Source organism: Cellulosimicrobium sp. ES-005 (assembly GCF_040448685.1).
Lineage (GTDB): Bacteria > Actinomycetota > Actinomycetes > Actinomycetales > Cellulomonadaceae > Cellulosimicrobium > Cellulosimicrobium cellulans_G.
This window is the reverse complement of sequence record NZ_CP159290.1, coordinates 1-230686: the sequence shown is the minus strand read 5'-3', so window position 1 is coordinate 230686 and position 230686 is coordinate 1. Positions and strand designations below refer to the sequence as shown.

The window sequence follows — 230686 nt, the reverse complement described above, 5'->3', positions numbered from 1 at the left end:
GCATCGTCAGGGTCACGGCCCGGTTGAGCCGGGCGTCGAACCGCTCGGAGACCTGGGCCTGCGCCGACGCCGAGAGACCGACCGTCGTCAGGGCCAGGGCCACCCCGACCGCGACGGAGGCCGCGAGCGTGGCGGTGCGGCCGCGTCGGGAGGCGACCGACGCGGCCGCGTCACGGACCACCGTGCGGAACCCGACCCGGTGTCGTGCCCGACGTCGGTCCTCGCCCCCGGCCGGTCCCGTCGCCTCCGGCGACGGCCCGGCGAGCAGCAGGTCGAGGCCCGCGACCGCCGTGGTGGCGGTGCCGACGCCCTCGGCCGCACCTGCACCGACGCCTCCGGTGTCGGTGACGACGAGGCCGTCGCGCACCACGAGCCGCCGCTGCGCGCGAGCCGCGATCTCCGGCGAGTGGGTGACGAGCACGACCGTCGTGCCGGTGCGGTGCAGGTCGGTGAGAAGCTCCAGCACGGACTCCGACGTCGCGGTGTCGAGGTTGCCGGTCGGCTCGTCGGCCACGATCGTCCCAGACCCGACCGAGAGCGCACGCGCGATCGCGACGCGCTGCCGCTGCCCGCCCGACAGGTCGCTGGCGCGACGGTGCGCGGTCTCCGAGAGCCCGACACGGTCGAGCGCCTCCAGCGCCCTGAGGCGACGCTCGTCGGCGGGCACGCCGGCGTAGAGCATGCCGAGCTCGACGTTGTCCACGACCGTCCGGTGGTCCATGAGGTGGAACCCCTGGAACACGAAGCCGAACGTCTCCCCGCGCAGGCGCGCCCGCTCACGCTCCCCGAGGGAGGCGACGTCCCGGCCGTCGAGCCGGTACGTGCCCGAGGTCTGCGCGTCCAGGAGGGCGAGGATGTTGAGGAGCGTCGACTTGCCGCTGCCGGACGGGCCCTCGACGGCGAGGAACTCCCCCGGGCCGATCCTCAGGTCGACCCCTCGCAGCGCCTCGACCGGCTGCGCGCCCGGGTACGTCTTGGTGACCCCCGCGAGGTCGAACGTCGTCACTCGACCTTCACCTCGTCGCCCGCCGACAGGGCGTCGGCGGTGACGGGTTCGACGGCGCTGGTCCCGCCCAGGCGCCCGAGCTCGCGGACCTCGACCTCGCGGAACGAGCCGTCGGGCTGGCGCCGCTGGACGACGGCGGTGCCGTCGGAGTGCACGGCGACGGCACGGGCCGGGACACGCAGAGCCTCGTCGGCCACCGCGGACACCGTGATCGTCGTGAGCACGTTCGCCCCCAGCCACGTGCTGTCGATCGGCTGCGCCGCCACCAACGGCACCCCGACCTCGACCGGGGCCGCCTCGTCCCCCGTCGCCGTCGGCGGGGCGGGGATCGCGCCGAGCGTGGCGTCGAGCACCGTGCCGTCGGGGCCGGAGAGCGTCGCGGTCATCCCCTCGCCGAGGACCGGAAGGACCGAGACCGCCACCTTCGCCTGCGCGACGACGGCGCCCTGGCCCAGGGTGATCGTCGCGTTCTCGGCCGTGAGCACGTCCCCCACGTCCGGCGTCGTGCCGACGACGGCGGGCAGCGAGCCCGTGACGACGAGCTCGCCGCGCGGCACGACCACGAGCTGCGCGGGGGCCGCCGGCGCGACGGAGCCGGTCGTGCCGTCGACCGGAGCGGCCGGGTCGGTGCCTGTGCCGTCGGTCGGAGCAACCTCAGATACCGCATCGCCGGTGGACGGCGCCGGCGCGTTCTGACCCGGCGTCTGCAACTCGTCGGCGGGCGCCTCGCGGGTGGTCGGCTCGTACCCGATGTCCTTGTAGAGGGCGCGCACGGCCTGGGCAGTCTGCGGGCCGAACTCCCCCAGGCCGCCCACGCGGTAGCCGAGGTCACGCAGGAACCGCTGCAGCTGCTCGACGTCCGGGCCGGTCGCTCCCTCGACGAGGTCGCGGTAGTACGGGAACGCCCCGGTGGTGGCGATGACGGGACGGCCGCTGACCTCCAGCACGACAGCGCCCGCCCGCAGCTCGGAACCCGCCGGGACCCCGACAGCCGTCACCACGGACTGGTCACCGCTCCCGGCGGCGACCTGGACGCTTGCCGCCGACTCGCGCACGACGTCCGACCGCGCAGTGATCTGCTCCGACAGCGCACCGAAGGTCACCGTCGCCACGATGTCACCGGGCGGCGGAGGTGCCGCGTTCGCGGCGACCTGTGCCGGGGACTGGAAGCTCGCCGCCGCGAACCATCCGCCCACGAGCCCCCCGACGAGGAGGACGGTCACGACCGCCCCGACGACGACGCGGCGGCGAGGAATCACCCGACCCCCGCCCCGTCCAAGATCTCCCGGGACTGCTTCTCGAAGGCATTCTTCTCCTCGAGGAGCGTGGCCAGCGCGTCCTCGTTCTCCGCGACGACCGTCGTCTGACGCTCCCACTCCGCGTCGTACAGCGCCTGCGCGTAGCCGGAGCTCTCCTGGCACTCGGCGTCGAACGTCGCGAGCCGGATCTCCTCCGCCTTCTGCTCCGGCGTCCGCTCGTTCTCCATACCGTCGGCGATCTCGCCGAACGACGCGCTCATCGTCTCGGTCGGCGTCCCGCCGTCCTCGCCGTTCGGGCTCGACGGGAGGTCGGTGACGCCGAGCGGCTGCATGCACGTCACCCACTTCTCGGCTGCCGCCACGACCGCGGGATCCAGGGCCGCGCCGTTCCAGGCCGACGCGCCGAGGCCGGCGAGGGCGTTGTTGATCCGCATGCCTTCCGTGGGCAGCTCCTCTCGCGCCTCGTCGACGCACGCCCAGAACTGCTCGTCCTGTTCCGGCGACCAGGACATCGACTCCTCGCTCGCCGCCCTGATGATGGCGGCGTTCGGGTCGGGCGCCCCGCTGTACCCCCACCGCGCGGCCGTCTCGACGTTGAACAGCCGTCGCCCACCGAGCGACATGGACTCCGAACGCACCGAGACGTCGACCTGCGGACGCTGATAATCGAAGCCCTCGTCCCGCATGCACGCCTCGACCAGCACGCCCTCCGCGGCGTCGCCGAGGGCGTTGTCGACCCTGTACGCGTCCAGGGGCATCACCCACTTCAGCCGGTTCTTTTCACCGTCGCCCGGCGCTGCCGCCTCGACCGATCCTGCCGCTGTTTCGTGATCGCGTTCCAAACCCCCGTCGGCCTCCATCGTTCCGCATCCCGCGACGACAAAGCAGAAGACCGCCCCACCGACAACCCCGGACAACGCTCGAACTCGCATCGCAGCTCTCAACCCCTTCAGACTTCGGCACACGTGACCCGGGGACGTGGTGGGGCGGGGCTGTCGATGTCGTCATGTTCGACAGCCCCGCGACCACCCACTACGACTACTTGCACCCGTACTCGACCGAGCCGAACGCCCCCGAGAGCAGTTCGTCGTTGAACCCAGCGGGAGCATTCCCTCCGCTGTCGCCCAAGTTGCCGTCGCCCGACCCGGGCTTGAGGCCGAAGGAAGGGCCCTGATAACCCGGGTTGATGTAGTAGAAGGCGTACTCGTACCTGCCCTTGTTGGAGACCGAGCTCACTGAGTAGCCACCGTTACCGCCGACGCCCGCGTACGTACGCCAAGAGAAGTCGTACTGGCACTCGAAGAAGGAGAAGTGACCGGCCTCGACCGAGCCCGTCCGGTAGCCGGTGTCTCGCCACTGGCACGAATACCCCAACGGGCAATCGGCCGTGGCTGCCGTCGCCGGTACCGCCAGGCCGACGCTGCCACCGAGTGCCAGCAGACCTGTGGTGACCAGGCCAATGATCGTTCGCTTCATCGCGTCTCCCTGCTTTCGGCCCCCCTGCTGAGGGCGAACGGGGCCAACCGTCGCAGATCGACCATCGGGCGCATAAGGGTTCTCACCATCTGGACCGTTTGCGGCCACCCCCTGCGTTCCGGGTGGAGTCGGGCACTAATTCAGACCGCGTCGTCAGGGGTGCGCTCCATGGACCTGTGCAGGACCAGTCGCGGAGCCGTGGGCGACGAGGCGCGGGAGGACGAACCAGAGGCCGACGAGCAGGACGAGCGCGCAGCCGCTCGACCACAGCGCCGCGGTGCGGTTCACGACGACGTCGACCACGAGCAGGACCGTCCCCGTGACGACGAACGCGAGGACGAGCACGCCGACCCGGGCGATGCGGTCGCTCAGGGTGACGAGCGCCGTCTTGCGGTGCTTGCGGAACAGCGCGCGGTGCAGGCTCACGGGCGTGACGAACAGGCCGGTGGACAGCACGGCGAGCGCCACGAGGGTGAGGTAGACACCGGTCTGGAACGAGTCGAGGTCGCCGAAGCGCTGCTGGAACGGCAGCGTGAGCAGGAACCCCGTGAGGATCTGCACGCCCATCTGCATGACGCGCAGCTCCTGGAGCAGCTCGGCCCAGTTGCGGTCGGACCGTTCGTCGGCCGACTCGTCACGCCCGTCGCTGACCTGCGTGGTCATGAGTCCTCCCTCGCGCCGCCCCTGGGCTAATCTTCCTTCTGCTGGGGTCAGGAATCGGCTCCGTCCTGATCGATCTCCGGGGACCCCCATCGATGGACGCTGTCCTGCCCTCCGACGTCGCGGAACCCGACGACGTCGTCCCTCCGGCTCTCGCCGACCTCCTCGCCGCCCTCGGCCCGGGTGACCCCCAGCCGGTCGGGCGCTTCCGCGTCGACGTCGCCACGGACACGTGGTGGTGGTCGGACGAGGTGTACGAGATGCACGGCTTCGCGCCCGGCGAGGTCGTCCCGACGACGGCGCTCGTCCTGTCCCACAAGCACCCCGAGGACCGGGAGCGCGTCGCGAGCGAGCTCGCGCACGCGGCGCGCACCGGGGAGCCGTTCGGGTCCATGCACCGCATCGTGGACGCGACGGGCCGGACTCGCACGCTCGCCGTGGCCGCGCAGGGCCGCCGCCTCGACGGCGGGGCCCCGTGGGCGGCCGTCGTGGGGTACTTCGTCGACCTGACGACCGCGCACGAGGAGGCGGCCCGGCGCGAGGCGACGGCGTCGATCCGCGCGGCGGACGCGTCACGCTCGGTGATCGAGCAGGCCAAGGGCGTCCTCATGACGGCGTTCGCGATCGGACCGGACGACGCGTTCGAGCTGCTGCGACGTCGCTCGAACGACGCGAACGTGCCCGTGCGCGAGCTCGCGCGCCGGCTGGTCGCGGCCGTCGTCGACGGGAGCGTGGCGGGCGCGGGCGGAGGCGCGCTCGACGAGACTGCCCGACGTCGCATCGACCGGCTCCTCGGAGGTGCGGACGACGGCACGCCCACGGGCGCGCTCGACTGACCGACGGACCGTCCGGACCGGCCCGCGGCACGGGGCCCGCCGGGGACGGCCTCGCCTCAGTCGGCCCCGACCCCCGGGATGCGCCGCGTGTCGACGATGTGGCGCGCGATGTCGACGAGCTTGATGTTCGCGTCCTGGGACACGCGGCTCATCACCGCGAACGCGCGCCCGGCCGTGAGCGAGTAGCGCTCCATGATGATGCCCTGCGCCTGCCCGATGAGGGTGCGCGTCTGGACGGCGGACTGGAGCTGCTCCTCGGTGCGCGCGGCGGAGATCGCGGCAGCAGCGACGGCAGCGAACGTCGACGCGAGGTGGTAGTCGTCGGGCCCGAAGGCGTCGGGCGACGTCGAGTACATGTTGAGCGCGCCGTGCGCGTTCTCCGACGTGTAGAGCTGCACGCACAGCATCGACCGGACCCCGAGCTCGCGCGCGACGGCGGGCGCCCAGAGCGGCCAGCGCGCGTCGGACTCGATGTCGCCCGACTCGACCAGCGCGTGGTCGTGGACGGCGTCCAGGCACGGCCCCTCGTGGAGCTCGTACTGGAGCGCGTCGCCGCGCGCGACGAGCGGGTCGGACACCGCGGGGCTCTCGATCCGCCCGCGCGTGACGAGCGAGATGCCCGCGGACTCGCACCCCTCGACCATGGAGACCGCGAGCTCGACGACGCGGTCGAGCGTCTGCTGGAGGGTCGGCTCGTCGGCCAGCGCCCGCGCGGCGTCCGCGACGAGCCCGGCGACGCTCTGGTCCTCGACGCCGCCCACGATCTCGGGCAACCCGGCGACGCCCCCCGTCTGCGGGGCGGGGACGGTGGCTCCCGGACCCGCCGGCATGCCGACCGTGCCCTGCTCGACGCTCTGCTCGATGCTCGTCATCTCGGCCTCCTCACGGGTCCCCCGGGCCCCAGCGTAGGCCGCCCTCACAGCGACCGGTACCCAGGGAGGCGGTCCGCGACGTCGTGCGCGGCCCGCCTCACCGGTCGTGCCGGAGGCCCCGCCCGGGCTGGGCGCCCGGACGAGTCGGGGGCGGTGGCCGTCTCGCCCGCACAGGGCGTGGCGGCTGGTGTCCCTGGGGCACCGCCGCTCTCGCGGCGGACCCGCCCCCGGGCAGGCGCGGACGCCTGCCCTCCGACCCTCCCGGGCGGGTCGCGGCCCTCGGCCGATCCGTCCGCGGCCCGCACGGGGAGGTCTCTTCCAGGCCCTAGAACACGGGCTTGCCTCCCGTCACCCCGAGGACGGTGCCGGAGACGTAGCTCGCGTCCGTCGGGGAGGCGAGGAAGACGAACGCCGGCGCGACCTCCGCGGGCTGCCCGGCCCGCCCGAGCGGCGTGTCCTGGCCGAACGTCTCGATCTTCTCCTCCGGCTGGGTGGCCGGTTGGAGCGGGGTCCAGATGGGTCCGGGAGCGACGGCGTTGACCCGGATGCCCCGCGGCCCGAGCTCCGCCGCGAGGTTCACCGTGAGGTTGTTGATCGCGGCCTTGGTCGACGCGTAGTCGAGCAGCGACGTCGAGGGCTGGAACGCCTGGATCGACGAGTTGTTGACGATCGCCGACCCCTCCCCCAGGTGCTCGAGCGCCGACTGGGTGACCCAGAGCAGCGCGTAGAGGTTCGTCTTGAGGACGCGGTCGATCTCCGCGGTCGTGACGTCCTCGATGGACTCGCGCCGCGCCATCTGGAACCCGGCGTTGTTGACGAGGACGTCGAGCCCGCCGAGCTCCGCGACGGCGCGCCCGGGCAGGTCGCGGGCGGTCGCCTCGTCGGTCAGGTCGCCGGGCAGGAGGGCGCACGTGCGGCCCGCCTCGCGGACCCAGCGCGCCGTCTCCTCGGCGTCCTCCTGCTCCTCGGGCAGGTAGCCGATCGCGACGTCCGCGCCCTCGCGCGCGTAGGCGATCGCGACCGCGCGGCCGATGCCCGAGTCGCCGCCCGTCACGAGCGCGCGCAGACCCTCGAGCCGCCCGCTCCCCCGGTACGACTCCTCGCCGTGGTCGGGCGCCGGGTCCATGGGCCTCGTGAGGCCGGGCGGCTCCTGCTGCTGGGCCGGGAAGGCCGTCTCGTCCGTCATGTCGTCCCTCCGTTCCGTCGGGGTCCTCTGCTCCGGCTCACGAGCGCGCGGGCTCGCGGCGGCGGGCGAGCTGGGCGTCGTGCGCGCGGGGCCGGGCGACCGGGCGCACGGCGGCGAGCGCCCCCGCGACCGTCGCCTCGGCCGTCGGGCCCACCCCGCCGGCCTTGCTCAGCGCGCGCATGACCTGCGTCGCCGTCTCCTGGACCGGGACGCCCGCCTCGCCCGCCGCCTCGGCGAGGAGCTGGCCGGCCGCGACGTCGTCGACGCCGTGCACGGCCATGAGCACGCCCTTGACCTGCTCGACGGCGGCCTGGCTGACGAACGCGCGCGTCACGGCGCGCTGCGACTCGCGCTCCAGCGCCTCCTTGTGGGTCGGGCTGACGTCGACGACGTAGCCCGCGATCTCGACGACGCGGCCGCGAGCGTCCCGGCGGCCCTGGCCCGTCACGACGACCGAGCGGGCCTTGCCGTGCCCGTCGACGATGCGGTGCGCGCACGAGAAGGGGCGGCCGGAGCGGATCGCGTCCGTCGCGGCGCGGACGACGCGGGCCCGGTCGTCGGGGTGCTTGCGCGAGCGCAGCGCGTCCAGGCTCGGCTCGACGTCCCCCGGCGTCCAGCCGTGCATCGTGTACACCTCGTCCGACCACCACCAGGTCCCGGTGCCGAGCTCGACGCGGTACTGCCCCACGAGCAGGTGCGTGCCCACGGCGAGCACCTCGGCGAGGGCTGCGGGGCGCACGGGAGCGGTCTGCTCGGGGCTGGGGGTGGTGGTCGCGGAGATCGAGGCCATGGTGTCCTCCCAAAGTTCGGGGGGCTGCGGGCCGCTTCATGACTCCGCCTCCAACCTAGCCCACTCGTCCGGAGTCGGCACCCGGGCTCCGCTACGGTGCGGGCATGACCCGCGAGCCGCGCCGGACGATCGCCCAGCACGCCGACGACGCGCTCGCGCTCGTCCGCCCGACGCCGTCGACGGACGTCCCGCTCGAGGACGCGGTCGGGGCGGTCCTCGCGGCGGACGTCGTCTCGACGCTCGACGCGCCCGCGTTCGACGCGTCCGCGATGGACGGGTACGCGGTGCGGTCGGAGGACGTGGCCGGGGCCACGACGGCGTCGCCGGTCGCGCTGCGCGTGGTCGGCGACGTCGCGGCGGGGGCACCGGGGCTCGACACCCTCCTCGGGGCCGGCGAGGCGGTCCGGGTCATGACCGGGGCGCCGGTGCCGCGCGGCGCCGACCTCGTGGTTCCGGTCGAGCGCACGTCGACCGGGCGGTTCACGCCGGGGGCGGCCGGGAGCGGCCCCGCGACCGTCGAGGTCCACGACGCGTCGCGCAGCAACGTGCGGGCGCGGGGCGAGGACGTGCGCCGCGGTGACGTGGTCGTGGAGGCGGGAGCCGTGCTGACGGCTCGGCACGTCTCGGTCGCGGCGTCGGCGGGGCACGCGACCGTGCCGGTGCACCGCGCGCCCCGCGTCGCGGTGCTCTCCACGGGCAGCGAGCTCGTCGCGCCGGGGACCGCGCCGGGGCCGGGTCGGATCCCCGACTCGAACTCCGTCCTGCTCGCCGCGTCGGCGCGCGCGGCCGGGGCGCACGTCGTGCGGCGGGGCGCGGTCGGCGACACGGCCGCCGCGCTCGTCGCGGCCCTCGACGACCTGCTGGGTGCGTTCGACGGCGCCTCGCCCGACCTCCTCGTCAGCACGGGCGGGGTGAGCGCGGGCGCGTTCGACGTCGTGCGCGAGATCCTCGACCCCGCGACGCGCGCCGGGACGGCGTGGGAGGGCGCCGTCGCCGACGCGCGGCTCGTCGCCGTCGGGATGCAGCCCGGCAAGCCGCAGGGCCTCGCGCGGTGGCGCGGCGTCCCGTGGCTCGCGCTGCCCGGCAACCCCGTGAGCGCGTTCGTGTCGTTCGAGCTGTTCGTGCGCCCCGTCCTGGACCGCCTGCGGGGCGTCCCCGGGCAGGGGCGTGCGCTCGTCGGCCGCGTCGCCGCCGAGGGCTGGTCCTCGCCGGCAGGCCGCGAGCAGCTCGTGCTCGTGCGGCACACCGCGGCCGACGGCGCCCGCGTCGTCCCGGCCGGCCGGCACCGCGACCGCGGGGCGGACCCCGCGGAGGCGCGGGGGTCCGGCTCGCACCGCGTGAGCGCGCTCGCGCACGCCGACGCGCTCGCCGTCGTCGGCGCGGACGTCACGTCGGTCGAGCCCGGCGACGCCGTCCGGGTCCTGCTCCTGGACTGATCGTCGGGAACCCTCTCCGCACGCGCGTGCGAGAGTGGCGCCATGAGCCCCACGCACGACTTCACGCACCTGGACGAGCGCGGCCACGCCCGCATGGTCGACGTCACCGCCAAGCAGCCCACCGTCCGTTCCGCGACGGCGACCGGCGTCGTGCGGTGCTCGCCGGAGATCGTCGCGGCGCTGCGCGACGGCACCGTCCCCAAGGGCGACGTGCTCGCCGTCGCGCGCATCGCGGGCATCGCGGGCGCCAAGCGCACAGCGGAGCTGCTGCCGCTCGCGCACGTCATCGGGGTGCACGGCGCGGTCGTCGACCTCGTCGTGGGCGACCACGGCGTCGACGTCACCGCGACCGTGCGCACCGCCGACCGCACGGGCGTCGAGATGGAGGCACTCACCGCCGTGGCCGTCGCGGGCCTCGCGGTCGTCGACATGGTCAAGGGGCTCGACAAGTCCGTCGAGCTCACGGACGTGCGCCTCGTCGCCAAGACCGGGGGCAAGTCCGGCGACTGGCACCGCGAGCCGTGACGGAACCCCGCCCGGCGTTCGCCTTCGACGCCCTCGTGCTGGCCGGAGGTCGCGCGGCGCGGCTCGGGACGCCCAAGCCGGGCGTCGTCGTCGGGGGCCGTCCCCTGCTGGAGCACGCGCTCGCGGCGACCGCCGGCGCGGTGCGGACCGTCGTCGTCGGGCCGGACGAGCTCGCCGACCCCGCCCGCTACGCCCTGACGCGCGAGGACCCGCCCTTCGGGGGGCCCGTCGCGGGCATCGCGGCCGGGCTGGCGGCCCTGCCCGGGCCTGACGACGGCGGCGCGGCCTGGGTGCTCGTGCTCGCGTGCGACGTCCCCCGGGCCGCGGAGGCGGTGCCCGCGCTGCTCGCCGCGGCGCGCCGGCGGACGGACGAGGTGGCCGTGCACGCGGTGCGCGGCGGGCGCGACCAGTGGCTCGTGGGGCTCTACGAGCGGGCGGCGCTCCAGGGCGCGCTCGACGCCCTGCCCGCGGTGCACGGCGCCTCGGTGCGCCGCCTGCTCGCGGGACTGCCCGCGCTCGCCGTCCCCGACGAGGACGGCGCCACCGACGACGTCGACACGTGGGAGGATGCCCGCGAGCAGGACCGCCGCCTGGGCGCGGGTGCGGAACCGGCGCCCGACGACACCCCCGACGACAGCAGGAGGCCACGATGACGAACTTGGAGCGCTGGGTCGACGCGCTGGCGGGCGACCTCGACCTCGACCCCCAGGTGGTGGACATCGGCGCGATCCTGGACCTCGCGCGCGACGCCGCGCACGGCATCGAGCGTCCGGCCGCGCCCCTCACGACGTTCGTCGCGGGCTACGTCGCCGGGCTGGCCGCGCACGACGGCTCGGGCCGTACCGTGCAGGACGTCCTGGACCGCGCCGCCGAGCTCGCGCTCGCGTGGACGCCGGAGCCCGAGCTGCCCAGCACGGCGGCGGCCGAGACGCAGGACTGACCGATGGTGACCGTCCGCTACTTCGCCGGGGCGCGCGACGCCGCCGGCACCGAGACGGAGAGCGTCGACGCGACGACGGCCGGCGAGCTGCACGCCGCGCTCGTCGCCCGCCACCCCGCCCTGGCGGACGTGCTCCCCCGCTGCTCGCTCCTCGTCGGCGGCATCCGCGCGTCCACCGACGCCACCCCGATCGGCACGGACGAGACGGTCGACGTCCTGCCCCCGTTCGCAGGCGGCTGACCCGGCCCCGCGCCGAGCAGGCACGGATCGCCTGGTGTCAGTGGTCGCCGCCGTCGAGCTGGGTGAGGACGTGCGGGAGGAGCGGCTCCAGGACCGCCCAGCCGTCGCGCACGCCGCCCGTCGAGCCGGGCAGGTTCACGACGAGCACCCGGCCCTCCGGGCCCGACGCGATCCCCGCGAGCCCGCGCGACAGCACGGCGGCCGGCACGTGCGCGGCGCCGCGCCGGCGCAGCTCCTCCGCGACGCCGGGGAGCTCCTGCGCCAGGACCTCGCGCGTCCCCTCGGGCGTGAGGTCGCGCGGCCCGACGCCGGTCCCGCCGGTCGTGAGCACGACGCGCGCTCCCCCGGCCACGGCCCGGTCGACGGCATCGCGGACGGAGGCGACGCCGTCGGGCACGAGGTCCGTGACGACCGGCCAGCCCGCCGCCTCCAGGAGCCCCGCGAGGAGCGGTCCCGAGCGGTCCTCCGCCTCGCCGCGCGAGCAGCGGTCGGACACGGTGACGACGGCGACGGTCGCGTCCGCGGCCGGTCCGGTGGCTTGGCTCATGGCGCCACGGTAGCGACCCGCGTGGCCGGGTAGGGCGGGGTGTCGGGCGCGTCGCGCTCGGCGCGCGCGATCCGCCCGTTCTGGGCATAGTGGCTGTGGACCGACCCGCCGTCCCTGCTCGCCCAGGAGGCCCGCATGTCGTACGTGTCCGTGCCGTCAGTGCTGCCGGTGCGCGGGCCCTCGCGACCGCTCCGTGCCCGGCCCTCGACGTCCGGCGGCGGGCGAACGGCATGACGACGACGTCGGACGGTCCCGTCGAGGACGCGCTGCTGCGGCTCGGCAAGCACCTGCGGCGCGGGCGGGTGTCCGACGACCTGCGGCAGGTGTTCCTGACCGGCGGGCGCCAGGGCGACGTGTTCTACCGCGACCGCTGGTCCCACGACAAGGTCGTGCGCTCCACCCACGGCGTGAACTGCACCGGGTCCTGCTCCTGGAAGGTCTACGTCAAGGACGGCATCATCACCTGGGAGACCCAGCAGACCGACTACCCCTCCGTCGGCCCCGACTCCCCCGAGTACGAACCCCGCGGCTGCCCCCGCGGCGCCGCGTTCTCCTGGTACACCTACTCCCCCACCCGCGTGCGCTACCCCTACGTCCGCGGCACCCTGCTCGACCTGTACCGGCGGGCGAAGGACGAGGTGGGCGGCGACCCCGTGCTCGCGTGGGAGAAGGTCACGTCCGACCCGGAGTCGGCCCGCGCCTACAAGTCGGCGCGCGGCAAGGGCGGGCTCGTGCGCGCCACCTGGGACGAGACCGCCGAGATCGTCGCCGCCGCCCACGTCCACACCATCAAGACCTACGGACCCGACCGCGTCGCCGGGTTCTCCCCCATCCCCGCGATGTCGATGGTGTCGCACGGGGTGGGTTCGCGGTTCGTGCAGCTCCTGGGCGGGAGCATGCTGTCGTTCTACGACTGGTACGCCGACCTCCCGGTCGCCTCCCCCCAGGTGTTCGGCGACCAGACCGACGTCCCCGAGTCCGCCGACTGGTGGAACTCCACCTACTGCATCATGTGGGGCTCCAACGTCCCGGTCACGCGCACCCCCGACGCCCACTTCATGGCCGAGGCCCGCTACCGCGGGCAGAAGGTCGTCGTCGTCTCCCCCGACTACGCCGACAACACCAAGTTCGCCGACGAGTGGCTCGCACCCCATCCCGGCACCGACGGCGCCCTCGCCCAGGCCATGGGCCACGTCATCCTCACCGAGCACTACGCGCAGCGCCGCACCCCGCAGTTCGCCGAGTACGCGGCGCGCTTCACCGACCTCCCGCACCTCGTCGTCCTCGACGAGCACGGCGACGCGCCGGGGCCCGGCCGCGCCACGTACGTCCCGGGGAAGTTCCTCACCGCGGCGGACCTGCCCGACGGCGTCGGGCGCCCCGGCGACGACGACGCCGCCTCCTCGAACGCGCGCTTCAAGACCGTCGTGCTCGACGCCGACGGCACGCCGCGCGTCCCGAACGGGAGCCTCGGCCACCGCTACGGCGAGGCCGACGCGGGCCGCTGGAACCTCGACCTCGGCGACATCGACCCGCTGCTCTCGGTCGCCGACCCGCACGGGGTCTTCTGGGGTGCCCCGCAGGCCGCCCCCACTCGCGACACCGTCCCCGGGCGACCGACGTCGACCGACCAGGGCTCTACCTCGGCCGACCAGGGCTCTACCTCGCCCGACCAGGGCTCTACCTCGGCCGACCAGGGCTCTCCCTCGGCGGAGCTCACCTACGAGACGGTCGCCGTCGCGCTGCCGCGGTTCGACCTCGACCCGACGCCGGGCGACGAGGCCGCCGCTCACCTGGGCGGCGCGGGCGTCGTCGTGCGCGGGGTCCCGGCCCGCCGCGTCGGCGGGCGGCTCGTCACGACGGTGCTGGACCTGCTGCTCGCGCAGTACGGCGTGAACCGCCCGGAGCTGGGGCTGCCCGGCGAATGGCCCACGGGCTACGACGACGACGCGACGCCCGCGACGCCCGCGTGGCAGGAGCGGTTCACCGGGGTCCCGGCCGCGGCGGCCGAGCGCATCGGGCGGGAGTTCGCGCAGAACGCGCTGGACTCGGGCGGTCGCTCGATGATCATCATGGGTGCGGGCACCAACCACTGGTTCCACTCCGACACGATCTACCGCGCGATGCTCGCGCTCACGACGCTCACCGGCTGCCAGGGCGTGAACGGCGGCGGGTGGGCGCACTACGTGGGGCAGGAGAAGTGCCGGCCGGTCACGGGCTGGGCGCAGTACGCGGGCGGCCTGGACTGGTCGCGCCCGCCGCGGCAGATGATCGGCACCGCGTTCTGGTACCTCGCGACGGACCAGTGGCGCTACGACGGCCTGCCCGCGGACGCGCTCGCGTCGCCGCTCGCGCAGGGACAGTTCTCCGGGCGCACGACGGCGGACACGCTCGTCGAGTCCGCGCAGCGCGGCTGGATGCCGAGCTTCCCGACGTTCGACCGCAACCCGCTCGACCTGGTGGACGAGGCCCGTGCGGCGGGCAAGGAACCCGCGCAGCACGTGGTCGACGAGCTCAAGGCCGGGAACCTGCGCTTCGCGTGCGAGGACCCGGACGACCCCGCGAACTTCCCCCGCGTCGTGACGGTGTGGCGCGCGAACATCCTCGGGTCGTCGGGCAAGGGCAACGAGTACTTCCTCAAGCACCTGCTCGGCACGGACGCCGCGGTCAACGCGGCCGAGTCGAGCCCCGAGCGCCGCCCGCGGTCGATGACCTGGCGGGACGAGGCGCCGCAGGGCAAGCTCGACCTGCTCGTCACGCTCGACTTCCGCATGACGTCGACGACGCTGTTCTCCGACGTCGTGCTGCCCGCGGCCACCTGGTACGAGAAGCACGACCTGTCCTCGACGGACATGCACCCGTTCGTGCACTCGTTCAACCCGGCGATCAGCCCGCCGTGGCAGACGCGGACCGACTTCGACATCTTCCACACGCTGGCGGGGAAGGTGTCCGAGCTCGCGGTGACGCACCTCGGGGTCCGGGAGGACCTCGTCGCGGCGCCGCTCGCGCACGACACCCCGGACGAGATGGCGGTCCCGCACGGCGCGCTCACCGACTCGGGCCTGCCCGTGACGGAGCGCGAGCTCGTGCCGGGCGTGACGATGCCGAAGCTCGTGGTCGTCGAGCGGGACTACCCGGCGTTCGCCGCGCGCATGGCGTCGCTCGGCCCGCTCACGGAGAAGGCGGGCATGGTGACCAAGGGCGTGCACTTCTCGCCCGCGCCCGAGGTCGCCGACCTCGGACGTCGCAACGGCCTCGTCCAGGACGGTCCTGCGGCCGGGCGCCCGCGCCTGGACCGCGACACGCACGCGTGCGAGATGATCCTCGCGCTGTCGGGGACGACGAACGGCCGGCTCGCGGTGCAGGGGTTCGAGCACGTGGAGCAGCGCACGGGTACCCGGCTCGCGGACCTCGCCCTGGACGAGCAGGGCAAGCGCGTGACGTTCCCGGACGTGCAGTCGCGCCCGACGCCGGTCATCACCTCTCCCGAGTGGTCCGGGTCGGAGCACGGGGGCCGCCGGTACTCGGCGTTCGTCGTCAACGTGGAGCGGCTCAAGCCGTGGCACACGCTCACGGGTCGCCAGCACCTCTACCTCGACCACGACTGGATGATCGAGCTCGGCGAGCACATGCCGATCTTCCGGCCGCCGCTCGACATGCACCGCCTGTTCGGCGACTCGCCGGTCGTGGGCGACACGTCGCCGTCGGGCTACCCCGCCTCCGGCGGTCACGCCGAGGTCGCGGTGCGGTACCTGACGCCGCACAACAAGTGGTCGATCCACTCGGAGTACCAGGACAACCTCTTCATGCTGTCCCTGTCCCGCGGTGGCCCGAACGTCTGGATGTCGCCCGCCGACGCCGCCAAGATCGGGGTCGCGGACAACGAGTGGATCGAGGCGTACAACCGCAACGGCGTGGTCGTGGCGAGGGCGGTGGTCAGCCACCGGATGCCTGAGGGCACGGTGTACATGCACCACGCGACCGACCGCACGATCGACGTCCCGCTCGCCGAGACGTCCGGGCTGCGCGGCGGCATCCACAACTCGCTCACGCGCATCCTCCTCAAGCCGACGCACCTCGCGGGCGGGTACGCCCAGCTCTCCTACGCGTTCAACTACCTCGGGCCCACGGGGAACCAGCGCGACGAGATGACCGTCATCCGCCGACGCAGCCAGGAGGTGCGGTACTCGTGACACGCGTGACACTCGTGACCCGGAGCGGAACGGCGCGGGGCCCGGCCGCGGGCAGGGTGTCGTCGGCGCGGGAGGGGGTGGCGTCGTGCGGGTGATGGCGCAGATGTCGATGGTGATGAACCTGGACAAGTGCATCGGGTGTCACACGTGCTCGGTCACGTGCAAGCAGGCCTGGACGAACCGGACCGGGGTCGAGTATGTGTGGTTCAACAACGTCGAGACCCGTCCCGGGCTGGGGTACCCGCGCACCTACCAGGACCAGGAACGCTGGCAGGGCGGCTGGGTCCGGACCACGAAGGGCAAGCTGAAGCTGCGCGCCGGGGGCCGGTTGAAGAAGCTCGCCACGATCTTCTCCAACCCCGTCCTGCCCTCCATCCACGACTACTACGAACCGTGGACGTACGAGTACGACATGCTCCTGTCGGCCCCCCAGGGCCCCCACACCCCCGTCGCCCGCCCCACGTCGCTGCTGACGGGCAAGGACATGACCATCTCCTGGTCGGCGAACTGGGACGACGACCTCGCCGGCTCCACCACCACCATGGCCGACGACCCGGTCCTGCAGCACATGTCCGAGCACGTCGCGACCGAGCTCGACAAGACGTTCATGTTCTACCTGCCCCGCATCTGCGAGCACTGCCTCAACCCCGCCTGCGTCGCGTCCTGCCCCTCCGGCGCCATGTACAAGCGGGCCGAGGACGGCATCGTCCTCGTGGACCAGGACCAGTGCCGCGGGTGGCGCATGTGCGTCACCGGCTGCCCCTACAAGAAGGTCTACTTCAACCACAAGACCGGCAAAGCCGAGAAATGCACCCTGTGCTACCCCCGCATCGAGGTCGGCCTGCCCACCGTGTGCTCCGAGACCTGCGTCGGACGCCTGCGCTACCTCGGCCTCGTCCTGTACGACGCCGACAAGGTCACCCAAGCCGCGAGCGTGGCGGACGAGCACGACCTCCTCGCCGCCCAACGCGCCGTCTTCCTCGACCCGAACGACCCCGCCGTCATCGCCGCCGCACGACAAGAGGGCATCCCCGAGGACTGGATCACCGCCGCCCAACACTCCCCCATCTGGGACCTCATCACCCGCTACGAGGTCGCCCTGCCCCTGCACCCCGAGTACCGCACCCTGCCCATGGTCTGGTACATCCCACCCCTGTCCCCCGTCGTCGACGTCGTGGCCGCCTCCGGCAACGACGGCGAAGACGGACGCACCCTGTTCGCCGCCATCTCGAAGCTGCGCATCCCCCTGGAATACCTCGCCGGACTCTTCACCGCCGGCGACACCGCCCCCGTCGAACGCGTCCTACGCCGCCTGGCCGCCATGCGCTCCTACATGCGCGACCTCAACCTCGGCCACGAACCCGACGAACACACCGCCACCGCCGTCGGCATGACCGGCGCCGAGATCCAAGAGATGTACCGCCTCCTCGCGATCGCGAAGTACGAAGACCGGTACGTCATCCCCACCGCCCACACCGAGATCGCCCGCGAGCTCGACGAGCTGTCCTGCTCCCTCGACTACGACGGCGGCCCCGGCATGGGCGGCATGGGCCTCACCGGCGGCGGCCCGTTCGGCGAGACGTCGGGGAGCCCGGTGCCCGTCGCGGTCGAGAACTTCCACGTCCTCCAGGCGCGCCAGACGGCGGACTCGCCGTACGGGCCCTCGACACCGGGCCGCGTGAACCTCCTCAACTGGGACGGCAACGGCCGCCCGCCCGGGCTCTTCCCGCCGGGCGAGGACGCGACGACCGGCGGGACCGGCGCGGGTACCGGGACCGGCGGCGTCACGCCCGGGTGCCCCGGTTCGCTGCCCGGGGGTCGGCAGGACGCGCGCCACGACACGATCCCCGGCCCGTCGACGCCCGGTCGACCGGCGGCCGGACCGGCGGGCGGACCGGCACCCGGGAACGGGCCTGGCGTCGAGCCCGACGGGGGCACCCGATGAGGACGCGCTCCCTGCTCCCGACCCCGGCGCTGCGTCCCGGGGCACGACCTCGCGGGCCGCAGCCCGACCACCTGTCGCCGGTCGCGGCGTCGGACACCCAGCGCCGCACGGCGCACATGGCCGCGTCCGTGCTGCTCGCCTACCCCGACGCGGACGTGCTCGACGCGGCCGTCGCCGTCCGGGCCTCGACGCCAGGGCTGCCCGCGCCGGTCCGCGAGCGCCTCGACGCGTTCTGCGACGTGCTGCCGTCGCCCACCGACGCGACGCGCCTGCGCGAGCTCCAGGCCCGCTACGTCGCGACGTTCGACCTCAAGCGCAAGTGCTCGATGTACCTGTCGTACTACGCCGCGGGCGACACCCGGCGGCGCGGGACGGCCCTCGTCGCGTTCGTCGAGGCGTACCGGGCCGCGGGCTGGGAGGTCACGGGCTCGGAGCTGCCCGACTACCTGCCGACCGTGCTCGAGTTCTCGGCCCGCACCGAGGGCGACGACGCCACGATCGCCGCGGGGCTGCTCGCCTCGCACCGCGACGGGATCGAGGTGCTGCGGACCGCGCTCGAGAGCATGGCGAGCCCGTGGACCGGGCTGGTCGAGGCGGTGTGCCTCACCCTGCCGCCGCTCGACGCGCGCACGCGGGAGCGGTACGTCGAGCTCGTGACGGCGGGGCCGCCCGCCGAGCTCGTGGGGATGGAGCCGTTCGCGCTGGAGCCGTACGGCAGCGGGTCCGGCCGAACCGGAGGAGCGGTGCGATGAGCGGGGTGAGCACGGGCGAGATCCTGCTGTGGGTCGTGTTCCCGTACGTGACGTTCGCGGTGTTCGTCGTGGGCTCGGTCTGGCGGTACCGGTACGACAAGTTCGGCTGGACCACGCGGTCGAGCGAGCTCTACGAGAAGCGGCTCCTGCGGCTCGGCTCCCCGCTCTTCCACTTCGGGCTGCTGTTCGTGATCCTCGGGCACCTCATGGGCCTCGTCATCCCCACGTCGTGGACGGAGGCGGTGGGCATCCAGGAGGTCGCCTACCACTTCGTCGCCACGTACATGGGGTCGATCGCGGCGGTCGCGCTCGTCGCCGGGCTGCTCATCCTCGTCTACCGGCGCCGCACCACCGGTCCCGTCTTCCGCGCGACGACGCGCATGGACAAGACGATGTACGTGTTCCTCGCGGCGTCGATCCTGCTCGGGTCGTGGGCGACCGTGCAGACGCAGCTCCTCGCCGGCGGCCACGGGTACGACTACCGAGAGACGATCTCCCCCTGGTTCCGGTCGCTGTGGTACCTCCAGCCGCAGCCCGCGCTCATGGAGGGCGTGCCCGCGGCGTTCCAGCTCCACATCGTCGCCGCCAACCTGCTGTTCATCCTGTGGCCGTTCACGCGGCTCGTGCACGCGTTCTCCGCGCCGGTGCCCTACCTGTTCCGCCCGTACGTGGTGTACCGGTCGCGCGAGGCGTCGGTCGCCGCGCGCGCCCCGCGGCCCGGCTGGGACCCCTCGGAGCGCCCGCGCGGACGGTGATCCGGGCCAACCGCACCGGCCTCGCGACGTACCAGGTCAGCGGCAGGAAATCGCCGCCGCGGCCCGAGCGCCGGCTCGCGACGGCCGGGTGAAAAGGGCGGCACGGCGACCACGGAACGCCCCGACGCCCCCTCCTTCCAGGGGCGGTCACCCCGACCGCGACCGTCACCCGGAAGAGGTCCGAGCATGTCCACCACCGCCCCGACGACCGCCGGTCGCCCCCGCGCCGTCCGCCCGTCCGCGTCGTCCACCACGCCCGCCGCCCGGCGCCGCGCGTCCGTCCTGCCGGCGCGCCTGGCCGGCCGCGTCGACGCTGCCGTCGCCGCCACCGCGCGCTTCCTCACGCGCTGGTCCGTGCCCGCGCTGCGCGTCGCCCTCGGCCTCGTGTTCCTCGGGTTCGGCGTCCTGAAGTTCTTCCCCGGCGCGAGCCCGGCGGAGTCGATCGCGGCGCGGACCGTCGAGACGCTCACGTTCGGCCTCGTCGGCGGGACGGCGGCCGTGATCTTCACCGCGGTCCTCGAGACCTTCATCGGCCTGACCCTCCTCACGGGCCGCCTCCTGCGGGCCGGGCTGGTCGCTCTCGCCGTCGCGATGGCCGGCATCCTGTCGCCGATCGCCCTGTTCGCCGGCGAGCTGTTCGGCCACGGCATGACCCTCCTGGGCCAGTACGTGCTCAAGGACCTCGTGCTCGTCGCCGGCGCTGCCGTCGTGGCAGCGGTCGCCCTCGGTGCCCGGCTGAAGCTCGACGCATGACACCCAGGCGCTCCCACGCCTTCCACGACCCGACGAGAAGGACCCCGTGACCGGCACAGGACACGGGGTCCTTCGCTCTCCAGACGCCCAGCACGCGGCGTCGGACCCGCTCGTTACGCTTCCTCGCGACCGGCTGTGCGCTCAGCAGCAGCCAACGGCAAGGGGGCGGTGTGGTCACCTACGACGAGCTCGAGATCGAGACCAGACGCGACAGGCGGCGCAACTTCAAGAAGACGCCGCGGGTCCTCTTCGGACGAACCTGCGACGACGAGATGGTTCACCGACTGGTCCACGAAGGAATAGAACGCGAGGACTGGGTGCGAGCATCCGTCGCGGCTGACCAGGCGGTCGATGACGCGACCACCCACGCCGTTGTCCGGCCGGCGCTGAGCATCGCGATGTGGGTCGCGTCGGCGTCGATCGCGCTGGTCGGCATCCAGATCGTTCTCGCACTGTCATGGCCCATGGCGTCGGATCTTCCGGAGCTGAGACTTGCTGGGCTCCAGACCGTCGGTTTCCTCGTTGGCGCCGTGGCATGCTTGGCTCTCGGGGTCTGGTTCGCCACGGAAGGCCGCGAACAGGCCCAGGAGCGCCACGATGCGCTTGCGTGGCGATGCGCGCTGGCCAAAGCCCTCGTCTGTGAATCCGTCGCTGCGCAAGAGATGCCTTCGACGATGCACGATGACGCACACCTCTGCGGCCCTGTCACCTGGCTCCGACGGCTGGCGAAGAGGTAACCGCTCGCTGTCCGGGCGTCCCGACACGACGCGCCCACCACCTGCTGACGGGCATGTGCTCGTCGACGCCCGTGACCGCCCGGTGCCGTCCTTGCTGCAGTGGGGCTCAGAGGGTGCGAGACATGTACGTGCTGTTCGGGTCGTCCGTGTAGTCGGCGAACGGTGCGCACGGCACGAACCCGTGGCGCGCGTAGAGGCGACGCGCGGGCGCGAAGTAGTCCTCCGCGCCCGTCTCCAGGCTCACGCGGTCGAGCCCACGGTTGCGTGCGACGTCGAGCAGGTGCGCGAGGACCGTCGCGGCGACGCCCCGGCCCCGCGCGGCCGCCGTCGTGCGCATGGACTTGAGCTCGCCCAGCGTCGCGTCGTGCTGCTTGAGCGCACCGCACCCCAGGAGACCGCCGTCCGCGGAGCGCGCGGTGACGAAGGTGATGTCCGGCGCGCGCAGCCGCTCCGCGTCCAGCGCGTGCACGCTCTCCGGCGGCGACGTCGCGTGCATCTCGTCCAGGTGCTCCTGCAGCAGCGCCAGCACGTCCTCGGCCGCCAGGTCCTCGACGGCGACGCGCACGCCCGCCCGGGTCGTCGTCTCGCTCACGCCCCGAGCGTGCCACACGGCCGGGGACGTCGTGCGCCGCGTCGACGTCGCGCGACCCGTCCGTGGAAGCAGCGCTCGCGCCGTGGCGCAGCAGTCGACCTTGGCGGCCGGACGACGCGCGCGAGCTCAGGAGTCGAGGGACGCGAGCACCTCGTCGACGGCGGACCAGAGCTGTCGTCGCGCGTCGAGTCCGGCGGCGTCCCGCGCGGCGTCACCGGTGGAGTACTCCATCCACGGCGGCGGGGAGACGTCGTGGCCCGCGCCCTCGCCCACGATCGCGACGGTGGTGCCCTGCCCGCGACTGTCCAGAGCTCGTTCAGCACGACGGAGGTACCCGCACGAGTACCAGACGTCGTCCTCGGTCCCGCACGCGAGGATCACGGGCCCGGTGATCGAGTCGACGGGGATCCGCGCCGCGGGGTCGGCGTCGCTCGCTGCGGTCCAGTCCGCCGAGCACGGGAGCGCCTCACCGCCGAGCGTCCATGCGGAGACAGACGCGTCCGGATATCCGCACATGACCGCGTCGGCGCCGACCGGGGCGATCGCGCCCTGCACGAGGTCCGGCCGGTTCGCCGCGAGCCACAGCGCCATCTCCCCACCGCGCGACGCACCGAACGCGAGCACGGCGTCGCCGTCCACGCCCGGCTGCTCCCGGAGCCACGCGAGCGCGTCGAGGAACGTCTCCACCGGCACCTCCTCGAGCGCGGCCGGCTGGTCGACGCCCTTGAAGTAGCCGATCCCGAGGGCCGGGTACCCCAGTCCGGCGATCGCCTCCGCGAACGCCCGCCCGCCCTGCGACCCACCCTCCGACCCGCCGAACGCGAGGACGGCGGGCCGCGGGTCATCGGCGGAGAGCCCCTCCGGGACGGCGTAGGCCCCGGGGAAGCCCTCGGGCCCGGTCTCGTGCACGGTGACCTCGGACGTCGGCGTCGGACCCTGGGCCGGGGGCGCCGCGGCGTCGGGCGCGAGCGTGGTCGGCGCCGGCTCCTGCGGCGTCGCGCCCCCGGTGCACGCGGCGAGCGTCGCCGGCACGAGGGCCGCCAGCACGCCGCACGCCCTGGTGCGGCGGGCAGAGCGGCCCGGTCGAGAATCACGCCGTCGTGAGAACATACGGCACCCTAACAAACACCCCGAGAGCCACGCGCCGAGCCGCGGTCCCGTGACCTGGCGAGCACACTCCGGTCGAGCGATGCACGGGCGTTCGAGCGATGCACGCCCGGGCGCGTCCCTCGGGCGCACGGTGCACCACTGAGCGAGCACCCCGGTGCTTGGCGTCCGTCTCTCGGGGTTTCCACGGTCCTGCGACGTGACACTCCGCAGGTGCGGGTCTATCGTCGCCACCATGCCGCATTTTCGGATTCGAGAGGCCGCGAGCCTGCTCGGGGTGAGCGACGACACCGTCCGTCGGTGGGTCGACGCCGGCGAGCTCGCGGCGAGCGTCGACGACGCCGGGCGCAAGGTCGTCGAGGGCGCGGAGCTCGCGCGCTTCGCCGTCGCGCAGTCGCACCCGACGCCCGACCCGTCCGGCGTCGCCCGCTCGGCGCGCAACCGGTTCGTCGGGATCGTGACGGGCGTCGTGAGCGACACCGTGATGTCCCAGGTCGAGATGCTCTGCGGGGGCCAGCGCGTGGTCTCGCTCATGAGCACCGAGGCCGTGCGCGAGCTGCGCCTCGAGCCCGGGAGCCTGGCCGTCGCGGTCGTCAAGGCGACGACCGTCATCGTCGAGACCCCGGGAGGAGCCGCGTGAGCGCGTCCGCACGGCCCCGCCCGACCACCCGCCCGACCCTCGCGCACCGCCGGACCCGGCGCACCCTCGCGGCGCTCGGGGCGGCGACGCTCCTCGCCGCGTGCGGCACGGGCGCGGACGGCGGGGGCGACGCCGCGTCGTCGGACGGTGCCGCGGAGCCCGCGAGCACGCCGGCCGAGGAGAGCACGCTCACGGTCCTCGCCGCCGCGTCGCTGCGCGACGTGTTCACGGACCTCGCGGCGGACTTCGAGGCCGAGCACGAGGGCGTGACCGTGGCGCTGTCGTTCGCGGGGTCGTCCGACCTGGGCGACCAGATCCTCGCCGGGGCGCCGGCCGACGTCTTCGCCTCCGCGGACGAGCGCACCATGGCCCGGGTCATCGAGGCGGGCGACGCGTCCGACCCGGTCGCGTTCGCGACGAACACGCTGACGGTCGTCACCCCGCCCGGCAACCCGGCCGGCGTCGAGACCTTCGCCGACCTCGCGCGCGAGGACGTCAAGGTCGTGGTGTGCGCGCCCGAGGTCCCGTGCGGCGCCGCGACCGACGCGGTCGCCGGGGCCGCGGGCGTCACCGTCCACCGCGTGAGCGAGGAGGCGAGCGTCACGGACGTGCTCGCCAAGGTCACGTCGGGCGAGGCCGACGCAGGCCTCGTGTACGTCACGGACGCGACCCTCGCGGGCGACGCCGTCGACGTGGTCGACGTGCCCGAGACCGACGCGGCGCTCAACGTCTACCCGATCGCGCTCGTCGCGGCGGCCGAGCGGTCCGGCCCGGAGCAGGTCGAGCTCGCGCGGGCGTGGATCGACCTCGTGACCGGCGACGCCGGGCAGGCCGCGCTCGCCGCCGCGGGCTTCGGCCCGCCGAACGCCTCCGCGCCGTGACGTCCGCGGCACCCGGCGAGTCCTGATGCGCGGGCTCCCCCGCTGGGTCCTCGTCCCGGCGCTGCTCGGCGCGCTGTTCGTCGTCGTCCCCGTGGTGGCGATGGTCGCGCGCGTCGAGCCGACGCCGGGGCCCGACGGGACCGGCGGCTTCTGGGCCCTCGTGACGTCCCCGGCCGCGGTCGACGCGCTCGGGCTGTCCCTGCGCACCGCGCTCGTCGCGACGCTGTGCTGCGTCGTGCTCGGCACGCCCATGGCGCTCGTCCTCGCGCGCACGACGTTCCCCGGGCAGCGCGTCGCGCGCGCCCTCGTCCTGCTCCCGCTCATCCTGCCGCCCGTGGTCGGCGGCATCGCGCTGCTCCACACGTTCGGGCGACGCGGGCTGATCGGCCGGCACCTCGAGGTGCTGGGGATCGAGATCGCGTTCACCACGACGGCCGTCGTCATCGCGCAGACCTTCGTCGCCCTCCCGTTCCTCGTCCTGAGCCTCGAGGGCGCGCTGCGCACGCAGGACGCGCGCCTCGAGGACGTCGCCGCGACGCTCGGCGCCCGCCCGACGACGGTGCTGCGCCGCGTCACCCTCCCGCGCGTCCTGCCGGGGCTGACGTCGGGCGCGGTGCTCGCGTTCGCGCGGGCGCTCGGCGAGTTCGGCGCGACCATCACGTTCGCGGGCGCGCTCCAGGGCGTCACGCAGACCCTGCCGCTCGAGATCTACCTCCAGCGCAGCGCCGACCCGGACGCCGCCGTCGCGCTGTCGTTCGTGCTCGTCGTCGTGGCCGTGCTCATCACGGCCGCCGTCCACGGCCCGCGCGTGCTCGGGGGCCCGGACGCCCGGACGGCGCGACCGCGGCGCGGGGGCCGGGTGGCCCGCGGGCCGGGCACCCTGCCCGACGGCGATCGGCTCGTCCAGGAGGACGTCTCGCCCGGGGCTGACGACGACCGGGTGACGGCAGCCGCCGCGGACCCGACCCCGCGCGCCGGCGGGGCCCCCGCCGCGCTCGCCGTGCGCGCCGTCGTCCCCGACCGCGGGCTCGACGTCGACCTCGCGCTCGCCCCGGGCGAGGTCGTCGCGGTGCTCGGCGAGAACGGCGCGGGCAAGTCGACGCTCGTGCAGGTCGTCGCGGGCCTCCTCCCACCCGGTGACGCGCCCGGCGCCCGGGTCGCCGTGGGGGACGACGACGTCACGCGCGCCGCGCCGCGCCGCCGCCGGGTCGCGTGGCTGAGCCAGCGGCCGCTGCTGTTCGCGAACCTGTCGGTCGAGGACAACGTCGCGTTCGGCCTCCGGGCGCGGGGCGTGCCACGCTCGCGCGCCCGGCGCGAGGCCCGGGCCGCGCTCGGGCACGTCGGCGCCGCCCACCTCGCGACCCGGCGCGCGACCGACCTCTCCGGCGGGCAGGCGCAGCGCGTCGCGATCGCCCGGGCGCTCGTCACCGACCCCCGCGTCCTCCTGCTGGACGAGCCGCTGGCCTCGCTCGACGTCGGCGTCGCGCAGCACGTGCGGTCGGTGCTGCACCACGCGCAGCGCGAGCACCCGCGCACGACGCTCCTCGTGACCCACGACCTGCTCGACGTACTGCTGCTGGCGGACCGCGTCGTCGTCCTGGACGACGGCCGCGTCGTCGAGGACGGTCCGGTGGACCAGGTCCTCACGCGGCCGCGGTCCCGGTTCGCGGCCCGCCTCGCGGGTGTGAACCTGCTCGCGGGGAGCGTCGTCCATGTCGCCGTGCCGGAGCCCGTCACGGTGGGCAGCCTCGGGACGGCGCCGGGCTCCGCCGGCGCGGACGCGGCTCTGGTCCGCACCGAGGCGGGGCCGGAGGAGGCCGCCGCACGCGAGGCGACCCTCGCCGTCGACGGCACCGAGGTCCGTGTGCGCGGGACGGCGGGCGATCCGCTCGCCGTCGGCGACGGGGCCGTCGCGGTGTTCGAGCCGCGCGCGGTCGCGGTGCACCGGGCGACCCCCGAGGGCAGCCCGCGCAACGCGTACCGGGTCGTCGTGACGAGCGTCGAGCCGCACGGACCGCTCCTGCGCGTGTGGGGCCGCGTGGCCGGCGAGGACCCGGGTGCCCCGGCCGCGGGAGCCCCGGCCGCCGTCGGCCACGACGCCCCGCACCTGGCCGCCGACCTCACGCCGCGCGCCGTCGCCGAGCTGCGCCTGACCCCGGGCGAGCGCGCGTGGTTCGTCATCAAGGCGGCCGAGGTGCGCATCCACCCCCACTGACACGCCGAACCCGGGGTCGTTCCCCACGACCCGCCGGTCGTGGGGAAGGACCCCGGGTTCGGCACCGCGGGTGTCAGACGGCGGCCCGTGCATCCGGCGCGGGGGCGGGCACCGTGTCGTGCGGGGGCCGTACGGCTCGCGGCCACTCGCCGCCGCGGGCCCTGACCGCGACGAGCAGGACGACGAGCCCGACGGCGGTCATCGCGGCGCCCGCCCACAGGGGCGACGTGAAGCCGAGCCCGGCGGCGATGGTCAGGCCGCCGATCCAGGCGCCGAGCGCGTTGCCGACGTTGAAGGCGGCGATGTTCGCGCCCGACGCGAGGGTGGGGGCGCCCTGGGCGAACGACATGACGCGCATCTGGAGCCCGGGGACAGTCGCGAACCCGAAGGCGCCCATGAGGACGAGGCTCACGACGGTCATCACCTGGCTCGTCGCGGTGAGCGCGAAGACGCCCAGCACCACGGTGAGCGCCGCGAACAGCACGACGAGCGTCGTGCCGAGCCGGCGGTCGGCGGCGCGCCCGCCGACGAGGTTGCCCACGAACAGACCGCCGCCGAACAGCACGAGCAGCCACGGGACCGACGCCGTCGTGAACCCGCCCACCTCGGTGAGCGTGAACGCGATGTACGTGAACGCGCCGAACATCCCGCCGAACCCGAGCACGGTGATCGCGATCGAGAACCACACCTGCGCGCTGCGGAACGCGGCGAGCTCGCCGCGCAGCCCGGTGCTGCCCGACGCGCGGTCCGTCCCGGGCGAGGTGCTGCCGTCGGGTGCGGGGACGCCGTCGGGCGACCCGACGCGCGACGGGACGAGGAGCGCGATCCCGGCGAGCGCGACGACGCCGATGGCGGTGATGGCCCAGAACGTCGCACGCCATCCGGCGGCCTGGCCGAGGAACGTGCCGAACGGGACGCCGAGCACGTTCGCGATGGTCAGCCCGGCGAACATGATCGAGATGGCCCCGGCCCGCTTCTCCGGCGCGACGAGGTCGGCCGCCACGACGGCGCCGATCCCGAAGAACGCGCCGTGGCACAGCGCCGCGACGACGCGGCCGAGGAGCATGACCTCGTACGTCGGCGCGACGGCGGACAGCAGGTTGCCCGCGATGAACAGGACCATGAGGCCGAGGAGGGCCTTCTTGCGGTCGACGCGCGTCAGGGCGGCCGTGAGGCCGATCGCGCCGAGGGCGACGGACAGCGCGTAGCCCGAGATGAGGTAGCCGGCGACGGACTCGGTGACGCCGAAGTCGGCGGCCACCTCGGGCAGCAGGCCCATGATGACGAACTCGGTGAGCCCGATGCCGAAGCCCCCGATGGCGAGGGCCCAGAGGGCGACTGGCATGACGATCTCCTGGTTCCGGGAAGGTGCGGTCTCGCGGGCGAGGCGCGGCGCGGGCCGGGGCGCGCGCCGGCGCGTCAGCCCTCGAAGGTGTCGGGGTGCGGTCCGATGCGACCGCCCGCGTCGAGGGCGTCGATCGCGGCGACCTCGTCGGCGGTGAGCGCGAAGCCGAGGACGTCGAGGTTCGACGCGATCCGCGCGGGCGTCACGGACTTGGGGATGACGACCGTCCCCTGCTGCAGGTGCCAGCGCAGGACGACCTGGGCGGGCGTGACGTCGTGGGCGGCGGCGACGCGGACGACCGTCGGGTCGTCGAGGACCGTGCCCTGGCCCAGCGGGCTCCACGCCTCGGTGACGATCCCGAGCTCGGCGTGGACGTCGCGCAGCGCGCGCTGCTGGAGCGCGGTGTGCAGCTCGACCTGGTTGACGGCGGGCGTCTCGCCCGTCGCCGCGACGACCGCGCGCAGGTGCGCGGGCTCGAAGTTGGAGACGCCGATCTCGCGGACGAGGCCCGCGTCGCGGGCCGCGACGAGACCCTCCCACGCCTCGACGTACCGGCCGCGGGCGGGCGACGGCCAGTGGATCAGGTAGAGGTCCAGCCGGTCGAGCCCGAGCAGCTCGAGCGACCTCTCGAGCGCGGGGCGGACGGCGTCGCGGGCGAGGGAGTCGATCCACAGCTTGCTCGTGACGAAGACGTCGTCGCGCGCGAGGCCGGACTCCGCGAGAGCGCGGCCCACGCCCGCCTCGTTGCCGTAGACCGCCGCGGTGTCGACGCTGCGGTACCCCGCCTCGAGGGCGAGGCTCACCGCTCGCGTGGTCTCGGCGTCGGGCACCTGGAAGACGCCGAAGCCGACCTGCGGGATCGAGGTGCCTCCGCACAGGGTCGTGCGGGGCATGGTCGTGGTGGTCGAGGACACGGAAGGGCTCCTGAGGGACGATCGGGAAGGGATCGCGTTGCACACGCGTTCACCTGGCGTCTGCACTTGTTGCAGACGCGCGCTATCGATACTTGCACACGCCGATTAGTTGCACAAGCGCTATAGTTATGACGGCACGCACGCACCGAGGAGGACCCCATGGGCATCGCCGACGACGCCGTCGAGATCCGCGCGCAGGGCTGGCGCACGCTCGCCGCGCTGCACGGGCTCATCGACGCCGCGCTCGAGCGCGCCCTGCAGTCGGAGCACGACCTCTCGGTCGTCGAGTACACCGTGCTCGACGCGCTCTCCCGGCAGGACGGCTGGCACATGCGCATGCAGCAGCTCGCGCGGGCCGCCGCCCTCTCCCCCAGCGCGACGACCCGGCTCGTCAACCGGCTCGAGGACCGCGGCCTGCTCACGCGCATCCTGTGCCAGGACGACCGTCGCGGGATCTACACCGAGCTCACGCCCGCGGGCGAGGCGCTCCTGCGCGCCGCGCGCCCCACCCACGACGCGACCCTCGAGACGGCCCTGCACGACGCGACGGAGACGCCCGAGCTCGCGTCGCTCGTCGACGCGCTGCACGCGCTCCCGGTCCCCACCGGCGCGAGGTAGCCCCGCCAGCTCCCGCACGGCGCCGCCCAGCGGGCACGGCCCCGCCCGGCGGGCACGGCCCCGCCCGGCCGGTACGGCGTCGTCCGGCAGGCACGACGAGCCGGACAGGCGCACGCGTGAGGGTCCGGTCAGGCCTGTCGGTCGACCCCGCCGAGCGCGGCGCGGACCTCGCCGACGATCGCCGCCATCGCCGCCTCGGCGGCGCGCGGGTCGCCGGCCGCGACGGCGCGCGCGACCGCCTCGTGCTGGGCCAGCGCCTCGGGGACGGGGGACGCGGGCATGAGGCCCAGGTGCGTCCGCCCGCTGAGCACCGCGGCGACGACGCCGGCGAGCGCGCCGAACATCTCGTTGCCGCTCGAGCGCAGCAGGAGCTCGTGGAAGCGCACGTCGAGCGCGAGGAACTCCTCCAGGTCGCCCGCCTCGCCGAGCATCCGCATGCGCGTCGCCGCTGCGACGAGCTCGGCGCGCTCGTCGTCCGTCGCGTGGACCGCCGCTCCGGCGGCCGCGAGCGGCTCGACGGCGTGGCGCAGCTCGGTGAGCGTGCGGAGCTGCGGGTCACGACCCGTCCCTTCGAGGCGCCAGCGGATGACGCGCGGGTCGAGCACGTTCCACTCCTCGATGCCGAGGACGACGAGCCCGACACGACGCTTCGACCGCACCAGGCCGAGCCCTTCGAGGAGCCGCATGACCTCGCGCGCGACGGTGCGCGAGACGCCGAACTCGGAACCGATCGACTCGAGCGTGAGCGGCGAGCCGGCGGGGACGTCGCCGCTGGTGATACGGCGTCCGAGAGCGTCGAGCACGGTGGTGTGCAGGACCGTCGTCGCCATGGTCAGCAGCCTACTGGCGCCCATTGGTGATATCAATCACTTGCCAAAGGTGCTACCAATGCCGCACAGTGGTCGGCAGTGGGGACCACGACGGTCGCCACCCGGGACGGGACCGCGCCGCGAGACGCACCCGCACCGGACGCCCGCCCGACACGGAAGTCGACACATGGACACGGACGTCAGCACCACGGTCCAGGCCGAGAGCGCCGCACCCGAGCACGCACCCCAGCACCTCGTCGTCATGGGGGTCGCGGGCTCGGGCAAGACGACGGTCGCGACGCTGCTCGCGCAGCGCCTCGAGACCGAGTACGCCGAGGCCGACCGGTTCCACCCGCAGGCCAACATCGAGAAGATGAGCGCGGGCACCCCGCTCACCGACGAGGACCGCTGGCCGTGGCTCGAGGCGATCCGCGACTGGCTGAGCGCCGAGGCGGACGCCGGACGCTCCGGCGTCGTGACCTGCTCCGCGCTCAAGCGCTCCTACCGCGACCTGCTGCGCACCGCGCGCGGCCGCGTCTGCTTCGTCCACCTCGACGGCAGCCCCGAGCTCCTCGCCGAGCGCATGGAGCACCGCAGCGGCCACTTCATGCCCACGTCGCTCCTGCCCTCCCAGCTCGCCACGCTCGAGCCCCTGGGCGACGACGAGCCCGGCTTCACGGTCGACGTCACCCGCACGCCCGAGGAGATCGCCGACCTCGTGCTCGACCGGCGGGCCGACTGCGGGCGGACCGACCCCAGCACCTCGACCGGGACCTCGGCCGGGACGGAGGCGCCGCGATGATCGGCACGCTCACGCAGCACCTCACGACGCTCGCTCCGTCCGCCGCCGCGGCCGTCGCGCGCGCCGCGGAGGACGCCCCCGTGACCGACGCCGGGACGGCCCAGCTCGTCCTCGCCGCCGTCGTCGGCATCGCGACGATCGTCGTCCTCATCGTGTGGCTCAAGCTGCACCCGTTCCTCGCGCTGATGATCGGCTCGGCCGTGCTCGCCGTCGTGGCCGGCATCGACTTCGTCGACGCGTTCACCAGCTTCTCCGCGGGGCTCGGCTCGACCGTCGCCGGGGTCGGCGTCCTCATCGCGCTCGGCGCGATCATCGGCAAGCTGCTCATCGACTCCGGGGGCGCCGACCAGATCGTCGACACGATCCTCGGCAGGACGACGCCGCAGCGCCTGCCGTGGGCCATGGCGCTCATCGCGTTCGTCATCGGGATCCCGCTGTTCTTCGAGGTGGGCGTCGTCCTCCTCGTGCCCGTGGTCATGCTCGTGGCCAAGCGCGTCCGCACCAACCCGATCCTCGTCGGGATCCCCGCGCTCGCGGGCCTGTCGGCGCTGCACGGCCTGGTCCCGCCGCACCCCGGGCCGCTGCTCGCCATCGACGCGCTCGGCGCCGACCTCGGCCTGACGCTCGGCCTCGGCCTGCTCGTCGCGATCCCCACCGTGGTCGTGTCCGGCCCGCTGCTCGCCAAGCCCCTCGCGCGCTGGGTGGCGCTCCCGCCGCCCACGTCCGTGCTCGGCGTCTCCGAGCGCGACGAGGACGCACCGCGCCCGAGCTTCGCGGTCTCCGTCGGCGTCGTCCTGCTGCCCGTGATCCTCATGCTCGCCCGCACCCTCGTCGAGGTCAGCGGGTCCATCGACACCGGCTGGGGCCGCGTCTTCGAGTTCATCGGCACCCCGCTCGTCGCGCTGCTCATCACCGCGCTCACCTCGCTCGTCGTGCTGGGCTCCGCGCTCGGCCGCACGCGCGACCAGGTGAGCAAGCTCGTCGACTCGTCGTTCGCGCCGATCGCGGGCATCCTCCTCATCGTCGGCGCCGGCGGCGGCTTCAAGCAGACGCTCGTCGACTCGGGCGTGGGCGACGTCGTCGCGAAGGGCATCTCGGACGCGAACATCACGCCGCTGCTCGCGGGCTGGCTCGTCGCCGTCCTCATCCGCGTCGCCACCGGCTCCGCGACCGTCGCGACCATCACCGCCGCGGGCATCATGGCCCCGATCGCCGCGACCCTGCCGCCCACGCACGCCGCGCTGCTCGTGCTCTCCATCGGCGCCGGGTCCGTGTTCCTGTCGCACGTCAACGACGCCGGGTTCTGGCTCGTCAAGGAGTACTTCGGCATGACCGTCGGGCAGACGTTCAAGACGTGGTCGCTCATGGAGTGCGTCCTGTCCGTCGTCGCGCTCCTCGTGGTCCTCCTCCTGGGCCTCGTCGTCTAGCGGAACGGGCGGGCGGCGCCGCGCGAGCGCGCGGCGCCGCCCCGGCACGGTCACGCCGGGTGCTCCCTGGCCAGGTCCGGCGCGACCGCGCCGCGAGGACCGCCCGGGCGCACGGCCCGGGCGGTCCCGTCTCTGCGGGCGTCAGCCCCGGTCGGTGAAGACCGGTGCGTAGGCGTCCCGGTCCGCGAGCCAGGACTTCCGACGGAAGCGCTCGAGCGACAGGCCGAGCAGCGTGAGCAGACCGGCCATCACGAGCAGCCCCAGGTCACCCCCCGCGCCCGTCGTCGCCAGGGCCGTCGGGCCCGATGCCGCGACGGAGGTCCCGCCCGCCGTCGTCGCCGTGACGCCGGCGCCGGCGCCGATCGGGTGGAGCACCCGGACGACCGTGCCGTCCGTGCCACCCGTCGACCCCGGGTCGGTGGGGTCCGTCGGGTCGGTCGGGTCGGTCGGGTCCGTCGGGTCCGTCGGGTCGGTCGGGTCCGTCGGGTCCGTCGGGTCCGTGGGATCCGTCGGGTCCGTGGGATCCGTCGGGTCCGTGGGATCCGTCGGGTCCGTCGGCACGACGGCGGCGGTCGGGCACGCCGCCGAGGCGTCACCCAGCAGGCCGACGCCCACGCCGCAGACGGTCACGGGGACCGTCACCGGCAGGTCGACGTCGAGGTCGGGCAGCGCCCCGAGGACGCCGTCCTCCCCGAGCAGGCCCCCGTCGAGGAGCCCGTCGCCCAGCAGGCCGTCGTCACCGAGCACCCCGTCGAGCAGCCCGTCGCCCCCACCGAGCACGTCGTCGCCCAGGAGCCCGTCGCCGAGCAGGTCGTCCACCAGACCGCCGTCACCCAGGACGCCGTCGAGGAGGCCCGTGCCGTCGGCGTCGCCGGATCCGGTCCCGTCACCGGGGACCTCTCCCGCCGCGCCACCGCCGACCGTCGCGTCGCCGCCGACGCCGACCGCGACACCGGACACGTCCACCGGCACCGTCACGGGCACGTCGACGTCGACGCCGGAGCCGGACCCCGCCGCGCCGTCGTCCGCGCCGTCAGCCGGAGCAGCCGGAGCCGCCGGAGCCGGCGTGACGGTCGCGTCACCCAGGATGCCCACCGCGACGCCGGACACGTCCACGGGGACGGTCACGGGCACGTCGACGTCCACGTCCGTCGGTCCTGCCTGAGCTGGGGCCGGGGCCGGGGCGGGCTCGGCAGCCGCAGCCGGAGCCGGGGCCACCGCGGCGTCGCCGAGGACGCCGACGGCGACGCCCGAGACGTCCACCGGGATCGTCACGGGCACGTCGAGGTCGACGTCCGCCGGGCCCGCCGGAGCCGGCGCGGGGTCGGGCGCCGGGGCCGGAGCCGGCGCGGGCGCGGGGGTCACCGTGGCGTCCCCGAGGGCGCCCACCGCGACGTCGGACACGGTGACGGGGACGTTCACGGGCACGTCCACCGACACGTCGGGAAGGGCCTCGGTCACCTGGCTCAGCGGAGTTTCGACCGACAGGTCCAGCCCGAGGTCGCCGAGGAGGTCGCCCTCGGCTGCGTGGGCCGCTCCGGCCCCGACGACCACGAGGCCGCCTGTGACGAGCGCTGTGCGCAGCGCGCGTCGAACGAAGGTGTGCATGATCGTTCTCTCTCCTGCTCAGAAGTGGCTGGCGCACCACGGCGCCGGGTCTCGTCTGCCGCGCTCGGGGCGCGACGCGAGCCACGTCAGGCAGGAGAGACGGGGACCTCGAAGAACGTCGAGGGGTGGTTCGACCGCGCGTCGTCGACGACGGCGGTCCAGGACGAGAGCGCGGGGGCGTCGGCACCGTGGCCGAGGGCGGCGAGGTCGCCGCCGGACCCGGCGCGCTGGGCGCTGCCGGACGGCGCAGGTGTCGTACCGAGCCCGCCGTCCGACGGTGCGCCACCCAGGGGTGTCGCGCCGCCTGCGGGCACGGCGGTGCCGGGCGGAGCGTCGAGCGGGGCGAGGAGACCCCCGCCGCGTGCGCCCGCGGGCGGGGTGCCGAGCGCCGTCGGGCCCGCCCGGTCCGCACCGGGAGGAGGCACGGGCGGCAGCTCGCCGCCCGACGGCAGCGGCACGGTGGGCGCGGTGGGCTCGGCCACGGTCGTGCCGGCGCCGGGCCCCGCCGGGCCGACCGGGCCCGGAGCCTCCGGACCGGGAGCGGGCGCCTCGGGGAGCACGGGTGCGAGCGGGTCGAGCGGGGTGAGCGGCCCCGTCACCGGGCCGAGGACCGGGTCGGTCACGGGCGCCAGCGCGTCGAGCACCGGGGTCAGCGCGTCGAGGACGGGCGTCACCGGGTCGAGCGCGGGCGACACCGCCCCGAGGACGGGGTTCACCACGGGGGCGACCGCCTCGACGACGGGCGTCGCGGCCGGCACGACCGCGTCGAGGACCGGCGTGGTCACGGGAGCGACGGCGTCGGTCACGGGCTGCACGACGGGCGCCACGGGCGCGACGACCTGCTCGACCACGGGAGCGGCCGGCGCGACGACCTGCTCGACCACCGGCGCGACGGGCCGCACGGCCTCCTCGACCACGGGTGCCGCCGGGGTCACGACCTTCTCGACGACCGGGGCGACCGGCTGGACGACGGGGGCGACGACGTCGCGCACGACGGGCTGGACGACGTCCTGCACGACCGGGTCGACCACGCTCTGGACCGTCGAGGTGACGGGCGACAGGACCTTGCCGAGGCCGAGCGGGTCGTCCGCAGCGGACGCGCCGCCCGCGGTCGCGACGGCGAACGCGAGGCCGGCACCGAGACCACCTCCGGCCACGAGCGCGCGCACGAGCCAGCGGCGGGCGGCTGGTGCGCGCCTGCCCTGCGCGTCGTGCGTCGCGTCCATCGTGCGCCCCGTAGGTCGTCGGTGCGGCGAAGAGGCGGGCCGGCAGGCCCGTCCGGGGTCACGGTAGGCATGCGCCGGTGACGCTCACCACCGGAGCGTCCGATTTCACCCGACGGTCGCCCCGAACACCAGCCCGAGCAGGTAGGTCGCCGCCGCGGCACCGAAGCCGATGCCGATCTGCCGCAGCGCCCGCGTCAGGGGCGAGGTCCCCGAGAGCAGGCCGACCGTCGCGCCGGTCGCCAGGAGCGCGACCCCCACGAGGAGCGCCGCCACGCCGACCGCGACGAACCCGGTCAGGCCGAAGAGGTAGGGCAGCACCGGGATGAGCGCGCCCGACGCGAAGAACAGGAACGACGACACCGCCGCCCCCATCGCCGTGCCGTGCGTCTCGTGCTCGTCCGCGCTGGGCGGCGGGGCGATCACCGTCTGCTGCGTGTACGTCGCCAGGACGTCGGCGGCGTGCTCCTCGGCCTCGGCGGGCGCCATGCCCCGCGCGCGGTAGACGAGCGCGAGCTCGTTCGCGTCGACGTCGAGGTCGGGCAGCGCCGCGGACGCCTGCGGGCTCGGCGTCGAGGCGTCGAGCAGCTCGCGCTGCGACCGCACCGACACGTACTCCCCCGCGCCCATCGACAGCGCGCCCGCGAGCAGGCCCGCGAGCCCCGAGAGGAGCACCGTGCTGTTCGACGCCCCCGACGCCCCGATGCCGAGGATCAGCGCGAGGTTGGACACGAGGCCGTCGTTCGCGCCGAACACGGCGGCACGGAACGTCCCCGACAGGCGGTTGCGCCCGCGCGTCGCGAGGCCGCGCACGACCTCCTCGTGGATCCGCTCGTCGGCGGCCATCCGGGGCGTCGCGTCGGCGTCGGTCTCGTACGTCGAGCGCGCCTCGGCCCGCTGGGCGAGCGCGAGCACGAACACGCCGCCGAAGCGGCGCGCGAGCCAGCCGAGCGTCCGGGTGCGCCAGTCGCCCCGCAGGGGCTTGCCGACGTCGTCGCCGAGCAGGCCGAGCCAGTGCTGCTCGTGCCGCCCCTCCGCGTCCGCGAGCGCCAGCAGGATGTCGCGCTCCTCCCCGCTGCGGCGGCTCGCGAGGTCGCGGTAGACGGCCGCCTCCGCGCGCTCGTCGGCGAGGAACCGGCGCCACCGCCGGATCTCCTGCGGCGTCGGTCGGTGCCCGACGACGGGGGCCGGGTCCCCGCCCGGCGTCACCCCGTGCGGGTCGCCGGCGGGCAGGCCGGTGTGCGGCTCAGGCGTGGAGGACATGCCTCCATGATGGCGATCTTCGGCCGCGCCGTGTTGCGCGCGGCCGAACGCGGGGCCGGGGGTCCCCCCGACCGGTGTTCCGGGCGTCCCCAACCTCGGGCCCGCCCGTCGTCCGCCGTCGTGGTTGGATCGGACCATGACCACTGGAGAGAACGAGCTGTCCCGCCCCGAGGTCGACGCGCCGGAGGGCCCCGCGCCCACCGAGCTCGTCGTCGAGGACATCACCGTCGGTGACGGCCCCGAGGCGACGCCGGGCGCGACCGTGAACGTGCACTACCTCGGCGTCGAGTACGAGACGGGCGAGGAGTTCGACGCCTCGTGGAACCGCGGGCAGTCGATCAACTTCCCGCTGCGCAGCCTCATCGCCGGCTGGCAGCAGGGCATCCCCGGGATGAAGGTCGGCGGGCGGCGCAAGCTCGTCGTGCCGCCGGAGCTCGCCTACGGCCCCGCGGGCGGCGGCCACCGCCTGTCCGGCAAGACGCTGATCTTCGTCATCGACCTGCTCGGCGTGTCCTGACCGACCGCTGACGTGCAGGAGGGCCTCGGCCGTCGACCGGGGCCCTCCTGCTGTCCGCCGCGCCGGGCGGCGCCGTCGGGCGATCAGGTCTACCGCGCCGGGCCGGGGCACGTGACCAGCGCGGCGTCCGTCTCCGGGGTGTCGGCACCGGGTGCCAGGCTCGGGGCCGGTCCGGCCGCCAGGTCGGTGTCCCGCTCGCGGCGGGCCGCCCGGAGCCGGACCACCGTGTCGACGAGGACACCGAGGAGGATCCCGCCGACGACCCCCACCACGACGGCGAGGAGCGGGCTGTCGCCCACCCACGCGGCGGCGAGCGTGCCGATGAGGACCGAGTAGGTGGCCCACGCGACCGACGCGACGGCGGACAGCGCCATGAAGCGCCGGCGCGAGAAGCCCACGGCACCCGCGGTCACGTTGACCGCCGTCCGCCCGACGGGCACGAACCGCGCGCCCAGGACGACGGACGCGCCGCGCCGGTCGAGGGAGCGGGTCGCCCAGGCGACGGCGCGCTGACCGCGGAAGCCGCGCAGCACCGGCAGCGCGCGCGTGCCGACCGCCCGGCCGAGCGCGTAGGCGAGCTGGTCGCCGCACCAGGCGCCGAGCGCCGCGACGAGCAGGACGAGCCCCCAGGCGACGCCCCCGCCGGACTGCGCCCCCACGGCGAGCATGACGATCACGGTCTCGCCGGGGATCGGCGGGAAGAACCCGTCCCCCGCGGTCGTCGCGAACAGCGTCGGCAGCGCCCACACCGAGTCGACGAGCGCGAGCAGCCACGCCTCGACCTGTCCCCACAGCTCCACGACCCACGCGACCATGCGTCCCAGCCTCGACCGCGCGACCGCCCGGCACCATGGGGTATCCCCCCGGTTCTCCCCTGAGGCGACCCCGACCGGGCGCCCGCGGACAGGTGGTCCGGCGACCCTCCGGTCCGGGGGACAATGTGGCTCGACGCATTCGCCTCCCCGCGCCGCAGCCGGCGGGCGGGGACGTCCGTGATCGAGGAGCGCTGTGATCACTGTCAGCACCGACGGCTCGTGCCTGAACAACCCGGGCGGCGCCATCGGGTGGGCGTGGATCAACCACGACGGCACGTTCGACTCCGGCGGCGCCGTGAGCGGGACCAACCAGGTCGCCGAGCTGACCGCGCTGCTCCAGGCGGTCCGCGCGCACCCCGGTGCGGAGCCGCTCCTCATCGAGTCCGACTCCCAGTACGCCATCAAGTGCGCGTCCGAGTGGGTCGTCGCCTGGAAGCGCAAGGGGTGGCGCACCGCGGGCGGCCAGCCCGTGAAGAACCTCGAGCTCGTCCAGGCGATCGACCGGGTCATCACCGAGCGCGCCGGGCCCGTCCGGTTCCGCTGGGTGCGCGGCCACGTCGGCGACCCGTTCAACGAGCGCGCCGACCAGCTCGCGGGCCTCGCCGCCCAGGACTGGGCCGCGGGCCGGGGCGACCTCGACGGCACGCTCGTCCCCGAGCTCGGCGATCCCACGCGGCCGGCCGGCCGCGCGACCGGGCCGGCGCACGCCACGGCTTCCGCCGCGCACGCCCCTGCACCCAAGCAGCCGACGCCGGAGCCCGCGTGGGACATGGACACCCTGTTCGACTGACGCTCGGGGCGGGCTCGCGGTCGCGCATGATGGGTCCGTGACGACACGAACCCCTGCCGACCTCGTCCGTGAGTTCTTCGCCGTCGTGCGCTCGGGCGACGACCCGGCCCGCGCGGGCGAGTACCTCGCGCCCCTCGTCGCGGCGCACCAGGTGACGTCGGAGGCGCCGACGACGGTGCACCGGACTCCCGCGCAGTACGCCGAGCACGTCGAGGAGATGCGCGCCGCGTACGGGCGCTTCACCCTGACGGTCGACGAGCTCCTCGCGGACGGCGACCGCGTGTACGTCCGCTGGACCCAGCGCGGCCGCCACGTCGGCGAGGTGGACGGTCGCGCGCCGACCGGGGCGGAGGTCGTGCAGGTCGCGAGCTGCGTCTACCGTGTCGCGGACGACCGCGTGGTGGAGTACTGGATGCAGATCGACCGGGCAGGGCTCGCGGCACAGCTCGCGGCTGCGACGGATCCTGCTGGGCCGTCGGCGGCGGGTGCGACGATGGTCCGGTGACCGTCCTGCCGAGCCCGAACCCGCGCCCGAGCCCGGTCCCCGCGCCGGCCGAGCACGCGGTCGGCGACGGTCCCGTCCCGGTCGTGTACGCCGTGGTCGGTGAACCGCTCGTCCGGCGCGTCCGGTCGGACCGGCCCCTGGACCTGCACCTCACGCTCGGTCGACTCTCCCGCGGGCCGTACGACCCGACGTTCCGCCGCACGCCGTCCGGGGACGTCTGGCGCACGACGCGGATGCCCGCCGGTCCCGCGACGTGCCGCCTCGTGCAGACCGGGCCGCGCGACGTCGTCGGGCACGCCTGGGGACCGGGCGCCCAGGAGGCGCTCGACGCCCTCCCCCACCTGCTGGGCGAGCACGACGACGACACCGGCTTCGTCCCGCCCGCGCCCCTGCGCGACGCGCACCGCCGCGCCACCGGGCTGCGCATCCCCCGCACCGGTCGCGTGCTGGAGGCGCTCGTCCCCGCGATCCTCGAGCAGCGCGTCCAGACGGTCGCCGCGTGGCGGTCGTGGGGCTGGCTCCTGCGCAAGTACGGCGAGGGAGCCCCGGGGCCCGCGGGCGACGCCGGGATGCTCGTCGTGCCCGACGCCGCCACGTGGGCGCGCGTCCCGTCGTGGGACTGGCACCGGGCGAACGTCGACCCGGGCCGCGCGCGGACCGTCGTCGCCGCCGCACGCGTCGCCCGCCGGCTCGAGGAGTGCGGCGCGCTGCTCGACGCGCAGGGCGCCGCCGCCGCGCACGCCCGGCTCCAGGCCGTCCCGGGCGTGGGCGTCTGGACCGCGGCCGAGGTCGCGCAGCGCGCGCTCGGCGACGCCGACGCCGTGTCCGTGGGCGACTATCACCTCGCCAAGGCGGTGGGCTGGGCGCTCGTCGGCGAGCGCGTCGACGACGACCGGATGCTCGAGCTCCTCGCGCCGTACTCGCCGCACCGCTACCGCGTCGTCCGGCTCCTCGAGATATCGGGCCGGGCGCACGCCCCGCGGCGCGGCCCACGCCTCTCGATCCAGGACCACCGCCTCCACTGACGGCCCGCGCACCTCGCCGGGGGAATGAAAGAGTCGCCGGAACCTGCCGTTCCGGCGACCGTTTCACGCACGCACGGTGTTACTCGGGGAGCGCGCACACCCCGTCGACGCAGACCGCGGCGTCGTCCGCGCCGACCAGCGTGAGCGACGGCGCGGTCTCGCGGTGCGGCGCGGCCGCGTCCGCGGCGCTCACGCTCATGAGCGTGGTGCGACGCGGGTTCGCGATGGAGTGGTAGAGGTTCGTCGTGGTGTCGGTCATCTGAGGCCTCCTCGTGGGATCACGGGCGCCGGTGCACGTGTGGAGCCGGCGTCGGTGCGGGCTGCGTCCCAGTCTCGGTGATACCGAGTCGCAGGTCCACCGCACCGGGGTGTGAGATACGTCGCTCTCCGTACCTGATCTCGCAGAGCGGACAGCTCAGGCGGCGTCGCGCTCCGCGACGGCCTGCTGCAGCACCTGGACGAAGACCGCCGGGTCCTGGGCCCCCGAGACGCCGTACCGGCCGTCGACGACGAAGAACGGCACCCCGTTGATCCCGTAGGCGCGCGCCTGGTCGATGTCCGCCTGCACGTCGTCCGCGTAGCGGCCGTCCTCCAGAGCCGCGACGACCTGGGCGCGGTCGAGACCGACCTCCGCCGCAAGGTCCGCGAGCTCCTGGACGCGGCCCACGTGGCGGCCCTCCTCGAAGTACGCCTTGAGGAGGCGCTCCTTCATCTCGACCTGCTTGCCGTGCGCCTTCGCGTGGTGCAGCAGCTCGTGGGCGGTGAGCGTCTTGGTGTGCTGGAGCGCGTCGAAGTCGTAGGCCAGGCCCTCGGCCGCGGCGAGCTGCGTCATCTGCCCGAGCATCTGCTCGACCTGCGCGCGGGGCATGCCCTTGTGCCCCGCGAGGAAGTCCACCTCGGTGCCGTCGAAGTCGACGGGAGTGTCCGGCGCCAGCTCGAACGAGTGGTACTCGATGTCGACCTGCGGGCCGTCACCGGCCTCGGCGAGCCGGCCGAGCGCCGTCTCGAGGCGTCGCTTGCCGACGTAGCACCAGGGGCACGCGACGTCGGACCAGATGTCGATCTTCACCGTGGGGGCCGACGCGTCGGCCGCGGCGGGGCTGTTCGTGGTCATGTGACCGTGCAACCATCTGGACGACCGCACGATTCCCTCGCGGACCTCGTCACGGCGTGACGTTCGCCGCACGGTAGAGGTCCTGCAGCACCATGATCTCCGCGCCATGGTGGATCAGCTCGCGGTTCATGTGCGCGACGAGGTGGACGAACGGCGCCTGCGCGTCGATCTCCGTCGCCTGGCTCAGCCCGACCGTGAACGCCCCCTCGTCCGGCAGCGCGTCCACCCCGGCCCGCCACCGGTCCACCTCGTGCCGCAACCCCGCGACCGCCGGTCCGACCTCGCCCGAGAACGTCACGGAGTCGCGGCGGCGCTCGTGCGGCCCGAACGTCCACTCCCACCGCTCGAAGAACGCCTCGGTGAGGTGCGCGACGAGCCACGCGATCGTCCGCGGCTGCGGCGAGTCCGGCCCGTCGGGCCACTCCATCACCCAGTCGCCGACCCCGAGCGTGCGCGACGTGCGCTCCGTGCCGCGACGCACGACGCGCAGCGCGTCCGGCCCCGGCTCCCACTCGAGCTCCGCCTGCGTCAGCGTCGCGAGCCGTTCCGCGACCTCGAGCCACGAGAACCCGAGCTGGCCGCGCACGACCGCGAGCGTCGTCGGGACCGTGAGGATCGACCAGTCGAACTCGGGGCTGCCGTACGCGATCTCCCCGTCCGCCGTCTCGTGCACCATCTCGCTCCCCTCCCCGCGGCGCCGTCGCCGCCCGTCGGTGTCCGCTCGACGCTAGCCGGACCCACCGACGCCTGCGCGCGAGAATGGGTTCGGCCCGTCCCCCGTCCCCCGGAGTCCTCGTGCGCGTCCGCCCCCGTACCGTCCTGCTCGTCGCGACCGGGATCGCCGTCGTCCTGCTCGGCGCCCTCGTCGTGTTCCTCGCGATCAACGGGGTCGACGGCGTCCCCGGCTGACCCGGCCGACGCGCGCTCCGGGCGTCCCGGGGTGATGCTGCTGGAGGACACCACCAGGAAGGCCGACCCGTGACCACGACCGACACCACCCCCGACCCGCAGCTCGTCCTCGTGCGCCACGGGGAGACGGAGTGGAGCGCGAGCGGCCGCCACACCGGCCGGTCCGACATCCCGCTCACGGTCGCCGGCGAGCAGCAGGCCGTCGCGGCGGGCGTGTGGCTGCAGGGGTGGGCGGACCGCCGGGGGCGACGCCCCGCCGTCGTGCGCACGAGCCCGCGGCAGCGCGCTCGACGCACCGCCGACCTCGCCGGGTTCCCCGACGCGGAGACCGACGACGACCTCGCCGAGTGGGACTACGGCCCCGTCGAGGGCCGGACCGCCGTCGACGTCGGCGAGCAGCTCGGCCACGAGTGGCTGATCTTCCGCGACGGCGTCAACGTGCTCGCCGCCGCGAACGGGCACCGCGGCGAGGAGCTCTCCGCGGTGGCCGACCGGGCCGGACGCGTGCTCGGTCGCGTCGAGCCGACGCTGCAGGGCGGCGACGACGTCGTGCTGTTCGCCCACGGGCACCTGCTGCGCGTCCTCGCGACCGTGTGGCTCGGGATCGACCCGGGGCTGGGCGCGCGGTTCGAGCTCGGCACGGCCGCGATCTGCCTGCTGGGCTACGGCCACGGGCTGCGCACGGTCGAGGGCTGGAACCTCTCCGCCCAGGCCTGAGACCCGGCGAGCCGACCGGCGGGACGACCCTCCCCGTGCGGACCGCGAGGTGGCACGATGCTGCCCATGGGTCTGAGCGAGAAGCACCTCACCGAGGGCGAGCACGTCGTCATGGAGCTCAAGGAGCACGCGAAGGCGCTGTTCTGGCCGTTCGTGCTGCTGGTCGTGCTCGTCGCGGCGGTCGTCGTGACGGTCGTGCTCGTCCCGAACGACGTCGTCCGCTGGGTCGTCGCGGGCCTCGCCCTCGTCGCGGCGGTCGTCTGGGTGTTCGTGCCGTGGCTGCGCTGGCGGACCACGGAGTACACCGTGACGAACAAGCGCATCGCGATGCGCTCGGGCATCATCACGCGCACCGGGCGGGACATCCCCCTGTACCGCATCAACGACGTGAACTACGAGAAGGGCCCGATCGACCGGCTCTTCGGCTGCGGGACGCTCGTCATCTCGGACGCGACGGACAAGCCGGGGCTGAACCTGCACGACGTGCCCGACGTCGAGAACGTGCAGGTCCGCCTGCACGACCTGCTCTTCACCGCCGACGACGGCTCCGACGACGGCGAGTGGCCGCCGAACGAGCCGCCGCGCGGCCCGCGCGCCCCTCGCATCCCGCGCGCGGAGCGCTGACCGCACGGCCCGCCGACGCCCTGCGAGGAGCGCCGGCGGGCCGTGCGTGGCCGGTGCCGGAGGGTCAGCGGCTGCCGTCCGCGGAGAGCGAGACGATCGCCGAGATCGACGGGACGTACGCCGTCGAGGTGTGACCCGCCGCGACCCACGCCCCGTACGACGTGCGCACCGTGCCGTTGCTGACGTACTTGACGACGACGCGCGCGTACGTGCAGTTGATGTTCGTCACCCGCGCGGTGGTCCCGGACACGCTGGGCCCGGAGACGCTGCACCCGACGACGGCGGCGGAGGCCGCGGGGGCGGTCAGGGCGACCGCACCGGTCGCGAGGAGACCTGCCACGAGGGCGGAGCTGAGGAACTTCTTCATGTCGTGCTCCCTGCTTGATCGACATTGATACGAGTGAGCGCTCAGCAGGGAGCGTAGTGGAGCACCGCCGGTTTGTCAGCGGTCCGCATGAACTCGTCCCACACGGCTCGCGGCCGTGTCGCCGCAGGTGGGACGCGTGTCCGCTCAGTCCTCGATGCGCCGCCCGGCCGCGACCTCGGCGCGCGCCAGCATCTCGTCGGTCAGCGCGACGTCGCCCTCGAGGTGCGCGACGAGCAGCCGGCGCGCGACGTCGGCGGCACGCTCCGGGTCCGCACCGCGCGCGTTCCACGCCCCGAACCAGTCGGCGAGCGTCACGCCGTGCTCGGGCCGGTAGCAGACCGTCACCGCGTCCCCCGCCTGCAGCTCGCCGTTCCGCACGACCCGCAGGTACGCGCCGGTCCGGTTCGCGACGGTGAAGCGCTTGACCCACCTGTCCTCCCCGAGCCGCCGCGCGAACGTCGAGCACGGCGTGCGGGGCTGGGTGACCTCGAGCAGCGCCGTGCCCGCGGACCAGCGCTCCCCGACGACCGCCTCGCTCACGGGGATGCCCCGCACCCGCAGGTTCTCGCCGAACAGTCCCGGCGGGATCTCGCGCCGGAGCTGCCCGACCCACCAGTCGGCGTCGTCCTGGCCGTACGCGTACACGGCCTGCTCCTCGCCCCCGTGGTTCGCGCGGTCGGCCTGGAGGTCGGCGTAGAGGCCGAGGCGTCGGACCTTCACCGGGCCGTCGACGGGCCGCTTGTCGATCGCCGTGACGCCGACGGGGCCGGCGTCCGGCAGGAGGGCGTGCACGCGGCACACCGCGAGGACCTCGCCGGTCGGGGCGCTGCTCGCGAGGGCGGTCACGGGTGCCGCGCCGGGAGACGTGGGGTGGGCGGTCGGCGAGGCGGGCGCTGCGGGAGACATCCCTCGATTCTCTCAGCGCGACGTGGCCGAGGACACCGGGGACCAAGGTCACGGGACCGGTCTCACCCCGCACGGGTAGCGTCGGCGGCATGAGCGCCACCCGTCCCTCGCGCTGGGAGCAGAAGACCGCCGCCGACCCGTCCCACTCCACCTGGTACGTCGAACGCTTCCGCGCGATGGCCGCACGCGGCGCCGACCTCGCCGGCGAGGCACGCCTGGTCGACGCCATGCTGCCCCGCGGGTCGCGCGTGCTCGACGCCGGGAGCGGGCCGGGGCGCGTGGGCGCAGAGCTGTTCGCGCGCGGCCACACGGTCGTCGGGGTCGACGTCGACCCGGTGCTGGTCGAGGCGGCGCGCGCCGACCACCCGGGGCCCGACTGGCGGGTGGGCGACCTCGCCGAGCTCGACCTGCCCGCCGAGGGCGTCACCGAGCCGTTCGACGCGATCGTGTGCGCGGGCAACGTCGTGACGTTCCTCGCGCCGGGCACCGAGGTCGAGGTCCTGCGCCGCTTCCGGGCGCACCTCGCCCCGCACGGTCGCGCCGTCGTCGGCTTCGGCACCGGGCGCGGCTACGCGCCCGAGCGGTTCCTGGCCGACGCCGCGGAGGCGGGGCTGCGCCTCGACGTCGCCCTCGCGACGTGGGACCTGCGCCCGTGGACCCCGGACGCCGACTTCCTCGTCGCCGTGCTCGCCGTCGACGCCGCGGGCTGAGAGCCCGGTCGACCGCGCGCTCGGGCCGACGACTCGTCTCAGGCGGGCGTGAACGTGAACGTCACGGCCCCGCCCGAGCTCCCCGGCTCGCCCTCCACGTCGTCGACGTGGAGCATGCCCGCGCCGTGCAGGTCGATCGCGTCCCCGAGGTCCGCCCGCAGGACGTCCTCGCCGCGCGGGGAGCGGACCGCGAGCTGCGCGAGCGCCCGCCCCGCGCCGACGCCGACGCGCATCACCCCCACCCGCACGTCGGCGAACTCCGCCTGCGCTCCCTGCGGCACGCGCGCGCGGCGCACCTCGTCCTTGCCTGCCATGCGTCAGCCTCCCGAGTAGACGGAGTCGAAGTTCTCCTTGTACTCCTGCTCGGTGAGCCACAGGTCGCCGACCTTCTGCTCGCCGTCCAGGGTGCCGCCGCCGGGTCCCCACGGGTTGACGACGTGGATCTTCATCTCGCCGTCGATCTCCTTGACCTCGGTGACGACGTAGGCGTGGTTGGGCACGATCCGGCTGTCGTCGACCTCGTCCTCCCACCACCAGAACGCGTCGTCGTCCTCGGTGCCCACGGCGACGGGCCCGTCCTTCAGCCGGTCCTGGATGTCGGAGAGGCTGAGCTCGCCCGACCGCTCGGCGGGGCGGCCGGTGATCGCCTCGAACGCGTCGTCGGAGTGCCCGCCGTCGATGTCCTGGTAGTCGCCGCCGAAGTACTCGGCCGCCGCCTTCTCGTAGATCGACACCCAGTTCGGCTCGCCGTTCTGGCCGCCGACGCCGTTCTCCGGAACCGTCGCCTCCACGACGATCTCGACCGGCTCGCCGTCCTTGTACATCGTCACGGTGTACGTGCCGTCGTCGTTGAGCCGGATGTGCTCGCGCAGGAACTCCGGGTCGGTCGTCGCGACGGCGCCCAGGCCGGCGAGGAACCAGCAGTCCCCGACCTGGCCCTGGTTGATGTCGTCGAGCGAGAAGTCCTCGTTCTCGAGGTCGATCGGCGGGACGTCCTCGTAGTCGCCGAGGTCGTCAGTGAGGTCCGGGTCCCCGGGCCGGTCGCCGTCCTCGCCCGGGGTGCTGCGGTCGCCGCCGCCACCCGAGCCACCGCCGCCCGACCCCCCGGCACCGTCGGTGCTCGCGCTCTCCTGCTGGTCCGCCTGGCGCACGACGGCGGTCGCGGCGTCGCCGAGGACCGCCCCGACCGCCGCGACGGCCGGTGCGTGCGACGTGGACCACTCGCCGCGCAGGGCGTCGCCGTCCGGCCCCTCCCAGGGGCTCGACGTCACCAGCGCGTCGAGCTCGCCGCGCAGCGACGTCAACCTGTCGGCGGCCTCGGACAACCGCTGTCCGAGCTGTCGCAGCTGTGCGACGTCCGCCCCGTACATCCCGCTCATGTCTCCCCCTCGCCCGCAGGTCGCCGAGACGGTACCGCCGTCCGCCCACGCCGGTCCATGGTGCGCGCTCCCCATCCCCGCGCGGGCCGCACCTCTGACCTCGCGTCGGTGCGCGCTGGTAGCGTCCCCCGCGGACGACGCACGCGACGACCGAGGGGGACCATGACGGAGCAGGCCACGACACCGCGCCGGGGCGCGACGACGCGCACCGCCGGGGCGGTGCTCGCGCTGGGCGCCCTCGCCACGCTCGCCGCGTGCGGCGGCGACGCCGAGCCGACGGAGCCGCCGCCCGCACCGGACGCCGTCGCGGGGTACGAGGAGGCCCGGCAGGACGTCCTCGCCGCCGTCCAGGACGTCTACGGCGCGGACGGCTGGGCCGACGACGACGGGGGCGCCTCGGCGACGGCGCAGGACGACGGTCGCTGCGTCGTCTTCCTTCCCGACGCCCGGGCCACGCCGGGGGGCGCGGACGCGTACGGCCTGCTCGCGGACGTCCCCGACGCGATCGCCCCGGTGCTCGACGAGCACGGTTTCGGCGCACCCTCGGGCGTCGTCGAGGCCGAGCACGGCGGGTCCGCCTCGGTCGAGGCCGAGGACCCGGCGGGGTGGTCGGTGCGCGTCACCGCCGACGGCGACCTGGTCCGCCTCGACGTGTCCGGCCCGGTCGACCTCGACCCGTGCGACGAGGCCGGTCTCCCGGAGCTCGGCTGAGCCGTGCCGTCGTACCGCGTGACCCTCGCCGTGGGCCTGCTGCGCCCGGGCGCCGACCCCGAGGCCGTGCTGCCCGCCGCCGCGGCCGCGGCGCGCGACCTGACGACGGTCGAGGCGTACGACGTCGGCGTCGTGCGCGGCGAGGCGCGCGTCACCGTCCGCTTCCTCGCCGACACGGACGCCGCCGCGCACACGGTCGCCGACGCGGTGGAGGCCGGCGTGCGCGCCCACGCCGCGACGTCGGGCGGTCGCCTGACCCGCCGTTGGGGAGCGCGCTGGCACCCGGCCTGACCGCCGTCGGCCCGGGACACCACGCCGGGCCGCCCGCCGCGCGACGAGGGCACGGGACCGGTTCAATGGACGGACCTGTCACCGACGCCGGGGAGGCGCACCCGTGGCCACGAGGACCGGCCTGTTCCGTCGCAAGTCCGTCGAGGACTCGCTCGCGGCGATCGACGACCCGGAGCGCTCGCTCAAGCGCAGCCTGACGTCCTGGGACCTCGCGGTCCTGGGGGTCGCGGTCGCGGTCGGCGCGGGCATCTTCTCCGTCGGCGCGACGGCAGCCGCGAACTACGCCGGGCCCAGCGTCATCGTCTCGTTCGTCATCGCGTCGATCGTGTGCGCCCTGGCCGTCATGTGCTACGCCGAGTTCGCCTCCGCGATCCCCGTCGCCGGGTCGGCGTACACGTTCTCCTACGCGACCATGGGCGAGCTCGTCGCGTGGATCATCGGGTGGGACCTCATCCTGGAGATGCTGCTCGCGTCGGCGGTCATCGCGAAGTTCTGGGGCGTCTACCTCGGTGACGCGTTCGGGCTGTTCGGCATCGACCTGCCGCTGACCGTCCCGATCGGTCCGGTCGACCTCGAGTGGGGCCCGGTGTTCATCGTCGCGGTGTTCACCACGCTGCTCGCGATCGGCACCAAGCTCAGCACGCGCGTCAACAGCGTGTTCACCGTCATCAAGGTCGGCATCACGCTGTTCGTCATCGTCGTCGGGTTCTTCTTCGTCGACGCGTCGAACTACTCGCCGTTCGTGCCGCCCGCCCAGCCCGCGCCGGAGCAGACCGCGCTCGAGCAGCCGCTCGTCGGCTTCCTCACGGGGCTCGAGCCCACGACGTACGGCGTCATGGGCCTGCTCGCGGGCGCCGCGCTCGTGTTCTTCGCGTTCATCGGGTTCGACGTCGTCGCGACCACGGCCGAGGAGGCCAAGGACCCGCAGCGCACGCTCCCGCGCGGCATCCTCGGCGGCCTCGCGATCGTCACGGTCCTGTACATCCTCGTGACGCTCGTCGTGACGGGCATGGTGTCGTACACCGAGCTCGCGGAGTCCGACGCGCCGTCGCTCACGACGGCGTTCATCCTCGTGGGCGCCGACTGGGCCGGACGGGTCATCTCCGTGGGCATCCTCGTCGGCCTGACGACGGTGATCATGGTGCTGCTCCTCGGGCTCACGCGCGTCGTCTTCGCGATGAGCCGCGACGGCCTCCTCCCTCGCGGCATCTCCCGGACCTCGCACCGGTACCACACGCCGATCCGCCTCCAGGTGGGGGTGGGGGTCGTCGTCGCGCTCATCGCCGGGCTGTCCCAGGTGGAGCTGCTCGAGGAGATGATCAACATCGGGACGCTCTCGGCGTTCGTCCTCGTGAGCTTCGGCATCCCGGTCCTGCGCCGCTCGCGCCCCGACCTGCAGCGCTCGTTCAAGGTCCCGTGGTCGCCCGTGCTGCCGATCGTGTCCGGCGTCGCGTGCCTGTGGCTCATGGCGAACCTCACGACCCTCACGTGGCTCCGGTTCCTCGGCTGGGTCGTCGTGGGCCTGGTGATCTACGCGTTCTACGGCTACCGCCACTCGGTCGCGGCCCGCGACACCCTGAAGGGTGACGTCGCCGCGTAGGGTCGCCGCGTCAGTACCGTGGGCGCGATGAGCGCCACGGAGACCCCGATCACCGCCGACCTCGTCCGCGAGGCGCTGGCGGCGCAGCACCCCGACCTCGCCGCGCTGCCGCTCCGCGAGGTCGCGGGCGGCTGGGGAAACCAGATGTGGCGGCTCGGCGACGACCTGGCCGTCCGGGTGCAGCGCATGGACCCGACGCCGGAGCCCCAGCTCAAGGAGCGGCGGTGGCTGCCCGTGCTCGCGCCGCACCTCCCGCTCCCCGTGCCGACGCCGGTGCGGCACGGCGAGCCGTCCGCGCGTCTCCCGCGGCACTGGACGGTCATGACCTGGGTCTCCGGCGAGCCGCTGGACCACGGCACGATCACCCGGGGCGCGCACGCCGCCGACGCGCTGGCGGGCTTCCTCCGGGCGCTGCACGTCGCGGCGCCCGCCGACGCGCCGACGTCCACGGACCGGGGCGCCCACCCCCGCGACGCCACGGACGGCTTCGAGGGGTTCCTGCGCGCCGTCGCCCCCGACGACGCCGCCGACGTCCGGGCGGTCTGGGCCGACGCCGTCGCGGCCACCGCGTGGGAGGGGCCGCCCGTGTGGGTGCACGGGGACCTGCACCCCGCGAACGTCGTCGTCGCGGACGGGACGCTCGCGGGCGTCGTCGACTTCGGCGACCTGTTCGCGGGCGACCCCGCGTGGGACCTCGCCGCCGCCTGGGTGCTGCTGCCCGCGGGCACCGCCGCGCGCTTCTTCGACGCCTACGGGCGCGCCGACGACGCGACGGTCCGGCGCGCCCGCGGGCTGGCGGCGCTCAAGGCCCTCTTCCTCCTGCTCATGGGGCAGAACGGGGACCGCGGGCTGCCCGGCGGCAAGACCCGCTGGGGGCCCGCGGGCCGCGCGGCGCTCGACCGCGTCCTCGCGGGCTGGCGCTCACCGGACGGCCAGGGCCTCCGTCGGTGAGAGCCGCGCCGCGCGCTCGGCCGGGTAGAGGCCCGCGACCACGCCGACGATGACGGTCGCGGCGAGGCCGCCGAGCGACGCCCAGGCCGGGACGTGGGTCGGCCACGCGCGCAGCGCCGCGTACGCGGTGGTCGCGACGACGCCCAGCACGACCCCCGCCGTCCGGATCGAGGCGTCGTGCGACGAGGCTCCGACGTCCGGCGACCCGCTGCTGCTCGAGCAGCTCGTGCGCAACCTCGTCGAGAACGCCGAGCGCTACAACCTCCGCCACGACGGCTGGGTGCGGGTCGCCACGCGGTCCGACGCCGGCGGCGACGCCGTGCTCGAGGTCGTCAACCCCGGTCCGCCCGTCGCGCCCGACGACCTCCCGGGCCTGTTCGAGCCCTTCCGGCGGCTGGGCGGCGAGCGCACCGGCGACGGCACGGGGAGCGGGCTCGGGCTCGGGCTGTCGATCGTCCGCGCCGTGGTGGGCGCCCACGGCGGTTCCGTCACGCTCGCCGCGCGACCCGAGGGCGGCCTCGTCGTGACCGTCCGGCTCCCCGGCGAGGTCTACGACGAGGTCCCGGCGTCTCCGCGTCTCGGATAACGGACATACCCGATGAATCGTCTCACCTCGGCGCTTTACTGCGGACGACCGATCAACACTGAGGGGGATTGATGCGAAAGGTCAAGACGGCGGTCATCACTGCCACGCTCGCCGCGGGTGTCGCGCTCGGAGCGGCTGGCCCCGCCAGCGCGACGATCAGCTACCCGTCCGTGGGAGGCACGTGGGACCACGGCGCCGACGCCAAGGACGTCTGGTCGCACTACTACCACGGCAGCCGGGTCCACAAGTCCTCGACCTACGGGGAGAACGGGCTCCGCAGCTCCGGTTGGGTCTCCGCGGGGAAGTGGTCGTACCAGTGGGACGAGGTCCGTTGGTTCGGGAACAAGGCGTACTACGACGTCAAGTAGTTCGACTCACGTGCTGCCGAGCGTCCGGACGCCGTCGCTCGGCGGCACGCGGGCCCGCCCGTCCCCGACGACCGCAGTGATCGGAGCATCATGTCTCTTCGCAGGTCGACGCGGCGACGCGTCGCCGCGGCGGCTCTCGCCGCCCTCGTCCCGCTCCTTGCCGCGTGCGGCACCCCGGATTCCGTCGGGTCGAGCGTCGACGACGGGACGGCCGTCGACGTTCCCGCGTTCGACGGCCCCTACGCCGCCGAGTTCACGGCCTTCTACTCCGACGCCGGGTCCGACTTCGCTCGTCAGGCGCTCGCCGACGAGGAGATCACGGACGCGGAGTACGCGGAGATGGAGGAGAAGTTCCGCACGTGCCTCGAGGCGGAGGGCGTGACCTTCTCCGGCTTCGAGCCCGACGGGTCGTACGAGGCCTCGCCCCTGCCGGACGGGAGCGACCCGTACGAGGTCGTGAAGACCTGCGAGCGTGAGTCGAGCGCCGACACGGTCGGGGCGCTGCACGACATCATGGCGTCCAACCCGGACAACCTCGACGTCCCGACGATCATGGCGGAGTGCCTGGTCCGTCGCGAGGTCGTACCGGCGGGCTACGCGGCAGACGACTACCTCACCGACATGGAGGGGCGGTTCTCCGACCTCGCCGCCCTGTCGACCGAGCTCCGCGAGGCGCTGACGTCGTGCTCGAGCGACCCGCTCGGCCTGGCCGGTGAGTGAGGGTCGCAGCCCGGCCACGGTGGGCCTGTGGGTGATCGGCGCACTGACGCTCGTCGCCGTGGGGGTCGTTCTCGGTGCCGCGTGGACGTCCCCGGCCGTCCCCGCAGCCCTTCGACCTCCCGCTCCCATCACCACCTTCGAGGTCCGGTCCGCGACGTTCGACGACGTCCGCTCCGTCCGGCTCGCCGTCGCCCGTGGCGAGGAGTCGGGGCTGGCATCACCCGGTAGCGGTCTCGTCACACGCTTCGACTGCCGTCCCGGCTCGACCATCGAGTCCGGGACCGCGCCGCTCTGGCTCGACGACGCACCGGTCGTCGCGCTCGCGACGACGCTCCCGCTGTGGCGGGACCTTCCGGTCGGCACCCAGGGCAACGACGTGCGGGCGCTGCAGGAGGAGCTGACGCGTCTGGGGCACCCGGTCGAGGCCACCGGAACGCTCGGCACGAAGACCCTGCGTGCCGTCAACGCACTCTTCGACGACCTCGGTGACCCCTCGGCCCTCACCTCCGTTCCGCGATCTCGTTTCCTCTGGATCCCCGGACCCTCGGTCACCGTCGCGGAGTGCTCGGTCACGACAGGGAGCCAGCTCGAGGCCGGCGCGGAGCTCATCGTGACGCCCGGCACGCTGGCAGGCGTCGCATTGCGCGACGGCGCGCCGTCCGACCTCGTCGCCGGGGCGCGCACGCTCCGTGTGGACGGGATCGACGTCGCGGTCGAGCCGCAGAACCCGGTCACCGACCCAGCACTGCTCGCACAGCTCGACGCAGCGCCCTCGCTCCAGCAAGCAGGCACGGGCGACGAGGCGCCGGTCGGTCAGCTGCGGTTGGCAGAACCGGTCGACGTGTCGGTCGTCCCACCGTCCGCCGTGATCACGGCACCTGACGGGACGACCTGCGTGACCACGGACGCCGTGCCCCACAGGCTGCGGGTCGTCGGGTCCGAGCTCGGGCAGACGTTCGTCCTGTTCGACGGCACCCCGCCGACCGCCGTCGACACGTCGCCCCGGCCGGACGCCCCGTGCGCGTGACGGCGACCGGCCTCGGGCACCACTTCCCCCGGCGCCCCTGGCTCTTCCGCGGGCTCGACCTCGATCTGCGGCCAGGTCGCACCTACGCGCTCACCGGTCCGTCGGGGTCGGGCAAGAGCACCCTGCTCGGCCTGCTCGCCGGGTGGGAGGAACCCCGCGAGGGCACCGTCGCGCGGGACGGCATCGAGCGGACCGGATGGGTGTTCCAGAACCCGCACGGGACGCCGCGGCGCTCGGCGCTCGACCACGTCGCGCTCCCGCTGCTCGTCCGGGGGCTGCACCCCCGAGAGGCGGAGCGACGAGCCGCCGACCTCCTGAGCAGGTTCGGGCTCGACGACATCGCGCAGCAGCAGTTCCGCCGCCTCTCGGGCGGGGAGGCGCAGCGCCTGATGCTGGCACGAGCCATCGCGTCGGAACCGGGTCTCCTGCTCGTGGACGAGCCGACCGCCCAGCTCGACCTGCCGACCGCCCGCACCGTCAACGAGTCCCTCGGTGCGCTGCGCTCGCCCGGGACGATCATCGTCGTCGCGACCCACGACGCCGCGACCCGCGACTCCTGCTCGGACCACGTCGACCTGACGCTGGACCCCGCCGCATGAGGCTGCGCTCGATCCTGCGCGAGGCGTGGCGCAACGCTTCCACAGGTACCGCACGCTGCGTCACGCTGGCGCTGGTGCTGATCGGCCTGGTGGTGACCGCGACGGTCGCCGAGATCTCGACCGTGGCGACGCTCGAACAGCAGGCCGCGGACTTCCGGGCGGCGGGTGGGTCGGTCCTCACGATCTCGGCACCGGGCCGGGTCGACGGCGCGCGGTGCGAGTCGTTGCGCGATCTGCCCGGGGTGCACGCCGCGGGTGCGCTCACCGTCCGACCGGACGAGCCCGTCGCCGCCGTCGCCCTTCCCGGTGCCCCGATGCCCGCCGCCGACGCGAGTCCAGGGTTCCCGGCCGTCGTCGGCGCCACGACCGACGGCGGGCCGGGCCTGATCCTGACTGACGACGCCGTCGCGACGCTCGGCCTCGAGCTCGGCGACCGGCTCTCCGCGACGACCGGGACGTCTCGCCTCGCGGGCACCTACGCCTACCCTCGCGACGGGCGGAGGGACGGGTACGGCTATCTCGCGGTGAGCGTCACCGGGTACCGCGCACCCTTCGACGAGTGCTGGGTCGAGGCGTGGCCGATGACCACGGAGCTGAACCCCCTCCTCTTCACCGTGCTCCGGCCGGGCGGCGATGCCGACGACGTCCCCCAGGTGCAGCAGCTCAACTCCATGCTGGGTTCCGGGCTCGATGGCGCCGGGCTGTTCCACGAGCGCGTCACCCGGTTCGGAGGGCTCCTCGTCGGGCTGATCGCTGCCGCCGTGGCCCTCGTCACCGTACGGGCTCGCCGGGTGGAGCTCGCCACGGCCCTCCACGACGGGATGCGACGGCGTGACCTGTGGACGATCGTGTCGCTGGAGTCGGTGCTGTGGACCGCTCCGGCGGTAGCTGTCGGGATGTCGCTCTCCCTCGCCTGGTTCGGCCGGGACGGCGACCTGCTGGTCGGCGCGATCCTCGGTGCGCGCGTGACCCTGTCCGTGCTGGCGGGTGCCGTGGCAGGCGTCGCCGTCGCCCTGGCCACGACGCGCGAGAAGGACCTGTTCGCCTACGCGAAGGACCGATGACCACACCGACGCCGCACACAACCTACGCAACCGTAGGTTACGGTGGCGTAGTGAACACTCTGGCGACGAGGCCGTGGACCGCCCGCTACGCTCCCGGCGTCCCGACGGACGTCGCGGTGCCCGACGAGCCGGTCACGGCCGCCCTCTACCGCGCGGCCGAGCGCTGGCCGGACCGCGTCGCGGTCGACTTCTTCGGCGCGACCACGACCTACGCCCGGCTCGTCGCGCAGGTCGAGCGCGCCGCGAGCGCCCTGCACGACCTCGGCGTGCGCCACGGCGACCGCGTCGCGCTCGTGCTGCCCAACGGGACGTCGCACGTCGTCGCGTTCTACGCCGTCCAGCGCCTCGGCGCCGTCGTGGTCGAGCACAACCCCACCTACACCGCCGACGAGCTCGCCCACCAGCTCGCCGACTCCGGCGCGAGCGTCGCCGTCGTGTGGACCAAGACCGTCCCCGCCGTGCTCGACGCCCGCGCGCACGCGGCTGGCCTGCGCACCGTCGTCGGGCTCGACATCGCGCGCGACCTGCCCCGCGGGAGCCGCCTCGCGCTGCGCCTGCCCGTCGCGCGGGCGCGCGCCCAGCGCGACGCGCTGCGCGGCCCCGTCCCCGCGGGCGTCCCCGACTGGCACGACCTCGTCCGCCGTGCGCGGGCGCTCCCCCCGGCGCTCCCCCACCCGGGCGCCGACGACGTCGCGCTCCTCCAGTACACGGGCGGCACCACGGGCACGCCCAAGGGCGCGGTGCTCACGCACCGCAACCTCGTCGCCAACGTCGTGCAGGGCCAGGCGTGGGCCACGTTCGAGGAAGGTGCCGAGACCGTCTACGGCGTGCTGCCCTTCTTCCACGCGTTCGGGCTGACGTTCTGCCTCACCCTGCCTGCGCGCATCGGCGCGACGCTCGTCGCGTTCCCGAAGTTCGACCCGCAGGCGTTCGTCGCCGCGCAGGCGCGCCGCCCCGCGACGTTCCTGCCCGGCGTCGCGCCCATGTTCGACCGCATCGTCGCCGCCGCCGCGGACGCGCCCGGGCCGGGCTCCGACCTCACCTCGATCCGCCTCGCGTTCGCGGGCGCGATGCCCCTCACGGCGGAGACCGCACGGCGCTGGGAGGACGCGACGGGCGGCCTGCTCATCGAGGGCTACGGCATGACCGAGACGTCCCCGATCTCGCTCGGCAACCCCTGCTCCGACGACCGCCGCCCCGGGACCCTCGGCCTTCCCTTCCCCAGCACGGAGATCCGGGTCGTCGACGCCGACGCGCTCGACGCGGGCGTCCTGCGCGACGCCGACCCCGAGCCCACCGACGACCCCGCTGCACCGCGCACCGTGCGCGGCGAGCTGCTCGTGCGCGGCCCGCAGGTGTTCCGCGGCTACTGGAACCGCCCCGAGGAGACCGCGCACCAGCTCCTCGACGACGGCTGGCTGCGCACGGGCGACGTCGTCCGCGTCGCGCTCGACGGCCCCGACGCCGGGCTCGTCACGCTCGTCGACCGCATCAAGGAGATGATCGTCACCGGCGGGTTCAAGGTGTACCCCTCCCAGGTCGAGGACCACCTGCGCGGGATGCCGGGCGTCCGGGACGTCGCCGTCGTGGGCGTCCCCGGCAGCGGCTCGGACGAGCACGTCGCGGCCGTCGTCGTGCTCGACGACGCCGACGACGCCGGCTCGCCCCCGCGCGTCGACCTCGCCGCCGTGCGCGAGTGGGGCGAGAAGCGCCTGGCCCGCTACGCCCTTCCCCGCACGCTCGCCGTCGTGCCGGAGCTCCCACGCTCCCAGATCGGCAAGGTCCTGCGCCGCGTCGTCCGCGAGGACCTCCTGCACCGCGACGACGTCGAGCACCACCGCGCCTGACAGCCCGCGCCGACCCGCCGACCGCCGAGGCAGACCCCCGGCCCGCCGAGGCAGACCCCCGGCCCGCCCAAGTAGACCCCTGGTCACGCGAGGTAGAGCCCTGGCCCGCCGAGGTAGAGCATGGTTGCCCGAGGTAGAGCCCTGGTCCCCCGAAGTAGAGCCGTGGTCCGCTGAAGTAGAGCCCAGGTCGTCCTCGACGCAGCCGGTCGCCCGCTGCAGTCGGATCGCCCGTCGGCGTAGTCCCTGATGTCCGACGGCGGGCCGCACGGGCGTGTCACCCGGGCGAGCGAGGACCAGGGCGAGACGACGTCGGGCGGGGTGGGTGGTGGTGCCGCGTCGTGGTCGGGCCTGGCGGGAGCCGCGAGGAACGAGCGGCGGATGGTAGACGCGGCACCACCACCCACCCCGACCACCCAAGGTGACCAGACCGCCGTCGGGCAGGACCACGGCTCTATCGCGCGTCGCGGCGCCTGTTCGGCGCGGGGGCGGGGTTCGCCGTAACCTGGCAGACGTCGTCGGCGACGTCCGCGACGCAGGCGGGCGGGCACCGGCGCTCTCCCACCCCGTCGCCCCGAGGAGGCCCCGTGCCCGAGCCCGTCACCGCTGCGCCTGGTGCGGCAGCAGCCCCCGACTCCCTGCCGCACGTCGTGGTGGTCGGTGCGGGGTTCGCCGGCCTCGCCGTCGTCAAGGGGCTCGCGAAGGCCCCCGTGCGCGTGACGCTCGTGGACCGCCGCGTCTACAACACGTTCCAGCCGTTGCTCTACCAGGTCGCGACCGGCGGCCTGAACCCGGGTGACGTCACGTACTTCCTGCGCGGGCTGCGGCTCAAGCAGAAGAACGTGCGGGTGGTGCACGAGCACCTCGTCGGGATCGACCACGAGGCGCACCGCATCCGGCTCCTCAACGACGAGTGGGTCGACTACGACTTCCTCGTCGTCGCGAACGGCGTCACGGCGAACTTCTTCGGCACCCCGGGCGCCAAGGAGAACTCGTTCCCCATGTACTCGCGGTCGCAGGCGATGAAGATCCGCGACACGCTCTTCATCCGGCTCGAGAAGGCGGCGGCGAACCCCGGGACGGACGAGGGTCTGCGCGTCGTGGTCGTGGGCGGCGGCGCGACGGGCGTCGAGGTCGCGGGGGCGCTCGCCGAGCTGCGCACCGCGGGCCTGCGCCCCGCCTACCCGGAGATCCACGGCGACGCGTTCGAGGTGAAGATCGTCCAGCGCGGCGGCGAGGTGCTCAAGTCGTTCCACCCGAGGCTGCGCCGGTACGCCGCCGAGGAGCTGCGACGTCGCGGCGTCGGCCTGCACCTGGGGGCCGGGGTCGCCGAGGTGCTGCCGGATGCCGTCGTGCTCACGGACGGCACGCGCATCCGGTCCGACCTCACGGTCTGGTCGGCGGGCGTCCACCCGCACGAGGAGGTCGACGACTGGGATCTGCCGCGCGGCGAGGGCGGGCGCGTCGTCGTCGGGGACGACCTGCAGGTGGAGGGTCTGCCCGGGGTCTTCGCGGCCGGCGACATCGCGATCTCCCCGGCGGGGCTGCCGCAGCTCGCGCAGCCGGCGATCCAGTCGGGCGCTCAGGTCGCGCGCAACATCGAGGCGCTGCTCGCGGGGCGCCCGACGACGTCCCTGCGCTACTTCGACAAGGGCACCATGGCGGTCATCGGGCGGCGCGCGGCGATCGCGGAGGTCGTCGGGCGGCTGCGGCTCACGCGGGGCGTGGCGTGGCTCGCGTGGTTGTTCGTCCACATCATGGGGCTCATCGGGCCCCGCAACCGGCTGACGACGCTCGCCGGCCTGGTCACGCGCTACGGCTTCCCGTTCCACCGGCGGCCGATCCCCATCGTCGGCGACGTCCCGACCGTCCGGCCGCCCAAGCGCACGGCCCCGCGCGGCGGCTGACCCGCGCTCGAGGATCACCCGGCCCTGCCCCCTCCCCCGGCCGCACGCGCGGCGACCGTCACGTACCCTCGAAGACGCAGGGAAGTTCGCAGGGGCAACGGGGGCACGTGTGGTGGCAGGACGAACGACGGCACCGTCGACGACGACGGGCCGGCAGAAGGACATCTCCCAGGAGCACGGGGCGCACCGCGTCGGGCGTGCGCGCACGACGGCGGTACCGCGACGGACGCGCGTCGTCGTGCTCGCGGCCGTGGCGGTGGCGGCGCTGGCGGGCTGCCGCGTCGAGGGGGTGCCGGGCGGTCCCGGGACCCCGACGCCGTCGCCCACCGTAGAGCCGACCACGGGCCCGACCGGGGAGCCGACCGGCGACCCGACGACCGGCCCCACCGACGGCCCGACGACCGGGCCGGGCAGCCCGGTCCCGCCGGGCGGGTCCGACGGCATCGAGCTCTCGGTCGAGATCGAGCCCGCGTTCCCGATGCCGAACCTCGTCGAGACGAGGCTCAAGCAGGCGCGCGCCGACCTGGAGCAGCGGGGCGCGGTGACGGTGGTGGTCGTCGACGCACGCGACCCCCAGGCGGGCGCTCTGCCGGGCGCGTCGAACGGCTGGACGGTCTGCGTGCAGGACCCGACGGGCGGCGACCTCGTCCGGGCGTCGGAGACGGTCGTCCTCGGCGCCGCCCCGAACGCCCGCCAGTGCCCCTGACCAGTCCCTCGGGTGGCGGCGCGGCCGGTGCGGGAGCACCGTGGGACCAGACCGCGAGATCGGCCTGACGGTCTCGAGATCGGCCCTCCGGGGGTCGATCTCGGCCACTCGGGTCGATCTCGACGCCCGCAGACAGGAGCACGCCGCATGAAGATCGCCCTCGTCGGTGCCCACGGCAAGGTGGGCCGGCTGCTCGTCCCGATCCTCGTCGACCACGGCGCCGCCGTGACGGGGATCGTGCGCGCCGAGGAGCAGCTCCCGCTCGTCCGGCGCCTGGGCGGCGACCCGCTCCTGCTCGACGTCGAGAGCGCGTCCGTCGACGAGCTCGCCGCCGCGCTCGGCGGGTTCGACGCCGTCGTGTGGTCCGCGGGGGCGGGCGGCGGGAACCGGGAGCGCACCTACGCCGTCGACCGCGACGCCGCGAGCCGTTCGATGGACGCCGCCTCCGCCGCCGGCGTGAGCCGGTACCTCATGGTGTCGTGGATCGGGTCCGTGCCCGACCACGGCGTCGACCCCGACTCGAGCTTCTTCGCCTACGCGGACGCCAAGCTCGCCGCCGACGACCACCTGCGCGGCACCGACCTCGACTGGACGATCCTCGGGCCCGGCACGCTGACCGACGACGGCCCGACCGGCGCGATCCGCGTCGTCGGTGACGGCCCCGACGGGCTCGACGGCGCCGACGACGTCCCGAGCGGCGCCGCGTCACGGGTGTCGCGCGCAGACGTCGCGATGGTCGTCGCGCAGGCCGTGCGCACCCCGGCGACCGTCGGGCGCTTCGTGCGGTTCACCGCGGGCGGCACGCCGATCCTCGAGGCGCTCGACAGGTAGCCGTCAGCGCCCGAGTCGGCGGCCCACCCGCTCGCGCAGGTCGAGCGCCGTGCGGCGCCACGTCGCCGCGCGCGCCACGACCGACCCGACGCTCGTGTCCTCGGCGCGCACGTGCACGACCTCGACGCCGCGCTCGGCGGCCGTGCGGACGATCGTGTCCGTGGCGCCGCGCAGCGCGAGCTGGAGCAGGACGCTCGTCGTGCTCGCCTGCGCCTCGCCCGTCCCGAACCGCCGCCGGTAGACCACCTGCGTCACCACCCGGTCGAACATCGGGTCCGACGGCGCGTCCGCGACCGTGTCGGCGACGTCCGCGCCCGGGGCCTCCGCATCGTCGTCGGGCAGGTCCGGGACGCTTCCCTCGACGCCGGCCGTCCCGAGGAGGGCCTGGGCGTCGGCGACGGCGTCGTCGCCGTCCGCTTCCGGCGGGAGCACGGCGAGGTAGAGCGAGAGCAGGAGCTCGCTGATCTTCCGCAGGACCCACGCTCGGCCGGGCAGCGGGGGCAGCGCCACGACGTACTGCGCGATGTTCACCTCCAGCGCCTCGGCCGACAGGCACGTCCACGCGGGCGCCGTGCGCACCTCGACCACGCGCTCCCAGTCCACGTCCTTGCCGTCGAGGCCCACCCGCCGGGGGCCGATCGTCACCGCGCCGAACCGGTCGAGCAGCGCGAGCGGCGCCGTCGCGAACCGCGGCACGTAGGGGACGAGCCGCACGACCCCTTGGACCGACACGTCCCACTCGCGGTCGAGCGGGTACGACGGCCGCGGGTACGCGGCGATCGCGCGCCGCACCCACTCCGCGACGACCTCGTCGAACGCACCGTCGTCGGCGGGACCGGCGCCCGTCCCGCCGTCGGCCTCCGCACCGTCGGCCGCGAGCGCCTCGACGAGCGCGTCCTCCAGCGCGGCGTCGAGGTCCGGTCCGGCGCCATGGTCGGCCCCCGGGTCGACGGCGCCGCGCACGGCCGCCTGTCCGCCCTCGAGCAGGTCGACCGGGTGCTCGCCGGGCCGGGTGCCGGGCTGCTCGGCCGGCTGCCCGGCCGGCTGCCCGACGTCGCCCCGAGCGCGCCGGCCGAGCGGGCCGGGCAGCGAGAACGAGGGGCGCGGGAGCGTGGGGCGCGGCACCGCCGGGACGCGCAGGAGGCGCTTCTCGCCGAGCAGCCGTGCGAGGGTGCTGCGCCCGTCGCCCGATGTCGTGCCGGGCAGGTCGGGGCCCTCGCCCGGCTCGTCGTCCGTCGTCGTGAGGAACGGTTCCTTCGCCACGTGACCCCCTGTCCGTCGCGCCTCCCGACGGCGCACCGCGGGCCAGCGTAGACCTGGTGGGGGCGCAGGCGGGGCCGCCCTCCCGTGGAGGACGGCCCCGCCGTCGTGCGACCCGCGCGGCGTCAGCCGCAGGCGATCGCGTCGTACGCGACGTCGTACGTCTGCGCGTGGTTCTCCCCGCCGCCCGCGAGGCGCGCGACGACGCTCACGGTGCCCGCGTCGACCGAGGCCGACCGGGTGGAGAACGACTGGTACGCGTTCGCGTCCGGAGCGACCTGGCCGAACGCCCGCTGGCCGAACGGCGTCACGAGGCGCAGCGACACGGGCTGGTCCTCGCCGTTGGTCGCGCGGACGGCGACGTACGCGGTGCCGTTCAGGCACCGCGCCTCCGCCTCGATCGCGTCGACGCGGGGGTTGCCGACGCCGTTGATCGCGAACGTGTCCTCGGACAGCGAGGCGACCGCGTGCCCGATCGCGCGGGACATGATGTCGAGCGCGGTCGCGTCGACGTTGTCGATCGTGTCCGCGGGCGAGTGGTAGTTCGGGTCGTAGAAGATGCCCTCGGTGCCGCCGAACAGCGCGACCTCCTCGGCTGTCTTCGAGCCGTCCGCGCCGGTGAACAGGCCGGACGCCGGGATCCCGTTCTCGATGAACGCCTGGTAGTCGGAGCGGCCCGAGAACTCGGTGTCGACCCACGCCTGGTCGATGCCGTCGAAGTAGTCGGTGAACACCGCCTCGGTCTCGGCCGAGCCCGGCGGCACCTCGACGGGCGCGGGGTACGTCGACTCGTTCGCGTCGTACACGCCGATGATGTAGTTCGGCGAGCCGACCATGTCGAAGTTGAGATAGGTCGCGATGTCGTCGAGCGCCGCGGGGTCGTTCTCGACGAGGTCGCTCACGTAGTGCGTCGAGCCGCGCAGCCCGACCTCCTCCGCGCCCCACCACGCGAACCGGACCGCGTTCTCGACGTCCTGGCCGCCGTCGGTCGCGGCGGCGAGCTGGACCGCGACCTCCAGGATCGCGGCCGACCCAGAGCCGTTGTCGTTGATGCCCGGGCCGTCCTCGACGCCGTCGAGGTGCGCGCCGACCATGACGACGTTGTGGTCGCGACCGCCCGGCGTCTGGGCGAGCACGTTGAACGTCTCGAACTCCTCGACGTGCGTCTGCAGGTCGTAGGTCGCGACCGCCTCGGCACCGCCCGCGATCGCCGCGAGGATCGCCTGGCCGTCGGCCTGCGTGATGCCGACGGTCGGGACCCAGACGTCGCTGGCCTCGCCGAGGGTCGGGTTGAGCGCGCCGTCGGTGTTGTTGTAGAGGATCACGGCGGCGGCGCCGGCCTCCGCGGCGAACCGTGCCTTGTCCGCGAACGGGCACGACCCGCGGCTGACCAGCGCGACGGCGCCGTCGACCGCGACCCCGTCCCAGGTGTCGGCGGTGCAGCCCTGGACCAGCGCGTCGGCGGGCTGGACGATCGGGCCCGTGACGCCGTCGTCCGGGGTGTCGGGGGCGAACTCGGCGGGGTACACGTCCGACGTCACCTCGACGCCGGCCGCGGTGAGGGACAGGTCGTCGGTGACCAGGTCCTCGAACGTGAAGTACTGGCGCTCGGGCTCGTAGCCCGCGGCCCGCAGGGCGTCCTCGACGTAGACGGCGCTCGCCTCGTAGCCGGGCGTCTCCATCGCGCGGTTGCCGCCGTTGGCGTCCGCGATGTCCTGGAAGTCCTGGAGCCGCTGCATGACCGCGTCGCCGGTGACGAGGTCCTCGAGCGGGGGAGGCTCGTCGGCGGCGCGGAGGCCGCCCCCGGGGGCAGCGCCGACGGGCGCTGCGGTCAGAGCCGCGAGCACGAGGCTCGCGGCGGCGGCAGACGGGACGATCGTTCGTGGTCTCACGCATCCTCCTCGACAGTGGCCCCCGCCGACCGACCCCGGTCGTGTCGGGGTCCGGCCGAGTCGCACACGAGACGCGACGCTGCGAGGGCTCGTGTGCTCGCGAGCGTAGGCCCACGCGGCCACGCGCGAAACCCCTGGGCGCGCACGGGTCGGCTGTGGTCGGCCCGGGTGGCGACCAGGCGTGGGCGGCGTCGGGCAGACTGTGCCCGTGCCCGGATTCGCCGTCGTCGACCTCGAGACCACGGGGTTCTCCCCGCGTCTCGGCGACCGGGTCGCCGAGGTCGCGGTGGTGCTGGTCGACGCCGCGGGCCGGGTCGAGGACGAGTGGTCCACCCTGGTCAACCCCGAGCGCGACCTGGGGCCCCAGCACGTGCACGGCATCGCGGCGGCCGACGTCGCCCTCGCCCCGACGTTCGACCGCGTGGCCCCCGCGCTCCTGCGCCTGCTCGCCGGGCGCGTCCTCGTGGCCCACAACGCGGCGTTCGACACACGGTTCCTGCGCGCGGAGATCGGGCGCGCGGGCATCGCGGCCGCGATCGACCCCGTCGCGTGCCTGTGCACGCAGCAGCTCGCGGGCCGGTACCTCACGGGCTCGCGCGCGCTCGCCGCGTGCTGCGCGGCCGTGGGCGTCGTGCACGACGGCGTCCACTCGGCCCTGGGCGACGCGCGCGCCACCGCGGGGCTGCTCGGGTACTACCTCGACGTCGCGGCCGACGACGAGTGCTGGGACGTGGCACGCGCCGCGGCCGACGGGGTGCGGTGGTCGCTGCCCGCCTCGCTCCCCGGCGTGGAGCCGGTCCTGCGCGGCGCGAGCCGCGCCCGCGGGCACTGGCTCGCCGGGCTCGACGAGGCACCGAGCACCCGCGCGGGCGACGCGCGCGCCCAGGCCGAGCGCCCGGACGTCGACACCGAGACCTACCTGCGTCTTCTCGACGCCGCGCTCCTCGACCGCTACGTCTCGCACTCGGAGCGTGCGGCGCTCCTCGCCGAGGCGCGGCGGGCCGGGCTGGACCGGGCCGCGGTCGAGGGCCTGCACCGCGACTACCTGACCGCCCTCGCCCGGGCGGAGCTCGACGCCCTCGACGGCGCGACCGCCACGGGCGATCGCGACGACGGCGGCTCCGTCCGCGACGACCCCGCGCTGCACGAGGTCGCCGGCCAGCTCGGCCTCGACGCCGACGACGTCGCGGGAGCCGTCGAGGCGGCGCTCGGGGCGCGCCTCGCGGCCGAGCTCGCCGTCGCGCCACGCCCGGCGTTCGTGCTCGCCGACGGCGACGAGGTCGTGCTCACCGGGTCGATGTCGCGCACGCGCGAGGCCTGGGAGCGCGACGTGCGGGCCGCCGGCCTCTCGCCCTGGCCCTACGTGACGCGCCGGAGCCGGCTCGTCGTCGCCGCCGATCCGGACTCGCTCTCGACGAAGGCCCGCACGGCCCGGCGGTACGGCATCCCCGTCGTCACCGAGGCAGCCCTCGTGGCACTGCTCGCCGCCCGGGGAGGGCCGAGCGGACGCACGTCGGGCGCCGGGGTGCGACGCTGGGCGTCATGAGCCCGCACGCCTCGCCCGGCACCGGCACCCCGGCGGACGCCGGTACCGACGCCGACGCGCTCGTCGACGGGCTCTTCGCGCTGCCGCTCGAGCAGTTCGTCGTCGCCCGCACCGCGGCGGCGAAGGAGATCAAGGCGTCGGGGGACGCCGTCGGGGCGGAGCGCGTGGCGCGGCTCGCGAAGCCGACCGTGGCGGCGTGGGTCGTCAACCAGGTCGCGCGCGAGCGACCCGACGACGTCGCCGCCCTCGTCAGCCTCGGGGACGAGCTCCGCGACGCGACGGCCGACCGCGACCGCACACGCATCCGCACGCTCGACCGGCTGCGGCGCGAGCGCGTGGAGCGCGTCGTGGGCGAGCTGCGCGACGCGGGCGAGGTCGCCGGCCGGGCGGTCTCCGCGACGGCGCTCGACCGGCTCGCGGAGACGCTCACCGCCGCCGTCATGGACCCGGACGCGGGCGCGCTCGTGCGCGCGGGGCGGCTCTCGCAGGCGCTGCAGCACGTCGGGTTCGGGATCGTCGACGAGGGCGGCGAGCCCGCCGACGTCGTCGAGCTGCGGGCGCGGACCGGCGGCACCGCGGGGCCGGGCGGGCCTGGGACCGCGGACCCGGGGACGAGCACGACGCGCGGCGGGCGCGGAGCCCGGTCCGCGCGGGCCGACGCCGGCTCGGCCGACGGGGAGAGCCCCGCGGAGGACGCCGTGGCGGCCGCGGAACGGGAGGTCGAGGAGACGGCCGCCGAGGTCGACCGCATCGAGGCCGAGCGCGACGAGGCGGGCACGCGCGTGCGCGCGGCGAGCGACGCCGTCGGGCAGGTCGAGGACGAGCTCGGGCGCGTCGAAGACGAGCTGGCCCGGCTCGCCGACGAGCGCGAGGACCTGCGCGCGCGGCTCGCCGAGGCGCGCGACGCCGTCGCAGCGGCCCAGGAGTCGCTCGACGACGCCGACGCGCGGCTCGACGCCGCCGAGGAGCGCGCCGCGGCCGCCCGCAAGGCCCGGCGCACCGCGCGCCGCGGCTGAGCGGACCCACCGGGTCCCGGCGTCGGACGCGTGCGTGCCGCGCCGACCGACGCGCTACGGAGCGGTAGGGATTCCCCGTACGCCGGTGCGGGAGAACCACACGATCGGCCACCGACCGTTGACCTACAGCGGGTGCGGCGGCACCGTCGGCCCATGCCCCGCACCGCACGCGGCGACGCCGCCGCCGCTCACTCGCTCCCGGCCCTGCACCCGGCCTCGACCTCGGCTCCGACCCGGCCTGGTCGCGGCCTCACGGCGCTCGTCGGGCTGGTCGTCGGAGCCTGCGCCGTGCTCGCCGGGGCGCCTGCCGGCGCGACGAGCGCGGTGGCGAGCGACGCCGTCGTGCACGTCGCCACCGCGAACGAGCTGCGCGCTGCGCTCGGCGCCGCTGTGCCGGGCCAGACGATCGAGCTGGCGGACGGGACGTACGTCGGCAACTTCAAGGTCACGGGCCGGGCGGGGACGGCGAGCGACCCCGTCGTGCTGCGCGGGAGCGCCGCGGCCGTGCTGCGCACGTCGAGCGGGGGCGGCAACGTCCTGCACCTCACCGACGCCGACCACTGGACGGTGCAGGGCATCACCGTCCAGCACGCGCAGAAGGGCATCATGGTCGACTCGTCCGACCACGTGACGATCGACGCCGTCACGGTGCACGACCTCGACATGGAGGGCATCCACTTCCGGTCGTCGAGCTCGTACGGGATCGTGCGCGGGTCGACCATCCACGACACCGGCCAGAACCTGCGCGGCATGGGCGAGGGGGTCTACGTCGGCTCGGCGAACGACTACTCCGACCGGTCGGACCACGTGCAGATCGTCGACAACACCATCGGCCCGCTCGTGCGCGGGGAGAACGTCGACGTCAAGGAGGGGACGACGGGCGGCCGGATCGCGGGCAACACGTTCGTCGGCGACGGGCTCACGGGGGCGAACTACGACGACTCGTGGGTCGACGTGAAGGGCAACGACTACGTCGTCGAGGACAACGTCGGGACGGTCACGACGAAGTCCGGGTTCCAGACGCACCAGCAGTCCCCGGGGTGGGGCTGCGGCACCGTGTTCCGCGGCAACCACGCCGACCTCACGGGCGCGACGGGCAGCGGCCGGTACGCGATCGAGGTGACGGTGCACGACCCCGTGACCTGCCCGGTCACGGTGACGGACGACAACACGGTCGTCGGCGGGGACGGGCTCGTGAACCCCGGCGTTCCCGTGACGGGCACGGGCGGCGGCACCCCGACGCCCGACCCGACGGAGCAGCCCACGCCCGACCCGACCGACGAGCCGGACCCCGACCCGACGGACACCCCGACGCCGGAGCCCGAGCACCCCGCGGAGTGCGACGACCCGTCGCTCGCCGGATGGTCCGCGACGACGGTCTACGTCGGCGGCGACCGGGTGCTGCACGGCGGGAGCCTGTGGCAGGCGCGGTGGTGGACGCAGGGCGAGACGCCGTCGTCCGCGGCGTGGGGGCCGTGGCAGCACGTCGCGCTCTGCTGACGCCCGCGGGTCGGGCGGAACGGGTCGGGCGCGGCGTCGTTCGTCGTCCGCGAACGCGGGACTGAGCCGGGCACGCTCAAGGTTGGACAGGTCAGGACGCCACGGGCCGACCGTGGCACGACAGACCTGGAGGACCACCATGATCAGCACCTACACCGTGGCGCCGTTCCGCCCGCTGCCCACCGAGCGCGTCGTGCGCCAGCTCTGGGCGCGGCCCGCGGGTGCGCCCGTCGCGCGGACGGGCTACGCGCCCGCCGCAGACGTCTACCGCGAGGGCGACGACCTCGTCGCCCGCTTCGACCTGCCGGGCGTCGACCCGGAGCGGGACGTGACCGTCGAGCTCGAGGGTCGTCGCCTCGTCGTCCGCGGCGAGCGTCGCGACCAGCGCGTCGTCGAGGCCCCCGCGGCGGAGACGACCGAGGCGGCCGACGGGGAGCAGCCCGAGTCGGGCACGGACGAGACCGGCGCCGACGAGGCGGCCGAGGTCGCCCCGGCCGGGCGCCGCGTCCGCGAGGTGCGGTTCGGCGCGTTCCGCCGCACCGTCACCCTGCCGAAGACCGCGGAGGCCGACGCCGTCCGCGCGTCCTACGACGCGGGCGTGCTCACCGTGACGGTCGCCGGCGTGTTCGCCGGCCGCGCTCCCCAGCGCATCGAGGTCACGCGCGCGGCCTGACGCCGCACCGCCGGCGCGGCGGACGACGTCGCGCCGGCGCTCCGACCCCGGTCGCGCCCGCCCCTGCGCGCCCGGACCACGGACGGGGCCGGCACCTTCGGGTGCCGGCCCCGTCCGTCTGCCCGGCTCAGCCGAGGAACGACCGCAGGGCCTCGGTGACCAGCGCGTGGTCGTCGCCCTGGGCGAGCCCGGACACGGTCACGACCCCGACGATCCCGACGCCCTCGACACGCACCGGGAACGCTCCGCCGTGGGCGGCGTACTCCTGCAGCGGGAGCTGGTGCTGGTCGGCGAACGTCGTCCCCTTCGCGCGGGCGCGCAGGCCCACGAGGTACGACGACGCCCCGAACCGCTCGACGACCCGCACCTTGCGCTCGACCCAGGAGTCGTTGTCCGGGGTCGTGCCCTCGCGCGCCGCGTGGAACACCTGCTGCGGTCCCTTGCGGACGTCGATCGTCACGGGCAGGTCGCGCTCGTCGGCGAGCTCGACGAGCAGGCAGCCGAGACGCCAGGCGTCGTCGTGCGTGAAGGTGCGGAGCACGAGGTCGCGCTCGTCCGCCTCGACGGAGGCGATCAGGGCGGCGAGGTCGTCGGGCGTCGTCGTCATGCCGCTCATCGTGGCACGATCACGCCGTGACGACGACGCCGCCCCCGCCCGCCCGCGAACCCCTCGACCCGCTCGGCTTCTCCCTCCTCGACCGCGCGTCGGGCGTGCTGCTCGCCCAGGCGGCGGGCGACGTGCTCGGGGTCCCGTACGAGTTCGCGCAGCCGCCCGGCCCGGGCCAGCCAGAGTCGGTCGCGGTCATGCGCGGCGGCGGTCTCGGCCCGTACGCGCCGGGCGAGTGGAGCGACGACACGCAGATGTCGGTGTGCGTCGCGCGGGTCACGGCCGCCCGCGACGTGCTCTCCCCCGTCCCGGACGCGTTCGGCGCGACGCCGCTCGACGAGGTCGCCGCCGCGTTCGAGGCGTGGCGGACCGGGGGCGCGACCGACGTCGGGACGCAGACCGCCGCCGTGCTGCACGACGCCGCCGCCCGCCGGGGACCCGCCGCGACGCGCCTGCGCGAGGCGTCGGCCGCGCTGCACGCGGCGACCGGACGCACGGCCGGGAACGGCGCGCTCATGCGCACGGGCGTCGTCGGGCTGGTGGCCCTGGACGACCGGGACGCGACCGCCCGCGCGGCGCGGGCCGTCGCGGAGATCACGCACACGGACCCGCTCGCTGCCGAGTCGTGCGTGCTCTGGTCGGAGGCGGTGCGGGTCGCGGTGACCGAGCAGCGGCTGGACGTGCGCGCGGGGCTGGACCTCCTCGACCCGGACGCCGGGGCGCGCTGGTCGGCGTGGATCGCGGACGCCGAGCTCGCGCGACCCACGGCCGACCTGCGGCAGAACGGCTTCACCGTCACCGCGCTCCAGGCGGCGTGGCACGCCATCGCGACGACCTCCGCGCCGCAGGGCTCGACGTTCGCCCACCGCGACCACCTCGTGGCCGCGCTCCAGGCCGCCGTCTCGATCGGCGGCGACACGGACACGGTCGCGGCCATCGCCGGCGCCCTGCTCGGTGCGTGCTACGGAGCCCGGGCCGTGCCGTACGAGTGGGCGACCGCCGTCCACGGCTGGCCCGGGATCGCCGGGCGCCAGCTCACCGCGCTCGCTCGGCACACCGCGCAGGCCGGCCTCGTCCGTACGGGCGCGCTCGAGCCGACCGGCGCCGAGCCGGTGCGCACGCAGTTCTGCCCGCTGTGCGGGACGCTCGTCCGCTGGAACCCCCGCTACCCGCGGCACGTGTGCACGTGGTGCGAGCGTGACGTCACCGACGAGGCCGGGCGCGCGGTCTCGCTGTCCAACGTGGACTTCGGCGGCGGCTACCAGGCGCACTACCTCGACCGCTCCCCCGCCTCCGACGCGGTCCGGGACGGCCGCGTCTGGATCGGCGGCGTCGAGCACCGGGCACGCGAAGCCCGCTTCGGCGGCATCGTCGTCGAGCCGCTCGACGAGCCGTCGACCTGACACGCCGAACCCGGGGTCGCTCCCCAGCGCGAGCGTGCGCTGGGGAACGACCCCGGGTTCGGCGGCGGGCTCAGCCGCAGGCGACCGCCGGGTAGGCGGCGTCCTGGACCGTGGGGGCAGCGTCGTCGGGTCGAGTGCCCGTCACCGTGACGGAGCCCGCGTCGGCCGCGACCGACCGCGTCGAGAACGACTGGTACGCGGCCTTGCCGGGCGCGACCGCCGCGAACGTGCGCGTGCCGAACGGCGTCGTGAGCGTGACGTCGGCGGGCACGTCGCCGGTGTTCGTCGCGCGGACCGCGACGTACGCCGTGCCGGCGAGGCAGCGCGCGCTGGTCTCGACGTCGAGGGCGGGGCCCGCCGCGTCCTCGCGCTGGAGCGTCACCCGGTCCACGACGCGCTGCGACCCGGTCGCGTAGGTGGTGACGGTCAGCGACGTGGGCGTGACGTCGAGGTCGGAGTAGCTGGCCTCGCGCGACTGCTCCCAGCGCGCCGTCCACGGCTTGGCGCCGTCGAAGTCGTAGAACTTGGAGCCCGACGACGAGTTGCCCGTGAGGTAGAGGACCTGGTCCTCGTCCGGGGTGAGCACGTCACCCTCGGCCGGCGCCTCGGCCGGGACGACGGGCGTCGCGCCCTCCATGAGGTACGAGCGCGTGTAGATGTGGTCGTGGCCCGCGAGGACGAGGTCGACGCCCAGGTCGCTGAAGACGGGCGACAGCGCCTCGCGCATGCGGACCACGTCCGTGTCGCGCGAGTGGAACGCCTGGCTGTACAGCGAGTGGTGGAACGTCACGACGACCCAGTCGTACGCGTCGCCGTGCGTGCCGATCACGTCGCGCAGGAACGCCTCGTGGCCGGCGATCTCGGCCGGGTCGGAGTCGTTCGAGTCGATCGCCACGACGAGCACGTTGTTGTACGCGTACCAGTAGTCCCGGCGCTGCTCGGTCGACAGGTTCGGCATCGCGTAGTGCTGGTCGTAGAGCGCGGACGCGGTGTCGTGGTTGCCGTCCTGGACGGCGAAGCGCAGCTCGCGCATCTGGCGCGGCGCGAGGAACCCGGCGTACTGCGCGGTGCTCCCCGCGTTCTCCACCTGGTCGCCCGCGGAGATGAGGAACGCGGTGTCCGGGTGGCGCGCGGTCATCGTGTCGAGGTTGGCGGCCCACCGCGTGGCGTCGTTCGTCGCGTTGCCGCTCGCGCCGATCTGCGCGTCGCCGATGAACAGCGCGCTGAACTCGTCGCCGAACGTGCCCGTGGTGAACGTCGTCGGCGTGGACCAGCCGGTGCTCGCGCTGCCGACGCGGTACGCGTAGGCCGAGTCCTCCTCGAGCCCGGTGATCGTCGCGTGGTGGTACGTCGCGCCGTCCGCGGCCGTGCCGTCCCGGGACGACGACGTCGCGGCCGCCTGCCAGTCGACCTCGCCGCCCGCCTCGTCGGCACGGGTCCACTGCACCTCGCCCGCGCCGGGCAGGGTCGAGAACCACGCGACGTTGGCCTGCGTCTCGTCCGCGCCGACGTTGAGCGCGACGTCGCGCACCTCGCCGTGCGTCGGGACGAGCGAGCGGACGTCGAGGTAGATGTCCGAGCTGGTCGGCGCGTCCTGGTAGAGCGCGACGGAGATCGTGTTCTCGCCGGGCTCGAACGCGTCGGCCGGCACGACGAACGTTCCCGTCACCGGGTCCGTGCGCCCGTTGCCGTGGTACTGCAGGTTCTCCGTGATCTCGCGGCCGTCGTCGCCCAGGCGCACGACCTCCTCGCCGTTCACGTAGACGATCACCGCGTCGTCGTAGACGATCTCGCCCTCGAACGCCGGGACGCCGTCGAGGTCCTCCGCGGTGAGCTCCACGTCGGTGCGGAAGAAGAACGTGGGCACGTCCGTCGTCGTGCCCTCGATGTACTGGGTGAGGAGCGTCGTGATCGGGAACGCGTCCCCGATGCCCGTCGCGGCGCCGCGCTTGGCGCCGAACGCGCCGGTCGCGGACTTCCACGCGGAGTCGTCGAACGCGGTGGTCGTCCACACGCGCTGGTCCGCGGCGGTGCCGGCTGGGTTCGTGTTGTCGTCGAGGTAGCGCCAGGTCGTGCCGGACGTCGAGAGCAGGGACTCGTCGGCGGCGGCCGTCGAGGTCGCGGTCGCGGCGACGAGCACCGTCCCCACCAGGGAGACGGCGAGCGCCGACGCCGCCGCGCGCGTCAGCGCGCCGGGCAGCCGGGAGGCGTGCGGGTTCATGGGTTCCTTCGCAGGTCAGGGGTCCGCGCGGCGACGACCGTCGGACCACCGTGGCGGCGCCGGACCCGTGGTGGGAAGCGCTGTCACGCTAGAGGCCCGGGATGGCGGGCACCCGTCGCCCCGGTGAACGCACGAGGACCGACCGGCGAACACGGCGCGCGCGGTCGACCCGTCAGGAGATGACGAGGCTCGCGATCAGGCCCTCGCGCAGGAGGATCGTGAACGTCGCGGGCCCGTTGTACCCGTCGCCGGAGACCGTGAGGTCCAGCAGCACCTCGTCGGGCGTGGCACCGTCGCGCAGCCCGGTCACGTCGAAGCGCGACCTCTTGCCGATGTTGTCCGTGCGGTCCCAGCTCGCGAGCTCGTCGTGCCCGCGGAACTGGCGTCCCCAGTCGTCGAGGAAGCCGTCGTCCGTGAACGCCGTGAGGAACCGGGCGGCGTCGCCCGCGTTCGTCGCGTCCACGAGCGTGCGCAGGGCGGGCGGGAGGTCGGGCGTCGTGTCGCTCATGCCACCCACTGTGCCCCGATCATCTCCCGACGACGACCCGGACGTGGTCCGCCGCGGCCGCGGCGAGGTCCGCGCGGAGCCCGTCGAACAGCGCGACGCTCGCCGCGCCGGGCCAGTCCGCGGGCAGCGCCGAGAGCGGCAGGCCCGGGTCGGCGTACGGGACGGGTCGCCAGTCGTCGACCGCGCGCACCCACCGGGCGAACGCCGCGCGGGGCGAGGCGTCCCCACCGTGCGGCCGGACGCCGTCGGGCCGGACGCCGTCGGGCCGGACGCCGTCGGGCCGGGCGGCCCCGGGCCGCGAGCCGCCGTGCCGGGCGAGGAAGTCGCGGTGCAGCGCGGCGACCCGGTCGAGGTCCCACCACCGCGCGGCGGCGTCGGCGAACGACCCGGCGACGCGCGGCGGCCCGGCCACGAACACCGTCGCGGCCTCGCGCACGCCCAGCCCGACGAGGATCTCCTCGACCTCGTCCACGAGGTGCCCCGGCGCGATCCACAGGCCGTCCGCGACGGTGCCGGCACCGATCCACGCGAGGTGCCGCCGGAGCTGGTGCCGCACGGCACGCCGCTCCTCCGGGAGCGAGAACGACACGAGGCACCACGGGTCGTCGTCGCCCTGCTGCCGGTAGGCGAAGATCCGCCGGTCGCCCCGCGCCAGCATCCGCGCGGCGTCGGGCGCGAGCGAGTAGCCGGCCCGGCCGCCGACGGTCTCCGGGACGAGCAGCCCCTTCGCCTTCGCCCGCGAGACCGCGCCGCGTGCGCCGACGGGCGGGACGTCGAGCGCCCCCAACAGCTCGACCAGGTCGGCGACGGCGACCGCCCCGCCGAGGTCGCGCAGGTACAGCCCGACGACGGTGCGCAGCAGCGACGTCGTGCTCCCCGGGCGGGAGTCGAGGTCGTCGAGGATCACGCGGCCCCGTCCGCGAGGACCTCCACCAGGGCGTCCCGCACCGCCTCGACGCCGACGCGCACCTCGTCGAAGCTCGTGGAGAGCGGGGACAGGCCGAGGCGCAGGCCGTCCGGACGACGGAAGTCGGGGATGACGCCGCGCTCCCACAGCAGCGGGAGCGTCGCCTCGAACGCGTCGTGGTCGACGGTGACGTGGCTCCCCCGGCGCTCGGGGTCGCGCGGCGACGCGTACCGGGCACCGAGCGGGAGCAGCAGGTCGTCCACGAGGGCCGTCGCGTGCGCGGTGAGCGCGACCGACTTCGCGCGCACCGCCGCGATCCCCGCCGCGTCCACCAGGTCCAGCATGTCCTGCATCGCGAGCATCCCGACGATCGCGGGCGTCCCCGAGAGGAAGCGCCGGACGCCGTCGTGCGGGGCGTACGCCGGGCCCATCTCGAACGGCGCGGCGCTGCCCATCCACCCCTGGATCGGCTGGGTCAGGGCGCCCTGGAGGTCGGCGCGGACGTAGCCGAACGCGGGCGCACCGGGCCCGCCGTTGAGGTACTTGTACGTGCAGCCGGCCGCGAGGTCGACGCCCCACGCGTCGAGCTCGACCGGCAGCGCGCCGACCGAGTGGCACAGGTCCCACAGCACGAGCGCGCCGGCGTCGTGCGCGAGCGCGGTGATCGCCGCCGCGTCGCTCACGTACCCCGACCGGTACGCCACGTGGCTGAGCAGCACGAGCGCGGTGCGGTCGGAGAGGGCCCCCGCGACCTGCTCCGGGGTCACGCCGGCGTCGTGGTCGGGCGCGATCCACCGCAGCGTCGCGCCGTGCTCGCGCGCGACGCCCTCCAGCACGTAGCGGTCGGTCGGGAAGTTCCCGGCGTCGAGCACGATCTCGTCGCGGCCCGCGACCTGCGGCGCCGAGAGCGCGGCGCGGACGAGCTTGTAGAGGATCACCGTCGTCGAGTCGCCGACGAACGTCTGGCCCGGCACCGCGCCGAGCGCGACCGCGCCGATCCGGTCGCCGACCGTGAGCGGGAGGTCGTACCACTCCTCGTCCCAGCCGCGGATGAGCCGCGAGCCCCAGCGCTCGGTCGCGAAGCGGGCCAGCCGCTCGGCGGACGCGCGCGTCGGCCGTCCGAGCGAGTTCCCGTCGAGGTAGGCCGTCACCTCGTCGGAGCCGACGAACGCGTCGCGGAACCGCGCGAGCGGGTCGGCGGCGTCGAGCGCGGCGGAGCGCGCGGCGTGGTCCTCGGTCATGGTCGTCCTTCCGACGGGGCGGGGTCGGCGGGGTCGCTCGCGGTGTCGCGGGCGAGGTCAGGGGTGGGGTCGCGCTCGACGACGACGGCGCGCGCGAGCCACGCGGCGACGGCGTCCGCGTCGTCGGTGTCGGGCGGGTCGCCGGGGACCCAGGTCGCGAACGATGCGTCCGCGCTCGAGTGCTGCGACCCGGGACGCAGCGCTCGGCCGGGAACGCCACGCCGGGCGGTGGCGTCGCGCGTGAGGGCCGCGACCAGCGCGTGCGCGTCGAGACCCGCCGCCGCGAGCGCCCGCAGCTCGCGCGCGTCGACGCCGGTCGGCAGCGGCCCGTTGCCGAGGTCGGTGCCGTAGACGACCGTCCCGCCGAGCGCGACGAAGCGCCGCACGTTGTCGATCGCGACGTCCTGCTCCGCCGTCGGACTCCCCCAGCCATGAATGTCGAGGGTGCTCACCCAGCTCACAAGACTCCCCACACCTCCGCCGAACACGACATGAGGGTCGTTATCCGGGCTATTCCGACCTTCAGGTCGTGTTCGGCCGCGGGCAGGGTCGTGCTCGGCGGCCGGGCGTGAGCGAGACCGCGTCTGGGAGCGAGCGCGCGGGCGGGCCATCGCGCGCAGCAGGTCGTCGGGCAGGCGCTCGCTGAACGGGGCGTGCGCGAGCCTGTCCACCCCCGCCTCGAACGCGCGGGCCGCCATGCCGCGCCCCTCCACGTGCGCGACGACGTCCCGGCCCCGCGCGTGGGCGTGCCCGACGAGCGCGGCGAGGGTGGCGTCGTCGGGCACCGGACCGGCGTCGGAGTGCAGGGCGACCTTGACGAACGACGCGCCCGCGGCGACCTGGCGGTCGACGGCGGCGACGGCCGCCTCGGGCGATCCGACCTCCTCGACCGACCCGGCGGGCGCCCACGACCGGTCCGACGGGTAGCCGCCGGGGGCGGTGAGGAACGCGCCCGCGAACACGACCTCCGGGAAGCCGGGCCGCCCGAGCCACGTGCGCGCGACGTCGGGCACCCACCCGAGGTCGTGCACGACGGCGATCCCGCCGCGCCGCACGGCGACGGGGTCGACGAGGCCGAGGTGCACGTGCGCGTCGACGAGCGGCGGGAGCCAGGTGCCGCCGTCGCCGGGCCGGCCGAGGTGCCTCCCGTTCACGACCGCCCGATCTCCGTGCGCACCGCGAACAGCTCGGGGAAGAACGTGAGGTCGAGCGCCTTCTGCAGGAACCCGACGCCGCTCGACCCGCCCGTGCCGCGCTTGGTGCCGATGATGCGCAGCACCGTCCTCATGTGCCGGAACCGCCAGAGCTGGAAGTTGTCCTCGAGGTCGACGAGCTCCTCGCACGTCTCGTACGCGGACCAGTGCGCCTCCGGGTCGTCGTAGATGCGGCGGAAGACCTCGACGAGGTCGTCGTCGAGGGTGTGCGCGACGGTGACGTCGCGGTCCAGGACGCGCTGCGGGACGTCGTGGCCGTGGCGCGCGAGGTGGCGCAGGAACTCGTCGTAGACGCTCGGCTCGGCGAGCAGGCGGGCGAGCTCGGCGCGCGCGTCGGGCTCGGCGTCGAACACGTCAAGCATGCGCGCGTTCTTGTTGCCGAGCAGGAACTCGACGGCGCGGTACTGCCACGACTGGAAGCCCGACGCGTGGCCGAGGAACCCGCGGAACTGCGCGTACTCGCTCGGGGTGAGCGTCGCGAGCACGGACCACTGCTCGGTGAGCGTGCGCTGCACGTGCTTGACGCGTGCGATGCGCTTGAGCGCGGCGCCCAGCTCGTCGGCGGCGAGCAGGTCGCGCGCGGAGAGCAGCTCGTGCAGCACCAGCTTGAGCCAGAGCTCCGTCGTCTGGTGCTGGACGATGAACAGCATCTCGTCGTGGTGCTCCGGGTCGCTCACCGGCGCCTGGGCCGCGAGCAGCGTGTCGAGGTGCAGGTACGACCCGTAGGTCATCTGCTCGCGCAGGTCCGTGACGATGTCGGGCTCGAGCGCGCGCTCGTTCGGTGCGGGCAGCGGTGCGTAGGCCATCCGCCGAGCGTATGTCACTCCCGTGACGCGCGCCAGGTTCTCGCCATACGCTCGCGAACCGTCAGTCGTCGGTCGCCGCGCGACGCTCCTCCTCGGCGACGGACTCGCCCGTCGGGTCCTCGGCCGCGAGGTCGTCCAGCGCCGCGCCGCCCAGCGGGCCGTCGCTCAGGCCCGCGAGCCGCCAGCCCGACGACGGGTCGCCCTCGACCTCGACCAGCCCGGTGTTGGCGAGCGGGGTCCGGGCGAGCAGGTCGAGGTCGACCCCCGCGACGCGCGCGCACGCCCACGCGCGGATCGCCGCGCCGTGCGAGACGACGACGGCGGTGCGCCACCCCGTGCGCGCGACGCTCGCGACGGCGTCGTCGTAGCGGGCGAGGAACTCGGCACCGTCAGGCCCGCCGGGCATGCGACGGCCGGGCTCGCCGCGGCCCCATGCGAACACGGTCTCGAGGTAGGTCGCGTGGTCGTCGTGCGCGGCCGACATCTCCAGGTCGCCCGCGTCCACCTCGCGGAACCCGTCGAGCTCCAGCAGGTCGAACCGGTGCCGCTCGGCCAGCGGTGCGGCGGTCAGGTGCGTGCGCACGAGGGTCGAGACCGCGACGCCGTCGACGACGCGGTCCGCGAGCGCCTCCGGGATCGCGGCTGCCTGGCGCGTGCCGAGCGCGGTGAGACCGGGGCCGGGCAGCGCGGTGTCGAGGAGGCCGGCGACGTTGGACGGGGTCTGTCCGTGACGGACGAGGAGCAGGCGCATGGTTCTCCAGGTTCTCCGGGTTCTCCGGTTCTCGGCAGGGCCTCCTGCCACCCTACGAGCCGCGCCACGACCCGCCGCGTCGTGGCACGCTGGGGCCATGTCCCGCCGCGAGCTCGTCGTCCTCGGGACCGCCAGCATGGTCCCGACCCGCACGCGCAACCACAACGGCTACGTGCTGTTCTGGGACGACGAGGCGATCCTCTTCGACCCGGGCGAGGGCACGCAGCGGCAGATGTCGTTCGCGGGCGTGTCCGCGACCGACCTCACGCGCATCGCGATCACGCACCTGCACGGCGACCACTCCCTCGGGCTCGCGGGCGTCTCCCAGCGCATCAGCGGCGACGGCGTGCGGCACACGATCGGGGTGACCTATCCGGCGTCGGGCCAGCGGTGGGTGGACCACCTGCTCGACGCGAGCGCCCACTTCCGCCGCGGCCACCTGGAGCTGCAGCCGCTGACGACGGACGGCGTCGTCCCACCCGTGACCGGCCGCCCCGAGCCGGGGTTCACGCTGCGCGCGGAACGCCTCGACCACACCCTGGAGGCGATGGGCTACCGCCTCGACGAGCCCGACGGCCGGTCGCTCGACCCCGCGCTCCTCGTGGACCGCGGCCTGGCGGGCCCGGTGGTGGGCGAGCTGCGCCGGACCGGGGCGGTCGTCGCGCCCGACGGGCGGACCGTCACCCTCGACGAGGTGAGCGCCCCGCGTCCGGGGCAGTCGTTCGCGTTCGTCATGGACACGCGTCTGTGCGACGCCGTGCACCGCCTCGCGGACGGCGTCGACCTGCTCGTCATCGAGTCGACGTTCCTCGACCGCGACCGCGACCAGGCCGAGCGGTGGGGCCACCTCACCGCGCGGCAGGCGGCGACCGTCGCGGCCGAGGCGGGCGTGCGCTCGCTCGTGCTCACGCACTTCTCGCAGCGCTACCCCGACCCGACGGAGTTCTGGCGCGAGGCGCGCGAGGTGTTCGACGGCGAGCTCACGGTCGCGCAGGACCTCGACCGCGTGCGGGTCCCCCACCGCAGCCGACCCGGCTGACGGTCGTCGACGCCGCCGGTCGCCGATGAGAAACGGTGCGGGCGGCCGTCTCACCACGGACGGGTGAACACGGGGGCGCCTCGCTGCGCGCCACGGGAGAGGACCGAGATGAGACCGCTGCGCTACTCGATCAACGTCACGCTCGACGGCTGCTGCCACCACGAGGCGGGCCTGCCGCCGGACGAGGAGTCGATGCGCCACTGGACCGCCGAGATGGAGCGCGCCGACGCCCTCCTGTTCGGCCGGGTGACCTACCAGATGATGGAGTCGGCCTGGCGGCGCCCGGCCACGGGCACGTGGCCCGACTGGATGGACGAGTGGGAGGTCCCGTTCGCCGAGGCGATCGACGGGGCGCGCAAGCACGTCGTGTCGAGCACGCTGAGCGCGCCCGACTGGAACGCCGAGCTGCTGCGGGGCGAGCTGGGGCCCGCGGTCGAGCGGCTCAAGCAGGAGCCGGGCGAGGGCCTGTGGGTGGGAGGCGTGACGCTCCCCCTCGCGCTGGCCGACCTGGGGCTGATCGACGAGTACGAGTTCGTCGTGCAGCCGGTCCTCGCCGGCCACGGGCCGACGCTGCTCGCCGGTCTCCGTGAGCGCATCCGGCTCGAGCTCGTGGACCGCCGCGAGTTCCGCTCGGGTGCGGTGGCGTTGCGCTACCGGCCCGCGACCCCGGGGCGGTGAGCCGGAGCCGTCCGGCTCCGCCTCACCCGCACCCGGGGTCCGTCCTCGGGCTTCCTAGACGACGCGCGCCGAGAGCCAGCCCGCGAGGCGGTCGGGACGGTCGGTGATGATCGCGTCCACGCCGAGCTCGACCGCGGCGGCCCAGTGCTCCGGCTCGTTGAGCGTCCAGACCGCGACGTCGAGACCGGCGTCGTGCAGGCGCTGCACGAGCCCCGGGTCTTCCAGGACGAGCAGCCCCAGGGGGTTGCACGCCACGACGTCGAGCTCGGCGCACCGCGCGAGCACGTCGTCGTCGAGCGACGCGACGAGCAGCCCGCGGCGCAGGCCGGGGTCGGCCTCGCGCAGCGCCGCGACCGTCTCGGGCCAGAAGCTCTGCGCCACGACCCGGTCGGCGATGCCCGCGAAGCGGATCGGCCCCGTGACGCGCCGCACCTGCTCGGGGGTCCACGACCCCTTGAGCTCGAGCAGCAGGTCGGTGCCCGGCCGCCGCACGAGGAGGTCGACGACCTCGGCGAACGTCGGCACGCGCTGGCCGCCGAACGCCGGGGAGAACCACGACCCGGCGTCGAGCGCCCGGATCGCCGCACGGTCGAGCCGCGCGACCGTGCCGCTGCCGGACGTCGTCGCGTCCACGGTGTCGTCGTGGATGACGACGGGCTCGCCGTCGGCCGTGAGCTGCACGTCGATCTCGATGCTGTGCGCGCCCGCCCGCCACGCCGCCTCGAACGCGGCGAGCGTGTTCTGCGGCGCGACGGAGCTGTTGCCGCGGTGCGCGATGACGCGCGGGCGCGCGGTCCGTTCCGGCACCGCGCCCGTGGGCGCGAGGGCGGTCGCCGTCACAGGTACGGCTCCACGTTCTCGGAGTACGCCGTCTCGATGCGCGGGGCGACCGACTCGAACGCGGCCGCCGGGTCGGCACCCTCGATGACGATCTGCTCGATCGCCTCGTTGAGGAGCGCGTCGGCGCCCGGGATGAAGACGCGCGCGTCGTCCTGCGGGCGCGCCTTGTCGGCGAGCTGGTCGACGGCGGTGCGGAACTGCGGCGTCGCCTCGTAGACGGCCTTCATCGCGTCGGACTCGACGGCCGACGTGCGCACCGGCATGTACCCCGTGTTCTGCGAGAAGTACGCCGTGTTCTCGGTGTTCGTGAGGAACGCGAGGAACATCGCCGCGGCGAGCTGCTGCTCGGGCGACCGCGACGACGGGATCGCGAGGCCGGTGCCGCCCGTCGGGGTGCCGCCGCCGTCGGGGCCGTCGGGCAGGTACGCCGTGCCGACCTCGAACGACGCCGCGTCGAGCGCGCCCTTGAGCGAACCCGTCGAGCCGATGGTCGAGGCGATGAGGCCCGACGAGAAGTCGACCATCGCGTCGTCCGCGGAGAGCGTCGCGACCCCCTTCTCGTGGAAGAGGTCGTGCAGGAACTGGCCGCCCGCGATCGACTCCTCCGAGTCGAGCGTGAGGTCGAACCCGTCGGAGTACGCGCCGCCCTGGCCCCAGATCATGTTCTCGAACCACCACGCGCCCCACGACGGCCCGGTGGACAGGCCGAACGTCGAGCCGCCGGCCGGGACGAGCGGCTTGAGCGACGCGTCCCACTCCTCCAGCTCGGCCCACGTCTCGGGGCCGCGGTCGGGCAGGCCGGCCGCCGTCCACAGGTCCTTGTTGTAGTAGAAGAGCGGCGTCGAGCGCGCGTACGGGACGGCCCAGTGCTGGTCGTCGTACGCGTAGTCCGCGTAGAGCGCGGGCTGGAAGTCGTCCGCGTCGGCCTCGACGAACTCGAGCACGTCGTCGAGCGGCATGATCTGGTCGTTGAGGTGGTACCGGAACCACCAGACGTCGGACGCGATGACGAGGTCGGGGAGCTCGTCGGTCTGCGACGCGGCCTGGAAGCGCTGGGCCACCTCGTCGTAGTTGGCGCCGGCCGTGACGAGGTTGACCGTGATGCCGGACTCCTCCTCGAACCGGTCGATGAGCTCCTGCTCGATCTCCTGCGACGTGCCGGGGTGGTTGCTCCACCAGGTGATCTCGGACGCCGGCTCGACGGCGGACCAGTCGACGGCCTCGGCCGTCGCCTCGTCGCCCGCGGTGCCGGCGCCGTCGGCCCCGGCCACGCTCGGGCCGGCGCACGCGGTGAGCGCGAGGGCGGTGACCGCCGTGAGGGCGGTGGCGGCGGCGCGGGCCCGACGGCGGCGCGCGGGCCGGCCGGGTGCGGTGCGGTGGGACACAGGTGCTCCTTCAGGTCGTGCACCGGGTCTCGGTGCGCTTCGGGGAACCCGGACCGCTGCGGGCGGACCGGGGAGCTCGGTGGTGGTGGGCGGGCGCGCGGGTGCGCGGCCCGCCGGCTGGGCGCCGTCGTCGGGCACGACGGCGGGGCGGGTCAGCCAGTGACGGCGCCGGCCGTGAGGCCCGCGACGAGGCGGCGCTGGAGGACGAGGAAGACGACGAGGATGGGCAGCGTCACGACGACCGTCGCGGCGAGCAGCACGCCCCAGTTCGTCATGCCGTCGGTGTTCTGCAGCAGCGTCAGGCCGACGGGGAGGGTCATCTTGTCGGGGCGGTCGATGACGAGGAACGGCCACAGGTAGTCGTTCCACTCCGTCACGACGGACACGAGCGCGACCGCCGCGAGCGTCGGCGTGCTCATCGGCACGACGAACCGCCAGAGCTTGCGCCAGTGCCCCGCGCCGTCGAGCTCGGCTGCCTCGAGGATCGAGCGCGGCAGCGTGAGGAAGTGCTGCCGGAACAGGAACGTCCCGAACGCGCTCGCCAGGCCCGGCACGAGGATGCCCTGGTAGGTGTTGAGCCACCCGAGGCTCGCGACCAACGTGTAGTTGGGGATGATCGTGATCTGCGGCGGGATCATGAGCGTCGCGATGACGAGCCCGAACACGACCTTCTTGAACGGGAAGTCGAGGAACACGAGCGCGTACGCGCACGTGAGGCCCAGCGCGACCTTGAGCCCCGCGCCCACGACCGTGATCCCGACGCTGTTGGCGAGCAGCCGTCCGAGCGGGATCGAGTCCGCGGCCTGCGCGTAGTTGTCGAGGTTCACGCTGCCCGGGAGCCACTGCAGCGGGACGGTGTACAGCTCGGCGGGCGTCTTCATGCTCGCGAGCACCATCCACACCAGGGGCGCGCCGAGCACGACCGTCGCGAGGACCAGGGCGAGGTACCCGCCGGGCTGGAGGCCCCGGCGTCGGGCCCGGGGGGTGCGAGGAGCACGCGGCGCGAGCGCGGCCGGCGTGGCGGGCGCCGTCTCGGGACGGGCGGGCGCGACGGCGCTCATGCGTAGTGGACCTTCCGCTGGACGAACCGCATCTGCACCGCGGTCACCGCGAGCAGCACGAGGAACAGGACCGTGGCGACCGCCGACGCGTACCCGGCCCGGCCGTTGACGAAGCTCTCCTCGTAGATCGAGTACATGAGCGTCGTCGTCGAGCCGAGCGGGCCGCCCTGCGTCATCGCCTTGATGATGTCGAAGGACTGGAGCGACGCGAGCAGCATCGTCACGACGAGGAAGAACGTCGTCGGGGTGAGCAGCGGCAGGACGATCGAGCGCAGCGTCCGCGCCGACGACGCGCCGTCGAGCGCGGCCGCGTCCTTCAGGTCCTGCGGCACCGACTGGAGGCCCGCCAGGTAGATGAGCGCGACGTACCCGAGGTTCTTCCACAGGTACACCACGACGATCATCACGAGCGGCCACGGGCGCTGCGTGTACCACTGGGGCGACGCGACGCCGACCCAGCCGAGCAGCTCCTGGACCAACCCGTAGCGCGGGTCGAACATGAACAGCCACAGGATCCCGACCGCGAAGCCCGACAGCACGTACGGCGCGAACGCGACCGTCCGGGCGACCCCCCGGCCTCGGAGGCGGCGGTTCAGCAGCAGCGCCAGGCCCAGGCCGAGGACCATCGCCCCGCCGACCGTGGCGAGGGTGAAGACGAGCGTCGTCGTGACGATGCGGCCCGTCGTCGGGGCGGAGAACCACTCGACGTAGTTGCCCAGCCCGACCGGCCGCGCGACCGGCGACCCGAGGTTCCACTGCAGCGTCGAGAGGTAGAAGCTCTGCAGCAGCGGCCGGTAGACGAACACCAGCAGCAGCACGAGGTTCGGGCCCGCGAGCAGCAGCGCCCACAGCAGGTTCCGCCGACGGCGGCGCGCGCCCAGGCGGCTGCGGTGCAGCGCCTGCGCCTCGCGATCGGCGGGGTCGGACGGCGTGCGTCCGGCGGAGTCGGACGGCATGCGTCCGGCGGGGTCGGACGGCGTGCGGCCGGCGGGCGCGCCGGTGCCGGTCGGCCGGGTGGCGGGGTCGCCGGGCGTGATGGCGCCCGTGGTGGTGTCTGCCGCTGGGGCCGACGACGAGGCGCGGGGCGTGCCGGAGGAACCCGGGGAGTCCGGGGTGAGGACGGTGGTCACAGCAAGGATCCGCTCAGACGAGGGACGTGGTCGCGGCCGGCGTAGCACCCGTCCCGCGGGTGGGCGGCCACGGCGAGCATAGGAAGCGGCCGCGCCGGTTTGGTCCCGAAATGTCCGGTGACGGAACGAGGCTTCGGCCAACGTTCACCGCCTCGTGCCCGGGGTGCCACCTGCACCTGTGGAGCCGCAACGTCGTGGACACCTGCCGGGCCGTCGTCCACAGGGCGGGACGCGCGGTTCCGTCGGCGGTGCGGTTTCGCTAGGTTGCTGGGCAGTCCGCGCGCCCCGTCGGTGTGGCGTGCGGGGTGGTTCGCATCGATCTGCAGGGGGTCTCGTGCGTCGTTCTCGTGTGCTGTCCCGTGCCCGACGGCGGTCGCTCGTCGTGGGCGTCGTCGTCGCGGTGGGGTGCGTGGTCGCCGGGTGCACCGGTGGTGGCGGCCCTGGTCCGTCACCGTCCGTCGACGAGCCGGTCGTGCCGTCGCCGTCGGAGTCGGAGTCTCCGGAGCCGACGCCTACCGAGACCGGGCCGGTGAAGCCGGACCGTCCCGCGGCGATGGACCGCGACGACGCCGAGGGTGCCGCAGCAGCAGCGGAGTACTTCCTGTCGCTGTACGCGTACGTGCTCGCGACGGGTGACACCGCCGAGTGGGACGCGATGACGTGGGCCGAGACGTGCGAGTTCTGCGCAAAGGTCAAGTCCGACGCCGAGGAGATCGCCGCCTCAGGTGATACCTACGAGGGCGCGGAGATCACTGTTTCCAACCCGGACGTCGAGTTCGATGACTTGGGTGGTGGCTATCCGGTTCTTTTCGACTTCCAACAGACTCCTCATCTCCGCACGGCATCGGACGGATCGGTCGTATCCGAAGATCGTGGCGGCAGCGGACGGCTGCAAATTGACGTATCGGTAGCCACTGGCGACTGGCTCGTACTTGCCGTGACGAGCGTCGAATGAACTACCGATCGTCTATCTTGGGCACCTTGATGGCAGGACTGCTGACCACGATCTGTCTTCCTGCGTACGCCGGCGAGGGAGACACCGCTCTCAATTCGCACTTTCAGAATGACCGCGCCTATATCCACGGGGAGAACACTCCGGACGGTGGGGCGGAGTACGTGCCCGCGTCGACGGACGGTGGTCCGGCGTCGGAGGCGTACCGGCGCGGGCCGGCGTACCGGTGCTACGACGGTGACCATGCCACGACGCTGCCCGGGCTGGTCCCGGTGTGCCCGGACGGGCAGAACGCGGCGGGGTTCGACCCCGGGTGCACCCCGGACGAGGTCGCGTTGGAGCCGTTGTTCCGCCAGACCTGGACCAACACCCCGGACGGCACCCGGACCGCGGTCTCGGGCTGGGAGCTCGTCGCCGACGCGTCCTGCCTCGGCGCCGTCGACCTGGCCGGCGAGGCCGAGGCGGCGTTCCGCACCCTGACCATCGCGCCGTCGCCGATCGTGGTCCAGCCCCCGGACGGGTGGACCCTGGTCAACGTCCCCACCATCACCTACACCCAGCCCGGCGAGCAGACCCTGGACACGACCCTGCTCGGCATCCCCGTGCAGATCCGCGCCACCCCACGCTCGTACGCGTGGGACTACGGCGACGGCACGCCCCCGGTCTCCACGACCGACCCCGGTGCGGCCTACCCCCACCACACGGTCGCGCACACCTACGACCAACCCGCCGAGCAGGTCCAGATCACGCTCACCACGACCTGGTCCGGACAGTTCCGCATCACCGGCACCACCACCTGGACCGACGTCACCGGCACCGCGACCACCACCAGCACCGCCGACCCGCTGCGCGTCTACGAGGCCCGCTCCCGCCTCGTCACCGACAACCTGCCCGACTGACACCCGCACGCCGGACGTGCGCCCGGCGTCGGGCACCCCCCCCACGGACCGCTCACCGCCGGACGCGCGTCGTCGTCCTCCCGCCCGACATCGTCGCCCACCTCCCGCACCCGATGTCCACATCCGCGCACGGCGCCCCAGCGTCCGGGACGCGGGACCGTCGTCTAGCCGAGCGCGGCACACCCCTCCCGAGATCGACCCCAGCGTTCGAGATCGACCCTCGGGAGGTCGACTTCGCGACGTGCGGGTCGATCTCGCGAGATCGGGGCGATCTCGGCGCACGAGGACGCCCGCGGCGCCGCTCATCGGCCGAGCGGCGCCGCGGGCGTGGCGGTGGGTGCGCTACGCGCAGGTGAACGCGTCGTACGCGGCCGTCACCTCCGTCGTCGCGCCCGTGACGTCGGTGACGACGACGAGCGCCTCGCCGGCGTCGAGCGCACCGCGGGCCTTGAACGACTGGTAGGCGTTCTTGCCCGGGTCAACCTGGGCGAAGGACCGCTCGCCGTGGTCCGTCCGCAGGGCGATCGCGACGGTCTCGTCGCCGTCGTTGGTCGCGCGGACGGCGAGGTACGGGGTCCCGGCGAGGCAGCGGGGCTGCGCGGTGACGGTGACCTGCGGGTCGACGGGCGGGGCCTCGGCCGGGAAGACGTCGAGCGCGTCGAGCTCGGTGTACCAGGTGAGCTTGGTCAGGGCGACGGTGTTCCAGCCCTGCTGCAGCTCGACCTCGTGGGTCACGGACTGCCAGTTGCCCCACGTGGTGTGCGGGAACGTGACGACGCCGGCGTCCGCGCCGTTCACCGTGACGGTGCTCGACGAGGCGAGCGTGTAGCCGCCCCGCTCGGAGCCGTTCGCGAACCGGACGCCGAGCGTGTACGCCCCGGCCTCGTCGGCGTGGACCTGCAGCGCGACGGAGCTGTCGAGGAAGTCGAGGCCGCCGACCTTCTGCCCGCCCGAGGCACCCGCGGCGCTCCCGACCGAGCCGCGCGTGATGACGCCGTCCTCGAACTCGTACCGCGTCGCGTCGGACGGGATGACGGGCGGGGCGGACGGGCGCGGGTCGCGCGTCGCGGGGTAGACGTCGAACGCGTCGAGCTCGGTGTAGAACGTCGCGCGGGTCAGGGTGATCGTGTTGGTGCCCGCGACGAGCTCGACGAGGTGCTCGGACGTCTGCCAGTTGCCCCACGTGGTGTGCGGGAAGACGACGGTCTCCGCGACCACGCCGTTGACGGCGAGCGTGCTCGTGGAGGGCACGCGCGTCGAGCCGTCGAGGGAGCCGTTGGCGAACCGGATGCCCAGCAGGGCCGGGCCCGCCTCGTCGGCGTGCACCTCGACCGTCACGGACGAGTCCGCGAAGTCCAGGCCGCCGACCTTCGCCCCGCCCGACGCCCCGCCGTCGGCCACGACGCGCGCGTTCGTGACCACGCCGTCCTCCGCCTGGTAGCGGTCGGACGCCTGCGGGACGAACGGGACGCCGTCGGCCGTCCACTCGAGGTCCGCGACGTACATCGCGCGGTACGTGAACGCCTCGTTCCACCCGTGGAAGACGAGGGCGTCCGAGCCGTCCGGCGCGGTGACGACGTCCTGCCCGCCCGGGCCGCGCACGTCGCCCTGGAACCGGTCGCTCGTGAGGAGCTCGGTCGTCGCCTTGGTCCACGGGCCCGCGAGGCTCGACGCCGTCGCGTACGACGTGCGGTACGCCCCGCCGTAGAAGTCGTTCGCGGAGTAGAAGAGGTAGTAGGTGCCATCGCGCTCCAGGAGCGTCGGGCCCTCGACGACGCGGCCCTCGTAGGGCGTGTCGACGCGGATGAGCTCGACGGGCGGGCCCGTGAGCGTCGTGCCGTCGGGCGAGAGCGGCTGGGCGAAGATGATCGCCGTCTTGCCCGTGCAGCAGTTCCCGTCGGCCTTCCACAGCAGGTAGAGCTGGTCGCCGTCGACGAACGTCGCGGCGTCGATCGCGCCGCCGAGGTCCTCCGTGCCGGCCTCGCCGTTGGGGCAGACGATCGGGTCGTCGCCGACGGGGACGAACGGACCATCCGGGGTGTCGGACAGCGCGACGCCGAGGCACTGCCGCGGCGACGTCGCGTCGCGCGCCGTGTAGTACAGGGCGTAGCCGCCCTCGACCGCGGAGACCTCCGGGGCCCACACGCAGCGGTCGGTCGCCCCGCCCGGCGAGAAGGTGCACGACTCGCTGACCCAGGCGCCCAGGTCGGGCGCGACGTCTGTCGGGGCGCTCCACGTGACGAGGTCCGTCGACGTGCGGTGCTGCACGTTCTGGCCCTGGTCGTTGGTCGCGTAGGCGTGGTAGACGCCGTCGACGAGCAGGATGTCGGGGTCGGGGAAGTTGGCGTCGACGACCGGGGAGATCGTCGGCTCGGCGGCGGCCGCCGGTGCCGCGGTGGACGCGGTCGGCAGGGTCGGCGCCGCTGCGGCGGCGGCCGCGCCCGAGACCGCCAGCCCGAGCGCGACCAGCGCGCTCGTGACAGCGGTAGCACGCGAGCGCGCGCGGGACAGGGAGAGCTTCATCGGGTGTCCTCTCGACGATGAGGGGGCAAGAACCCGGGACGGCGTCGACCTCGGGGATTCGAGTGTCCCGGGCCGACCCACACAAGTCAACAACTTCTCGCAAGAATCAACATCTGGGTGCTGCGGTCTCGGGGGAAGGCTCGCCCTAGGTCGTGTTCGACCGCGGGTGACCCAGCACGCCGTCCGCTCGTCCTCCCTCCCCGTTCAGGCCCGAGGACAGGGACGCCCCGCAGCCCGGTCGGGAGTGCCACACGGAACGGCCTGTGACACTCCCGTGACCGGAGCCCACCCCGACTCACCCGCACGCCATGCCGGTCTCAGCCGAGCGAGACCTCGACCCCGCCCGAGAACATCGAGTCGTGCAGGGAGAGCGTCGCAGGGACGGCGTCGGCAGGGATGTCGAACACGACGACACCCTCGACGGCGTTGCCCGGGTTGATGTCGGTGAGGAAGCTGTTCGCGTCGCCGAGATAGATCGCGGCGGTGGTGTCGCTCTCGTGCGTGCGGCCCTCGGTGTCGGTGAGCTGCTGGTTGCCACCGGTGAACATCTGCGCCTCGTTGCCGATGTTCTTCACGGTCATCCGCACGAGCACGTACTGCCCCTGCGCCTCCTGGCTCAGGTACTGGTCACCGACGCTCGGCACGCCCGGCTCCACCGAGGTCACGGTGAACTCGAACTTGCCGTCCCGCACGGGGACCCCGATCCCCGCAGCCGCCGGGGCCTCGGGTGCAGGCTCCGCGGCCGGCTCCTCGGGGGCGGGCTCCGCCGGGTCCTCGGCCACCGCGTCGGGCACCGGCTCCTGCGCGGGCGCGTCTGCCACCGCGGCCGGCGGCGTCGGCTCGTCCTCACCCCCGCCGCCCAGCGCCGAGCCGATGATCGCGAGCAGCACGACGACGCCCACCCCGGTGAGGATCTTGTGGCGGGCGAACCACGACTTCCGGGGCGCCGGGGGCACGCCCGGCTGCGCGCTCGGCGCCGGGTACCCGGCCGTCGGGTAGACCTGCGGTGCCCCGTGCGCGCCGTAGGGCGGCGGGCCGGGCTGCGCGGGCTGCCCGGGATGACCCGGGTGGCCCTGCTGCGGCGGCCCGAACGACGACGGACCGGGCTGCTGGGGGTGCGGCGTGGGTGCGGACATGGTGGCCTCCTGGGTGCTCGGTCGGCGGCACCGGGTCGGCCCCCGGTGCGCGGTCTGACGAGGTCGAGCGTGCCGGGCGCGCAGGGGTCGGCGGACCCCCCGAACGGCTCGACCCGGTCCACCGACCGGCGGACCGGCGGCGCCCGTCCGGCGGACGCACGGCGTCGGCGCCCGCCCGTATGCTCGCGCCATGCACCCGCCGCAGCCGCCCTACGGCCCGCCTCCCCCGGCGGGCCGGTACGGTGCTCCCGGCCTGCCGCCGGGTCGACCGGTGCCCGGGCCGCACGGCGGGGCGGCCCCAGGGCGTCCGTGGACGACGCCAGGCCCGCCCTCCGCGGCGCACGCCTACCCGCCGCCGCACCACCCCGTTCCGCACCCGAAGCCCGACCCCGGGCCCTCCCCGCTGTTCCGCGCCGGGTCCATCCTCGGCACCGTCGCCGCGGCGGCCGCGACCCTCGCCGTCGGGATCGTCAGCTCCACCTACGACAACCTCGGCATCGGGTCGGAGCCGGCGGGATGGCAGGTCGGCCTGACGTTGCTGTGGTGGCTGCTCGCGGCCGGGCTGGCGACGCTCGTCGTGTGGCGGGACCGGCACGCCCTCGTGGTGTGCGCGATCTCTGCGGCCGCGGGGATCCTCACCCCGGTGGGCGCCCTCGCGCCGCTCCTCGCCCTGCCGTTCGTCATCGCCCGTGACGGGCGCAGGAAGGTCGTCGCCGCGTGCACCGCGGCGACGACGCTCGCCGTCGGGGCGTCGTTCTGGCGGGATGCCGCACGCGACGGCGAGGCCGTGATCTTCTCGGTCAGGAGCCCGGACTCCCTCGAGATCTCCTACCTCCTGCCCGTCGGATACGTCGTCCTCGGTGTGCTCTGCCTCGGCCTGTCGATCGGCGCAGGCCTCCTCCGTCTCGCGATCGGGCGCGCCGACGCCGCCCAGGAGGTCGCCGCCGCCGAGAACCGGCGGGCGCAGGTCCTCAGCACGCAGGCGGCCGAGCTCCGGACCGAGCTGTCGCGCCAGGACGAGCGCGAGCTCATCGCCCGCGAGATGCACGACACCGTCGCGCACAACCTCTCCATGGTGTCCCTGCACGCGTCGGCGCTGGAGGTCTCGCAGGGCGACCCCGAGGTGGTCGACGCCGCCCGCAGCATGCGCTCCAACGCCCACCGCGCGCTCGACGAGATGCGCGCGCTCATCACCTCCCTGCGGTCCGGGGCCGAGCAGTACACCGGGTCCGCGCCCGCGCTCGGCGACCTCGCCGGCCTCCTCGACGAGGCGCGCGCCGCCGGCGTCGACCTCGCCGCGACCGTGTTCGTGGCCGACGCCGACACCGCCCCGCCGGCCCTCACGCGCGCCGTCTACCGGGTGGTGCAGGAGTCGCTGACGAACGTCATAAAGCACGCGCCCGGCGCACGCGCCGAGGTCGACGTCCGGGCCCGCCCCGGCGACGGCGTCGACGTCACGGTGCGCAACGCGCTCACCCGCGACCTCGCCACCGACACCGCTCCGGCGTTCGGCGCCCCCGCCGCCACGCTCGGCCCGAGCGGGGTTCCCGGCAGCGGCGCCGGGATCATCGGGATGCGCGAACGGTGCGCGGCCGTCGGCGGCACGTTCGACGCCGGCGTCGACGACGGACGGTTCGTCGTGCGAGCCCACCTGCCCTGGGCGCGCCCGACAGCGTAACGCGTCCCGGTGCACCCCACGAGCCACGTCGGTGGTCGCCGCTAGGCTCGCCGCGTGATCAGGGTGATGGTCGTCGACGACGACGCGATGGTCCGGCGACTGCTGCGGACCATCCTCCAGGCAGGCGGCGTCGACGTCGTCGCCGAGGCGACCGACGGCGACGAGGTCGTCACCACCGTGCAGGCGCACCACCCGGACGTCGTGCTCATGGACCTGCGGATGCCGCGCCTCGGCGGGATCGACGCGACCCGCGCCGTCATGACGCTCCCCGACCCACCCGGCGTCATCGCCATGACGTCGTTCGACACGGAGCAGGTCATCCTCGATGCTCTCCGTGCAGGCGCCTCCGGGTTTCTCGCCAAGGACGCCGAGCCGGCCGAGATCGTCACCGCCGTCCGCGACGTCGCCGCCGGAGCAGGTGCGCTCTCGCCACGCGCGGCCAAGACCCTCATTGCCCAGGTCGGCGCCGATCCCGGAGCGGCCACCCGACGCGAGGCCACGGCGCGGCTCGCCTCCCTCACCGAGCGCGAGCTGGACGTCGCACGCCTCCTCGTCGAGGGTTTGTCCAACGGCGAGATCGCGGGGCGCCTGTACCTCGGCGAGGCGACGGTCAAGACACACCTCTCCAGCGCCTGCGCCAAGGCCGGCGTCGCGAACCGCACCCAGCTCGCGATCGTCGTCGCCCAGGCCGCGGGGTAGCGCGGTCCGCGGCGGCCCTACCCCGCCCGGGGGACGTGCTCCTGGACCTGCTGCCAGTAGCGTCGCGACCGTGAACCTCTGTGGCAAGGACTACCGGTAAGCGCGCGGGCATTCGTCGTAGGCGGCGGGATCGGAGGGCTCGCGTCCGGCGTCGCGCTCGCTCGGGCCGGATAGAACGTCACGGTGCTGGAGCGTGCGCCGTCGCTCGAACCCGTCGGTGCGGGGATCGCCGTCGCCCCCAACGCCGTGCTCCCCGACCACTCGCCCACGGCACGATCGGTGGCGATGCTCGTCCACATCCAGGACCCCGGCGCCCACTACGTCGCCACCCCGGCCCGATGGAGGGAGCTGGGACGCCGCCTCACCCCAGATGCACGGCCGTTGGTCATTCTTCGTCCGCGAGGGCCCGTCATGATCGTCTTCGACGTGCGCCACACCGAGCCTCTCTCGGAGGGGAGTCCCCCGCTCCCTCATGACGTCTCATCGCCCATGGCCATCTCGACGGGTCTCACCGACGACGAAGTTTCTCTCCGTCTGGGAGCGCGTCGTCGACAACGCGATGCGCGACGGGATCCCGTCACCCTCGCTGACACGGGGAAGCACCTGGGCGGTACTGCTTCCTCGTCGCGCGGCGTGTCGCTTCAACGGCGACCTACGAAGGATGGCCGACCCGGAGACGTTCACCGACTCCGGTACGACGTCACCGTCAACCGGAACGACGCGCCACAGGACCGCCTGGCGTCGCTGCTTCATGAGCTCGGGCACATCTACTGTGGCCACCTCGGCACCTACAACCCCAAGCATTGGTCCGACCGAAGCTTCGTCGGCGACACCGCCGGAGAGCTCGAAGCCGAGACCGTCGCGCACATCGTCCTCTCGCGCCTCGACCCACACCTCGAGATGGGCCGCTACATCGAGAGCCAACTTCGTCGACACGACGCCGACGTTCCACCGATCAGCCTCCAGACCGTGCTGACCGTCGCGGGGCTCTGCCTCCAGATGGCCGACCGTCGACTACCTCGACGCAGAGACTAAAGCGGGACCATCGCTCGAAGACGGCCCGGTCCATTTGTGCCCCATCCGCAGCCCGCCAGATCGTCTGGAGATCAGCCGCGAGAGGATCGGCTCGCCATGCGGGAAAGAGGTTCAGCGCCGCTCGGGTGAGCGAATTTCCGAACAGACCAGGATCAAGATCCATCGCCACCAGAACGTTCATCGCGTTCGAGCATGATCTTGCCGCCGACGAAGACCAACCCGGCCGCGATGGTTGCGCCAGCGACGAGGGCACCCTTGTTGAACAGGCTCTCCAGGAACTGCTTGTTCTCAGTATCCTTCGCGCTCTCCCGATCCGCAGTCTCCATCATCGACTGGATGATGATCCTCTCCTCCTCAGGCGCAAGGTCTTCCTGAGCGAGCCTGCCCTTGAGCGCCTCTCGCACGTCCCGGTAGGCGTCGTGCACATGCTTTTGGCTCGACTTGTTCGATTCCCGGGTCGAGTCTCCCGTTCGCTCCAGAAAACTGAGTGTTCCCAGCGCAAACCTCGTGAACGCCGGGAACTGCGACACAACCGCCAGCGCCACCTCTCTGTCCATCTCTGGCATCAGTGCGGCGAATCGCATGATCTTGTCTCGCGACAGATTCCGCCAGGAATCAATCTCGAGCGCGTCCATGACTTCCTGTTCGCTCATGGATGCCATGCCGTCTCCTCACCATAGGTCGACTCGATCGCCGAGGTTTAATACCCGGTCCAGCCAGCATCTCACCGACGTCCGTCGGCGGAGCTCCCCGACTCGTGCCGAGATCATACGGTGCGCGAGATTCATGCCAGCCCTCGACAGCCGGATTTGACGACTCAGCTCGTCGCCCGAGAGGCTGACGCACCGGCACTCTGCATCGACCGTTTACCCATCTTTATCGCCGAGGCCCGCCCTGACCGATAGCAACCGCTCCAGATGCTCCTGCGTCTCCCGGTCGGTCGAGTAGATGATCGTCCCGACCATCCCCCGCGTCAGGAGCACCTTGTACACATTGCGTACCAGAGCATCGAACTGCTCGTCGCTGACCTGAGTCCGCGACCGGAACGCCGGATCCTTGTTCGCCTCACGTCGAGCCACCCAGCGGTCGGTTCGCCAGACGAGGTCCGGGCCGAAGATCACTCCGTTCCAGTCATACTCAAAACCCTGCGCCGTGTAGACGCAGCCGACCTGCCCGAAGCCACCTGGGGAGGTCGCCCACAGCGGCGACGGCGGTGCATCGCCGACGGCACGGTCACCTTTGACGTTCCACGGCCTGGACCAGTCCCCGATCACGACGTCCGAGACCAGCGTGCCGTCCGGCGTGGGGTCGCTCCATCGCCAGGCGTAGCCGGCCGTCATACGCGCCCCGAATCCCCGTTCCCGCTGAGCTTCGAGAGCCACCTCCAACTCCCGCGGCGACCGCGCGGTCCTCAGTTCGAAGTGGTCATCGCCCTTCCACGGAACTGCCCCTCCCTCGGTGAGACCCAGCAGGCGGAGCACCCACTCGACGTACAGCTGGCTACCGCCCGCGCGGAACTGATCCGCGAGGTTCACGTACTCGACCCGCATCCCGTGTGATGCGGCTGCAGAGCGAATGGTCTCGACCGTCCCGCTCTCGCCGGGCCGGACCACTTGATGCTCGTCCAGCAGGAAGACGGGGACGCGAGCGGCGTCGAGAAGTTCGTCGATCTGCGGACGTGCCTTGTCTCGGATCGCCTTGGGGGTGAATCGGATGACCGACTTATCGCGGATGCGGTGCGCCTCGTCGAGGACGAGCACGTCGAGCGCATTCTGCTCCGCAGACATGAAGCTGTTGAAGTACATGAACATGCGCTGCGTCGCCCTCGAGCCCTTCCCCGCGACCTTGCGCAACGTCTGCGTGAAGCTCTGGGACCCCGTGGCGTGCAGGACGGTCTTGCCCTGACGTGCGAGCTCACCCATGACTGAGAGAGCGATCACGCTCTTGCCCGAGCCGGGCCCTCCAGAGACAACCACGGCCGTTTTCGTGTTCTCCCGCGCAGCTCGGCGAACCGCCTTCATCACCAGGTCGAAAGCAACTCGCTGCTCGTCGAGCAAGGTGAAGTTCTCCCGATCACGGATCTCGGAAGCCGCGACCTGGAGGAGCTGCCTGGAGGGACGGACCGTCGACGAGAGAAGTCGGTCGGCAGCATCCGTGCCGGTCCCCGGAGCCAGTCGGCTCCGGAGATAGTCGAGCCACTCACCTCGAGACGACGAGGTGAAGAGGGGATAGGTCGCCGAGACTGCCGCGTCGACGAGATCAGCCACACCTACGTCCTCGGCGTTGTGCAAGTAGGACACGCCGGCGAGACGCTCCGGTTCGTCGTGCAGGACCGCCGTGAAGTCGCGCAGGAACTCGACGTAGCCGCCCACCTGCACGCTCGGGTGCAGGTGATGAGCTCGTGGCGAGCCCTCGACGCGCACCAGGGAGTCGACGTCGTCGTCGAGCCGCGCCTTGGACCACTGCTTGAGCTCCACGACGACGTACGACTCGACGCCCGTCCGTGGGTGGGTGCCTGCCAGCACCACGTCGGCCCGCTTCGAGGACAACGGCAACCGATATTCGAGGAGCACCTCGATGTCGTGCAGCCCCGCGTCCGCGAGGTCGCGAGCCAGCACAGGCAGCGAACGCCGCCACGAGCGGCGTTCCGATGCGCCTGGAACTCCGAGACCTTGCATGACGAAGTGCTCTTCCAGGTGCTTCTCGACGAGGGAGACGTCAGAGGTGGTGAGCTCCGCCAGAGCGCGAGCTGAGTACCTGACTATTCCGGACACGAACGCTCCTGGGCAGCACGAAGAATCGTGCGGCGGGGAGCGTGTCCGCAAGAGGAAGCTCGTCGGTTACCGCGGGTCGAGAGGATTTTACGATGTCCGAACCTGCCGTCCGCGCACCAGAGCGGAGAGCGCCGATCCCAGCGCGCGCCTTGGCGTCTACCGCTGCCCGGCTCGCCGAGAGCGCGGCCAGACGTTGCTCTGCTGTTGCCCATCAGCACTCAGGAAACTCACCCTGGCCAAGCACTCGGCGAGCGGCACAATGCCCGCAGCGGCCTCTACCCTTCGGACCCAGGTACGCTCGCCGCCTCCCGGGAGCACGTCGGAGCGCAGCAGGAACGAACTCGTCGGCAGTTCCAAGGAGCCGTCATAGTGGAGCCGGCGAACGGGATGCGCGAGCTGGATCTCGCACCGCACGTCGCTGATCGGCATGCGCCCGGGGTTGACCAATGAGAACTCGATCCGCCAGGTCGCCGGCTTGTCCATCCGTGCAGGGGCTTCGAGATTGCGCCAAGAAACGGAAACGCCGTCGATCTCGAGCTGTCGCTCAAGCCGGCGGTCCTGTCGCAGCTCCCAGACCTGGTAGCCCGCGAAGGCCGCGGCAACTGCGGTCGCAAGTGCGGCGACGACTTCGGCGATGACTCCAAGGATGCCCACGACAGATGCTCCCACGGGCTGGTGCTCCTCGCTCTCACCACGTCAGATCGGCCGGCATGGAGAAACCAAGGGCCTGGGCACTCCCCTCGAGCTCTCGCCGCCCGACGACCGTGACCCACCGCCCGCCGGAGCGATGCTCCGAACGCACCCCAGCGACGCCACGTGCATCCAGATAGCCAGCGCGTCGAGCGATCTCGCGATGTTCGGCCGGCGTCGCGCCCCTGCCCTCGCGCACGTTGATCCCGAGCAAGCCGCCGTTGTACAGCACGGCGGCGAGAAGAGCCTCTTCTTCGTTGCCCCACGGGTTCGGCGTGTACGGCGGTTCGTCGTGCATCGGATCGAAGATCGTCTCGGTCGCGGGCGAACCAGCGTCGTCGAACGGCTCGATCTCGACGGCGGCAGGGGTGAGGTCGATCCTCAACCACGACGTGTCTTCGTCGCTGTGGCCGACATAGCGCAGCAGGTCGTCCTGCCGCGGCTGCCCGATGACGAGCCGGTAGGCACCGACAGTTCGTTGCAGACGCCGGTACCGCTGCTGCTCGCGGCTGAGCGGCAGTGCGGGGACGTAGCGCTCGATCACCGCGCCGTCGGGGCGGGTGTAGACCCAGAACGGGGTGATGTCGGAACCGTTCTCGGCTCGCGCTCGTGCCGCCGAGTCGAACACACCAGCCCAGGGGTCGGAAGCTATGCAGGTCAACGCGACGGCGCCGTGGTCCGCGGCGACGTTCTTGCGGACGGCGTGGCCCTTGTACCGGTGCACACGCCCCTCGCGCTGCTCGAGGTCGACCGGGTTTCCCGGCAGGTTCCAGTGCACGATCGCGTGGCTGTACGTGTGGAAGTCCAGACCCTCCTGCCCTACGGACGTCGATGCGAGGACGAACGGGCGGAACGGCGAGTTGTACGCGACCCGCACCGTCGACTCGCGAACCGCAGACTTCTCGTCGGACTGCATGCGCCCGTAACGTGCGGCGAAGTGGCTGCGCATCCGAGGGCTGTCGTCCAGCAAGACCCGCCCGCCGTCGACCCGGACCTGCTCGATGGTGTTGGGGACCGCGCGCGTCGAGAGCGCCTCGACCATCGTCTCGGCGAGGGTCTCCGCACGTGAGAGCTTGTCGGCGTCCTGCAGGCCCTCGGACTCGACGAGGACGTGAGCGTACTCGTCGAGCACGGCCTGAAGGCCGCCGTCGAAGCAGTGGTCCAGGACGGCCTGCCAGTAGCGCTCGTCCTCCTCGGCGCGCAGCACCGCGACGATCTCCGGCTTGTTGAACAACGAACGCAACCCTTGGGCGACATCGAATGCTCGAGCCCGGATCTCCGGGTGCCGCAGTGACCGGGCGCCTCCTGCCACCCTGGACAGCGCACGCAGCGCGCAGACGCCCGGACCGGCCAGGGCGAGACGAGCCAGGACGTCGACGAGGTCCGCCGGTCGCGGCCCCAGCTCGAGCCCGTCCACCGACTCCGCCAGCCGCAGGTGTGCGTCGAGCCCGGACCCCGTGTCGTCATCATCGAGCCCGGAGCTGCCGAGGAAGTGCCAGATCGCACCGTCGTCGCCGTCGACCGCGTCCAGGAGCAGTGGCGCCGCCCAATACCACCGCTGGTCGACGACGGCCCCGTCAAGTCCGGGCGGAAGCGACTGGAGCCGATCGGCGATCCGGCCACGTACGCACTCGAGGACGACCTCCTGCGCCAAAGGCAGTGCGCCCACCGAGCGCGCGATATCGAGCGGGTCACCAAGGCGGGCCAGCGCGCTCGACGGGTACAGCAAGGCGAGCGTCGACATCCCCGCTGGACGCGTCGAGTCACCCGACGTCATGCGGAACTGCAGCGGAGGAGTGATCGGCCGGTCGTCGTACGCCCGCCGTGCAAGGGCCGATCCGTCGCCGACGGCGTTCATCGCCCGGCGCTCCGCGCCGTAGCTGAGGACGGTCGCGACGGCCTTCGGCACCACCGTCCATGCCGAGAAGACGAGGCGCTTGGTGAACGACCGCAGGTCCTCCTCGGCGTACGCCCCACCGAGCTCGGAGTAGGGCAACGACGGCGCGATCCACGCGAGACGCCATGCGCCCCGGTCGAGGACGTCGGCGGCAAGCCCTCGCATCTTCGCGTTACCCGGGTCGATCTGCTCGTAGCGACGCACGGCCTCCCAGTCGAGCAGCCCGGCACCGCTTGCGAGCGCCGTCGCGATCTCCGCGTCGCCCCGTTCGACGGCTGCCTGGAACTTCGTGCGCACCTGGTACGTGCCTCGTTCCATGAGGTTCAGCGGGTACGGGGTGGAGCGCCAGTACTCGAGGACGTCATGGTGATCGATGTGCCGAGCGACGCCGTCGAAGGTCCGCCAGGCGCGCACGTCATCGGCTGTCAGGCGGACGCCGTCCAGGCAGCGCTCCGCGAGCATCCCGTCGCGATCCGGGGTCGAAGACAAGCGTTCCGTGCGGCTCATGACGCGCCTCAGCTCACGTTCGACGGCGTCCCGTGCCTCGCGTGCACGCGCGCGGTCACCACCCGCGAGCAGGCTCTCGCGCATCGCCCGCAGCTCGTCCTCCACGAGGCGTGCGCGGTCGTCGCCGGCGAGGAACCGCACGGTGCGCGTGAAGTCGGTGTAGTGGTCGTCGCTCTCGGGGTCGTCTGGGAGCGTGTACATCTTGTAGGGCGTCGCCGAGAGCATGAGCACCTTGGCGTCAGGGTGGTCGAAGATCGCGTGCGCGAGCTGGGCTCCGGCATCGTCGGTGTCGAGAAGATCCTTGAAGCGCTGGAACTCGTCGAGGATGACCAGGTCGGGCTCGAGATGGTGCACGGACGCTCGCGCGACCAGACCACGCATGGCTCCGATCAAGCGATCCCTCCGGCGAGCCAGCTCGCCGGACGGCTGGCCACGCATCCAGCGGAACTCGTGGACGCAGTCTTGGAGCTCCGCTCGCAGTGGGCCACCGTCCGGTCCGGACGACGTCTCGACCAGCTCGCCGAACGAGCGGCACAGCTCCTCGTCGAGCTGATCCTGGTCGAACGCCCGGAGCGCACGCTCGAAGTTGTTCCGGCTCATCCAGCCCTCGAAGAAGCGACGCCACGGCGCGCTCTTCGTCGCAGCCCTGCCCCAGTACGCCGTGAGCATCCAGTAGAGCAGCACGCGCTCCTCGGACTTGCCGGCCGAGCTGCCCACCTGGAACGACGTGCCCGGGGTGAACGAGACGAAGTTGATGCGTCGCCCCCGCAGATCCCGGATCACCTTGGGCAGCAGGGTGAGCCGATCCGCGTGGCGTAGCTCCGTGCCCCCGACGACATTGAGCCGGCTGAGGTTCTGCCGGGCGATCTGCGAGTTGGAGCAGAGGTAGACGACGTCGACGCGCTTGTCGGTCTCCCACAGATGATCGACGGTCCGGGCGATCACCCCTTTGGCGACCATCGTCTTGCCCAGCCCTACCTCGTCGGCGACGAGGAACTTCTTCACAGGGTCGTCATCGCCCCAGAGCCGCTCGTGCACGAGCTCGACGGTCGCTCGCTGGAAGTCCTTCAGGCTCGCGAGGACGCGGTCGACCTCGGGACGCTGCTCGGTGCTCATCGGTTCGCCTCCTGGTGGACCTGCCACACCACGTCCCACAGCTCTTCGAAGCCGTCAGGGACGAGCTGGTCCCCGTCCGGCAGGTCGCGCAGCTCCTCGATTAGGCTCGCCACGCGGGCCAGGGCGTCCTCGTCGCGTCCTGTGGCACGGACGAGCGGTTCGAGCAGCGCGACGTCGCTCCCGGCCTCCCCGCTGAAGGTGCCGGCGAACGCTCCGCCGCCTCCAACTGCCTGAGCCAGCAGTGCGTCGTAGGACGGGTCGCCGAGCAGCAGGACGAGATAGCGCAGGACGTCCGCCTTGCTGCGCAGGATCGAGGCGACGGCGTCCTGGCGACGGACATCGACGGACCCGGTCAGCGCGGCCTTCAGCACGCAGCGCCGCGTAACGCGGGCGTCGCCGGTGCCCGCCGTGGTCTCGACCGCGATGAACGGTGTGACGTTGAGCGGCGCGATCTCCCACCGCAGCTCGTCGCCGATGTCGCGCGACTGCCCGTCCGCAGGGAGCGAGACCGGCCACACGCGTGTCTCGCCCGGAGCGCCACCCGGGACAGAGAGAGACAGGGTCGTGGTCACCCGCTGCTCGTCGAGCGGCGCGACGTGCAGCTCGGGAGCGCCGATCGCGAGCGTCTGGTGGAAGCGTTCGATCTCGTGCGAGGTCGCGATCGCGGCGTCGGCAAGCCCGTCCGGAGCCGTGACCGAGTATCCGGTGAGCAGCTGCCGAATTCCGGGGACCTCGGTCGAGCCGTCGAGCGTGGCCGCGACGCCACAGCTCGCCGTGGGGCCGACGAGGACCGCGTCGAACTCGACGCTCTTCCCCCAGGGTACCGAGGTCAGGTTCGCGCTGCCTGTCACGGTCATCGAGCGAGAACCGGGCAGATCGACGACGAACGTCTTGGCGTGCAGGCCTTCCGAGGTGCCGATGAACTCGTCGAGCGCCGGTGATGCTGCATCGACGTCCTGCTCGGTGTCGGCTTCCGCGAGGCGGTGCAGCACATTGACGTCCCACCCGTCGAGCACCCGGGATCCGATGAGGTCGAGGCTCTCCGCCCGCGAGACGATCGTGCGTTCGCCGGCGACGGACACGAGCGAGCTGACGGCCTGCCGGGTGAGGAACGGACTGATCGCCAGGAGCCGCCGCCCGAAGTCCGGGATCGGCCACACGGGCTCGTCGCGCAGGCCGATCGGCAGCAGGCGCCCCTCGGTGAACGGTGACGGCGGTGCGAACCGGACGCTCTGGAGGGTGGAGGCGAGGTCCTCGACCTGTTGTCCACGTTCAGGCCCTGCGCCCCGCAGCGCGAGCCCGGGGAGGCCACGGAGGAAATCGGCTGCAGGAGCGGCGTCGATCGTCCCCACCTCGTCCTCGTCGAGGACGAGAGCCGTGTCCCACGACCGGTCGAACGTCATGTTCCGGCTGAGGATTACGAACCGGTGAAGCGATCTGCCGTCGACATCGACGAAGCGCAGCGCCCAGACCTTCGGGTGGAAGATCGTGCGCCCCTCCGGGGGCATCACCTCGACCACGCTGTCCTCCGTGAACGTGAGGATCGGTCGGAACGCGCCGGGGACATGGATCCCGCCCGCCTGGCAGAACACGGTGGTGCGGCGGCTGTGCCGGCGCACCGCCTCGAGCAGACGGACGGGGTCGACCGCTGCGACGGCCTCGGTGCGGTCGCCGTCGTGGTCGAAGACAGCGAACGACAGCGGCGCGAGCAGGAGCGACGTCAGGTCGAGCGAGTACGTCGTACCCACGGCGGTCTCCACGCGAAAGCCCGCCGGTGGGCGGAGTGCGTCCGTGAGCATCACGCGGGACTGCGGTGCGAGCGTCATGAAGCCACCGCCCTGTTCTCCCGGGCGGTGTACAAGTCGACGAGATGGCTCCGCGCGACCGGCCAACGGAAGGTCTGCCGTCCGGTTCCACTCGCACCGGACCACCGATCCAGTGCCGACTGGTTCAGCAGACGGGCGCGCCCGCCCTTGATCCGCTTCTCACGGTCCGCCACCAGTGCACGCGCCGCCGTGGACGACGCGACGTCCTCGTCCTCCGACACGAGGTCGAGCCACCCGTTCACGAAGTCCCGCGTCGCGCCACGCAGCTGGGGCGCCTCCCTGTGGAGCGAGATCCACCAGTCGGCCCGGTCCCACTCGCGCGCGGTCCGGGCAGGCTCGAGCGCGTCCTGCCAGTCGGCGAGCGCCTCGGTGTAGCCGGCGACGAGCTCGTCGTCCCTGCGCCTCTCCGCGAGCAGCAGGTTATAGAGCAGCGACGCCCCGTGCACCGTGACGCTGAAGCGGCGCGCGTGGTCGACGTCGCGTCGCAGCTCTAGCGGTGCCTCGACAAGGTTGTGGACCTCCCACGCGAACGCCGGTGAGCCGACGTCGGCGGACGGTGAGTCGGCCGGTGGGTTCCGGACGAGCCAGGCGAAGAACGAGCCCTGCGTGCCCGCGGCGATCCGGTCGGAGAGGTACTGCTCCTCCTCGGCGGTGAGGTAGAAGTCGATCGCCTGGAGAAGGTCCCCGGGACACGGCGGAAGGTGGGCGTCGATGCCTCGGCTCTGCGGCACATCCCTGGCTTCGGGATCGTCCGGCACGGCGCTACGGCGGCTCAGCGCGCGGAAGTCGTACTCACGCCGGAAGTAGGCGTCGGCCGTCTCGGCGTCCCTGATGCCCCAGGCTCCCAGGGCCGCCCAGTAGCTCGCGCTCGGGAGCTGCTTCAGCGCGCTCCGTGCCCGCCGGCCGATGACGCCCTGCGTCTCCCCGCCGGCGAGCAGACTGCCGATGAGGCGAAGCTCCAGGTTGTGGAGCTCGGCACTCATCTCCTGCGGCGTCCGGCGTGCAGCCGCACGCTGCAGCAGCCAGGGGATGAAGAGCACATAGCGCAAGCGCGTGTGCAGCACCGACGTGCCCGGGAAGAGCTTGTCGGACAGCGCGTCCCGGATGCTGCCGATCCCCAGGTCGTCGACCGTTCCCTCCTCCCGGAAGAGGTCCACCACCTCGAGCATCTGCTGACGCTGGGTTGCGTCGGCGTCGAGCCAGCCGAAGACAGAAGCCATGAGCACGATCCTCGTCGAGTCGTCCGAACCGCGGTGAACGCCGTCGCCGGCCTGGTCAAGCGGCGAGCATAGGCACTTCGGCGCCATCACCCCGGGTCTTGGGGAGCTGACCACGCACAGTTCACCCGGCCCTGCCCGGTCGTCCGGTCATCCGGCGGCCTCCCCGGCTAGGAGGTTCTGAGTGAATCCGGCGGCGTCGTCTCGTATACCCGGGTGAGCTCGTGGGTCCGGCTCTTCGCGCGACAGCGCGTCGGCTACGGCGCCGAGTGCGGCACGGACCGTGTCGTGGGCGGTTGTCACTCCCCACGCCTCTCCCTCCGCGACGAGGTCCGACGCGGTGACCGTGCTGTGCACGTAGGCACCGTTCACAGCGAGGGCGAGCCGCCCGTCGGTCGGCTGGTGCCGTAGCGGCACGACGTCGTACATCGGCGCGATCCGTGCCCTCCCGTCGGGCAAGTGGAGCATCGAGACGTTCTTGGCGTGCATGTCGAGGTTGCCGACCGCGAGGGTGAGTGTGGTGTATCGGAGGAGCTGCTCGACCGCCGTCGGGCCGGCCGCGCGACGTAGGACATCCGCGATCCTCGCGAGGCTAACTTTGCCGCCGATCTCCTGGTACTTCTCGTCGCCGCGCGCGCCGAGCGCCTGGTTCATGTCCTCCTGGTGGAGGCGTCCTCGGGGAGCGTCGGGCGACCGGTCGTAGCGCTCGATCACGAGCGCGGTCCGTCCGTCGAAGTCGTGCAGCCACACCGTCCCGTGCGTCAGGCCGAGGCGTGACGCGAGCCGCGTCACGTACTCCTCGTCATAGATGACGGTCGGGTTCGCCGCGGAGTGGGGCTTGAGGATGTGGCTCGACGGGTAGCCGTCGTGCACCTGGTGCCAGGTTCCTTCGACGAGCGCGAGGACGATCTTGTCCTGGACGCCAGCGAGGGACGACTTGCCGCCGCGCGGCGAGTTCCCGAGCGGCATTCCTCGCGTGTTTCCGAGCAGCTCGCCGACCTGCGCGTCGCTCAGTGGGGTCGCGCGCGGGGTGCGCGGCTCACCGGGCGCGTCGGGGTCGTACAGCTCGACGGCGCCGGCGACGTCCCGTCCGAAGCGCGCGAGCAGCCCGACGACGTCACTCTCCGCGATGCGTGCGCGGGCGGCGAGCTCGCTCAGGACTCGCCCTTCGGGAAGGAGCTCTGCGAAGTAGTTGCGCCTCCGGGCGGCACGCGCGCGATTCTCCACGAGGCTCAGCGGAACCGCCTCGGACAGCACGGTGCTTCCGGGCGGCCAGTGCTCGAGCACGGACCGGTCCGTCCTGAAGTCGAACGTCCGCGCGCTCGTTCCCACGAGATGGCCGACGAGCCGCCCGTACAGCTCGACCCGCAGGTCACCCATCGCGGCGTTCCTCGTCCTCTGATGCAGCGCCGTCTGCGGCACCACCTGCCGCGTCGACGGCGTCGAACGCCGAGTCGTCGATCTCGGCCCAGAGCCGCACGCCCGTGGCATCGAGCATGGCGAAGAGCCGCTCCATGAGGAGACCTGGCTTGCCGTTCTCCATCTCCCAGACCCACTTCTGCCCGATGCCGAGCTGGTCGGCCAACTGCCGCTGGCTAGCCCCTCGCACGAGCCGTCCCTGCTGCAGGGCGAAGCCCAGCAGCTCAGGGCTCGTGATCTCGATCCGCACCGTCACGCCGCCTCCGATGACGTCGATAGTGAAGTCATCGTAAGTGACGTCGATATCGAAGTCGAGCGCAGAGACGTCGATATCGACGTCACCAAACGCCGTACACGGCCGAGGCGGGCCCCTATTGGCGACCCGCCCCGCGCCGTCGGGCACTCACCGCGCGGCAGGAACCGGGCCCAGCGGGCCAGCCGCGGGCTGGACCTCACTCGTGTAGCAATAGAAGCCCGGAACACGCTGGCCGGACCGGAAGCTCACCTTGTTGAGTTGTCCCGCACAGTTCGCGATGACGTTCCACGGGAGCGGGCCGTCGGCTGCCGCGTCGACGAGCTGCTGGAGCGCCCCGCGCCTCGTGTCTGCGTTGAGGTACACCGACACACCCCGCACGGTCGCCCACACCACCGCACGGCCGCCGAACGTGCCCACGTCCGCGAGCGTCGGCGCCCCCGACGCGAGCACCGACCGCAGGTGCTGCAGCAGCGCGGTCTCGTCGAACGGGTCGTCCTTCGTCCCGCGCGAGGCGCAAGCGGGGGGCGTCGGCGCGGGGCCTGCCCACGGGGCGGCGGCACGGGCCCGGCGCGCCGGCCCGGACCCTCCGGCCGCGGCTCGGTCCGCCTCCGTGTACACCGCGTGCTGGTCGCGCGCCGCAGCGGGCGGCGCGCCCGCTGCCATGGCCGTGCGCATGCCCGCCATGCTGCGCGACGTCGCGGCGTAGGCCTGGTCGACGTTCGCCGTGTCGTAGGTGAGCGAGCGCTCGCGCTTCACGCCGATGGACGCGCCGACCTCGATGGCGTCCTGGTTGGCGCCCATGTAGAGGAACGTCCAGCCGAACTGCTCCTCGCGCTCGGTGACGAGCGCCTTGATCGCGGCGCGCGTGCACTCCTTCGAGGCGTTCTCGAGGCCGTCGGTCATGATCCCGACGATCACGGCGCCGGGCCGCTGGTCCTCGGGGAGCTGCGCGATGCGGAGCGCGGTCGTGTGGACGAGGCGCCCGATGGAGTCGAGCAGCGCGGTCATGCCGCGCGGCCGCAGGTCGAGCGGCGGGACCTCGCGCACGTCGAGGTCGGTGTAGACCTCCTCGTACTCGTCGTCGAACTGGGCAAGCGTGACCGTGCAGCGGCCGGGCGCCTCGCGCTGCTCGGAGAGGAACAGGTCGAAGCCCTGCTCGGTGGCCTGCTTGATCGACTGCATGGAGCCGGACCGGTCGAGCAGCATGGCGAGGTGGGTAAGGCTCTGATCGGGTATGGCGGTGTCCCTTCGTCGTGTGCTGCTGGACGGGCGGTGGTGTGGACGGTCAGGTGCGGCGGCGGAACCTCAGGGGTTCGACGACGGTCGTCGGCTCGGGCGGCGGGGTCCCGCGCTCGCGGTCGTAGCGGGCACGCGTGACGCCCTCGGCGGAGACGCGGCCGTCGGGACCGGAGTAGCCCGCGAGCGCCGGGGTCCGCGCGAGGCGTGGAGGCACGGTGTTCGGCGCGACGCCCGCCGCTTCGGCGACGGACCGCATGGACGACCCGGCGAGCAGCGCTTCCGCCATCGCCTCGTCGAGCGCGACGTCGAGGAGTGCGCGCGCCCGCGAGAGCGGCTCCACCGCCTCGCCGGGCGGCGCGGCGCTCGCCTCGTCGAGCGCCGCGAGTGCGGCGTCGAGCCGAGGCCGGAGGTGTCGCGACGGGTCCGTGGTCATATCGAGGACTCTATGTGCAGTAACTGCACATGCGCAAGACTTGCGCACCGGTTTCACCCACTCGACGTCCGGGTGCGGCCGTGTGCGCGACGACGACCGACCTACCCTGGCGCTGTGACCTCGACGCTGAACGTCCCCGACGTCCTCACTCCTTCGCTCCGTGACGAAGCGGTCGATCATCTTCGTCGCTACTTCGCTCCCGTCGACGGGACGACGGGCTGGTCGGGTTCGCGCTTCGAGCGGCTGGCCGGCGGTGGCGATCGACCGGAGACGGCTGACCGGTTCACGGCTGACGACCTCGTCGCCGTCTCGCTCCTGTCGGTGAACGTCCCGCCGCACGGGGCGCTCCAGCTCCTCGAGACCCGCGCGGACGAGTTCGGCGAGCTGCTCGCCGAGATCCCTCCCGACCTCGACCTCGTGGACGTCGAGTCGATCCCCGACGGCTGGGCTCCGCGCCGCCTGTGGGAGGCGCTGCGCGACATCCGTGGCATCGGCTGGGTCACCGCGGGCAAGCTCCTGGCACGCAAGCGGCCGCGGCTCATCCCGGTCTACGACACCGTCGTCCGGGCAGCCGTGAAGCCCACCGGCTCGTTCTGGGAGGCCCTCCGCGCGGAGCTCCGCGCGGACGACCGCGCCCTCCACCGGCACCTCGTCTCACTGCGCGACGAAGCCGGCATCGGCGGTGACATCTCGGCGCTACGGGTCCTCGACGTCGTCGTGTGGATGCACCACCGCTACCTCGAACCCACCGCTGACCACGCAGGACGCACGGGAAGTCCGTACGGGGCGTCCACGGCGGGGTTCAGGCCGGCGTCCACTCCTGCGCCCGCGTGAGCCGTCGGTGCCGCGAGCGCCCGACACGGCCGGGCGTCAGCCCGCCGCGAGCGCCTCGCGCAGGATCCGGACGGCCCGGGGCCCGACGCCGTGCAGGGCGAGAAGGTCCGCGTCGGCGAGCCGCGCGACGTCGGACAGCGTGGTGATCCCCGCGCCGGCGAGCGCGCGCGTCGCCGGACGGCCGATGGCGGCGGGGAGGTCGCCGACGGTGCCGGGCTCGGCGGCGTCGGCCGCGAGGAGGGTGTCCGCGAGACGTCGCGGCGCGCGGGCGAGCCACGCGCGCCGCACCCAGTGGTTGGCCTGCTGGCCGTCGAGGTCGGCGAGGGGAACGCCCGCGCCGAGCAGGTGGTCGCCGCGGGTCCACCGGCGCGCGGTCGGCTGTTCGGCGAGCACGCGCGCGACGTCGTCGTCCCCCACGCGGAGCTGCACGACGTCGTCCCGCGTCACCACCGCGAACCGTCGCCCGCGCACCACGAATGACACCGTCCCGGCGGTCGCGTCCTCCGCCGCCTCGGGCAGGGCGAGCGCGGCCGCGCGGACCTGAGCGAGCGTCGTCATGCCGCCACCCTGCCACGGCCGCGCCCGAGCACGACGTTGCGCGCCGTCGAGCACGACATGCGTGTCGTTCTGAGCCCGAGAACGACATCGACGTCGTGTTCGGCGCCGGTCCGGAGACCCGGCAGACTGTCCCCGTGAGCAGCCGCCCGCCCCGTCCCCCGCACCGGACCGGCATGGTGTGGACCGCCGTGCCCGGCGGGGTGCGGGGGCGCGAGCGCCTGACCCCGGTCGTCGACTACCTCGCGGTCCTGCTCGTCCTGCTCGTGCTGTTCGGCGGGTCGGTGTGGTTCGTCGTGTGGCTGCTGCTCCAGGAGGAGGGGGTCGCCGCGGCGGTCTCGTGCTTCCTGGTCGTCGGCTTCGGCGTCGCGCTGATGGCCTACGTGCGCGGGCCGTCGAACCAGGCCGTCGTCCTGCGCCCGCACGAGATCGAGCTGCCCGTGGGGCCGGAGCCGGCACGCGTCGTCGTGCGGTGGGACGACGTCGCGGGGGTGCGGGTGCTGGAGGGCGAGCGGCGTCCGGCGCTGCGGGTCGAGCTGCGCGACGGCGCGCGTGCCCGGCACGCCGAGGGCGAGGACCTGCTCCAGGTCCGCCCGGCGAACGGGCCGGACCCGGACTCGGTCGACGTCGCGGACGCCGAGGCGGTCGCCCGCGTCCTGCGGCACCTGCTGGACCACCCGGAGGACCGCGCGCGCCTCGCACAACGCGGCGGGGTGGGCATCGTCCTCGCGTTCGCGCGCCCGGTCTACGGCGACCCACCTGCCTGACCCGGCCGCCGACGTCGCCCCCGTCCGCCGCCTCCCTGACGTCAGCTCCCCGAACACGACCTCACCCGCCGTCGAGCACGACATGAGAGTCGCCAGACGACCGATAACGACCTTCATGTCGTGTTCGGCGCGGGAACGGGAGGGCGGCAGCCCGGGTGGAGCGGGTACGACGACGGCCCGAGCCCGCACCTGGGGGGTGCGGGGTCGGGCCGTCGTCGATCGGACTGGTTCGGTCGGACCGTCAGGCGTCGGTCAGCGGCGACCGATGTCGGACAGCTCGGCCGCGGCGATGATGAGCTCGCGCTCGGCGTCGTCGAGCACGCCGTCCCACACGAGGTCCTCGGTCACGAGGCTCACGTGGTCGACGAACTCGCGGTGCGTCGGGTACTCGTCGGTCTCGGCGACGTAGTCGTTCACGGTGCAGCCCGTGCCGTCGTCGTAGTTCTGGACGGTGCTGTCGTGGCCGTCGATGATGACGGTCGGACGCACGTCCGAGCCCACGCAGCGGTCGCGGACGAGCTGCAGGACCGTGAAGGTCACCTCGCCCGTCGTGACGTTGCCGACGCCGTCGACGGCGCGGTAGCGGACCACGTGCTGGCCGTCGGCCGCGAACGCGACCGGGGCCGCGTAGCGCTGCCAGGAACCGCCGTCGGCCTGGAACTCGATGCGGTCGACGCCCGACTCCTCGTCGACCGCGGTCAGCGTGACCCGGGCGCTGGCGACGAAGTCGCCGTCGCGGGTCCGGCTGCCGCTGACGGCGGCCGTGACGACGGGGCCGTCGGTGTCGCCCGGCTCCTCGCCGCCCGCGATGACGAACGTCGCCGTCTTCAGGGCGGAGACGTTGCCCGCGACGTCCGTCGCGCGGTACGTGACGGTGTGCGCACCGGGGGTCCGCACGGAGATCTGCTTCGCGTACGGGAGCCACTCCCCGCCGTCGACCTGGTACTCGACCGAGGCGACGCCGGAGTCGGCGTCCGTCGCGAGGAGGCGCAGGAAGACGGTCGAGAGGTACTCGCCGGCCTCGTTCTTCGTCCCGCCCATCACGCGGTGGTCGACCGTGGGGGCGACGGTGTCGCCGCCCTGGCCGGCCACGACGTCGAACGTGAGGCTCGCGGGCTCCGTGACGTTGCCCGCCACGTCGGTCGCGCGGTAGGCGAGCGTGTGCCGACCCGGCTCGTCGACGACGACGGCCTCGGTGTACTCGGTCCAGCCCGCACCGTCGAGGTCGTACTCGACGGACGCGACGCCGGAGCCGTCGTCGGTCGCGGTGAGCTGCACGGACGCGGAGCCGACGTAGGCGCCGTCCTCGTCCTGCGTGCCGCTGAGCTGCGTCTCGACGACCGGGGCCGTCGTGTCCTCGCCTGCGTCGGCGACGACGACGAACTCCGTGACGGACTCCTCGGACACGTTGCCCGCGACGTCGGTCGCCCGGTAGACGAGCGTGTGCTCGCCGGGCTCGTCGACGACGAGCGGCGCGGTGTACGGGGCCCAGCCGGCGCCGTCGAGGTCGTACTCGACGGTCTCCACGCCGGACGCGTCGTCCGTCGCGGTGAGCGTCGCCGTGGCGGACCCGACGAACGCGCCGTTGTCGTCCTGCTCGCCCGTGATCTCGGCGGTCACGGTCGGGGCGGTCGTGTCCTGCTCGCCGTCCTCGACGACCGTGAAGGTCACCGAGCCGACCTCGGACACGTTGCCCGCGACGTCGGTCGCGCGGTAGGAGACGGTGTGCTCGCCGAGCTCGGTGAACGGCACCGTCGTCGTGTAGGGCAGCCACGCGCCGCCGTCGACCTGGTACTCGACCGACGCGACGCCCGACCCCTCGTCCGAGGCGTGGAGCATGAACGCGGCCGTGCCGATGTACGCGCCGTTCTCGTCCTGCTGACCCATGACCATGGGCTCGACGGTCGGCGCGGTCGTGTCCTCCTCGACGTCGCCCTCGACGACGGTGAACTCCGCGGTCTGGGCCTCGGACGTGTTGCCCGCCGTGTCGGTCGCGCGGAACTGCAGGGTGTGCGCGCCGACGGCGTCGACGAGGAACGGCTCGGTGTACGCCTGCCAGCCCGCGCCGTCGAGGTCGTACTCGACCCCGGCCACGCCGGACTGGTCGTCGGTCGCGTCGAGCGTGACCGTGGCGCCGCCGACGTACGCGCCGTCGCCGTCCTGCTCGCCCGTGAGGAGCGCGGAGACCGCGGGTGCGGTCGTGTCGTCGCCCCCGCCGCCGTCGGTGACGACGAGCTCGCCCCACATCTCGCCGTGGCCGGGGATCGCGCAGAAGTAGCGGTAGGTGCCGGACGTGAGGGTCACGTCCTTCTCGTGCAGCCCGCCGTTCGCGTCGAACGGGCTCGCGAGGATGTTCACGTCGAGGTCGTGGTTGTAGCCGGCCGTCGACGTGTCGAACGTGAGCGTGTGGCTCATGCCGAACGTGCTGCCGGTCGCGATGCTGTTCTCGAACACGATCGTGGCCGGGCCGGCCTCGGCCGTGGCCGGGAAGGACTTGTAGTCGGTCACGCTGTTGTCCGCGGTCCAGGTGAGGACCTGCGCGGCGGCGACGGTGCTGCTCGCGACGGACGAGACGGCGGACGGTGCCGTCGCTGTGGGGGCCGCCGAGGCCGGGGCGACGGTGAGGACCGTCGTCGCGGTGAGTCCGGCGACCGTGGCGGCGAGGAACCGCCGCGCGCCGCGGCGGCGAGGGCCGCCGGGACTGGTACGTCGTTCCATGAGGGTGCACTCCTCCGGGGGTGTCTGGGGTTCTGTCGGGCTGGTCGGGCTGTCCGGGCGTGGTCGGGGCGGGCCGTGCAGCCTGCCCCGAGGGCCGCCGTCGTGCGGCACGACGGCGGCCCCGGGGTCGGCGGGGACGGCCGGCCGGCCGCCCCCGCCGGGCGGTGCTACAGGTCCGCCACCCGGACGTCACGGAACTCGATGAGGTCCGAGTTCCCGTGGTTCTGCAGCCCGATGAACCCGCTGTCGAACTGGCGCAGGTCCGTGGGCGGGTCGCCCGCGCGGGACGACTGGATCCCCGGCGCGTTCTCGAACTCGTTGATGACGACGCCGTTGCGGATGATCGTGTAGTGCTGGCCCACGACCCGGATCTCGTACTCGTTCCACTCGCCCTTGGGCTTCTCCCCGCCGGTGTTCAGGCCGACCGGGTCGAAGTTGTAGACCGAGCCCGTCTTCTGCGGCTCGCCCGTGGGTCCGTCGTAGATCTGGATCTCGTGGCCGCAGTAGATCGCGACCCACGCCGGTGAGGTCTGCCCCTGGGCGCACTGCGCGTCACCCGGGTCGTTCGGGTTCGGGAACCGGGTGAACACGCCGGTGTTGGCGTGGTGGTCGCCCGCCGAGACGTCGCGGTACAGGAGCTTCACGGAGAAGTCCCCGAGCTCCTCGCCCGCGTACCAGAGCATCCCCAGGCCGCCGCTCGACTTGAGCGAGCCGCCCGGCTCGAGCGTGAACTTGCCGCCCGGAGCCTGGTACCAGTCGTACAGCGACTCCTGCGTGCCGTCGAAGATCGTGCGGTACCCGCCGGGGTACGCGCCGATCTGGGACCGGGCCGCCGCGTCGACGAGGCGAGCACGCTCGCGGTCGCTGATGCGGCTGTCGTCGTACAGGCCCTTGGCCACCGACTCGACGTGCGCCAGGAACCGGGCGTGAGTGCGCCACTCCTTCTCGTCCTGGAACAGGTCGGCGATGTTGCACGCGCCCAGGTCACGGTTCTCGACCGTGGAGTCCACGTCGCCGAAGAACACGGTCTCGCGGTCGTCGGGCAGCGTGCACGACGGCGAGCCGTCGGTCGTGACCGTGGCCGTCGAGCCGTCGGCGTACGTGACGGTGAGCTTGGCCTCGTAGTTCTTGACGCGCGGGTACTTGTGCTTCGGGTTGGCCTGACGCGAGGTCGAGCCGTCGCCGAACTCCCAGAGGTAGGAGACGCCACCGGAACGCGCTCCGGTGAACTGCACGGTCAGCGGGTCGCCCTGGATGCTCGTCGCGGACGCCGCCGGGGCCGGGGTCGGAGCCCCGCCCTGGTAGGTGATCCGCATGAGCTTCTGGTTCGGGTCGAGGCTGAAGAAGCCACCCGCGTAGTCGACCAGGTACAGCGCGCCGTCCGGACCGAACTTCGCGTCCATCCAGCTCTGCAGCAGCCCGTCACCGCGGCCGCCCGGGATGATCTGGCGCAGGTCCTCCATGAACACGGGCGCGTCCAGGTTCTCCGGGTCGACCGTCACCGCGACGCGGTTGTTCGAGTTCGACTGGTCGCCGATGAACCACTTGCCCTCCCAGTACGACGGCCACGCGACGTCGGACTCGGGGTCGACCTGCGACTGGCGGTAGGTCGGGCCGGACATGACGGCCTGGCCGCCACCCCGCAGCCACGGGATGGTGTAGGTCGCCTCGCTGTCGACGTACGACGGGATGCCGTTGCCGCGGTCCGGGAACACCGGGCCGCCGCCCGAGGGCGAGTACCAGATCATGTTGTCGCGCACCGGCGGGAGGTCGACGAGACCCGTGTTGCGCGGCGACGTGTTCTTCAGGTTGTCGCAGTCGTACCAGCCGGTGAGGACGCTCGCGTCCTCGTTGCTCCGGTCGCGGTACGGCTGCCCGTTACCCATGCAGTACGGCCAGCCCTGGTTGCCCGCGGACGTGATGATCGTCGCGGTCTCGTACTTCGCCGGGCCGAGGTCCGGGTTCGGGAGCGTCGCGTCCGGCCCGACCCAGGCCGCGGTCAGCCAGTCCGTGTCGGGGTCGATCTGCAGGCGCGAGATGTTGCGCACGCCCATGACGTAGATCTCGGGACGCGTCTTGTCCGCGGGGTACTCGCCCACCGGGAACAGGTTGTCGTCCGGGATCGTGTAGGTGCCGTCGTCCTCGGGGTGGATCCGCAGGATCTTGCCGTTGAGGTCGTTCGTGTTGCCGGCGGTGCGGCGCGCGTCCTGGAAGCTCAGGCCCGCGTACTCCTGCGTCCAGTTGTTGCCGGAGTAGCCGCTCGAACCACCGGACGAGTTGTTGTCGCCGGAGCCGATGTAGAGGTTGCCCTTGCTGTCGAACGCCATGCCGCCGCCCGCGTGGCAGCAGCTGTGGATCTGCGTCTCCCACTCGAGCAGGTCGACCCGCGTGCTCTGGTCGATCGTCGGCGTCGCGGGGTCGTAGGTGAACCGCGAGACCGTCCGGTAGCCCACGCGACGCTCACGGTCGATGTTCTCGTGCGGCATCCAGTACACGTACAGCCAGTGGTTGGTCGCGAAGTCGGGGTCGGGCACGATGCCGAGCAGGCCCTCCTCGTTCTTCACGAGCTCGTCGCCGCTGCCGCGGTTGCCCATGACGTCGAGCGTCGTGAGGAGCTTCGCCTCACCCGTCTCCGGGTCCCACTGGTGGATCGTGCCGCAGCCGAGGCCCACGTTCGGGTCGCTCCACGGGACGATCGGGCCGGTCGGGCAGGCGCCGCGGCCGATGTAGAAGACCGTGCCGTCGGGCGCGATCGTCAGGCCGTGCTGCTCGCCGTTCTGGTCGAGCGTGCCGGCCGTGTTCACCTTCGACAGGCGCTCGGCCTTGTAGTTCGACGCGATCGTGGCCTGGCAGTCGCCGCGCACGACGCCCGTCGTCCACTGCAGCGCGCCGAGGAGGTGCTCGCGGAACGTCGCGTCCTGCCAGCTCTCGGGCGTGCCGCCCATGCCGGTGAAGAACGAGCGTCCGCCGTCGTAGTCGCGGCACCACGAGACGGGCTGGAACGGGTTGGTCGTCGGGCCGGCGTCGGGGCCGGGCTCGAGCGTCGCGACCGTGTGCACGTCACCGGTCGGGTCGTCGGCCCAGTCCAGCCACCTGTCCTCGCGGTCCCACGTGAGCGGGAGGTCCGCCGTCGCGGGGTGCTGGCGGTCGACCAGGTCGACCGTGCGCTCCTCGAGCGGGATCTCCGGGTCGGGCTGCTCGACGGAGTCGGGGCCGAAGATCGAGAACTCGGCGAGCTGGACCTCGGCGTCGCCCGAGTTCGCGGTGACGTCCAGGCGGTACCAGCCGTACTCCGTCTCGTTCCCGACGTCGAACGTGCGCGGCTGGAAGCGCTGCGGGAAGTCCTCGTCGGTCCGCGTGTCGAGGTCGACCCACGTCTGCCCGTCGGTCGAGCCCTGGACCTTCCAGTTCTTCGGGTCGCGGCCCGCGGAGTCGTTCGCCGACGTGATGCCGTACTTCACGAGCGCGACGGGCTTCTCCATGCGCAGCGTGAGCTGGCCCGTGCGGGCGAACGTCAGCCACTTGGTGTTGGGGTCGCCGTCGACGGCCTTGGCCGGGGTCTCGGCGGCCGGGCTGCGGCCGGTGCCGGTCGCCTCGGCGACCTTCTCCGCCGTCATCGTCGCGCCCTTGATCCGGGCGCCGACGAGGCCCTCGAACCACTTCGACGCCTCCTGGGCGCGCGCGGCGTCGCGCACGCCGAGGAAGCCGCCGCCGGCGTTGACGTACGCCTGGAGCGCGGCCTCCTGCTCGCCGCTCAGCTCGATGCCCTCCGAGGAGAGCATGACGACGCCGCGGTACTCGCCGAGCGTCGCCTCGCTGATCATGGCCGGGTCGGACGTCGCCTCGACGTCGAACCCGTTGGCGGCACCCAGCTCGGTCAGCGCCGCGGTCGCGGCGACGACCGGGTCGGCCTGCTCGTCGGGCGCGCCGTGGAACACGAGCACGCGCACGGCCGTCGTGGCCGCGGCGGTGGCCGTCGCGGTAGCCACGGACCCGGAGGCCAGGGCCCCGCTCGAGGCGACCGCGCTGCTCGGCGCCGTGGCGACGGGCAGCGCCGCCGCCGGGATCACGGCGGCGCTCGCGACGAGCGCGGCGCTCGTGAGGCCCACGGTCATGGCCAGTAGTGCTCCTGGTCGGGAGCGTCCCCTCGTGGGGGATGTCGATCGTCTGGACAGCACTCTCCAACTCCTTCGTCATCGGTGCGGCGCTCCCGGGCGGGCCGGGAGCGGGTCGTGCTGGTGCGGGTGGTGCTGGTGCGGGGCGAGCCCGCGGCGGCCCGTCGGTCCTGGATCAGCCGACGGCTCAGTGGCCGGCGTGCCCCGCGAGGTCGACGACGGCCGGCCCGGTCCCTCCGGCCGCGGCACCACCCGTGGTGGCCGCCGCGCCGTCGGTCGTCGCGGCCCCGCCCGACGGTGCCGACATCGTGTGGCTGGCGTGGCCCTGGAACCGGTCGATGGTCTCCTGCGCACCGGGCGGCATGGAGCCGTCGGCGTTGCGCACGAGGAAGACGCCCGCCATCCCGCCGTCGGAGTGGAACTGGACGTGGCAGTGGTACATCCACGCCCCCGGCCCGACCCCGAGGCCCGCGACGACCTGGAACCCGAACGCGTCGCCCGGGTTGAGGTCGCGGTTGTCCACGACCTGGCTCGTGTCGTACTGGTCCGCGAGGAGGCCCGTCCGGTTGTTCGCCCAGCGGTGGGCGTGCAGGTGGAAGGTGTGGAGCTGGTTCCCGTGTCCGATGCAGATGAACTCGACGCGCTCGCCGAGCTTCGCCTCGTACATCGGCGTGTTCGGCGCGACCTTGTTGTTGATCGTCATGTCGTTGAAGACCATCGTGAACTGCTTCTGCGGCAGCACGTCCCCGACGCGGCGCACGACGAGCGCGCCGTAGAGCCCGGCGGCGATCCCCTGCGTGCCGTGGTCGCCCCACGCGTGGTCGTGGTAGTGCCAGTAACCGGCGCTGCCCGGCATCCAGATGCCGCGGTCACGCGCCATCTTGACGGTCGACCAGGTGTACGTCCGCGTCTCGCCCGGCTCGTTGAACGAGTTGTTGAAGGCGCTGCCGTCGCTGTTGACGTCGTAGTTCACGCCGTGCGGGTGGATCGACAGGCGCTTGTCCGTCGTGTTGACGAGCGTGATCTCGAGGGTCTCGCCCTCCCACATCTCGAGGATGGGGCCGGGGACCGTGGCCTTGCCGCGCTCCAAGCCGTAACCGACGAGCGTGTCGGAGATCCGCTCGGCGTACATCGTGATCTTGCGGACGTCGCCCACGGCGGTGGCTACCGCACCGGTGGCCGCCGCGCCGGTCGTGGTCGCGGCGGCAGCCGGGGGTGCCGCCGCGACGCTGCCGCCGGCGCCCAGCAGCAGGGCGGCCGCGGGGCTCGCGGCGACGACGCCGGCCCCCGCGAGGAGCGCCCGTCGCGAGAGCGGCCTGGCGGGCGTCTCGGTCTCGGTCGTCGGGTCGGGCATGGGGACTCCTTCCGGGCGTACGGGGTCGTCCGGGCGGCTCGCGGGCGCGCCGGACCGGCGTGCCGGCGCTCGCCGTCACGCTGACCGGCGCCACGGGTGCGCGCGGAGGTTCCCCGGGTGGTGCTGTGGGGGCAGTGTGGGCAGGACTGGGTCGTGCGGGGGTGTCCCGCGTCGCAGAGGGTCGAGACGGTTCTCGGTCGTGCGGGGCTCGACCCGCGACCGGTGGGAGACCGACCGTGGGGCGAGGTCCGGGGCCGCCGTGGCCCCGCCGGGGCACGCGTCGGTGCGCGCCGTCGGCTGTCGGTCCGGACGTCGAGCTCCCCTGCTCCGGCGTCCGGTCCCCTGGTCGGTTCCAGGGGCAACGAGGTTTATGACACCGCAGTCAGAGGCCGATGTCAACAGATAGGCGAAAGTTGTGTCGACAACAAGCAAAAGTCCCCGGTCGGTCGACACTTCTTCGTGTCGTGGCCCGGGGACGCGCCCGGCACGGGGCGGCGACGGGGCCTCGGGAAGGCGGTCGACCACCCCGTGCTCGGGGGTCGCTCAGCACGCGCGCCGCGCGCGAGGTCAGGCGTCGAGCACCTCGCGCAGCGCGGCGGCGAACGCCGCCGGGTCGTTGTGCGGCGACCACTCGCTCACCATGAAGCCGCCGTGGTCGCCGGGGAACGTCACCGCCTCGACGCCCAGCAGCTCCGCGAGCGCCACGCCGCCCCTCCAGGCGAGCGTCCCCTCGCCCTGCGCGCTGACCGCCGGCACGACCCGCGTCCCCGACGCCCGCAGCACCGCGCCGTCGGGAGCCCAGGACGGCATCGTCGCGAGGTTCCGGCCGAGCAGCAGGTCGTCGCGCGACCCGTCGTCCTCCGCGGGGAAGCCGAACGTCGCCGGGTCGGGGGCCGGCCGCCCGAGGTAGTCGGCCGGGAGGGGGCCCACGTGGCTCACGAGCGCGACGAACTTCGCCATCGCCGGGCCGAACCCCTCCCGGCCGTAGGTCTCGACGATGTCCGCCTGCACCGTCGTCGCGAGCTCGGCGTCCTCGAGCAGCGGCGTGATCGGCGGCTCGTGCGACACGAACGTCCGCACGTCCCCCGGGTACCGCTCGACCCACGACAGCCCGACCACGCCGCCACCGCTCGACCCGAACACGTCCACCGGCCCCAGGCCGACCGCCGACGCCACCGCGTGCAGGTCGTCGGCGTGCGCCTCGACCGAGACCTCCCCGTCGGGCGCGAGCGTGCTGCGCTCGGTGCCGCGCGGGTCGTACGTGACGACCACCCTGTCGTCGAGCAGCCCGGCGAGCTGCTCGAACCCGGACGCCGCCATGGGCGACCCCATGACGACGACCGGCCGTCGGTCGCCCGCGACGTCCGGCGTCCAGACGTCGTAGGCGACGACCGCTCCCGGTACGTCCACCGTGTAGGTCTTGCGCTCGCTCATGCCGTCCTCCGTGTCGTCGTGCCCGCGGCCGTGCACCCGGGCTCCCGAGCGTTCTGACGACCGGCGCGCCGAGAACTCATCGGCGGCGGCGACCGACCGCTCGGGCCGTCGCCGCCGCCGACTCGTCAGCCGTCGCCGGTCAGCTCGTCAGGCGCGTGAACTCGTCCTGCGAGACCTCGCGCAGGCCCGCGACCGACGGCTCGAGGAGGGCGAGGGACGCGTCGTCGCGCGGGTGCCAGGTGTACTCCGACGTCGTGACCGACAGGCTCGGCTGCGTGGCGCCGTCGAGGAGGTAGTGCTCGGTCCGCTCGTCGGACAGCGGCAGGTGCGTCTCGTCGTCGAAGCACGCGGCCCGCGTCCAGTCGACGGTGCCCGGCGCACCGTCGACCCACATCGGCGCCTCGCTCGCGGGAGCCGCCGACCCGGGACCGGAGAGCTCGAAGCACGTCGCCGCGCGCCCGCCGACCGTCCGCGCCTCGGGGCCGCTCGTGACGACGTCCGGCTGGTCGGCGAGCGCCCGGATCGCCTCCATCTGCGCAGCCAGGTCCGCCATCTGCGCGGTGAGCTGCTCCCGGATGGTGCCCTCCCGGACGTCGTCCCAGTTCTCGGCCGGCAGCGTGAACCGCGTGTAGACGCCGGCCGCGGGGCTCACCCACCAGTACGTCGTCTGCCCTTCCGGCCCGACCGGGTCGGCGTGCTCGACCTCCTCGACGCCCACCATGGGGGCAGCGACCGACGCCGCGGAGTCCTTCTCGGAGACCCAGCGGGTCGCGCTCCCGTCTCCGGCCGTGAAGGTCCGGTCCGCGGACGTGTCGACGCGCCGCACGAGCGCGGCCCGGCGCGATCCCGCGCGCAGGTGGTTCGCCATGACGTTGCGCGTGACCCGCAGGAGCCACCCGAGCTCGTACGGCGGCACCTCCGTGATCCGGCGCCAGGCCACCACGAAGACCTCGCACACGACGTCCTCCGCGTCCTGCGGGGACAGCCGCGTCGCCGCGCACCGGTACACGGACCGCGCATGGTCGCGGTAGAGGCGGTCGAGGCGCTCGCGCGCCTCCGCCTCGGGGGGTGGGACATCCGCCCTCGCTCCTGTCGTCGTCCTCGCCGCCCCTCGCGGCGCTCCGCACGGGGATGTCCGGCAGGCTGCCCAGGATGACAGCCGGGACGAACCGGGCGGTGCAGCCGGCGGCACGGTGCCACTACCCTCGCAGGATGCCGTCATCGAGGACCGTCCCCGCCGTCGTCGTCGCCGGAACGCTCACCGCCGTCCTCTGGGTGGTCACGGGCCGCCTCGGGGACTGGCTCTCCGGGGCGCCGCTCCCCGTCCCCGGCACCCTCGTCCGCGCGCTGCTCCCCCACCCGACCGCGTCCGTCGCGGGCGGTGCACCCGTCTCCGGGAGCACGCTGCTCACGGCGGCGCTCGCGGGGGCGATCGTCGCCGCCGGCACGCAGCTCGTGCTGCGGCGACTGCCGTCGGGCACGGGCCGGTGGGCGACGTTCCTCGGCGTCTGGTTCGCCGTCGTCGCCGCGTCGGCCCTCGCCGCGACGGCCGCGTGGTTCGCCGGGGTCACGCTGCCGTGGCGCGCCGACACGATCACGGAGCTCGTCGCCACCGCGCTCGGCGGGTGGTGGGGGCTCGTGAACGGCCTGCTCGTCGGGCTCGCGGTCGTCGTGACGCGCGCGCTGACCGACCGCCGCGACGACCCGGCGGGCACGCGGCACACCCGCGCCCCCGCGACGGTGCGCGCCTGGCCGGCCGCCCTCGCGGCAGGCACGGCGACGGGCGCGCTCTGGGCGGCCGCCGGCGTCGGGCGGACCCTGCTCCCCGGGGCGTCCGACCCGCAGTCCCCGTGGGGCGTCGCCCGGGACGTCGTGCTGCTGCCCTCCGCACGGCTCGCCGTCGACCGGGACGCGCTCCTCGCCGACCCGGTGCACCTCGTGCTGCCGCTCGGGGTCGGGCTTGCCGTGGGGCTGCTCACCGCGCTCGCCGCGCGCCGCCTGCCCCCGGCGGAGGGCCGCTGGGCGCTCCTGCTCGCCGTCTGGTTCGCGTGCGTCGCGGGCGCGGCGCTCGCCGCGGCGGTGCCCGTCGTCGTCTCGACCGTCACCTCCGGCGGCGTCCTGCCCGACGCCGGCCGCGTCCTCCCCGTCCTGCAGGCGGGCCTGGCGTGGGGCCTGGTGGGCGGGGTGCTCGTCGCGCCGCTCGCGGTCGTCGTCCACCGGGCGGCCGGCGCGGTGCCGGACGCCGCCGGGGACGCCGAGGAGCCGTGGCCCGCGCCCGCCGCGACGCCCGCGGCCGACACCGAGGAGCGGGGCGCCGCACCGGGCACGGACGGCTCGTCGACGGAGCCCGCGGACGCGGCCGACCGCTCCGACGGCTCCGAAGGCCCGGATCGCGAGCGGGCGGCGCGCGCCGAGCGCGACGAGGTCCCCGCGTCCGTGTGACGGTCGCCGGGTCGCCGAGCCCTGGTCCTCGGAGCCGGTGTGCGGCCGCGCGGCCGTACCGCGGCGCGTCCGGCCCGCGGCGTTCCGGCGTCGGCCACGCGTTCGTCACCGGGACGTCGTCGTCACGACACCGGGACGCCCTAGCGTCGGCCGTGACCAGCAGACCGGGACGACCGGAGAGGGCACAGCGACGATGACCCTGACGATCACGCTCGTACGCCACGGGCAGACCTACCTCAACGCGCGACGGCACCTGCAGGGGTCGTGCGACTCCCCCCTGACCCGCACGGGGCGCGCGGGCGTGCGCGTCACCGCGCAGCACCTCGCGCGGCACGACTTCGCGGCCGCGTACTCCTCGCCGCAGGGCCGCGCGGTCCTCACCGCCATGGAGATCCTGCGCCACCACCCCGACCTCCCGCTGACCGTCGACCACGACCTGCGCGAGCTGTCGTTCGGCTCGTACGAGCGGCGCCCGGAGTCGCACCTCGACGCGGTCGAGCCGTGGGCCGAGCTCGTGCCGCGCATGCTCGCGGGCACGCACCCCGGTGTGGGCGGCGGCGAGCCCGGCAAGGACTTCATGGCGCGGGTACGCGACGTCTTCGCGCGGGTCGTCGCCGCGCACGACGACGCGTCCCGCCCCGGCGCGGTGCACGACCGGCACGTGCTCGTGGTCGGGCACGGGCTCACGCTCGGCGCGTGGCTCGCGACGCTCGACCCGTCCGGCCTCGCGGCCCTGCCCAACGCGTCGGTGTCCACCGTCGAGGTGACCGACGGCGTCCCGCACGTCCTCGCGGTCGGCGTCGACGTCGCCGGGCACGGCCACGTCGCCGCGCGCCCCGCACCGTCGGGCGCCGCCGTGCCTGTCTGAGGACCGCCGACGAGCGGCGCTCGGCGCGCCGGAGAGCCCAGACGGTCACGGGGACGAACGGTCCGCCTCGACGCCTCGCTCTGGAGAATGTCCCGCTTCCAACACTGCTACCAGTTGACGATGGTGAAGACGAGTCGCTCGAACATGCGGATCAGGCGGTAGACCACGACGACGCTCGTGCAGAGCCCGAGGAACGAGACGACTCCCCCGACCCAGACCAACGCGACGCCGAGGTAGTAGGCCTCGTTGGTCTCCACGGTCCACGTCATGAAGAGGCCGAGGTACAGCACGGCGGGCCCGAGCAACGTCAGCACCACAGACAGGACGTAGGGTCCCGCCGCGTTCATCGTCTTCATGTCCACGCCTGATCTCCCCGTCTGATCTCGCGCGCGGGTGTGTCCGCGGCGCGGGCAAGCGTGCCAGGTCTGACCTGGGTGGCGACATGATGTCTCGACACGGGCGGTTCATCGGCCCTGTCGACGGGTCCGAACCCTCGCGACCGTGCACGGAGCGATCGGTGCTCGCGCCCCCGGCTGTCGCCGCTACCTCGCGGCGCGGCGGGCGGCGCGGGCGCGGGCGTCGTCGTGGGCGGCGCGCAGCAGGTCGAGGACGAGCGCGGTCGTGCGCTCGCCCGGGGTGACGACGCACACCCAGTCGAGCGCACCGTAGACGGGGTGCGGCACGACGACGTCGGTCGACTCCGCCTCCGCCGCGTCGCCGTCGCGCGGGTCGTCGCCGACGAGGTCGCGGAACCGGTCGCGGCCCACGTGCACGTTGACCCTCCACCGGCCCTCCTCGCCGAGCCGCGACGCGGAGTCGTCGGGGTAGTCCTTGGTGACGACCGTGCCGTACGGCTGCCCGTGCGGGATCTCGCCGTCGGGGGCGTAGTAGAAGAAGTGGTCGCCCCACGCCAGCTCGGGGAACTCGCTGCCCGGGCCGGGCGAGAGCACGAGGACGCCGTCGAGGGACCGGACCGTTCCGAGGATCTGCTCCATACTCATGGTTCGAGTGTGGACTTGAAGCGCTTGTGGAGGGTTGGCGTGACGATCTCGGGGCGCGGCGCGGCACGGCGCGAGGAGGCGGACGGCGAGGCGTCGCGGCCGCTGCGGACGTCCGACGTCGCGCGCGCGGCCGGGTGCTCGGTCCAGCAGGTGCGCGACCTGGAGGCCCTCGGCGTCGTGCCGCCCGCGGGCCGGTCCGCGAACGGGTACCGCACGTTCGGCGACGAGCACGTCCTGGCCCTGCGCGCGTACCGCGGCGTCGCAGCCGCCGTCGGGCCGGTCGTCGCGCGACGGGTGCTGCGCGACGCGCGGTCGCTCGGTCTCGACGAGGCGGTGGCCCTCGTCTCCGGGCTGCACGTGACGCTCGCGCGCGAGCGCGACGAGGCCCTCGCCGCACGGCGCGCTCTCCTCGTGATCCGGTCGGAGGGCGACGACCCGGCCGGTTCCCCCGGCAGCACGACCGCAAGGGCGACCGAGCGCGACGGGTCGGTGCTCACGATCACGGAGCTCGCCGCGGCGCTGGGCGTCCGGGCGTCGACGCTGCGGTTCTGGGAGCACGAGGGACTCCTCGCGCCGGAGCGCGTCGCGTCCCGCACGGGCGCGGTGTCGGCCCGTCGCTACCCACCCGCGACCGTGCGCGAGGCCCGGGTCGTCGCGGCGCTGCGGGCGGCCGGGTACCGGGTCCCGGAGGTCCGCCACGCGATCGACGCGCTGCGCGGGGCCACCGGTCCGGCCGACGTCGCCGACCCGCTCGCCGCGCTCGATGCGCGGCTCGACGCGATCGCGCGCCGCACCCTCGCGCTGCTGGAGGCCGGGCACGACGTCGTGCGCCTGCTGGCGCGCGTGCCGGAGCCGCCCGGGTGACGCTCGGGGCGGCGTTCGAGGGGGTGCTCGAAGGTGCCCGCGGTGGACGTCGGGGACCTGCGTCCCGTCACCTGCCCGACCCTCCGGCGTCGCCCGGAGTCCACCGGGCCGTCACGCGGCGTTCCTAGCGTCGCCGGGGCAACCGTCCCGACGCTCGGAGGACCCGATGACGACCACCCGACGCCGCGCCGTGCGCGGTACCGCGGCCGCGCTGGCAGGAACCCTGCTCGCGAGCACGCTCGCCGTGGCAGCGACCACGACGACGACCGTCCCGTTCGCCACCCCGGCCGCGGCCGAGCCCGGCGACGTGCTGCTCGCCGAGTCGTTCGACGGCGACACCCTCCCGGAGGGCTGGAAGCCCGTGCTGGGCGACTGGCAGGTGCGGGACGGCAGGCTCGTCGGCGACGCGCCCGACGGGTCGTCGCCCGCGCGCATCGTCTTCGGGCGGTCGGCGGAGAACTACCGACTCGACGCGACGCTGCGCTTCGAGAGCGTGGACAACGCGTCGCGCTGGGCGGGAGCGATCCTCGACGTCGCGCCCGACGGGACGGTCCCGTGGTGGCAGGCGGTCCTGCGCAGCACCACGACCGCGCACAACGGCGTCGAGATCGCGCAGCGGACGGCCGCGGACGCCTGGAACGTGCCGTACACGGCGTCCGCCCCGGCGGACGCGGCGACGGGTCGCGACGTGCACCTCTCCGTCGAGGTGCAGGGCGCGGCGGTCACCTACGCGCTCGACGGGAAGACCCTCCTGGAGGGCCGGATCGACCGTTCCCGCGACGGCGCGCTGGGCTTCGTGACCGCCGGGGCGACCGTGAGCGTCGACGACGTCACCGTCACGGAGATCGAGCCGGCGTCCTACGTCGGCGGCGACGGGGAGCTCCCCGTCACGGTCGCGCACCGCGGGTACTCGTCGGTCGCGCCGGAGAACACGCTCGCCGCCGTGGCGGCGGGCATGCGCAGCGGCGCCGAGTACGTCGAGATCGACGTGCACACCACGGCGGACGGGCTGCCCGTGGTGCTCCACGACCAGACCGTGGACCGCACGACCGAGGGCTCGGGCGACGTCGCCGTGCTGCCCGGCGAGCAGGTCACCGCGCTCGACGCCGGGTCGTGGTTCTCCCCGGCGTTCGCCGGTCAGCACCTGCCGACGTTCGCGCAGGTGCTCGACCTCCTGGAGACCGGCTCGTCGACCCTCCTGCTGGAGATCAAGGGCCCGGAGACGTCCGCCGAGGTCGAGCGGGTCGTGGACATGGTCGTCGAGGCCGGGCTCGAGGACCGCGTGGTCCTGCAGTCGTTCGACGTCGCCGCGCTGCGGTCCGCGCGCGAGCACGCGCCGCAGATCCCGCGCGGCCTGCTGCGCGGCGCGCTCGACGCCGACCCCGTCGCCGTGGCGCAGGACCTCGGGGCGGTCATGTACAACCCGTCGGCGAGCGCGCTGCTCGCGCGCCCGAGCGTCGTCGCGGACCTCAACGAGGCCGGCATCGCCGTGATGCCGTACACCGTGAACTCCGCGGCCGACTGGGCCCGGCTCACCGAGATCGGGGTCGACGGCGTCATCACCGACCGCGCGGGCGCGTTCATCGGCTGGAAGCAGGCGCGCGAGCAGGAGGCACCGGCCCCCGCCGCGCCGACGGTAGAGGTCGTGAGCCCGGCCGACGGCGCCGAGGTCGAGCGCGGCGGCACGCTCGTCGTCGCGGCGAGCGCCACGGACGCGGACGAGGTCGTCGTCGCGCTCGACGGCGAGCCGGTCGAGAACGGCGCGGCCGTCGCCGCCGCGGACCTCGCGCTCGGCGAGCACACCGTCTCCGCGACGGCCCGGGGAGCGGGCGGCGAGGCGACGGCGGAGCGGACCGTCGTCGTCACGGTCACGCCCGAGGGCCTGCGCACGCGCCTCGCGCTGCTCGACCTCCCGCCCGGCCAGCTCGTGGGCGCGCTCGGCGCGGTCGAGGCGGGGCGCTGGGAGTCGGTGCGGCGGACCGTCGAGAAGTTCGTCGACGACGCGGCCGTGCGCGAGCGCCTGCTCGAGGAGATCGCGCACCTCGACGGCCGCTGACGCGCGGCACCCCGCCGGCAGCGGGTCCGTCCCCGGTCGACACGACGGCCGGGGACGGGCCCGCTCACGCGTCGGACAGGAAGCGGCGCCGGTCCGAGCGGGCCGAGCCCAGCCCGGCCCACCCGACGAGCGCGAGCACGCCGCCCGCGATCCAGACGGCGACGTCCCACCCGGGCGAGCCGTCCGACCCGACGACGGCCCCGTCGGTGGCGAGGATCGCCGCACCGAGCCCGAGCAGCCCGAGGCCGAGCACGACGAGGACCACGTCACGGGCGGTCTTCCCCGCGCTGCGACGGGGCGCGCGAGCCGCGAGCGCCCCCTTCTCCTGCGGGGTGAGGGGCGCCGTCGGGCCGAGGGGCTGCACGCGCTCGGACCCGTGGCGGAACCGGGCAGGGTCCTCGACGGCCTCGACGAGCGCCGACGGCAGTCCCAGGAGGTACGCGAGGTCGGCGACGGGGTCGCCGGGCCACGTCGACGCGGCGAGCAGCGCGCGCAGCCGTCCCGGGTCGCGCGGCTCGCCGAACACCTCGGCGAGCGCGTCGAACGCGCCCTCGGTCCCGGAGGTCGACAGGTCCGTCCACGTGTCGTTCCAGCTCCCGAAGACCCACGGGCGACCGCGCGTGGTGAGCGTCCACGACACCCCGGTCCCCGCGCGCTCCAGGCTCAGCATCGCCTCCCCGGCGCGCAGGCCGCGCTCGATCGTCGAGCGCGCGCGGAACTCCCCGCCGAGCGCCGCCGTGAAGGCCTCCCGCACGTCGTCGTCCGGCTCGCCCGGGACGGGCGCGGGCGGACGTTCGAGCGTCCAGACGGCGGTGCGCTCGTCGGTCGCGCGCACCCACGCCGACCCGGCGCGGCGCACCGCGGCACGCACGAACGCGGCGTCGGCGCGCACGAGCTGGACGACGGCGTCGGGCGCCGCCGAGTCGGTCGCGGGGAGGTCGGCGAGCGCGGTGAACACGTCGAGGAGGTCGTCGGGGTGCTCGAGCTCCCGCAGGCGGTCCGGCGCGGTCGCCGCGTCCCGCAGCCCGACGAGCGCGTCGACGGCCGCGAGCACGTCGCCCGGGTCGCCGTCGAGGCGCATCGCGTGGTCGGTGCGCGTCGCGGACGCGTCGACGGGCGCCCAGGTGACGACGACGGGCGGGGCGACGGGGTCCGTCCGGGCGGCGAGGACCGCGCTGACCCCGGGCGGGAGCGGGTCCGACCCGCCGTCGAGCTGCACGACCCACGGTGCGGCGACCAGCTCGTCGACCCGGGCCAGGGCCTCGGCGACCGACCCGGGCACGTCCGGGTCGCGGTCCACCGCCGAGCCGTCGTCGGTCTCGACCTCCGTGTCGACCTCGGCGAAGGTCCAGCCGCGCTCGTCCGTGGGGCCCACGCGTCCGTACTCGAGGCGCGCGGCGCGCAGACGGTCGACGACCTGGGCGTGCGGGGTGCGGGTGACGACGTTCACCGCGTCATGATGCCGCACGCGCGCGGCCGGGACGGCGCGGCGACCACGCCGCGCCTGGTCCGTGCGTCAGAAGCCCTCGGGCGGGGTGAACTGCGACAGCGTGAGGACCGCGCCCTGCGGGTCGCGCACCTCGGCCTCGCGCGTCCACTCCGTGTCGGCCGACGAGAGCACGACCGCGCCCGCGCGCTCGGCGGCCGCGGCGGCGGCGTCCCGGTCGGCGACGGCGAACGTCACCGTGTGCCGCGCGGGCCCGCCGTCCTCGACCACGCCCGCCACGACGTCCCGGAACCCGGGCGGTGCGCCCTCCTGGTTCGCGTCGATCTCCGGGTAGACGGTCCGGGCGAGGTGGTCGCCGTACCCCGGGACGCGGGCCATGCCCGCGCCGAGCCCCGCGTCCACCTCCCACCCGAGCAGGGGCCCGTAGAAGTGGAGCGCCCGCGCGACGTCGGGCGTGTGCAGCACGCTGAAGTTCCACGTGCCCGGCTCGTTGACCCGCTGCGCGCCGACGCGCGTCCCGGGCTCCCAGAGCCGGAACGTCGCGCCCTGGGGGTCGCGGACGGACGCCATGCGGCCGGGCGGCCCGATCGTCGTCGGGCCGTCGAGGACCTCCCCGCCGAGGTCGGGGACGCCGCGGGAGGACGCGTCCACGTCGTCGACCGCGACGTACGTGATCCACGCGGCCTCGCCGGTCCCGGACGCGACCGCGGCGACGTCCTGCCCGCCGAGCGACGCCACGACGTACCGCTCCCCCGTGCCGGGCGGGAGCCTCTCCTCGAACTCCCACCCGAAGAGCGCGCCGTAGAACGCGAGCGCGGCGTCGACGTCGGGCTGCTCGGTGTCCACCCAGCACGGCACGCCGTGCGGGTACGTGCGGGTCGGCCGGGACTGCGTGGTGTCCATGCCTCAGGATCCCACCGGGCGCCCACACCGGCAGGGCCACCGGGGCGTTCACCCGCCGGTCACCTCGTCGCCCTTCCCCGCGGGGGCGGGCGTGCGTACGGTGACGAGGAACCTCTCGACGACCACCGTCCCCGACGACGAGGAGCCACCGTGTCCACGAGACCCGCTCACCCCGCCCCCACCGGCCGTGCCGCCCCCGCCCGCGCCGTCCCCGTCGCCCTGGCCCTCGCCCTGTCCGTCGCCCTCACCGGGGGCGCCGTCGGCGCCGCGGCGAGTCCCGCCGTCGCGTACGGCCACGCGAACGGGCACGGAGACGGTCACGACCGCGGGACCCTCCGCGTCGCGACGTACAACGCGAGCCTCAACCGCGCCGCGGCCGGAGAGCTCGAGGCCGACCTCTCGACCCCCGACGACCCGCAGGCCGCGACGATCGCCGAGGTGCTCCAGCGCACCCGGCCCGACGTCGTGCTGCTCAACGAGTTCGACTACGTCCCGGACGGACGCGCCGTCGACCTGTTCCGCGACCACTACCTCGAGGTCCCCCAGGGCGGCGCGGAGCCGATCGAGTACCGCTACGCGTACGTCGCGCCGTCGAACACCGGCGTGCCCAGCGGGTTCGACCTCAACGACGACGGCACGGTCGGTGGGGGCGACGACGCGTTCGGCTTCGGGGCGTTCGAGGGCCAGTACGGCATGGTCGTGCTGTCGCGCTACCCGATCGACACGCGCGGCGTCCGCACGTTCCAGCACTTCCTGTGGAAGGACATGCCCGGCGCGCTCCTCCCCGACGACCCGGCGACGGCCGCGCCCGCGGACTGGTTCACGCCGGAGGAGCTCGAGGTCGTCCGCCTGTCGAGCAAGTCGCACTGGGACGTGCCCGTGCGGGTCGGCCGGGAGACGGTCCACGTGCTCGCGTCGCACCCCACGCCCCCGACGTTCGACGGCCCCGAGGACCGCAACGGGCGGCGCAACCACGACGAGATCCGGTTCTGGGCCGACTACGTGACGCCCGGCAAGGCGTCGCGGTACGTCTACGACGACGCCGGCCGCCGCGGCGGGCTGCACCCGGGCGAGAGCTTCGTCGTCCTGGGCGACCAGAACGCCGACCCGCTCGACGGCGACTCGGTCGACGCCGCGATCGACCAGCTCCTCCACCACCGCCGCGTCCAGGACCCGGCACCCCGCTCCGACGGCGCCGTCGAGGCCGCCGCGCTCCAGGGCGGCGCGAACGCGACCCACCGCGGCGACCCCGCGCTGGACACGGCCGACTTCGCGGACAGCGCGCCCGGCAACCTGCGCGCGGACTACGTGCTGCCGTCGCGCGACCTGCGCGTGCGCGACGCCGGGGTGTTCTGGCCCGTCCAGGCGGACCCGCTGTCACGGCTCACCGGGGTCTTCCCGTTCCCGAGCAGCGACCACCGGCTCGTGTGGGTGGACCTGGCGGTCCGCGGCTGACGCGGCGCCGGGCGGTCCCCGCCCGCCCCGGGCGCTCGTCGCCCGGGGCGACGGTCCTGGACCAGGACGGTCGCCGGGTGCACACTCGGAGGTCTGTGCTCACCGCCGACGCACAGCAGACTCCCGGCCGGCGCCACGCCGGTCGCACGGCACGCCCGCGGCGCGCCACGTCGTCCGGCCCGACGACCACCCACCCACGTCCCCGGCGCGACGCGCGCGTGCCGCCTCCGCGGCACGGCGACGACACCCCCGCCGCGCCCCGGACCGCCGGACCAGGAGCACCCATGAGACGACTCCGCACCACCCTGCCCGCAGGCGTCGCCGCCGCGACCGCCGCCCTCGTCCTCGTCGCGAGCCCCGCCGTCGCGCACGGCGGCGGAAAGCCCGACCCGCGCCCGCCCACCGTGACCGACGTCGCGACCGGGCTCGTCACCCCGCTCAGCCTCGCGGCCGGACCACGCGGCACGACCTACGTCACCCAGAACTTCCCCGGCCTGCTCACGGCCGTCGGGCGCGACGGCACGCCGAGCGTGCTCTACGCCTCGCCGGACGGCGGCGAGGTGGGCGGCGTCTCCTACGCCGACCGCCGCATCACGTTCACCGAGACGCAGCTCGGCGAGGAGGGGCCGGTCGCGTCGGAGGTCTCGACGCTGCGCACCGACCGCTGGGGGAACCCGACGGGCACGCCCCGCGTCCTCGCGGACACGTTCGCGTACGAGCAGGCGAACAACCCCGACGCCGGCGTGACGTACGGCCTGCGCGAGACCGACCCGGCCTGCGTCGCGCAGGTGCCTCCGGTGCCCATCCCGGGCCTGTACACCGGGATCGCGGACTCCCACCCGTACGCGACGGCCTCGTCCCGCGGCACCACCTACGTCGCCGACGCGGGCGCGAACGCGATCCTGTCGATCAGCGACCGCGGGAAGGTCCGGACCGTGGCCGTCCTCCCCGCCCAGCCCGCGGTGGTGACGGTGGAGGCCGCGGCGGCCGTCGGGTGGCCCGACTGCGCCGTCGGCGAGACCTACTGGTTCGAGCCCGTCCCCACGGACGTCGAGGTGGGTCCCCGTGGCGTGCTCTACGTGACGACGCTCCCCGGCGGGCCCGAGGACGCGAGCCTCGGCGCGCGCGGCGCCGTCTACACGGTCGACCCGTGGAAGGGGAAGGTGCGCCCGCTCGGGTCCGGGTTCGTGGGCGCGACGAACCTCGCCGTGACGGACCGGGGGACGGTCTACGTGGCCGAGCTGTTCGGCGGCAAGATCTCGCAGGTCGGCAAGCGCGGCCCGAGCACGGTCGTCGAGGTCCCGCTGCCCGCCGGGCTGGAGTGGGACGGCACGGGCCTGCTCGCGACGACGAACGCACTGCCCCCGGACGAGACGACGCCGCCCGACGGGCATCTCGTGCGCGTCGACCTCGGCAAGCACCGCGGTCGCTGACCGCCCTGCTGCAGGGCCCGGGCGCCTCCCGCTGCGGCGGGGACGCCCGGGCCGCGTCGTGCCGGGGCTCTGCGCGTCGGGCCGTCAGCCCCTCCCGAGGGTGAGCGCGAGGACCGCCGCGGCCAGGGCGACCGCCAGGCCGACGCCCGCCGCCACCAGGCTGACGATCGTCGCGGCGCGGTTCCGCGCCGACGCGCCGACGCTCAGACCGAGGCTCTGGGCCGCCTCGGTGACGATCCGGCGCCCGGCCGCCGTGTCGAAGAGGACGCGCGTCCGCGCCCCCGACTCGTCGTCGGCGATCGACGCGGTGAACGTCGAGCTGATGCTGCCGCGCGAGACGGAGCGCACCCAGCCCCGCTCGGGCTCGACGAACCGCCCGTCCGCGTCGAGGGCCCAGTGGGTGTCCCGCACGACGTCGGTGAGCTCGACCCGCAGCCCGTCCGGCAGGACGCGGACCTCGTGGGTGACGAGGGTCGCGTAGTAGCTGTGCGAGAAGATCCGCCACCACGCCACGTCCGGGCGGTCGAGACGCAGCGTGAACCCGTCCAGACGCTCGTCGACGATCCGGTACGGCGTCCCGTCGGTGCGCGCACGGACGGCGGCGGCGAGGTCCTCGGCGGTCGGCACGGCAGCGAGTGTAGGCGCCGCTCCCGGGGCCGGGGGCGGGCGGGGCCGAGCCGGTCCGGACCGCGCCGGACCTCGACGTCGGTGCCCGGCCTCACCCCGACGACGCGGCGCGGCGCAGGGCGTCGAGGCTCACCCGGACGTCGTCGTCCGTCGTCGCCCACGAGCTCACCGACGCGCGGAGCACCGCGCGGTCGTGCCACCGCGACCCGGACATCCAGGCCGTCCCGTCGTCGAGCACGCGACGCACGACCTCCTGCGTGCGCGCGTCGTCCCCGAACGCCGCGCACACCTGGGTGAAGACGACGTCGTTGAGCACGACCGCGCCGTCGATCGCCCGCATGCCCGCGGCGAACGCGGCCGCGTGGCGGCAGAAGCCGTCCACCAGCTCCGCGACCCCGGAACGCCCCAGGGCGCGCAGCGTCGCCCACACCGGGAACGCGCGCCCGCGGCGCGAGAGCTCGGGCACCTTGTCGAGCGGGTCGCCCGTGTCGCTCTGGATGAGGTAGTCGCCGTGCATCCCCATCGCTGCGCGCAGCGGCGCGGGGTCCGCGACGATCGCGAGCCCGCAGTCGTACGGCACGTTGAGCGTCTTGTGCGCGTCGGTCGCCCACGAGTCCGCCGCCTCGTACCCCGCGACCAGGTGGCGGAACGACGGCGACGCCGCGGCGAAGAGCCCGAACGCACCGTCGACGTGCACCCACGCGCCGTGCCGGTGCGCGACCTCGACGGCCGCGTCGAACGGGTCGAACGCCCCCGAGTGCACGTTCCCCGCCTGGAGCACGACGATCGTCGGGCCGTCCGCCGTCCCCGGCGAGGGAGAGCCCTGGTCCCCCGAGGTAGAGCCCCGGTCAGCCCAGGTAGAGCCCTGGTCCCGCGAGGTAGAGCCCCGGTCCGTCAGCGCCTCCTCCAGCGCGGCGACCGAGATGCGGCCCTGGTCGTCCGCGGCCACGACCTCGGGCGCGCCGAGCCCGAGGTAGGACAGCGCGAGGTCGACCGACTCGTGCCGCTCGGCGCCCACGAGCACGCGGACGCGCGGGGCGCCCGTCAGCCCGCCGCGACGCACGTCCCACCCGGCACGCCGCAGGACCTCGCCGCGCGCCGCCGCGAGCGCCGTGAAGTTCGCGGTCGTCGCGCCGGTGACGAACCCGACCGCACCCGTGGCGGGCAGGCCGAGCAGGTCGAGCAGCCACGCGCTCGCCACGTCCTCGACGGCGGTGTGCGCGGGCGTCACGGTGCGCAGCGCGGAGTTCTGGTCCCACGCGCTCGTGAGCCAGTCGGCGGCGAGCGCCGCGGGGTGGCTGCCGCCGATGACCATGCCGTAGAAGCGGCCGGACGGCATGGCCGTGAGGCCGGGGCCGCACGCGGTCGCGAGGAGGTCGACGACGTCCGCGGCGCTCGTCGGGCCGTCGGGCAGGTCCGTGCCGAGCGCCGCGACGACGTCCCCGACGGTCGCCTGCGGCGGGACCGGCCGCGTCGTGAGGGAGTCGAGCCACGCGGCGGCGTGCTCGTGCGCCCGCAGGAGGGCGGCGTCGCGGTCGTCCATGACCGGCTCCTGACCGGGCCGGACCGACGCCGGCCCCTCTCGCCAGGCTGGACCCGCCCCGCGTCCGGGGCAACCGCGGCCCGAGGGTCGGCGCCCGTCGGCGGGACAGCAACCCGCCGATCCGGTACGCGAGTACTTCTTACGTCCAGGCAACCATCAGGCAACACACGGTCCCTAGCGTCGGGCGGGCCAGATGTTCCCCCCGACGGAAGGCCCCCTGTTGAGAACGTTCACCCTGACCCTGTCCGGCCGCGCCGTCGCGGCCGTCGTCGCGCTCGTCCTCGCGTGCGCGGCCCTCGCCGCGACGGTCGCGTACACCGTCGCCGACTCCCGGGCGTCGGCCGCCGCCGCGCGCGCCGAGGGCGCCGCGGCGCCGGTGCTCGCCGCCGGGACGGCCCCGGCCAACCCGCTCGGCATCGCGTCCGCGCAGTACGCGACCGCGACGGCGACCGCCGCCGCGGAGAAGCCGAAGGTCGTCGTCGTCGCGACCGGAGGCACGATGGCCGGCAAGGCGACCGGCCGCGACACGTTCACGAGCTACCGCGCCGGCACGTACCTCATGGAGGACATGCTGAACACGTTGCGCCCCGAGCTCGACGCGGTCGCCGACGTCACGGCCGTCCAGTTCGGCAACGCCGGCTCGTCGGGCTACTCGATGGAGCAGTTCCACGCGCTCACGCTCGAGGTGGAGAAGCAGCTCGAGACGGCGGACGCCGTCGTCGTCACGACGGGCACCGACACGCAGGAGGAGTTCGCGTACTGGCTCGACCTCACGGTGCGGTCGCGCAAGCCCGTCGTCACGTCCGGCTCGATGCGCCCGTGGGGGTCGGGCGCCGGGCCGGACTCGAGCCTCGTGTTCGGCACGGACGCGCCCGCGAACCTGTACAACGCGATCAAGGTCGCGGCGTCGCAGCAGACGTTCTGCTTCGGCACCGTGCTCATGCTCAACGACGAGATCCAGGCGGCCCGCGAGGTCACCAAGACGAACTCCTACCGCACCGACACGTTCCAGACGCGCGAGTACGGCGTGCTCGGCTGGATCGACGGCGACAACATCACGCTGGGCCGCGCGCCGGCACGCGTGCTGGCGTGCGACACCGAGGAGTGGTTCACGCCGTTCGACCTCGCGAAGGTCGACCCGAAGGCCCTGCCGCGCGTCGAGATCGTCACGTCCTACCAGCAGGCGGGGGGCGAGGGCGTCGCGGCGTTCGCGAACGCGGGCGTCCGGGGCATCGTCACGGCGGGCACGGGTGCGGGGGGCATCTCGTCCGCGATGAGCCAGGCCCGCACCGCGGCGATCCGCGACAAGGGCGTCTGGTTCGTCTCGACGACGCGCACCGGGTCCGGGTCGTCGTACGGCGGCGGGAACGGCATCATCGCGGGCGGTGACCTCACGGCCGTCAAGGCGCGGCTCCTGCTGCTCCTGTCGCGCGCCTTCACCGAGGACTTCGCGACGGCGCAGGGCTGGTTCGCGACGTACGGCGACGCGTCGTTCGACCAGTCCGCGACGGCGGCCACGATCGGCGCCGAGCCGGGGTCCACGAGCGTCCTCTTCACGGGCACGGCGACGCCGTCGTGCAAGGCGGCGGGCAAGCAGCTCTGGCTGACCACCTCGGTGACGAACACCGACACGGTACCGATCGACGTCCGGGTCACGACGGTCTCGGGCGAGCACAAGTTCACGAAGATCCCCGCCGGGGAGACGGTCGAGAAGACGTTCTCGGTCAAGGGAAAGACACTCGACGCCGGCGAGGTCTCGCTCGTCGCGTACAAGAACGTCGACGGCCACGCCGTCCAGACGAAGTCGACGGCGCCCTACCCGGAGACGACGTGCGCCTGACTCTCTGACACCCAGCCGCCGAGCACGACATGAGGGTCGTTATCCAGCCGATAGCGACCCTCATGTCGTGCTCGAGGGCGGGTGGCGTTGTGCTCGGTGCGAGCCGCGGGCCGCAGGCCGCGGGCCACGGGCAGCGGCGGGCAGCGCCTCCGGGTTACGCAGGTCTCCTCACGAATCGCCTAGGGTGGGTCGGGGCGCGATGCTGCGCCCACGCCGACCCGACGAGGGGGACCCATGACCGACCCGACGCCGACCGCCGCCACCCCGCCGACGTTCGTCGTGACCGAGCAGCAGTTCGAGGCGATGTTCCCCGAGCGGAGCACGTTCTACACGTACGCGGGGCTCGTCGCCGCGACGGCCGCGTACCCGGAGTTCGCGACGACGGGCGGCGACCGCGTCGCCCGTCGCGAGGCGGCGGCGTTCCTCGCGAACGTGAGCCACGAGACGCACGGGCTGGTGCACGTCGTCGAGGTGAACACCGCGAACTACCCGCACTACTGCGACCCCGCGCAGCCGTACGGGTGCCCCGCCGGGCAGGACGCCTACTACGGCCGCGGCCCGCTCCAGCTGAGCTGGAACTTCAACTACCGCGCGGCCGGCGAGGCGCTGGGGATCGATCTCCTGGCCGACCCGTGGCTCGTCGAGCAGGACCCGACCGTCGCGTGGCAGACCGCGCTCTGGTACTGGAACACGCAGCCCGGCACGGCCTCGATGACGTGCCACGAGGCGATCGTCGGCGAGCACGGCTTCGCCGAGACCATCCGGTCCATCAACGGCCCGCTCGAGTGCGAGGGCGGCAACCCGCGCCAGATGAACAACCGCGTCCGCCTCTTCCGCCACTACGTCGAGATCGTCGGCACCACGACGGGCGACCACCTCACCTGCTGACCACCGCCCCCCCGCCCCCCCACCCCGCGCCGAACACGACGTTGCTGTCGTTATCCGGCGGATAACGACAGCAACGTCGTGTTCGACCGCGCGCGGGGTCGTGGTCGGCGGCAGCAGCGGTCAGGCGCAGGCGAGCGCGGCGTACGGGACGACGACGGCGCGGCCGTCCGCGGTCGCGGTCGCCTCGCCCGCGGGGACGGTCGTCGCCCGGACGGGGAACGACTGGTAGGCGTTGGCCGCCGGCGCGACGTCCGCGACGATCCGTGTGCCGTACGGCGTGGCGAGCTCGACGTCGACCGGTGCGTCCGCCGTGCTCGTGGCGCGCACCGCGACGTAGGCCTTCCCGGCCAGGCACCGCGACTCGGCGGTGACGGTCAGCGGCGGCTCGCCCGTGCCGGAGCCCGGTACGACGGCGTCCCACGGCACGCGCGCGACGAACACGTCCGCAGCACCCGCGTTGGTCGTGCCCGCGGGGGCGCCGTACGTGAGCCCGGTGAGCAACGCCGCTCCCTCGCCGGTCGTGCCGGCTGGGTCGTCCGATTCCGGCCCGGAGGCCGGGGCAGGGGCCGCGAACAGGTTCGCGTCGTCCCACTCGTCGGCGCCGTCGCGCTCGCGCGACCCGGTCTGGGTCGCCTCGCCCGGGGTGCCGTCGGCCGCGACGGGGATCGTCACGACGTCGACCCCGCCGACCGCCGTCCCCAGCGCGCCGTACGTCGTGCCGACGACGAGCACGGTGTCGTCCGCGCCGAGGACGCCCGTGACGCCGCGGTCGTCGGTCGACGTGCCGACCTGCGTCGTCCACAGGACCTCGCCCGCGGGGTCAAGCCCCCGCACCACGACGTCGTTGTCCCCGAGGTTGCCGTCCTCGCCGAGACCGCCGCGCGTGTGCCCGACCGCGACGACCGACCCGTCGGACCGCGCCACGAGGCCGTTGACCTGGTCGTTCTCGCTCGTCGCGACGGCGCGCAGCCACTCCTGCTCGCCGTCCGCGCCGTAGCGCGCGACCCAGCCGTCGTTCGCGCCCGCACGCTCGGCCCCGGGCATCCCGCCGCCCGACACCCCGCCCACGGACACCGCGCCGTCGGGCGAGGCCGCGACCGCGAGCGCCTTGTCCTCGCCGGGCCCGCCCACCTGGCGCAGCCACAGCAGCTCGCCCGCCGCGGAGACCCGCCCGACCAGCGCGTCCTTGTCCCCGGCGCTCGGCGCGTCGCCCACGGCACCGCTCGTGTATCCGGCGACGTAGGCGCCGCCCGCGCCGTCGGGCGCGACGGCGTAGAAGCGGTCGGCCGCGCCGGGGTCGCCGGTCTGCAGCGTCCAGGCGCGCTCGCCGTCGGCGGTGACGGCCGCGACGAACCCGTCGTCGCGCGTCGTGCCCGCGTGGGCGCCGTCGAGGTCGCCCTTGGTGTACCCGGCGACGAGCACGCCCCCGTCGGCGCCCGGCACGACGCCGTACGCGCGGTCGTCCGCGGCCGTCGCGACCGCGTGCCGCCAGACCTCGGCACCGTCGGCGTCACGCCGCACGACGACCGTGTCGAGCCCGCCCGCGGGCTCGTACCCGTCCCACGCACCGGCGAGGTTCAGCGCGACGGCGGTCCCGCCGTCGGGCAGGGCCGCGACCCCGCCCGCGCGGTCGTCGCCCGCGGAGCCGAGGAGCTCGGCGTCCCACGGCGCGGCGGGCGTGGTGCGCAGGCGCGCCGAGACGTCGACGACCCCCTCGCGGAACGCGGGCCGCCAGACGTCCCAGTCGTGTCCGCCGTCGAGCACGCGCAGCTCGGCCGTCACGCCCGGGACGCGGCGCGCCTGGTTGTAGAGGCGCGCGGACTCGAAGTCGATGTCGTGCGTGGCCTCGGCGGGGTCGGGGTTGGCCCACTCGTCGTCGCCGACGGCGACGAACAGGTGCACCGGGAGCGCCGGGTCGAGCGCCGCGAGCGCCGTCGGGTACGAGAGCTCGGTGTACCGGTCGGCGTCGAACGGCGCGGTACCGACGCCGTAGCCGCCGTGGTCGCGGGCCGAGGAGTCCGCGGGCGGCTGCGGCACGTAGACGGCGGGGCTCAGCACGATGCCCGCGGAGAACGTGTCCTGGTGGGCGAGCGTGAACCGCAGCGCGCCCGCGCCGCCCATGGAGTAGCCGCCGACGGCGCGCGCCTCGCGGTCCTCGACCGTGCGGTAGGTCGCGTCGACGTGCGCGACGAGGTCGCGCGTGAACGCCGTCTCGACCGCGGTGCCCGCGCCGGCGCCCGTCGCGTCCCCGGTGTACAGCGAGTCGGTGTACCAGGAGCCGCGGTCGTTCCACGGCGCGTCGGGCATGACGACGACCATCGGCTGGATCTCGCCCGCCCCGATGAGCTCGTCGAGGTCGCCCGTGACCTGCTGCCACGCGGCCTGCGTGTCGCCGCGGCCGTGCAGCAGGTAGAGCGTGGGGTACTCCTGCGCGGCGTCGTCGTAGCCGGGCGGCAGGTAGACCGTGTAGTCGATCGGCCCGGCCGCCGAGTCCGCGACCCGCCCCGGCTCGACCGTGCCCTGCTCCGCGGCCGTCGCGGGCAGCGCGAGCCCCAGCCCGCCCAGGCCGACCGCGAGGGCCAGCGCCGTCCCGACCGCCGTCGTCCCGGGCCGCCGGTGCGGCCGTGGTGCTCCGTCCATCGTGTTCTCCTCGTCGAGATCCGTTGATGTGCTGCCCCCTCCCCCCTCCCCCTCCCCCACGCGCCGAACACGACATGAGGGTCGCTATCCGGTCGATATCGACCTTCATGTCGTGGTCGGCGGCGCGCAGGGTCGTGCTCGGCGCCGGGGCGCTAGCCGGCCGGGCGGCGGTCCGCCAGGGCCAGCACGGTGCGCGCGCGCTCGACCATCGCGACGTCGAGGAACGTGCCGTCCGCGAGCGCGACGACGCCCGTGCCCGACGCCGCGGCGTCGCCGACGCGGTCCACCACCTCGTGCGCGCGGGCCACCTCGTCCGGGGTCGGGAGGAACGCGTCGCGGATGGTGTCGAGCTGCGCGGGGTGGATCGCGGTGCGGCCGCAGAACCCGAGCGACCGCCCGGCGCGGCACGACGCCGCGAGCCCGGCGAGGTCGCGCACGTGCGTGAACGCGGACATCGCGGGCGACGGCAGCCCCGCCGCCCGGGCCGCGACGACGACCCGGCTGCGCGCCCACGCGAGCCCGGCCTCGTCGTCGACCCGCAGGTCGGAGCGCAGGTCCGCCTCGCCGAGCCCGAGCGACGCGACCTGCGGCGACGCCGTCGCGAGCTCGAACGCCCGCTCGACGCCGAGCGCCGACTCGACCAGCAGGTGCAGCGCCCGCCCGGGGAGCGCCGCCGCGAGCGCGCGCACCTCGTCGGCGGACTCGACCTTCGGCGCGCGCGCCCCGACGGCGAGCGGGAGCCCGGCGAGGGCCGCGACGTCGGCGGCGTGCCACGGCGTCGCGGGGTGGTTGATCCGCACCTGGACCCCGCGCGCGGCGGCGGCCTCGTCCAGCAGCCCGACGGCGTTCCCCCGCGCCTCGTCCTTGCGCGCCGGCGCGACGGCGTCCTCGAGGTCCACGAGCACGACGTCGGCCGCGGACCCGAGCGCCTTGGCCACCCGGTCGGGCCGGTCCGCGGGCACGTACAGCAAGGTCAGCGGCGGCGCACCGGCCCGGGACGCGCGCCGGTCTCCCGGACCCGGCCGAGCGCCCGCACTCATACCGCGCCCTCCGCCCGGAGCTCCGCGACGCGCTCGGGCGAGAAGCCGAGCTCGCCGAGCACGGCGTCGGTGTCGGCGCCGTGCGCGCGGCCGGTGAAGCGGATGACGCCGTCGTTCTCGGACATCCGGAACAGCGGGCCCTGCATGAGCATCGGCCCGAGCTCGGGGTCCTCGATCTCGTGGATCGTGCCGAGCGCGCGGAACTGCGGGTCGTCGACGATGTCCTGGGCGTCGTAGATCGGCGCGACGGCGGCCTGCGCCTCCTCGAACGCGGCGACGACCTCGTCGCGCGTGCGCTGCGCGATCCAGCCGCCGACGGCCTCGTCGAGCAGGTCGGCGTGCTGCGCGCGCTCGACGCCGCTCGCGAACCACGGCTCGTCGACGATCTCGGGGCGCCCGACGAGGCGCATCACGCGCTCGGCGATGGACTGCGCCGACGTCGACACCGCGACCCACTGCCCGTCGCGCGTGCGGTAGGTGTTGCGCGGCGCGTTGTTCGCGGACCGGTTGCCGGTGCGCGGCTGCACGGTGCGGAGCTGGTCCCAGCGCGTGATCTGCGGCCCGAGCATCGCGAGGATGGGCTCGATGATCGCCGTGTCGACGACCTGCCCGTGCCCGGTGCGCTCGCGCGTGGACAGCGCGACCATGACGGCGAACGCGGTCGCGAGCGACGCGACGCCGTCGGCGAGCCCGAACGGCGGGAGGGTCGGCGGGCCGTCGGGCTCGCCGGTCATCGCGGCGAACCCGCTCATCGCCTCGGCGAGCGTGCCGAACCCGGGGCGGGTGCGGTACGGCCCGACCTGCCCGAACCCGCTCACGCGCGCGAGCACGAGCCGCGGGTTGCGCGCGGACAGCTCGTCGTAGCCGAGGCCCCAGCGCTCGAGCGTGCCGGGCCGGAAGTTCTCGATGACGACGTCCGCCTCGGCGACGAGCGCGAGGAACACCTCGCGGCCGCCGTCGCTCCCGAGGTTCGCGGTGACGGTGCGCTTGTTGCGCCCGAGCGTCTTCCACCACAGGTTCACGCCGTCCTTCGCGGCACCGTGCGTGCGCGACGGGTCGGGCTTCGTGGGGTGCTCGACCTTGACGACGTCGGCGCCCAGGTCGCCGAGGTGCATCGCCGCCATGGGCCCGGCGAACAGCGTCGACGCGTCGACGACGCGCAGGCCCGCGAGCGCGCCCGCGGCCGGGTCGCGCGAGACGCGCGGTGCGTCCGTCATGCCGTCACCTCCTCGGCGGGCTGGTCGGCGGCGAGGTCCCACGCGCAGCGGAACCCGACGGTCGCGCCGCGCGCGAGCCCCAGGCCGGGGACGAGGAGCTTGACGGCGTAGTCGGCCGCGTGGCGCCCGCCCTCGACGTACCAGTCGGAGCCCTCGGCGCGGTGGTCGCTGCCGCCCTTGAGCATGACGAACCGCGTGCGGCCGTCGGAGTGCTCGGAGCCCGTCCAGCTCCACACGGCGGGCTCGCCGCGCGTCCAGCCGGGCTGCTCGGCCGCGAGCTGCCACTCGTCCTCGGTGGGCAGGCGCCCGCCGCGCCACGCGCAGAACGCGCGCGCGTCGTCGAGGTCGACGAACGTCACGGGCTCGCCCTCCGTGCCGGGCGCGGGACGGCCGTCGACCCAGTGCGCGAGGAAGCGGTGCGCGACGGCGGGCGCGTACCCGGTGGCCGCGAGGAACTCCGCGAACTCCGCGTTCGTCACGTCGGGGCCCACCGCCACCGGGGCGGCGAGCTCGCCGTCGCGCTGGAGGGTCCGCGCGTCGTGCAGACGTGGCGGGAGCGGCTTCCACTCGTCCACGTACGGCGCACCCTGGTACATCCCGGTCTCGCGCGCCCGGTACCGGACGGTCAGCACGTACGGCCCCGCGGGCACGACGACGGCCCCCGCCCCGGGCGCACCGCTCGCCCCGGGAGCCGCGACGGTCTCGGCAGCGGGTGCGAGACGCCGCGCGAGGCGGTGCGGGAACCGCGCGTCGGGGTCGTGCGGCGCGGTCTCGTCGAGCGCGGCGACCGCGTCGCGCAGGTGCGGCAGCCAGTCGGGCTCGCCGACGCCGTCCGCCACGCACAGCACCGCGGCGATCCCCCGCCCCGGCACCCGCACGCCCCGCCGAACCCGGGATTCCTCCCCACCGACGGCCCCGGCCGAGGAACGATCCAGGGTTCGGCGGGAGGGGTGGTCGGGCGGGAGGAGGGGGCCGTCGTAGTCGGACTCGCCGCGGTTGACCAGCGTCCACAGGGTCACGCCGTCGAGGTCCCAGCGCGAGGCGTAGACCCCCGCCTCCTCCGCCTCGGGGGCGAGCTCGGTGAGGGGCGTCCACTCGCCGTCGAGCAGCAGCGGTCGCGCCGCGCGCTGGACCGTGACGAGGCGCTTGACCGTCGCGGCGTCGCGCCGCGACCACCCGACCCACACGCCGAACACGACCTCCCACACCATGACGCCCACGCCGTTGAGCCACGCGGACTGGAGCTCCTCGGAGTGGTCGCGGTGCCAGCGGCGCACGTGGTGCTGCATGTGCCGGCGCTCGTACCAGTGCGCGCGCAGCACGCCGGGCACGGGCGAGTCGGCGAAGAACTGCGCCCACGACGACGAGTGGTCCTCGATGCGCTCGACCGGGAGCTTGGACTCGCCCTCCAGGACGATGCCGGGGCGCGCGGCCTCGAGCCGCGCGACGAGCTCCGGCTCGGCCTTCTTCAGCGTGTCGAGGAAGACGCCGTCCGCGCCGAGGTCGCGCACGACGGCCGCGAGCTCGGTGAGGTCGTCGTCGCCACGGCGCGTGCCGACGTCCCACGGGTTGTAGTCGACGAACACGTGCAGGCCCGCGTCGTGGAACGTCCGCACGAGGTCGACGATGCCCGGGACGTCGCGGTAGAAGTCCCACTGGTTGCGGTCGTCGATCCCGATGACGGGGTACGCGTGCCACAGCACCACGGCGTCGAGGCCGCCGAACCGCTCGCGCGCGTCGGCGAGGAACCGCTCCGGCGTGAACCGGTGCTCCTCGAACGAGTACAGCAGCTCGTCCCACAGCCACACCTGCGCGACCGTCGAGCACCCCGCGGCCCACGCCGCGTCCGGGCGGTCGTACGCGGCGCCCGTGTACCCGTGGCGGCGGCGCGCGTCGTCGCGCCACGCGGCGAGGCGCTCGCGCCAGGCCGGGCGGTCGGCGGGGTCGGCCGGGCCGACGAAGATCTTCGCCTCGTCGAGCGCGAGGGACTGCTCGGGCGTGAGCGGCCCGTCGAGCGAGACCTCGGTCGGCAGGTCGATCGGGCGCGGGACCAGCGGGTCGAACGTGTAGGTCATGGTGCCTTTCCCTCGGCGGGCCGGGCCCGCGCTCGGTCGTGCGGTGAACAGGCTCAGGTCGGTCGGGTGAGGCCCTCGGCCCGCCGCGCGAGCGCGACGACGTCCGCCGCGTCGGGCACGGCGTCCTGCGCCCCGGGCCGGGTCACCGCGAGCGCGCCCGCGGCGGCGGCGAGCCGCGCGGCGTCGGGCAGGTCGGCGCCGCGAGCGAGCGCCGCGGCGAGGACACCGCAGAAGGTGTCACCCGCACCCGTCGTGTCGACGGCGTCGACGGCGATCGCGGGGACGAGGGTGAGCAGCTTGCCGCCGGGCAGCCGCTCGAGCACGAGACTGCCCCGGCCGCCGAGCGTCACGACGACGGCCGGCACCCGCTCGATCAGGAGCCCGGCGAGGCCCTCGGGGTCGACGTCGCCCGCCGTCTCCCCCTCGGGACCCGGAGCGCCCTCGACGCCCTGCACGTCTCCGGGAAGTGGCGCCGCACGGAGGTCAGCCCCGGCGAGGTCCGCAGCCTCGTGCTCGTTGACGACGAGCACGTCGATCGCGGCCCAGAGGTCGTCCGGGAGGTCGCGCGACGGCGCCGCGTTGAGGACCAGCAGCGCGCCCGGTCGGCGCGCCGCGGCGGCGGCGCGCACGACGTCGAGCGGGATCTCGAGCTGCGCGAGCACGACGTCCGCGGCGGCGATCCGCTCGGCCTGCGCCGCGCCGACCGTCACGTGCGAGTTCGCACCGGGCGCGACGACGATCGCGTTCTCGCCGTCGGGCGAGACGGTGATGAGCGCGGTGCCCGTCGCGGCGTCCCCGCGCTCGACGAGGTCGGTCCGCACGCCGCCGCGGTCGAGCGACGCGAGCAGCAGGTCGGCCGCGTCGTCGTGCCCGAGCGCGCCGACGAACGTCGTCTCGGCACCGCCCGCGCGCGCCGCGCCGACCGCCTGGTTCGCGCCCTTGCCGCCGGGGTTGCGCCGCAGCTCGCCGCCGAGGATGGTCTCGCCGCCACCGGGGTGCCGCGGCACGTCGACGACCAGGTCGACGTTCGCCGACCCGACGACCACGACCCGTCCCGACCCGCCCGGGACCGTGGCGCCCTGCTCCCCGTCCACCGTCGTGCTCATGCCCGTACCTCCTCCGCGGAACCCTGCACGGCTCCCCCGGCCACCACGACCGGGACCGTCGCGAGCGCGACCGTCCGCGCCGCGAGGTCCACGATCCTCTGCTCGCCACCGGGCAGCGAGGTCGCGATGCGGCCGTCGAGCGGGCGCGTCCACTGCGGGCCGATCCCGTCGACGCCCTGCAGCGCACCCACCACGCCGCCGACCGTCGCGCCGGCGGAGTCGGTGTCCCACCCCGCGGTGACGGCGATCGCGACGCTCGCGCCGAAGTCGCCGCGGCCGTCCGCGCCGCGCCCCGCGGTGAGCGCGTAGGCGATCACCGCGGCGTTGTTGAGCACGTGCACCCAGTGCAGGTCGCCGTACGCGGCGTGGATCGCGTCGAGCCCGGCGCGCACGCCCGCCTCGGACGCGTCGCCGTCGCGGCCCGCGTCCCTGCCGAGCCGGATCGCGGCGGCCAGGCGGCTGCCCGGCGGCACGACGGCGTCCGCCGCGTCGAGCACCTCGTCCACCGTCTCGCAGACCATCGCCGCCGACGCGAGCGCGGCCGCCCACATCGCGCCGTACGCGCCGTTGCGCGTGTGGCTCAGGCGCGCGTCCGTCCACGCGAGGCGCGCGGCCTCGCGCACGTCGCCGGGCGAGACCCAGCCGAGCACGTCCGTGCGGATGAGCGCGCCGATCCACTCGCGGAACGGGTTGTGGTGCGTCGCCGTCTCCGGCACCGGCCGCGCGTCCAGGATGTTGCGGTACGCGGCGCGCTCGGCGGTGAACACGCGGCCCGCGGGCAGCGCGTCGAGCCAGAGCTGCGCGACGTCGTCGGTCGTGAAGCCGCGCCCGTGCCGCTCCAGCAGGGCGAGCGCGAGGATCGGGTAGTTGAGGTCGTCGTCCTCCGGCATCCCGTCGATGTTCTCCTCGAGCGACGTCGGGGCGCTGCGCCGGTTCCACGGCCAGCGCGCGGCGACGTCGTCGGGCAGCCCGACGGCGGTGAACCAGCGGTCGAGGGGCCACCGGCCCGTCGCGCGCAGGATCTCCTCGATCCCGGCGCGCGGGATCTTCTCGACCGGCTTGCCGAGCAGGCAGCCCGCCGCGCGGCCGGTCCAGGCGCCGAGCACGCGGTCGGCGTACGCGGCGTCGGCGGCGGTGGCGGTTCCGGTCGCCGCGCCGGCGGCGAGGCCGTCGGAGGACCCGACGGCGCCCGGGCGGGTCGGCAGGCCGGGCGCCGCCGGGAGCGTGGCGAGGATCGCGTCCCAGTCGTCGGGCTCGTGCGGCGCGGGCGCCGCGGGCAGCGCGTCCAGCTCGACGAGCAGGTCGCGCGCGAGCGTGCGGAGCGCCGGGGTCGCGGGCACCGGTCCGGCACCGCTCACCGCGGGGACGGGGTCCCCGCCCGCAGCGGTCCAGCGCTCGCGCACGTCGACGAGCGCCGCAGGGTCCTTGCCCTCCGCCGTCGCCTGGACGAGCTCGTGCGCGAGGAGGTCCTCGGGCTGGGCCCAGGTGAGCCTCACGCCGGGTCACCCGCCCGCGCGGGCTGCGCCGCGCCGTCGGGCACGCCGGGTCCGCTCCCGTCCACGGACGCGCCGCCGAGCTCGGCGAGCGCGCGCAGGCGCGACGTGGCGCGCTCGCGGTCGGAGCGGAGGATGTCCGCCGCCGCGGACGCCATGAGGCGACCCGTCTCGCGGATGTCCATGCGGCTCGCGTCCTCGATCGCGTCGAGCCACTCGTCCGGCACGACGGCGGTCCCGCCCAGCCCGGCGCACACGGCACCGGCCATGACGGCGATCGAGTCGGCGTCGCGCCCGTAGTTCACGGCGCCGAGCACGGCGCCGCGGAAGTCGCCGCGGTGCCCGAGCACGAACCCGAGCGCGGCGGGCAGCTCCTCGATGGACTTGGTGCGCGACGGGCGCCGCGCGTCCATCGACATCTGCCGGTACGCGGGTCCGACGGAGTCGAACGGCGCGACCGTGTCGCGGATCAGCCGCGCGAGGGCGCGCTCCTCCTCGTCGGTCGTGGGCGCCGTCGTCCAGCCGTCGAAGGCGTCGACGACGGCGCGCAGCGCGGCGGCCGTGCCGTCGTGCGCGACGTCGAGCGCGGCCTGCACGACGTCGTCGACCGTCGCCCCGGGCGCGACGGACGCGGCGACCATGGCCGCGAACACGCCCGCGGCCTCGCGGCCGTAGCTCGACTGGTGCGCGCCCGTGAGGTCGATCGCCTCGGCGTACGCGCCGCGGGGGTCGCCCGCGTTCGCGAGGCCGACGGGCGCGACGTACATCGCCGCGCCGCAGTTGACGACGTTCCCGACGCCCGCCTCGCGCGGGTCGACGTGCCCGTAGTGCAGGCGCGCGACGATCCACTTCTCGGCGAGGAACACGCGCTGGAGCAGCAGCGCGGTCGACTCGAGCTCGGGGATCCACCGCGGCTCGCCGATCATGAGCGGCACGAGGTCCTCGGCCATCGCGTACGCGTCGAGGTGCTCGCGCCGCTTCGCGTACACCTCCACGAGCGCGCGCGTCATGAGGGTGTCGTCCGTGACGTGCCCGTCGCCCTTGTGGTAGGGCGCGATCGGACGCGCGTCCTGCCAGTTCGGGTACCAGGGCTCGACGATCCCCGTCACGCGCCCCCCGTGGCGCTCCTCGATCTGCTCGGGGGTCCAGCCCTCGGTGGCGCCCCCCAGCGCGTCCCCCACCGCCGCTCCGGTGATCACTGCCACCGCTCGGTCGTCCAGCCAGGTCACGGTCCACTCCCTGTCGATCTCTCCTCGGCGCGGGTCGCGCCCGGTGCGACCCGTGGGGGCCGCGGTTCCCGGCGGGGGCGGTCGACCACCGACCGACCCCGCCGCTTGTCCTGCTACTTGGTGATCTCGTCCCAGCCCGACTCGAGCTCGGTCGCGAGCTGGTCGGCGTCGATCTCCTGGGCGAGGAACTTCTGGTACGCGGGCGTCGCGACCGTGTCCTTCCACTGTGCGTACGCGTCGACGAACAGGTACGGCGCGGACGTGAGGAACTGACCGGACGAGAGGATCGTCGACCAGCCGTTCTCGTCGCCGAGCGACGCCGCCATGGCCTCCTGCGCCGACGTCGTCGCCGGGATGAGCGCGTCCGCCTCGTTGAGCGCGGCGAGGTTCTCGGTGTCGGTGAAGAACTCGATGAACTCCGCGGACTCCTCGACGTGCTCGGAGTCGATGTTCACCGACAGGGTCTGCGGGTTGGCGGCCTGCTCGGCGCCGTCGGGACCCTCGAGCGGGGGCAGCACGACCCAGTCGAAGCCCTCGGGCGCGTCGTTGGCGATGTTCGCGGCCTGGAACGAGCCCTGGATCGTCATCGCGACCTGGCCGCCGTAGAACGACGCGAGCGTCTCCGACCCGGACTGCGTGAGGGTCACCGGCAGCACCGTGTTGTCGGTGTGCGCCATCTCGTCGACGAGCTCCGGCAGCGCCATCTCGCCCTCGCCGATGGTGATGCTCGCGTCGGCGCCGGTGCCCTCGAAGTACTGGCCGCCGAACCCGGGAGCCATCGCCATGAACGCGGCCGTCGGGCTCGCGAGCCCCCACCCGAGCCCGTACGCGCCGTCCTTCGTGGTGGCCTTGGCGATCTCGCGCAGCTCGTCCCACGTCATGGTCTCGCCCGTGGGGATCTCGACGCCGGCGGCCTCGAGCATCGTCTTGTTCGCGAACCCCATGTAGGACTGCAGCTCGGTCGGGTACGCGATGACCTGGTCGTCGACGGTCACGGAGTCGAGGATGCCCTCGGGGATGTCGGCGCGCTTCTCGTCGGACATGTACTCCGACAGGTCGGCCAGGTAGCCGTCCACGGCGAAGGGCACGATGCTCGCCGCCTCGTAGTGGATGATGTCCGGCGCGGCGCCGCCGTTGAACTGCGTGATGAGCTTGTCGTAGATGCCGTCCCAGCCCGCGGGCACGATCTCGACCTGGACGTCGGGGTTCGCCTCGTTCCAGTCGGCGACGATCTTCTCGGTCGCCTCGATCGCGGCGGGCTGGTCGGACAGCGACTGGAACTTCAGCGTCACGGGGCCGCCGTCGGTGCCGTCGTCCCCGCTGCCGCCCCCGCTGGAGCAGGACGCGACGAGCAGGGTCGTGATCGTGAGGCATGCGGCGATGGACGCACCACGAGTCTTCATGGTTCTACCTTTCGGGTGGGGGTGGTTCGGGGGTTCATGGGGTCACCCCTTGACGGCGCCGGACAGCAGGCCGCCGGTGAGCTTCTTCTGCATGATCGAGAAGAAGACGATGCTGGGGATGGCCGCGAGCACGGAGCCCGCGGCGAGGGGACCGAGCGCCACCTTGCCCTCGCCGCCGATGAACATCTTCAGCGTGATGGGCAGCGTGTAGTTCTCGGGCGACTGGAGCAGGACGAGCGCGAAGAAGAACTCGTTCCACGAGGAGACGAAGCTGAACATCGCCGTCGCGACGATGCCCGGCATGAGCAGCGGGAAGACGATCGTGCGGAGCACGGTGAACCGGCTCGCGCCGTCCATCGAGCCCGCCTCCTCCAGGTCGACCGGGATCGCGGAGACGTAGCCCTGCATCATCCACAGCGCGAACGGGAGGGTGTACGTGGTGTGGACGAGCGTGAGCCCGACGAGCGAGTCCGTGAGGCCGATGGTCCGCAGGATGAGGAACAGCGGCAGGATGATGAGGATCACCGGGAACACCTGGCTCACGAGGATCCAGCCGACGCCCGCCGCGCGGATCTTGCCGCGCAGGCGCGCGAGCACGTACGACGCCGGCAGCGCGATGACGATGACGAGCATCGTCGAGACGACCGCGACGATCGCGCTGTTCCACGCCGAGCGCACGAGGCCCTGCCGCGAGAGCGCCTGGGAGTAGTTCTCCCAGTGGAAGTCCTGCGGGATCAGGCTCACGGTGAGCGAGTTGAGCTCGCCCGACGACTTGAGCGAGGCCGAGATGAGCCACAGCAGCGGGAAGCCGAGGAAGAGGATGTAGAACGCCAGGGCCACGTACTGGGCCGGGCGGACGAGTGCGCGCACGGGTCAGCTCTCCTTCTCGGAGCGGAACTGCGACCGCAGGTAGATCGCGAGCAGGAGGACGACGACGACCACGAGGACCACGCCCATCGCGGCGGCGTAGCCGATGTTCCGGTTCTTGAACGCCTCCAGGTAGGTGAAGAGCATCGGCAGCATGGTCCGACCGCCCGGCCCGCCCTCGGTGAGCACGTAGACCAGCGAGAACGAGTTGAAGTTCCAGATGAAGTTCAGCGACGTGATGGACGTGATGATCGGCCGCAGGCTGGGGAGCGTCACCGCCGTGAACCGGCGCCACGCGCCCGCACCGTCCATCGCCGCGGCCTCGTGCAGCTCGTCCGGGATCTGCTGGAGCCCGGCGAGCAGCGTCACGGTGGTCTGCGGCATGCCGACCCACACCCCGACGACGATCACCGCGGGCAGCGCGGTGGAGAAGTCCGCGAGCCAGTTGATGTCGTCCGGGAGCCCGAGGGCGCCGAGGAACGCGTTGAGCGGCCCGGCGTTGGGCGAGTAGATCATCTGCCACATGATCGCCACGACGACCGGCGGCATGGCCCACGGGATGAGCGCGAGGACGCGCGTCAGCCCCTGGAGCCGGAGCCCGGAGTTGAGCAGCAGCGCGAGGCCCATCGCCGCGACGAGCTGGAGCAGCGTCACCGAGACGGCCCAGATCATGCCGATGCGGAACGAGTCCCAGAAGAACGAGTTGTCCGCGAGGCGCACGAAGTTGTCGACGCCCACGAACTGGTAGTCCGGGTGGCGCACGAGCCGGGCGTCGGTGAACGCCAGGGCCACGCCCATGACGAGCGGCGCGACGCTCAGCACGAGGATCGGCAGGAGCGACGGCATGACGAGCGCGATCGCCTCGCGCCGCTTGGCGCGCGCCATCCCGCCGGTCCGGCGCGGGGCGCCCCGGTCGGGCCGACGCGCCGCGGCGGCGTGCGGGTCGCCCGCCAGGGTCGGGGCGCTCATCGGCGGTCACCTCCGGTCGTGGCGGCCGTGGCGTCCTGCCCGACGGCGCCGCTCACCCCGCCCTGCGCCCCCGCCTCGGGCGTCGCGGCGGTCGACTCGCGCACGACGAGGCGCGGTCCGACGGCGGTGTGCCGCCCGGCCTGCGCGTCGCCGTCCACGAGGTCGACGACGAGCTCCGCGGCGATCCGCCCGCGCTCGGTCGAGCCGAGCGAGACGCTCGTGAGGCTGGGCTGGAACACCCGCCCGATCTCGGTATCGTCCATGCCGGTCACGGCGACGTCCTCGGGGACCGACAGCCCGCGCTCGCGCACGGCCCGGATCGCGCCGATCGCGAGCAGGTCGTTGGCCGCGACGATCGCGTCGGGGCGGGCGCCGTCGTCGGTCCCGTCGAGGAGCGCGAGCGTGGCCGCGAGGCCCGCCGCGACGGTGAAGTCCGCCGCGACGACGGCGTCGGCACGCTCGCCCGTGAAGTCGTCGGCGCGCGTCGCGGCGTCGAAGCCGCGCTGCCGCGCCTCACCGGGCGTGGTGTCGAGAGGGCCGTTGAGGAACGCGAGGCGGCGGCGGCCGAGGCCGAGCAGGTGACGCACGGCCTCGCCGATGCCGCCCGCCGAGTCGGTGGACACGGAGTCGATGCCGCGGTCGGCCAGGGTGCGGCCGATGACGACGACGGGCACGGGTGCCTGCCGGATCTCCTCGACGAGCTCGTCGTCGGTGCGCAGCGGGCTGAGGATCATCGCGTCGACGAACCCGCTCGACAGGCTGCGCACGAGTTCGACGGTCGACCGCGTGGTGTCCCCCGTCGTCATGACGACCACGCGGTACCCGTGCGGCGCGAGCACCTCGTGGATCGCCGTCATCATCTCGACGTAGACGGGGTTGCCGATGTCGGCGACGGCGAACGCGACCTGGAACGTCTTCTTCAGGCGCAGCGAGCGCCCGATCGCGTCCGGGCTGTAGCCGAGCTCGGTGGCCGCGGCGCGCACCCGCTCGACCATCGCCGGGCTCGCGCCCGTCCCGTGCAGGGCGCGGGAGGTCGAGGCCAGGGAGACCCCGGCCCGCTGTGCCACCTGGATCAGCGTGGCGCGTGATGACGTCACTGTCGTCCACCTCGTCGTCGAAGGACCGTCGCGTTTGGAAACGTTTCCAGATCGGCGACCATGACCGCTCTGGAAACGTTTCCGGATTGCGCACACTCTCGCACCCGCCGAGCCCGGACGTCAACCCCTCGGCACGCCTCGCGCCGAGGACCGGGGCCATGCCTCGCGCCTCCCCTGGGTACGGGGTTCCGCGTACGGGGGTTGTCCACCGTGGCGACGCCCCACCAGGCTCGAACCGACCCGACCATCGACGAAAGGTGCACCGATGCACACCCGAGTTCTGGCGTCGCCCTCCCCCGCGGCGGCCGCCGCGGTCGCCCAGCGCCCCGCGTCCCGTCCCCTTGCCCTGCTCCTCGCCGTCTTCCTCATGCTCGCGGGAGCGCTCTCCTGGGCGGTCGCCGGGCCGGCGCAGCAGGCGCACGCCGCGACCTGCGCCCCCGCGTGGAGCTCCGGCGCCGTCTACCTGGGCGGCGCCGTCGTCTCCCACGGCGGCCAGAACTGGAAGGCCGGCTGGTGGACCCAGGGCGAGACGCCCGGCACCACCGGCGAGTGGGGCGTCTGGCGCTCCCAGGGTGCGTGCGGCGGCGGGACCGACCCGGGCAACCCCGGCAACCCCGGCAACCCGAGCGGCTTCGTCGTCTCCGAGGCCCAGTTCAACCAGATGTTCCCGAACCGGAACGCGTTCTACACGTACCAGGGCCTGGTCGACGCGTTGTCGGCCTACCCGGCCTTCGCGACGACGGGCGGCACCGAGGTCGCCAAGCGCGAGGCTGCGGCGTTCCTCGCCAACGTCGACCACGAGACCGGCGGGCTCGTCTACATCAAGGAGATCAACACCGCGAACTACCCGCACTACTGCGACACCTCGAAGCCGTACGGCTGCCCCGCGGGCCAGAGCGCGTACTACGGCAAGGGTCCGATCCAGCTCAGCTGGAACTACAACTACAAGGCGGCCGGTGACGCGCTCGGCATCGACCTGCTCAACAACCCCTACCTCGTGGAGCAGAGCTCGGCCGTCGCCTGGAAGACGGGCCTGTGGTACTGGAACACGCAGTCCGGGCCGGGCACGATGACCGGCCACCAGGCGATCGTCAACGGCGCCGGCTTCGGCGAGACGATCCGCTCCATCAACGGCTCTCTCGAGTGCAACGGCGGCAACCCGGCGCAGGTGCAGTCGCGCATCGCGGCGTTCCAGCGCTTCGCGCAGATCCTCGGCACGACGACGGGCTCGAACCTGTCCTGCTGACCGTCCGTCCGGCGCAGACGACCGTGGCCCGTCCCGACCCGGGGGCGGGCCACGGTCGCGGACGACGAGCCCCGCCCGAGGCACCGGTAGGTTCGGCGGCATGAGCGCGCACCCGACCGCCGACGGCGTCCGATGCCCCTGCCTGTCCGGCGACGCCTACCCGGCGTGCTGCGGCCGCTACCACGCGGGCCTGCGACCCGGCCCGGACGGCGCGGCACCGGGCCCGCACGCCCCGACCGCGGAGGCGCTCATGCGCTCGCGCTACAGCGCGTTCGCCGTCGGCGACGCCGGCTACCTGCGCGCGACCTGGCACGCGTCCACCCGGCCGGCCGACCTCGACCTCGACGACGACCTCGAGTGGCGCCGCCTCGACGTCCTGCGCACGGAGGCCGGCGGCCCGTTCGACACCACGGGCGTCGTCGAGTTCGCCGCGTACCACCGGTCGCGCACGGACCGCTCCGACCGCGGTCGGCTCCACGAGGTCAGCCGGTTCGTACGCGAGGGCGACCGCTGGTACTACGTCGACGGGGCCCACCCCGCGTAGCCGACCGACCGCGCGCCCGTGGCCCGCCCCCGGGTCGGGACGGGCCACGGCGGGTCGCGAGAGCGCGGCCGGGCGGACGGCGCGTCCTCAGAGGCGCGGGGCGCGACCCGTGAACGTCTCCGCCTCGGCGAGGTAGGCGTCGTGCACCTCGCCCGCGGCGAGCGCGGCGTTCACGGCGTCGACGGCGAGGCGGCGCTCGCGCTCCACCGCCACGGGGTCGCGGCGCAGCGACGCCCCCTGGTCCAGCAGGGTCGCCTGGACGTCACGGTGGTCGACCTCGCGCGGACGCGTACCGCTCTTCGCCGCCAGCGCCGCGAGCGTGCCCGCCGCGTGGCCGATGGCCATGACGCCGCCTTGCGTCCGGAAGGAGCCGTGCGCCGCCTGGTCGGCGGAGATCGCGCGGCCCGCCATCACGAGCCCGTCGAGCTCCACGGGGATGAGCGCCCGCTGGGGCACGTCGTACGTGTCCTCGAGGTCCTGCCACGTGCCCCCGCCCGTGTACCCCGACTTGCCCTTGAGGTTGTGGATGTCGATCGGGAAGTAGCCGCGCGAGACGACGTCGTCGAACTTCTGCCCGTTGACGACGTCCTCCCCGGTGAGCACGTACTCACCCGTGATGTGGCGGCTCTCGCGGATCCCGAGCGCCGTCCCGGTCCCCGCGAGCTGGGCGTTCTCGAACCCGGGCACCTTCTCGACGAGGAAGCGCGAGAGCGACATGACCTGGCGTCGGGCGTCGATCTCCGCGCGGGTGAGGGACTCCGCGTCGGTGGCGTCGACCTCCGCGACGCGCGTCGAGTTGAAGTGCAGGACGCCGTGGTGCGTGGTCGTGAGGAAGAGGATCGAGTCGCGGCCCAGGTAGAGCTCCTCGTCGGCCATGGCCTTGCCGACCATCTCGACGAAGCCCTGGCCGACGAAGTGGTCCTTCGGCTGCGGGAGCCGGGGCGAGTAGTCGGACACCGCGACGAACTCGGAGGCCCACTCGAAGTCCTCGGGGTGCTCGTCCATGTACCTCTTCACCGCGAGCGTGTCGACTCCCTCCATGTCGAACATGAGCGTCGCGGGCTGGGACAGCCCGTGACCGTTGCCGACGGTGTGGGCGGCACCGGCCCGCGCGGCGACGTCACCGTCGCCCGTCGCGTCGACGACGACCTTGGCACGGATCTCGCTCCTGCCGCCCTTGTTCTCCACGACGACGCCCCGCACGGCGCCGTCCTCGACGATCGTGTCCGCGATCCAGGTGTGCAGGAGCGGGGTGCCGCCGGCTTCGAGGAACAGCGTCATGGCCGACCACTTGTACTGCTCGCGGTCGTAGAAGCACAGGTAGCTCCCGCTCCCGTGCGGGTTCGTGCAGCGGATGTGCCCCGTGGAGCCCCCCGCCGCCACCATGTGCCGGACGAAGTCGTACGGCACGCCCGCGATGACGCGCTCGTCCTTGAAGTAGAAGGGCGAGATGGGACCCAACCACCCGATGGTCGCCATGCCGCCGAGGAACCCGTACCGCTCCACGAGCAGGGTCTTCGCGCCCGTGCGTGCCGCAGCGATCGCGGCGATGAATCCGGACGGTCCGCCCCCGCAGACGATGACGTCGAAGTCGGTCGAGGTGGTGCTCATGGAGTGTCCTTCCTGGGTGGTGGTGCTCGTTGCCGTGCTGCTCGTGCCGTGCTGCGTCCCTGCGGCGGGACGGTGGGCCGGGACGGCCCGCGGGCCGTCCCGGTGGGCCGGTGGTCAGCCGCCCGAGTAGGCGGACGCCGCCGTCTGGAGCGACGGGAGCGGGTCGGCTCCCTTGAAGACCGTCTGCTGGCCGGCCGACACCAGGGCGGCGCTCAGCTCGTTGAACCTCGTCGACGTGACCTCGGGGCGCCCGTGCTCGGCGATGTAGTCGCGCCAGGTGCGCAGCTCCTCGGCGTTGCCGAGGCTCGCGAAGTCGTCCGAGTCGTAGACCGAGGACCGCGAGGGCAGGACGCCGGCCTCGGCGAACGCCGTCGCCGACTCGACCGACGTGTAGTACTTGATGAACTCCCACGCGCCCTCCGGGTCCGAGGAGTTCGCCCCGATGCCCATCGTCTGGCCGGCGACCGCCGTGGGCAGCGGGCCCGCGGCGTCGAACGGCACCGGGACGACCTGCAGGTTCTCGCCGATCCCGTCCCCGGCACGCGCCGCGCTCACGCGCTGCGTGCCCTCGATCGCCATGCCGATGGTCCCCGCCGAGACCCCCTGCACGACGTCGTCGGCCGTCATGCTGAGCGCCTCGTCGCCGAACGCGCCGGCATCGTGGAAGTCGCTCATGAGGTCGAGCGCCGCGACGCCTGCGTCGCTCGCGAACGCGGGCTCGCCCGAGTCGTCGAGGATCTCGCCGCCGTTCGCCCACGTGAAGGGGATGAACTTCTCGACGAAGTCGGCGCCGAGGCCCTGGTCCGAGAACCCGATCGCGAGACCCGTCGTCACGTCGGTCTCGGCGCTCAGCCGTCCCGCCACGTCGACGAGCTCGTCCGTCGTCGAGGGCACCTCGGCGCCGATCTCGTCGAGGAGGTCGGCGCGGTACCAGAGCATCCACGCCCGGACCTCCCACGGCACGGACATGACGTCGCCGTCGAACGTGACGCCGTCGAACGGGAAGATCGAGTCCGCCTCGAGCTCGTCGAGCTCGGTGCCCGCCACGTCCCCGAGGGGTTGGAGCGTGCGCGCGTCCACGTGCGTCGCGAGCTGGGTGCTGTACACGTTGAGGATGTCCGGGCCCTGGCCGCTGCTCGTCGCCCGGATGACCTCGGCGTCGATCTGCGCGTAGTTGATCGAGCGGACGGTCACGGTCACGTCGTCCTGGCTCGCGTTGAAGCCGTCGACGATCTCCTTGAGCGCCTTCCCGCGCGCGTCGTCGGCCGAGCTCGGGTCGAGGAACGTCCAGAGCTCGAGGTCGGACGAGCCGCCGGACGACGAGTCCCCGCCGCATGCGGCGAGCGAGAGGGCGAGCGCCCCGGTCGCTGCGAGCGCGACGGCCCTGCGGGTGGTGGAGGTACGCATGGTTCCTTCTTCCTTGAAGTGCGTGCGGAGGTGGGTGCTGCTCGAGGACGTGGGCGCGGCGCGCCGGGTCGGCGGGACCCGGCTCACCCCTTGGTCGCGCCCGCGGACAGGCCCGAGACGATGCGCTTCTCCATGAGGACGAAGAGCACGATCATCGGGACGACGGTGACGACGACGGCGGCGGTGAGCTGGCCCCACTCGATGCCGTACTGGGACAGGTAGTTGTAGAGGCCGACGGCGACCAGGCGCTTCTCGTCGGAGCTGACCATGGTCGAGGCGATGAGGAAGTCGTTCCAGACCGCGACGAACGCGACGACGGACGCCGCCGCGATGCCCGGCTTGGCGAGCGGCAGCACGAGCTGGACCATGATCCGCAGGTCGCCCGCGCCGTCGATGCGCCCCGCCTCCTCGAGCGAGCCGGGGATCGACTGGAGGAAGCCCCGCAGCATCCACAGCACGGTCGGGACCTGCCACGCGGTGTAGACGACGATCATGCCGGCGTAGGTGTCGTACAGCCCGGTGCGGACCGCGAGGAAGTACAGGGGCACGAGGATCGCGATGCCCGGGATCATCGACGTCATGAGGATGAGGAACAGGCTCGCGTCGCGGCCGCGGAACGCGAACCGGGCGGTCGCGTAGGCGCCGAGCAGGGCGAGCACGATGGTCAGCACGACCGAACCCGCGGCGACGACGATGCTGTTGAGGAGGTAGCGCGGCACCTGGGACTCGAAGAGGACCTTGGTGTAGTTCTCGAGCGTCGGGGCGGCCGGGATCCAGCCGCTGTCCGAGAGCACCGCGCCCTTGCTCTTGAACGAGGTCGACAGCGCCCACAGGAGCGGGAGCACGGCGAACACGGACGCCGCGACGAGGCCGACGTACGCGAGCGGGCCGGCCGGCCGGTGCCGCCCGTGGGACACCGCACCTCCGCGGGGCCGCGACCGCCGTCCGGCCCGGGTCGAGGACGGCGTCGGTGCGGTCGCCGGCGCCAGGGTCGTGGTCGTCTCAGGCATCACGGTCACCCCGCAGCATCTTGATGTAGGCCAGGCCGAAGACGACGTTGAAGACGAACAGGATCACGCTGTACGCCGCGCCGAGGCCGAGGTTGAAGAAGCTGAACGACTGCTGGTAGGCCTCGAGGCTCACGAGCAGCGTCGCGTTGAAGGGCCCGCCGCCCGTGAAGGTCAGGACGAGCGTGACCATGTTGAAGTAGAGCAGCGTGAGCATGATCGCCACGACGAAGACCGTCGGCATGATCATGGGCAGGGTCACGGAGCGGAACCTGCGGAACGCGCTCGCGCCGTCCACCTCGGCCGCCTCGTGCAGCTCGGCCGGAACGCCCTGGAGCGCGGCGAGCGTGAGGATCGTCGCGAGCGGGTAGCTCAGCCACACGTTCACCAGGACGAGGGCGACCATCGCGAGCACCGGGTCGGCGAGCACGTCGACGCGGGAGCCACCCAGGCTCCCCAGGCCCAGCGGCCCGTAGTCGGGGTTGAGGAGCCAGCGCCACAGGAGCGCGGCCACGGTCTGCGAGATGACCCAGGGCATGAGGATCAGCACGCGGAACACGCGACGGAACCTCGCGGGGCGGTCGAGCAGGTGGGCGAGGCCGACGGCGAGCGGGAGCGCGAGGACCAGCGACCCGAGCACGTAGACCATCGAGCGGCCGATCATGGCCCAGCCCTCGGTGGTGCCCAGCACCTGGGCGTAGTGCTGGAGACCGACGAAGTCCTCGACCTCGGTGTACCGGGTCTCGTGCACGGAGAGGTTGAGCGCGAAGAGGATGGGGAACACCGACACGATCGCGACGAGCACGACAGCCGGCGCGAGCAGCGCGACGGGCAGGCGGGTCGACCGCAGCGACCGGCGGCGGGGCGGGCGTGCCGGCGCACGGGCCGGCTCGACGTCCGCGGGGGGCGGCGTCGTGGGCGGGGTGGTCAGGCTCATGGTCATCGTCGACCTCCGGGCGGGACGGTCAGGCCTGCACGACGGCAGGTGGTTCGGGGACCGGGTCGGTGGCGGGTCGGGACACGTGCGGGACGCGCACGGCAGAGGAGGCGAGCAGGCCCTCGGCGACCAGGCGCGCCTTCGTCGCGGCGAGGTTCGGGCCGTAGACCCCGACGAGCGCGTCGACGTCCGGCCGGACGGCGAGCGCCGCCGCGACGTCGCCTCGGCGCAGCGCCTCGGCCTGGCGCAGGAACGGCTCCGGTCCCGCCTGCATGACTCCCGAGACGACGCCGGCCCCCCCGGCCTCGACGACCTCGGGCAGCAGAGCGTCGTTCCCGGAGTAGACGACCGCCCCGGCGGGCAGCGCGTCCACCAGGCGACCCACGTAGTCGACGCCTGGGACGCTCACCTTGACCCCGTCGAGACCGGCCGCCACCACGACGGCGGCCAGGTCCTCGGGCGAGATGTCGAGGCCCGTACGGTCGGGAAAGACGTAGGCGAACAGCTCGCACCCGTCGAGGGCGCGGCGCAGTCCCGTGTAGTAGTCGACGAGCGCCGCGCGCGGCACGGCCGTGTAGTACGGGGTGATCGCCGCGAACCGTCGGGCGCCGAGCTCGTGCGCGCGCATCGCGAGTCGGACGGCCGCGTGCTCGGACGCGGCTCCCACGTGGGCGAACACGTGCTGGGGCCCGATCTCGTCGACGGCGGCCCCGATCACGGCGAGCCGCTCGTCGTCGGACAGCGTCACGAACTCGCCGGTCGTGCCGGCGACGAAGTGCGCCTCGACGTCGAGCGTCGCCGCCCGGGCGAAGAGCCGGCGGCACGACACGAGGTCGAGCGCGCCGTCCTGGCCGAACGCCGTCACCAGGGCGGGCAGCAGGTGAGGGGTGGTAGTCATGCGGGAAGCTCTCCGTCGGTCGGGGTCGAGATGCGGGCGTGGGCCTGCACCATGCGCGTGCGGGCGCCGAGCAGGTGCTCCTGCACCTCCGCCACGGCTTCCTCCACGCGGCCGGCCCGCGTCGTCTCGAGGATCGCGACGTGCGAGGCGAACGACGGGCCGAGGTCGATGTCCTCGGCGTTCGTGATCTGGAGGAGCACGGCGAAGGTGGGCTCGTACTGGCGCCAGATGTCGAACAGCCGCCTGCTGCCGGACAGCGCGTAGAAGGACGAGTGGAACGCGAGGTCGGCACGCGCGTAGTCGTCGTACCGGTCGTCGTCGGCCGCGGCACGCATGGTGTCGAGCGCGGCGAGCGCCGCCGCCCAGTCGGCCGCGTCGGCGCGCTGGTGCGCGAGGCGCAGCGCGAGGACCTCGATCGCCTCGCGGATCGCGTACAGCTCGACGATGTCGTCCGCGGTGAGCCCCGCGGCGAACACCTTGCGTCGTCGCGTGACGACGAGGCCCTCCGACTCGAGCTGGCGGAGCGCGTCGCGCACCGGGCCGCGGCTCACGTCGAACGACTCGGCGAGCCGGGGCTCGGCGAGGTGGGACCCCGCCGGGACCTCTCCCGCGATGATCATGTGCCGCAGCCTCTCGGCGATGTGGTCGCTCAGTGCCGTCGTCGGCACCGGTTCCACCGCTGTCCAGGTCATCGCCACGCTCCCCTCTGAACGTCAGCAGTCAACTGTTAACAGGTGACAGTAATCGATTACACCCGCCGCCGCAAGACCCCACCGCACCGACCGCCGTCCGGCGCGCGCCCTACGATGAGCGGCACGGCGAGCACAGCCGCCCCGGCGCACCCCGGACCGGTGCGCACGACCCCCGCCGAGGAGGCGCTCCCATGACCCGTATCGTCGACGTCGCCCGGCACGCGGGCGTGTCCACGGCCACGGTCTCCCGGGTCCTCAACGGCAAGAGCGTGCGACCCGAGCTCGCGGCCGCCGTCCACGCCGCGGTCGAGGACCTCGGCTACGTGCCCGACCGCACCGCGCGCTCGCTCCGCCGCCGGTCGAGCGACGTCGTCGCGCTCGTCCTGCCCGACGTCGAGAACCCGTTCTTCACGGCCGTCGCGCGCGGCGTCGAGGACGTCGCGCAGCAGGCGGGGTACTCGGTCGTGCTCTGCAACACCGACGACGACCCCGCCAAGGAGGAGCGCTACCTCGCGGTGGCGGAGCACGAGAACATGGCGGGGGTCGTCGTCGCGCCCGCGAGCGGCTCGCCCGAGATCGCCGCTCTGCGCGCGCGGCGCCGGGCGGTCGTCGTGATCGACCGCCGGGTGGGCCAGGACGTGGACCAGGTGGTGTTCGACAACGTCACGCTGGGGCGGCGGGCCGCGCAGGCGCTGGTCGAGCGCGGGTTCCGGCGGATCGCGTGCGTCACGGGGCCGGTCGCGACGAGCACGGCGGTCGACCGCGCACGCGGCTGGCGGGAGGTGCTCGACGACGCGGGCATCCCCGCCGACGACCTCCTCGTGCACGCCAACTTCCGCGTCGACGGGGGCTACGACGCGACCGTCGCGCTGCTCGCCCGGGCCGACCCTCCGGACGCGGTCGTCGCGACGAACAACCTGGTGGGCGTCGGGGTGCTCCGCGCGCTCGCCGACGCGCACGGCCGCCCCGCGGCGTCCCCGGCGGACGCGGTGGGCGGCCAGGGACCGGGCAGCGGTCCGGCGCTCGGGGTCGGGATCGTGGGCGACCTCCCCTTCGCGACCTCGCGCACGTCCGACGTCGCGCTCGTGCCCCTGGACCCCCGTGCGCTCGGCACGACGGCGGCCCGCCTCCTGCTGGACCGGCTCGCGGGCGACGAGGAGCCGGCCCGGCAGGTCGTCCAGGAGACGCCCGCCGGGCCGTGAGCGCCGGGCTCAGCGCGGTGCCGCGGCCTCCCGGGCCCCGACGTCGGCCGCCCGCCCCGCCTGCCCGAACAGGACCATGCGCTCCTCGAGGAGCCGCTGCGCCCAGCGCCGGCCCTCGGCGAGGTAGCCCGCGGGGTCCACGTCCCCGGGGGACTGCGCGAGCGCGACCCGGACGCCGGCGGTGAACGCCATGTAGTGGTCCATGCCCTGGTTGATCTTGCGGACGCCGAGGCCGGCCGCGCGCGCCTTCTCCGCGTCGGGGACGCCCCACGACTCGGGCAGGTCGCCGCCGTGCGCGTTGATCGTCGCCCGGAGGTCGGCCGGCAGGCCCGACGACCCGTGCATGACGAGGTGCGTGCCGGGCACCCGCGCCGCGATGCGCTCGACGAGGTCCATGTGCAGGACGGAGCCGTCCGGCGGGCTCGTGAACTTGTAGGCGCCGTGCGACGTCCCGATCGCGACGGCGAGCGCGTCGACGCCGGTGCGGCGCACGAACTCCTCCGCCTGCTCCGGGTCGGCGAGGACGATCTCGGCGTGGCTGCGCCCGTCCTTGGAGCCGCCGATGGTCCCGAGCTCCCCCTCGACGGACACGCCGTGCGCGTGCGCGTGCTCGACGACGCGGCGCGTGACCGCGACGTTCTCCTCGAAGCCGGCCGGGCGGCCGTCCGGACCGATCGAGCCGTCGATCATCACGCTCGTGAAGCCGGCGGCGACGGCCCGCGCGCAGGTCGCCTCGTCCGGCCCGTGGTCGAGGTGGAGCGCGACCGGCACGTCCGGGTAGGCGCCGATCACGGAGTGCAGGGCCGACCACCAGGTCCGGTCGTCGCCGTAGGGGTGCGACCCGGCGAGCGTCTCCACGATCACGGGGCTCGCCGTCGCGCGCGCGGCGTCGAGCACCGCGGTGGCCATCGCGAGGTCGGCGACGTTGAAGGCGCCGACGCCGTAGCCACCCCGGGCGGCGGCGTCGAGCAGGGTACGGTTCGTGACGAGGGTCATGGCTGACCTTCCTGTCGTGTCGTCGGGAGCGTGCCGCCCGGGCGGACGGCGACGGGTTCGTGCGGGCGACGGGCGGAGGCGACGTGACGCAGGACGACGACCGGACCGCGGGAGCGGGTGGCCGGTCCGTGCGGCTGGCCGACATCGCCGCGCGCGCCGGGGTGTCCATCAAGACGGTGTCGCGCGTCGTCAACGACGAGCCGCACGTCGCCGCCGCCACGCGGCGCCTCGTCGAGGACGCGATCGCCGAGCTGGGCCTGGAGGGCGAGGCCCGCCCGCGGGGACGCAAGCGCCGGACCGGCGTCGTCGGGCTCGTGTTCCCCGACGTGCGCAACGACTACTTCGCCGCGGTGAGCCGCGCGCTCCAGGAGCGGCTGGCGAACGTCAGCCCGACGCTGCTCTCCGCCGACTCGGACGACGACCTGCACACCGAGGAGTCGATCCTCACGGCCTTCCGACGCCTCGACGTCGACGGCCTCGTGATCTTCCCGACCGGCGCACCGGGCCTGGTGGAGTTCGCTCAGTCCGTCCCGACCGTCGTCGTGGACCGCACGGTCCCCTCCGTCCGGGGTCTCGTCGACCACGTGCTGCCCGACGCCCGGCACGCGGCCGAGCAGCTCACCCTGCACATGATCGAGCAGCACCACGTGCAGCGGGTGTGCCTCGTGGCCGGAGACCTCGCGGTCTCCACCCTGCGCAACCGGCACACGGCGTTCCAGCGCGTCGTCAGCCGGACGGGGACCGAGAACCACGTCCTCGCCGGGCTCACGACGTCCGAGGAGGCCGCGACCGCCGCGTACTCGCTGTTCCGGACGCTCGAGCCGCCGTTCGGCGTGCTCGCGACGAACAGCCTCATGTTCTGGGGCGTGCTCACCGCGGCGCAGCGCCTCGGGCTCAAGGTGCCGTCCGACGTCGTGCTCACGACGTTCGACAACGTGCCCGGCGTGGGGACGACGGGCCTGGTGCCGACGAACGCCGTCGCGCCGGCCGCGACGCTCGCCGCGCGGACCGTCCAGCTCCTCACGGAGCGCATGAACAACCCGACGCTGCCGCCGCGCCTGCTCGACATGGACTACGACATCGCCTACGGCACGACGTGCGGCTGCGTGCCGATCGACCCGGCGCGCAACGTCCTCGGGTAGCGTCCGGCGGCGGGCCGCCGGGCCGGCCCCGCGGGGACGGTGCGCACCGGGCACGGGTCAGAGCGTGTGCGTGATGCCCAGCGAGGCGTAGTCGAGCACGATCGGCTCGTCCGTGACGGCCCGCGCCGCGGAGAGCACCTTCGCCGCGCTCTCCACCGCGACGCTCGTCTTGAACGCGTCGCGCAGGTTCGGGCCGACGGTGAGCAGGCCGTGGTTGGCCCACACGACCGCGTTGCGGTCCTCGAGGTAGCGCGCCATGTCGCGGCCGAACTCGGTCGAGTTGCTCAGCGCGAACGGCATGATCGGCACGTCGCCCTTGGTGTAGATGACCATGTTGACGAGCGCGCCGCGGATCGGCTCCCCGAGCACGCCGAACACGTTCGCGTACGTCGGCTCGGTGTGGACGATCGCCTGCACGTCGGGGCGGGCGGCGTACACGGCGAGGTGGACCGTCACCTCGGACGACGGCAGCAGGTGGCCCTCGACGACGTTCGCGTCCTCGTCCACGACGACCAGGTCGTCGGGCGTCATGCGGTCGTACTCGAGGTCCGTCGGGGTGATGAGGAACGTCGACGTGCCGGGGATGCGGAGGCTGATGTTCCCCTGCGTGTTGAAGTTGAGCCCGAGCTTCACGGACTCCAGGCAGTACGCGAGGACGTCCTCGCGCGCGGCCTGCAGGTCGAACGTGTCCAGCGTGGTCATGCGATCTCCTTGAGTGCGGTGCCGTCGAGGGGCTCGACGGCGAGGGACGTGCTGACGGGGGTGAGGAGGCGGTGGAGCGAGTCGAACGTCGCGCGCTGCCGCGCGTACCACGCCGCGTGGCGCGGGTCCGGGCTCGCCTCGTGGAGGACGGGTGGAGCGGGCAGGTCGAGCACGTCCCGGAACGTGCCGACCCCGAGGGCCGCGAGCAGCGCGGCGCCCCGCCCCGCAGCCTCGCGCACGACGGCGCGCAGCGGGACGCCCGCGGCGTCGGAGCGCGCCTGCAGCGCGGCGAGGTTGGCCGAGCCGCCGCCGACGGCGTGCACCTCGACCGGGGGGACGCCGCGCTCCGCGAGCGCGGCGCGGATCTTCGCGAGCTCGAACCCGGACGCCTCGACGAACGCGCGCGCGATCTGGGCGGTCGTCGTCTCGAGCGTCAGCCCGAGGAGCGCTCCGCGCGCCGCCGGGTCGTTGTCGAGCGTGCCGGAGCCCGCGAGGTACGGGGCGACGAGGAGCGGGGGCGGGTCCACCGCGCCGACCTCGTAGAGCGACGCCCAGGGGTCGATCCGGTCGTGGTGGACGATGGTCGAGAACCAGTCGAGCGCGAACCCGCCGGCGGCGGTCCCCGCGAGCGTGACCCACAGGTCGTCGCCGACGGGGTAGGTCGCGAGCCCGGTGCCGTCGAGGCCACCGGGGCGGGCTCGCGTCCCCACCGTCAAGCAGTCGCTCGACCCGAACGAGAACACGGCCCGGTGCCCGGGCCGCCCCCCGCCGCCGAGGAACGCCGCGGCCTGGTCGTGGACACCGGCCACGACGGGCGTGCCCGGTCGCAGGCCCGTGCGCTCGGCCGCGTCCGCGGACACGGTGCCGACCACCTCGCCCGCGGCCACCGCCGGGGAGAACAGGTGCCCGGGGACGTCGAGCGCGTCGAGGACGGTGGCCGACCAGGTGCGCGAGCGCACGTCGAACGCGCCGGTGCGCGCCGCCATCGTGAGGTCGACGGCGGGCGCCGCACCCAGGCGGGTCGCGACGAAGTCGTCCATCGTGCGGACCGCCGCGGGCAGCCCGGCGTCGGGCAGGAGGTCGTGGACCTTGTGGACGGAGAACATGGGGTGCAGCGGCTGGCCGGTGATCTCCTGGGCGACGTCGTCGCCGAGCGCCTCCCGGAGCCGGGCCGCGGAGGCCGCGCCGCGGCCGTCCATGCTCAGCGGTGCCGGACCGAGCGCCCGGCCCGCGCGGTCGACGGGCACGACGGCCTCGCCCAGCGTGGAGAAGGACAGCGCCTCGACGGGGTCCGCGCGGACCGCGGGCTCGCCGACGACGTCGCGCACGAGCGCCTCGACGCCGTCCAGGACGGCCTCCGCGTCGACGTGCGCGCGGCCGGGTGCGGGTCGCACGACCGTGGTGCGGCGCGAGCGCGCGACGAGCTCGTTGCCGCTCTCGTCGTAGACGCCGACGCGCGTGCCGGTGGTCCCGAGGTCGATGCCGAGGAAGCTCACTTGACCGACCCCGCGAGCCCGTTCACCAGGTACCGCTGGATGAACAGGTAGACGACGACGATGGGCACCGAGATGAGCACGAGCACCGCGAACAGCGCGCCCGGCTGGCTCAGGTAGATCCCCCGGTACGCGAGGGGGACGAGCGTCAGCGGCTTGAGGTCGTTGTCGCTGATCGCCACGAGTGGGAGGAGGAAGTCGTTCCACGTCATCATGAGCTGCCAGATGACGACCACGGCCGCCGCCGCCTTGCCGAGCGGGAAGTAGATGCGCCAGAAGATCGTCCAGGCGGAGGCTCCGTCGACCAGCGCGGCCTCGTACGTCTCGTCGGGGATCGCGAGGTACGTGGTGCGGATCATGATGACGGCGAACGGGAGCCCGAGCGCGGTGTAGGCGAGCACGAGGCCGAGGAGCGAGTCGTAGAGGCCGATCGCCTGGAGGATCTTGAAGACCGCCACGACGATGCTCGCCATGGGCAGCACGAGCGCGAGCAGCAGCCCCACGAACACGACGCCGCGGAACGGCACCCGCAGGCGGGCGAGGGCGAACGCCGTCATGGAGCCGAGGAGGACCACGAGCAGGATCGACGGGACCGACACCAGCAGGCTGTTGAGCAGGTGCTGGAGGATCGGGTTGGTCTCGAAGATCGTCACGTAGTTGCGCAGCGTGGGCTCCTCGGGGAGCAGCCCGAGCGCCGTCGTCGAGGGGTTGGACGTCGGCAGCAGCGAGATCCCGAGCACCATGACCACGGGGATCATCCACAGCACGGCGAGCGGACCGAGCAGCCAGTGCGACCACCGCGGCGGGGCCTCCACGTCCTTGCTGCGTTTGTGACCGCGGGGGCGGCGCCCCGCCGCGACGGTCTCCCGCGCGGCGGCGTCGTCGGGCGCGCGCCCCGCGCGGGCGGTGCCGGAGCTGAGTGCCGTCATGACTTCTCCCCCGTGATGAACCCCGCGCCGAACGTGCGCAGCATCGCGACGGACGAGCCGATCGCGAGGACGAGCAGGACGACCGAGATCGTCGCGCCGTAGCCGAACGACTGGAGCTGGAAGGCTTCCTTGAACATGTACGTCGGCATGAGCTCCGACGCGTGGTTGGGCCCGCCCTCGGTGAGCACCCAGACGAGCTCGAAGGTCTTGAGCGACCCGATGATCCCGAGCAGGACGAGCGACAGGTGGGTGGGCTTGAGGAGCGGCAGGACGATCCGGCGGACCAGCGACCAGCCGCTGGCGCCGTCGATGCGCGCGGCCTCGAGGACCGAGTGGTCGAGGAGCTGCAGGCCGGCGAGGTAGAAGAGCATCGAGAAGCCCGACCACATCCAGACGTTGACGACGATCACCGTGACGATCGCGGTCGACGGGTCGGACAGGTAGGGGCGCGTGAGGACCTCGAGGCCGGTGGCCCGGCCGAGCTGCGCGAGCACGCCGTTGAACGGGTCGAGCAGGCGCTGCCACACGATGCCCACGACGACGGGCGACAGGACGGCCGGCAGGAAGAAGATCGCCCGGTAGACCGTCCTCCCGCGCAGCCGGGTGTTGAGGAGCCACGCGAGCGTGAAGCCGATGACGGCCTGCGGCACGATCGTCAGGAGGATCCACAGCAGCGAGTTGCGCAGCGTGATGTGGAAGACCGGGTCCTGCGCGAGGTCCGCGTAGTTCTGGACGCCCGCGGGCGTCCCGGCGTTGACGCCGTCCCAGTCGAGCGTGCTCGCCTGGACGTTGAACACGATCGGGTACACGACGAACACCGCGAAGAGCAGGAGCGCGGGGGCGATGAAGCCGAGCGCGACGAGCTGCTGGCGGCGACGCGTGCTGCGTCCCGTCGGCGTCGTCGCGCGCGACCCGGCGACCCGCGGCGTCGCCGCCGCGGGTCGCCCGGAGACGAGGGCTGCCATCGTCAGCCCAGCCCGTCCTGGACCGCCTGGACCGACGCCGCGGCCTCCCCCGGCGTCGACTGGCCCGCGGCGACCGCGGACAGCGCGTCGGCGACGGCCGTGTCGATGTCCGGCGACTCGAAGTAGCGCGAATACTGCACCTCGGGCATCCAGTCCTCGGTGAACGTCGTCCACATCTCCTGCTGCTTGTCGCTCGTGAACTCCTCGGGGTCGAGGCCCTGCACGGCGGGCAGGTCGTTGAAGGTGTTGATGAGCACCTGGGCGCCGTCGCCCGCAATCCAGTCCGTGAGGACCTGGCACGCGAGGTCGGGGTTCTTCGCGTCCTTCGAGATGCCGAGCGCGACATCGATGCCGCCGACGAGCTGCGGCTCCGGAGCCCCGCCCGGGATCGTCGGGAAGAGGAAGGGCTCGTAGCCCTCCATGCCCTGCGAGAGCGGCGGGATGTCCGAGCGCGAGGGGTCGGACTGCTGGATCCACCACGCGCCGAGGGGGATCATCGCGGCGTTGCCCGCCTCGAACTGGTTGACGCCGTTCGGGTAGGCGTCGAGCGCCAGGGCGCCTTGCTGGGCGATCCCGTCGGTGAACAGCTTCTGCCAGTACGTGAACGCCTCGACGATGCCCGGGTCGGTCCAGGACGCCTCCCCCGACTCCGCCTGGTAGACGAGCCCGGGCTCGATGTTGTTGGCGATCTGCAGGAACACGACGTTCCGCAGCCACGAGTCCTTCGCGGGCAGCAGGAACGGCGCCGCCGAGCCGCCGCCGAGGGTGTCGACGGCGCTCTCGAGGTCGGCCCACGTGGCCGGCGGCTCGATGCCCGCCTCGTCGAGGATGTCGGAGTTGGCCCAGAGGTTCACCGTCTGCACGAGGAGGGGCAGCGCGTAGTAGTGCTCGTCGCCCTCGGGGTTGCCCATGCGGGCCTGCTCGAGGCCGATGGGGAAGAACTTCGACTCCCAGTCGTCGCCCCAGGTCTCGGCCGCGCAGTCCTCCAGCGGCATGAGGTTCTCCCGGTACTGCTGGGTCAGCGCGCCGGGCTGCAGACCCACGATGTCGGGCATCGTGCCCGAGCTCGCGCGGGTCTGCAGGTCCACGACGTACTCCGGGTAGTTGAAGATCGTGGCGTCGATCGTGACGTCCGGGTTGGCGGTGGTGAACGCGTCGATCATCTGACGCGTGGTCTGCTCGATCGGGCTCCAGGAGCGGAACGACACCGTCGTCCCGCCCTCGCCCCCCTGGCCCGACTGCTCAGGATCCGCGCCGCCCGCGCACGCCGCGAGCGACGTGACGATCGTGAGCGCGACTCCGGCCTGGATGCCGCGGCGCGCAGTTCGGGGAAGCTTCATCGCGTCCGTCCTCTCTCCGTCGTTGGATGCGAGGGCCTCATCGAACGTCTCCGGGTCGAGGTCGTCAACGGCTCCGCCGACCCCGTCGCCGCCGCGCCGGCCGCGTGTCGTCCGTGCCTGTCCGGTGGCCGCCGCCACGCGGGCGCGGCGTTGTCGCCGGTGCCGAGCCACGGGCCGACAGCGCGGTGTCCGTTGTCCGACAACGGCACCTCCGCCGAGCGCGGAACGCTGCGGCGCACGCCGCCGGGGCAGGCGCCGCCGGGGCAGGTGACAACCGGTCTCGCCGTCGCTGTCCCGGGGCGGCGCGGGGCGGGCCCCGACCCCGGGACGGCGCGCCGACACCCAGGTCACAGTTGCGTCAACCCTCGAATTCGTCTCACATGGCGAGATATCGCGGAACAAGAGCGCAGGTCGGGGCGGCCGTTGTTTCTGTAATCGATTTCTGTCATGCTGGTCGGCATGCCCAGACCTCCCGTGACCCCGGGCCTCGTCGGCGTCGACGTCGGCACCTCGAGCACCAAGGGCGTGCTCGTCGGACCCGACGGCGCGATCCTCCGCTCGACGACCCGCGCCCACACCGTGGACCGGCCCGCTCCCGGCCACGTCGAGATGGACGCCGCCGTCTGGTGGGACGAGCTCGTCGCGATCGTCACCGAGCTCACGGCCGACCTGGCCCCGGGCGCCGTCCGCGGCTCCGACGTGCCCGCCGACCTCGAGGTCGCGGCCGTCGGGGTGTCGGGCATGGGTCCGTGCGTCCTGCTGACGGACAACGTCGGGACGCCGGTGCGCCCGGCGATCCTGTACGGCGTCGACACGCGCGCGACGCGTCAGATCGCCGCGCTCGACGCCGCGCTGGGGCGCGCGACCGTCCTCGACCGCTGCGGCTCCGCGCTCTCGTCCCAGGCCGCGGGACCCAAGATCGCCTGGGTCCGCGAGCACGAGGCCGAGGCCTGGTCCCGCGCCCGGCGGCTGTTCATGCCCGCGTCCTACCTCGCGTTCCGGCTCACCGGCGCCTACGTGCTCGACCACCACTCCGCGTCCCAGTCGACGCCCCTCTACGACCCGCGCACGCACGAGTGGATCGACGACTGGGCCGACCTCGTCGCCCCCGGCCTCGAGCTCCCCGCCCTGCGCTGGCCGGGCGAGGCCGCGGGCGTGACGCGCGAGCCCCTCGCCGGGGTCCCGGCAGGCACGCCGGTCGTCACCGGGACGATCGACGCCTGGTCCGAGGCCGTGAGCGTCGACGCGACGCACGTCGGCGACCTCATGCTCATGTACGGCACGACCCTGTTCCTCGTCGCCACCGTCGCCGAGCCCCTGCGCAGCGAGACGATGTGGGGCACCGTCGGCGCCTACCCCGGGACCCACAACCTGGCCGGGGGCATGGCGACGTCGGGAGCGATCACGTCGTGGCTCCGCGACCTGACCGGGGCCGGCTACCCCGAGCTGCTCGCCGAGGCCGCTGCCTCCGGGCCGGGCGCGCGCGGCCTCCTCATGCTCCCCTACCTCGCGGGCGAGCGGACCCCGGTCCAGGACCCCGACGCGCGGGGCGTCGTCGCCGGTCTCACCGTGACGCACACGCGCGGCGACCTCTACCGCGCGGCGCTCGAGGCCACGGCGTTCGGCGTGCGGCACAACGTCGAGACCCTGCGCGACGCCGGGGCCGACATCTCCCGGGTCGTCGCCGTGGGCGGCGGCACCCAGGGCGACCTGTGGACGCAGGTCGTCTCCGACGTGACCGGGCTCCCCCAGGTCGTCCCGACGCGGACGATCGGCGCGAGCTACGGCGCCGCGATGCTCGCCGCCGGGCTCGTGCACGAGGAGGGGCGGCTCCTCGACGTCGCCGCGTGGAACCCCCCGGCACGTGTCGTCGAGCCCGACCCGGGGACGCGCTCCGCGTACGACGAGCTCTACGGCCTCTACCGCACGCTCTACCCGGCGACGCGCGACGTCGTGCACGCGCTCGCCCGCCGGACCGGCCGCACCGCGGGTCCCGCCGCCCCGGAGCGCCCCTCCGCCACCCTCTCCACCCACCGCGCCACTCTCGAAGGAGCACCCGCATGACCAGCACCTACGCCGTCCCCGAGCTCGCACCGGAGGCCCGGGCCCCCGAGCGCACGGTCTACCTCGTCGCGTCGGGCGACCTGCGCGAGTCCGCGAACGTCGCGGGCTGGCCGACGCAGGTGGAGCTCGAACGCGTGCTCACCGACGCGTTCGCGGCGAACGGCTGGAAGGTCGTGCGCGCCAACGACGTCGACCCCGAGACCGGGCACGGCTTCATCAGCTCGCAGCGCATGGGGCTCGACGTGTTCGCGACCATCCCGCCCGACGCGCCGCTCGTCGTCGCCGAGGCGGTGTGGCAGTACAGCCACCACGTGCTCGCCGGCCTGCGCACGCACCGTGGCCCGATCCTCACCGCCGCGAACTTCGCGGGCGACTGGCCGGGGCTCGTCGGGCTCCTGGGCCTGAACGCCGGCCTCACCAAGATGGGCACGCCGTACTCGACCGTGTGGACCGTCGACGGGACCGACGCCTGGTTCCAGGACGCGATCCGCTCGTGGGTCGCGACCGGGACGATCGACCACGACGACTCCCACGTCCACGCGCTCCCCGCCCTCGCGGACACCCCGGAGAAGCAGCTCGGCGAGGCCCTCGCGGCCCAGCTCCTGCGGGAGAAGGCGATCATCGGCGTCTTCGACGAGGGCTGCATGGGGATGTACAACGCGATCTTCGACGACGAGCTGCTCAACGGGCTCGGCATCTACAAGGAGCGTCTGTCGCAGTCCGCGCTCTGGGCGGAGATGCAGCGCGTGACCGACGACGAGGCAGACGCGGTCCAGCGCTGGCTCGAGGACGCGGGGATGACCTTCCGGCTCGGGACCGACGAGGCGACCGAGCTCACGCCCGCGCAGCTCCGCTGGCAGCACAAGATGTACGTCGCGGCCCTCCGGATCGCCGACGACTTCGGGCTCGACGCGGTCGGCATCCAGTACCAGCAGGGCCTCAAGGACATCTGTCCCGCGTCCGACCTCGCGGAAGGGCTGCTCAACAACGTGCAGCGCCCGCCGGTCCGCTCGCGCGACGGGCAGCGGATCCTGTGGGACGGCCAGGCGTTCCCCCACTTCAACGAGGCCGACGAGGGCGTCGCCGTCGACGCGCTCGTCACGAACCGGCTGTGGACGGCGATGGGGCTCGACCCGGCCACCACGCTGCACGACGTGCGCTGGGGCGAGGAGTTCGACGGGCAGTTCGTGTGGGTCTTCGAGATCTCCGGCTCGGTACCCGCCTCGCACCTCGAGGGCGGCTACGCGGGCGCGGAGGGCTGGCGCCAGGATCCCGTCTTCTTTCCGGCCGGCGGCTCCACCCTCAACGGGGTCTCCCGGGCCGGCGAGATCGTCTGGTCCCGCGTCTACATCGCCGACGGCGTCCTGCAGGTCGACCTCGGCCGGGCCTCGGCGTTGTCGCTCCCCGAGGAGGAGACGCGTCGGCGCAAGGAGGCGACGAACCCGGAGTGGCCGATCATGCACGCCGTGCTCCACGGCGTGAGCCGCGACCAGTTCATGGCCCGCCACAAGGCGAACCACCTGAACGTCGCGTACGCGCCCGACGCCGGCACCGCGGACCGCGCGCTCGAGGCCAAGGCCGCGTTCTTCGCCGCGCTCGGCATGCCGGTCCACCTGTGCGGGGACAGCGCGCTCACCCGGTGACGGGTCGGCGCGCGCCGACGGCGAGCACGACGCCGGCGGCGAGCGCCGCGCCCAGGAGCGCGCCGGCGGTGTTCATCACGACGTCCTGGACGGTCGGGACGCGGCCCGGCAGGATGTTCTGGGTCAGCTCGATCGCGACCGACAGCGCGCAGCCCGCGAGGGTGACGACGCCGACGGTGCGCCGCACGCCCAGGGGTGCGCCGCGCCGTCGGGCGGTCGCGCCGCGCAGGAGCGGGACCCCGAGCACGCCGAAGGGCCCGAACATGACGACGTTCGCGAGCGCCTCGAGCACCGGGAGGGTGATCGGGATCCCGAGGCCCTGGAGGAACCCGAGGGTCGCCGTGGCCCAGCCGGGCGCGTCGGTGGACTGCGGCGACGGCCACAGGGTCACGACGAGGACCGCGGCGAGGTAGGCGGCGAACGTCCAGGTCAGCAGGCGCATCGCGTCAGCGTACGAGGGCCGTCGCGGGACGGGGCGCCTCCTGCGGAGCGCGCACGATCCCTCCACCGGTCCCCCTCCTCGCCGAGCGTGTCACCCGGACCCTCGGTTCACTGGCGCCATGGCCTCCCTCGGTTTTCACGCGTCCCACGAGCAGATCGCCCCGGGCCCTCTGCTGGGTGCCGCACGGCGTGCCCAGGAGGTGGGGTTCGACGCCGCGATGTGCTCCGACCACCTCGCGCCCTGGAGCGTGCGGCAGGGCGAGTCGGGGCACGCCTGGTCCTGGCTCGGCGCCGCGCTCGCCAGCACGGACCTGCCGTTCGGCGTCGTCACGGCGCCCGGCCAGCGCTACCACCCGGCGGTCGTCGCGCAGGCGGTCGCGACGCTCGGTGCGATGTTCCCGGGCCGGTTCTGGGCGGCGCTCGGCTCGGGCGAGGCCATGAACGAGCACGTCACGGGCGACCCGTGGCCCACCAAGGCCGAGCGGGACGCACGCCTGCGGGAGTGCGTGGACGTGATCCGCGCGCTGCTCGCGGGCGAGGAGGTCACGCACCACGGCCACGTCACCGTGGACCGTGCGCGCGTGTGGTCGCTGCCCGACGTCGTCCCGCGCCTCGTGGGCCCGGCCGTCACCTCGGCGACGGCGCGCCGGCACGCGGACTGGGCCGACGGTCTCGTGACCGTCAACCAGCCGGTCGAGTCGCTGCGCCGTGTCGTCGGCGAGTACCGCGACGCGGGCGGCCGGGGGCCGCTGGCCCTCCAGGTCCACGTCGCGTGGGGCGACGACGACGAGGCCGCCTTCGCCGTCGCGCACGACCAGTGGCGCTCCAACCTGCTGCCGCCGAGCGTGAGCTGGCACCTGGAGACGCCCGAGCAGTTCGACGCCGTCGCGGACCTCGTGCGTCTGGAGGAGGTGCGCGGGACGGTCCTCGTCGAGCACGACGCCGAGCGGTTCGCGGACCGCGTCGCCGAGCTCGCGGCGTGCGGGTTCGACGAGGTCTACCTGCACCACGTGGGGCAGGAGCAGGACGCGTTCCTCGACGCGGCGGGCGAGACGCTGCTGCCGCTCCTGCGGACGGCGACCACGACGACCGGCGGGGGTGCGGCGTGAGGATCAGCGACACGGGCGACCTCTGGTGGAAGAACGCGGTGGTCTACTGCCTGGACGTCGAGACGTTCATGGACTGGGACGACGACGGCGTGGGCGACCTCGCCGGGCTCGTGCAGCGCCTCGACCACCTCGCCGACCTCGGGGTCACGTGCCTGTGGCTCATGCCGTTCTACCCGACCGCCGACCGCGACGACGGGTACGACATCACCGACTTCCTCGCGGTCGACCCGCGGCTGGGCGACGTCGGGGACCTCGTCGAGCTGGTCCGGACGGCCCACGACCGCGGCATCCGCGTCATCGCCGACCTCGTGGTCAACCACACGTCCGACCGCCACCCGTGGTTCAAGGCCTCGCGCGCGAGCACGGACAACCCGTATCGCGACTTCTACGTGTGGCGCGCCGACGAGCCGCCGCCCACGACGGACCAGGTGATCTTCCCCGACCAGGAGGAGGGCATCTGGACGAAGGACGATCGCACGGGCGAGTGGTACCGCCACCGCTTCTACCGCCACATGCCGGACCTCAACACCGCCAACCCGAAGGTCCGGGACGCGATCGCGAAGACGATGGGCTACTGGATCCAGCTCGGCCTCTCGGGCTTCCGGGTCGACGCCGTCCCGTTCTTCCTCGGGGACGCGGCGGCGAACCCGTCGGACGAGATCGAGGACCCGCACGACTTCCTGCGCGCGCTGCGCTCGTTCCTCTCGCGCCGCGCGGGCGACTCGATCCTCATGGGCGAGGTCAACCTGCCGTTCGCGGAGCAGCGCCTCTACTTCGGCGACGACGGGACGGGGGACGGGAGCGAGTCCGGACCGTCGAGCTCCGAGCTGACGCTCCAGTTCGACTTCAACGGCATGCAGGCGCTGTACCTGTCGCTCGCACGGCACGACGCCGGGCCGCTCGCCGCGTCGCTCGCCGCACGCCCCCCGATCCCCCACGACGCGCAGTGGGCGACGTTCGTGCGCAACCACGACGAGCTGACGCTCGACAAGCTCTCCGACGACGAGCGCCAGGAGGTCTTCGCCGCGTTCGGGCCCGAGGAGGACATGCAGCTCTACGGGCGCGGGCTGCGCCGTCGGCTCCCGCCCATGCTGGGCGGCGACCCGCGCCGCGTCCGGATGGTGTACTCGCTGCTCTTCGCGCTCCCGGGGACGCCGGTCCTCTTCTACGGCGAGGAGATCGGCATGGGCGAGAACCTCGCCGCTGACGGACGGCTCGCCGTGCGGACCCCGATGCAGTGGACGTCGGAGCGCAACGGCGGCTTCTCGCGCGCCCCCGCGCGCCGGCTCGCGGGGCCCGTTCCCGGCGACGGCTACGCGCCCGAGCACGTCAACGTCGCGGACCAGCGGCGCGACCCGGACTCGCTGCTGACGTTCGTGCGCCTGCTCGCGCACCGCTACCGCGAGTGCCCCGAGCTGGGCTGGGGCGAGGTCGACGTGCTCGACCAGGCGGAGCCGTCCGTCCTCGCGCTGCGCAGCACGTGGCAGGAGGCGTCGATGGTCACGGTCCACAACCTGTCCGCGGACCCGGTCGTCGTCCGGCTCGCGCTCGGCGACCTGCCCGCGGAGGCGCGCCTCGTCGACCTGCTCGACGCGGACGACGTCGAGCCGGACCCCGACGACGGGACCGCCGAGGTCCGGCTCGACGGCTACGGCTACCGCTGGCTGCGCGTCACGCACCCGGGCTCGCGCCGGCTCCTGTGATCCGGCGTCCGTTCAGCCGCACCCGGGAGCGCCGCGCGGACCGTCCTCAGTCGTCGTGGCTCGGCTCGTCCGGGCCGACCGGCCGGCCCGGCGACGACGGCCAGTCGGGCGGCGAGTCGGGGACCGGGTCGGACGGTCGCGGCTCGCCGGGGACCGGGTCCGCGTGGCTCGGGTCGCGCGGCGGCTCCGACGGGTCCGGGGGCGGTCCCGGGGACTTCGGCGGCTCGACGGTCGGCTCCGCGGGCCGCACGGGCTCGACCGGTCGGCCTGGGTCGGCGGGCCGGTCCGGGTCGGCGGGGCCGGGGCTGTTCGTGGTCATGGCTGCTCCTCCGCTGCTCGCGGCGCCCGGTCGGGCGTCCCTTCGACGCTAGGCAGGTGCGCGCCCGCTCGCTCGCCCCGGCGACCCTTCCTGCCCCCGCACGCCGCGGTGCGTTCCTGGCAAGACCCGGCGCGCGACGCGGACGGAGCACCGGCACCTCGGCCTTCGCCGGACAGCGCCCGTTCCGAGCGACGAGCGGTGTCACGGGTCAGCCCTCGTCGCTGACGCACCGTCTCCGCCCTGGAGCACGGCGGCCACGATCTCCTCGACCGTGGCGGTGTCCGGCGTCTCGCCGGCGAAGAGCAGGTGCCCGGTGCCGATAAGGGTGCGCGCGAGCATGTCGGGATCCAGGTGCGTGGCGGACGACCCGGAGGCCGTCTCGTCCCGGAGACGCTGTGCGAGGGCGACGGCCGCCTCGGTCAAGACCGGGATCCCGCGCGGGGTCGAGGACCGGAGGCGTGCGCGCAGGCCGTCTCGGGCGATCGTCAGGCGGACGAGCTCGAGCGTGACGGGCGTGAACACCACCTGGAGCGCACGGACCATGGTCGACGCCTGGTGCACCTCGGCGAGTCCGGCGAGGTCCGCCTCGACCCGCGCGACGTGCGTGCGCACGAGCTCGGCCAGGAAGTCGTCGAAGTCGTCGAAGTGCCGGTGCAGCACCCCTTTGGCGACGCCGGCCTCGTCGGTGACGGACCGGCTCGTCAGTCCGCCCGCGCCGTCGCGCACGAGGACGCGCTGCGCCGCTGCGAACAGCTGTGCCTGAGCGTCGCGCAGGGCCACTCCGGTCGGCATCCTTCTCCCGTCACGTCGACAGTGGGCATGTGCCCACTTAAAGTGGGCGCATGGTCACTCTATCGCCGTCGCCCGAACACATGCCGCACCAGCAGCGCCGGATCGCCGAGTCCTTCGGGACCGACGCCACCCGGTACGACCGCACTCGACCTCACTATCCGCGGGCCCTCGCCGACGCCGTCCTCGACGGGCTCGACGGTCGACGCGTCCTCGACGTCGGCATCGGGACCGGGTTGTCCGCGCTGCCGTTCCGAGCGGCCGGGGCCGACGTCGTCGGTATCGAGGTCGACGAGCGGATGGCCGAGGTCGCGCGGTCCAAGGGGTTCGTCGTCGAGACCGCCAGGTTCGAGGAGTGGGACCCGGCGGGACGCACGTTCGACGCCGTGATCGCCGGGCAGACCTGGCACTGGGTGGACCCTGACACCGGTGCCCGGCAGGCGGCACGGGTCGTGCGCCCAGGCGGCCGCATCGCCCTGTTCTGGAACGCCGCCGAGCCCGAACCGGCGGTCGCGTCCGCCTTCGCCCGGGTCTACCGGGACGTCGACACGGGCCTGCCGTTCACTCCCTTCGCCACGTCGGCCACCACCGGACAGGACCGGTTCCTCGAACCGGCCGAGGCGGGGCTGCTGCGGACCGGCGACTTCGCCCCGCCCGAGCGGTTGCAGCTCGCCTGGACCGCCACGATCACCCGGCAAGCCTGGCTCGACCAGGTCCCCACCAACGGTGGACACCACCTCATCCCCGCCGACCAGCTCACCCTGCTGCTGAACGGGCTCGGCGCAGTCGTCGACGCGCACGGAGGAACCTTCACGATGCGGTACACCACCCACGCCACCGTGGCGCGGCGCCTCTGACGGAGACGCGCCGACGAGCGCCGCCAGGCGATCGGGTCCTTACGCTGGGCACGTGACCTCGTTCGCCTCGGACAACTACTCCCCCGCCCATCCCGACGTCCTCGCCGCGCTCGCCGCGGCGAGCGCCGGGCACGAGATCTCGTACGGCGAGGACCCGTGGACGGCGCGCCTCCAGGACGCCGTGAGAGCCCGCTTCGGCCCGGACGCCACCGCGTACCCGGTGCTCACGGGGACTGGTGCGAACGTCGTGGCGCTCATGGCGATGCTGCCGCGCTGGGGCGCGGTCGTCGCGACCGAGCACGCGCACCTCAACACGGACGAGAGCGGCGCGCCCGAGCGCGTCGGCGGGATCAAGGTGCTCGCGGTCCCGGCGTCGGACGGGAAGCTGACGCCCGACGCCGTGGAGCGGTTCGCGGGCGACCTCGGCGACCCGCACCGCGCGCAGCCGCTCGTCGTGTCCCTCACGCAGGCCACGGAGCTCGGCACGCTCTACACGCCCGCCGAGATCCGCGCGGTGGCCGACGCCGCGCACGCCCGCGGCATGCGCGTGCACCTCGACGGGTCGCGCCTCGCGAACGCCGCCGCCGCGCTCGACGTCCCGCTCCGGGCCCTGACGACCGACGCGGGCGTGGACGTGCTGTCGTTCGGCGGCACCAAGAACGGGCTCGCGCTCGGGGAGGCGGTCGTCGTGCTCGACCCGTCGGCCGTCGACGGCGTCGAGTTCGTGCGCAAGGCGACGATGCAGCTCGCGTCCAAGATGCGCTACGTCTCCGCGCAGCTCCTCGCGCTGTTCGAGCCGGTGGGCGACGCCGTCGCCGAGGTCGACGAGATCGCGGACGCGGACGAGCTCTGGCTGCGCAACGCACGGCACGCGAACGCGATGGCGGCGCGCCTGCGCGCGGGGCTCGCGGACGTCGTCGTCCCCGCCGCGCTCGGGCCGGACGACGCCGTGCGCGCCACCCCGACCGGCCTCGCCTTCACGCAGCCCACGCTCGTCAACGCGGTCTTCGCGACGCTCCCCCGCGCGGCCGTGGAGCGCCTGCGCGAGCGCCACCGCTTCTACGACTGGGGACCGGGCGAGACCGCCGACCGGGTCGAGGTCCGGTGGATGTGCGCGTGGGACACGACCCCGGACGACGTGGACGGGTTCGTCGCGGACGTGCGCAGCGTCCTCGCGCTCGCGCGCTGACCGGGCGAGGATGGGCGCCATGACTCCCGAGACCCTCCCCACTCCGGACGACCTCGTGCACCTGCGCCGCTGCGTCGAGCTCGCGCGCGAGGCGCTCGACGACGGCGACGAGCCGTTCGGCTCGCTCCTCGTCGACCGCGACGGAGCCGTGCGGTTCGAGGACCGCAACCGCGTGAAGGACGGCGACGCGACCCGGCACCCGGAGTTCGAGATCGCCCGCTGGGCCGCCGAGCACCTGACGCCCGAGGAGCGTCGCGACGCGACCGTCTACACGTCCGGCGAGCACTGCGCGATGTGCAGCGCGGCGCACGCCTGGGTCGGGCTCGGGCCGATCGTCTACGCGTCGAGCACGACGCAGCTCGTCGGCTGGCTCGACGAGTGGCGCGTGGCGCCCGGACCCGTGCGCCCGCTCGCGATCGGCGACGTCGCGCCGGGCGTGCCCGTGCGCGGCCCGGCCTACGAGCTCGCCCCCGAGATCCGGTCGCTGCACGCGCGCCTCCACGGCGTGTCGTGAACCTGTCAGCACGACGTCGCGCCCTGCCGCGACCTCGCGCTGACAGGTCGCGTCAGCCGTCCAGCGCGGCCGCCACCGTGCCTGCCACCTCCGGGAGCGCGAGGTAGCCCGCCTGGCTGCCGTCGGAGAGCAGCACGGCTGCCGCGTGGTGGCCCGGCGCGGCGTTCGCGACGACGAGGTCCTCGATCGCGGGCCTCGGCGGGTCGAGCGGGAACGCCGCAGGTCCGAGGCCGTGGAGCGCGAGCGCGTCCCGGGGGTCGCGCGCCGCGACCCAGCGGCGCACCGGCGCGGGCACGCGCAGCGGGGCGCGCGCGGCGAGGACGTCGCGGATCGCCCGGATCGCGAGCGGGGAGCCCAGCGTGAGCAGCAGCGGCACGTCCCACCGCGCGGCGCCGGGGTGCTCGCGCAGCACCGCGTACGCGACGACCGACCCGAGCGAGTGCGCGACCACGACGGCCGGGACGTCCGTGGGGATCGCGGCCGCGAGCGCGTCGTCGATCGTCGTGCGCACGGCGTCGTCGTGCAGGTACGCCCACACGTCGCGGGCGAGCAGCACGACGACGCCGCTGCTCAGGCCGGGCACGTACCGGTCGAGCGCGGACAGCAGCAGGTTCAGCCAGGCCCCGACGTCGGCCCCGGCTCCCCTGGTCGCGGCAGCCTCGGGGCGCGCCGGCACGCCCGCCCTCGCGCCCCGCAGCACCTCCTCGACGACGGCCGCGACGAACGCGAGCTCGTCGCCGGGCAGGGCCGCCAGCGCGTGCACCGTCACCGGCGGCGGCCCCACGTCGCCCGCGACGAGCCCCGCGAGGGTGTCGCCGTAGAAGACGAACGACGTGTCGGCGTCGTGCAGCACGCGGCTCGATCCCGCCGCGCGCAGCCCCGCGTCCAGCACGGTGGTCCAGGTGCGGTCAAGGACGTCGGCGTCGAGGCCCTGGTTGTCGCGGCCGTGGACGAGCACGAGTCGGGTCACGCGCCCGAACCTACCGGCTGCCGGTGCCGCCCGAAGGGTCTACCGTCGCCCCAGAAGCGGGCCCCCGTCCCCGAGCCCCCGGAGGTACTCATGACCGACCCGACCCTGACCGAGCACAGCACGACCGCCGAGATCCACGTCGCGCGGCCGCCGCAGGTCGTGTGGGCCGAGCTGCTGCACCCGAGCGCCCGCTGGATGCTCGGCATGAACGTCGAGACCGACTTCCGGCCCGGCAGCCCCGTCACGTTCGAGGGGCACTACATGGGCCGCGAGTTCGCGGACTGGGGCACCGTCGTCGCGGTCGAGCGCCCGCGGCTGCTGCACTTCACGCACTTCTCCCCCACGATGGGCCTGCCCGACGTCCCCGAGAACTACCACGACATCGCCATCACGCTCGAGCCGGACGACTCCGGGACGCGCGTGCGCGTCGTCGAGCGCAACATCGAGACGGCCGAGCGCGCGGAGCGCGCGCACGCGCTGTGGACCAAGGCCCTCGCGACGCTCGCGGGCCACGACTGAGGTCAGGCGCCACTCGCGGCGACGACGACGGGTCGGTCACCCCGCGGGGTGACCGACCCGTCGCGCGTCGCGGTGGGCGACGGCGTCATGCCCGTCAGGCGGTCCGGAGGCGCCTCGTCACGGTGAGCAGCGCGGCCCCGCCGAGGACGAGCAGCGCGCCCAGGCCGACGAGCCCGCCCGTGGTCGCGCCGGTCACGGCGAGACCCCCGGTCGTGCTCGCCGTGTTGGTGAGCGTCACGTCCGCCACCTCGCCGACGGCGACCGTCAGCCGGGTGGTGCGCTCGCCGTCGACCGTGAAGGCCGGCGTGCCCCACCGGACGCCGTCGATGCTCGGCAGGTCCACCTCGCCGAGCGTCACGACGGTCCCCTCGGGGAGGTCCGCGGGGCCCGTGACGACCGTGCCGTCGGCGCGGACCGTGAGGCGCCCCGACGTCGGGCCGTCGTAGAGCGTCCCGCCCGGGACGTCCGCGGTCCAGGTGACCGTGAACGTGGTGTCGTCGGGCACCCGGCCCGCCGCGTTCCCGGTGACGACCTTGTGCACGGCGAACCCGCCGACGAGGTGCGCGTCGTTCGCGGTGTTGGTCAGGGTGACCGCGACCGCGGTGTCCGCGGCGACCGTGACGGTCGCCGGGTCGACGGCCGCGCCGTCCACCGCGAACGTCGGCTCGCCCCACAGGACGCCCCGGACCTCCGGCAGCGGGGTGCGCTCGGTGAACGTCACCTCGGTCCCCGCGGGCAGGTCCTGCGGCCCGGCGACCACGGTGCCGTCGGCGAGGACGGTGAGCGTGCCCTCCGTGGCCCCGTCGTACTCGACCCCGGCCGGGAGCACGGCGGTCCAGTCGACCTGGAACGCGGTACCGGCCGGGACGAGGCTCGCGGCGTCGCCGCCGACCTCCTTGTGCACGGTGAACCCGCCGGCCTGCGCGACCGCCGTGTTCGTCACCGTGACCGCCACCGGCGCGTCGGCGCCCCCGACCACGACCGTGGCCGGGTCGAACGTCGGCGTGCCCCACGCGATCCCGGGGACGTCGGGGAACGTCGGCTCGGCGAGCGTCACGGCGGAGCCGTACGGCAGCGCGGGCCCGTCGACGACCGTCCCGTCCGCGAGCACGGTGAGCGTGCCGCTCCTCGGGCCATCGAATACGACGCCGTCGGGCACGGTCGCCGACCACGTCACGGTGAACGCCGTGTCCTCCGGGACCGCGCCGGCCGCGGCGCCGGTGAGCGCCTTGGCGACGGTGAACGTGCCGAGCACGGTGTCCGCGGTGTTCGTGACGGTCACCGCCACCGGCTCGCCGTCGTTCTCCGTGATCGTCAGCGCACCCTCGGGGTCGAGGCTCGGCTCGCCCCACGCCACGCCCGGGACCTCCGGCAGCGGCGTCTGCTCCGCGAACGTCACGACCGTGCCCACGGGCAGGTCCCGCGGACCGTCCACGACGGTCCCGTTCGCGAGCACCGTCAGCGTGCCCGCGAGCTCACCCTCGTAGGTGACGCCGTCGGGCAGCGTCGCGGACCAGTCCACGTCGAACGCGGTGTCGCCCGGGACGACGCCCGCCGAATCCCCGTCCACGACCTTCTGGACCGTGAACCCGCCGACGACGCTCGTCGCCGTGTTCGTCACGATGACCGCCGTCGGGGTGTCACCGGTCTCGGTGATCGTCACCGACTCCGGCGAGATCGTCGGGGTGCCCCAGACGACGTCCGGCACGTTCGGCGGCGTCTGCTCCGCGAACGTCACGACCGTCCCCACGGGGAGGTCCTGCGGGCCGTCCACGACCGTCCCGTCCGCGAGCACCGTGACGGTGCCCGTCAGCGGGCCGGGGTAGGTGACGCCCGCGGGGAGCGTCGCCGACCAGTCCACGAGGAACGCCGTGTCGTCCGGCACGATCCCCGCCGCGTTCCCGGCCAGCGCCTTGGCCACCGAGAACCCGCCGACGACGCTCGTCGCCGTGTTCGTCACCGTCACCACGACCGGCTCGTCGCCCTCGGCGATCGTCACCGACTCCGGCGAGAGCTCCGGCGTGCCCCACACGACGTCCGGCACGTCGGGCAGCGGCGTCTGCTCGGCGAACGTCACGACCGTGCCGACCGGCAGGTCGTCCGGGCCGTCGGTGACGGTCCCGTCCGCGAGCACCGTGAGGGTGCCGGTGAGCGGGCCGGGGTACGTCACGCCGTCGGGCAGGGTCGCCGTCCAGTCGACGAGGAACGCCGTGTCGTCCGGCACCACGCCGGCCGCGTTCCCCGCGAGCGCCTTGGCCACCCCGAACGACCCGGTCACCGCGTTCGCGGTGTTGGTCACCGTGACCGCGACGGGCTCGCCGTCGTTCTCCGTGACCGTGAGCTGCGCCGGGTCCACGGACACGGCGCCCCACGTGACGCCCGGGACCGTCGGCGGGGTCGCCTCGGTGAACGTCACCGTGGTCCCGACCGGCAGGTCCTGCGGTCCGTCCACGACCGTGCCGTCCGCGAGGATCGTCAGCGTCCCGGTGAGGAACCCGTCGTACGTGACGTCCGGCGGGAGGGTCGCGACCCACGTCACGGAGAACTCCGTGTCGCCCGGCACGATCCCCGCGGCGTCACCGATGACGGACTTCTGCAGCGTGAAGCCGCCGACGACGCTCGTCGCCATGTTCGTCACGGTGACCGTGGTGGGGGTGTCCCCGGTCTCCGTGATCGTCACGGACTCCGGCGAGATCTCCGGGGTCCCCCAGACGACGTCCGGGACGTCGGGCAGCGGCGTCTGCTCGGCGAACGTCACGACCGTCCCCACCGGCAGGTCCTGCGGGCCGTCCACGACGGTCCCGTCCGCGAGCACCGTCAGGGTCCCGGACAGGTCGCCCGCGTACGTCACGCCGTCCGGCAGCGTCGCGGACCAGTCGACGAGGAACGCCGTGCCGTCCGGCACGACCTCCGCCGCGTTCCCAGCCAGGGCCTTGGCCACGGCGAACCCGCCGACGACGCTCGTCGCGGTGTTCGTCACCGTCACGAGGGTCGGCGTCTCGCCGGTCTCCGTGACGGTGACCGACTCCGGGGAGACGACCGCGTCGCCCCACACGACGTTCGGGACCTCGGGCAGCGGCGTCTGCTCCGCGAACGTCACGACCGTCCCCACCGGCAGGTCCTGCGGGCCGTCCACGACGGTCCCGTCCGCGAGCACCGTCAGGGTCCCGGACAGGTCGCCCGCGTACGTCACGCCGTCCGGCAGCGTCGCGGACCAGCCGACCTGGAACTCCGTCCCGCCCGGCACGATGCCCGCCGCATCGCCCGCGAGCGCCTTCTGCACGGCGAACCCGCCGACGACGCTCGTGGCCGTGTTGGTCACCGTCACCGCGACGGGCTGCCCGTCGTTCTCCACGATCGTCAGCTCGGCACCCGGCGCGAACGACGGCTCGCCCCAGACGACGCCCGGCACGGCGGGGAGCAGCGTCTGCTCCGCGAACGTCACGACCGTCCCGACGGGGAGGTCCTGCGGGCCGTCGACGACCGTCCCGTCCGCGAGCACCGTCAGCGTGCCGGACAGGTCGCCGTCGTAGGTCACGCCGCCCGGCAGGGTCGCGGTCCAGTCGACGAGGAACGCGGTGTCGTCGGGCACGATCCCGGCCGCGTTCCCGGCCAGCGCCTTGGCCACCGAGAACCCGCCGACGACGCTCGTCGCCGTGTTCGTCACCGTCACCACGACCGGCTCGTCGCCCTCGGCGATCGTCACCGACTCCGGCGAGATCTCCGGCGTCCCCCACACCACGTTCGGCACCTCGGGCAGCGGCGTCTGCTCCGCGAACGTCACGACCGTGCCGACCGGCAGGTCCGCCGGGCCGTCCGCGACGGTCCCGTCCGCGAGCACGCTCAGCGTGCCGGACGTGTCGCCGTCGTAGTCGACCCCGGCCGGGATCGTCGCGGTCCAGTCGACGAGGAACGCCGTGTCGTCCGGGACCGCGCCGGCCGCGTTCCCCGCGAGCGCCTTGGTCACCCCGAACGACCCGGTCACCGCGTTCGCGGTGTTCGTCACGGTCACCGCGGACGGCGCCCCACCGTTCTCGGCGACCGTCAGCGTGGCGGGGTCCACGGACACCGCGCCCCACGTGACGCCGTCGACCGCGGGAGGCGTCGCCTCGGTGAACGTCACCGTGGTGCCCACCGGCAGGTCCTGCGGGCCGTCCACGACGGTCCCGTCGGCCAGGATCGTCAGCGTCCCGGTGAGGAACCCGTCGTACGTCACGCCCGCAGGGAGCGTCGCCACCCAGGTCACGGAGAACGCGGTGTCGCCCGGCACGAGGCCCGCGGCGTTCCCGGTCACGTCCTTCTGCAGCGTGAAGCCACCGACGACGCTCGTCGCCGTGTTCGTCACGGTGAGCTCGACGCCCGTCGCGCCCTCGACGATCGTCACCTGGGCGCTCGGCGCGAACGTCGGCGTCCCCCAGACCACGTTCGGCACGTCGGGGAGCGGCGTCTGCTCGGCGAAGGTCACCACGGTGCCCACCGGGAGGTCGGCCGGACCGTCCACGACCGTCCCATCCGCGAGCACCGTGAGGGTCCCGGACACGTCGCCGTCGTAGTCGATCCCGTCGGGGACCGCCGCGGTCCAGTCGACGAGGAACGCGGTCTCGTCCGACACCGCTCCGGCGGCGTTCCCCGCGAGCGCCTTGTGGACCGTGAACCCGCCGACGACGCTCGTCGCCGTGTTCGTCACCGTCACCGCGACGGGTGCACCTCCGTTCTCGGTGATCGTCAGCTCGGCGCCCGGCGCGTACGTCGGGGTGCCCCACACCACGTTCGGCACCTCGGGCAGCGGCGTCTGCTCCGCGAACGTCACGACCGTGCCCACGGGCAGGTCCTGCGGACCGTCCACGACGGACCCGTCCGCCAGGACCGACAGCGTCCCGGACAGGTCGCCGTCGTAGGTCACGTCGTCGGGGAGCGTCGCCGTCCAGTCCACGAGGAACGCCGTGTCGCCCGGCACCGCGCCGGCCGCGTTCCCCGCGACCGACTTGGCGAGCGCGAAGCCGCCGTTCACGGTGCTCGCCGTGTTCGTCACCGTCACCGCGACGCCCGTCGCGCCCTCGACGATCGTCACCTCGGCTCCGGGGTCGAGTACGGGCTCGCCCCACACGACGCCGTCGACCTCCGGGAGCGGCGTCTGCTCCGTGAACGTCACGACCGTCCCCACGGGGAGGTCGGCCGGGCCGGCCACGACCGTCCCGTCGGCGAGCACCGTCAGCGTCCCGGACAGGTCGCCGTCGTACGTCACGCCCTCGGGGAGGGTCGCGCTCCAGCCCACGACGAACTCGGTGTCGTCCGGCACGAGGCCGGCGGCGTTCCCGGTCACGGCCTTGGCCACCGTGAACCCGCCGTCCACCGTCGATGCCGTGTTGGTGACCGTCACCGTGACGGGGTCGCCCCCGTTCTCCACGACGACGAGCGTCGACGCGGGCGCGAAGGACGGCACGCCCCAGACCACGCCGTCGACCGACGGCAGCGGGGCGCGCTCGGTGAACGTCACCGTGGTGCCCACGGGGAGGTCCTGCGGGCCGTCGACGACGGCCCCGCTCGCGAGCACGGTCACGGTCCCGGTCAGCGGGCCCCCGTACGTGACGCCGTCGGGCAGCACCGCCGACCAGTCGACGAGGAACGCGGTGTCACCGGGCACCAGCCCGGCCGCGTTCCCGGTCAGCGCCTTGGCGACCGAGAACCCGCCGTCCACCGTGGTCGCGGTGTTCGTCAGCGTCACGACGACGGGCGCGCCGGCGTTCTCGGTGATGGTGACCGTGGTCCCCGGGTCGTAGGACGGCGTGCCCCACACGACGCCGTCGATCTCCGGGAGCGGGGTCTGCTCGCTCAGGGTCACGACCGTCCCGACGGGCAGGTCGGTCGGGCCGTCCACGACCGTGCCGTCGGCGAGGACGGTGAGCGTGCCGGAGGTGTCGCCGTCGTAGTCGACACCGTCCGGGATGTCCGCGCTCCAGTCCACGAGGAACGCGGTGTCGTCCGGCACGATCCCCTGCGCGTTCCCCGCGAGCGCCTTCGCGACGCCGAACGACCCGACGACCGCGTTCGCGGTGTTCGTCACCGTGACCGCGACGGGCTCGCCGTCGTTCTCGGTGACCGTGAGCTGGGCCGGCGAGAACGACGGCGGTCCCCACACGACGTCGCCGACCTCGGGCAGCGGGGTCTGCTCGGCGAAGGTCACCACGGTGCCCACCGGGAGGTCCGCCGGGCCGTCCACCACGGTCCCGTCGGCCCGGACGGTCAGCATGCCGGTGAGCGGGCCGTCGTAGGCGACGTCCGGGGGCAGGACCGCGGTCCAGGTGACCGTGAACGTCGTGATGTCGGGCACGATGCCGGCCGCGTTCCCCTGGACGTCCTTCTGCAGCGTGAAGCCGCCCACGACGTTCGACGCCGTGTTCGTCACGGTCACGAGCGTCGGGGTGTCCCCCGTCTCCGTGACGGTCAGCGTGGCGGGGTCGAACGACGGGTCGCCCCAGACGACGTTCGGGATCGTCGGGAGCGTCGACTCGGAGAACGTCACGGTCGTCCCTACCGGGAGGTCCTGCGGTCCGTCCACGACCGTCCCGTCGGCCAGGACGGTCAGCGTCCCCGTGAGGGAGCCGTCGTACGTGACGCCGGTGGGCAGCGTCGCGACCCACGTCACCGAGAACGGCGTGCTCTCCGGCACGAGGCCCTCGGCGTCGCCGACGACGTCCTTGGCGACGGCGAAACCGCCCACGGTGCTGGTCGCGGTGTTCGTCACCGTGACCGCGACGGGGGCGCCGTCGTTCTCGGTGACGGTCACCTGGGCGCCCGGGTCGAACGACGGGTCTCCCCAGACGACGTTCGGCACCTCGGGCAGCGGGGTCTGCTCGGTGAGCGTGACGACCGTGCCGACCGGCAGGTCCTGCGGCCCGTCGACGACCGTCCCGTCCGCGAGCACGGTCAGCGTCCCGGACAGGTCGCCGTCGTACGTGACACCCGTCGGCAGCACGGCCGACCAGTCGACGAGGAACTCGGTGTCGTCCGGCACGGCGCCGGCCGCGTTCCCCGCGAGCGCCTTGCTCAGCGAGAACCCGCCGACGACGGACGTCGCGACGTTCGTGACCGTCACCGCGACCGGCTGCCCGCCGTTCTCGCTCACGACGAGCGACTCGGGCGAGATGATCGGGTCGCCCCACTGGACGCCGTCGACCACGGGGAACGGCGTCTGCTCGGCGAACGTCACGACCGTCCCGACCGGCAGGTCCTGCGGGCCGTCCACCACGGTCCCGTCCGCGAGCACGGTCAGCGTGCCGGCGAGCGGGCCGCCGTAGGTCACGTCCGACGGGAGGGTCGCGGACCAGTCGACGAGGAACGCCGTGTCGCCCGGCACCGCACCCGACGCGTTGCCGAGGAGCTCCTTCTCCAGCGTGAACCCGCCGTTCACGGTGCTCGCGGTGTTCGTCACCTGGACGATCGCGGGCTGCCCCTGCCCGACGGTGAGCTCGGCCGGGCTGATGGACGGCGTGCCCCACACGACGCCGTCGATCACCGGCGGCGCGACCTCCGTGAACGTGACGACCGTCCCGACGGGGAGGTCGTCGGGACCCGCGTAGGGCTCACCGTTCCAGAAGAACTCGCCCTCGCCCGTGGTCGGTCCCTGGTAGTCGACACCGTCGGGGATGTCGGCCGTCCACGTCACCGTGAACGCCGTGCCGTCCGGGACGAGCCCCGCGGCGTTGCCGTCCACGATCTTGACGACCGTGAACCCGCCGACCTGCGAGGTCGCGGTGTTCGTCACCGTGACGAGCGTGTTCTGCCCCTCCCCGACCGTCACGGTCGAGGGCTCGACGACGGGCGTCCCCCAGACGACGCCGTCGACCGGGTCCGGGGTCACCTCCGTGAACGTCACGGTCGTGCCGACCGGCAGGTCCTGCGGGCCGTCGACGACCGCGCCGTCCGCGAGCACGGTGAGCGTGCCCGTCAGGTCGCCGTCGTACGTCGCCCCCTCGGGGAGCGTCGCCGCCCAGTCGACCTGGTACTCCGTCGCGGGGTCGACGGCGCCCGCCGCGTTGCCCTGGAGCGGCGCCTTCTGCACCGAGAACCCGCCGGCGGGTGCGCCGACGTTCGCCGTGTTGACGACGGACACGCTCGCCATCGTGCCGTCCGCGGGGACGGTGAACTCGGCCGGGAAGCCCAGCTCGTTCCCGTTGACCCGGAACACCGGCGACCCCCACGAGACGCCGTCGACCTCCGGAAGGGTCGGCTCCGAGACCGTCACGACGGTCCCGACGGGGAGGTCCGGGCCCGGGACGAGGTTGCCGTTGAGCGGGACCTCGAGGTCACCCTCGCCGGTCTCGCTGTCCGGTGCCGGCGTGACGTAGGAGTAGTGGACGGTGAACACCGTCCCGGCCGGGACGTCCGCCGCGGCGGCGCCCGTCACCGTCTTCTGCACGACGAAGCTGGAGGTCGGGACACAGTTGAACGGCCCCGGACCGATCCACGGGTAGTTGTGGATCTCCAGGCCGCTCTGCGAGCCCTCGCCGCCGAACGTGAGGTCGCCGCCGACGTACACCCGCCCGTTCATGTGGTTGTACAGCTGGACGTCCGCCGCCGGTGCCATGACCGACCCCATGAACTGCGCCGCCCCGGCCGGGCCGAGCTGGACCGCGTCGGCGTCGACGAAGTTCCACATGATCCGCGAGGCCCAGTTGCCGAAGTCCGGGCTCCCGAAGTCGTCGAACCGGACGTTGTTCGCGGCGAAGTAGTTGGGCTGGAAGTCGACCGGGCCGCCCACCACGTTGACGACGATCGGGGAGCCGTCGGCGAACCCGTCGAAGTTGAGCGTGTTCACGCCGTTGAGCGCCGCGGCGTCCACCGTGAACACGTGCAGGTCGGTGCTCGTCGAGCCGTCGAAGGTCGCGATGTTGCCCGCCACCGCGGCGGGTGTCCCGGTCAGACCGGCGAACGCCGTCGATGCCTGGGAGACCTGGTCCCCGAAGTCACCGAACGGCGCGAGCGCGGTCGCCGCGCCGAGGTTCGGCCGCAGCTCCCCGCCGTTCGTGTCCACCGTCCCTGCACCGGTCTTCGCCGCGCCGACCTGGACGTCACCGCCACCCTGGCCCGAGTAGCCGGCCCCCACGATGACGTTCGTCGGTGCGACCACGTCGAGGGTGCCACCCACGTGGAGCATGACCGTGCCGGGGTCCGGTGCGATCTGCGAACCCGCCCCGACCGTGCCGACGTTGAACGAGTTCCCGCTGAGAGTCCGGTTGAACGTCGCATTCCCGCCGACGACCAGCACGCCCTCGGCCTCCGAGGCCGACCCCGTGGCGAGGAAGTTCCCCCCGGCGTACACCGAGACGTTGTTGTCCGTGAACTTCGGGGGCAGGTTCCCGATGCCGGGGAACTGGCCCGGGTCGGGGCACTGCCCGACCGCGGCGAACGAGGGTGCGGCCTGGGGCCCGGTGACGAGCACGACGGCCCCGGCGAGCGCGAGCGTCGCGGCGGTGACGGCGGCGACGACGCGGCGCAGAGGGTCGAGCGTGCGGGGGCGGGAACCTCGGGTCATGCGTGCTCCTGGTCAGGCCGGCGACGGCGCCCCGGGTCGCGGCGCCCTCCTCTGTCTCTGAGACATCGCTGCTCTTCCCCCATGACGCATTCTGCGCTGTGATCTCGGTCTCGTCCTCTTGAGACGGTTTGGTCCGGTCGGTCCTACCTCGTCCTCCCGGCGCGACGACGGCCGGCACCCGCGCGGGTGCCGGCCGTCGATCGGTGCGCGTCAGGCGAGGCGGCGCTGCCGGGCGCGGAGCAGCAGGAGCGCGCTGCCGGTCCCGAGGAACGCCAGGGCGAGGACGGTCACGAGCACCGCGTCGGTGCCGGTGATCGCGAGCTCCTCGTCGTCCGCGGTGTTGGTGAGCGTCACGACCACCGTGCCGTCGCCGACCGTCACCTCGGTGACCGCCGTCCCGTCGACCGTGAAGGTCGGCGTGCCCCAGTCGACCCCGCCGATCTCGGGCAGGTCGGTCTCGGTGAGCCGCACGACCGTCCCCACGGGCAGGTCCTGCGGGCCGTCGACGGCGACCCCGTCGGCGCGGACGGTGAGCGACCCCGTGACGGCGCCGTCCGGGCCGTCGTACGCGTAGCCCACGACGAACTCCGTGGTCGGGGGGACGGCGTCGGACGCCTCGCCGGTCACCCGCTTGACCACGGAGAACCCGCCGAGCGCCTGGTTCGCCGTGTTGGTCGCGGTGACCAGCGTGTTCTGCCCGTCGCCGACGACGACCGTCGGTGGGCTGAACGTCGGGACGCCCCACGCGACGCCGGGGACGTCGGGCAGGTCCGCCTCCGTGTAGGTGACGACCGTGCCGACCGGGAGGTTCTGCGGGCCGGCGACGACCGTCCCGTCGGCCGGGACCTGGAGGTAGCCGCCGACGAGGGTGCCGTCGAGCTCGTACGAGTACGCGACGCTGAACTCGGTTCCGGCGGGCACGAGGTCCGCGCGGTCGCCGGTCACCTCCTTGGCGACGGAGAACCCGCCGACCTCGGCCACGTCCTGCGTGGTGTTGGTCAGCGTGACGAGGGTGTTCTCCTCGTCGCCGACCGTCACGGCGTCCGGGGAGAACGTGGGGGCGCCCCAGACGACGCCGTCGACCTCCGGCAGGTTGATCTCGGTGAACGTCACGACCGTCCCGACCGGGAGGTCCTGCGGGCCGTCCACCACGGTGCCGTCCGCGAGCACGGTCAGCGTCCCCGTGAGGGGGCCGTCGTACGTGAAGCCCGTGGGCAGGGTCGCAGACCACTCGACCTCGAACGCCGTCCCGGGGGGCACGCTCCCGGCGAGGTCGCCCTCGACCGTCTTCGCGAGCGAGAACCCGCCGACCTGCGCGGTCGCCGTGTTCGTCACGACCACGCCCGCGACCGCGTCCCCCTCACCGATGGTGACGGTGCCGGGCGAGACGGTCGGCTGCCCCCAGTCCACGCCGGGGACGTCGGGCATGGTCTGCTCCGTGAACGTCACGACCGTGCCCGCGGGCAGGTCCTGCGGGCCGTCCACCACGGTCCCGTCCGCGAGCACGGTCACCGTCCCGGAGGTCGGACCCTCGTAGCCGGAGTCGGGCGGAACCTCCGCCTCCCAGGCGACGACGAACGCGGTGCCCGGCGGCACGGCCCCGGACGCGTCGCCCGTGACGGTCTTCTGCACCGCGAACCCGCCGACCTCCTCGGGCGCGATCGCCGTGTTGGTCACGGTCACGGCGACGCTCGTCGGCCCCTCGACGATCGTGATCGGAGACGCGGGCTCGAGCGTCGGCAGGCCCCAGACGACACCGTCGACGTCGGGCAGCGGCTGCTGCTCGACGAGCGTCACGGTCGTGCCGACCGGCAGGTCGGACGGGCCGTCCGTCACGCTCCCGTCGGCGAGGACGGTCAGCGTGCCCGACGTGTCGCCGTCGTACGCGACACCCGCGGGGACGGTCGCCGTCCAGTCGACGAGGAACGCGGTCTCGGACGGGACGACGTCGGCCGCGTCGCCTTCGAGCACCTTCTGGACCGTGAAGCCCCCGACCACGGCGTCCGCGACGTTGGTCACCGTGACCGCGACCCCGGTCGCGCCCTCGACGACCGTGATCGGCGACGCCGGGCTGAGCACGGGGTCGCCCCACTCCACGCCCTCGACCTCCGGCAGCGGCGTCTGCTCCGTGAGCGTGACGGTCGTGCCGACCGGCAGGTCGGACGGGCCGTCCACCACGGTCCCGTCCGCGAGGACGGGCAGCGTGCCCGACAGGTCGCCGTCGTACGTGGCCCCCTCAGGGAGCGTGGCGTCCCAGTCGACGAGGAACGCGGTGTCGTCGGGCACGAGCCCCGCGGCGTCGCCCGTCACGGCCTTGGCCACGGAGAACCCGCCCACCACCGGGACGGCACCACCGTTCGCCGTGTTCACCACGGTGACCGTGACGGTCTGGTTCTCCTGGATCGTGAACTGGGCGGGGTCGCCGAGCGGCTCCCCGTTCACCTGGATCACGGGCGTGCCCCACTCGACGCCCGGCACCGTGGGCAGGTCGGTCTCGGTGATCGTGACGACGGTGCCGACGGGGAGCGTCGGGCCGCTGACGAGCGCACCGCTGATCGGCACGACGAGCGTGTCGCCGCCGGTCGTCCCGTCCGGCTCCTCGTACGTGTACTCGACGTCGAACGTCGTGTCCGCGGGCACGTCGGCGGCGGCCTCGCCCGTGACGGTCTTCTGGACGACGAAGCTCGCCGACGGGATGCAGCTGAACGGCCCCGGGCCGATCCAGGGGTAGTTGTGCTGCTCGTTGCCGCTGCCCGACGTCGTGAGGTCGTTGCCCGCGTAGACGCGCCCGTTGGTGCTCGACGTGAGCGTCACCTGGTCCGCGGACGGGGCGAGGATCGAGCCGACCCACTGCCCCGCGCCGCTCACGGTGACGTCGCTGCTCCCCGTGAAGTTCCACATCAGCCGCGCCGCGGCGTTGCCGATGTTCGCCGGGTCGTCGACGCGCGCGCCGTTGATGTCGACGTAGGCGGCCGAGACCGTGACGGGCGCGTCGCCGACGACGTTCACGACGACGGGTGCGCCGTCCGGGACGCCCACGAAGAAGAACTCCGACGCGCCGTCGAGGACGGCCGCGTCGACGGTGAACGCCTGGAGCGTCGTGTTGCTCGGGTCGGTGCTGGTGAACGTGACGCGCCCTCCGTCGCGCGCCGCGGTCCCGGTCGCCGGGACCGCGCCGAGCACGGCCGACTCGTCGACGATCACGGTCTGGAACCCCTCCCACGGGGCGAGCGCGGCGTCCGTGCCCATGTTCGTCTCGACCGCGCCCCCGTTGGTGTCGAGCCCGCCCGCGTCCTCCAGGTCGCCCCCGACGTGCACCGCGCCGCCGCCGTCGAGGTTGGCGCCCACGATGACGTTGGTCCCGGCGGCGATGCTCATCACGCCGCCGACGTGCAGCATGGGCGACCCCGGCTCCGGCACGATGCCCGAACCGGCGCCGACCGTGCCCACGTTGAAGCTCCCCGGGGTGTCGAACGTCGCGTCGCCCCGCACGACGAGCACGCCCTCGCTCTCGGCCGAGGTCCCCGTCGCCGTGTAGTTCCCGCCCGCGTAGACGGCGACGTTGTTGTCGGTGAAACCCGGGACCGGCACGGGTCCGACGTTCGGGAAGTCGTCCGGGTCGGGGCAGAACCCGATCGCCGCCGCGGCGGGCCGGGCCTGCGGGCCGGCCACCAGCGCGACCGCACCCGCCAGCGCGAGCACGGCGGCGACGAGTGCCGCGGTGACCCGACGAGCACGGTCGAGGACGACGGGACGGGTGGGCGAGCGGTAGGTCATGCCGTGCTCCAGGATCGGTGACGTCGGCTGCGGCACGCGTGTCCCGACGCACCGTTGCCCCGGGACGCGGCACCCCGTGCGGGCATCATGTCGCGCCGCACCAGGTTCCGCCCGTCGAACGCGGTCGGGCTACGGTGGCCGCTGGAGGTGCCGCCCTTGACCCCCCGTGCCCGGACCACCTGGATCGTCGTCGCCGTCGTCGCCACGCTCGCCGCCGTCTCGGCGGTCGCGTGGTACCTCACCCGCCCAGGCCCCGCCCCGGTCCCGTCACCGTCGGGCGCGCCGAGCGCCTCGCCCGAGCCGTCGCCGTCGGCCACTCCCCCGACGCCGTCCACCCCGCCCGAGGACCCGCTGGCCGGGTGGACGCTCGAGCAGAAGGTCGGGCAGCTCTTCATGGTCGGCGTCGACGTGAGCGATCCGCAGCAGGTGAGCTACGACGCGGTGTCGCAGCTCCACGTCGGCAACGTGTTCCTCGCCGGGCGGTCGCAGGCGGGCACCGGTCCGACGGCCGACCTCGTCGCCGGCTTCACGGCGCTCGTCTCGCCGGAGACGACGAACGGCACCCCGCTGTTCGTCGCGACGGACCAGGAGGGCGGCTACGTGCAGGTGCTGCGCGGACCCGGGTTCTCGCAGATCCCTACGGCCACGGACCAGGCGACGCTCGACCCCGCGACGCTGCAGGCGGACGCGACGACGTGGGGCGGCGAGCTCGCGGCGGCCGGCGTGAACCTCAACCTCGCGCCGGTGATGGACCTCGTGCCCGAGGGCACGGCTGCGCAGAACCCGCCGATCGGGTACTTCCAGCGGAACTACGGGTTCACGCCGGACGCGGTGACGGCCCACGCGAACGCCTTCAGCGCCGGCATGGAGGCGTCCGGGGTGGACGTGACGATCAAGCACTTCCCGGGGCTGGGCCGCGTCACCGAGAACACCGACACCGACGCGGGCGTCACGGACGACGTGACGACCCGCGACGACCCGTCCGTCGCCGTCTTCGCCTCGGGGATCGAGGCGGGCGCCGCGTTCGTCATGACGTCCACCGCCGTCTACACGCAGATCGACGGCTCGTTGCCCGCGGCGTTCTCGCCCGTCGTCGTCGACGGGATGCTCCGCGGCGACCTCGGGTTCGACGGCGTCGTCATCACCGACGACGTGTCCGCGGCCCAGCAGGTGCAGGCGTGGTCGCCCGCCGAGCGCGCCGTCCTGACGATCGACGCGGGCGGCGACATGGTGCTCGCGTCCGCCGACCCGAGCGTCGTGCAGCCCATGGTCGCGGCCGTCGTCGAGCGCGCGACGACCGACGCGGCGTTCGCCGCGAAGGTCGACGCAGCGGTGCTCCGCGTGCTCGCCGCGAAGGAGCGTCTGCGCTGAGCCCGAGCGGTATAACTGACGCCATGGCTGCCCGTCGCCCCTCGCCCCGCCCGACGCTCGAGGCCGTCGCGGCCGTCGCCGGCGTCTCCCGCGCCACCGTGTCCCGCGTCATCAACGGGGTGCCGACGGTCGACCCGGCGATCGTCGAGGTCGTCGAGAAGGCGATCGACGAGACGGGCTACGTCCCCAACCTCGCGGCGCGCACCCTCGTGACGCGACGCACCGGGTCGGTCGCGCTCGTCGTCTCCGAGCCGACGGAGCGGCGGCACACCAGCCCCTTCCTGGAGCGCCTGTTCACCGACCCCTACATCGGCCGGGTCACCGCCGGCGCGCAGCAGGTGCTCCGGCCGCGCGACATCCATCTCGCGATCCTGCCCGCCGACCCGCCCGCGCACGACCAGGTCGTGCGCTATGTGCGCCAGGGCCACGTCGACGGCGTCCTGCTCATCACGTCGAGCTCCGGCGACCCGCTGCCCGCGCGGTTCGCCGCGCTGTCCGTGCCGGTCGTGCTCTCGACGCACCTCGACGGGGCCGACGAGTCGGCCGGCGTGAGCTGGGTCGACCTCGACCAGGCCGCGGGCGGCCGCCTCGCGGCCGAGCACCTGGTGGCCCGCGGCCGGACGCGCCTGGCGACCGTCGCCGGGCCCGCCGACGTCCCCTTCGCGCGCGCCCGGCTGGAGGGCTTCCTCGACGCGGTGCGGGCCGCCGGTCTCCCCGAGCCGTTCGTCGTCGAGGGCGACTTCACGCGCGCGGGCGGCGAGGCGGCCGCGCGCGAGCTCCTCGCCGCACGCCCCGACGTCGACGGCGTGTTCGGCGCGAGCGACCTCATGGCCGACGGCGCGTCCACGGTCCTGCAGGAGGCCGGCCGGCGCGTCCCGGAGGACGTCGCGGTCGTCGGGTTCGACGACTCCACGGTCGCGCACCAGGCGCACCCCCCGCTCACGACGGTGCGTCAGCCCGTCGAGGAGATGGCGGCCGAGATGGCGCGCCTCCTGCTCGCGGCGATCGACGCCCCGGAGACCGAGCCTCGCTCGGTCCTGTTCGACCCGACCCTCGTGGTGCGCGACTCCGCCTGACCCCGCCTCGCGCTGAGTGCATGAAATAGTCGCGGTCGAATCGATCCGACCGCGACGATTTCATGCACTCAGCGGGGCTGGGAGTCCGGGTCAGTGGCCGCCGCTCGCGATGAAGGCGATGCCCGCCGCGATCGCGACGACGACGACGGCGAAGCACACGAGCGCGCCCACCCGGCGACCGCGGGTGGCGCGCTCGACGCGCACGGTCCGGCCGTCGGACGTGAAGCGGCCGTCGGGGGTGCCGACCTCCACGGGCACGGCCCGGCCGGCGGCGAGCCGGACCCCGAGCGCGAAGAGGGCGGGCAGGCCCGCGCCGACGACGAGGCCGGCGACGACGACCTTGAGCAGCGAGTCGATCTCGACGAACACGGTTCTCTCCTCCGGGCTGCCGGGGTCAGACGCTCGCGCGCTGGCGCGCGGCGGTCGGGGTCACGGTGGGTGCGCCCGCAGCGGGCGCGGCGGCCTGCGGCTCGGCGTCGGCGAACGGGTCGGCCGCGTCGAGGCGGCGCTCCAGCGCGGCCTCGCGCGCCTCGACGACCTCGGCCTCGAGCCCGGCGTCCACCGCGCCCTCCTCCCAGGCGTCGTTGACGTTGTTGTGGTCCACGGGCTTGCGGCGCGACGCGACCCAGATGGCGACGGACGTCGCGACGAGGATCGCGAACACGACGACCGTCCCCGCTGCGCCGCCGATCCCGTGCTGGATGCCGTAGCAGGCCGCGCCGACGAGGCCGGCGGCCGGCAGCGTCAGGCCCCACGCGGCGAGCATGCGGCCCGCGACGCCCCAGCGGACCGTGGCGCCCGGCATCCCGACGCCCGAGCCGAGGATCGAGCCGGTCGCGACGTGCGTCGTCGAGAGCGAGTACCCGAACAGCCCGGACATGAGGATCACCGCCGCGGACGACGTCTCGGCGGCCATGCCCTGACGCGTGTCGATCTCGACGAGGCCCTTGCCGAGCGTGCGGATGATGCGCCAGCCGCCCAGGTACGTGCCGAGCGCCATGAAGGACGCACAGGCGAGGATCACCCAGAACGGCACGCCCGAGTCCGCCGGGACGGCGCCCGCCGCGATGAGCGCGAGCAGGATGATGCCCATCGACTTCTGCGCGTCGTTGGTGCCGTGCGCGAGCGAGACGAGCGACGCCGAGCCGACCTGGCCCCAGCGGAACGCCCGGGTCGAGACGTCCTCGGGGACGTCGCGCGTGAGGCGCGCGACGGCCCAGGTCCCGACGCTCGCGACGCCGACCGCGACGAGCGGGGCGAGCAGCGCGGGGATGAGCACCTTGGCGGCGACACCGCTCCAGATGACGCCCTGCGTCCCCACGGCCGCGAGCACCGAGCCGACGACGCCGCCGATCAGCGCGTGCGACGAGCTCGACGGGATGCCGAGCAACCAGGTCAGCAGGTTCCAGGTGATGCCGCCCACGAGCCCCGCGAGGACGACCTCGAGGGTGATGACGTCGGCGTCGACCAGACCCTTCGCGATGGTCGCCGCGACCGCCAGGGAGAGGAACGCTCCGACCATGTTGAGGACGGCGGAGAGGGCGACGGCGGTCTTGGGCTTGAGGGCCTTGGTGGCGATGGAGGTGGCCATCGCGTTGCCCGTGTCGTGGAAGCCGTTGGTGAAGTCGAAGGCCAGTGCGGTCACGACGACGAGCACCAGCAGGAGCGTCTCGGTCACGTCGTCCATGGTGGGGTCATCCCCGGAGCGCGCTCGACCATCCTGTGGATTCTTCCGCCACTGTTCACCGACAGTTCATCCGGCGTTCGAAGCCGGTGTTCGAACGCCGGACGGGGCCTGGCCGGGCAGGGCCGGACGGCCCGCGGGAACGGGCGGCCCGGCCCTGGTGAGGACGACCCGCGGGGTGCCGCACAGGGCGACGCACGGCGACGGCCGGGACGTCAGGCGACGGTCGGCGCGCCCAGGTCGGCGAGGGCGTCGTCGAGGTCGTCGACGACGGTCGCGACCGCCTCGCGCTGCGTCCGGGCGCGCTCCGCCTCCGCCGCGACGGCGGTGCGCGCCTCGGCCAGCTCGGCGTCGAACCGCTCGGCGCTCGCCTGCGCGGCGGCACGCTGGTCCCGCGCGCGCTGCTCGCCCGAGAACCACTGCCACGCCGCGACCACGGCCGCGACGACGGTCACCGCGTACCAGGCCGGCGCGACCACGATCCCGAGCACGAGCGTCACCACCGCGAGCGCCCCGACCCCGCCGACGACGCCCCACGACACCCCGTCGACGGGGCGCGCGAGGAGCTCCGCCCGCGCCGTCGCGGCGGGCGACGCCCCGTCGTCGGCCGGCGTGACGGTGACGGTCCGGCCCGCGAGGCGCAGCACGCGCGACGGCGCCGGGGACGCCGCGAGCTCGGAGGCCCGCGCGTGGCTCGCGACGCGCAGGTCGTCGACGAGCAGCGGTGCCGCGATCGCCACGAGCCCCGGGTCGGTGCCGCGCGCGTCGTCCACCAGCAGGTCGACGAGCGTCCCCGCGGACGCGTCCCACTCCGGGCCGTCGTCCTCGGGCGCGCGGCCCACGCGGTCGGCCAGGAGCTCCGCCCGCTCGAGGAGGCCGCGCTCCACGGGCGCGCCCTCGTTCACGAGCGACCCGACGACCCGCAGCAGCGCCGCGCCGGGGGCGGGTGCGCCGCTCGGCGCCGCAGTCGTGCCGGAGGTGGTGCCCGACGGCGCCCCGAGCGCGAGCGGCCCGGGCGCCGGCGACGGCAGCGCGACCTCCCCCGCCACGACGGCCCGCGACCACGCGGTCCAGGACCGCAGCAGCGGCAGGGCGTCGGGCGCCGCGGTGCGGCGACGCGTCCCGGACCCGTCGGCCGCGGCGGCTTCGGGCGATCCCCAGTCGTCCGCGCTCCCGGGGAGCGCGGGCGCGGCCTCGAGGAGCCGGGCGCGCCAGCGGGCGTGCGCGTCGTCGTCGAGCAGGGCCACGCGGTCGGCGAGCGCCGCGCGGACGACCGCGACGCCGTCGTCCCCGAGGTGCCCCGCGGCCGCCGCGCACCACAGCGCCCGCTCGGAGACCGACACGAGGACCTCGTCCGGCCGCTCGCCGGGGCGCTCCGGTGCCGCCTCCGGCTCCCCGTCGGCGCTGCCCCAGCCGCCCTCGGGGAGGACGGGGGCGTCGAGCACCGAGGGCGTCCACTCGCGCGCGAGGTCGGACCGGCCCACGAGCGCGCACACCGCGACGAGGTAGGTCGCGGCCCGACGGCGGTCGCGCAGGAGCGCCTCCTGCGCCGCCTCGGGGTCGAGCCGACCCGCGGGCAGCTCGGCGACGGCGAGCGCCGCGGGGACGAGCCAGTAGCCGGGAACGTCGGCGAGGTCGGGCGACCGGCGCAGGTGCGACACGTCGCCCTCGCCCGCCACGACGGCACGCGTCAGGGCGCGCGCCGCGTCCCGGGCGCGTCGGGCGGGCGTGAACAGCGCGAGCTCCTCGCGCACCTCGCCGAGCTCGATGAGCGCGTTGACGAGGCGCGTGAGCACCTCGACCCGACTGGACAGGTCGCCCTCCAGCGAGCGCAGCCGCCGGTTGAGCGACGCCTCGCGCGACCGCGCCATCGCGGCCTGCGCGGCGAGCTCGTCCGAGAGGGCCTGCATGTTGCCCTGGTCGCTGCGCCAGTAGCTGTACGTCGACATGCGCGCGAGCGTACTCAGCCGTGCGCCGCTGTCGAGGGGGAGTTCTCCCCCGTGTGCCCCGCCGCTGAGCGCCGCGGACGCATGAGCGGCGGATCGAGGACGGCGGGCACGCTGGCGGGCGCGAGGTCCGGGTCCGCTGCCGAACCCGGGGTCGCTCCCCACGCGGGGCCGGTCGTGGGGAGGGACCCCGGGTTCGGCGCGGCGCGGTAGAGGGTCGCAGGGCGGCCGGTGCCGCCTGAGGTCGTGCGGCCGGTGTCCTGGAGGAAGCCCGGGGTGGTCGTGGCCTTGCGCGAGAAGTTGCGCGGGTCGAGCCGCACGCCCCAGACCGCCTCGTAGACGCGCCGCAGGTCGGCGACCGTGAACTCGGGCGGGCAGAACGCCGTCGCGAGGGCCGAGTACTCGAGCTTGGCGCGGGCCCGCTCGACGCCGTCGGCGAGGATCCGCGCGTGGTCGAACGCGAGCCCGGTGCCCGACGGCGCCCGGTCGCCCGACGCCGTCGACCCGGCCGGGGCCTGCGCGAGCAGGGGCGCGACGGGGTGCCAGGCCGCTCCCCCGGCGTCGGACCCGGCGTGCACGACGCCGAACTCGGGGGCGAGCAGGAGGTAGGCGACGGAGAGGACCGGCCCGCGCGGGTCGCGGTGGAGCGGCCCGTAGGTGCGGAGCTGCTCCAGGTGGCCGGGCGGGCGGACGCCGGTCTCCTCCGCGAGCTCGCGCCGGGCCGCCCCGGCGAGCCCCTCCTCCGGCAGCACGAACCCGCCCGGGAGCGCGAGCGCGCCGCGGAACGGCTCGATGCCGCGCTCGACGAGCAGCACGTGCAGGGCGTCGTCGCGGACCGTGAGCGCGACGACGTCGACCGTGACGGGCAGCAGCGCGGCGGTCGGCGGGACGCCGGGGGTCGGGCTGACGGACGGGGTCATGCGGTCATCGTCGCACATTAGCGTCAGGTTGACGAGAACGATCGGAGAGGTCTAGCGTCCTTATCGTCAGAACGACGAGAAAGAGATGGAGACGACCATGGCGACTATCCGCACCTACCCGTGGACCCGGCACTTCCTCGGCAGCCCCACCGGGCACGTCGTGCACCTGCGCCGCGGGCGCGTCGCGCACGAGGGCGTGGGTCAGGCGTTCTGGTTCCGGCCGACGACGTCGGTCCTCTCGGAGGTCCCCGTCGACGACCAGGAGCTGCCCGTCTTCTTCCACGCCGTGACCGCCGACCACCAGGACGTCACCGTCCAGGCCGGGGTCACCTACCGGTTCACCGACCCCGTGACCGTCTCGCAGCGCCTCGACTTCGCCGTCGACCCGGGCAGCGGCGAGACGAGCACCGCGGGCCGGGACCAGGTGACCAGCATCGTCGGCCGGCTCGCGCAGAGCCGCGCCGCCGACGCGCTCGCGGCGATGCCCCTCGCCGACGCCCTCACGGCCGGCGTGCCGCGCGTGCGCGACGTCCTCACCGACGCGCTGACCACCGACCCGCGCCTCACCGCGACCGGGATCGTGGTCATCGGCGTCCAGGTGCTCGCCGTCCGCCCCGAGAAGGACGTCGAGCGCGCGCTCCAGACGCCGGCGCGCGAGCGCGTGCAGGCCGAGGCCGACCGCGCGACGTACGAGCGCCGGGCCCTCGCCGTCGAGCGCGAGCGTGCGATCGCCGAGAACGAGCTCGCGAGTACGATCGAGCTCGCGACCCGCCGCGAGCGCCTCGTCGCCCAGGAGGGCGCGAACGCGCGGCGCGAGGCGGAGGAGAAGGCCGCCGCCGCGCTGGTCGACGCCCGCGCGACCGCCGAGCGCGCTCGGCTCGCGACCGACGCGCAGGCCGAGCAGGTGCGCGTCGTCGGCGCGGCCGAGGCCGCCGCCGAGCAGGCCCGCATGGACGTCTGGGCGAGCGCAGGCCCGGGCACGCTCCTCGCCCTCGCGGTCCGCGAGGCGGCCGGCGCGCTCCCCGACGTCCAGAACCTCACCGTCACGCCCGACCTCCTGACGGGTGTGCTGGGCTCGCTGCTGGGCGGCGCGCTCGGTGGGCCCGACGGCGGACCGGACGGCGGGCGGTCGGGGACGGCCGCGGGCGCCGGGACCACGGGGAAGGCGGCCTGACGGTGCTGCGGCGACGCGCCGTCGTCGTGCACCGGCGCACGGAGCTCGACGACCTGCTGGACCGGCACGGGACCCGTGGTCAGGCGGAGTTCTTCCTCCGCTCGCGCGGTCGGTCGCTCGCCGAGGTCCAGGCGCGGCACGACGCGCTCGCGGCGGCGCGCGACGCCGTCGTGACCGCCCTCCCGGCGGGCTGGGCGCGTGCGGACGTCGAGCGCGCCGACCTGTCGCGGTTCCTCCTCGCGCCGGAGGACGTCGTGGTCGTCGTGGGGCAGGACGGTCTCGTCGCGAACGTCGCGAAGTACCTGCGCGGGCAGCCCGTGCTGGGCGTGGATCCCGAGCCCGGGGTGAACCCCGGGGTGCTCGTGCGGCACTCGGTGGGGGCCGCCTCGGCCCTCCTCCGCGGTCTCGGTGACGACGCCCCCGCGGGCGCGCCCGACCCCACGGCGGTCCTGCCCGTCGACGCGCTCACCATGGTCCGTGCCGACCTCGACGACGGGCAACACCTCACCGCGCTCAACGAGGTGTTCGTCGGGCACCCGAGCCACCAGAGCGCGCGCTACACGCTGCGGTGCGCGGCGGGCGAGGAGCGGCAGTCGTCGTCGGGCGTGCTCGTCGCGACCGGCACCGGCGCGACGGGCTGGTGGGCGTCGCTCGCGCACGACCGGGGCGGCCGCCCTGCGCTGGGTCGCACCGAGCACCGGCTCGGCTGGTTCGTGCGCGAGGCGTGGCCCTCGCCGGCGACGGGCGTCACGCTCACGGAGGGCGTCGTAGAGGACGGCGCGGACGTCGCGCTCACCGTCGCGTCGGACCGGCTCGTCGTGTTCGGCGACGGTGTGGAGGACGACCGGCTCGTCGCCTCCTGGGGCCAGACCGTGACCGTCCGCACCGCCGACTCGCCCCTGCGGCTCGTCCGCCCCTGACCGCCGGGTGCCCGATTTCACCCGGGTGATCCGTCCGGGCGACGAGGGTCCGTGGGTAGCATCGCTGCGGTCATGGGATCCCCATGACGCACCCCTCCCGCGGGCCTGGCCTGCGGGGACGCCGCCCCCCGAGCCTGCCGAGGTCCCTGCCATGAGCGCGCCCATCGCCTTCACCGACAACGTCCGCGACCTGTCGAACGCGGGCGGCTACCAGTTCGAGTTCCGGTGCGAGCGATGCGGCAACGGGTACCGGTCCGCGTACCAGGCGGACCTCGTCGCCAAGGGCAGCAGTCTCGTCCAGGCGGCGGGCCGGTTCTTCGGCGGCAAGGTGGCCGACCTGTCGTACGCGGCGGGTTCGTGGGCCGCCGACCGGCAGACCAACTCGTCCGCGAAGGACAAGGCGCTCGACGCCGCCGTCGGCGAGGTGCGCGACGCCTTCCGCCAGTGCCACGGCTGCGGCGACTGGATGTGCCACGAGGTCTGCTGGAACGACGCCGTCGGGCAGTGCGTGCGCTGCTCGCCCCAGCAGGCGGAGGAGCTCGCCCAGCTCCAGGCCGAGGCGCGCCGCTACCAGCTCCAGGAGCAGCTCCGGACGACCGACCTAGTCGGCGGCGCGGACCTGCGGACGCCGGTCGTCACGCAGTGCCCGTCGTGCTCGGCCAAGGTCGGAGGCGGCAAGTTCTGCCCCGAGTGCGGCGAGCGCCTCGCGCAGGTCGCCGCGTGCCGCGAGTGCGGCACGCAGAACGCCGCGGGCGCGCGGTTCTGCGCCGAGTGCGGCAGCCCGCAGGCCGTCTGACCGCGGGCCGCGTCCACGCACGCCACCCGGACGCCGGGCGGCGGCCTCAGAGGTCCGGAGGCGTCCCGCCCGACCGGCCCCGACGCGCCGCCTGACGAGCCTCCCGCGCCTCGCGGGCCTCACGGTCCCGGCGCGCGCGGAGCACGGCCTCGCGCCGCTCGCCGATCTCGTCGCTCGTCAGGCTCGTCAGGTGGTCCTCCGCACCGCGCGCCGCCGCCCGCTCCGCCTCGACGCGGGCCCGGTGCTCGGCCGACTGCGGGCGCGTGCGCACGACGCGCGGGTCGATCCGGTACTCGTCGCCGTGCCGCTCGAGTCGGCGCCGCGCCGCCAGGCGTGCGCGCTCGCGATGGAACCGCCACGTCCAGGCCCGGCGGAGCGCGACGACGGACCAGAGCGCGAACGGGACCGCGGCCACGACGAGCCCGACCCGCCAGCCGGACGGCAGCGCCGTCGACGCCCCGGTGCTCGCGAGCACCCAGGCGATCCCTGCGGGGACCGCGGGCCAGAACTCGCGGAAGTCGAGGTTCCAGCCGCAGGCGTAGAAGCGCATGAGGGTGTCCGTGAGCCGCGTGCGCCGCTGCGGCTGGAGCGACATCGCGACCGGACCCGGCACGGGCGGGCCGAGCGTCGTGCCGGGCGCGACGTGGCTCGTGAACGAGAGCCGGTCGCCGCGGTACGCGGGCCGCAGCGCGCGCCCGGCGTACACGAAGGACAACGCGGCGAGCGGCCAGATCGCGCACGACAGGTACCACGCGACCGGCCCCGCGAGCACCACGACGATCGGCGCGACCACGGCGAGCCGGCCCAGCACGGCGCCGGGCGAGGCCACGAGCTCGGCCCACGGCTCCTGGTCCGCGGGTGGCTCGAACAGCCCGTACGCCGCGACCGCGAGGTACAGGCCCAGGACGAACAGCCCGATCGTCGTCCACACGAGCCCGATCGCGAGGTAGCCGACCGGGCGCAGCAGCAGCGCCGCCGTCCCCGGGGGCGTCGCGTCGCGCGCGGCCCGCGGGTCGGGCGTCGAGCCCGTCACCGCCCCGCGAGCCCGAGCACGTCGAGCACCCACGCGTCCTCGTACGCGACCTCGCGCCAGCCCTCGTACCGGCCCGAGACGCCGCCGTGCCCGGCGTGCATCTCGATCTTCAGCAGCGCGGGCGCACCGGCGGCGCGCAGGCGCGCGACCCACTTGGCCGGCTCGACGTAGAGCACGCGCGTGTCGTGGAACGACGTCACGGCGAGGATCCGCGGGTAGTGGGCCGCGTCGTCGGGCACGTTCTCGTACGGCGTGTAGGTGCGCATGTACCGGTAGACCTCGGGGTCGTGCAGGGGGTCGCCCCACTCGTCCCACTCGACGACGGTCAGCGGCAGGGACGGGTCGAGGATCGACGTGAGCGCGTCGACGAACGGGACCTGCGCGAGCACGCCCGCGAACAGCTCGGGCGCGAGGTTGGTCACCGCGCCCATGAGCAGCCCGCCCGCGGAGCCGCCCTGCGCCACGAGGCGCTCGGGGCTCGTCCAGCCCGCGTCGACCAGGTGGCGCGCGACCGCGACGAAGTCGGTGAACGTGTTCCGCTTGGCGAGCGTCTTGCCGTCGTCGTACCAGCGGCGCCCCATCTCGCCGCCGCCGCGCACGTGCGCGACCGCGAACACGACGCCGCGGTCCAGCAGCGACAGGCGCGAGATCGAGAACCCCGGGTCGATGCTGATCTCGTACGACCCGTACCCGTAGAGCAGGAGCGGCGCGGGCTCCGCGCCCGTGCCCGTCGCGTCGAGCCCGACGGCGTCGCGCCGCCACACGAGCGAGACCGGCACCTGCGTCCCGTCCTCGGCCGTGGCCCACTCGCGGCGCTGCACGTAGTCCGCGGCGTCGTACCCGCCGAGCACGGGCTGCTGCTTGAGCAGCGTGAGCTCGTCGGTCTCGACGCGCAGGTCGTACACGGTCGACGGCGTGACGAAGCTCGCGTAGGACAGGCGCACGTTCGGCTGGTCCCACTCGGGGTTGCCCGCGAGCGCGGCGGTGTACAGCGGCTCGTCGAACGCGACCTCGCGCACGTGCCAGTGGTCGCCCGAGGGTGCCGGGGTGTCGCCCGTGCGGATCGGGGTCGGCAGGCCCGCCGGGCGCGGCGGCTCGGCCGACGCGAGGTCGATCACCCCGACCCGCGAGAGCGCGTCGCGCCGGTAGGAGACGACGAGGTGCGAGGCGAAGGCGTCGACCCCCTCCAGCCGGGTCTCGGGGTCGTGCGGCACGACGACGGTCGCCTCGCCCGGCCCTCCCGGGGACGTGCCGCCGTCGGGCACGCCGGTCACGACGAGCTCGAAGTTCTCCGCGCCGTCGTTGTGCAGCACGAGCAGCACGTCCCGCCGCTCCCCCGCCGAACCCGACGTCGCTGTCGTTCTCCCGGCCTCTCCGGCACTTTCCTCGTGCTCGACCGCGGGGAACCACGTGCTCGGCAGGACCGCGTGCTCGACGGTGTACTCGACGCCCTCGCGGCGCGGCCACACGACGCGCGGCTCGGCGGTCGGGTCGGCGGCGTCGATCAGCCAGGTCTCCGACGTGATCTTCGAGCCGACGTCGATCTGCACGAACCGCTGCGAGCGCGAGACGCCCACGCCGACCCAGTAGCGCTCATCGGGCTCCTCGAAGACGACGACGTCCTGCGTCGCCGGGGTGCCCACCTCGTGGCGCCACACGCGCCAGGGCCGCCACGCGTCGTCCACCGTCGGGTAGAAGACGAACCGCCCGTCCGGGGAGAAGACGGCGCCCGGGAACGTGCCGGGGACCTCGTCCACGAGGTCCGTACCCGTGTCGAGGTCGCGGATGCGCAGCGTGTACCGCTCGTCGCCGACGACGTCGACCGCGTACGCGAGCCGCGTGCCGTCGACCGACACGTCGAACGACCCGAGCGAGAAGAAGTCGTGCCCCTCGGCCTCGACGTTGTCGTCGAGCAGCACCTGCTCGCCCGGCACGGGAACGCCCGGCTCCAGCACGGGCGGCACCCAGGACGACGGCGCGTCGCTGCCGAGGCTCGCGTCGATCGGCGCGCGCGCCCGGATCGGGTACTGCGAGCCCTCCACCGTGCGCGCGTAGTACCAGTGCGCGCCCTGCCGCACGGGCACGGACAGGTCCGTCTCGAGCGTGCGCGCCTTGATCTCCTCGAAGATCCGCTCGCGCAGCGGCTCGAGGTGCGCGAGCCGCGCCTCGGTGTACGCGTTCTCGGCCTCCAGGTGGGCGACGACCTCGGGCGACTCCTTGTCCCGCATCCACTCGTAGTCGTCCTCCACGGTCTCCCCGTGGTGCGTGCGCGGCGCCGGGCGGCGGGGCGCGACGGGCGCTGCCGGCTCCTCCCGCTCCGCGGGGGTCGGCGGCGTGGCGGTCTGCGTGAGGTCGTCAGGCATCTGGCCAGGGTAGTGCCGCCCGACGGCGCCCGGCCGCCGTGGCGCGTCCCGCACCGGTCGTTACGCTCGACGCGTGACGCAGGAGCAGGGGGCCCGCCCGACGTCGGAGACGCTCACGAGCGGCGAGATGGTGCGCGCGTCGGGGCTGTCCATCAAGGCGCTGCGGCTCTACGACGCGAACGGGCTCCTCGTCCCCGCGCGCGTCGACCCCCGCACGGGGTACCGCGCCTACGCGCCCGAGCAGGTCGAGCGGGGGCGCGCCCTGGCGCTGCTGCGCCGGCTCGACGTGCCGCTCGCGCGCGTCCCCGAGGTGCTCGACGCCGACCCGCGCGACGTGCGCGACGTCCTCCTCGGGTGGTGGGACGAGCAGCAGCGGGCGCTCGCGGAGCAGCGCGCGACCGCCGAGGAGCTCGCCCGCCGGCTCGCCGCGCGACGCGGTGAGGCCGAGGTCCGGTGGCGCGACGTCCCGGCGTGCACGGTCGCCACGATCACGTCGTCCACGACCCAGGCCGACCTCGTCCCGACCTTCAGCGCCGACCTGCTGACGATCCGGGCGCACCTCGCCGCCGCGGGCGCCGAGGCGGGCGCCGCGCACTGGGTGATCTACCACTCGCCCGTCGGCCGCGACGTCCCCGGTCGCGTCGAGGCGTGCGTCCCGTACCGGGGGCCGGTCGTCCCCGCCGGGCCGGTCGTGCTCCGCGAGGACCCGGCCCGCACGGAGGCGTACGTCGAGGTCCCCTCGCGCGACTGCCGGTTCCCGCAGATCGTCGGGTACCTCGACGCGCTGCGCGTCGCGACCGGGCAGGCGCACGCCCCGTCCCGCGAGGTCTACGCCGTCCCGTGGTCCGACGAGCCGGACGCCGTCGTCGCGGAGGTCGCGCTCGCCGTCGGGCCCGGCCCCGCGCGCTGACCCGTCAGTCCTCGACGAGCTCCAGGTCTCCGGGGAGCCAGGTGCGGTCGAACCACGGCTCGAGCGGCCCGTACAGGCGCAGCATGGGAAACCACGACCTGCCCGGGACCGTCTCGACCCAGTTGCTCTCGCGCCCCGCGGGCGGCTCGGGCCCGAACCACAGCACGGTGCTCCCGTCGGACTCCGTCGCGACCGTGCCGCTGAGGCTCATGACGCTGGGGTACGGGTTCGCGGTCTGGAGGAGCGACCGGGTCTGGGTGTCGTAGAGGTCCACCGACCAGAAGTTCTTCGCGGGCGGGTTCGGCGGCAGCACGAGCCGGTACGTGCGCGCCCCGTCGAGGATCCGGCCCTGCGCGTCGTGGGCGGTGTACGCGTAGGCGGACCCGGCCCCGACCTGGGCGTGCGCCATGGCGGGGGTGATGACCGTCGCGAAGAAGTGGAACTGCGTGCGCGCGTCCAGCAGGCGCGCACCGTCGGCGAGGAACTCGTAGGAGCCACCGAGGAACGCCTGGAGCCAGCTCGACCCGGGCGCGACGCGCGCCTCCGGGTCGCGGGGCGAGTACACGAGCGCACGGCTGATCGCCGCGCCGGCCCGCGCGGCGGTGTCGAGCGTCGCACGCAGCTCCGGGCTCGGGGCGAACGGGCGGCCGGGCACGATGCCCACGGCGCGCAGCAGGCCCGCGCGCTCCGGGTCGAGCGCGCTCGTCGGCTCCTCCGCGACGATCTCGGCGACCTCGTCGAAGAACGAGGCGTCGTTGGCGTGCACCGTGTTGACGCGCGACCCGGCGATGTTGACGAACTCGGTCGGCGCAGGGTCCGCAGCGTCGGCGAGCGGGTAGATCCGCGTCTCCTTCATGGCCGGCACGCCGCCCAGCGCGCGCAGCACGACCCAGTTGGTGAACGTCGGCGTCCGGTAGACGAAGTAGCCGTCCGGGACCTCGCCGTCGTAGCCGGGCGGGAGGAAGAGATAGCGACCGCCCTCGCCGCGGTCCGGACCCGCGATGCCCATGTCCGCGACGTAGCGGAACCAGAAGTCGTCGACGACGCACAGCGACTGCTTCGGCGGCTCGATGACGAGCGGGCCCGTCTCGCGCAGGTCGACGAAGAGCGACCCGTACGTCGTCGCGGTGTTCGGCGTGAGGAAGATCGCGCCCGAGTCCGCGCGCGGGTCGGTGTAGCCAACCTGGTTCGACCGCAGGAGCCCGAGGCTGCGGAACCCGCGCCGCATCGCCACGAGCGAGGCGCCGGGCACGGTGCTGAGGAACGCCTCGACCCCGCGCAGGAAGTCCAGCGACCCGTAGAGCCGCTCGACGGACTCCGGGGTCGGCACCCCGTCGACCAGCTCGAACCGCCCCAGCGGGGTGTCCACCGGCGACGGCGTGCTCACGGCGGCGACCGCCGCGGCCAGGGCGTCGGCCCCGGCGCTCGTCGCCGTACTGGTCTCGGTGCTCGCGTCGGGCATGGCTCAGGCCCCTTCGTCGGTCGATGCACGGCAGGCACGCTCGACGCCGAGCGGCTGCGCCGACCGTAGGCCCGGGGCCACCGCGCCGCCACCGGGAACACGGCTTGACCCTGCCCCTGGGGCGGACCCCAGGCTCGCGGCATGGACGTCTCGCGCTACGCCACCCACAGCCCCTGCTCCGACCCACGCCACCACGCGCCGCTCCTCGCGGCCGTGGCGCCCGACCCGGCGAGCCTGCACGCGGCCGTGACGAACGCCGTCGTGCACTACCGCGCCGGGGCGACCGCCGCCACGCCGGACCAGCTCGACGACGTCGACCGGCGCTGGACGGCGTCGATCCTCGACGCGGTCGTGGAACGCTCGCCCGGCCCCCTCGACGCGCCGCGCTCCTCCGAGCGTCAGGTCGGGGGATGCTGCCGCGACCACTCCCTCCTCGCCGTCGCCGTCCTCCGCGAGCACGGCGTCCCGGCCCGGACGCGCCTCGGGTTCGCGGACTACCTCGGCACGGACGGGTTCCACCACGACCACGTCGTCGTGGAACGGCACGACGGCGCGCGATGGGTGCGCTCCGACCCGGAGCTCGGGCCCGACGACGTCGCGTTCGACCCGTTCGACCTGCCGACCGGCGAGGGGTCGCCCTTCGAGACCGCCGCGGAGGTCTGGACGGCGTACCGCGCCGGACGCCGCGACCTCGCCGACCACGGCGCCGGTCCCGACCTGCCCTGGCTGACCGGGCCCGGGTTCGTCCAGCGGTACGTGCTCGCCGACCTCGCGCACCGGCAGCGGCACGAGCTCCTGCTGTGGGACGTGTGGGGGGCGGCCGCCCTGCCCGGCGCCGCCCCGGACGAGCGGGCCGTGGCGCTCACGGACCGGGTCGCCGACCTCACGCTCCAGGCCGACGCGGGCGACCGGACCGCCGAGGCGGCGCTCACCGTGCTCTGGGCGACGGACGACCGCCTGCGGCCCGGTCGCTACGTCACGACCTGGTCGCCCACCGGCCGGCTCGGCTGGACCGACCTGGTCGCGCGCCGGACCGGCTGGGCCGCCGTCCCGCGCGACGCTGCTCTCGTCGGGTGAGCCCCGCGGGTGAGCCCGGTGGGCGGGTCCCGCCTGCCGCGCCGGGTGCGGCTCAGCCCAGCAGCGCGACCGTCCGGCCGTCCCAGCGCAGGAGCCGACCCTGGGCCGGCACGAACGACGCCCACTCGCCCTCGAGGTCCTGCTCCCAGACGACCGAGCCCGACGACAGCTCGAGCGCGACCACGCGCGGGTGGCTGCCGGTGGACGGGTCGACGAGCACCAGGATCGCGCACCGCCCGTCCGTGAAGGCCTGCGTCACCATCGCCGACCGGCCCTCGTCGCCCCCGAGGTCGTCGAGGAACCGCGACCAGGTCTGCTCGCCCGAGAGCGCGTCGAGCGCCAGGACGGTGCTCGCCGTGCCGACGACGGCCGTGCCCTCCGCGAGCACGTAGACGGCCTCCGGGACGCGCGCGCCGTCGTACGTCCACAGGCGCGCGCCCTCGTCGTCGTACGCGCGCAGGTCGATCCCGTCGCGCACGAGGAGCACGCCGGGCGCCGGGTCGTCGGTCGCCTGCGGGTCGAGCACCTCGCCCGGGGCGTCGAGGACGGGCACCCCGGCCGCGTCCAGCACCCGGTCGGGTCGCAACGCCCCGGTCGTGCCCTGCCGGTCGGCGTCCACGAGGAACCGCCCGCCCGCGAGCGGGACGGCGCCGTCGGTCGGCAGGTCCGGGTCGTCCAGGCGCTCGCCGTCCGGGAGGAAGGACGCCGCGACGCCGCAGCCGCCGACGTCGACCAGGGTCTCCGTCGCGACGAGCGTGAGCCGGTCCGGGTCGATCTCCTCGCCGCCCGTCTCCGGGTCCCACGTGGTGCACGACCACGGCACGTCCTGGAACGGGAGCTCGCTCCGCCAGCGCACGTCGCCGGTCAGGGCGTCCTCGACCGTCACGACGACGTCGCGCCCCGCGACGCCGTCGACCGACTCCCCGGCGCCCGGGTCGACCGCGACGGGCGGCCCGCTCGGCTCGCCCGGCTCCCCGACGCGCTCGGCCCGGACCAGCCCGCCGTCGGGCCCCGGCACGAGCACCGCGCCGTCCACCTCGACGTCGCGCTCCCCCACGACCTGACCCGCCGCGCCGAGCACCGTCACGTGCGCCGGCGGGACGTCCGCGCCCGGCTCGGGCTGCGACCGCGTCCCGGGGTCGTACCAGAACGGCCCGACCCCGGATCCCGCGACGCACACCACCTCGCGTGACGCCACGCCGGGCAGCTCCCACGGGCTCCAGGACCCGCACACGGCCTCGTCGCCGCCGAGCGGGGTCCGCCACGCCTCGGCGCCGCTGTCCAGGTCCAGCGCGACGGCCTCGTCGCCCTCCACCGTCACGAGCAGACCCGGCAGGAACCCGACGCCGCGTTCCGTCGCGGCCGACGCCGTCCACCTCTCGGTCGGGGCGGCGTCGAGGGGCCGCACCGCCCCGCGCGCGACCTCGAGCCGCTCCTGCGCGTCACGGCTCGTCACCGTGTCGACGACGAGCATCCCGCCCACGAGCACCACCACGACACCGGTCACCACGGCGGCGGCGACCCAGCGCGCTCGCCTGCGGTCCCCGCGCGGCTCGCGCGGCTCGCGCGGCTCGTGCGGATCACGGGGCGGCCCCTCGACGTCCACCCCGTCCGGGCCGTCGCCGGCGGCCACCGTCGCGTCGTGCGCCCCGAGGCCGGGAGGGGTGTCGCGAGGGAGCGCACCGAGCAGCACGGGGTGCGGCGCGTCGAGGAGGTCGGGGTCGACGTCGATCCCGGCCGACTCGACGAGCTCGAACGTGCGGCGGTCGTCACCGCCGTCTCGTCGTCGGAGCGGCACGAGCCCAGCGTAGGACGGGCGTCAACCGAGCCGCGTGATCTCCGTCTCGCTCATCCGCAGGAGCCGACCCTGGAGCGGCGCGACCCAGGAGCCCCCGTCGTGACCGGTGGTCTGCGCCGTCCACGCGACGCCACCGTCGGCGAGGTCGAGCGCGATCAGGGACGTCGTCCCCGCCTCCCAGTCGGAGACGGCGAGGATCGCCCGGGACCCGTCCGTGTAGGCCACCTCGGCCGACCAGCCCGCCCCGATCTCCAGCCCCGCGATCAGCTCCTCGCGGTCGAGCGACCAGCGTTCGCCGCCCGTCGTGAGGTCGACGCCCGCCAGGGCGCCGTCCCCGTACCCGTGGGCGACGACGAGCGTCCCACCCGCGGCGACGAGCACCGCGTCCGGGGTGCTCTGCTCGGACGTGCGCCAGAGCTCGGTGCCCTCGGCGTCGAACGCGACGAGGTCCAGGCCGTCCCGCACGAAGGTCGGCACCGGGCGCCCGTCGGTCGACGGCGGCGAGAGGACGCTGCCCGGCGGCTCCCAGCGCACCGACCCGTCCGCCCCGAGAATCGCGGGCGCGGACGTCGGCTCGGTCCCGCTCGACGGGCCCCAGCCGTAGTCGTTGCCGGTCGGGTCGCGGGAGTAGGTGCCGTCGACGAGCGCGACGACCCCGTCGACGGGGTTGTCGGGCTCGTCCAGACGCGTGCCGTCGGGCGTGAACCACGACGTGACGCCGCAGCCCTCGACGCGCACCAGGCGCGTCTCGACCGCCGTCCACAGGTTCTCCAGGTCGGCGCGGACCGTCTCGTCGCCGTCGGCCTCGCTCCACACCGTGCACTGCCCGGACCCTGCGACGAAGGGGAGCTCCGCCTCCCAGCGCAGGTCCCCCGTGAGCGCGTCCTCGACCTGGACGACGGCGGGGCGTCCCTCCGGGATCTCGTTCGGCATCCCCGTCAGGTCGTCCACCTCGACCACGGCGCCCTCGCCGGCCGGGACCTCGCCCACGCGCTCGGCACGGACGATCGACCCGTCCGGCCCCGGGGTCAGGAGCGCGCCGTCCGTGCTCGCGTCACGTTGACCCAGCACCTCGCCGTCGTCGTCGACCACCGTGATCGTCCAGGTCGTCGCGACGACGCGGCCGGTCATGGGATCGACCTCCCGCGGCCCGTCGCGGACGATCCCTCCCGAGGGCTCGGGGACGGGCGCTACGCACACGAGCGTGTCGTCCGGCTCCCCGGACGGCGAGAGCCAGTAGAGCCAGCTGCCGCACGTCGCGTCCTTCCCGACGTCGACCCGCCAGCGCTCCTCGCCGCTGTCGAGCGAGACCGCGACCGCCTCCCCGTCCTCCACCGTCACCATGCTGTCGGGCAGCAGCGCGAGACCACCCGTGAGCCCCACGTCGGCGGTCCACTGCTCCCGGGGGGCGTCGGGCAGCGGCTCGACGCCGCCCGGTGCGGCGCGCAGGCGGTCGAGACCGGCCCGGCCGTGCCACGCGTCGACCGCGAGCATCCCGCCGAGCACGAGCGCGACCCCGGCGGCGACCGCCCCGACCATGGCGGGGCGCCGCCCGCGGCGGGGCGCCCTCGGACCGTCCGGGCCGTCCCCCGCGGGACGGGGCTCCTCCCCGTCGGGCGCGTCCTCGGCGTCCTGGTCGCGGGCGTCGGGTCCGAGGGCGGCTGCGTCGAGGTCGACCGGCCGCGCGACGCCCGACCGCACGGCGCCCGGCCAGGTCGCACCCGCGGCGCCACCCCGCGGCGCCTGTCCGGGGCCCGTCGCGGAACCCCATGCCGGCGCGTCGTCCTCGAGGTCCGCGTCCGCGTCCGCCGACTCGACCAGCTCGAAGGTCAGTCGGTCCCGGGCGTCACGGCGTCGGAGCGGCACACCGTCCAGCCTAGGGGACCTCGCGGTCGCTCCATCCTCGGGACTCGCACCACGCCCGCGCCGCTCCGGTGACGCCCGACGACCGGCGCGTGACGCCGTCGTGAACTCTCGACGAACACTCGTGCTCGTCCCGGCCGCGACCGTCGCGGCGCCGCCACACTGCCCCTGTGCACGACGAACTCACCGAGCTGGCTCAGCACACCGCGATGCGCCCGCCGGCGCGCGCGAGCGGCGCCGTCGCGGACCTCGCGCGGCCGGTCCTGTCGGTCGGCTCCTCCATGCCGGTCGGGCAGCTCGAGGTCGTGTTCCGCGACCCCGACGTCGCGTGCGTCGTCGTGCACGACGACGCGGTCCCCCCGCCCGGTGCTCCGGCCCCGCGCACGGGGGTCGTGGTGCGCGCGAGCCTCGTCGCCGCGCTTACCGGCCGGCTCGGCTACGGCCGCGCGGTCCTGGAGCGTCGGCCGGTCGCGAGCGTCACGGACTGGGCGCCGCTCGTCGTCGCGCCGACGGCGGCCGTCACGGAGGTCGCGACGCTCGCCATGTCCCGGCCGGACGACCACCGGTACGACGACGTCCTCGTCCGCGGCGGCCACTGGGCGAGCGTCGGCGCGGCCGAGCTCGTCCGCTCGCTCGTCGGCACGCTCGCGGAGCGGTCCACGCACGACCCGCTCACGGGACTGCTCTCGCGCCGCAGCACGTGGCACTCGCTCACCCGTCGCTGCCGGCTGGTCGCGCACGGCGGCACGCGCGTCGTGCTGCTCCTGCTCGACGTCCGCGACATGGCCGGGATCAACGCCGTCCACGGGCAGGACGCCGGGGACGCCGTCCTCGCGGGGGTCGGGCGGAGCCTGCGGTCGTGGCTCCCCGGGGGCTGCGAGGCGGGCCGCGTCGACGGCGACCGGTTCGCCGTGCTCGCGACGCTGCCCGCGATGGGCGACGTCGAGGCCGCCGCGAGCGCCGAGGCCCTGCGCCACGAGGTGCTCGCCCGGCTCGGCGCACCGGACGGCCCCGCCCGCCCGACGTTCCGCACCTCGCTCACGTGGTCCGTCGCCGGAGCGGCGGACGCCGACGAGCTCGTGCGCGAGGGCGAGGCCCGCCTCGCGACCACCCCCACCTCGCCGAACACGACATGGGTGCCGTTATCCGTCGGATAACGGCACCCATGTCGTGTTCGACAGCGCGTGGGGGCGTGGTCGGGTCAGGCGACGCCCAGGTAGGCCTCCTTGATGCTGGAGTCGGCCAGCAGCTCCTTGCCGCCCCCGGCGCGCACCACCTCGCCCGTCTCGAGCACGTAGGCGCGGTCGGAGCGCGAGAGCGCCTGCTGCGCGTTCTGCTCGACGAGCAGGACCGTCGTCCCCTGGGCGTTGATCTCCGAGACGATGCGGAAGATCTGCTGGATGACCATGGGCGCGAGGCCCATCGACGGCTCGTCGAGCAGCAGGAGCCGTGGGCGGGCCATGAGCGCGCGCCCGATCGCGAGCATCTGCTGCTCGCCGCCGGACATCGTGCCGCCCACCTGCTCCTTGCGCTCGGCGAGGCGCGGGAAGAGGTCGAACACCCGGTCGACGGTCTCGTCGTGCTCGGCCTTCGACGCGAACGTCCGCGCGTACGAGCCCATCTCCAGGTTCTCGATGACGGTCATGCCGGGGAAGATCCCGCGGCCCTCGGGCGCCTGCACGATGCCCTCCAGCACCCGCAGGTGGGCCTTCATCCTGGTGATGTCCTTGCCGTCGAAGAGGACCTTGCCCCGCGAGACCGGGCGGATGCCCGAGATCGCGCGCATCGTCGTCGTCTTCCCGGCGCCGTTCGCCCCGATGAGGGTGACGAGCTCGCCCTCCTCGACGGTGATCGAGATGCCCCGCACCGCCTCGATGCGCCCGTAGGCGACCGTCATGTCCTGCAGCTCAAGCAGTGGCATCGCCGCTGCCTCCTTCGGTCGTCGGCCCGGCGGCACGGTCCGGGCCCGTGCCCCCCTCGTCAGCGGTCAGCTCGGAGTCCGGCACGCCCAGGTAGGCCGCGATGACCTTGGGATCGCTCGTGACCTCGTCGGGCGTGCCGTCCGCGATGACGCGCCCGAACTCGAGCACGACGATCCGGTCGGTCACCCCGCGGACGAGGCGCATGTCGTGCTCGATGAGCAGGACGGTGTAGCCGTCGTCGCGGATGTGGCGGATGAGGTCCATGAGGGACTCCTTCTCCGCCGGGTTGAAGCCCGCCGCGGGCTCGTCGAGGCACAAGAGCTTCGGCTCGGTCGCCAGGGCGCGCGCGATCTCCAGACGGCGCTGGTCACCGTAGGAGAGGTTGCGTGCCTTCTCCGTCGCTCGTCCGCCCACGCCCACGAACTCGAGCAGCGCGAGCGCCCGGTCGATCGCGTCCCGCTCCTCGCGCCGGTGGCGCGGGGTGCGGAACAGCGCGCCCGGGACCGAGGTGCGGTGCCGCGCGTCCGACCCGACGACGACGTTCTCGAGCGCCGTCATCTCGTTGAAGAGACGGATGTTCTGGAACGTGCGGGCGATGCCGCGCTGCGTGATCCGGTAGCGCTTGAGCTTGCCGACCGGGGAGCCGTCGAACACGACCTGCCCCTGCGTGGGCCGGTAGACGCCGGTCATCGCGTTGAACGCCGTCGTCTTGCCCGCGCCGTTCGGCCCGATGAGGCCCAGGATCTCGCCGCGCCGGATGTCGAACGTCACGTCGTTCAGCGCGACGAGGCCGCCGAACTGCACGGTGACGTTCTGCATCTGCAGCAGCGGCTCGCCGACCTTCGCGTGGACCGTGCGGTCCGGCGCGACCATCGCGTCGACGAGGTCGGGGTTCGCGAGCTCGGGCCGCACCTCGGCGACGTCGACGATCGCGGGCTCCTCCAGGACGGCGCCCGGCATGTAGAGGTCGGCGCGCGAGGAGTCGGCGCGGCCCGACGACGCGAGGTGCTCGTCGCCGTGCTCGCCGCCCGCACCGATACCGCCGGGGTCGTGGGTGCTCATCGGGTCTCCTCCCCGTCCGTCGTGCTCTCTCCCGTGCCGGTCCCGCCCGTCGTCGGACGCGAGCCGCCCGACGCCGTGGCGACGGCCGGGGAGCCCGGCCGCGCACCGTCGTCGGACCCCGACCGCGTGGCGGCCTGCGCCGTGCGGCGCGCCGCCACGTAGAGCTCGCGCCCGTAGGCGAGCAGCTTCTGCCGGACGGGGATCAGGCCCTGTGGACGGAAGATCATGAGCACGACCAGCGCGATCCCGAAGAACAGGTACCGGTAGCTCGCGATCTCGTTGCCGTTGATCGGGATGCCGAAGAGCTCGGTCCGGCCGAGGAAGAAGTTCGGCAGGTACACGATGATGAACGCGCCGAGGATCACCCCGAGCTTGTTGCCCTGCCCGCCGAGCACGACCGCGCAGAGGAAGAGCACGGAGTTGATGACGTTGAAGTTCGTCGGGATGACGAACTGCACCTGGCCCGCGTAGAGCGCGCCCGCGACGCCGCCGATCGACGCGCCGATGACGAACGCCCACAGCTTGAAGCGGAAGGTCGGGACGCCCATGATCTCCGCCGCGTCCTCGTCCTCGCGGATCGCGACCCAGGCGCGCCCGACGCGCGAGCGCTCCAGGTTCCCCACGAGGAGGAGCGAGATGACGATGAACACGAGGCTGAGCCAGTACCACCACACGCCCGAGTTGAGCGTGCCCGCGGCGTTGCCCGCGGAGAAGACGCCGTTGGGCAGCTCCTCCGTGACCCCGACGCGCGGGTAGGCCACGCCGCGCAGGCCCTGGCCGCCGCCCGTGAGCTCGTCGAGGTTGTCCGCGAGGAGACGGACGATCTCGCCGAACCCGAGCGTGACGATGGCGAGGTAGTCGCCGCGCAGGCGCAGCGTGGGCGAGCCGAGGATCAGGCCGGACAACGACGTGATCGCGACGGCGACCGGCAGCGCGGCGAGCCACGCCCAGTCGCTCGACAGCCACTCGTCGGTCTGGTTCCACGGGCTGTCCGGGCTCGTGAGGATCGCGACCGTGTACGCGCCGATGGCGTAGAAGCCGACGTACCCGAGGTCGAGCAGGCCGGCCTGGCCCACCACGACGTTGAGGCCGATGGCGATGAGGGCGATCATGCCGAACTGCGCCATCACGCCGCCGAAGTTGGTGCCCACCGTGGTGAGCACCGGGATGTTGAGGACCGGTACGAGCGCCATGAAGATCAGGAACGGCACGCCGATCAACCACTGGGTGGGCCGCGCCTGGGCGTCCCACCACAGCCGGAACCGGTCGCCGACGCCGCCGTGCGGGCGGTCCTTGGTCGCGACCCGGCCCACGGGAGGCATGGACGTGGGGCGGCCCTCGGGCGCCTGGGGTGCGGGAGTCGAGGTGCTCATGCGCGGGCCCTCCCCAGCGACTCGCCGAGGATGCCCGTCGGGCGGAACATGAGGACGACGATGAGGAGCACGAACGCGACGACGTCGCGCCACTCCGTCCCGAACACGACCTGCCCGTAGTTCTCCATGACGCCGAGCAGCAGACCGCCGAGCAGCGCGCCGCGCAGGTTGCCGATCCCGCCGAGCACCGCGGCGCAGAACGCCTTGATGCCGAGGATGAAGCCGCCGGAGTAGATGATCCCGTTCGGCACGCGCAGCGTGTACAGGAGCGCCGCCGCACCGGCCAGGATGCCGCCGATGAGGAACGTCAGCATGATGACGCGCTCGCGCGAGACGCCCATGAGGGTCGCGGTCACCGGGTCCTGCGCGACGGCGCGGATGCCGCGGCCGAACTTGGTCCGGTTGATGAACATGTCCGTCGCGAGCGCGAGGACGAGCGCCGACAGGATGATGACGAGCGTGATGTTCGTGACCGGCGCGCCGCCGATCGTGAACTGCACCTCGGGCTGCACGAGCCGGATCGGCTGCTGCGCGTTGACGCCGCCCAGCGTGCCGCCCGTGAGCTTCGGCAGCACGAAGTGCACGAACTCCTGGATGATGAACGACATCCCGATCGCGGTGATGAGGAACACGAGCGCCGGCGCGCCGCGTCGGCGCAGCGGCCGGTACGCCACCCGTTCCAGCCCGACCGCGGCGCCGCCCGCGACGAGCATCCCGCCGAGCATCGCGATGCCGAGGTAGAGGACGGTGAGGGCGATGCCCTTGTCGTACGCGTTCCCGCTCGGGGCGAAGCCGAGGAGCATGAGGGTCGCGTACTGCCCGAACATGCCGAGCATGAAGACCTCGGAGTGGGCGAAGTTGATGAGCCGCAGGACGCCGTAGACGAGCGTGTAGCCGACGGCCACGAGCGCGTAGATGGCGCCGTACGTGAGGCCCTCGATGGTGAGGCCCCAGAAGTTCCGGGCGAGGCCCGCGATGTTGAAGTCGATGAGGGACTGGTGGACGAGGGGACCGGCGGTCGCGCTGTGCATCAGCGCGTCAGCAAGAGCGGGCATGACGCTCCCTGATTCTTTCTCTGGTGTACGAGGTCGTGGTCCACGACGGGCGCCCCGCCCGGCGTCCCCCGCGCGGTGCGGGAGCGTCGGGGCAGGGCGCCCGTCGTCGTCGGACTACTGGACCTCGTAGATCCAGATGAGCGCGGAGGCGAGCTCGCCCGTGTCGTCCCACTCGTAGGTGCGGGCCAGGCCCTCACCGGAGTAGTTCGCCACGTAGTCGATCAGGCCGGCGCGGTCCGTCACCCCGGACGCGATGCCCGTGAGCATGATCGTCGCGAGGTCGTAGCCCTCGACCGAGTACACGCCCGGCGCCTGGCCGTTCGTCTCCTCGTACGTCGCCGCGAAGTCCTCCGGGGCGGGGCCGCACGGGCAGGAGAGGATCGCGCCCTTCGAGGACGCGCCCGCCTGCGAGACGAACTGCGGGTCGTTCGTGCCGTCCGCCGAGACGAACGGGATCTCGACGCCGCCGTCGCGCAGCTGCTGCACGAACGGCGCCGCCTCCGCGTAGTAGCCGGCGTAGAAGACCGCGTCGGCGTCCGCGCCCGAGATGATCTGGACGGCCGCGGAGAAGTCCTTGTCGCCCGTCTTGACCTCGGCGGCGCAGTCCTCGTTCGCGGCGTCGCCCAGGCCCTCGGTGATCTGCTGGGCGAGACCGATGCCGTAGTCCGAGTTGTCGGAGACGACGCAGACGCTGCCGAACTCCTTCGTGTTGACGAGGTACTTGGCGACCGACGGCCCCTGGACGGCGTCGTTGGCGAGGCCGCGGAAGAAGTTCGTCCAGCCGTTCGCCGTCAGGTCAGGGTTCGTGGCCGACGCCGTGAGCGAGAGCAGGCCCGCCTGGTTGAAGACGTCGCCCGTCGCGGCGGTCTCGCCCGAGAACGCCGGGCCGAGCAGGCCGAGCACGGAGGTGTCGCCGACGATCTGCGGCGCGACCTGGGTGGCCTTCTGCGGGTCGCCCTCGGTGTCGAACTCCTTGATGGTCACCTGGCACCCGGGGTTCGCCGCGTTGAACGCGTCCACCGCGACCTTCGCCCCGTACAGGATGTTGAGGCCGAGCGCGGCGTTCGGACCCGTGAGGGCGCCCGCCATCGCGATCGACGTGCCCTCGGCACACTCGGCGCTGCCGTCGCCGGCCGGGTCGGCCGGGTTGCCGGCCGCGGTCGCCTCGACCTCGGCGCCGTCGATGTCGATCTGGACCGACGGGACGATGCTCAGGTCGGCCGAGCCACCGTCGTCGGTCTCGGTCGACGTCCCGGTCGTCTCGTCGTCTCCGCCGCCCTGGGACTGGGGACCGCAGGCGGTGAGGACGAGAGTGGCCGCGAGGAGCAGAGCAGCACCCCCGCTCGCCCGTCGTGCTGTGCGATGCATGCCAACCTCCGTGGTCCTGATCCCCGCGGAGGGCGGCCACGCCGCTTCTCTCCGCGGTCGATCGCTGAATTCAACACTGAATTGCGTGCTGAATAGTGACACAGGTCACCCGGGGACGAAACCGGCCCGCGGACGTGTCGCCCGGAGCCCTCCGCGGCATCTCGGAGGGCTCCGGACCCACGAATCCGCGGGAGGTGGCGCCTCCGCGTTCCTGGGTGACGCGAACGTAGGCGGATCGGATTTCGTGGGACGCAGGGAGTTGTTACCGACTCGTAACGTAAGGGTCTCGTTTCGTTCCGTGGACGGTACGGATGTGCCGTTTTCGGCGTCCCTCTACGGTGGAGCGATGACCCTCGCGTCGCGCCTCCTGCACACCCGCTGGTTCGTCCGGGCCCCGATCGTTCTCTTCCGCTCCGGCCTCGGCTTCCTCGCCGGTGGACGGCTCCTGCTGCTCGGGCACCGCGGCCGGTCCACGGGCGAGGCCCGGTACGTCGTCCTCGAGGTCACCGACCGGCCGGCGCCGGGGTCGTGGGTCGTCGTCGCCGGGCTGGGGCCGCGTTCGCAGTGGTACCGCAACGTCGTCGCGGACCCGCGCGTGCTCGTGTGGGTGGGGCGACGGCGGCACGTGCGGAGCACCGCCCGCACCCTCCCGCCCGACGACGGCGCCCGCCTCCTGCGCGCGTACGCCGCCCGGTACGCGCGGGGCTGGGCGGTGCTGGAGCCGGTGCTCCTCGAGTGGGCCGAACCGCTCGCCGCCGAGCGCGGGGAGGCGGACTGGCGGCGGGTCGTGCCCGTGGTGGAGCTGACCGCGCTCGGGGTGTGACCTGCGGCGTCGGGACCTCGTGCGGCCGTCGCGACACCCGCGCGACGACCCATGGCAAAGAAGGGGCATACCCTGTACGGTTGACCCCGAGATTGCAGTGCCTCGCTTGTCCTCGCGTCGATGTGACCGCCACCCGGCGGGCGCCCGGCGGACCTTGTTACCCAAGAGTTGACGACGAACACCGTGATGTACTCCCCTGCGCCCGCGGGGGGTGTTTCCACACTCTTGAAGGAGTAACAATGGCTACCGGAACCGTGAAGTGGTTCAACAGCGAGAAGGGCTACGGCTTCATCGCCCCCGAGGACGGCTCGGCCGACGTGTTCGCGCACTACTCCGCGATCCAGTCGCAGGGCTTCCGCACGCTGGAGGAGAACCAGCGCGTCGAGTTCGACGTGACGCAGGGCCCCAAGGGCCCGCAGGCGGAGAACATCCGCGCGATCTGATCCGATCTCCCCGGTGACGACCCTCACGGGTCGCGCCGACCGATCGTTCACCGAGTGCCCCCGACCCCTCCGGTCGGGGGCACTCGTGCGTCCGGGCCCGGCCGTCCGTCGGACGAGGTGCCGAACCCGTGGCTGCGGGTCACGCGACGGCCGACATGACGCGTCACCCCGGCTCGGCGGAGAGCGCGCCCCCGCGAACCCGGGGTCGCGGGGTACGGGAGGGCGCGGGTGGCGCCCGTCCCCGGGTTCGGCGGCCGGCGGAACCGTGGGGCGGGGCTCCGCGTTGGTCCGGGAGTGAGCCGCACCGGCCACGACACCGCGCGAGCGCACGGCGCCGCGCCATCCCACCCGGAGGACGACCCATGGGATTCCTGGACCGGCTCCTCGGCCGCGAGCCGCGCGACCCGCACGGCGCCCCGCAGGCGGGCCCCTACGGCTCGCCGGCGCAGCACCCGACGCAGTACCCGCCCCAGTACTCCGGCCAGCCTGCGTACGGGAGCGCCCCGCAGGACGCGCGCCCCGGGGCGGCCGCGCCCCGCACCCCCGACCAGGTCGCCATCGACCGCTACCGGTACCTGCTGCGCACCGCGCCGCCGGACCAGGTCGAGCAGGCCCACGCCGAGGCGTTCGCGCGTCTGACGCCCGAGCAGCGGCGGCAGGTCCTCGCCGAGCTCGGTGAGCAGGTGCCGGCGTCGGAGCGCGCGACGTCCGACGCGCCGCAGGACCTCGCCCGGATGGCGACGCGCGCCGAGATGCGCCAGCCCGGCACCCTGGAGCGCACGTTCGCGGGCCGTGGCCAGGGCGCACCCGGCTTCGGCGCCATGGTCGGCTCGAGCCTGCTCGGCACGATCGCGGGCGTCGTCATCGGCTCGGCGGTCGCGAACGCCCTCTTCGGGCCCGCGTTCGCCGACCCGACGCAGCCCGTCGCGGAGGACGCGGCGGCCGAGCAGGGCGCCGAGGACCCCGGCGCGGCCGAGGGCGGCGACGGCGGAGCCGTCGAGGCCTCGGGCGGGGACCCTGCGGGCGGCGGGCTCGACGACGGCGGAGGTGACGTCGGCGGCGACTTCGGCGGCGGCTTCGACGACTTCGGCGGCTTCGGGGAGTTCTGACCGACCCGCGCCGCAGGCTCCGCCCCGTGACACCGGGTCCGGGACCCCGCGATGCCGGGGCCGGAAGCCCCGCGATGCCGGGGCCGGAACCCCCGCGATGCCGGGTCCGGGACCCCCGCGATGCCGGGGCCGGACCCGTGTCGGCACCGCCGTCGGCCACCCCGGTGCGCGGGGCAGGTCGACGGCGGGTCAGCCCAGAGGCGCGGAGCCGGTCAGCCCCAGGAACGCGCCGAGCTCTTCCACGCCCCGCGGTGAGTGCGGCAGCGCGTCGGTGAGCCCGGGCGACCGCACGACGACGGCGCGCCACTGCGCCCGCGAGACCGCGACGTTGACGCGGTGCCGCGACAGCAGGAACCCGAGGCCGCGCGAGGCGTCGCGGCCCGAGGACGCCGCGAGCGTCACGACGACGACCGGCGCCTCCTTGCCCTGGAACCGGTCGACCGTGCCCACCTGGACGTCCGGGTACCCCGCCGCCTCCAGCGCGCCCCGCACGGCCCACACCTGCGCGTTGTAGGCCGCGACGACCAGGACGTCCCCCTGCCCGAGCGGGCGTCGCTCCTCGACCCCGTCGACCGTCGTCGTCCACGTCCGCCCGAGGACCCGCTCCACCTGCCGGACGACCTCGGCCGCCTCCTCGGGCGAGCGCACCGAGTTCCCCGCGTGCTCCACGAGCACCTGCTCGATCCCGGGCGGGACGCCGTCGAGGTCGCGGGCCGCGGTGCACGGGTGCGCGTGGAGACGGTCCTCGTACGCGAGGGTCGAGACGGCCTGCGCGAGGCGCGGGTGCATGCGCCAGGTCGTCGGCAGGAAGTAGCCGCGCCCCGGGGGCAGCACGCCGTGGCCGTCGGCCAGCCAGCCGAGCGCGGACCGGTCGACGGGCTCGGGGTGCCGGCCCTGGCTCACCTGCGGGAGCTGCTGCGGGTCGCCCAGGAGGAGGAGCCGACGCGCGGCGCGCGCCACCGCGACCGTGGTCGCGAGCGAGAGCTGACCGGCCTCGTCGACGACGAGCAGGTCGAGCGTGCCGGCGGGGAGCCGGTCCGCCGCGAAGTCCCAGGCGGTCCCGCCGACGACGCGCGCTCCCGGCTGCGTCGCGAACGCCGCGAGGTGGGCGCCGTCGAGCTCGTCGTACACGGCGCGCGTCGACGGCCCGTCCGCCGCGATCTTCTTCGCGACGACCTCGCGCGGGACGCCCGCCCCGAGCACGACCGCCCGCAGCATGTTCTCGACGACGGCGTGCGACTGTGCGACGACGCCGACCCGCCAGCCTCGCGCGACGAGCCGTGCGACGACGCGCGACCCGACGTAGGTCTTGCCCGTCCCGGGCGGGCCCTGGACCGCGAGGTACGAGTCGTCGAGCCGTTCGACGGCGGCCGTGACCGCCGCGACGACGTCGCCGTCCACGACCGGCGGGAGCCCGGGCGCGACCACACCGTCCGCATCCTCCGGGAGGCGCGCGCCGTCGCTGCCCTCCGGAGCACGAAGACCGTCCACGGGTGCGGCGGGCGCCGGCACGAGCCGTGGACGTCGCCGCAGGAGCACGTCGGTCGCGGCGTCGAGCGGGAGCGTCCCCGTCGTCCGCCACGTCCGGAGCGCCGTGCGGGCGGCGGCCTCCGCCGCCGCCTCGAGCGGCTTCGCGCTCGGGCCGGGCGACGGGGTGAGCGCGACGGGGGTCGCGTCGAACGGCTCGGCACCTGTCGGGAGCTGCTCGCGCACGACCAGCACGTCCCGGTCGCCCGCAGGAGTCGCCCGACGCCCGGCGTCCACGACCGACGCCCCCGTGAGCCAGCCGCGCACGCCGTCGACGGCGGTCTTGGCGCACGGCGGCAGCGGTGGGTCGTAGAGCACGTACGGCGCCACCCCGACGCGCAGGTCGCTCCCCTCGGGGAGACGACCCACGAGCGCCAGGCGCCGCGACCACGTCCGGCGCCCCGGCTCGACCTCCCAGCCCGAGACGACCTCCGCCTCCTCGACGAGGAACGCGTTGCGCCTCCCCAGCCACTCGTCCACCGGGAGCGAGAGCCGGGAGTAGTGCTCGTGCCAGAACGGCTTCCCCTCGCGCCGGAAGTACCCTGCCGCCGCGCCGTACAGCGCGAGCGCCCGCTCGTCGGCGCCCCGCCTGGCCCGGTCCTCCCCCACGACCTCCCGGATCTCCTCCTCCAGCACCACCGCGGACGCCCGCTCCCGCGGCTCGACGTCCGCCAGATCCCCACCCCGCCTGTCGGGCGCGATCTCGCCCCCGGGAGAGGTGACGGACAGGGCGGGGTCGGGGGAGACGCGCGCCGTCGTGGCGGGCCTGGCGGGAGCATCCGAGGGACGAGGATGCGGATGGTAGACGGCGCGCGTCTCCCCCGACCCCGCACCCGAGGCAACCACCTCGGAGGTGAGAACGGCGTGCCGCAACCAGTCCGCCAGGCGCAGCGTCGACACGCAGTCGTACCGGTTGTAGTCCGCGATCCCGCGGAGCAGCTCGTCCGCCTCGTCGTCGCGGCCGGCCTCACGCAGGGCGGTGTACTCCGCGTACGCGACGACCGACGCCGCGGCGGTGGTCACGTCGCCGGTGCGCAGCTCGTCGCCCATGTAGAGCGGCTCGAGCTTCTTGATCGACCGGGACTTGTCGGAGACGCGCAGCGCCTGGCGCACGACGGCGTACAGGTCGACGAGGACGCCGTCGCGCAGGAGGTCGTCGACCTCCTCCTCGTACACGCCGTGCCGCGCGGCGATGGCGAGCAGGTGCGCGCGCTCGTAGTCCGCATAGTGGTAGACGTGCAGGTCCGGGTACGTACGGCGGCGCGCGTTGACGTGGTCGACGAACGCGACGAGGGCGTCGCGCTCCGCCGCGAGGTCGTGCGCCCAGAGCGCGTGGAAGGCCGGCCGGTCCTCGGGCGCGGCCGGGCGCTCGACCCAGCCGAACAGGTAGTCGAGGCCCCAGCTCGTGCCGCTCTCGTCCGTCCACAGCGGGTCGCCCTCGAAGTCGAAGAAGACGTCGCCGGGGCTCGGCGCGGGCAGCGCCAGCACGGGCGCCGGGTCGTCGATGCGCCACGAGAGCTCGTGCGGCCCCGACGCGTCGGCCCACACGACGGTGCCGTCGGACGGCCCCGTGCCGAGCTGGAGGGCGGCCTGGCGCCGCACCGTCGCGAACGTGGACCGGCTCATGCCCTCGGGGACCGGCGTCTCGTCGGTCGCGGCGGCGAGCTCGTCGATCGTGCGGATACCCGCCGCGTGCAGCCGTGCGCGCTGCGACTCGTACACCCCGCCCACGAGCAGCACGTCGCGGTGCGACTCGATCTGGGCCCGGCAGTCGGCGCAGCGCCCGCACGCCCGGACGGCAGGGTCGTCCCAGGGCGCGCGGCCGTCGCGCGCGACGTGCTCGGCGGTGAGCCGGACGAGACGGTCCCGGCGGTCCCGGAACACGGGCAGGAGGTCGGCGAGGCGGTGCGACGTGCGCTCGCGCGTGCCGAGCACGAGCGAGACGTCGGGGTCGACGGGCACGCCCGCGGCCTGGAGCTGGTCGCCGTACGCGGCGAGCTGGAGGAGCGCGGGGACCTTGGCGCGCCGCGCGAGCTTGGTGTCGACGACGGCGTAGCGGGCCGCCCCCGCGTCGTCGGTGCCGGTCCGGACGAGGAAGTCGGCGCGCCCGTGGAAGGAGCCGTCGAAGAACGTCGCCTGGTGCACGACGTCGGCGCCGGCCTCGAGCGCGGCGAGCGTGCGCGCCTGCGCGGCCACGAGCTCGTCCCAGGAGACCCCGCGCGGCGGCTCGAGGCGCACCACGCCGCGCCCCGTCGTCGGGTCGAACGCTCCGTGCTCGGCCTCGTAGCGCGCGAGGACCTCGTGCTCGTGCCGCACCCCGAGCGCCGCCGTGCGCGCGAGCATCGCGTCCTCCGCGTCGTCGGGTCGCGGGGCGCGGCCGAGCTGCTCGTCGAGCCGGCACAGGAGCCGGTACTCGCAGTCGGCGGCGACGACGAGGTCGCTCGCCGAGTGCACGAGGACGCGATCGCGCGCGGGCGCGCCGCTCGTGGCGGTCCGGCCGGGGTCGGCCGCGACGGTCCGCAGCGCCGGCTCGTCGACGAGGAACACGCACACCTCCGGGTCGGGGGACGATCGCCGTCGGGGCGGGGGCTGGGCCGCCTCGCCGGTCTGCGTCCGTTCTACCAGCGGCCACCCACGTCGCGACGCGGCGGTCCCCGCCGCACGCCCGAGGCGCCCGCCGGGGTGCCGCGACCTCTGCTCCGGTCCGCGACCGGTCCGTGGCCCGTGCGGGGGCGCCCCTCCCGGCCCACGGTCGGTGCGATTCGTGCCCGGGGCCACGACTCCCCTACTGTTCCCGTCGAAGCCGGAGCCCCGTCGAGACCCCGCGTCCCCGTCGACCGTGCACCGGACGCTACCGAAGGAGGACCCCATGGCCGTGCGGTTCGTGCCGCCCCCGGGGTGGCCCGTCCCCGAGGGCTTCACCCCCACGACCGACTGGCACCCGGACCCGTCCTGGCCGGCCCCGCCCCCGGGCTGGGTGTTCTGGGAGGACGCCACGACCTCGGGGTCCCCGGTCCCCGTGCCCCTCCCGGACGCGCCGGTGCTCCGCACGACCGAGCCCCTGCCCGCGGGCGCGTCGCACCCTGCACCCGTGCCCTCGGGGGGCGGGACGCCGACGCGCCGGTCGCTGCGCGAGCGCTCGTCCGGCGCGACGCCGGCGGTCGGCACGACCGGGGCGGTCGGCGCGCACCCCGCGGAACCCGGGGCCGACGCGACGCGCGTGGCGACGCTCGACCCGGTCGGGGCGTCCGCCGTCGACGACCACCCGGTCGTCGGCTCGACGATGATCCTCCCGGCGCTCGGCGCGCTGCTCGACGACCCGGCCGCCCGCCCGACGACCACCGGCGCACCGACGGTCTCGGCCGGGCCCGCGCGCTCCGGCGTGGTCCCCGTCGGCCCGACCCCCACCGGCCCCGCCGCACCACCCGTGCGCACGACGGCGAACCCGGCACCGCGGGCCACCACGGGCGTCGGTCCGCTCGCGCTCCCCGGCGCCGACGACGACGAGGACGCCGCCCCCGACCGCGGCCGCCGGTGGCTCGTGCCGACCGCCGTCGGGCTCGCGGGCGTCGCCCTCGGCCTGCTCGTCGGCATCGGCCTGACGCTCTCCGCGCAGGGCGAGGCGCAGCGCGAGAAGGCCGAGGCGCAGCGCGTCCAGAGCGAGGTCGCGGCCGAGCGCGAGCAGCTCGAGTCGGAGCGGGCCGACCTGGAGGCGCAGCGCGCCGAGCTCGACGCGGCGACGACCCAGCTCACGGAGCGCGAGGAGGCCGTCGCGAAGGCGGAGGAGGACGCGACGAAGCGGTCGCAGGAGCTCGACGACCGGCAGAAGCAGCAGGACGAGCGTGACGAGCAGCAGGACCCGCCCGGCAACGGCAACGGCAACGGGAACGGGAACAACGGCAACGGCGACGACGGCGGGTGGGACTGGGGCGACTGGGGCTGGTGAGAGCGCGGTGGCCCCCGCGAGCCCGGGGCTCACTTCTCCGGGTCGGGGTGCTCGGCGAGGCGCGCGTAGCGGCTGAGGATGCGCGGCCACCCGGTGAAGCGCGACCGCACCCGCTCGCTGCCGGGCGCCCAGCCGCCGTGCTCGAACCGGACGGCGGTCCCGTTCGCGCTCGGCCGCAGGTCGAGCCGGACGAGCGACGCCCGCCCGGGCGGCTGGCCCGGGGTGAACGTGTGCGCGAGGCGGTCCGCCCGTTCCCAGAGCGTGACGCGCCCCCACACCTGCTCGTCGGCGCCGTGGGACGCGACCACGCGACCGCCGACGACGGGCTCGACGACGAGCCCGGAGAACGTCCCGGCGTCGTCGGTGAACCCGGGCGGCCACCACTCCGCGATCCGGTCGGCGTACGTGTCGAACGCGACCTCGACGGGGCACGCGAGGCGGAGCTCGTGGACGATCGGAGCGAGGCTCATGCGGTCCTCCCGGGGACGACCCGGACGCGGCGACGGGCTCGCGTCAGGAGCATTGAACTGCGCCGCCCCACGTCCCGCCACCGGTGGCCCACCGTGGCCGGTCCTCCACGAAGGTCTCCACGAACGCCTCACGGACACGTCACCGCTTCCGGTCGCGGAACGCACGAGGTTCACCGAAGGTGGGAGGCGTGCTGACGCGATCTCCCTCCCACACCCTCGCCCACGCCCAGGACAGCGAGACCCCGATCTACGACGCGCTCGTGGTCGAGCACGAGAACATGCTGCCGCTCGTGCACCTGGGCCGAGCGCTCAGCGGGGAGATGGTCACCGTCGCGCGCCCCACCGGCCTCTCCCCCCGGCTCCTCGCGTCGCACGACGCCCCTGCGCTCCCGCGCCGCCGTCGCGCGGTCTGAGCCGAGCACGCCAGATCGACCCCCACGTCACCACGTCGACCCACCGAGGGTCGATCTCGGACGCTCGGGCCGATCTCGCGGCAGCGGTCGGCACCCCTCGGGCGAACGCCCCCTACAGGACGTGCGCGAGGAACGACCGCGTGCGCTCGTGCTGCGGGTCGCCGAGCACCTGCTCGGGCGTCCCCTGCTCGACGATGACGCCCTCGTCCATGAAGACGACGATGTCCGCGACCTCGCGCGCGAACCCGACCTCGTGCGTCACGACCATCATCGTCATGCCGGACCGCGCGAGGTCGCGCATGACGGCGAGCACCTCGCCGACGAGCTCGGGGTCGAGCGCCGACGTCGGCTCGTCGAACAGCATGAGCTCGGGCTCCATCGCGAGCGCCCGCGCGATCGCCACGCGCTGCTGCTGGCCGCCGGAGAGCTGCGCCGGGTAGTGGTCGGCGCGGTCGGCGAGACCGACCCGCGCCAGGAGCTCGGTCGCCTGCGCGCGCGCCGCCGACCTCGCGAGCCCGTGCACCTGCACCGGCGCCTCCGCGACGTTCTCGAGCGCCGTCATGTGCGGGAACAGGTTGAACCGCTGGAACACCATGCCGATCCGCGAGCGCTGGCGCGCCACGACCTTGGGGTGCAGACGGTGCAGGCGGGTGCGCCCGTCCTTGGTGACCTCGCGGTAGCCCATGAGCTCGCCGTCGACGCGGACGCGCCCGCCCGTGATCTCCTCGAGCTCGTTGACGCAGCGCAGGAGCGTCGACTTGCCCGAGCCCGACGGTCCCAGGACGACGCACACCGAGCCGCGCGGCACCTCGAGGTCCACGCCCCGGAGCACGTGCAGGTCGCCGAACATCTTGTGCAGGCCCTCGACCTGCACCATCGGCGTGCTCGGGCCGGCCTGCGCCCGGTCGGCCTCGCGGCCGGCCGCCGAGGATGCCGCGTCGTGCGTCCCGCTCACGGGGTCACCTCCAGGAAGGGGTCGTCCTTGGTCGTGCCGGACGCGGCGATGAGGTCCTGCTTGCTGGGCTTCCTGCGGCCGCCGCCCGCGCCTCCCGGCCCGCGCCCGCGGCGTCGGGCCGCCGTCTGCGTGCCGAACCCGCGGCCGTAGTACCGCTCGATGTAGTGCTGGCCCACCATGAGGACGCTCGTGATGAGCAGGTACCAGATCGCCGCGACCATGAGCAGCGGGATCGGCAGGAAGAGCCGGTTGCCGATGGCGTTGGTGGAGTACTGCAGGTCGAGCGTGAACGGCACGGCGAGCACGAGCGACGTCGTCTTGAGCAGGGAGATCGTCTCGTTGCCCGTCGGGGGCACGATCACGCGCATGGCCTGCGGCAGCACGATGCGCCGCAGGATCTTGCCGTCCTTCATGCCGAGCGCCTTGGCGGCCTCGGTCTGGCCCGGGTCGACGGACCCGAGGCCCGCGCGCACGATCTCGGCGAGGTACGCGGCCTCGTTGAGCGAGAGCCCGATGAGCGCGCACACGAACGCCGTGAACAGGTCCGCCGTGCGGAACTCGAAGAACTCGGGGCCGAACGGGATGCCGAGGCTCAGGCGCGGGTAGAGCACCGAGACCAGCCCCCAGAAGACGAGCTGGGTGTAGATCGGGGTGCCGCGGAAGAACCAGATGTAGCCCCAGCTCACCGACTTCATGACGGGGTTGTCCGACCGCCGCATGATCGCGAGCAGCACGGCGAGCACGATCGCGATCGCCATCGAGCAGAACGTCAGCACGAGCGTCCAGCCCACGCCGCGCACCACCGTCACGTCGCGGAAGTAGAGCCAGACGACGTCCCAGCGGAACTTCTCGTTCGTCAGCAGGGCGTTCGCGGCCATCGCGGCGAGGACCAGCAGCACGACGGCGGAGATCCACCGGCCGGGCCGCGGCACGGGTCGGGCGTGGATGCGGTCGGGGACCGGGTCGTCGCCCGGTGCGCCGGCGGCGTCGCCGCCGGGTGTCCTACCGGTCATGGTGCACCTCGGGGGGTCGGGGCTCGGGGCACGAGCCGGGCCGCGCGGACGACGTCGTCCGCGCAGGCGTCCAGTGTGCCGGTCG

The 230686-nt window shown here is 74.1% G+C and carries 196 protein-coding genes and 1 pseudogene (1 of these 197 cut by a window edge); 87 read left to right on the top strand and 110 right to left on the bottom strand.

Annotated elements, in window-relative coordinates; all coding sequences use genetic code 11:
- From ABRQ22_RS00985 to ABRQ22_RS00965, 5 genes are all read right to left on the bottom strand, one after another.
- Window positions 1–1006 carry the 5' portion of an ABC transporter ATP-binding protein/permease gene (locus ABRQ22_RS00985; RefSeq protein WP_353708263.1) on the bottom strand. It extends 989 nt beyond the left edge of the window, so the window shows 1006 of its 1995 coding nt (coding positions 1–1006); its start codon is at window positions 1004–1006; its stop codon lies beyond the left edge, outside the window.
- Entirely contained in the window at window positions 1003–2265 is a 1263-nt protein-coding gene (locus ABRQ22_RS00980; RefSeq protein WP_353708262.1) for a peptidoglycan-binding protein, read from the bottom strand. The genes ABRQ22_RS00985 and ABRQ22_RS00980 overlap by 4 nt, the downstream gene beginning before the upstream one ends.
- On the bottom strand, window positions 2262–3125 hold the full coding sequence (locus ABRQ22_RS00975) for a hypothetical protein (RefSeq protein WP_353708261.1): 864 nt from the start codon (window positions 3123–3125) through the stop codon (window positions 2262–2264). The genes ABRQ22_RS00980 and ABRQ22_RS00975 overlap by 4 nt, the downstream gene beginning before the upstream one ends.
- Before the next feature lie 178 nt (window positions 3126–3303).
- The gene (locus ABRQ22_RS00970; protein WP_253054228.1) at window positions 3304–3741 is read right to left on the bottom strand and encodes a hypothetical protein; all 438 of its coding nucleotides are present in this window, start codon (window positions 3739–3741) and stop codon (window positions 3304–3306) included.
- Window positions 3742–3894: 153 nt separating this feature from the next.
- A complete protein-coding gene (locus ABRQ22_RS00965; protein WP_253054230.1) occupies window positions 3895–4404 on the bottom strand; it encodes a DUF6328 family protein in 510 nt (169 codons plus the stop codon).
- 92 nt (window positions 4405–4496) lie between these two features.
- On the opposite strand from ABRQ22_RS00965, the gene ABRQ22_RS00960 reads away from it, so the two are divergent.
- Window positions 4497–5237 (top strand): PAS and ANTAR domain-containing protein, encoded by a 741-nt coding sequence (locus ABRQ22_RS00960; protein ID WP_253054232.1) that lies wholly within the window; start codon window positions 4497–4499, stop codon window positions 5235–5237.
- Between the two features lie 56 nt (window positions 5238–5293).
- On the opposite strand, the gene ABRQ22_RS00955 is transcribed toward ABRQ22_RS00960, so the two are convergent.
- From ABRQ22_RS00955 to ABRQ22_RS00945, 3 genes are all read right to left on the bottom strand, one after another.
- On the bottom strand, window positions 5294–6109 hold the full coding sequence (locus tag ABRQ22_RS00955; RefSeq protein WP_253054234.1) for a GAF and ANTAR domain-containing protein: 816 nt from the start codon (window positions 6107–6109) through the stop codon (window positions 5294–5296).
- 325 nt (window positions 6110–6434) lie between these two features.
- Window positions 6435–7295 (bottom strand): SDR family oxidoreductase, encoded by an 861-nt coding sequence (locus tag ABRQ22_RS00950; RefSeq protein WP_353708260.1) that lies wholly within the window; start codon window positions 7293–7295, stop codon window positions 6435–6437.
- Window positions 7296–7332: 37 nt separating this feature from the next.
- Window positions 7333–8085, bottom strand: a complete 753-nt coding sequence (locus ABRQ22_RS00945; protein WP_353708259.1) for a PAS and ANTAR domain-containing protein — start codon at window positions 8083–8085, stop codon at window positions 7333–7335.
- Between the two features lie 104 nt (window positions 8086–8189).
- Here ABRQ22_RS00945 and glp point away from each other — a divergent pair, with 104 nt between their 5' ends.
- The 5 genes from glp to ABRQ22_RS00920 are packed head-to-tail and all read left to right on the top strand — an operon-like array spanning window position 8190 to window position 11226.
- A complete protein-coding gene (gene glp, locus ABRQ22_RS00940) occupies window positions 8190–9521 on the top strand; it encodes a gephyrin-like molybdotransferase Glp (protein WP_353708258.1) in 1332 nt (443 codons plus the stop codon).
- Between the two features lie 42 nt (window positions 9522–9563).
- On the top strand, window positions 9564–10046 hold the full coding sequence (gene moaC / locus ABRQ22_RS00935; RefSeq protein WP_047233669.1) for a cyclic pyranopterin monophosphate synthase MoaC: 483 nt from the start codon (window positions 9564–9566) through the stop codon (window positions 10044–10046).
- Complete coding sequence (locus tag ABRQ22_RS00930) at window positions 10043–10699, top strand: NTP transferase domain-containing protein (protein ID WP_353708257.1); 657 nt, start codon at window positions 10043–10045, stop codon at window positions 10697–10699. The genes moaC and ABRQ22_RS00930 overlap by 4 nt, the downstream gene beginning before the upstream one ends.
- Entirely contained in the window at window positions 10696–10986 is a 291-nt protein-coding gene (locus ABRQ22_RS00925; protein WP_253054244.1) for a DUF6457 domain-containing protein, read from the top strand. The genes ABRQ22_RS00930 and ABRQ22_RS00925 overlap by 4 nt, the downstream gene beginning before the upstream one ends.
- Window positions 10987–10989: 3 nt before the next feature.
- Entirely contained in the window at window positions 10990–11226 is a 237-nt protein-coding gene (locus tag ABRQ22_RS00920) for a MoaD/ThiS family protein (protein ID WP_253054246.1), read from the top strand.
- A gap of 37 nt (window positions 11227–11263) precedes the next feature.
- Here the strand turns inward: ABRQ22_RS00920 and ABRQ22_RS00915 are convergent, their stop codons facing one another.
- Window positions 11264–11773 (bottom strand): MogA/MoaB family molybdenum cofactor biosynthesis protein, encoded by a 510-nt coding sequence (locus ABRQ22_RS00915; protein WP_253054248.1) that lies wholly within the window; start codon window positions 11771–11773, stop codon window positions 11264–11266.
- A 230-nt stretch (window positions 11774–12003) separates the two neighbouring features.
- Here ABRQ22_RS00915 and ABRQ22_RS00910 point away from each other — a divergent pair, with 230 nt between their 5' ends.
- From ABRQ22_RS00910 to ABRQ22_RS00885, 6 genes are all read left to right on the top strand, one after another.
- Window positions 12004–15966 carry a nitrate reductase subunit alpha gene (locus tag ABRQ22_RS00910; protein ID WP_353708256.1) on the top strand — a complete coding sequence of 1321 codons (3963 nt, stop codon included), beginning with the start codon at window positions 12004–12006 and terminating at the stop codon, window positions 15964–15966.
- Between the two features lie 85 nt (window positions 15967–16051).
- Window positions 16052–17911, top strand: a complete 1860-nt coding sequence (gene narH / locus ABRQ22_RS00905; RefSeq protein WP_353708255.1) for a nitrate reductase subunit beta — start codon at window positions 16052–16054, stop codon at window positions 17909–17911.
- Window positions 17908–18663, top strand: coding sequence for a nitrate reductase molybdenum cofactor assembly chaperone (gene narJ, locus ABRQ22_RS00900; RefSeq protein ID WP_353708254.1), 756 nt, complete (start codon window positions 17908–17910; stop codon window positions 18661–18663). Before narH ends, narJ begins: the two co-directional genes overlap by 4 nt.
- A complete protein-coding gene (gene narI, locus ABRQ22_RS00895; RefSeq protein ID WP_253054256.1) occupies window positions 18660–19418 on the top strand; it encodes a respiratory nitrate reductase subunit gamma in 759 nt (252 codons plus the stop codon). Before narJ ends, narI begins: the two co-directional genes overlap by 4 nt.
- A gap of 186 nt (window positions 19419–19604) precedes the next feature.
- Window positions 19605–20171: a DoxX family membrane protein gene (locus tag ABRQ22_RS00890; RefSeq protein WP_353708253.1), complete on the top strand. Its 567-nt coding sequence runs from the start codon at window positions 19605–19607 to the stop codon at window positions 20169–20171.
- 170 nt (window positions 20172–20341) lie between these two features.
- A complete protein-coding gene (locus tag ABRQ22_RS00885; RefSeq protein WP_353708252.1) occupies window positions 20342–20908 on the top strand; it encodes a hypothetical protein in 567 nt (188 codons plus the stop codon).
- Window positions 20909–21014: 106 nt separating this feature from the next.
- Here the strand turns inward: ABRQ22_RS00885 and ABRQ22_RS00880 are convergent, their stop codons facing one another.
- The gene (locus tag ABRQ22_RS00880) at window positions 21015–21500 is read right to left on the bottom strand and encodes a GNAT family N-acetyltransferase (RefSeq protein WP_353708251.1); all 486 of its coding nucleotides are present in this window, start codon (window positions 21498–21500) and stop codon (window positions 21015–21017) included.
- Between the two features lie 126 nt (window positions 21501–21626).
- Entirely contained in the window at window positions 21627–22547 is a 921-nt protein-coding gene (locus tag ABRQ22_RS00875) for an acyl-CoA thioester hydrolase/BAAT C-terminal domain-containing protein (RefSeq protein ID WP_353708250.1), read from the bottom strand.
- A gap of 295 nt (window positions 22548–22842) precedes the next feature.
- Here ABRQ22_RS00875 and ABRQ22_RS00870 point away from each other — a divergent pair, with 295 nt between their 5' ends.
- The 4 genes and pseudogenes from ABRQ22_RS00870 to ABRQ22_RS00855 all read left to right on the top strand — a co-directional run bounded on the left by ABRQ22_RS00870 (window position 22843) and on the right by ABRQ22_RS00855 (window position 26343).
- Complete coding sequence (locus ABRQ22_RS00870) at window positions 22843–23247, top strand: helix-turn-helix transcriptional regulator (RefSeq protein ID WP_253054265.1); 405 nt, start codon at window positions 22843–22845, stop codon at window positions 23245–23247.
- On the top strand, window positions 23244–24128 hold the full coding sequence (gene modA, locus ABRQ22_RS00865; protein ID WP_353708249.1) for a molybdate ABC transporter substrate-binding protein: 885 nt from the start codon (window positions 23244–23246) through the stop codon (window positions 24126–24128). Before ABRQ22_RS00870 ends, modA begins: the two co-directional genes overlap by 4 nt.
- Window positions 24129–24153: 25 nt before the next feature.
- A pseudogene (locus tag ABRQ22_RS00860) lies at window positions 24154–24927 on the top strand (ABC transporter permease); the annotation flags it as partial.
- Window positions 24904–26343, top strand: a complete 1440-nt coding sequence (locus tag ABRQ22_RS00855) for an ATP-binding cassette domain-containing protein (protein WP_353709607.1) — start codon at window positions 24904–24906, stop codon at window positions 26341–26343. The pseudogene ABRQ22_RS00860 and the gene ABRQ22_RS00855, both read left to right, overlap by 24 nt.
- A gap of 73 nt (window positions 26344–26416) precedes the next feature.
- On the opposite strand, the gene ABRQ22_RS00850 is transcribed toward ABRQ22_RS00855, so the two are convergent.
- Together ABRQ22_RS00850 and ABRQ22_RS00845 are read right to left on the bottom strand one after the other, a co-directional pair.
- Window positions 26417–27688: an MFS transporter gene (locus ABRQ22_RS00850; RefSeq protein ID WP_353708248.1), complete on the bottom strand. Its 1272-nt coding sequence runs from the start codon at window positions 27686–27688 to the stop codon at window positions 26417–26419.
- Between the two features lie 74 nt (window positions 27689–27762).
- The gene (locus tag ABRQ22_RS00845) at window positions 27763–28581 is read right to left on the bottom strand and encodes an aldo/keto reductase (protein WP_353709606.1); all 819 of its coding nucleotides are present in this window, start codon (window positions 28579–28581) and stop codon (window positions 27763–27765) included.
- Between the two features lie 180 nt (window positions 28582–28761).
- On the opposite strand from ABRQ22_RS00845, the gene ABRQ22_RS00840 reads away from it, so the two are divergent.
- The gene (locus tag ABRQ22_RS00840; protein ID WP_353708247.1) at window positions 28762–29220 is read left to right on the top strand and encodes a MarR family transcriptional regulator; all 459 of its coding nucleotides are present in this window, start codon (window positions 28762–28764) and stop codon (window positions 29218–29220) included.
- Between the two features lie 128 nt (window positions 29221–29348).
- On the opposite strand, the gene ABRQ22_RS00835 is transcribed toward ABRQ22_RS00840, so the two are convergent.
- Entirely contained in the window at window positions 29349–30050 is a 702-nt protein-coding gene (locus ABRQ22_RS00835) for an FCD domain-containing protein (protein WP_353708246.1), read from the bottom strand.
- Between the two features lie 166 nt (window positions 30051–30216).
- On the opposite strand from ABRQ22_RS00835, the gene ABRQ22_RS00830 reads away from it, so the two are divergent.
- Together ABRQ22_RS00830 and ABRQ22_RS00825 are read left to right on the top strand one after the other, a co-directional pair.
- Entirely contained in the window at window positions 30217–30831 is a 615-nt protein-coding gene (locus tag ABRQ22_RS00830) for a gluconokinase (protein WP_353708245.1), read from the top strand.
- On the top strand, window positions 30828–32258 hold the full coding sequence (locus ABRQ22_RS00825; RefSeq protein ID WP_353708244.1) for a gluconate:H+ symporter: 1431 nt from the start codon (window positions 30828–30830) through the stop codon (window positions 32256–32258). The genes ABRQ22_RS00830 and ABRQ22_RS00825 overlap by 4 nt, the downstream gene beginning before the upstream one ends.
- 141 nt (window positions 32259–32399) lie before the next feature.
- Here the strand turns inward: ABRQ22_RS00825 and ABRQ22_RS00820 are convergent, their stop codons facing one another.
- The 3 genes from ABRQ22_RS00820 to ABRQ22_RS00810 all read right to left on the bottom strand — a co-directional run bounded on the left by ABRQ22_RS00820 (window position 32400) and on the right by ABRQ22_RS00810 (window position 36352).
- Window positions 32400–33866, bottom strand: coding sequence for a hypothetical protein (locus ABRQ22_RS00820; protein ID WP_353708243.1), 1467 nt, complete (start codon window positions 33864–33866; stop codon window positions 32400–32402).
- Between the two features lie 86 nt (window positions 33867–33952).
- Entirely contained in the window at window positions 33953–35092 is a 1140-nt protein-coding gene (locus ABRQ22_RS00815) for a hypothetical protein (RefSeq protein WP_353708242.1), read from the bottom strand.
- A 105-nt stretch (window positions 35093–35197) separates the two neighbouring features.
- Window positions 35198–36352: a VIT1/CCC1 family protein gene (locus ABRQ22_RS00810; RefSeq protein ID WP_353708241.1), complete on the bottom strand. Its 1155-nt coding sequence runs from the start codon at window positions 36350–36352 to the stop codon at window positions 35198–35200.
- Between the two features lie 136 nt (window positions 36353–36488).
- Between ABRQ22_RS00810 and ABRQ22_RS00805 the strand changes: the two genes are divergently transcribed.
- Window positions 36489–36869 carry an FKBP-type peptidyl-prolyl cis-trans isomerase gene (locus ABRQ22_RS00805; RefSeq protein WP_087470098.1) on the top strand — a complete coding sequence of 127 codons (381 nt, stop codon included), beginning with the start codon at window positions 36489–36491 and terminating at the stop codon, window positions 36867–36869.
- A gap of 89 nt (window positions 36870–36958) precedes the next feature.
- On the opposite strand, the gene ABRQ22_RS00800 is transcribed toward ABRQ22_RS00805, so the two are convergent.
- Window positions 36959–37684: a DedA family protein gene (locus tag ABRQ22_RS00800; RefSeq protein WP_353708240.1), complete on the bottom strand. Its 726-nt coding sequence runs from the start codon at window positions 37682–37684 to the stop codon at window positions 36959–36961.
- Window positions 37685–37877: 193 nt separating this feature from the next.
- On the opposite strand from ABRQ22_RS00800, the gene ABRQ22_RS00795 reads away from it, so the two are divergent.
- Genes ABRQ22_RS00795 through ABRQ22_RS00785 form a run of 3 tightly spaced genes read left to right on the top strand, consistent with a single transcriptional unit; the run spans window position 37878 to window position 40004 of the window.
- Window positions 37878–38474: a ribonuclease H gene (locus tag ABRQ22_RS00795; protein ID WP_353708239.1), complete on the top strand. Its 597-nt coding sequence runs from the start codon at window positions 37878–37880 to the stop codon at window positions 38472–38474.
- Between the two features lie 37 nt (window positions 38475–38511).
- Complete coding sequence (locus tag ABRQ22_RS00790; RefSeq protein ID WP_353708238.1) at window positions 38512–38979, top strand: ester cyclase; 468 nt, start codon at window positions 38512–38514, stop codon at window positions 38977–38979.
- Window positions 38976–40004 carry a DNA-3-methyladenine glycosylase 2 family protein gene (locus ABRQ22_RS00785; protein WP_353708237.1) on the top strand — a complete coding sequence of 343 codons (1029 nt, stop codon included), beginning with the start codon at window positions 38976–38978 and terminating at the stop codon, window positions 40002–40004. Before ABRQ22_RS00790 ends, ABRQ22_RS00785 begins: the two co-directional genes overlap by 4 nt.
- A gap of 79 nt (window positions 40005–40083) precedes the next feature.
- On the opposite strand, the gene ABRQ22_RS00780 is transcribed toward ABRQ22_RS00785, so the two are convergent.
- The 3 genes from ABRQ22_RS00780 to ABRQ22_RS00770 all read right to left on the bottom strand — a co-directional run bounded on the left by ABRQ22_RS00780 (window position 40084) and on the right by ABRQ22_RS00770 (window position 41794).
- Window positions 40084–40263: a hypothetical protein gene (locus tag ABRQ22_RS00780; protein ID WP_053370594.1), complete on the bottom strand. Its 180-nt coding sequence runs from the start codon at window positions 40261–40263 to the stop codon at window positions 40084–40086.
- Window positions 40264–40419: 156 nt separating this feature from the next.
- On the bottom strand, window positions 40420–41118 hold the full coding sequence (locus ABRQ22_RS00775) for a DsbA family oxidoreductase (protein ID WP_353708236.1): 699 nt from the start codon (window positions 41116–41118) through the stop codon (window positions 40420–40422).
- Window positions 41119–41167: 49 nt separating this feature from the next.
- Window positions 41168–41794 carry a DinB family protein gene (locus tag ABRQ22_RS00770; protein WP_253054300.1) on the bottom strand — a complete coding sequence of 209 codons (627 nt, stop codon included), beginning with the start codon at window positions 41792–41794 and terminating at the stop codon, window positions 41168–41170.
- Between the two features lie 302 nt (window positions 41795–42096).
- Here ABRQ22_RS00770 and ABRQ22_RS00765 point away from each other — a divergent pair, with 302 nt between their 5' ends.
- Entirely contained in the window at window positions 42097–42744 is a 648-nt protein-coding gene (locus tag ABRQ22_RS00765; protein WP_353708235.1) for a histidine phosphatase family protein, read from the top strand.
- A gap of 66 nt (window positions 42745–42810) precedes the next feature.
- Window positions 42811–43368, top strand: a complete 558-nt coding sequence (locus ABRQ22_RS00760) for a PH domain-containing protein (RefSeq protein WP_353708234.1) — start codon at window positions 42811–42813, stop codon at window positions 43366–43368.
- Window positions 43369–43432: 64 nt separating this feature from the next.
- On the opposite strand, the gene ABRQ22_RS00755 is transcribed toward ABRQ22_RS00760, so the two are convergent.
- Window positions 43433–43735, bottom strand: coding sequence for a hypothetical protein (locus ABRQ22_RS00755; protein ID WP_253054306.1), 303 nt, complete (start codon window positions 43733–43735; stop codon window positions 43433–43435).
- A 144-nt stretch (window positions 43736–43879) separates the two neighbouring features.
- Window positions 43880–44641 (bottom strand): MOSC domain-containing protein, encoded by a 762-nt coding sequence (locus tag ABRQ22_RS00750; protein WP_353708233.1) that lies wholly within the window; start codon window positions 44639–44641, stop codon window positions 43880–43882.
- A gap of 89 nt (window positions 44642–44730) precedes the next feature.
- On the opposite strand from ABRQ22_RS00750, the gene ABRQ22_RS00745 reads away from it, so the two are divergent.
- Complete coding sequence (locus ABRQ22_RS00745) at window positions 44731–45351, top strand: class I SAM-dependent methyltransferase (protein WP_353708232.1); 621 nt, start codon at window positions 44731–44733, stop codon at window positions 45349–45351.
- 38 nt (window positions 45352–45389) lie between these two features.
- On the opposite strand, the gene ABRQ22_RS00740 is transcribed toward ABRQ22_RS00745, so the two are convergent.
- Both ABRQ22_RS00740 and ABRQ22_RS00735 read right to left on the bottom strand, forming a co-directional pair.
- The gene (locus ABRQ22_RS00740; protein ID WP_353708231.1) at window positions 45390–45665 is read right to left on the bottom strand and encodes a hypothetical protein; all 276 of its coding nucleotides are present in this window, start codon (window positions 45663–45665) and stop codon (window positions 45390–45392) included.
- A 3-nt stretch (window positions 45666–45668) separates the two neighbouring features.
- On the bottom strand, window positions 45669–46730 hold the full coding sequence (locus ABRQ22_RS00735) for a C2 family cysteine protease (protein ID WP_353708230.1): 1062 nt from the start codon (window positions 46728–46730) through the stop codon (window positions 45669–45671).
- A gap of 162 nt (window positions 46731–46892) precedes the next feature.
- Here ABRQ22_RS00735 and ABRQ22_RS00730 point away from each other — a divergent pair, with 162 nt between their 5' ends.
- The 14 genes from ABRQ22_RS00730 to ABRQ22_RS00665 all read left to right on the top strand — a co-directional run bounded on the left by ABRQ22_RS00730 (window position 46893) and on the right by ABRQ22_RS00665 (window position 59935).
- Window positions 46893–47441: a hypothetical protein gene (locus tag ABRQ22_RS00730; RefSeq protein ID WP_253054319.1), complete on the top strand. Its 549-nt coding sequence runs from the start codon at window positions 46893–46895 to the stop codon at window positions 47439–47441.
- 3 nt (window positions 47442–47444) lie between these two features.
- Complete coding sequence (locus ABRQ22_RS00725; RefSeq protein WP_253054322.1) at window positions 47445–47732, top strand: hypothetical protein; 288 nt, start codon at window positions 47445–47447, stop codon at window positions 47730–47732.
- A 103-nt stretch (window positions 47733–47835) separates the two neighbouring features.
- A complete protein-coding gene (locus ABRQ22_RS00720; RefSeq protein WP_353708229.1) occupies window positions 47836–49332 on the top strand; it encodes an amino acid permease in 1497 nt (498 codons plus the stop codon).
- Window positions 49333–49359: 27 nt separating this feature from the next.
- The gene (locus tag ABRQ22_RS00715; protein WP_353708228.1) at window positions 49360–50283 is read left to right on the top strand and encodes an aminoglycoside phosphotransferase family protein; all 924 of its coding nucleotides are present in this window, start codon (window positions 49360–49362) and stop codon (window positions 50281–50283) included.
- 49 nt (window positions 50284–50332) lie between these two features.
- The gene (locus ABRQ22_RS00710) at window positions 50333–50869 is read left to right on the top strand and encodes an ATP-binding protein (RefSeq protein WP_353708227.1); all 537 of its coding nucleotides are present in this window, start codon (window positions 50333–50335) and stop codon (window positions 50867–50869) included.
- 71 nt (window positions 50870–50940) lie between these two features.
- Window positions 50941–51237 (top strand): lactococcin 972 family bacteriocin, encoded by a 297-nt coding sequence (locus ABRQ22_RS00705; RefSeq protein WP_353708226.1) that lies wholly within the window; start codon window positions 50941–50943, stop codon window positions 51235–51237.
- 90 nt (window positions 51238–51327) lie between these two features.
- Complete coding sequence (locus ABRQ22_RS00700) at window positions 51328–51957, top strand: hypothetical protein (RefSeq protein WP_353708225.1); 630 nt, start codon at window positions 51328–51330, stop codon at window positions 51955–51957.
- The gene (locus tag ABRQ22_RS00695) at window positions 51950–52984 is read left to right on the top strand and encodes a peptidoglycan-binding domain-containing protein (protein ID WP_353708224.1); all 1035 of its coding nucleotides are present in this window, start codon (window positions 51950–51952) and stop codon (window positions 52982–52984) included. The genes ABRQ22_RS00700 and ABRQ22_RS00695 overlap by 8 nt, the downstream gene beginning before the upstream one ends.
- Window positions 52981–53583 (top strand): ABC transporter ATP-binding protein, encoded by a 603-nt coding sequence (locus ABRQ22_RS00690; RefSeq protein ID WP_253054343.1) that lies wholly within the window; start codon window positions 52981–52983, stop codon window positions 53581–53583. Before ABRQ22_RS00695 ends, ABRQ22_RS00690 begins: the two co-directional genes overlap by 4 nt.
- The gene (locus tag ABRQ22_RS00685) at window positions 53580–54647 is read left to right on the top strand and encodes a hypothetical protein (protein ID WP_353708223.1); all 1068 of its coding nucleotides are present in this window, start codon (window positions 53580–53582) and stop codon (window positions 54645–54647) included. Before ABRQ22_RS00690 ends, ABRQ22_RS00685 begins: the two co-directional genes overlap by 4 nt.
- Window positions 54644–56494 carry an AMP-binding protein gene (locus ABRQ22_RS00680; protein WP_353708222.1) on the top strand — a complete coding sequence of 617 codons (1851 nt, stop codon included), beginning with the start codon at window positions 54644–54646 and terminating at the stop codon, window positions 56492–56494. The genes ABRQ22_RS00685 and ABRQ22_RS00680 overlap by 4 nt, the downstream gene beginning before the upstream one ends.
- Window positions 56495–57078: 584 nt before the next feature.
- Window positions 57079–58398 carry an NAD(P)/FAD-dependent oxidoreductase gene (locus ABRQ22_RS00675; RefSeq protein ID WP_353708221.1) on the top strand — a complete coding sequence of 440 codons (1320 nt, stop codon included), beginning with the start codon at window positions 57079–57081 and terminating at the stop codon, window positions 58396–58398.
- 112 nt (window positions 58399–58510) lie between these two features.
- Window positions 58511–59104 (top strand): hypothetical protein, encoded by a 594-nt coding sequence (locus ABRQ22_RS00670; protein WP_353708220.1) that lies wholly within the window; start codon window positions 58511–58513, stop codon window positions 59102–59104.
- 147 nt (window positions 59105–59251) lie between these two features.
- Entirely contained in the window at window positions 59252–59935 is a 684-nt protein-coding gene (locus ABRQ22_RS00665; protein ID WP_253054353.1) for an SDR family oxidoreductase, read from the top strand.
- Between the two features lie 3 nt (window positions 59936–59938).
- On the opposite strand, the gene ABRQ22_RS00660 is transcribed toward ABRQ22_RS00665, so the two are convergent.
- A complete protein-coding gene (locus ABRQ22_RS00660; protein ID WP_353708219.1) occupies window positions 59939–61198 on the bottom strand; it encodes a hypothetical protein in 1260 nt (419 codons plus the stop codon).
- Between the two features lie 122 nt (window positions 61199–61320).
- A complete protein-coding gene (locus ABRQ22_RS00655) occupies window positions 61321–63087 on the bottom strand; it encodes a M28 family peptidase (RefSeq protein ID WP_353708218.1) in 1767 nt (588 codons plus the stop codon).
- 208 nt (window positions 63088–63295) lie between these two features.
- Between ABRQ22_RS00655 and ABRQ22_RS00650 the strand changes: the two genes are divergently transcribed.
- From ABRQ22_RS00650 to ABRQ22_RS00635, 4 genes are all read left to right on the top strand, one after another.
- Entirely contained in the window at window positions 63296–64633 is a 1338-nt protein-coding gene (locus ABRQ22_RS00650) for an exonuclease domain-containing protein (protein WP_253054359.1), read from the top strand.
- Window positions 64630–65649 (top strand): hypothetical protein, encoded by a 1020-nt coding sequence (locus ABRQ22_RS00645; RefSeq protein WP_253054362.1) that lies wholly within the window; start codon window positions 64630–64632, stop codon window positions 65647–65649. The genes ABRQ22_RS00650 and ABRQ22_RS00645 overlap by 4 nt, the downstream gene beginning before the upstream one ends.
- Window positions 65650–65802: 153 nt before the next feature.
- Window positions 65803–67149, top strand: a complete 1347-nt coding sequence (locus tag ABRQ22_RS00640; protein WP_253054364.1) for a carbohydrate-binding protein — start codon at window positions 65803–65805, stop codon at window positions 67147–67149.
- Between the two features lie 139 nt (window positions 67150–67288).
- Window positions 67289–67822 (top strand): Hsp20/alpha crystallin family protein, encoded by a 534-nt coding sequence (locus ABRQ22_RS00635; protein ID WP_253054366.1) that lies wholly within the window; start codon window positions 67289–67291, stop codon window positions 67820–67822.
- Between the two features lie 127 nt (window positions 67823–67949).
- Here the strand turns inward: ABRQ22_RS00635 and ABRQ22_RS00630 are convergent, their stop codons facing one another.
- Entirely contained in the window at window positions 67950–68429 is a 480-nt protein-coding gene (locus ABRQ22_RS00630) for a heme-degrading domain-containing protein (protein ID WP_253054368.1), read from the bottom strand.
- Between the two features lie 26 nt (window positions 68430–68455).
- On the opposite strand from ABRQ22_RS00630, the gene ABRQ22_RS00625 reads away from it, so the two are divergent.
- Window positions 68456–69832, top strand: a complete 1377-nt coding sequence (locus tag ABRQ22_RS00625) for an ADP-ribosylglycohydrolase family protein (RefSeq protein ID WP_253054372.1) — start codon at window positions 68456–68458, stop codon at window positions 69830–69832.
- 70 nt (window positions 69833–69902) lie between these two features.
- On the opposite strand, the gene ABRQ22_RS00620 is transcribed toward ABRQ22_RS00625, so the two are convergent.
- From ABRQ22_RS00620 to ABRQ22_RS00590, 7 genes are all read right to left on the bottom strand, one after another.
- Entirely contained in the window at window positions 69903–72053 is a 2151-nt protein-coding gene (locus tag ABRQ22_RS00620; protein ID WP_253054374.1) for a fibronectin type III domain-containing protein, read from the bottom strand.
- A 172-nt stretch (window positions 72054–72225) separates the two neighbouring features.
- A complete protein-coding gene (locus ABRQ22_RS00615; protein WP_253054376.1) occupies window positions 72226–72561 on the bottom strand; it encodes a nuclear transport factor 2 family protein in 336 nt (111 codons plus the stop codon).
- Between the two features lie 19 nt (window positions 72562–72580).
- Entirely contained in the window at window positions 72581–73468 is an 888-nt protein-coding gene (locus ABRQ22_RS00610; protein WP_353708217.1) for a PaaX family transcriptional regulator C-terminal domain-containing protein, read from the bottom strand.
- Window positions 73465–74709: an aminotransferase class V-fold PLP-dependent enzyme gene (locus ABRQ22_RS00605; RefSeq protein WP_253054380.1), complete on the bottom strand. Its 1245-nt coding sequence runs from the start codon at window positions 74707–74709 to the stop codon at window positions 73465–73467. Before ABRQ22_RS00605 ends, ABRQ22_RS00610 begins: the two co-directional genes overlap by 4 nt.
- Window positions 74706–75863 carry a hypothetical protein gene (locus tag ABRQ22_RS00600; RefSeq protein WP_253054382.1) on the bottom strand — a complete coding sequence of 386 codons (1158 nt, stop codon included), beginning with the start codon at window positions 75861–75863 and terminating at the stop codon, window positions 74706–74708. The genes ABRQ22_RS00605 and ABRQ22_RS00600 overlap by 4 nt, the downstream gene beginning before the upstream one ends.
- Window positions 75860–76654 carry a tryptophan 2,3-dioxygenase family protein gene (locus tag ABRQ22_RS00595; RefSeq protein ID WP_253054942.1) on the bottom strand — a complete coding sequence of 265 codons (795 nt, stop codon included), beginning with the start codon at window positions 76652–76654 and terminating at the stop codon, window positions 75860–75862. The genes ABRQ22_RS00600 and ABRQ22_RS00595 overlap by 4 nt, the downstream gene beginning before the upstream one ends.
- Window positions 76655–76790: 136 nt before the next feature.
- Entirely contained in the window at window positions 76791–77480 is a 690-nt protein-coding gene (locus ABRQ22_RS00590) for a histidine phosphatase family protein (protein ID WP_253054384.1), read from the bottom strand.
- 97 nt (window positions 77481–77577) lie between these two features.
- Between ABRQ22_RS00590 and ABRQ22_RS00585 the strand changes: the two genes are divergently transcribed.
- Both ABRQ22_RS00585 and ABRQ22_RS00580 read left to right on the top strand, forming a co-directional pair.
- Window positions 77578–78519 carry a ribonuclease Z gene (locus ABRQ22_RS00585; protein WP_253054386.1) on the top strand — a complete coding sequence of 314 codons (942 nt, stop codon included), beginning with the start codon at window positions 77578–77580 and terminating at the stop codon, window positions 78517–78519.
- Between the two features lie 108 nt (window positions 78520–78627).
- A complete protein-coding gene (locus tag ABRQ22_RS00580) occupies window positions 78628–79197 on the top strand; it encodes a dihydrofolate reductase family protein (RefSeq protein WP_253054392.1) in 570 nt (189 codons plus the stop codon).
- A gap of 54 nt (window positions 79198–79251) precedes the next feature.
- On the opposite strand, the gene ABRQ22_RS00575 is transcribed toward ABRQ22_RS00580, so the two are convergent.
- From ABRQ22_RS00575 to ABRQ22_RS00560, 4 genes are all read right to left on the bottom strand, one after another.
- Window positions 79252–80037: a glycerophosphodiester phosphodiesterase family protein gene (locus ABRQ22_RS00575; protein ID WP_253054394.1), complete on the bottom strand. Its 786-nt coding sequence runs from the start codon at window positions 80035–80037 to the stop codon at window positions 79252–79254.
- Window positions 80034–81422, bottom strand: a complete 1389-nt coding sequence (locus tag ABRQ22_RS00570) for an ABC transporter substrate-binding protein (protein ID WP_253054396.1) — start codon at window positions 81420–81422, stop codon at window positions 80034–80036. Before ABRQ22_RS00570 ends, ABRQ22_RS00575 begins: the two co-directional genes overlap by 4 nt.
- A gap of 152 nt (window positions 81423–81574) precedes the next feature.
- Entirely contained in the window at window positions 81575–82483 is a 909-nt protein-coding gene (locus tag ABRQ22_RS00565) for a carbohydrate ABC transporter permease (RefSeq protein WP_253054400.1), read from the bottom strand.
- A complete protein-coding gene (locus ABRQ22_RS00560) occupies window positions 82480–83613 on the bottom strand; it encodes an ABC transporter permease subunit (RefSeq protein WP_308202338.1) in 1134 nt (377 codons plus the stop codon). Before ABRQ22_RS00560 ends, ABRQ22_RS00565 begins: the two co-directional genes overlap by 4 nt.
- A 382-nt stretch (window positions 83614–83995) precedes the next feature.
- On the opposite strand from ABRQ22_RS00560, the gene ABRQ22_RS00555 reads away from it, so the two are divergent.
- Window positions 83996–84568, top strand: coding sequence for a DUF6318 family protein (locus ABRQ22_RS00555; RefSeq protein ID WP_353708216.1), 573 nt, complete (start codon window positions 83996–83998; stop codon window positions 84566–84568).
- 161 nt (window positions 84569–84729) lie between these two features.
- Window positions 84730–85464 (top strand): hypothetical protein, encoded by a 735-nt coding sequence (locus ABRQ22_RS00550; RefSeq protein WP_353708215.1) that lies wholly within the window; start codon window positions 84730–84732, stop codon window positions 85462–85464.
- A gap of 342 nt (window positions 85465–85806) precedes the next feature.
- Here ABRQ22_RS00550 and ABRQ22_RS00545 read toward each other — a convergent pair whose 3' ends face one another.
- Together ABRQ22_RS00545 and ABRQ22_RS00540 are read right to left on the bottom strand one after the other, a co-directional pair.
- The gene (locus tag ABRQ22_RS00545) at window positions 85807–87987 is read right to left on the bottom strand and encodes a family 43 glycosylhydrolase (protein ID WP_353708214.1); all 2181 of its coding nucleotides are present in this window, start codon (window positions 87985–87987) and stop codon (window positions 85807–85809) included.
- Window positions 87988–88304: 317 nt separating this feature from the next.
- The gene (locus ABRQ22_RS00540) at window positions 88305–89123 is read right to left on the bottom strand and encodes a DUF4352 domain-containing protein (RefSeq protein WP_353708213.1); all 819 of its coding nucleotides are present in this window, start codon (window positions 89121–89123) and stop codon (window positions 88305–88307) included.
- A 190-nt stretch (window positions 89124–89313) separates the two neighbouring features.
- On the opposite strand from ABRQ22_RS00540, the gene ABRQ22_RS00535 reads away from it, so the two are divergent.
- The 3 genes from ABRQ22_RS00535 (at window position 89314) to ABRQ22_RS00525 (ending at window position 92535) form a co-directional block, all read left to right on the top strand.
- The gene (locus tag ABRQ22_RS00535; protein WP_353708212.1) at window positions 89314–90801 is read left to right on the top strand and encodes a histidine kinase; all 1488 of its coding nucleotides are present in this window, start codon (window positions 89314–89316) and stop codon (window positions 90799–90801) included.
- Window positions 90802–90855: 54 nt separating this feature from the next.
- Entirely contained in the window at window positions 90856–91500 is a 645-nt protein-coding gene (locus tag ABRQ22_RS00530) for a response regulator transcription factor (RefSeq protein ID WP_353708211.1), read from the top strand.
- A 183-nt stretch (window positions 91501–91683) separates the two neighbouring features.
- Entirely contained in the window at window positions 91684–92535 is an 852-nt protein-coding gene (locus ABRQ22_RS00525; RefSeq protein ID WP_353708210.1) for an ImmA/IrrE family metallo-endopeptidase, read from the top strand.
- Window positions 92536–92687: 152 nt separating this feature from the next.
- Here ABRQ22_RS00525 and ABRQ22_RS00520 read toward each other — a convergent pair whose 3' ends face one another.
- The 10 genes from ABRQ22_RS00520 to ABRQ22_RS00475 all read right to left on the bottom strand — a co-directional run bounded on the left by ABRQ22_RS00520 (window position 92688) and on the right by ABRQ22_RS00475 (window position 105909).
- The gene (locus ABRQ22_RS00520) at window positions 92688–93197 is read right to left on the bottom strand and encodes a hypothetical protein (protein WP_353708209.1); all 510 of its coding nucleotides are present in this window, start codon (window positions 93195–93197) and stop codon (window positions 92688–92690) included.
- Window positions 93198–93401: 204 nt separating this feature from the next.
- Complete coding sequence (locus ABRQ22_RS00515) at window positions 93402–95309, bottom strand: DUF2075 domain-containing protein (RefSeq protein ID WP_353708208.1); 1908 nt, start codon at window positions 95307–95309, stop codon at window positions 93402–93404.
- A 156-nt stretch (window positions 95310–95465) separates the two neighbouring features.
- On the bottom strand, window positions 95466–95963 hold the full coding sequence (locus tag ABRQ22_RS00510) for a hypothetical protein (RefSeq protein WP_353708207.1): 498 nt from the start codon (window positions 95961–95963) through the stop codon (window positions 95466–95468).
- A gap of 34 nt (window positions 95964–95997) precedes the next feature.
- Window positions 95998–99519 carry a helicase-related protein gene (locus tag ABRQ22_RS00505; protein ID WP_353708206.1) on the bottom strand — a complete coding sequence of 1174 codons (3522 nt, stop codon included), beginning with the start codon at window positions 99517–99519 and terminating at the stop codon, window positions 95998–96000.
- Entirely contained in the window at window positions 99516–101345 is a 1830-nt protein-coding gene (locus tag ABRQ22_RS00500; RefSeq protein WP_353708205.1) for a phospholipase D family protein, read from the bottom strand. Before ABRQ22_RS00500 ends, ABRQ22_RS00505 begins: the two co-directional genes overlap by 4 nt.
- On the bottom strand, window positions 101342–102565 hold the full coding sequence (locus tag ABRQ22_RS00495; RefSeq protein ID WP_353708204.1) for a DUF6361 family protein: 1224 nt from the start codon (window positions 102563–102565) through the stop codon (window positions 101342–101344). The genes ABRQ22_RS00500 and ABRQ22_RS00495 overlap by 4 nt, the downstream gene beginning before the upstream one ends.
- Before the next feature lie 147 nt (window positions 102566–102712).
- The gene (locus tag ABRQ22_RS00490) at window positions 102713–103942 is read right to left on the bottom strand and encodes a HipA domain-containing protein (protein WP_353708203.1); all 1230 of its coding nucleotides are present in this window, start codon (window positions 103940–103942) and stop codon (window positions 102713–102715) included.
- The gene (locus ABRQ22_RS00485; RefSeq protein ID WP_353708202.1) at window positions 103935–104384 is read right to left on the bottom strand and encodes a hypothetical protein; all 450 of its coding nucleotides are present in this window, start codon (window positions 104382–104384) and stop codon (window positions 103935–103937) included. The genes ABRQ22_RS00490 and ABRQ22_RS00485 overlap by 8 nt, the downstream gene beginning before the upstream one ends.
- The gene (locus ABRQ22_RS00480; protein WP_353708201.1) at window positions 104385–105443 is read right to left on the bottom strand and encodes a hypothetical protein; all 1059 of its coding nucleotides are present in this window, start codon (window positions 105441–105443) and stop codon (window positions 104385–104387) included.
- A 79-nt stretch (window positions 105444–105522) separates the two neighbouring features.
- Window positions 105523–105909 carry a hypothetical protein gene (locus ABRQ22_RS00475; RefSeq protein ID WP_353708200.1) on the bottom strand — a complete coding sequence of 129 codons (387 nt, stop codon included), beginning with the start codon at window positions 105907–105909 and terminating at the stop codon, window positions 105523–105525.
- A 114-nt stretch (window positions 105910–106023) separates the two neighbouring features.
- Between ABRQ22_RS00475 and ABRQ22_RS00470 the strand changes: the two genes are divergently transcribed.
- A complete protein-coding gene (locus ABRQ22_RS00470) occupies window positions 106024–106743 on the top strand; it encodes a DUF6308 family protein (protein ID WP_353708199.1) in 720 nt (239 codons plus the stop codon).
- 36 nt (window positions 106744–106779) lie between these two features.
- Here the strand turns inward: ABRQ22_RS00470 and ABRQ22_RS00465 are convergent, their stop codons facing one another.
- Window positions 106780–107301 carry a hypothetical protein gene (locus ABRQ22_RS00465; RefSeq protein ID WP_353708198.1) on the bottom strand — a complete coding sequence of 174 codons (522 nt, stop codon included), beginning with the start codon at window positions 107299–107301 and terminating at the stop codon, window positions 106780–106782.
- A 134-nt stretch (window positions 107302–107435) separates the two neighbouring features.
- Between ABRQ22_RS00465 and ABRQ22_RS00460 the strand changes: the two genes are divergently transcribed.
- On the top strand, window positions 107436–108065 hold the full coding sequence (locus tag ABRQ22_RS00460; protein ID WP_353708197.1) for a glycosyltransferase: 630 nt from the start codon (window positions 107436–107438) through the stop codon (window positions 108063–108065).
- Between the two features lie 252 nt (window positions 108066–108317).
- On the opposite strand, the gene ABRQ22_RS00455 is transcribed toward ABRQ22_RS00460, so the two are convergent.
- The 5 genes from ABRQ22_RS00455 to ABRQ22_RS00435 form a co-directional block, all read right to left on the bottom strand.
- The gene (locus tag ABRQ22_RS00455; protein WP_253054429.1) at window positions 108318–110783 is read right to left on the bottom strand and encodes a hypothetical protein; all 2466 of its coding nucleotides are present in this window, start codon (window positions 110781–110783) and stop codon (window positions 108318–108320) included.
- A gap of 167 nt (window positions 110784–110950) precedes the next feature.
- Window positions 110951–114898, bottom strand: a complete 3948-nt coding sequence (locus ABRQ22_RS00450; RefSeq protein ID WP_353708196.1) for a ThuA domain-containing protein — start codon at window positions 114896–114898, stop codon at window positions 110951–110953.
- 187 nt (window positions 114899–115085) lie between these two features.
- A complete protein-coding gene (locus tag ABRQ22_RS00445) occupies window positions 115086–116252 on the bottom strand; it encodes a multicopper oxidase domain-containing protein (RefSeq protein WP_253054435.1) in 1167 nt (388 codons plus the stop codon).
- Between the two features lie 567 nt (window positions 116253–116819).
- Window positions 116820–117686, bottom strand: a complete 867-nt coding sequence (locus tag ABRQ22_RS00440; protein ID WP_353708195.1) for an alpha/beta hydrolase — start codon at window positions 117684–117686, stop codon at window positions 116820–116822.
- 139 nt (window positions 117687–117825) lie between these two features.
- Window positions 117826–118908: a sigma factor gene (locus ABRQ22_RS00435; RefSeq protein ID WP_353708194.1), complete on the bottom strand. Its 1083-nt coding sequence runs from the start codon at window positions 118906–118908 to the stop codon at window positions 117826–117828.
- Between ABRQ22_RS00435 and ABRQ22_RS00430 the strand changes: the two genes are divergently transcribed.
- On the top strand, window positions 118899–120128 hold the full coding sequence (locus tag ABRQ22_RS00430; protein WP_353708193.1) for a hypothetical protein: 1230 nt from the start codon (window positions 118899–118901) through the stop codon (window positions 120126–120128). The two genes, ABRQ22_RS00435 and ABRQ22_RS00430, sit on opposite strands and share 10 nt — an antisense overlap.
- Window positions 120129–120321: 193 nt before the next feature.
- Entirely contained in the window at window positions 120322–120996 is a 675-nt protein-coding gene (locus tag ABRQ22_RS00425; RefSeq protein ID WP_353708192.1) for a histidine phosphatase family protein, read from the top strand.
- 107 nt (window positions 120997–121103) lie between these two features.
- Here the strand turns inward: ABRQ22_RS00425 and ABRQ22_RS00420 are convergent, their stop codons facing one another.
- Entirely contained in the window at window positions 121104–121352 is a 249-nt protein-coding gene (locus ABRQ22_RS00420; protein ID WP_353708191.1) for a hypothetical protein, read from the bottom strand.
- A gap of 186 nt (window positions 121353–121538) precedes the next feature.
- Window positions 121539–121997 carry a DUF6194 family protein gene (locus tag ABRQ22_RS00415; RefSeq protein ID WP_353708190.1) on the bottom strand — a complete coding sequence of 153 codons (459 nt, stop codon included), beginning with the start codon at window positions 121995–121997 and terminating at the stop codon, window positions 121539–121541.
- Between the two features lie 39 nt (window positions 121998–122036).
- Between ABRQ22_RS00415 and ABRQ22_RS00410 the strand changes: the two genes are divergently transcribed.
- Window positions 122037–122861, top strand: a complete 825-nt coding sequence (locus ABRQ22_RS00410; RefSeq protein ID WP_353708189.1) for a MerR family transcriptional regulator — start codon at window positions 122037–122039, stop codon at window positions 122859–122861.
- A 166-nt stretch (window positions 122862–123027) separates the two neighbouring features.
- Window positions 123028–124917 carry a glycerophosphodiester phosphodiesterase family protein gene (locus tag ABRQ22_RS00405; RefSeq protein ID WP_353708188.1) on the top strand — a complete coding sequence of 630 codons (1890 nt, stop codon included), beginning with the start codon at window positions 123028–123030 and terminating at the stop codon, window positions 124915–124917.
- Between the two features lie 64 nt (window positions 124918–124981).
- On the opposite strand, the gene ABRQ22_RS00400 is transcribed toward ABRQ22_RS00405, so the two are convergent.
- The gene (locus ABRQ22_RS00400; RefSeq protein ID WP_353708187.1) at window positions 124982–126367 is read right to left on the bottom strand and encodes a hypothetical protein; all 1386 of its coding nucleotides are present in this window, start codon (window positions 126365–126367) and stop codon (window positions 124982–124984) included.
- Between the two features lie 66 nt (window positions 126368–126433).
- Window positions 126434–127267: a VOC family protein gene (locus ABRQ22_RS00395; RefSeq protein ID WP_353708186.1), complete on the bottom strand. Its 834-nt coding sequence runs from the start codon at window positions 127265–127267 to the stop codon at window positions 126434–126436.
- A 150-nt stretch (window positions 127268–127417) separates the two neighbouring features.
- On the opposite strand from ABRQ22_RS00395, the gene ABRQ22_RS00390 reads away from it, so the two are divergent.
- Both ABRQ22_RS00390 and ABRQ22_RS00385 read left to right on the top strand, forming a co-directional pair.
- The gene (locus tag ABRQ22_RS00390) at window positions 127418–128722 is read left to right on the top strand and encodes an endonuclease/exonuclease/phosphatase family protein (protein WP_353708185.1); all 1305 of its coding nucleotides are present in this window, start codon (window positions 127418–127420) and stop codon (window positions 128720–128722) included.
- Between the two features lie 284 nt (window positions 128723–129006).
- The gene (locus ABRQ22_RS00385; protein ID WP_353708184.1) at window positions 129007–130155 is read left to right on the top strand and encodes a ScyD/ScyE family protein; all 1149 of its coding nucleotides are present in this window, start codon (window positions 129007–129009) and stop codon (window positions 130153–130155) included.
- Between the two features lie 84 nt (window positions 130156–130239).
- Here the strand turns inward: ABRQ22_RS00385 and ABRQ22_RS00380 are convergent, their stop codons facing one another.
- Together ABRQ22_RS00380 and ABRQ22_RS00375 are read right to left on the bottom strand one after the other, a co-directional pair.
- Entirely contained in the window at window positions 130240–130782 is a 543-nt protein-coding gene (locus tag ABRQ22_RS00380; protein ID WP_353708183.1) for a hypothetical protein, read from the bottom strand.
- Between the two features lie 91 nt (window positions 130783–130873).
- Window positions 130874–132325 (bottom strand): pyridoxal-dependent decarboxylase, encoded by a 1452-nt coding sequence (locus ABRQ22_RS00375; RefSeq protein ID WP_353708182.1) that lies wholly within the window; start codon window positions 132323–132325, stop codon window positions 130874–130876.
- 220 nt (window positions 132326–132545) lie between these two features.
- Between ABRQ22_RS00375 and ABRQ22_RS00370 the strand changes: the two genes are divergently transcribed.
- Entirely contained in the window at window positions 132546–134165 is a 1620-nt protein-coding gene (locus ABRQ22_RS00370) for an asparaginase (RefSeq protein ID WP_253054462.1), read from the top strand.
- 234 nt (window positions 134166–134399) lie between these two features.
- Window positions 134400–135053, top strand: coding sequence for a chitinase (locus tag ABRQ22_RS00365; protein WP_353708181.1), 654 nt, complete (start codon window positions 134400–134402; stop codon window positions 135051–135053).
- Window positions 135054–135173: 120 nt separating this feature from the next.
- On the opposite strand, the gene ABRQ22_RS00360 is transcribed toward ABRQ22_RS00365, so the two are convergent.
- The 11 genes from ABRQ22_RS00360 to ABRQ22_RS00310 form a co-directional block, all read right to left on the bottom strand.
- Complete coding sequence (locus ABRQ22_RS00360; protein ID WP_353708180.1) at window positions 135174–137693, bottom strand: alpha/beta hydrolase-fold protein; 2520 nt, start codon at window positions 137691–137693, stop codon at window positions 135174–135176.
- A 152-nt stretch (window positions 137694–137845) separates the two neighbouring features.
- Window positions 137846–138655, bottom strand: coding sequence for a CoA ester lyase (locus tag ABRQ22_RS00355; RefSeq protein ID WP_353708179.1), 810 nt, complete (start codon window positions 138653–138655; stop codon window positions 137846–137848).
- 74 nt (window positions 138656–138729) lie between these two features.
- Window positions 138730–139950, bottom strand: a complete 1221-nt coding sequence (locus ABRQ22_RS00350; RefSeq protein ID WP_253054470.1) for a CoA transferase — start codon at window positions 139948–139950, stop codon at window positions 138730–138732.
- On the bottom strand, window positions 139947–142025 hold the full coding sequence (locus ABRQ22_RS00345; RefSeq protein ID WP_353708178.1) for an SUMF1/EgtB/PvdO family nonheme iron enzyme: 2079 nt from the start codon (window positions 142023–142025) through the stop codon (window positions 139947–139949). Before ABRQ22_RS00345 ends, ABRQ22_RS00350 begins: the two co-directional genes overlap by 4 nt.
- Window positions 142026–142078: 53 nt before the next feature.
- A complete protein-coding gene (locus tag ABRQ22_RS00340) occupies window positions 142079–143131 on the bottom strand; it encodes a ribokinase (protein WP_353708177.1) in 1053 nt (350 codons plus the stop codon).
- Complete coding sequence (locus tag ABRQ22_RS00335) at window positions 143128–144627, bottom strand: ADP-ribosylglycohydrolase family protein (RefSeq protein WP_353708176.1); 1500 nt, start codon at window positions 144625–144627, stop codon at window positions 143128–143130. The genes ABRQ22_RS00340 and ABRQ22_RS00335 overlap by 4 nt, the downstream gene beginning before the upstream one ends.
- Window positions 144624–145829, bottom strand: a complete 1206-nt coding sequence (locus ABRQ22_RS00330; protein WP_353708175.1) for an ADP-ribosylglycohydrolase family protein — start codon at window positions 145827–145829, stop codon at window positions 144624–144626. Before ABRQ22_RS00330 ends, ABRQ22_RS00335 begins: the two co-directional genes overlap by 4 nt.
- Before the next feature lie 137 nt (window positions 145830–145966).
- Window positions 145967–147256, bottom strand: coding sequence for a sugar ABC transporter substrate-binding protein (locus ABRQ22_RS00325; RefSeq protein WP_353708174.1), 1290 nt, complete (start codon window positions 147254–147256; stop codon window positions 145967–145969).
- A gap of 42 nt (window positions 147257–147298) precedes the next feature.
- A complete protein-coding gene (locus ABRQ22_RS00320; RefSeq protein WP_353708173.1) occupies window positions 147299–148126 on the bottom strand; it encodes a carbohydrate ABC transporter permease in 828 nt (275 codons plus the stop codon).
- Window positions 148127–148129: 3 nt separating this feature from the next.
- The gene (locus ABRQ22_RS00315) at window positions 148130–149092 is read right to left on the bottom strand and encodes a sugar ABC transporter permease (RefSeq protein WP_052877368.1); all 963 of its coding nucleotides are present in this window, start codon (window positions 149090–149092) and stop codon (window positions 148130–148132) included.
- Complete coding sequence (locus ABRQ22_RS00310; protein ID WP_253054490.1) at window positions 149089–150189, bottom strand: LacI family DNA-binding transcriptional regulator; 1101 nt, start codon at window positions 150187–150189, stop codon at window positions 149089–149091. The genes ABRQ22_RS00315 and ABRQ22_RS00310 overlap by 4 nt, the downstream gene beginning before the upstream one ends.
- Before the next feature lie 265 nt (window positions 150190–150454).
- Between ABRQ22_RS00310 and ABRQ22_RS00305 the strand changes: the two genes are divergently transcribed.
- Both ABRQ22_RS00305 and ABRQ22_RS00300 read left to right on the top strand, forming a co-directional pair.
- Window positions 150455–151435 carry a glycoside hydrolase family 19 protein gene (locus ABRQ22_RS00305; RefSeq protein ID WP_353708172.1) on the top strand — a complete coding sequence of 327 codons (981 nt, stop codon included), beginning with the start codon at window positions 150455–150457 and terminating at the stop codon, window positions 151433–151435.
- A gap of 100 nt (window positions 151436–151535) precedes the next feature.
- Complete coding sequence (locus ABRQ22_RS00300; RefSeq protein WP_253054494.1) at window positions 151536–151979, top strand: YchJ family metal-binding protein; 444 nt, start codon at window positions 151536–151538, stop codon at window positions 151977–151979.
- Between the two features lie 87 nt (window positions 151980–152066).
- On the opposite strand, the gene ABRQ22_RS00295 is transcribed toward ABRQ22_RS00300, so the two are convergent.
- The 6 genes from ABRQ22_RS00295 to ABRQ22_RS00270 all read right to left on the bottom strand — a co-directional run bounded on the left by ABRQ22_RS00295 (window position 152067) and on the right by ABRQ22_RS00270 (window position 158531).
- Window positions 152067–153590 carry an FAD-dependent oxidoreductase gene (locus ABRQ22_RS00295; RefSeq protein WP_253054496.1) on the bottom strand — a complete coding sequence of 508 codons (1524 nt, stop codon included), beginning with the start codon at window positions 153588–153590 and terminating at the stop codon, window positions 152067–152069.
- Window positions 153591–153704: 114 nt separating this feature from the next.
- Window positions 153705–154997 (bottom strand): extracellular solute-binding protein, encoded by a 1293-nt coding sequence (locus ABRQ22_RS00290; protein ID WP_353708171.1) that lies wholly within the window; start codon window positions 154995–154997, stop codon window positions 153705–153707.
- Between the two features lie 83 nt (window positions 154998–155080).
- Window positions 155081–155914, bottom strand: a complete 834-nt coding sequence (locus ABRQ22_RS00285) for a carbohydrate ABC transporter permease (RefSeq protein WP_253054499.1) — start codon at window positions 155912–155914, stop codon at window positions 155081–155083.
- Between the two features lie 85 nt (window positions 155915–155999).
- Entirely contained in the window at window positions 156000–156941 is a 942-nt protein-coding gene (locus ABRQ22_RS00280; protein ID WP_253054501.1) for a sugar ABC transporter permease, read from the bottom strand.
- 28 nt (window positions 156942–156969) lie between these two features.
- On the bottom strand, window positions 156970–157839 hold the full coding sequence (locus ABRQ22_RS00275; protein WP_353708170.1) for a dihydrodipicolinate synthase family protein: 870 nt from the start codon (window positions 157837–157839) through the stop codon (window positions 156970–156972).
- Window positions 157836–158531, bottom strand: a complete 696-nt coding sequence (locus ABRQ22_RS00270) for a GntR family transcriptional regulator (RefSeq protein WP_253054505.1) — start codon at window positions 158529–158531, stop codon at window positions 157836–157838. Before ABRQ22_RS00270 ends, ABRQ22_RS00275 begins: the two co-directional genes overlap by 4 nt.
- Before the next feature lie 191 nt (window positions 158532–158722).
- Here ABRQ22_RS00270 and ABRQ22_RS00265 point away from each other — a divergent pair, with 191 nt between their 5' ends.
- A complete protein-coding gene (locus ABRQ22_RS00265) occupies window positions 158723–159733 on the top strand; it encodes a LacI family DNA-binding transcriptional regulator (protein ID WP_353708169.1) in 1011 nt (336 codons plus the stop codon).
- A gap of 9 nt (window positions 159734–159742) precedes the next feature.
- Here ABRQ22_RS00265 and ABRQ22_RS00260 read toward each other — a convergent pair whose 3' ends face one another.
- Complete coding sequence (locus ABRQ22_RS00260; protein WP_353708168.1) at window positions 159743–160729, bottom strand: ketose-bisphosphate aldolase; 987 nt, start codon at window positions 160727–160729, stop codon at window positions 159743–159745.
- A gap of 83 nt (window positions 160730–160812) precedes the next feature.
- On the opposite strand from ABRQ22_RS00260, the gene ABRQ22_RS00255 reads away from it, so the two are divergent.
- Complete coding sequence (locus ABRQ22_RS00255) at window positions 160813–161871, top strand: LacI family DNA-binding transcriptional regulator (RefSeq protein WP_253054511.1); 1059 nt, start codon at window positions 160813–160815, stop codon at window positions 161869–161871.
- Window positions 161872–161928: 57 nt separating this feature from the next.
- Here the strand turns inward: ABRQ22_RS00255 and ABRQ22_RS00250 are convergent, their stop codons facing one another.
- From ABRQ22_RS00250 to ABRQ22_RS00230, 5 genes are read right to left on the bottom strand one after another with little or no spacing between them, the layout of a single operon-like run.
- A complete protein-coding gene (locus tag ABRQ22_RS00250) occupies window positions 161929–162573 on the bottom strand; it encodes a class II aldolase/adducin family protein (RefSeq protein WP_047231098.1) in 645 nt (214 codons plus the stop codon).
- Window positions 162570–164069, bottom strand: a complete 1500-nt coding sequence (locus tag ABRQ22_RS00245) for an FGGY-family carbohydrate kinase (RefSeq protein WP_353708167.1) — start codon at window positions 164067–164069, stop codon at window positions 162570–162572. The genes ABRQ22_RS00250 and ABRQ22_RS00245 overlap by 4 nt, the downstream gene beginning before the upstream one ends.
- Window positions 164066–164995 carry a carbohydrate ABC transporter permease gene (locus tag ABRQ22_RS00240; protein WP_353708166.1) on the bottom strand — a complete coding sequence of 310 codons (930 nt, stop codon included), beginning with the start codon at window positions 164993–164995 and terminating at the stop codon, window positions 164066–164068. The genes ABRQ22_RS00245 and ABRQ22_RS00240 overlap by 4 nt, the downstream gene beginning before the upstream one ends.
- Window positions 164992–165960 carry a sugar ABC transporter permease gene (locus ABRQ22_RS00235; protein ID WP_052877364.1) on the bottom strand — a complete coding sequence of 323 codons (969 nt, stop codon included), beginning with the start codon at window positions 165958–165960 and terminating at the stop codon, window positions 164992–164994. The genes ABRQ22_RS00240 and ABRQ22_RS00235 overlap by 4 nt, the downstream gene beginning before the upstream one ends.
- 2 nt (window positions 165961–165962) lie before the next feature.
- The gene (locus tag ABRQ22_RS00230) at window positions 165963–167300 is read right to left on the bottom strand and encodes an extracellular solute-binding protein (RefSeq protein WP_353708165.1); all 1338 of its coding nucleotides are present in this window, start codon (window positions 167298–167300) and stop codon (window positions 165963–165965) included.
- A 459-nt stretch (window positions 167301–167759) separates the two neighbouring features.
- Here ABRQ22_RS00230 and ABRQ22_RS00225 point away from each other — a divergent pair, with 459 nt between their 5' ends.
- On the top strand, window positions 167760–169364 hold the full coding sequence (locus ABRQ22_RS00225) for an FGGY-family carbohydrate kinase (protein WP_353708164.1): 1605 nt from the start codon (window positions 167760–167762) through the stop codon (window positions 169362–169364).
- Window positions 169361–171007, top strand: coding sequence for a fucose isomerase (locus ABRQ22_RS00220; RefSeq protein ID WP_353708163.1), 1647 nt, complete (start codon window positions 169361–169363; stop codon window positions 171005–171007). Before ABRQ22_RS00225 ends, ABRQ22_RS00220 begins: the two co-directional genes overlap by 4 nt.
- On the opposite strand, the gene ABRQ22_RS00215 is transcribed toward ABRQ22_RS00220, so the two are convergent.
- Window positions 170997–171449 carry a VanZ family protein gene (locus ABRQ22_RS00215; protein ID WP_353708162.1) on the bottom strand — a complete coding sequence of 151 codons (453 nt, stop codon included), beginning with the start codon at window positions 171447–171449 and terminating at the stop codon, window positions 170997–170999. The two genes, ABRQ22_RS00220 and ABRQ22_RS00215, sit on opposite strands and share 11 nt — an antisense overlap.
- A 118-nt stretch (window positions 171450–171567) precedes the next feature.
- On the opposite strand from ABRQ22_RS00215, the gene ABRQ22_RS00210 reads away from it, so the two are divergent.
- Entirely contained in the window at window positions 171568–172557 is a 990-nt protein-coding gene (locus tag ABRQ22_RS00210) for a TIGR03885 family FMN-dependent LLM class oxidoreductase (RefSeq protein ID WP_353708161.1), read from the top strand.
- A complete protein-coding gene (locus ABRQ22_RS00205) occupies window positions 172554–174260 on the top strand; it encodes an alpha-amylase family protein (protein WP_353708160.1) in 1707 nt (568 codons plus the stop codon). The genes ABRQ22_RS00210 and ABRQ22_RS00205 overlap by 4 nt, the downstream gene beginning before the upstream one ends.
- A gap of 46 nt (window positions 174261–174306) precedes the next feature.
- Here ABRQ22_RS00205 and ABRQ22_RS00200 read toward each other — a convergent pair whose 3' ends face one another.
- Both ABRQ22_RS00200 and ABRQ22_RS00195 read right to left on the bottom strand, forming a co-directional pair.
- A complete protein-coding gene (locus ABRQ22_RS00200; protein ID WP_353708159.1) occupies window positions 174307–174579 on the bottom strand; it encodes a hypothetical protein in 273 nt (90 codons plus the stop codon).
- A gap of 201 nt (window positions 174580–174780) precedes the next feature.
- Window positions 174781–175371, bottom strand: a complete 591-nt coding sequence (locus ABRQ22_RS00195; RefSeq protein ID WP_353708158.1) for a TetR/AcrR family transcriptional regulator — start codon at window positions 175369–175371, stop codon at window positions 174781–174783.
- Window positions 175372–175421: 50 nt separating this feature from the next.
- Here ABRQ22_RS00195 and ABRQ22_RS00190 point away from each other — a divergent pair, with 50 nt between their 5' ends.
- Genes ABRQ22_RS00190 through ABRQ22_RS00180 form a run of 3 tightly spaced genes read left to right on the top strand, consistent with a single transcriptional unit; the run spans window position 175422 to window position 177928 of the window.
- Window positions 175422–176225, top strand: a complete 804-nt coding sequence (locus tag ABRQ22_RS00190) for a class I SAM-dependent methyltransferase (RefSeq protein ID WP_353708157.1) — start codon at window positions 175422–175424, stop codon at window positions 176223–176225.
- Between the two features lie 52 nt (window positions 176226–176277).
- Window positions 176278–177414: a beta-eliminating lyase-related protein gene (locus ABRQ22_RS00185; RefSeq protein ID WP_353708156.1), complete on the top strand. Its 1137-nt coding sequence runs from the start codon at window positions 176278–176280 to the stop codon at window positions 177412–177414.
- A 19-nt stretch (window positions 177415–177433) separates the two neighbouring features.
- Window positions 177434–177928: a nucleoside deaminase gene (locus ABRQ22_RS00180; RefSeq protein WP_253054536.1), complete on the top strand. Its 495-nt coding sequence runs from the start codon at window positions 177434–177436 to the stop codon at window positions 177926–177928.
- A 52-nt stretch (window positions 177929–177980) separates the two neighbouring features.
- Here ABRQ22_RS00180 and ABRQ22_RS00175 read toward each other — a convergent pair whose 3' ends face one another.
- The gene (locus tag ABRQ22_RS00175) at window positions 177981–178898 is read right to left on the bottom strand and encodes a hypothetical protein (protein ID WP_353708155.1); all 918 of its coding nucleotides are present in this window, start codon (window positions 178896–178898) and stop codon (window positions 177981–177983) included.
- 90 nt (window positions 178899–178988) lie between these two features.
- Between ABRQ22_RS00175 and ABRQ22_RS00170 the strand changes: the two genes are divergently transcribed.
- On the top strand, window positions 178989–179417 hold the full coding sequence (locus tag ABRQ22_RS00170) for an SRPBCC family protein (protein ID WP_353708154.1): 429 nt from the start codon (window positions 178989–178991) through the stop codon (window positions 179415–179417).
- 94 nt (window positions 179418–179511) lie between these two features.
- Here ABRQ22_RS00170 and ABRQ22_RS00165 read toward each other — a convergent pair whose 3' ends face one another.
- Both ABRQ22_RS00165 and ABRQ22_RS00160 read right to left on the bottom strand, forming a co-directional pair.
- The gene (locus tag ABRQ22_RS00165; protein ID WP_353708153.1) at window positions 179512–188952 is read right to left on the bottom strand and encodes a DUF5979 domain-containing protein; all 9441 of its coding nucleotides are present in this window, start codon (window positions 188950–188952) and stop codon (window positions 179512–179514) included.
- 210 nt (window positions 188953–189162) lie between these two features.
- A complete protein-coding gene (locus tag ABRQ22_RS00160) occupies window positions 189163–192729 on the bottom strand; it encodes a DUF5979 domain-containing protein (RefSeq protein WP_353708152.1) in 3567 nt (1188 codons plus the stop codon).
- 147 nt (window positions 192730–192876) lie between these two features.
- Here ABRQ22_RS00160 and ABRQ22_RS00155 point away from each other — a divergent pair, with 147 nt between their 5' ends.
- Both ABRQ22_RS00155 and ABRQ22_RS00150 read left to right on the top strand, forming a co-directional pair.
- Window positions 192877–194100: a glycoside hydrolase family 3 N-terminal domain-containing protein gene (locus ABRQ22_RS00155; RefSeq protein ID WP_353708151.1), complete on the top strand. Its 1224-nt coding sequence runs from the start codon at window positions 192877–192879 to the stop codon at window positions 194098–194100.
- Between the two features lie 23 nt (window positions 194101–194123).
- Window positions 194124–195176 (top strand): LacI family DNA-binding transcriptional regulator, encoded by a 1053-nt coding sequence (locus tag ABRQ22_RS00150; RefSeq protein ID WP_353708150.1) that lies wholly within the window; start codon window positions 194124–194126, stop codon window positions 195174–195176.
- A gap of 90 nt (window positions 195177–195266) precedes the next feature.
- Here ABRQ22_RS00150 and ABRQ22_RS00145 read toward each other — a convergent pair whose 3' ends face one another.
- From ABRQ22_RS00145 to ABRQ22_RS00130, 4 genes are all read right to left on the bottom strand, one after another.
- A complete protein-coding gene (locus ABRQ22_RS00145; RefSeq protein WP_353708149.1) occupies window positions 195267–195545 on the bottom strand; it encodes a hypothetical protein in 279 nt (92 codons plus the stop codon).
- Window positions 195546–195570: 25 nt separating this feature from the next.
- Window positions 195571–196863 (bottom strand): inorganic phosphate transporter, encoded by a 1293-nt coding sequence (locus ABRQ22_RS00140; protein ID WP_353708148.1) that lies wholly within the window; start codon window positions 196861–196863, stop codon window positions 195571–195573.
- Between the two features lie 212 nt (window positions 196864–197075).
- Window positions 197076–198809, bottom strand: a complete 1734-nt coding sequence (locus tag ABRQ22_RS00135) for a hypothetical protein (protein ID WP_353708147.1) — start codon at window positions 198807–198809, stop codon at window positions 197076–197078.
- Between the two features lie 14 nt (window positions 198810–198823).
- Window positions 198824–199726: an NUDIX domain-containing protein gene (locus ABRQ22_RS00130; protein WP_353708146.1), complete on the bottom strand. Its 903-nt coding sequence runs from the start codon at window positions 199724–199726 to the stop codon at window positions 198824–198826.
- Between the two features lie 97 nt (window positions 199727–199823).
- On the opposite strand from ABRQ22_RS00130, the gene ABRQ22_RS00125 reads away from it, so the two are divergent.
- The 3 genes from ABRQ22_RS00125 (at window position 199824) to ABRQ22_RS00115 (ending at window position 202616) form a co-directional block, all read left to right on the top strand.
- Window positions 199824–200900 (top strand): SPFH domain-containing protein, encoded by a 1077-nt coding sequence (locus ABRQ22_RS00125; RefSeq protein ID WP_253054557.1) that lies wholly within the window; start codon window positions 199824–199826, stop codon window positions 200898–200900.
- A 2-nt stretch (window positions 200901–200902) separates the two neighbouring features.
- Window positions 200903–201820 carry a hypothetical protein gene (locus ABRQ22_RS00120; RefSeq protein ID WP_353708145.1) on the top strand — a complete coding sequence of 306 codons (918 nt, stop codon included), beginning with the start codon at window positions 200903–200905 and terminating at the stop codon, window positions 201818–201820.
- Between the two features lie 151 nt (window positions 201821–201971).
- The gene (locus ABRQ22_RS00115) at window positions 201972–202616 is read left to right on the top strand and encodes a zinc ribbon domain-containing protein (protein ID WP_253054561.1); all 645 of its coding nucleotides are present in this window, start codon (window positions 201972–201974) and stop codon (window positions 202614–202616) included.
- A 46-nt stretch (window positions 202617–202662) separates the two neighbouring features.
- Here the strand turns inward: ABRQ22_RS00115 and ABRQ22_RS00110 are convergent, their stop codons facing one another.
- Together ABRQ22_RS00110 and ABRQ22_RS00105 are read right to left on the bottom strand one after the other, a co-directional pair.
- Entirely contained in the window at window positions 202663–203682 is a 1020-nt protein-coding gene (locus ABRQ22_RS00110; RefSeq protein WP_353708144.1) for a hypothetical protein, read from the bottom strand.
- On the bottom strand, window positions 203646–206012 hold the full coding sequence (locus ABRQ22_RS00105) for a S9 family peptidase (protein WP_353708143.1): 2367 nt from the start codon (window positions 206010–206012) through the stop codon (window positions 203646–203648). Before ABRQ22_RS00105 ends, ABRQ22_RS00110 begins: the two co-directional genes overlap by 37 nt.
- A 73-nt stretch (window positions 206013–206085) precedes the next feature.
- Between ABRQ22_RS00105 and ABRQ22_RS00100 the strand changes: the two genes are divergently transcribed.
- Entirely contained in the window at window positions 206086–206922 is an 837-nt protein-coding gene (locus tag ABRQ22_RS00100; protein ID WP_353708142.1) for a MerR family transcriptional regulator, read from the top strand.
- Window positions 206923–206926: 4 nt separating this feature from the next.
- Here the strand turns inward: ABRQ22_RS00100 and ABRQ22_RS00095 are convergent, their stop codons facing one another.
- Window positions 206927–208384, bottom strand: coding sequence for a DUF1254 domain-containing protein (locus ABRQ22_RS00095; protein WP_353708141.1), 1458 nt, complete (start codon window positions 208382–208384; stop codon window positions 206927–206929).
- 141 nt (window positions 208385–208525) lie between these two features.
- Here ABRQ22_RS00095 and ABRQ22_RS00090 point away from each other — a divergent pair, with 141 nt between their 5' ends.
- Entirely contained in the window at window positions 208526–209461 is a 936-nt protein-coding gene (locus ABRQ22_RS00090; protein WP_353708140.1) for a transglutaminase-like domain-containing protein, read from the top strand.
- Between the two features lie 52 nt (window positions 209462–209513).
- Here the strand turns inward: ABRQ22_RS00090 and ABRQ22_RS00085 are convergent, their stop codons facing one another.
- Window positions 209514–211259 (bottom strand): PQQ-binding-like beta-propeller repeat protein, encoded by a 1746-nt coding sequence (locus tag ABRQ22_RS00085; RefSeq protein ID WP_353708139.1) that lies wholly within the window; start codon window positions 211257–211259, stop codon window positions 209514–209516.
- A gap of 21 nt (window positions 211260–211280) precedes the next feature.
- Complete coding sequence (locus ABRQ22_RS00080; RefSeq protein ID WP_353708138.1) at window positions 211281–213125, bottom strand: PQQ-binding-like beta-propeller repeat protein; 1845 nt, start codon at window positions 213123–213125, stop codon at window positions 211281–211283.
- 167 nt (window positions 213126–213292) lie between these two features.
- Between ABRQ22_RS00080 and ABRQ22_RS00075 the strand changes: the two genes are divergently transcribed.
- Complete coding sequence (locus ABRQ22_RS00075; RefSeq protein ID WP_353708137.1) at window positions 213293–214279, top strand: GGDEF domain-containing protein; 987 nt, start codon at window positions 213293–213295, stop codon at window positions 214277–214279.
- Window positions 214280–214323: 44 nt separating this feature from the next.
- Here ABRQ22_RS00075 and ABRQ22_RS00070 read toward each other — a convergent pair whose 3' ends face one another.
- The 5 genes from ABRQ22_RS00070 to ABRQ22_RS00050 all read right to left on the bottom strand — a co-directional run bounded on the left by ABRQ22_RS00070 (window position 214324) and on the right by ABRQ22_RS00050 (window position 219902).
- Entirely contained in the window at window positions 214324–215043 is a 720-nt protein-coding gene (locus tag ABRQ22_RS00070; protein ID WP_253054577.1) for an ABC transporter ATP-binding protein, read from the bottom strand.
- Complete coding sequence (locus tag ABRQ22_RS00065; RefSeq protein ID WP_253054579.1) at window positions 215030–216106, bottom strand: ABC transporter ATP-binding protein; 1077 nt, start codon at window positions 216104–216106, stop codon at window positions 215030–215032. Before ABRQ22_RS00065 ends, ABRQ22_RS00070 begins: the two co-directional genes overlap by 14 nt.
- Complete coding sequence (locus ABRQ22_RS00060) at window positions 216103–217479, bottom strand: branched-chain amino acid ABC transporter permease (protein ID WP_353708136.1); 1377 nt, start codon at window positions 217477–217479, stop codon at window positions 216103–216105. Before ABRQ22_RS00060 ends, ABRQ22_RS00065 begins: the two co-directional genes overlap by 4 nt.
- Window positions 217476–218534 (bottom strand): branched-chain amino acid ABC transporter permease, encoded by a 1059-nt coding sequence (locus tag ABRQ22_RS00055; RefSeq protein WP_253054583.1) that lies wholly within the window; start codon window positions 218532–218534, stop codon window positions 217476–217478. The genes ABRQ22_RS00060 and ABRQ22_RS00055 overlap by 4 nt, the downstream gene beginning before the upstream one ends.
- Window positions 218535–218648: 114 nt before the next feature.
- Entirely contained in the window at window positions 218649–219902 is a 1254-nt protein-coding gene (locus ABRQ22_RS00050) for a branched-chain amino acid ABC transporter substrate-binding protein (RefSeq protein ID WP_353708135.1), read from the bottom strand.
- A 346-nt stretch (window positions 219903–220248) separates the two neighbouring features.
- Between ABRQ22_RS00050 and ABRQ22_RS00045 the strand changes: the two genes are divergently transcribed.
- The 3 genes from ABRQ22_RS00045 to ABRQ22_RS00035 all read left to right on the top strand — a co-directional run bounded on the left by ABRQ22_RS00045 (window position 220249) and on the right by ABRQ22_RS00035 (window position 222277).
- Window positions 220249–220725 (top strand): nitroreductase family deazaflavin-dependent oxidoreductase, encoded by a 477-nt coding sequence (locus tag ABRQ22_RS00045; protein ID WP_353708134.1) that lies wholly within the window; start codon window positions 220249–220251, stop codon window positions 220723–220725.
- 239 nt (window positions 220726–220964) lie between these two features.
- Window positions 220965–221168 (top strand): cold-shock protein, encoded by a 204-nt coding sequence (locus ABRQ22_RS00040; RefSeq protein WP_047231069.1) that lies wholly within the window; start codon window positions 220965–220967, stop codon window positions 221166–221168.
- A gap of 362 nt (window positions 221169–221530) precedes the next feature.
- The gene (locus tag ABRQ22_RS00035; RefSeq protein WP_353708133.1) at window positions 221531–222277 is read left to right on the top strand and encodes a hypothetical protein; all 747 of its coding nucleotides are present in this window, start codon (window positions 221531–221533) and stop codon (window positions 222275–222277) included.
- A gap of 189 nt (window positions 222278–222466) precedes the next feature.
- On the opposite strand, the gene ABRQ22_RS00030 is transcribed toward ABRQ22_RS00035, so the two are convergent.
- On the bottom strand, window positions 222467–226351 hold the full coding sequence (locus tag ABRQ22_RS00030) for a TM0106 family RecB-like putative nuclease (RefSeq protein WP_353708132.1): 3885 nt from the start codon (window positions 226349–226351) through the stop codon (window positions 222467–222469).
- A gap of 322 nt (window positions 226352–226673) precedes the next feature.
- Between ABRQ22_RS00030 and ABRQ22_RS00025 the strand changes: the two genes are divergently transcribed.
- The gene (locus ABRQ22_RS00025; protein WP_353708131.1) at window positions 226674–227750 is read left to right on the top strand and encodes a hypothetical protein; all 1077 of its coding nucleotides are present in this window, start codon (window positions 226674–226676) and stop codon (window positions 227748–227750) included.
- 29 nt (window positions 227751–227779) lie between these two features.
- On the opposite strand, the gene ABRQ22_RS00020 is transcribed toward ABRQ22_RS00025, so the two are convergent.
- Window positions 227780–228220: an SRPBCC domain-containing protein gene (locus tag ABRQ22_RS00020; RefSeq protein ID WP_253054596.1), complete on the bottom strand. Its 441-nt coding sequence runs from the start codon at window positions 228218–228220 to the stop codon at window positions 227780–227782.
- A gap of 188 nt (window positions 228221–228408) precedes the next feature.
- Between ABRQ22_RS00020 and ABRQ22_RS00015 the strand changes: the two genes are divergently transcribed.
- Window positions 228409–228633, top strand: coding sequence for a hypothetical protein (locus tag ABRQ22_RS00015; protein ID WP_353708130.1), 225 nt, complete (start codon window positions 228409–228411; stop codon window positions 228631–228633).
- Window positions 228634–228745: 112 nt separating this feature from the next.
- On the opposite strand, the gene ABRQ22_RS00010 is transcribed toward ABRQ22_RS00015, so the two are convergent.
- Complete coding sequence (locus ABRQ22_RS00010) at window positions 228746–229510, bottom strand: amino acid ABC transporter ATP-binding protein (RefSeq protein WP_353709605.1); 765 nt, start codon at window positions 229508–229510, stop codon at window positions 228746–228748.
- A gap of 74 nt (window positions 229511–229584) precedes the next feature.
- Window positions 229585–230601 carry an amino acid ABC transporter permease gene (locus ABRQ22_RS00005; RefSeq protein ID WP_253054600.1) on the bottom strand — a complete coding sequence of 339 codons (1017 nt, stop codon included), beginning with the start codon at window positions 230599–230601 and terminating at the stop codon, window positions 229585–229587.
- Between the last annotated feature and the right edge of the window lie 85 nt (window positions 230602–230686).

Bases quoted from the DNA above. Each gene is read 5' to 3' on its own strand.
- ABRQ22_RS00420 (WP_353708191.1), bottom strand. From the start codon at position 121,352: ATGAAGACGATGAACGCGGCGGGACCCTACGTCCTGTCTGTGGTGCTG.
- ABRQ22_RS00685 (WP_353708223.1), top strand. From the start codon at position 53,580: ATGAGGCTGCGCTCGATCCTGCGCGAGGCGTGGCGCAACGCTTCCACA.
- ABRQ22_RS00665 (WP_253054353.1), top strand. From the start codon at position 59,252: ATGAAGATCGCCCTCGTCGGTGCCCACGGCAAGGTGGGCCGGCTGCTC.
- ABRQ22_RS00890 (WP_353708253.1), top strand. From the start codon at position 19,605: ATGTCCACCACCGCCCCGACGACCGCCGGTCGCCCCCGCGCCGTCCGC.
- ABRQ22_RS00180 (WP_253054536.1), top strand. From the start codon at position 177,434: ATGACTCCCGAGACCCTCCCCACTCCGGACGACCTCGTGCACCTGCGC.
- ABRQ22_RS00315 (WP_052877368.1), bottom strand. From the start codon at position 149,092: ATGAGCGCCCCGACCCTGGCGGGCGACCCGCACGCCGCCGCGGCGCGT.
- ABRQ22_RS00105 (WP_353708143.1), bottom strand. From the start codon at position 206,012: ATGCCTGACGACCTCACGCAGACCGCCACGCCGCCGACCCCCGCGGAG.
- ABRQ22_RS00305 (WP_353708172.1), top strand. From the start codon at position 150,455: ATGCACACCCGAGTTCTGGCGTCGCCCTCCCCCGCGGCGGCCGCCGCG.
- ABRQ22_RS00735 (WP_353708230.1), bottom strand. From the start codon at position 46,730: ATGAGCGGGATGTACGGGGCGGACGTCGCACAGCTGCGACAGCTCGGA.
- ABRQ22_RS00825 (WP_353708244.1), top strand. From the start codon at position 30,828: ATGATCGGCACGCTCACGCAGCACCTCACGACGCTCGCTCCGTCCGCC.
- ABRQ22_RS00150 (WP_353708150.1), top strand. From the start codon at position 194,124: ATGGCTGCCCGTCGCCCCTCGCCCCGCCCGACGCTCGAGGCCGTCGCG.
- ABRQ22_RS00580 (WP_253054392.1), top strand. From the start codon at position 78,628: ATGAGACCGCTGCGCTACTCGATCAACGTCACGCTCGACGGCTGCTGC.
- ABRQ22_RS00465 (WP_353708198.1), bottom strand. From the start codon at position 107,301: ATGACGACGCTCGCTCAGGTCCGCGCGGCCGCGCTCGCCCTGCCCGAG.
- ABRQ22_RS00605 (WP_253054380.1), bottom strand. From the start codon at position 74,709: ATGACCGAGGACCACGCCGCGCGCTCCGCCGCGCTCGACGCCGCCGAC.
- ABRQ22_RS00345 (WP_353708178.1), bottom strand. From the start codon at position 142,025: ATGACCTACACGTTCGACCCGCTGGTCCCGCGCCCGATCGACCTGCCG.
- moaC (WP_047233669.1), top strand. From the start codon at position 9,564: ATGAGCCCCACGCACGACTTCACGCACCTGGACGAGCGCGGCCACGCC.
- ABRQ22_RS00920 (WP_253054246.1), top strand. From the start codon at position 10,990: ATGGTGACCGTCCGCTACTTCGCCGGGGCGCGCGACGCCGCCGGCACC.
- ABRQ22_RS00830 (WP_353708245.1), top strand. From the start codon at position 30,217: ATGGACACGGACGTCAGCACCACGGTCCAGGCCGAGAGCGCCGCACCC.
- ABRQ22_RS00090 (WP_353708140.1), top strand. From the start codon at position 208,526: ATGGACGTCTCGCGCTACGCCACCCACAGCCCCTGCTCCGACCCACGC.
- ABRQ22_RS00915 (WP_253054248.1), bottom strand. From the start codon at position 11,773: ATGAGCCAAGCCACCGGACCGGCCGCGGACGCGACCGTCGCCGTCGTC.
- ABRQ22_RS00745 (WP_353708232.1), top strand. From the start codon at position 44,731: ATGAGCGCCACCCGTCCCTCGCGCTGGGAGCAGAAGACCGCCGCCGAC.
- ABRQ22_RS00490 (WP_353708203.1), bottom strand. From the start codon at position 103,942: ATGGGTGACCTGCGGGTCGAGCTGTACGGGCGGCTCGTCGGCCATCTC.
- ABRQ22_RS00170 (WP_353708154.1), top strand. From the start codon at position 178,989: ATGACCGACCCGACCCTGACCGAGCACAGCACGACCGCCGAGATCCAC.
- ABRQ22_RS00780 (WP_053370594.1), bottom strand. From the start codon at position 40,263: ATGACCGACACCACGACGAACCTCTACCACTCCATCGCGAACCCGCGT.
- ABRQ22_RS00850 (WP_353708248.1), bottom strand. From the start codon at position 27,688: ATGCCAGTCGCCCTCTGGGCCCTCGCCATCGGGGGCTTCGGCATCGGG.
- ABRQ22_RS00455 (WP_253054429.1), bottom strand. From the start codon at position 110,783: ATGGAACGACGTACCAGTCCCGGCGGCCCTCGCCGCCGCGGCGCGCGG.
- ABRQ22_RS00835 (WP_353708246.1), bottom strand. From the start codon at position 30,050: ATGGCGACGACGGTCCTGCACACCACCGTGCTCGACGCTCTCGGACGC.
- ABRQ22_RS00910 (WP_353708256.1), top strand. From the start codon at position 12,004: ATGACGACGACGTCGGACGGTCCCGTCGAGGACGCGCTGCTGCGGCTC.
- ABRQ22_RS00375 (WP_353708182.1), bottom strand. From the start codon at position 132,325: ATGGACGACCGCGACGCCGCCCTCCTGCGGGCGCACGAGCACGCCGCC.
- ABRQ22_RS00495 (WP_353708204.1), bottom strand. From the start codon at position 102,565: ATGGCTTCTGTCTTCGGCTGGCTCGACGCCGACGCAACCCAGCGTCAG.
- ABRQ22_RS00115 (WP_253054561.1), top strand. From the start codon at position 201,972: ATGAGCGCGCCCATCGCCTTCACCGACAACGTCCGCGACCTGTCGAAC.
- ABRQ22_RS00975 (WP_353708261.1), bottom strand. From the start codon at position 3,125: ATGGAGGCCGACGGGGGTTTGGAACGCGATCACGAAACAGCGGCAGGA.
- ABRQ22_RS00045 (WP_353708134.1), top strand. From the start codon at position 220,249: ATGACCCTCGCGTCGCGCCTCCTGCACACCCGCTGGTTCGTCCGGGCC.
- ABRQ22_RS00200 (WP_353708159.1), bottom strand. From the start codon at position 174,579: ATGACCACGAACAGCCCCGGCCCCGCCGACCCGGACCGGCCCGCCGAC.
- ABRQ22_RS00060 (WP_353708136.1), bottom strand. From the start codon at position 217,479: ATGAGCACCTCGACTCCCGCACCCCAGGCGCCCGAGGGCCGCCCCACG.
- ABRQ22_RS00270 (WP_253054505.1), bottom strand. From the start codon at position 158,531: ATGACCTGGACAGCGGTGGAACCGGTGCCGACGACGGCACTGAGCGAC.
- ABRQ22_RS00955 (WP_253054234.1), bottom strand. From the start codon at position 6,109: ATGACGAGCATCGAGCAGAGCGTCGAGCAGGGCACGGTCGGCATGCCG.
- ABRQ22_RS00500 (WP_353708205.1), bottom strand. From the start codon at position 101,345: ATGACGCTCGCACCGCAGTCCCGCGTGATGCTCACGGACGCACTCCGC.
- ABRQ22_RS00585 (WP_253054386.1), top strand. From the start codon at position 77,578: ATGTCCCGCCGCGAGCTCGTCGTCCTCGGGACCGCCAGCATGGTCCCG.
- ABRQ22_RS00480 (WP_353708201.1), bottom strand. From the start codon at position 105,443: ATGCTGCTCGACCGGTCCGGCTCCATGCAGTCGATCAAGCAGGCCACC.
- ABRQ22_RS00705 (WP_353708226.1), top strand. From the start codon at position 50,941: ATGCGAAAGGTCAAGACGGCGGTCATCACTGCCACGCTCGCCGCGGGT.
- ABRQ22_RS00210 (WP_353708161.1), top strand. From the start codon at position 171,568: ATGGCCTCCCTCGGTTTTCACGCGTCCCACGAGCAGATCGCCCCGGGC.
- ABRQ22_RS00300 (WP_253054494.1), top strand. From the start codon at position 151,536: ATGAGCGCGCACCCGACCGCCGACGGCGTCCGATGCCCCTGCCTGTCC.
- ABRQ22_RS00025 (WP_353708131.1), top strand. From the start codon at position 226,674: ATGGCCGTGCGGTTCGTGCCGCCCCCGGGGTGGCCCGTCCCCGAGGGC.
- ABRQ22_RS00540 (WP_353708213.1), bottom strand. From the start codon at position 89,123: ATGTCCGCACCCACGCCGCACCCCCAGCAGCCCGGTCCGTCGTCGTTC.
- ABRQ22_RS00945 (WP_353708259.1), bottom strand. From the start codon at position 8,085: ATGGCCTCGATCTCCGCGACCACCACCCCCAGCCCCGAGCAGACCGCT.
- ABRQ22_RS00055 (WP_253054583.1), bottom strand. From the start codon at position 218,534: ATGCCCGCTCTTGCTGACGCGCTGATGCACAGCGCGACCGCCGGTCCC.
- ABRQ22_RS00195 (WP_353708158.1), bottom strand. From the start codon at position 175,371: ATGCCGACCGGAGTGGCCCTGCGCGACGCTCAGGCACAGCTGTTCGCA.
- ABRQ22_RS00095 (WP_353708141.1), bottom strand. From the start codon at position 208,384: ATGCCCGACGCGAGCACCGAGACCAGTACGGCGACGAGCGCCGGGGCC.
- ABRQ22_RS00350 (WP_253054470.1), bottom strand. From the start codon at position 139,950: ATGACGGACGCACCGCGCGTCTCGCGCGACCCGGCCGCGGGCGCGCTC.
- narJ (WP_353708254.1), top strand. From the start codon at position 17,908: ATGAGGACGCGCTCCCTGCTCCCGACCCCGGCGCTGCGTCCCGGGGCA.
- ABRQ22_RS00035 (WP_353708133.1), top strand. From the start codon at position 221,531: ATGGGATTCCTGGACCGGCTCCTCGGCCGCGAGCCGCGCGACCCGCAC.
- ABRQ22_RS00505 (WP_353708206.1), bottom strand. From the start codon at position 99,519: ATGAGCACCGAGCAGCGTCCCGAGGTCGACCGCGTCCTCGCGAGCCTG.
- ABRQ22_RS00280 (WP_253054501.1), bottom strand. From the start codon at position 156,941: ATGAGCCTGACCACCCCGCCCACGACGCCGCCCCCCGCGGACGTCGAG.
- ABRQ22_RS00700 (WP_353708225.1), top strand. From the start codon at position 51,328: ATGTCTCTTCGCAGGTCGACGCGGCGACGCGTCGCCGCGGCGGCTCTC.
- ABRQ22_RS00360 (WP_353708180.1), bottom strand. From the start codon at position 137,693: ATGGACGGAGCACCACGGCCGCACCGGCGGCCCGGGACGACGGCGGTC.
- ABRQ22_RS00755 (WP_253054306.1), bottom strand. From the start codon at position 43,735: ATGAAGAAGTTCCTCAGCTCCGCCCTCGTGGCAGGTCTCCTCGCGACC.
- ABRQ22_RS00005 (WP_253054600.1), bottom strand. From the start codon at position 230,601: ATGACCGGTAGGACACCCGGCGGCGACGCCGCCGGCGCACCGGGCGAC.
- ABRQ22_RS00020 (WP_253054596.1), bottom strand. From the start codon at position 228,220: ATGAGCCTCGCTCCGATCGTCCACGAGCTCCGCCTCGCGTGCCCCGTC.
- ABRQ22_RS00960 (WP_253054232.1), top strand. From the start codon at position 4,497: ATGGACGCTGTCCTGCCCTCCGACGTCGCGGAACCCGACGACGTCGTC.
- ABRQ22_RS00225 (WP_353708164.1), top strand. From the start codon at position 167,760: ATGCCCAGACCTCCCGTGACCCCGGGCCTCGTCGGCGTCGACGTCGGC.
- ABRQ22_RS00365 (WP_353708181.1), top strand. From the start codon at position 134,400: ATGACCGACCCGACGCCGACCGCCGCCACCCCGCCGACGTTCGTCGTG.
- ABRQ22_RS00535 (WP_353708212.1), top strand. From the start codon at position 89,314: ATGCACCCGCCGCAGCCGCCCTACGGCCCGCCTCCCCCGGCGGGCCGG.
- ABRQ22_RS00595 (WP_253054942.1), bottom strand. From the start codon at position 76,654: ATGACCTACGGGTCGTACCTGCACCTCGACACGCTGCTCGCGGCCCAG.
- ABRQ22_RS00275 (WP_353708170.1), bottom strand. From the start codon at position 157,839: ATGACTACCACCCCTCACCTGCTGCCCGCCCTGGTGACGGCGTTCGGC.
- narI (WP_253054256.1), top strand. From the start codon at position 18,660: ATGAGCGGGGTGAGCACGGGCGAGATCCTGCTGTGGGTCGTGTTCCCG.
- ABRQ22_RS00590 (WP_253054384.1), bottom strand. From the start codon at position 77,480: ATGCGCCTGCTCCTCGTCCGTCACGGACAGACCCCGTCCAACGTCGCC.
- ABRQ22_RS00445 (WP_253054435.1), bottom strand. From the start codon at position 116,252: ATGCCCGACCCGACGACCGAGACCGAGACGCCCGCCAGGCCGCTCTCG.
- ABRQ22_RS00475 (WP_353708200.1), bottom strand. From the start codon at position 105,909: ATGACCACGGACCCGTCGCGACACCTCCGGCCTCGGCTCGACGCCGCA.
- ABRQ22_RS00805 (WP_087470098.1), top strand. From the start codon at position 36,489: ATGACCACTGGAGAGAACGAGCTGTCCCGCCCCGAGGTCGACGCGCCG.
- ABRQ22_RS00405 (WP_353708188.1), top strand. From the start codon at position 123,028: ATGACGACCACCCGACGCCGCGCCGTGCGCGGTACCGCGGCCGCGCTG.
- ABRQ22_RS00160 (WP_353708152.1), bottom strand. From the start codon at position 192,729: ATGACCTACCGCTCGCCCACCCGTCCCGTCGTCCTCGACCGTGCTCGT.
- ABRQ22_RS00730 (WP_253054319.1), top strand. From the start codon at position 46,893: ATGACGGAGCAGGCCACGACACCGCGCCGGGGCGCGACGACGCGCACC.
- ABRQ22_RS00715 (WP_353708228.1), top strand. From the start codon at position 49,360: ATGAGCGCCACGGAGACCCCGATCACCGCCGACCTCGTCCGCGAGGCG.
- ABRQ22_RS00165 (WP_353708153.1), bottom strand. From the start codon at position 188,952: ATGACCCGAGGTTCCCGCCCCCGCACGCTCGACCCTCTGCGCCGCGTC.
- ABRQ22_RS00925 (WP_253054244.1), top strand. From the start codon at position 10,696: ATGACGAACTTGGAGCGCTGGGTCGACGCGCTGGCGGGCGACCTCGAC.
- ABRQ22_RS00415 (WP_353708190.1), bottom strand. From the start codon at position 121,997: ATGAGTATGGAGCAGATCCTCGGAACGGTCCGGTCCCTCGACGGCGTC.
- ABRQ22_RS00820 (WP_353708243.1), bottom strand. From the start codon at position 33,866: ATGCACACCTTCGTTCGACGCGCGCTGCGCACAGCGCTCGTCACAGGC.
- ABRQ22_RS00950 (WP_353708260.1), bottom strand. From the start codon at position 7,295: ATGACGGACGAGACGGCCTTCCCGGCCCAGCAGCAGGAGCCGCCCGGC.
- ABRQ22_RS00970 (WP_253054228.1), bottom strand. From the start codon at position 3,741: ATGAAGCGAACGATCATTGGCCTGGTCACCACAGGTCTGCTGGCACTC.
- ABRQ22_RS00615 (WP_253054376.1), bottom strand. From the start codon at position 72,561: ATGAGCGACACGACGCCCGACCTCCCGCCCGCCCTGCGCACGCTCGTG.
- ABRQ22_RS00565 (WP_253054400.1), bottom strand. From the start codon at position 82,483: ATGAGCGCCGTCGCGCCCGCCCGTCCCGAGACGGCGCCCGCCACGCCG.
- ABRQ22_RS00385 (WP_353708184.1), top strand. From the start codon at position 129,007: ATGAGACGACTCCGCACCACCCTGCCCGCAGGCGTCGCCGCCGCGACC.
- ABRQ22_RS00845 (WP_353709606.1), bottom strand. From the start codon at position 28,581: ATGCCCCGCACGACCCTGTGCGGAGGCACCTCGATCCCGCAGGTCGGC.
- ABRQ22_RS00070 (WP_253054577.1), bottom strand. From the start codon at position 215,043: ATGCCACTGCTTGAGCTGCAGGACATGACGGTCGCCTACGGGCGCATC.
- ABRQ22_RS00250 (WP_047231098.1), bottom strand. From the start codon at position 162,573: ATGACCACGCTGGACACGTTCGACCTGCAGGCCGCGCGCGAGGACGTC.
- ABRQ22_RS00215 (WP_353708162.1), bottom strand. From the start codon at position 171,449: ATGCGCCTGCTGACCTGGACGTTCGCCGCCTACCTCGCCGCGGTCCTC.
- ABRQ22_RS00395 (WP_353708186.1), bottom strand. From the start codon at position 127,267: ATGGACACCACGCAGTCCCGGCCGACCCGCACGTACCCGCACGGCGTG.
- ABRQ22_RS00430 (WP_353708193.1), top strand. From the start codon at position 118,899: ATGCCGTCATCGAGGACCGTCCCCGCCGTCGTCGTCGCCGGAACGCTC.
- ABRQ22_RS00340 (WP_353708177.1), bottom strand. From the start codon at position 143,131: ATGAGCACGACGGTGGACGGGGAGCAGGGCGCCACGGTCCCGGGCGGG.
- ABRQ22_RS00065 (WP_253054579.1), bottom strand. From the start codon at position 216,106: ATGAGCACCCACGACCCCGGCGGTATCGGTGCGGGCGGCGAGCACGGC.
- ABRQ22_RS00235 (WP_052877364.1), bottom strand. From the start codon at position 165,960: ATGGCAGCCCTCGTCTCCGGGCGACCCGCGGCGGCGACGCCGCGGGTC.
- ABRQ22_RS00220 (WP_353708163.1), top strand. From the start codon at position 169,361: ATGACCAGCACCTACGCCGTCCCCGAGCTCGCACCGGAGGCCCGGGCC.
- ABRQ22_RS00800 (WP_353708240.1), bottom strand. From the start codon at position 37,684: ATGGTCGCGTGGGTCGTGGAGCTGTGGGGACAGGTCGAGGCGTGGCTG.
- ABRQ22_RS00520 (WP_353708209.1), bottom strand. From the start codon at position 93,197: ATGGCATCCATGAGCGAACAGGAAGTCATGGACGCGCTCGAGATTGAT.
- ABRQ22_RS00870 (WP_253054265.1), top strand. From the start codon at position 22,843: ATGCCGCATTTTCGGATTCGAGAGGCCGCGAGCCTGCTCGGGGTGAGC.
- ABRQ22_RS00010 (WP_353709605.1), bottom strand. From the start codon at position 229,510: ATGGTGCAGGTCGAGGGCCTGCACAAGATGTTCGGCGACCTGCACGTG.
- ABRQ22_RS00545 (WP_353708214.1), bottom strand. From the start codon at position 87,987: ATGAAGCTCTCCCTGTCCCGCGCGCGCTCGCGTGCTACCGCTGTCACG.
- ABRQ22_RS00640 (WP_253054364.1), top strand. From the start codon at position 65,803: ATGCCCCGCACCGCACGCGGCGACGCCGCCGCCGCTCACTCGCTCCCG.
- ABRQ22_RS00965 (WP_253054230.1), bottom strand. From the start codon at position 4,404: ATGACCACGCAGGTCAGCGACGGGCGTGACGAGTCGGCCGACGAACGG.
- ABRQ22_RS00295 (WP_253054496.1), bottom strand. From the start codon at position 153,590: ATGAGCACCACCTCGACCGACTTCGACGTCATCGTCTGCGGGGGCGGA.
- ABRQ22_RS00230 (WP_353708165.1), bottom strand. From the start codon at position 167,300: ATGAAGCTTCCCCGAACTGCGCGCCGCGGCATCCAGGCCGGAGTCGCG.
- ABRQ22_RS00710 (WP_353708227.1), top strand. From the start codon at position 50,333: ATGACGGTCGCGGCGAGGCCGCCGAGCGACGCCCAGGCCGGGACGTGG.
- ABRQ22_RS00135 (WP_353708147.1), bottom strand. From the start codon at position 198,809: ATGTCGACGTACAGCTACTGGCGCAGCGACCAGGGCAACATGCAGGCC.
- ABRQ22_RS00750 (WP_353708233.1), bottom strand. From the start codon at position 44,641: ATGTCTCCCGCAGCGCCCGCCTCGCCGACCGCCCACCCCACGTCTCCC.
- ABRQ22_RS00435 (WP_353708194.1), bottom strand. From the start codon at position 118,908: ATGACGGCATCCTGCGAGGGTAGTGGCACCGTGCCGCCGGCTGCACCG.
- ABRQ22_RS00130 (WP_353708146.1), bottom strand. From the start codon at position 199,726: ATGACCCCGTCCGTCAGCCCGACCCCCGGCGTCCCGCCGACCGCCGCG.
- ABRQ22_RS00770 (WP_253054300.1), bottom strand. From the start codon at position 41,794: ATGGTGCACGAGACGGCGGACGGGGAGATCGCGTACGGCAGCCCCGAG.
- ABRQ22_RS00815 (WP_353708242.1), bottom strand. From the start codon at position 35,092: ATGGACGCGACGCACGACGCGCAGGGCAGGCGCGCACCAGCCGCCCGC.
- ABRQ22_RS00645 (WP_253054362.1), top strand. From the start codon at position 64,630: ATGAGCCCGCACGCCTCGCCCGGCACCGGCACCCCGGCGGACGCCGGT.
- ABRQ22_RS00325 (WP_353708174.1), bottom strand. From the start codon at position 147,256: ATGAAGACTCGTGGTGCGTCCATCGCCGCATGCCTCACGATCACGACC.
- ABRQ22_RS00125 (WP_253054557.1), top strand. From the start codon at position 199,824: ATGGCGACTATCCGCACCTACCCGTGGACCCGGCACTTCCTCGGCAGC.
- ABRQ22_RS00290 (WP_353708171.1), bottom strand. From the start codon at position 154,997: ATGCGTACCTCCACCACCCGCAGGGCCGTCGCGCTCGCAGCGACCGGG.
- ABRQ22_RS00810 (WP_353708241.1), bottom strand. From the start codon at position 36,352: ATGTCCTCCACGCCTGAGCCGCACACCGGCCTGCCCGCCGGCGACCCG.
- ABRQ22_RS00140 (WP_353708148.1), bottom strand. From the start codon at position 196,863: ATGGACGACGTGACCGAGACGCTCCTGCTGGTGCTCGTCGTCGTGACC.
- ABRQ22_RS00620 (WP_253054374.1), bottom strand. From the start codon at position 72,053: ATGAACCCGCACGCCTCCCGGCTGCCCGGCGCGCTGACGCGCGCGGCG.
- ABRQ22_RS00775 (WP_353708236.1), bottom strand. From the start codon at position 41,118: ATGACCACGAACAGCCCCGCCGCGGCCGACGCGTCGGCCCCCACGGTG.
- ABRQ22_RS00760 (WP_353708234.1), top strand. From the start codon at position 42,811: ATGGGTCTGAGCGAGAAGCACCTCACCGAGGGCGAGCACGTCGTCATG.
- ABRQ22_RS00635 (WP_253054366.1), top strand. From the start codon at position 67,289: ATGATCAGCACCTACACCGTGGCGCCGTTCCGCCCGCTGCCCACCGAG.
- ABRQ22_RS00740 (WP_353708231.1), bottom strand. From the start codon at position 45,665: ATGGCAGGCAAGGACGAGGTGCGCCGCGCGCGCGTGCCGCAGGGAGCG.
- ABRQ22_RS00840 (WP_353708247.1), top strand. From the start codon at position 28,762: ATGGGCATCGCCGACGACGCCGTCGAGATCCGCGCGCAGGGCTGGCGC.
- ABRQ22_RS00190 (WP_353708157.1), top strand. From the start codon at position 175,422: ATGGTCACTCTATCGCCGTCGCCCGAACACATGCCGCACCAGCAGCGC.
- glp (WP_353708258.1), top strand. From the start codon at position 8,190: ATGACCCGCGAGCCGCGCCGGACGATCGCCCAGCACGCCGACGACGCG.
- ABRQ22_RS00450 (WP_353708196.1), bottom strand. From the start codon at position 114,898: ATGACCGTGGGCCTCACGAGCGCCGCGCTCGTCGCGAGCGCCGCCGTG.
- ABRQ22_RS00260 (WP_353708168.1), bottom strand. From the start codon at position 160,729: ATGACCCTCGTCACGAACCGTACCCTGCTCGACGCCGCCGCCCGGGGT.
- ABRQ22_RS00425 (WP_353708192.1), top strand. From the start codon at position 120,322: ATGACCCTGACGATCACGCTCGTACGCCACGGGCAGACCTACCTCAAC.
- ABRQ22_RS00680 (WP_353708222.1), top strand. From the start codon at position 54,644: ATGACCACACCGACGCCGCACACAACCTACGCAACCGTAGGTTACGGT.
- ABRQ22_RS00040 (WP_047231069.1), top strand. From the start codon at position 220,965: ATGGCTACCGGAACCGTGAAGTGGTTCAACAGCGAGAAGGGCTACGGC.
- ABRQ22_RS00265 (WP_353708169.1), top strand. From the start codon at position 158,723: ATGACCCGTATCGTCGACGTCGCCCGGCACGCGGGCGTGTCCACGGCC.
- ABRQ22_RS00050 (WP_353708135.1), bottom strand. From the start codon at position 219,902: ATGCATCGCACAGCACGACGGGCGAGCGGGGGTGCTGCTCTGCTCCTC.
- ABRQ22_RS00440 (WP_353708195.1), bottom strand. From the start codon at position 117,686: ATGAGCGAGCGCAAGACCTACACGGTGGACGTACCGGGAGCGGTCGTC.
- ABRQ22_RS00240 (WP_353708166.1), bottom strand. From the start codon at position 164,995: ATGACGGCACTCAGCTCCGGCACCGCCCGCGCGGGGCGCGCGCCCGAC.
- ABRQ22_RS00630 (WP_253054368.1), bottom strand. From the start codon at position 68,429: ATGACGACGACGCCCGACGACCTCGCCGCCCTGATCGCCTCCGTCGAG.